This window comes from Pseudoxanthomonas sp. USHLN014 (assembly GCF_037153335.1).
In the GTDB taxonomy this organism is placed as follows: domain Bacteria; phylum Pseudomonadota; class Gammaproteobacteria; order Xanthomonadales; family Xanthomonadaceae; genus Pseudoxanthomonas_A; species Pseudoxanthomonas_A winnipegensis.
This window is the reverse complement of record NZ_JBBCKO010000004.1, coordinates 1-230,686: the sequence shown is the minus strand read 5'-3', so window position 1 is coordinate 230,686 and position 230,686 is coordinate 1. Positions and strand designations below refer to the sequence as shown.

Annotated in this window: 189 protein-coding genes, 1 tRNA gene, 4 pseudogenes and 1 riboswitch (1 of these 195 cut by a window edge); of the genes and pseudogenes, 117 read left to right on the top strand and 77 right to left on the bottom strand. The window is 69.3% G+C overall.

Going from position 1 to position 230,686, the window contains the following annotated elements; translation table 11 throughout:
- The 9 genes and pseudogenes from WFQ05_RS10150 to truD form a co-directional block, all read left to right on the top strand.
- Positions 1-543: the 3' portion of a copper homeostasis protein CutC gene (locus tag WFQ05_RS10150; RefSeq protein ID WP_337053710.1), read on the top strand. It extends 198 nt beyond the left edge of the window; the window shows 543 of its 741 coding nt (coding positions 199-741); its start codon lies beyond the left edge, outside the window; it ends in the stop codon at positions 541-543.
- Positions 544-657: 114 nt separating this feature from the next.
- Positions 658-909: a hypothetical protein gene (locus WFQ05_RS10145; protein WP_130521386.1), complete on the top strand. Its 252-nt coding sequence runs from the start codon at positions 658-660 to the stop codon at positions 907-909.
- 155 nt (positions 910-1,064) lie between these two features.
- The gene (locus WFQ05_RS10140; RefSeq protein WP_131659306.1) at positions 1,065-2,723 is read left to right on the top strand and encodes a CTP synthase; all 1,659 of its coding nucleotides are present in this window, start codon (positions 1,065-1,067) and stop codon (positions 2,721-2,723) included.
- Between the two features lie 112 nt (positions 2,724-2,835).
- Positions 2,836-3,675: a 3-deoxy-8-phosphooctulonate synthase gene (gene kdsA, locus WFQ05_RS10135; protein WP_130521390.1), complete on the top strand. Its 840-nt coding sequence runs from the start codon at positions 2,836-2,838 to the stop codon at positions 3,673-3,675.
- Positions 3,676-3,960: 285 nt separating this feature from the next.
- Positions 3,961-5,265, top strand: a complete 1,305-nt coding sequence (gene eno, locus WFQ05_RS10130) for a phosphopyruvate hydratase (RefSeq protein ID WP_337053709.1) — start codon at positions 3,961-3,963, stop codon at positions 5,263-5,265.
- A gap of 51 nt (positions 5,266-5,316) precedes the next feature.
- Positions 5,317-5,700, top strand: a complete 384-nt coding sequence (gene ftsB / locus WFQ05_RS10125; RefSeq protein WP_337053708.1) for a cell division protein FtsB — start codon at positions 5,317-5,319, stop codon at positions 5,698-5,700.
- Positions 5,697-6,377 (top strand): annotated as a pseudogene (gene ispD / locus WFQ05_RS10120) (2-C-methyl-D-erythritol 4-phosphate cytidylyltransferase); the annotation flags it as partial. The gene ftsB and the pseudogene ispD, both read left to right, overlap by 4 nt.
- Before the next feature lie 117 nt (positions 6,378-6,494).
- Positions 6,495-6,977, top strand: coding sequence for a 2-C-methyl-D-erythritol 2,4-cyclodiphosphate synthase (gene ispF, locus WFQ05_RS10115; protein ID WP_286577732.1), 483 nt, complete (start codon positions 6,495-6,497; stop codon positions 6,975-6,977).
- Between the two features lie 140 nt (positions 6,978-7,117).
- Positions 7,118-8,206 carry a tRNA pseudouridine(13) synthase TruD gene (truD, locus tag WFQ05_RS10110; RefSeq protein ID WP_337053707.1) on the top strand — a complete coding sequence of 363 codons (1,089 nt, stop codon included), beginning with the start codon at positions 7,118-7,120 and terminating at the stop codon, positions 8,204-8,206.
- A gap of 21 nt (positions 8,207-8,227) precedes the next feature.
- On the opposite strand, the gene WFQ05_RS10105 is transcribed toward truD, so the two are convergent.
- Positions 8,228-8,914, bottom strand: a complete 687-nt coding sequence (locus tag WFQ05_RS10105; RefSeq protein ID WP_337053706.1) for a glutathione S-transferase family protein — start codon at positions 8,912-8,914, stop codon at positions 8,228-8,230.
- 242 nt (positions 8,915-9,156) lie between these two features.
- Positions 9,157-9,690: a Smr/MutS family protein gene (locus WFQ05_RS10100; protein ID WP_337053705.1), complete on the bottom strand. Its 534-nt coding sequence runs from the start codon at positions 9,688-9,690 to the stop codon at positions 9,157-9,159.
- A 90-nt stretch (positions 9,691-9,780) separates the two neighbouring features.
- Here WFQ05_RS10100 and surE point away from each other — a divergent pair, with 90 nt between their 5' ends.
- Genes surE through WFQ05_RS10080 form a run of 4 tightly spaced genes read left to right on the top strand, consistent with a single transcriptional unit; the run spans position 9,781 to position 12,663 of the window.
- Positions 9,781-10,560 (top strand): 5'/3'-nucleotidase SurE, encoded by a 780-nt coding sequence (gene surE, locus WFQ05_RS10095; RefSeq protein WP_130522869.1) that lies wholly within the window; start codon positions 9,781-9,783, stop codon positions 10,558-10,560.
- Positions 10,557-11,240 carry a protein-L-isoaspartate(D-aspartate) O-methyltransferase gene (locus tag WFQ05_RS10090; protein ID WP_130521406.1) on the top strand — a complete coding sequence of 228 codons (684 nt, stop codon included), beginning with the start codon at positions 10,557-10,559 and terminating at the stop codon, positions 11,238-11,240. Before surE ends, WFQ05_RS10090 begins: the two co-directional genes overlap by 4 nt.
- Positions 11,240-11,854 (top strand): YqaA family protein, encoded by a 615-nt coding sequence (locus WFQ05_RS10085; protein WP_130521408.1) that lies wholly within the window; start codon positions 11,240-11,242, stop codon positions 11,852-11,854. The genes WFQ05_RS10090 and WFQ05_RS10085 overlap by 1 nt, the downstream gene beginning before the upstream one ends.
- 8 nt (positions 11,855-11,862) lie before the next feature.
- A complete protein-coding gene (locus WFQ05_RS10080; RefSeq protein WP_130533388.1) occupies positions 11,863-12,663 on the top strand; it encodes a peptidoglycan DD-metalloendopeptidase family protein in 801 nt (266 codons plus the stop codon).
- A gap of 282 nt (positions 12,664-12,945) precedes the next feature.
- Here WFQ05_RS10080 and WFQ05_RS10075 read toward each other — a convergent pair whose 3' ends face one another.
- Together WFQ05_RS10075 and yhbY are read right to left on the bottom strand one after the other, a co-directional pair.
- A complete protein-coding gene (locus WFQ05_RS10075; protein WP_337053703.1) occupies positions 12,946-13,320 on the bottom strand; it encodes an Mth938-like domain-containing protein in 375 nt (124 codons plus the stop codon).
- Positions 13,321-13,381: 61 nt separating this feature from the next.
- Entirely contained in the window at positions 13,382-13,687 is a 306-nt protein-coding gene (yhbY, locus tag WFQ05_RS10070) for a ribosome assembly RNA-binding protein YhbY (protein WP_337053701.1), read from the bottom strand.
- Positions 13,688-13,787: 100 nt separating this feature from the next.
- Between yhbY and rlmE the strand changes: the two genes are divergently transcribed.
- The 4 genes from rlmE (at position 13,788) to folP (ending at position 17,640) form a co-directional block, all read left to right on the top strand.
- Positions 13,788-14,420 (top strand): 23S rRNA (uridine(2552)-2'-O)-methyltransferase RlmE, encoded by a 633-nt coding sequence (gene rlmE / locus WFQ05_RS10065; RefSeq protein WP_130521466.1) that lies wholly within the window; start codon positions 13,788-13,790, stop codon positions 14,418-14,420.
- A gap of 72 nt (positions 14,421-14,492) precedes the next feature.
- Positions 14,493-16,430 carry an ATP-dependent zinc metalloprotease FtsH gene (gene ftsH / locus WFQ05_RS10060; protein WP_165394525.1) on the top strand — a complete coding sequence of 646 codons (1,938 nt, stop codon included), beginning with the start codon at positions 14,493-14,495 and terminating at the stop codon, positions 16,428-16,430.
- Positions 16,431-16,512: 82 nt separating this feature from the next.
- A complete protein-coding gene (locus WFQ05_RS10055; RefSeq protein WP_337053699.1) occupies positions 16,513-16,698 on the top strand; it encodes a hypothetical protein in 186 nt (61 codons plus the stop codon).
- A 42-nt stretch (positions 16,699-16,740) separates the two neighbouring features.
- Complete coding sequence (folP, locus tag WFQ05_RS10050) at positions 16,741-17,640, top strand: dihydropteroate synthase (RefSeq protein ID WP_337053698.1); 900 nt, start codon at positions 16,741-16,743, stop codon at positions 17,638-17,640.
- A 628-nt stretch (positions 17,641-18,268) separates the two neighbouring features.
- On the opposite strand, the gene WFQ05_RS10045 is transcribed toward folP, so the two are convergent.
- The 3 genes from WFQ05_RS10045 to WFQ05_RS10035 all read right to left on the bottom strand — a co-directional run bounded on the left by WFQ05_RS10045 (position 18,269) and on the right by WFQ05_RS10035 (position 22,454).
- Entirely contained in the window at positions 18,269-18,796 is a 528-nt protein-coding gene (locus WFQ05_RS10045) for a gluconokinase (RefSeq protein ID WP_337053697.1), read from the bottom strand.
- Between the two features lie 122 nt (positions 18,797-18,918).
- Positions 18,919-20,658: a glucose-6-phosphate dehydrogenase gene (gene zwf, locus WFQ05_RS10040; protein ID WP_337053696.1), complete on the bottom strand. Its 1,740-nt coding sequence runs from the start codon at positions 20,656-20,658 to the stop codon at positions 18,919-18,921.
- Positions 20,655-22,454, bottom strand: coding sequence for a glycoside hydrolase family 15 protein (locus WFQ05_RS10035; RefSeq protein ID WP_337053695.1), 1,800 nt, complete (start codon positions 22,452-22,454; stop codon positions 20,655-20,657). The genes zwf and WFQ05_RS10035 overlap by 4 nt, the downstream gene beginning before the upstream one ends.
- Before the next feature lie 230 nt (positions 22,455-22,684).
- Here WFQ05_RS10035 and hflK point away from each other — a divergent pair, with 230 nt between their 5' ends.
- The 3 genes from hflK to WFQ05_RS10020 all read left to right on the top strand — a co-directional run bounded on the left by hflK (position 22,685) and on the right by WFQ05_RS10020 (position 26,399).
- Complete coding sequence (gene hflK / locus WFQ05_RS10030) at positions 22,685-23,839, top strand: FtsH protease activity modulator HflK (RefSeq protein WP_337053694.1); 1,155 nt, start codon at positions 22,685-22,687, stop codon at positions 23,837-23,839.
- Positions 23,836-24,699, top strand: a complete 864-nt coding sequence (locus WFQ05_RS10025; protein ID WP_130522864.1) for a protease modulator HflC — start codon at positions 23,836-23,838, stop codon at positions 24,697-24,699. Before hflK ends, WFQ05_RS10025 begins: the two co-directional genes overlap by 4 nt.
- Positions 24,700-25,106: 407 nt before the next feature.
- The gene (locus WFQ05_RS10020) at positions 25,107-26,399 is read left to right on the top strand and encodes an adenylosuccinate synthase (RefSeq protein ID WP_130533379.1); all 1,293 of its coding nucleotides are present in this window, start codon (positions 25,107-25,109) and stop codon (positions 26,397-26,399) included.
- Positions 26,400-27,121: 722 nt separating this feature from the next.
- Here WFQ05_RS10020 and WFQ05_RS10015 read toward each other — a convergent pair.
- Entirely contained in the window at positions 27,122-27,772 is a 651-nt protein-coding gene (locus WFQ05_RS10015) for a hypothetical protein (RefSeq protein WP_337053693.1), read from the bottom strand.
- Positions 27,762-28,211 carry a GNAT family N-acetyltransferase gene (locus WFQ05_RS10010; protein WP_337053691.1) on the bottom strand — a complete coding sequence of 150 codons (450 nt, stop codon included), beginning with the start codon at positions 28,209-28,211 and terminating at the stop codon, positions 27,762-27,764. Before WFQ05_RS10010 ends, WFQ05_RS10015 begins: the two co-directional genes overlap by 11 nt.
- 843 nt (positions 28,212-29,054) lie before the next feature.
- On the opposite strand from WFQ05_RS10010, the gene WFQ05_RS10005 reads away from it, so the two are divergent.
- The gene (locus WFQ05_RS10005; protein WP_337053690.1) at positions 29,055-32,831 is read left to right on the top strand and encodes a hypothetical protein; all 3,777 of its coding nucleotides are present in this window, start codon (positions 29,055-29,057) and stop codon (positions 32,829-32,831) included.
- A 165-nt stretch (positions 32,832-32,996) separates the two neighbouring features.
- Here WFQ05_RS10005 and WFQ05_RS10000 read toward each other — a convergent pair whose 3' ends face one another.
- Both WFQ05_RS10000 and WFQ05_RS09995 read right to left on the bottom strand, forming a co-directional pair.
- Positions 32,997-34,844, bottom strand: coding sequence for a DUF2075 domain-containing protein (locus WFQ05_RS10000; RefSeq protein ID WP_337053689.1), 1,848 nt, complete (start codon positions 34,842-34,844; stop codon positions 32,997-32,999).
- 30 nt (positions 34,845-34,874) lie between these two features.
- Positions 34,875-35,225, bottom strand: coding sequence for a nucleotide pyrophosphohydrolase (locus WFQ05_RS09995; protein WP_337053688.1), 351 nt, complete (start codon positions 35,223-35,225; stop codon positions 34,875-34,877).
- Between WFQ05_RS09995 and WFQ05_RS09990 the strand changes: the two are divergent.
- The 5 genes and pseudogenes from WFQ05_RS09990 to WFQ05_RS09970 form a co-directional block, all read left to right on the top strand.
- A pseudogene (locus WFQ05_RS09990) lies at positions 35,151-35,555 on the top strand (DUF429 domain-containing protein); the annotation flags it as partial. The gene WFQ05_RS09995 and the pseudogene WFQ05_RS09990 overlap by 75 nt on opposite strands.
- Before the next feature lie 7 nt (positions 35,556-35,562).
- Positions 35,563-36,012 (top strand): DUF429 domain-containing protein, encoded by a 450-nt coding sequence (locus WFQ05_RS09985; RefSeq protein WP_337053687.1) that lies wholly within the window; start codon positions 35,563-35,565, stop codon positions 36,010-36,012.
- A gap of 328 nt (positions 36,013-36,340) precedes the next feature.
- Positions 36,341-36,934, top strand: a complete 594-nt coding sequence (locus tag WFQ05_RS09980) for a hypothetical protein (protein ID WP_337053686.1) — start codon at positions 36,341-36,343, stop codon at positions 36,932-36,934.
- Between the two features lie 210 nt (positions 36,935-37,144).
- Positions 37,145-37,675, top strand: coding sequence for a MarR family transcriptional regulator (locus tag WFQ05_RS09975; protein ID WP_337053788.1), 531 nt, complete (start codon positions 37,145-37,147; stop codon positions 37,673-37,675).
- Positions 37,665-38,360 (top strand): hypothetical protein, encoded by a 696-nt coding sequence (locus tag WFQ05_RS09970; protein ID WP_337053684.1) that lies wholly within the window; start codon positions 37,665-37,667, stop codon positions 38,358-38,360. Before WFQ05_RS09975 ends, WFQ05_RS09970 begins: the two co-directional genes overlap by 11 nt.
- Before the next feature lie 173 nt (positions 38,361-38,533).
- Here the strand turns inward: WFQ05_RS09970 and WFQ05_RS09965 are convergent, their stop codons facing one another.
- Complete coding sequence (locus WFQ05_RS09965; protein WP_337053683.1) at positions 38,534-39,523, bottom strand: hypothetical protein; 990 nt, start codon at positions 39,521-39,523, stop codon at positions 38,534-38,536.
- A 219-nt stretch (positions 39,524-39,742) separates the two neighbouring features.
- Between WFQ05_RS09965 and WFQ05_RS09960 the strand changes: the two genes are divergently transcribed.
- Positions 39,743-42,415, top strand: coding sequence for a M1 family metallopeptidase (locus WFQ05_RS09960; RefSeq protein WP_337053682.1), 2,673 nt, complete (start codon positions 39,743-39,745; stop codon positions 42,413-42,415).
- Between the two features lie 642 nt (positions 42,416-43,057).
- On the opposite strand, the gene WFQ05_RS09955 is transcribed toward WFQ05_RS09960, so the two are convergent.
- On the bottom strand, positions 43,058-43,384 hold the full coding sequence (locus WFQ05_RS09955) for a BON domain-containing protein (protein ID WP_337053681.1): 327 nt from the start codon (positions 43,382-43,384) through the stop codon (positions 43,058-43,060).
- 163 nt (positions 43,385-43,547) lie between these two features.
- Here WFQ05_RS09955 and WFQ05_RS09950 point away from each other — a divergent pair, with 163 nt between their 5' ends.
- The 7 genes from WFQ05_RS09950 to WFQ05_RS09920 all read left to right on the top strand — a co-directional run bounded on the left by WFQ05_RS09950 (position 43,548) and on the right by WFQ05_RS09920 (position 51,572).
- Complete coding sequence (locus WFQ05_RS09950; RefSeq protein WP_337053787.1) at positions 43,548-44,978, top strand: glycoside hydrolase family 30 protein; 1,431 nt, start codon at positions 43,548-43,550, stop codon at positions 44,976-44,978.
- A gap of 328 nt (positions 44,979-45,306) precedes the next feature.
- Complete coding sequence (locus WFQ05_RS09945) at positions 45,307-46,980, top strand: FAD-dependent oxidoreductase (RefSeq protein ID WP_337053680.1); 1,674 nt, start codon at positions 45,307-45,309, stop codon at positions 46,978-46,980.
- A 10-nt stretch (positions 46,981-46,990) separates the two neighbouring features.
- Positions 46,991-47,293 carry a UBP-type zinc finger domain-containing protein gene (locus tag WFQ05_RS09940; RefSeq protein WP_337053679.1) on the top strand — a complete coding sequence of 101 codons (303 nt, stop codon included), beginning with the start codon at positions 46,991-46,993 and terminating at the stop codon, positions 47,291-47,293.
- An 82-nt stretch (positions 47,294-47,375) separates the two neighbouring features.
- Complete coding sequence (locus WFQ05_RS09935) at positions 47,376-48,014, top strand: DUF1772 domain-containing protein (RefSeq protein ID WP_337053678.1); 639 nt, start codon at positions 47,376-47,378, stop codon at positions 48,012-48,014.
- Between the two features lie 55 nt (positions 48,015-48,069).
- On the top strand, positions 48,070-49,446 hold the full coding sequence (locus WFQ05_RS09930; RefSeq protein WP_337053677.1) for a DUF763 domain-containing protein: 1,377 nt from the start codon (positions 48,070-48,072) through the stop codon (positions 49,444-49,446).
- Positions 49,443-50,027: a GIY-YIG nuclease family protein gene (locus WFQ05_RS09925; RefSeq protein ID WP_337053676.1), complete on the top strand. Its 585-nt coding sequence runs from the start codon at positions 49,443-49,445 to the stop codon at positions 50,025-50,027. Before WFQ05_RS09930 ends, WFQ05_RS09925 begins: the two co-directional genes overlap by 4 nt.
- A gap of 114 nt (positions 50,028-50,141) precedes the next feature.
- Positions 50,142-51,572, top strand: coding sequence for an MFS transporter (locus tag WFQ05_RS09920; RefSeq protein WP_337053675.1), 1,431 nt, complete (start codon positions 50,142-50,144; stop codon positions 51,570-51,572).
- A 644-nt stretch (positions 51,573-52,216) separates the two neighbouring features.
- Here the strand turns inward: WFQ05_RS09920 and WFQ05_RS09915 are convergent.
- Positions 52,217-54,985, bottom strand: coding sequence for a TonB-dependent receptor (locus WFQ05_RS09915; RefSeq protein ID WP_337053674.1), 2,769 nt, complete (start codon positions 54,983-54,985; stop codon positions 52,217-52,219).
- Between the two features lie 316 nt (positions 54,986-55,301).
- Complete coding sequence (locus tag WFQ05_RS09910; protein WP_337053673.1) at positions 55,302-56,909, bottom strand: alpha-glucosidase family protein; 1,608 nt, start codon at positions 56,907-56,909, stop codon at positions 55,302-55,304.
- 391 nt (positions 56,910-57,300) lie between these two features.
- On the opposite strand from WFQ05_RS09910, the gene WFQ05_RS09905 reads away from it, so the two are divergent.
- Positions 57,301-58,788 (top strand): MFS transporter, encoded by a 1,488-nt coding sequence (locus WFQ05_RS09905; RefSeq protein WP_337053671.1) that lies wholly within the window; start codon positions 57,301-57,303, stop codon positions 58,786-58,788.
- 32 nt (positions 58,789-58,820) lie between these two features.
- Complete coding sequence (locus WFQ05_RS09900; protein WP_337053786.1) at positions 58,821-60,437, top strand: alpha-amylase family glycosyl hydrolase; 1,617 nt, start codon at positions 58,821-58,823, stop codon at positions 60,435-60,437.
- Between the two features lie 49 nt (positions 60,438-60,486).
- On the opposite strand, the gene WFQ05_RS09895 is transcribed toward WFQ05_RS09900, so the two are convergent.
- The 3 genes from WFQ05_RS09895 to WFQ05_RS09885 form a co-directional block, all read right to left on the bottom strand.
- On the bottom strand, positions 60,487-61,560 hold the full coding sequence (locus WFQ05_RS09895) for a LacI family DNA-binding transcriptional regulator (protein WP_337053670.1): 1,074 nt from the start codon (positions 61,558-61,560) through the stop codon (positions 60,487-60,489).
- 120 nt (positions 61,561-61,680) lie between these two features.
- Entirely contained in the window at positions 61,681-62,871 is a 1,191-nt protein-coding gene (locus tag WFQ05_RS09890; protein ID WP_337053669.1) for an NAD(P)/FAD-dependent oxidoreductase, read from the bottom strand.
- 2 nt (positions 62,872-62,873) lie between these two features.
- Positions 62,874-63,422 (bottom strand): YaeQ family protein, encoded by a 549-nt coding sequence (locus WFQ05_RS09885; protein ID WP_130522839.1) that lies wholly within the window; start codon positions 63,420-63,422, stop codon positions 62,874-62,876.
- A 508-nt stretch (positions 63,423-63,930) separates the two neighbouring features.
- Between WFQ05_RS09885 and WFQ05_RS09880 the strand changes: the two genes are divergently transcribed.
- The 3 genes from WFQ05_RS09880 to WFQ05_RS09870 all read left to right on the top strand — a co-directional run bounded on the left by WFQ05_RS09880 (position 63,931) and on the right by WFQ05_RS09870 (position 66,802).
- On the top strand, positions 63,931-64,140 hold the full coding sequence (locus WFQ05_RS09880; protein ID WP_130517728.1) for a cold-shock protein: 210 nt from the start codon (positions 63,931-63,933) through the stop codon (positions 64,138-64,140).
- 512 nt (positions 64,141-64,652) lie between these two features.
- Positions 64,653-66,209 (top strand): protein adenylyltransferase SelO family protein, encoded by a 1,557-nt coding sequence (locus WFQ05_RS09875; protein ID WP_337053668.1) that lies wholly within the window; start codon positions 64,653-64,655, stop codon positions 66,207-66,209.
- A 62-nt stretch (positions 66,210-66,271) separates the two neighbouring features.
- On the top strand, positions 66,272-66,802 hold the full coding sequence (locus WFQ05_RS09870; RefSeq protein WP_130517732.1) for an adenine phosphoribosyltransferase: 531 nt from the start codon (positions 66,272-66,274) through the stop codon (positions 66,800-66,802).
- Between the two features lie 258 nt (positions 66,803-67,060).
- On the opposite strand, the gene WFQ05_RS09865 is transcribed toward WFQ05_RS09870, so the two are convergent.
- The gene (locus WFQ05_RS09865) at positions 67,061-68,371 is read right to left on the bottom strand and encodes an aspartate aminotransferase family protein (RefSeq protein WP_337053785.1); all 1,311 of its coding nucleotides are present in this window, start codon (positions 68,369-68,371) and stop codon (positions 67,061-67,063) included.
- Between the two features lie 203 nt (positions 68,372-68,574).
- On the opposite strand from WFQ05_RS09865, the gene WFQ05_RS09860 reads away from it, so the two are divergent.
- Positions 68,575-69,123 (top strand): cupin domain-containing protein, encoded by a 549-nt coding sequence (locus WFQ05_RS09860; RefSeq protein ID WP_130531627.1) that lies wholly within the window; start codon positions 68,575-68,577, stop codon positions 69,121-69,123.
- 133 nt (positions 69,124-69,256) lie between these two features.
- Here the strand turns inward: WFQ05_RS09860 and WFQ05_RS09855 are convergent, their stop codons facing one another.
- Positions 69,257-69,736 carry a VOC family protein gene (locus WFQ05_RS09855; RefSeq protein ID WP_337053667.1) on the bottom strand — a complete coding sequence of 160 codons (480 nt, stop codon included), beginning with the start codon at positions 69,734-69,736 and terminating at the stop codon, positions 69,257-69,259.
- A gap of 209 nt (positions 69,737-69,945) precedes the next feature.
- Between WFQ05_RS09855 and dapA the strand changes: the two genes are divergently transcribed.
- The 3 genes from dapA (at position 69,946) to WFQ05_RS09840 (ending at position 73,237) form a co-directional block, all read left to right on the top strand.
- Positions 69,946-70,845: a 4-hydroxy-tetrahydrodipicolinate synthase gene (gene dapA, locus WFQ05_RS09850; protein WP_337053666.1), complete on the top strand. Its 900-nt coding sequence runs from the start codon at positions 69,946-69,948 to the stop codon at positions 70,843-70,845.
- A gap of 121 nt (positions 70,846-70,966) precedes the next feature.
- Positions 70,967-71,764, top strand: coding sequence for a formate dehydrogenase accessory sulfurtransferase FdhD (gene fdhD / locus WFQ05_RS09845; RefSeq protein WP_337053784.1), 798 nt, complete (start codon positions 70,967-70,969; stop codon positions 71,762-71,764).
- A gap of 186 nt (positions 71,765-71,950) precedes the next feature.
- Positions 71,951-73,237 (top strand): MFS transporter, encoded by a 1,287-nt coding sequence (locus tag WFQ05_RS09840; protein WP_337053664.1) that lies wholly within the window; start codon positions 71,951-71,953, stop codon positions 73,235-73,237.
- Between the two features lie 4 nt (positions 73,238-73,241).
- On the opposite strand, the gene WFQ05_RS09835 is transcribed toward WFQ05_RS09840, so the two are convergent.
- From WFQ05_RS09835 to WFQ05_RS09825, 3 genes are all read right to left on the bottom strand, one after another.
- Positions 73,242-73,703 carry a bacteriohemerythrin gene (locus WFQ05_RS09835; RefSeq protein WP_130531624.1) on the bottom strand — a complete coding sequence of 154 codons (462 nt, stop codon included), beginning with the start codon at positions 73,701-73,703 and terminating at the stop codon, positions 73,242-73,244.
- Between the two features lie 95 nt (positions 73,704-73,798).
- A complete protein-coding gene (locus WFQ05_RS09830; RefSeq protein ID WP_337053662.1) occupies positions 73,799-75,076 on the bottom strand; it encodes an FAD-binding oxidoreductase in 1,278 nt (425 codons plus the stop codon).
- A 7-nt stretch (positions 75,077-75,083) separates the two neighbouring features.
- Entirely contained in the window at positions 75,084-76,448 is a 1,365-nt protein-coding gene (locus WFQ05_RS09825) for a glutamine synthetase family protein (protein WP_337053660.1), read from the bottom strand.
- A gap of 187 nt (positions 76,449-76,635) precedes the next feature.
- Here WFQ05_RS09825 and WFQ05_RS09820 point away from each other — a divergent pair, with 187 nt between their 5' ends.
- The 12 genes from WFQ05_RS09820 (at position 76,636) to WFQ05_RS09765 (ending at position 92,065) form a co-directional block, all read left to right on the top strand.
- On the top strand, positions 76,636-77,400 hold the full coding sequence (locus WFQ05_RS09820; RefSeq protein WP_337053658.1) for a gamma-glutamyl-gamma-aminobutyrate hydrolase family protein: 765 nt from the start codon (positions 76,636-76,638) through the stop codon (positions 77,398-77,400).
- Positions 77,397-78,782: a glutamine synthetase family protein gene (locus WFQ05_RS09815; protein ID WP_337053657.1), complete on the top strand. Its 1,386-nt coding sequence runs from the start codon at positions 77,397-77,399 to the stop codon at positions 78,780-78,782. Before WFQ05_RS09820 ends, WFQ05_RS09815 begins: the two co-directional genes overlap by 4 nt.
- Positions 78,783-79,019: 237 nt before the next feature.
- Positions 79,020-80,384: an aspartate aminotransferase family protein gene (locus WFQ05_RS09810; protein ID WP_337053656.1), complete on the top strand. Its 1,365-nt coding sequence runs from the start codon at positions 79,020-79,022 to the stop codon at positions 80,382-80,384.
- 108 nt (positions 80,385-80,492) lie between these two features.
- Positions 80,493-81,620, top strand: a complete 1,128-nt coding sequence (locus WFQ05_RS09805) for a polyamine ABC transporter substrate-binding protein (protein ID WP_337053655.1) — start codon at positions 80,493-80,495, stop codon at positions 81,618-81,620.
- A gap of 137 nt (positions 81,621-81,757) precedes the next feature.
- Entirely contained in the window at positions 81,758-82,900 is a 1,143-nt protein-coding gene (potA, locus tag WFQ05_RS09800; protein WP_337053654.1) for a polyamine ABC transporter ATP-binding protein, read from the top strand.
- Positions 82,897-83,847 (top strand): ABC transporter permease subunit, encoded by a 951-nt coding sequence (locus WFQ05_RS09795; RefSeq protein WP_337053653.1) that lies wholly within the window; start codon positions 82,897-82,899, stop codon positions 83,845-83,847. The genes potA and WFQ05_RS09795 overlap by 4 nt, the downstream gene beginning before the upstream one ends.
- Positions 83,844-84,701, top strand: coding sequence for an ABC transporter permease subunit (locus tag WFQ05_RS09790; RefSeq protein WP_337053652.1), 858 nt, complete (start codon positions 83,844-83,846; stop codon positions 84,699-84,701). Before WFQ05_RS09795 ends, WFQ05_RS09790 begins: the two co-directional genes overlap by 4 nt.
- 154 nt (positions 84,702-84,855) lie before the next feature.
- A complete protein-coding gene (locus WFQ05_RS09785) occupies positions 84,856-86,064 on the top strand; it encodes an HlyD family secretion protein (RefSeq protein ID WP_337053651.1) in 1,209 nt (402 codons plus the stop codon).
- Positions 86,061-87,638, top strand: coding sequence for an MDR family MFS transporter (locus WFQ05_RS09780; RefSeq protein ID WP_337053650.1), 1,578 nt, complete (start codon positions 86,061-86,063; stop codon positions 87,636-87,638). The genes WFQ05_RS09785 and WFQ05_RS09780 overlap by 4 nt, the downstream gene beginning before the upstream one ends.
- A complete protein-coding gene (locus tag WFQ05_RS09775; RefSeq protein WP_337053783.1) occupies positions 87,634-89,154 on the top strand; it encodes an efflux transporter outer membrane subunit in 1,521 nt (506 codons plus the stop codon). Before WFQ05_RS09780 ends, WFQ05_RS09775 begins: the two co-directional genes overlap by 5 nt.
- A gap of 205 nt (positions 89,155-89,359) precedes the next feature.
- Positions 89,360-90,721, top strand: a complete 1,362-nt coding sequence (locus tag WFQ05_RS09770) for an NAD-dependent succinate-semialdehyde dehydrogenase (protein ID WP_337053649.1) — start codon at positions 89,360-89,362, stop codon at positions 90,719-90,721.
- A 60-nt stretch (positions 90,722-90,781) separates the two neighbouring features.
- A complete protein-coding gene (locus WFQ05_RS09765; RefSeq protein ID WP_337053648.1) occupies positions 90,782-92,065 on the top strand; it encodes an NAD(P)/FAD-dependent oxidoreductase in 1,284 nt (427 codons plus the stop codon).
- A 362-nt stretch (positions 92,066-92,427) separates the two neighbouring features.
- On the opposite strand, the gene WFQ05_RS09760 is transcribed toward WFQ05_RS09765, so the two are convergent.
- Together WFQ05_RS09760 and WFQ05_RS09755 are read right to left on the bottom strand one after the other, a co-directional pair.
- Positions 92,428-92,856 carry a type II toxin-antitoxin system death-on-curing family toxin gene (locus WFQ05_RS09760; RefSeq protein ID WP_337053647.1) on the bottom strand — a complete coding sequence of 143 codons (429 nt, stop codon included), beginning with the start codon at positions 92,854-92,856 and terminating at the stop codon, positions 92,428-92,430.
- 1 nt (position 92,857) lies between these two features.
- Positions 92,858-93,079 carry an AbrB/MazE/SpoVT family DNA-binding domain-containing protein gene (locus WFQ05_RS09755; RefSeq protein WP_130517776.1) on the bottom strand — a complete coding sequence of 74 codons (222 nt, stop codon included), beginning with the start codon at positions 93,077-93,079 and terminating at the stop codon, positions 92,858-92,860.
- 124 nt (positions 93,080-93,203) lie between these two features.
- Here WFQ05_RS09755 and lexA point away from each other — a divergent pair, with 124 nt between their 5' ends.
- From lexA to WFQ05_RS09720, 7 genes are all read left to right on the top strand, one after another.
- Positions 93,204-93,809, top strand: a complete 606-nt coding sequence (gene lexA / locus WFQ05_RS09750; protein ID WP_337053646.1) for a transcriptional repressor LexA — start codon at positions 93,204-93,206, stop codon at positions 93,807-93,809.
- A 4-nt stretch (positions 93,810-93,813) separates the two neighbouring features.
- Positions 93,814-94,464 (top strand): translesion DNA synthesis-associated protein ImuA, encoded by a 651-nt coding sequence (imuA, locus tag WFQ05_RS09745; protein WP_235871605.1) that lies wholly within the window; start codon positions 93,814-93,816, stop codon positions 94,462-94,464.
- A gap of 92 nt (positions 94,465-94,556) precedes the next feature.
- On the top strand, positions 94,557-95,987 hold the full coding sequence (locus WFQ05_RS09740; protein WP_337053644.1) for a DNA polymerase Y family protein: 1,431 nt from the start codon (positions 94,557-94,559) through the stop codon (positions 95,985-95,987).
- Between the two features lie 37 nt (positions 95,988-96,024).
- Positions 96,025-99,291, top strand: coding sequence for an error-prone DNA polymerase (locus tag WFQ05_RS09735; protein WP_337053643.1), 3,267 nt, complete (start codon positions 96,025-96,027; stop codon positions 99,289-99,291).
- Between the two features lie 80 nt (positions 99,292-99,371).
- Complete coding sequence (locus WFQ05_RS09730; protein ID WP_130533459.1) at positions 99,372-99,887, top strand: alpha-ketoglutarate-dependent dioxygenase AlkB; 516 nt, start codon at positions 99,372-99,374, stop codon at positions 99,885-99,887.
- A gap of 327 nt (positions 99,888-100,214) precedes the next feature.
- Positions 100,215-100,841 (top strand): hypothetical protein, encoded by a 627-nt coding sequence (locus WFQ05_RS09725; protein WP_337053642.1) that lies wholly within the window; start codon positions 100,215-100,217, stop codon positions 100,839-100,841.
- A gap of 85 nt (positions 100,842-100,926) precedes the next feature.
- Complete coding sequence (locus tag WFQ05_RS09720) at positions 100,927-101,085, top strand: hypothetical protein (protein WP_337053641.1); 159 nt, start codon at positions 100,927-100,929, stop codon at positions 101,083-101,085.
- Positions 101,086-101,152: 67 nt separating this feature from the next.
- Here WFQ05_RS09720 and WFQ05_RS09715 read toward each other — a convergent pair whose 3' ends face one another.
- Positions 101,153-103,495, bottom strand: a complete 2,343-nt coding sequence (locus WFQ05_RS09715) for a GH92 family glycosyl hydrolase (protein ID WP_337053781.1) — start codon at positions 103,493-103,495, stop codon at positions 101,153-101,155.
- Positions 103,496-103,691: 196 nt separating this feature from the next.
- Here WFQ05_RS09715 and WFQ05_RS09710 point away from each other — a divergent pair, with 196 nt between their 5' ends.
- Positions 103,692-104,183, top strand: coding sequence for a DNA-binding protein (locus WFQ05_RS09710; protein WP_337053640.1), 492 nt, complete (start codon positions 103,692-103,694; stop codon positions 104,181-104,183).
- Positions 104,184-104,432: 249 nt separating this feature from the next.
- On the top strand, positions 104,433-106,343 hold the full coding sequence (locus WFQ05_RS09705; protein ID WP_337053639.1) for an ATP-binding protein: 1,911 nt from the start codon (positions 104,433-104,435) through the stop codon (positions 106,341-106,343).
- Between the two features lie 12 nt (positions 106,344-106,355).
- On the opposite strand, the gene WFQ05_RS09700 is transcribed toward WFQ05_RS09705, so the two are convergent.
- A complete protein-coding gene (locus tag WFQ05_RS09700) occupies positions 106,356-108,470 on the bottom strand; it encodes an EAL domain-containing protein (RefSeq protein ID WP_337053638.1) in 2,115 nt (704 codons plus the stop codon).
- Between the two features lie 226 nt (positions 108,471-108,696).
- On the bottom strand, positions 108,697-111,585 hold the full coding sequence (gene gcvP / locus WFQ05_RS09695; protein WP_337053637.1) for an aminomethyl-transferring glycine dehydrogenase: 2,889 nt from the start codon (positions 111,583-111,585) through the stop codon (positions 108,697-108,699).
- Between the two features lie 155 nt (positions 111,586-111,740).
- Positions 111,741-111,855: riboswitch (glycine riboswitch) on the bottom strand.
- A gap of 308 nt (positions 111,856-112,163) precedes the next feature.
- Here gcvP and WFQ05_RS09690 point away from each other — a divergent pair.
- Positions 112,164-113,414 (top strand): multidrug effflux MFS transporter, encoded by a 1,251-nt coding sequence (locus WFQ05_RS09690; RefSeq protein ID WP_337053636.1) that lies wholly within the window; start codon positions 112,164-112,166, stop codon positions 113,412-113,414.
- A gap of 14 nt (positions 113,415-113,428) precedes the next feature.
- Here WFQ05_RS09690 and pdeM read toward each other — a convergent pair whose 3' ends face one another.
- The 4 genes from pdeM to WFQ05_RS09670 all read right to left on the bottom strand — a co-directional run bounded on the left by pdeM (position 113,429) and on the right by WFQ05_RS09670 (position 119,624).
- The gene (gene pdeM / locus WFQ05_RS09685) at positions 113,429-114,076 is read right to left on the bottom strand and encodes a ligase-associated DNA damage response endonuclease PdeM (RefSeq protein ID WP_130517791.1); all 648 of its coding nucleotides are present in this window, start codon (positions 114,074-114,076) and stop codon (positions 113,429-113,431) included.
- Positions 114,066-116,771, bottom strand: a complete 2,706-nt coding sequence (locus WFQ05_RS09680) for a DEAD/DEAH box helicase (RefSeq protein ID WP_337053779.1) — start codon at positions 116,769-116,771, stop codon at positions 114,066-114,068. Before WFQ05_RS09680 ends, pdeM begins: the two co-directional genes overlap by 11 nt.
- Before the next feature lie 89 nt (positions 116,772-116,860).
- A complete protein-coding gene (locus tag WFQ05_RS09675) occupies positions 116,861-118,465 on the bottom strand; it encodes an ATP-dependent DNA ligase (RefSeq protein WP_337053635.1) in 1,605 nt (534 codons plus the stop codon).
- A gap of 157 nt (positions 118,466-118,622) precedes the next feature.
- Positions 118,623-119,624, bottom strand: a complete 1,002-nt coding sequence (locus tag WFQ05_RS09670) for a ligase-associated DNA damage response exonuclease (RefSeq protein WP_337053634.1) — start codon at positions 119,622-119,624, stop codon at positions 118,623-118,625.
- A gap of 280 nt (positions 119,625-119,904) precedes the next feature.
- Here WFQ05_RS09670 and WFQ05_RS09665 point away from each other — a divergent pair, with 280 nt between their 5' ends.
- Together WFQ05_RS09665 and WFQ05_RS09660 are read left to right on the top strand one after the other, a co-directional pair.
- Positions 119,905-120,324 carry a hypothetical protein gene (locus WFQ05_RS09665; protein ID WP_337053633.1) on the top strand — a complete coding sequence of 140 codons (420 nt, stop codon included), beginning with the start codon at positions 119,905-119,907 and terminating at the stop codon, positions 120,322-120,324.
- A 39-nt stretch (positions 120,325-120,363) separates the two neighbouring features.
- A complete protein-coding gene (locus WFQ05_RS09660) occupies positions 120,364-122,004 on the top strand; it encodes an acyl-CoA dehydrogenase family protein (protein WP_337053777.1) in 1,641 nt (546 codons plus the stop codon).
- 7 nt (positions 122,005-122,011) lie between these two features.
- Here WFQ05_RS09660 and WFQ05_RS09655 read toward each other — a convergent pair whose 3' ends face one another.
- Together WFQ05_RS09655 and fabR are read right to left on the bottom strand one after the other, a co-directional pair.
- Positions 122,012-122,605, bottom strand: a complete 594-nt coding sequence (locus WFQ05_RS09655; protein WP_337053632.1) for a DUF1801 domain-containing protein — start codon at positions 122,603-122,605, stop codon at positions 122,012-122,014.
- A 44-nt stretch (positions 122,606-122,649) separates the two neighbouring features.
- Positions 122,650-123,297: an HTH-type transcriptional repressor FabR gene (gene fabR / locus WFQ05_RS09650; protein ID WP_337053776.1), complete on the bottom strand. Its 648-nt coding sequence runs from the start codon at positions 123,295-123,297 to the stop codon at positions 122,650-122,652.
- Between the two features lie 122 nt (positions 123,298-123,419).
- Between fabR and WFQ05_RS09645 the strand changes: the two genes are divergently transcribed.
- The 3 genes from WFQ05_RS09645 to WFQ05_RS09635 all read left to right on the top strand — a co-directional run bounded on the left by WFQ05_RS09645 (position 123,420) and on the right by WFQ05_RS09635 (position 126,141).
- On the top strand, positions 123,420-124,502 hold the full coding sequence (locus tag WFQ05_RS09645) for a ferredoxin reductase (protein ID WP_337053631.1): 1,083 nt from the start codon (positions 123,420-123,422) through the stop codon (positions 124,500-124,502).
- Complete coding sequence (locus WFQ05_RS09640; RefSeq protein ID WP_337053630.1) at positions 124,503-125,633, top strand: acyl-CoA desaturase; 1,131 nt, start codon at positions 124,503-124,505, stop codon at positions 125,631-125,633.
- A gap of 88 nt (positions 125,634-125,721) precedes the next feature.
- Positions 125,722-126,141, top strand: coding sequence for a hypothetical protein (locus tag WFQ05_RS09635; protein WP_337053629.1), 420 nt, complete (start codon positions 125,722-125,724; stop codon positions 126,139-126,141).
- Between the two features lie 657 nt (positions 126,142-126,798).
- Here the strand turns inward: WFQ05_RS09635 and WFQ05_RS09630 are convergent.
- Entirely contained in the window at positions 126,799-128,958 is a 2,160-nt protein-coding gene (locus tag WFQ05_RS09630) for a M3 family metallopeptidase (RefSeq protein WP_337053628.1), read from the bottom strand.
- A 211-nt stretch (positions 128,959-129,169) separates the two neighbouring features.
- Between WFQ05_RS09630 and WFQ05_RS09625 the strand changes: the two genes are divergently transcribed.
- Positions 129,170-129,652, top strand: a complete 483-nt coding sequence (locus WFQ05_RS09625) for a glutathione peroxidase (RefSeq protein WP_130517808.1) — start codon at positions 129,170-129,172, stop codon at positions 129,650-129,652.
- Between the two features lie 249 nt (positions 129,653-129,901).
- Here WFQ05_RS09625 and WFQ05_RS09620 read toward each other — a convergent pair whose 3' ends face one another.
- From WFQ05_RS09620 to WFQ05_RS09605, 4 genes and pseudogenes are all read right to left on the bottom strand, one after another.
- Complete coding sequence (locus WFQ05_RS09620; RefSeq protein ID WP_337053627.1) at positions 129,902-130,681, bottom strand: ferredoxin--NADP reductase; 780 nt, start codon at positions 130,679-130,681, stop codon at positions 129,902-129,904.
- A 137-nt stretch (positions 130,682-130,818) separates the two neighbouring features.
- Positions 130,819-132,396, bottom strand: coding sequence for a pseudouridine synthase (locus WFQ05_RS09615; protein ID WP_130522806.1), 1,578 nt, complete (start codon positions 132,394-132,396; stop codon positions 130,819-130,821).
- 43 nt (positions 132,397-132,439) lie between these two features.
- A pseudogene (gene scpB, locus WFQ05_RS09610) lies at positions 132,440-133,330 on the bottom strand (SMC-Scp complex subunit ScpB); the annotation flags it as partial.
- Between the two features lie 53 nt (positions 133,331-133,383).
- Positions 133,384-134,289, bottom strand: coding sequence for a ScpA family protein (locus WFQ05_RS09605; protein WP_337053626.1), 906 nt, complete (start codon positions 134,287-134,289; stop codon positions 133,384-133,386).
- A 408-nt stretch (positions 134,290-134,697) separates the two neighbouring features.
- Between WFQ05_RS09605 and WFQ05_RS09600 the strand changes: the two genes are divergently transcribed.
- The 9 genes from WFQ05_RS09600 to WFQ05_RS09560 all read left to right on the top strand — a co-directional run bounded on the left by WFQ05_RS09600 (position 134,698) and on the right by WFQ05_RS09560 (position 146,170).
- A complete protein-coding gene (locus WFQ05_RS09600; protein WP_130517817.1) occupies positions 134,698-134,997 on the top strand; it encodes a YciI family protein in 300 nt (99 codons plus the stop codon).
- The gene (locus tag WFQ05_RS09595) at positions 134,994-135,278 is read left to right on the top strand and encodes a BolA family protein (protein ID WP_337053625.1); all 285 of its coding nucleotides are present in this window, start codon (positions 134,994-134,996) and stop codon (positions 135,276-135,278) included. The genes WFQ05_RS09600 and WFQ05_RS09595 overlap by 4 nt, the downstream gene beginning before the upstream one ends.
- A 153-nt stretch (positions 135,279-135,431) precedes the next feature.
- On the top strand, positions 135,432-136,457 hold the full coding sequence (locus WFQ05_RS09590) for a LacI family DNA-binding transcriptional regulator (protein WP_337053624.1): 1,026 nt from the start codon (positions 135,432-135,434) through the stop codon (positions 136,455-136,457).
- A gap of 101 nt (positions 136,458-136,558) precedes the next feature.
- On the top strand, positions 136,559-138,226 hold the full coding sequence (locus WFQ05_RS09585; RefSeq protein WP_130517823.1) for a glucoamylase family protein: 1,668 nt from the start codon (positions 136,559-136,561) through the stop codon (positions 138,224-138,226).
- Between the two features lie 7 nt (positions 138,227-138,233).
- Positions 138,234-139,565, top strand: a complete 1,332-nt coding sequence (locus tag WFQ05_RS09580) for a sugar ABC transporter substrate-binding protein (RefSeq protein WP_337053623.1) — start codon at positions 138,234-138,236, stop codon at positions 139,563-139,565.
- Positions 139,562-140,440 (top strand): sugar ABC transporter permease, encoded by an 879-nt coding sequence (locus WFQ05_RS09575; protein WP_130517827.1) that lies wholly within the window; start codon positions 139,562-139,564, stop codon positions 140,438-140,440. The genes WFQ05_RS09580 and WFQ05_RS09575 overlap by 4 nt, the downstream gene beginning before the upstream one ends.
- 40 nt (positions 140,441-140,480) lie before the next feature.
- A complete protein-coding gene (locus WFQ05_RS09570) occupies positions 140,481-141,317 on the top strand; it encodes a carbohydrate ABC transporter permease (protein ID WP_337053622.1) in 837 nt (278 codons plus the stop codon).
- A gap of 393 nt (positions 141,318-141,710) precedes the next feature.
- Positions 141,711-144,869, top strand: coding sequence for a discoidin domain-containing protein (locus WFQ05_RS09565; RefSeq protein WP_337053621.1), 3,159 nt, complete (start codon positions 141,711-141,713; stop codon positions 144,867-144,869).
- Positions 144,870-145,102: 233 nt separating this feature from the next.
- Positions 145,103-146,170 carry an LLM class flavin-dependent oxidoreductase gene (locus WFQ05_RS09560; RefSeq protein ID WP_337053620.1) on the top strand — a complete coding sequence of 356 codons (1,068 nt, stop codon included), beginning with the start codon at positions 145,103-145,105 and terminating at the stop codon, positions 146,168-146,170.
- A 34-nt stretch (positions 146,171-146,204) separates the two neighbouring features.
- On the opposite strand, the gene WFQ05_RS09555 is transcribed toward WFQ05_RS09560, so the two are convergent.
- The 6 genes from WFQ05_RS09555 to glk form a co-directional block, all read right to left on the bottom strand.
- On the bottom strand, positions 146,205-147,092 hold the full coding sequence (locus tag WFQ05_RS09555; protein WP_337053619.1) for a flavin reductase family protein: 888 nt from the start codon (positions 147,090-147,092) through the stop codon (positions 146,205-146,207).
- A 319-nt stretch (positions 147,093-147,411) separates the two neighbouring features.
- Positions 147,412-148,719: a sorbosone dehydrogenase family protein gene (locus tag WFQ05_RS09550; RefSeq protein ID WP_337053618.1), complete on the bottom strand. Its 1,308-nt coding sequence runs from the start codon at positions 148,717-148,719 to the stop codon at positions 147,412-147,414.
- Positions 148,712-149,155, bottom strand: a complete 444-nt coding sequence (locus tag WFQ05_RS09545; RefSeq protein ID WP_130532149.1) for a DUF2231 domain-containing protein — start codon at positions 149,153-149,155, stop codon at positions 148,712-148,714. Before WFQ05_RS09545 ends, WFQ05_RS09550 begins: the two co-directional genes overlap by 8 nt.
- A 544-nt stretch (positions 149,156-149,699) precedes the next feature.
- Entirely contained in the window at positions 149,700-150,359 is a 660-nt protein-coding gene (gene eda, locus WFQ05_RS09540) for a bifunctional 4-hydroxy-2-oxoglutarate aldolase/2-dehydro-3-deoxy-phosphogluconate aldolase (RefSeq protein WP_337053616.1), read from the bottom strand.
- A gap of 44 nt (positions 150,360-150,403) precedes the next feature.
- Positions 150,404-152,314 (bottom strand): phosphogluconate dehydratase, encoded by a 1,911-nt coding sequence (gene edd, locus WFQ05_RS09535; protein WP_337053615.1) that lies wholly within the window; start codon positions 152,312-152,314, stop codon positions 150,404-150,406.
- Between the two features lie 170 nt (positions 152,315-152,484).
- Positions 152,485-153,513: a glucokinase gene (gene glk / locus WFQ05_RS09530; RefSeq protein ID WP_337053614.1), complete on the bottom strand. Its 1,029-nt coding sequence runs from the start codon at positions 153,511-153,513 to the stop codon at positions 152,485-152,487.
- A gap of 302 nt (positions 153,514-153,815) precedes the next feature.
- Here glk and ugpC point away from each other — a divergent pair, with 302 nt between their 5' ends.
- The 3 genes from ugpC (at position 153,816) to zipA (ending at position 159,439) form a co-directional block, all read left to right on the top strand.
- Positions 153,816-154,895, top strand: a complete 1,080-nt coding sequence (gene ugpC, locus WFQ05_RS09525; protein WP_337053613.1) for a sn-glycerol-3-phosphate ABC transporter ATP-binding protein UgpC — start codon at positions 153,816-153,818, stop codon at positions 154,893-154,895.
- Between the two features lie 170 nt (positions 154,896-155,065).
- Entirely contained in the window at positions 155,066-158,569 is a 3,504-nt protein-coding gene (smc, locus tag WFQ05_RS09520; RefSeq protein ID WP_337053612.1) for a chromosome segregation protein SMC, read from the top strand.
- A gap of 150 nt (positions 158,570-158,719) precedes the next feature.
- A complete protein-coding gene (gene zipA, locus WFQ05_RS09515) occupies positions 158,720-159,439 on the top strand; it encodes a cell division protein ZipA (RefSeq protein ID WP_130517849.1) in 720 nt (239 codons plus the stop codon).
- Between the two features lie 39 nt (positions 159,440-159,478).
- Here zipA and WFQ05_RS09510 read toward each other — a convergent pair whose 3' ends face one another.
- Positions 159,479-160,066, bottom strand: coding sequence for a TetR/AcrR family transcriptional regulator (locus tag WFQ05_RS09510; RefSeq protein WP_337053611.1), 588 nt, complete (start codon positions 160,064-160,066; stop codon positions 159,479-159,481).
- A gap of 124 nt (positions 160,067-160,190) precedes the next feature.
- Here WFQ05_RS09510 and WFQ05_RS09505 point away from each other — a divergent pair, with 124 nt between their 5' ends.
- The gene (locus tag WFQ05_RS09505) at positions 160,191-160,559 is read left to right on the top strand and encodes a glyoxalase (protein WP_337053610.1); all 369 of its coding nucleotides are present in this window, start codon (positions 160,191-160,193) and stop codon (positions 160,557-160,559) included.
- A 36-nt stretch (positions 160,560-160,595) separates the two neighbouring features.
- Here the strand turns inward: WFQ05_RS09505 and opgC are convergent, their stop codons facing one another.
- Positions 160,596-161,735, bottom strand: a complete 1,140-nt coding sequence (gene opgC / locus WFQ05_RS09500) for an OpgC domain-containing protein (RefSeq protein ID WP_337053609.1) — start codon at positions 161,733-161,735, stop codon at positions 160,596-160,598.
- 264 nt (positions 161,736-161,999) lie between these two features.
- Between opgC and ligA the strand changes: the two genes are divergently transcribed.
- From ligA to pbpC, 8 genes are all read left to right on the top strand, one after another.
- A complete protein-coding gene (ligA, locus tag WFQ05_RS09495) occupies positions 162,000-164,558 on the top strand; it encodes an NAD-dependent DNA ligase LigA (RefSeq protein WP_337053608.1) in 2,559 nt (852 codons plus the stop codon).
- Positions 164,555-165,520, top strand: coding sequence for an EF-P lysine aminoacylase EpmA (gene epmA, locus WFQ05_RS09490; RefSeq protein WP_337053607.1), 966 nt, complete (start codon positions 164,555-164,557; stop codon positions 165,518-165,520). The genes ligA and epmA overlap by 4 nt, the downstream gene beginning before the upstream one ends.
- A 95-nt stretch (positions 165,521-165,615) precedes the next feature.
- Positions 165,616-166,143 carry a DUF3011 domain-containing protein gene (locus WFQ05_RS09485; RefSeq protein ID WP_337053606.1) on the top strand — a complete coding sequence of 176 codons (528 nt, stop codon included), beginning with the start codon at positions 165,616-165,618 and terminating at the stop codon, positions 166,141-166,143.
- Between the two features lie 31 nt (positions 166,144-166,174).
- Positions 166,175-167,230, top strand: a complete 1,056-nt coding sequence (mtnA, locus tag WFQ05_RS09480) for an S-methyl-5-thioribose-1-phosphate isomerase (RefSeq protein ID WP_337053605.1) — start codon at positions 166,175-166,177, stop codon at positions 167,228-167,230.
- 240 nt (positions 167,231-167,470) lie between these two features.
- The gene (gene gyrA, locus WFQ05_RS09475; RefSeq protein WP_337053604.1) at positions 167,471-170,164 is read left to right on the top strand and encodes a DNA gyrase subunit A; all 2,694 of its coding nucleotides are present in this window, start codon (positions 167,471-167,473) and stop codon (positions 170,162-170,164) included.
- Positions 170,165-170,537: 373 nt separating this feature from the next.
- A complete protein-coding gene (locus WFQ05_RS09470; RefSeq protein WP_337053603.1) occupies positions 170,538-175,532 on the top strand; it encodes an alpha-2-macroglobulin in 4,995 nt (1,664 codons plus the stop codon).
- Between the two features lie 20 nt (positions 175,533-175,552).
- Positions 175,553-176,065, top strand: a complete 513-nt coding sequence (locus tag WFQ05_RS09465; RefSeq protein WP_337053602.1) for a hypothetical protein — start codon at positions 175,553-175,555, stop codon at positions 176,063-176,065.
- A gap of 81 nt (positions 176,066-176,146) precedes the next feature.
- On the top strand, positions 176,147-178,504 hold the full coding sequence (pbpC, locus tag WFQ05_RS09460) for a penicillin-binding protein 1C (protein ID WP_337053601.1): 2,358 nt from the start codon (positions 176,147-176,149) through the stop codon (positions 178,502-178,504).
- A gap of 278 nt (positions 178,505-178,782) precedes the next feature.
- Here the strand turns inward: pbpC and WFQ05_RS09455 are convergent, their stop codons facing one another.
- Positions 178,783-179,355, bottom strand: a complete 573-nt coding sequence (locus tag WFQ05_RS09455) for a ferritin-like domain-containing protein (RefSeq protein WP_130517870.1) — start codon at positions 179,353-179,355, stop codon at positions 178,783-178,785.
- Between the two features lie 37 nt (positions 179,356-179,392).
- On the bottom strand, positions 179,393-179,875 hold the full coding sequence (locus WFQ05_RS09450) for a peroxiredoxin (protein WP_130517873.1): 483 nt from the start codon (positions 179,873-179,875) through the stop codon (positions 179,393-179,395).
- Between the two features lie 177 nt (positions 179,876-180,052).
- Between WFQ05_RS09450 and WFQ05_RS09445 the strand changes: the two genes are divergently transcribed.
- On the top strand, positions 180,053-180,493 hold the full coding sequence (locus WFQ05_RS09445) for an Hsp20/alpha crystallin family protein (protein ID WP_130518741.1): 441 nt from the start codon (positions 180,053-180,055) through the stop codon (positions 180,491-180,493).
- A gap of 122 nt (positions 180,494-180,615) precedes the next feature.
- Positions 180,616-181,497: a DnaJ C-terminal domain-containing protein gene (locus WFQ05_RS09440; RefSeq protein WP_130517876.1), complete on the top strand. Its 882-nt coding sequence runs from the start codon at positions 180,616-180,618 to the stop codon at positions 181,495-181,497.
- Positions 181,498-181,576: 79 nt separating this feature from the next.
- On the opposite strand, the gene pilH is transcribed toward WFQ05_RS09440, so the two are convergent.
- From pilH to purB, 15 genes are all read right to left on the bottom strand, one after another.
- Positions 181,577-181,969, bottom strand: coding sequence for a twitching motility response regulator PilH (gene pilH / locus WFQ05_RS09435; protein ID WP_130522786.1), 393 nt, complete (start codon positions 181,967-181,969; stop codon positions 181,577-181,579).
- Positions 181,970-182,149: 180 nt separating this feature from the next.
- A complete protein-coding gene (locus tag WFQ05_RS09430) occupies positions 182,150-182,443 on the bottom strand; it encodes a putative quinol monooxygenase (RefSeq protein WP_337053600.1) in 294 nt (97 codons plus the stop codon).
- A 1-nt stretch (position 182,444) separates the two neighbouring features.
- Entirely contained in the window at positions 182,445-183,650 is a 1,206-nt protein-coding gene (locus WFQ05_RS09425; protein ID WP_337053599.1) for an MFS transporter, read from the bottom strand.
- On the bottom strand, positions 183,647-184,051 hold the full coding sequence (locus WFQ05_RS09420; RefSeq protein ID WP_337053598.1) for a heme-binding protein: 405 nt from the start codon (positions 184,049-184,051) through the stop codon (positions 183,647-183,649). The genes WFQ05_RS09425 and WFQ05_RS09420 overlap by 4 nt, the downstream gene beginning before the upstream one ends.
- An 81-nt stretch (positions 184,052-184,132) precedes the next feature.
- Positions 184,133-184,858: an IclR family transcriptional regulator gene (locus WFQ05_RS09415; RefSeq protein WP_337053597.1), complete on the bottom strand. Its 726-nt coding sequence runs from the start codon at positions 184,856-184,858 to the stop codon at positions 184,133-184,135.
- 464 nt (positions 184,859-185,322) lie between these two features.
- On the bottom strand, positions 185,323-185,916 hold the full coding sequence (locus WFQ05_RS09410) for a TIGR00730 family Rossman fold protein (RefSeq protein ID WP_337053596.1): 594 nt from the start codon (positions 185,914-185,916) through the stop codon (positions 185,323-185,325).
- 144 nt (positions 185,917-186,060) lie between these two features.
- The gene (gene lpdA / locus WFQ05_RS09405; protein WP_130532136.1) at positions 186,061-187,503 is read right to left on the bottom strand and encodes a dihydrolipoyl dehydrogenase; all 1,443 of its coding nucleotides are present in this window, start codon (positions 187,501-187,503) and stop codon (positions 186,061-186,063) included.
- Positions 187,504-187,645: 142 nt separating this feature from the next.
- Positions 187,646-188,863: a dihydrolipoyllysine-residue succinyltransferase gene (sucB, locus tag WFQ05_RS09400; protein ID WP_286574704.1), complete on the bottom strand. Its 1,218-nt coding sequence runs from the start codon at positions 188,861-188,863 to the stop codon at positions 187,646-187,648.
- A 50-nt stretch (positions 188,864-188,913) separates the two neighbouring features.
- A complete protein-coding gene (locus WFQ05_RS09395; protein ID WP_337053594.1) occupies positions 188,914-191,742 on the bottom strand; it encodes a 2-oxoglutarate dehydrogenase E1 component in 2,829 nt (942 codons plus the stop codon).
- Positions 191,743-191,969: 227 nt separating this feature from the next.
- Positions 191,970-192,440, bottom strand: coding sequence for a hypothetical protein (locus WFQ05_RS09390; RefSeq protein WP_306991590.1), 471 nt, complete (start codon positions 192,438-192,440; stop codon positions 191,970-191,972).
- A 7-nt stretch (positions 192,441-192,447) separates the two neighbouring features.
- Positions 192,448-192,897, bottom strand: a complete 450-nt coding sequence (locus tag WFQ05_RS09385; protein WP_165394515.1) for a GNAT family N-acetyltransferase — start codon at positions 192,895-192,897, stop codon at positions 192,448-192,450.
- Positions 192,872-194,029: a cupin domain-containing protein gene (locus WFQ05_RS09380; protein WP_337053775.1), complete on the bottom strand. Its 1,158-nt coding sequence runs from the start codon at positions 194,027-194,029 to the stop codon at positions 192,872-192,874. Before WFQ05_RS09380 ends, WFQ05_RS09385 begins: the two co-directional genes overlap by 26 nt.
- A gap of 101 nt (positions 194,030-194,130) precedes the next feature.
- Entirely contained in the window at positions 194,131-194,481 is a 351-nt protein-coding gene (locus tag WFQ05_RS09375; protein ID WP_337053593.1) for a DUF2834 domain-containing protein, read from the bottom strand.
- 93 nt (positions 194,482-194,574) lie between these two features.
- Positions 194,575-194,973 carry a VOC family protein gene (locus WFQ05_RS09370; RefSeq protein ID WP_337053592.1) on the bottom strand — a complete coding sequence of 133 codons (399 nt, stop codon included), beginning with the start codon at positions 194,971-194,973 and terminating at the stop codon, positions 194,575-194,577.
- Between the two features lie 53 nt (positions 194,974-195,026).
- The gene (gene purB / locus WFQ05_RS09365; protein ID WP_130517898.1) at positions 195,027-196,394 is read right to left on the bottom strand and encodes an adenylosuccinate lyase; all 1,368 of its coding nucleotides are present in this window, start codon (positions 196,392-196,394) and stop codon (positions 195,027-195,029) included.
- 195 nt (positions 196,395-196,589) lie between these two features.
- Between purB and WFQ05_RS09360 the strand changes: the two genes are divergently transcribed.
- On the top strand, positions 196,590-198,023 hold the full coding sequence (locus WFQ05_RS09360) for a class II fumarate hydratase (protein ID WP_337053591.1): 1,434 nt from the start codon (positions 196,590-196,592) through the stop codon (positions 198,021-198,023).
- Between the two features lie 176 nt (positions 198,024-198,199).
- On the opposite strand, the gene WFQ05_RS09355 is transcribed toward WFQ05_RS09360, so the two are convergent.
- The 8 genes from WFQ05_RS09355 to WFQ05_RS09320 form a co-directional block, all read right to left on the bottom strand.
- A complete protein-coding gene (locus WFQ05_RS09355) occupies positions 198,200-199,717 on the bottom strand; it encodes an alpha/beta hydrolase (protein WP_337053590.1) in 1,518 nt (505 codons plus the stop codon).
- Positions 199,718-199,788: 71 nt separating this feature from the next.
- Positions 199,789-200,220, bottom strand: coding sequence for a hypothetical protein (locus WFQ05_RS09350; protein WP_130522772.1), 432 nt, complete (start codon positions 200,218-200,220; stop codon positions 199,789-199,791).
- A gap of 59 nt (positions 200,221-200,279) precedes the next feature.
- Positions 200,280-200,894 carry a hypothetical protein gene (locus WFQ05_RS09345; protein WP_337053589.1) on the bottom strand — a complete coding sequence of 205 codons (615 nt, stop codon included), beginning with the start codon at positions 200,892-200,894 and terminating at the stop codon, positions 200,280-200,282.
- Positions 200,895-200,929: 35 nt separating this feature from the next.
- Complete coding sequence (locus tag WFQ05_RS09340) at positions 200,930-201,775, bottom strand: DUF2807 domain-containing protein (protein WP_234852514.1); 846 nt, start codon at positions 201,773-201,775, stop codon at positions 200,930-200,932.
- A 32-nt stretch (positions 201,776-201,807) separates the two neighbouring features.
- Positions 201,808-202,803: an ABC transporter permease gene (locus WFQ05_RS09335; protein WP_130517907.1), complete on the bottom strand. Its 996-nt coding sequence runs from the start codon at positions 202,801-202,803 to the stop codon at positions 201,808-201,810.
- On the bottom strand, positions 202,800-203,672 hold the full coding sequence (locus WFQ05_RS09330) for an ABC transporter ATP-binding protein (protein WP_130522771.1): 873 nt from the start codon (positions 203,670-203,672) through the stop codon (positions 202,800-202,802). The genes WFQ05_RS09335 and WFQ05_RS09330 overlap by 4 nt, the downstream gene beginning before the upstream one ends.
- Positions 203,669-204,028 (bottom strand): GntR family transcriptional regulator, encoded by a 360-nt coding sequence (locus tag WFQ05_RS09325; RefSeq protein ID WP_130532124.1) that lies wholly within the window; start codon positions 204,026-204,028, stop codon positions 203,669-203,671. The genes WFQ05_RS09330 and WFQ05_RS09325 overlap by 4 nt, the downstream gene beginning before the upstream one ends.
- Before the next feature lie 3 nt (positions 204,029-204,031).
- A complete protein-coding gene (locus WFQ05_RS09320; RefSeq protein WP_337053588.1) occupies positions 204,032-204,295 on the bottom strand; it encodes a hypothetical protein in 264 nt (87 codons plus the stop codon).
- A 206-nt stretch (positions 204,296-204,501) separates the two neighbouring features.
- On the opposite strand from WFQ05_RS09320, the gene WFQ05_RS09315 reads away from it, so the two are divergent.
- Genes WFQ05_RS09315 through WFQ05_RS09305 form a run of 3 tightly spaced genes read left to right on the top strand, consistent with a single transcriptional unit; the run spans position 204,502 to position 206,374 of the window.
- Positions 204,502-205,431, top strand: coding sequence for an FKBP-type peptidyl-prolyl cis-trans isomerase (locus WFQ05_RS09315; protein ID WP_130517915.1), 930 nt, complete (start codon positions 204,502-204,504; stop codon positions 205,429-205,431).
- A complete protein-coding gene (locus WFQ05_RS09310; RefSeq protein ID WP_130517917.1) occupies positions 205,431-205,667 on the top strand; it encodes a SlyX family protein in 237 nt (78 codons plus the stop codon). The genes WFQ05_RS09315 and WFQ05_RS09310 overlap by 1 nt, the downstream gene beginning before the upstream one ends.
- A gap of 20 nt (positions 205,668-205,687) precedes the next feature.
- Complete coding sequence (locus WFQ05_RS09305) at positions 205,688-206,374, top strand: DUF2058 family protein (RefSeq protein WP_337053587.1); 687 nt, start codon at positions 205,688-205,690, stop codon at positions 206,372-206,374.
- 83 nt (positions 206,375-206,457) lie between these two features.
- On the opposite strand, the gene WFQ05_RS09300 is transcribed toward WFQ05_RS09305, so the two are convergent.
- The 3 genes from WFQ05_RS09300 to cysS all read right to left on the bottom strand — a co-directional run bounded on the left by WFQ05_RS09300 (position 206,458) and on the right by cysS (position 209,713).
- Positions 206,458-207,714, bottom strand: coding sequence for an MFS transporter (locus tag WFQ05_RS09300; RefSeq protein ID WP_337053586.1), 1,257 nt, complete (start codon positions 207,712-207,714; stop codon positions 206,458-206,460).
- A complete protein-coding gene (locus WFQ05_RS09295) occupies positions 207,711-208,151 on the bottom strand; it encodes a SufE family protein (protein WP_337053585.1) in 441 nt (146 codons plus the stop codon). Before WFQ05_RS09295 ends, WFQ05_RS09300 begins: the two co-directional genes overlap by 4 nt.
- A 194-nt stretch (positions 208,152-208,345) precedes the next feature.
- The gene (gene cysS, locus WFQ05_RS09290; RefSeq protein ID WP_337053584.1) at positions 208,346-209,713 is read right to left on the bottom strand and encodes a cysteine--tRNA ligase; all 1,368 of its coding nucleotides are present in this window, start codon (positions 209,711-209,713) and stop codon (positions 208,346-208,348) included.
- A 128-nt stretch (positions 209,714-209,841) separates the two neighbouring features.
- Here cysS and WFQ05_RS09285 point away from each other — a divergent pair, with 128 nt between their 5' ends.
- The 14 genes from WFQ05_RS09285 (at position 209,842) to WFQ05_RS09220 (ending at position 224,994) form a co-directional block, all read left to right on the top strand.
- On the top strand, positions 209,842-210,345 hold the full coding sequence (locus tag WFQ05_RS09285; protein ID WP_228257898.1) for a hypothetical protein: 504 nt from the start codon (positions 209,842-209,844) through the stop codon (positions 210,343-210,345).
- Positions 210,346-210,623: 278 nt separating this feature from the next.
- A complete protein-coding gene (locus WFQ05_RS09280) occupies positions 210,624-211,655 on the top strand; it encodes an N-acetylornithine carbamoyltransferase (protein ID WP_337053583.1) in 1,032 nt (343 codons plus the stop codon).
- A gap of 52 nt (positions 211,656-211,707) precedes the next feature.
- Positions 211,708-212,949 (top strand): argininosuccinate synthase, encoded by a 1,242-nt coding sequence (locus tag WFQ05_RS09275; RefSeq protein WP_337053774.1) that lies wholly within the window; start codon positions 211,708-211,710, stop codon positions 212,947-212,949.
- Positions 212,950-213,026: 77 nt separating this feature from the next.
- Entirely contained in the window at positions 213,027-213,365 is a 339-nt protein-coding gene (locus WFQ05_RS09270; RefSeq protein WP_337053582.1) for a nuclear transport factor 2 family protein, read from the top strand.
- Between the two features lie 77 nt (positions 213,366-213,442).
- A complete protein-coding gene (locus WFQ05_RS09265) occupies positions 213,443-213,904 on the top strand; it encodes a GNAT family N-acetyltransferase (protein WP_130523050.1) in 462 nt (153 codons plus the stop codon).
- A 68-nt stretch (positions 213,905-213,972) separates the two neighbouring features.
- Positions 213,973-215,067, top strand: coding sequence for an acetylornithine deacetylase (locus tag WFQ05_RS09260; protein WP_131659680.1), 1,095 nt, complete (start codon positions 213,973-213,975; stop codon positions 215,065-215,067).
- 99 nt (positions 215,068-215,166) lie between these two features.
- A complete protein-coding gene (locus tag WFQ05_RS09255; RefSeq protein ID WP_337053773.1) occupies positions 215,167-216,432 on the top strand; it encodes an acetylglutamate kinase in 1,266 nt (421 codons plus the stop codon).
- A gap of 5 nt (positions 216,433-216,437) precedes the next feature.
- Positions 216,438-217,043, top strand: coding sequence for a GNAT family protein (locus tag WFQ05_RS09250; protein WP_337053772.1), 606 nt, complete (start codon positions 216,438-216,440; stop codon positions 217,041-217,043).
- On the top strand, positions 217,040-217,993 hold the full coding sequence (argC, locus tag WFQ05_RS09245; RefSeq protein WP_337053581.1) for an N-acetyl-gamma-glutamyl-phosphate reductase: 954 nt from the start codon (positions 217,040-217,042) through the stop codon (positions 217,991-217,993). The genes WFQ05_RS09250 and argC overlap by 4 nt, the downstream gene beginning before the upstream one ends.
- A gap of 142 nt (positions 217,994-218,135) precedes the next feature.
- A complete protein-coding gene (gene argH, locus WFQ05_RS09240; RefSeq protein ID WP_337053580.1) occupies positions 218,136-219,434 on the top strand; it encodes an argininosuccinate lyase in 1,299 nt (432 codons plus the stop codon).
- A 173-nt stretch (positions 219,435-219,607) separates the two neighbouring features.
- Entirely contained in the window at positions 219,608-219,865 is a 258-nt protein-coding gene (locus WFQ05_RS09235) for a YciI family protein (RefSeq protein ID WP_131659676.1), read from the top strand.
- 201 nt (positions 219,866-220,066) lie between these two features.
- On the top strand, positions 220,067-221,224 hold the full coding sequence (gene proB, locus WFQ05_RS09230) for a glutamate 5-kinase (RefSeq protein ID WP_130532112.1): 1,158 nt from the start codon (positions 220,067-220,069) through the stop codon (positions 221,222-221,224).
- Positions 221,225-221,405: 181 nt separating this feature from the next.
- The gene (locus WFQ05_RS09225) at positions 221,406-222,671 is read left to right on the top strand and encodes a glutamate-5-semialdehyde dehydrogenase (protein WP_130522755.1); all 1,266 of its coding nucleotides are present in this window, start codon (positions 221,406-221,408) and stop codon (positions 222,669-222,671) included.
- A 406-nt stretch (positions 222,672-223,077) separates the two neighbouring features.
- A complete protein-coding gene (locus tag WFQ05_RS09220) occupies positions 223,078-224,994 on the top strand; it encodes a CocE/NonD family hydrolase (RefSeq protein ID WP_337053579.1) in 1,917 nt (638 codons plus the stop codon).
- 68 nt (positions 224,995-225,062) lie between these two features.
- On the opposite strand, the gene WFQ05_RS09215 is transcribed toward WFQ05_RS09220, so the two are convergent.
- Positions 225,063-225,638, bottom strand: a complete 576-nt coding sequence (locus WFQ05_RS09215) for an energy transducer TonB (protein ID WP_337053578.1) — start codon at positions 225,636-225,638, stop codon at positions 225,063-225,065.
- Between the two features lie 141 nt (positions 225,639-225,779).
- The gene (locus WFQ05_RS09210) at positions 225,780-226,445 is read right to left on the bottom strand and encodes an energy transducer TonB (protein WP_337053577.1); all 666 of its coding nucleotides are present in this window, start codon (positions 226,443-226,445) and stop codon (positions 225,780-225,782) included.
- A gap of 147 nt (positions 226,446-226,592) precedes the next feature.
- Between WFQ05_RS09210 and serS the strand changes: the two genes are divergently transcribed.
- The 5 genes and pseudogenes from serS to WFQ05_RS09185 all read left to right on the top strand — a co-directional run.
- On the top strand, positions 226,593-227,873 hold the full coding sequence (gene serS, locus WFQ05_RS09205; protein WP_130522751.1) for a serine--tRNA ligase: 1,281 nt from the start codon (positions 226,593-226,595) through the stop codon (positions 227,871-227,873).
- A gap of 216 nt (positions 227,874-228,089) precedes the next feature.
- Positions 228,090-228,329: a hypothetical protein gene (locus WFQ05_RS09200; protein ID WP_130522750.1), complete on the top strand. Its 240-nt coding sequence runs from the start codon at positions 228,090-228,092 to the stop codon at positions 228,327-228,329.
- Positions 228,330-228,483: 154 nt separating this feature from the next.
- Positions 228,484-229,470: a LysR substrate-binding domain-containing protein gene (locus tag WFQ05_RS09195; protein WP_130518750.1), complete on the top strand. Its 987-nt coding sequence runs from the start codon at positions 228,484-228,486 to the stop codon at positions 229,468-229,470.
- Positions 229,471-229,578: 108 nt separating this feature from the next.
- Positions 229,579-229,668: transfer RNA gene (locus tag WFQ05_RS09190), tRNA-Ser, on the top strand.
- A gap of 83 nt (positions 229,669-229,751) precedes the next feature.
- Positions 229,752-229,883 (top strand): annotated as a pseudogene (locus WFQ05_RS09185) (DUF6538 domain-containing protein); the annotation flags it as partial.
- Between the last annotated feature and the right edge of the window lie 803 nt (positions 229,884-230,686).

Genomic DNA, 230,686 nt, shown 5'->3' with positions numbered 1-230,686 from the left:
GATTTCGTCTATTCGCCGGCCGAGTGGGAGGCGATGCGTCGCGATATCGCCCTGTGCGTGCGCCTGGGCTGCGACGGCGTGGTGATCGGCGCGCTGACCGCCGGGGGCGAGATCGACACGGAAGGCTGCGCCTCCCTGGTCGCCGCGGCCGGGCCGCTGGGCGTGACCTTCCACCGCGCCTTCGACAGCGTGCGCGACCCGCGGCGCGCCCTGGAGCAGATCATCGCCCTGGGCTGCGAGCGCGTGCTGACCTCGGGCCAGGCCGCCGGCGCCCCGCAGGGCGCGGCGTCCATCGCCGCCGCCCGCGCGCAGGCGGCCGGGCGGCTGTCGGTGATGGCCGGCGCCGGCCTGACGCCGGACAACGTGGCCGAGCTGGTGCGCCGCACCGGGGTGGGCGAGGTCCATGCCTCGGCCAAGGCCTTCCAGGCCGGGCAGGGCAGTAGCGATCTGCCCGGGCTCGAGGGCGGCTACTGGCGCACCGACGCCAATCAGGTGCGGGCCCTGCGCGCGCGCCTGGACGAAATCGCCGCAAACCAGGCCTAGCCGGCCGTCCGCCGCATTCAGGCCTGGCTGAACAAGCCCGGCGTAGCCTTGTCGCGTCGTCCAGCTGCGCCTTCGCGCGGCGACGCACCTTGAAGGAACCTCACAGGAGGCCCCATGAAAACCCGCACCGTCCTGTTGCTCGCCGGCGCCGTCGCCGCGCTGTCCTCCGCCGCCGTGGCGCTGGCCCAGTCCGCCGCGCCCCAGGTCGAAGGCAAGGCCAGCGCCGCGGCCAAGCCCGAGGACACCCGCAGCGAGGCCGAGAAGCGCGCCGCGCGCCGTGCCGCCAACGAGGCCCGCATGAAGGGCCAGGACCAGCACGCCCCGGCCCCGAGCGAAGAAGAGGAAGAGGAAGCCCGCAAGCGCTGATCCTTCCCTTTCCGCCGTCCGCCCGCGCCCCGCCCGTCGGGGCGCGGGCGTTTTTGTAACCGCGCACGCGGATCGGAAAGGCCTTTTTCGCTCGCGAGGTTTGGCCGTCCGGTTCGGTGCCGGTAGACTATGGCTTTCCTGGAGCCCTCAGATCCATGACTCCCCTGATTTTCGTGACCGGCGGCGTGGTGTCCTCGCTTGGCAAGGGCATCGCCGCCGCCTCGCTCGCGTCCATTCTCGAAGCGCGTGGCCTGAAGGTCACGATGATGAAGCTGGACCCCTACATCAACGTCGACCCGGGCACGATGAGCCCGTTCCAGCACGGTGAGGTCTACGTCACCGACGACGGCGCCGAGACCGACCTGGACCTGGGCCACTACGAGCGCTTCGTGCGCACGCGCCTGAGCCGCAAGAACTCGGTCACCACCGGGCGCATCTACGAGAACGTCATCCGCAAGGAGCGCCGCGGCGACTACCTGGGCGCGACCGTGCAGGTCATCCCGCACATCACCGACGAGATCAAGCGCAGCATCGACGAGGCCGTGGCCGGCTTCGACGTGGGCCTGATCGAGATCGGCGGCACGGTGGGCGACATCGAGTCGCTGCCGTTCCTGGAGGCGATCCGCCAGATCCGCACCGAGCGCGGCCAGGAGAAGGCTGTCTTCATGCACCTGACCCTGGTGCCCTACATCGCCGCCGCCGGCGAACTGAAGACCAAGCCGACCCAGCACTCGGTCAAGGAGCTGCGCTCGATCGGCATCCAGCCCGACGTGCTGCTGTGCCGCTCCGAGCAGGAGATCCCGGACGGCGAGCGCCGCAAGATCGCGCTGTTCACCAACGTCTCCGAGCGCGCGGTGATCAGCCTGCGCGACGTCGATGTGCTCTACAAGATCCCGCTGGGGCTGAAGGAGCAGGGGCTGGACCAGTTCGTGGTCGACCGCCTGAAGCTGCCGGCCAGGCAGGAGGCCGACCTGCGCGAGTGGGAGGCCGCGGTCGATGCGACGGTCAACCCGCTGGACGAGGTCACCATCGCGGTGGTCGGCAAGTACGTGGACCACAAGGACGCCTACAAGTCGGTCGGCGAGGCGCTCAAGCACGGCGGCCTGCGCCAGCGCACGCGCGTGAACCTCAAGTGGCTCGAATCGCAGGACATCGAGGCCGGCACCGCCGACCTGGACGGCGTGGACGGCATCCTGGTGCCGGGCGGCTTCGGCGATCGCGGCTTCGAGGGCAAGGTGCTGACCGCGCAGTACGCGCGCGAACACGGCGTGCCGTACTTCGGCATCTGCTACGGCATGCAGGCGGCGGTGGTGGACTACGCGCGCCATGTCTGCGGCCTGGCCGGCGCCAACAGCACCGAGAACGACAAGCAGTCCCCGCATCCGGTGATCGGCCTGATCACCGAATGGCGTACCGCCTCGGGCGATGTGGAAAAGCGCGACGAGCGCTCCGACCTGGGCGGCACCATGCGCCTGGGGCTGCAGGAGCAGCGCCTCAAGCCCGGCACGCTCGCCCGCGAGCTGTACGGCAGCGACGTTGTGGCCGAGCGTCATCGCCATCGCTACGAGTTCAACAACCGCTATCGCACCCAGCTCGAGGACGCTGGCCTGGTGATCAGCGCCAAGTCGATGGACGACACGCTGGTGGAGATGGTCGAGCTGCCGCGCGACAAGCACCCGTGGTACCTGGCCTGCCAGGCGCACCCGGAGTTCCTGTCCACCCCGCGCGAGGGTCATCCGCTGTTCGTCGGCTTCATCCGCGCCGCGCGCGAGCGCAAGGCCGGCGGCAAGCTGCTCAAAGAAGCCAGGGCGTGAAGGCAGGAACGAGCGACCAGGAACGAGGAACGAGCCAGAGCTCGTCGCTCGGACTCGAGTCTCGTTCCTCTCCACTCGTTCCCGCTTCCTCTCACATCAAACGAGATTCCCAATGAAACTCTGTGGATTCGAGGTTGGCCTGGACCAGCCGCTGTTCCTGATCGCCGGCCCCTGCGTGATCGAGTCGATGCAGCTGCAGCTGGACGTGGCCGGCAAGCTGAAGGAGATCACCGGCAAGCTGGGGATGAACTTCATCTTCAAGTCCAGCTTCGACAAGGCCAACCGCACCTCGGGCACGTCCTTCCGCGGCCCCGGCCTGGAAGAGGGCCTCAAGGTGCTGGAGGCCGTGAAGCGGCAGATCGGCGTTCCCGTGCTGACCGACGTGCACGAATACACGCCGATGAACGAGGTCGCCGCGGTCGTCGACGTGCTGCAGACCCCGGCCTTCCTGGTGCGCCAGACCGACTTCATCCGCAATGTGTGCGCCGCCGGCCGCCCGGTGAACATCAAGAAGGGACAGTTCCTCTCGCCCTGGGACATGAAGCCGGTGGTGGAGAAGGCCAAGTCGACCGGCAACCAGGACATCCTAGTGTGCGAGCGCGGCGCGTCCTTCGGCTACAACAACCTGGTCAGCGACATGCGCTCGCTGTCGGTGATGCGCGACACCGGCTGCCCGGTGGTGTTCGATGCGACCCATTCGGTGCAGCTGCCGGGCGGGCAGGGCACCAGCTCGGGCGGCCAGCGCGAGTTCGTGCCGGTGCTGGCGCGCGCGGCGGTGGCCGTGGGCGTGGCCGGCCTGTTCGCCGAGACCCATCCCGACCCGGCCCACGCGCTGTCCGACGGCCCCAACGCCTGGCCGCTGGACAAGATGGAGGCGCTGCTGGAGACCCTGCTGGCGCTGGATTCGATCACCAAGAAGAACGGCTTCCTGGAAGACGGCGTCAAGGCCTGATGCCGCCCGGTGCGCCCCCGTCGCGCGGGTTCGCCGGCCTGAGCCGCCTGGCCTGCGGCGCGCGTGCCGTCGCCGTCACCCGCCATTGCGGTGCCAGTCCAGCGGTCGCCGCCCAGGCGCGTCGGCCGATCAACCGCCGCGCGGCGGCACCTTCTACAATCGCCCCTAGCTCGAACGCGCGCGTCGCCGCCTGGCAGACGCACGTGGCCATGCCTGGTCTGCGGCCCTGGGCCCCAGGCCACTCCCCTCGTCCCTCATCCGATCGATAGAGCCCAACCAGATCCCATGACCAACATCGCCAAGATCCACGCCCGCGAAATCCTCGACTCCCGTGGCAACCCCACGCTGGAGGCGGAAGTCACGCTCACCGATGGTTCCTTTGGCCGTGCGGCCGTGCCCTCCGGCGCCTCGACCGGCGCCAGGGAGGCGGTGGAGCTGCGCGATGGCGACAAGACCCGCTACCTGGGCAAGGGCGTGCGCAAGGCGGTCGAGCACGTCAACACCGCCATCGCCAACGCGCTGACCGGCTTCGATGCGGTCGACCAGGAAGGCCTGGACCGCCGCCTGATCGATCTGGACGGCACCGAGAACAAGGGCCGCCTGGGCGCCAACGCGCTGCTGGGCGTGTCGCTGGCCAACGCCCATGCCGTGGCCGCCTCCGAAGGCAAGCCGCTGTGGCGCTACCTGGCCGACACCAGCGAGCATCCGGCCGACTGGCAGCCGACCCTGCCGCTGCCGATGATGAACATCATCAACGGCGGCGCCCACGCCGACAACAACGTCGACTTCCAGGAGTTTATGGTCTTGCCCGCCGGCTTCGCCTCGTTTTCCGAGTCGCTGCGCGCCGGCACCGAGATCTTCCACGCCCTCAAGAGCGTGCTCAAGGGCCACGGCCTGAGCACCGCGGTGGGCGACGAGGGCGGCTTCGCCCCGGACTTCCGCAGCAACGTCGAGGCGCTGGACTCCATCCTGGAGGCCATCGGCAAGGCCGGCTACACCGCCGGCGAGGACATCCTGCTGGGCCTGGACGTGGCCTCCAGCGAGTTCCACGACAACGGCAAGTACAACCTGGTGGGCGAGAACAAGCGCCTGACCTCCGAGCAGTTCGTCGATTTCCTCGCCGACTGGGTCGCCCAGTACCCGATCATCACCATCGAGGACGGCATGGCCGAGGACGACTGGACCGGCTGGAAGCAGCTGACCGAGCGCCTGGGCAAGACGGTGCAGCTGGTCGGCGACGATCTGTTCGTCACCAATCCGAAGATCTTCAAGGAAGGCATCGAGTCGCACACGGCCAACGCCATCCTGATCAAGGTCAACCAGATCGGCACGCTGACCGAGACGCTGGAAGCCATCGCCATGGCCCACCACGCCGGCTACGCGGCGATCGTCTCGCACCGCTCGGGCGAGACCGAGGACACCACCATCGCCGACATCGCCGTGGCCACCACCGCCACGCAGATCAAGACCGGCTCGCTGTCCCGCTCGGACCGCGTGGCCAAGTACAACCAGCTGCTGCGCATCGAAGAGGCGCTGGGTTCGGCCGCGCGCTACGCCGGTCGCAACGCGTTCGTGTCGCTCAAGCGCTGAGGGTGCGCGTGATGGGCCGGCGCCGCTTCCACCCCGTACGCGGGGGCTGACATGGCCAAGTGGCGCTGGCTGCTGCTGGTGCTGGTGGGACTGCTGGCCTTCCTGCAGTACCACCTGTGGTTCGGACGCGGCAGTTCGGGCGAGGTGATCGCCATGAAGGCGCAGGTGGCCAGCCAGACCCGCGAGAACGAGGGCCTGCGCGAGCGCAACGCGGCGCTGGCCGCCGAGGTCGAGGATCTCAAGTCCGGCGAGGCCGCAGTGGAAGAACGCGCGCGCAGCGAGCTGGGCATGATCAAGCCCGGCGAGAAGTTCTACCGCGTGGTCGACACCGCGCCGGCGCAGGGCGATGCGTTGCCCGCGCCCCCGTCGGCGCCTGCCGCCAGCGAGCCGGCGCAGATCTCCGAAGAAGACGCCGTGCAGGCAGAGGGCAATTGATGCGTGGGATCTGGGTGGTGATTCCCGCGGCCGGCCGCGGCACGCGCTTCGGCGGCGAAGTGCCCAAGCAGTATCTGGAAGTCGGCGGGCAGTCGGTGCTGGCCTGGACCCTGGCCGCGCTGCTGGGCCATCCGCTGGTCGAGGGTGCGGTGGTGGCCGTGTCGGCCGATGACCCATGGTGGCCGGGCTGGACCGCCTTCGGCGGCAAGCCGGTGCTGGCCTGCGTCGGCGGCGGCACGCGCGCGGCCTCGGTGCTGGCCGCACTGCAGGCGCTGCCCGAGCACGTGCGCGCCGACGACTTCGTGCTGGTCCACGACGCGGCCCGGCCCAATCTGGCCGATGCCGATCTGGAGCGGCTGATCGAACGCGGCCGCGAAGACCCGGTCGGCGCGCTGCTGGCCGCGCCGGTGCGCGATACGCTCAAGCGCGCGGGCGACGACGGTGGCGTGGACGCCACCGAGCCGCGCGAGCGCCTGTGGCGCGCGCTGACCCCGCAGATGTTCCGCCGCCTGCAGCTGACCCGCGCCCTGGACGAGGCCGCCGGTGCCGGCATCGAGGTCACCGACGAATCGATGGCCATGGAGCGCCAGGGCCTGCGCCCGCTGCTGGTCGAGGGCAACGACACCAACTTCAAGATCACCACGCCGGGGGATCTGGACCGGTTCGCCTACATCGTGGGAGCCGGGACCGGAGACCGGGGACCGGTGACCCGGGAGGAGCGGGTGCAGATGCCACAGCAACAGCAACAGCAGGATCATCGAACGGAGCAGGCTTCTGCTTCCCCCGGTCCCGCCTTGCCCATCCGCATCGGCCAGGGCTTCGACGTCCACGCCTTCGCGCCCGATGGCGACCACGTGATGCTGGGCGGCGTACGCGTGGAGCACAGTCGCGGCGTGCTCGCGCACAGCGATGGCGATGTGGTGATCCATGCGCTGTGCGACGCCATCCTCGGCGCGCTGGCGCTGGGCGACATCGGCCGCCACTTCCCGCCGACCGATCCGCGCTGGGAAGGCGCCGACAGCACCCAGTTCCTCGAGCACTGCGCCGGCCTGGCGCGCGCGCGCGGCTGGCAGGTGGGCAACGCCGATGTGACCGTGATGTGCGAGCGGCCCAAGGTCGGCCCGCACGCGCTGGCCATGTGCACGCATCTGGCGCAGGTGCTGGGCGTGGCCGCCGACGCGGTCAGCGTCAAGGCCACCACGACCGAGAAGCTGGGCTTCACCGGGCGCGGCGAAGGCATCGCCGCGCAGGCCGTGGTGCTGCTGGTGCAGGCCTAATTCGACCGACGGGTTGTAGAGCCGAGCTTGCTCGGCTGAGGCCTTCCCGGGAAAGCCCCAGCCGAGCAAGCTCGGCTCTACGGAATCGGGCGAGCAAGCCCCAGCCGAGCAAGCTCGGCGCTACGAGAATGCAAGGCCCTATGACCGAGACATCATCGCTTCCCCTTGCCTTCGGGCCGCCGGTGCTGGAGGCGGTGTTCCGCACCCAGCCTGAGGATTTCCAGGTCGACGAATGCGACGCCTTCGCGCCGCACGGCGAGGGCGAGCACCTGCTGCTGACGCTGCGCAAGCGCGGCCTCAACACGGCCGAGGTGGCGCGCACGCTGGCGCGCTGGGCCGGCATCGGCGAGGTCGGCATCGGCTACGCCGGGCTGAAGGACCGCCACGCGGTCACCACCCAGCGCTTCAGCGTGCACCTGCCCAAGCGCGTGGCGCCCGATCTGGCCACGCTGGCCACGCCCAACCTGGAAGTCGTCGAATCCGCCTGGCACAACCGCAAGCTGCCGCGCGGCGCGCTGGAGGGCAATCGCTTCACGCTGGTGCTGCGCCATGTGCGCGGCGAGCGCGAGGCGATCGAGCAACGCCTGGGCGAGATCGCCGCGCGTGGGCTGCCCAACTGGTTCGGCGAGCAGCGCTTCGGCCGCGGCGGCGGCAATGTTGCCCAGGCCCTGGAAATGTTCGGACATGCCGGTCCCGCGCAGGAATCCGCCGCCGGCGCGCGCGCCCCGAAGAAGCACGTCAGGCGCGAGCAGCGCTCGCTGCTGCTGTCGGCGGCGCGCTCGGAGCTGTTCAACCGCGTGCTGACCGCGCGCGTGCTCGATGGCAGCTGGGAGCGCGGCCTGGACGGCGAGGTCTGGATGCTGGCCGGCAGCCGCAGCGTGTTCGGGCCGGAGCCGTGGAGCGCGGCGCTGGCCGAGCGCCTGGCGGCCTTCGACATCCATCCCAGCGGCCCGCTGTGGGGCGAGGGCGCGCCGCGCGTGGAAGGCGCCTGCGCCGCGCTGGAGGCGCAGGTGCTCGGCGAAGGCGACGGCCCCGCGCTGCGCGCCGGCCTGGAGGACGCGCGCTTGAAGCAGGAGCGCCGCGCCCTGCGCCAACGCGCCGATGAGCTGCAGTGGTATTGGCACGACGCCGATACGCTCGAACTGCGCTTCGGCCTGGCGCCCGGCAGCTACGCCACCGCGCTGCTGCACGAACTGGGCGCCGTGCGCGAGGCGAACCGCATCGTCTGAGCGAAGCGACCGTGCGGCGCATCACGCGTCGCCGCGCGGTCCCGGGCTGGCCTGCGCATCGGCCTGCTGCGCCTGCAGGAAGACCTCCGCCTGCGCCTGGAAGGCGCGCTTGAACGCCGGCCGCGCGGTGCCGCGCGCCAGGTAGTGGAGCAGGTTGGGATGTTCCTCCAGCAGCGTCGAGCCCTGCAGCCGCAGCAGCACGCTGAGCATCAGCAGATCGCCGGCGCTGAACTCGCCGTCGAGCCACGGGCTTTGGCCCAGATGAAGGGACAGCTCGCCCAGGCGCTGGCGCACGCGCTTGTCCAGCGTCTCCAGACGTTCGGCGAACCACGGCGTCTGCCGCTCCAGGACCACGCATAGCGCGCGCTCGAACACCGGTGGCTCGATCGTGTTGAGCGCGGCGAACATCCACGACACCGCGCGCAGCCTGGCGTCGGGAGCCTCGGGCAGCAGGCCGGGATGGGTCTGGGCGATGTGCAGCACGATCGCGCCGGATTCGAACAGCACTAGCCCGTCCTGTTCATAGGTGGGAATCTGGCCGAAGGGATGGCGCGCCCGGTGCGTCGGCTGTCGCATCGCTTCGAAGGACAGCAGGCGCACCGCGTAGGGCTGGCCGACTTCCTCCAGCGCCCAGCGCACGCGCATGTCGCGGGCCAGGCCGCGCCCGCGATCGGGCGAGCGTTCGAAGGCGGTGATCGTCGGAAGCATGGGAAATCCTCGATGTGAAGTGGCTGGCGCCCCATCGGTCGTTCCCGCCAAAGCGCGGACCCGGCGACTCGTGCGTGGCAAGTCGAAGACCGCGGGTTTCTGCCTTCGCGGGCACGACGCGCTTTGCCTTTGCCGCTTTGGGGTGGGGGCGATTCCTCGCGGCGTCGGTCTGTGTTGTCGGTCCATCCCGCACGACGTGCGGGCGGGCGGCAGATCGACACGTCATGCTTGCGTTTGGCGCTTCAGCGCGCCGCCAGTAGCACCAGCACCGCGCCGGTGCCGCCCTGCGCGGGCGGCGCGGAATGGAAGGCCAGCACGTCGCTGCGCTGGCGCAGCACGCGGTCCACCACGTTCTTCAGCACCGGGATCTCCGCCTCCGAGCCCAGGCCCTTGCCGTGGATGATGCGCACGCAGGCGCTGCCGCTGCGCTGGGCATTGCGCAGGAACAGGCGCAGCGCCGTCTCGGCCTGGCCCGCGGTGGCACCATGCAGATCCAGCTCGTCCTGGACGGAGAACTGACCGCGCTTGAGCCGGTTGAACACGGTCACCGGCAGCGCCTCGACGCGATGCGCCAGCACATCGCCCGCGCCGATCGGCATGGCCTCCAGCGCCTGGCGGAATTCGCTCATCGCCGCGCGCTCGTCGGCCTGGGCCATACGTGCGGCCGGGCGTGGGCGCGGCCCGCGCGGCGGCGTCGGCGCGTCGTCCAGGCGCCGCACCGGGCCGATGGCCGTGCGGAACAGGTCGCTGTCGTCGTCGTCGCGCGCGTCGCTCATGCAGGCAGGGTACGTGGCCGGGCGCGTCGCGCAAGGGCGAAGCGCGCGGATCGATCCGGTATCATCCGATGCGCACCAAGAAGGAACCCCATGCGCGTATTGGTCTCAAACGACGACGGTGTCGACGCCCCCGGAATCCGCATTCTCGCCGAGGGCCTGCGTGACGCCGGTCATGAAGTCTGGGTGGTGGCGCCCGATCGCGACCGTTCCGGCGCCAGCAACTCGCTGACGCTGGACCTGCCCATCCGCGTGCGCCAGCTGGACACGCACACCATCCGTGTCAACGGCACGCCCACCGACTGCGTGCATCTGGCGCTGACCGGCATGCTGGACTTCGATCCGGACATCGTCGTGTCGGGCATCAACAACGCCGCTAACCTGGGCGACGATGTGATCTATTCGGGCACCGTGTCGGCGGCGATGGAAGGGCGCTTCCTCGGCCTGCCGGCGGTCGCCGTCTCGCTGGTCACGCAGGATCATCAGGCTCGCCACTTCGAGACCGCCGCGCGCGCCGCGGTGGACATCGTGGCGCGGCTGGCGGCCGATCCGCTGCCGGCCAATACCATCCTCAACGTCAACGTGCCGGACCTGCCGTGGGAGCGCATCCGCGGCTACGAGGTCACGCGCCTGGGCAACCGCCACCGCTCGGAGGCCTGCCTGCCGCAGAACGACCCGCGCGGCGGCACGGTCTACTGGATCGGCCCGGCCGGTCCGGAACAGGACGCCGGCGTGGGCACCGACTTCCACGCCGTGCGCAGCGGCGCCATCTCGATCACGCCGATCCACGTCGATCTGACCCGCTACCAGGCCCTGGAGACCGTGTCCGGCTGGGTCAGCGGGCTCAGCGCGGGCCTGGAGCCGGCGGCATGACCCCACGCCTGCGCGTGCCGGCGGCCGAGGCGGCCGGCTCCGGCATGACCTCGCAGCGCGTGCGCGACCGCCTGGTCCAGCGCCTGCGCGAGGGCGGCATCGTCGACGAGCGCGTGCTCAACGCGATCGGGACCGTGCCGCGCCACCTGTTCGTCGACGAGGCGCTCGCCACGCGCGCCTACGAGGACACCGCGCTGCCGATCGGCCACAGCCAGACCATCTCCCAGCCCTGGGTGGTGGCGCGCATGACCGAGCTGCTGCTGACCGGGCGCAGCCCCAGGACCGTGCTCGAAGTAGGCACGGGCTCGGGCTACCAGGCCGCGGTGCTGGCGGCGCTGGGGCTGGAGGTCTACACCGTCGAGCGCATCGGCGACCTGCTGCGCCTGGCGCGCAAGCGCCTGCGCCAGCTCGGCATGAACGTGCGCAGCAAGCATGACGACGGCCGCGTCGGCTGGCCCGAGCAGGGTCCCTTCGATGCCATCATCGTCACCGCCGCCGGCCCGGCGCTGGTGGACGCGCTGATCGATCAGCTCGCGCCTGGCGGCGTGCTGGTGGCTCCGGTGGGCGGCAGCGCCTCGCAGTCGCTGGTGCAGGTCACCCGCGATGCGGACGGCCAGCTGCAGCAGGCCACGCTGGCGCCGGTGATGTTCGTCCCCCTGCTGTCTGGAACCCTCGACTGATGCAGCTGTTCGGTCCGCTCTACGCCCGCGCCATCGCCTGGTCGCGGAACCGGCACGCGCCGCGGCTGCTGTTCGGCCTGAGCTTCATCGAGGCGATCTTCTTCCCGGTGCCGCCGGAAGTGATGCTGGCGCCGATGGCGCTGGCCCAGCCCAAGCGTGCGTTCTCCTTCGCCGGCATCAGCCTGGGCGGTTCGCTGCTGGGCGCGCTGGTGGGCTACGCGCTGGGGCATTTCGCCTACGCGGCGGTGCAGCCGCTGATCGATGCGCTGGGCTGGCGCGCGGCGGTCGATGGCCAGGTCGCGCATCTGCGCGAGCTGGTGGCGCAGTCGCCGTGGCGCGCGTTCTGGCTGCTGGTGCTGGCCGGGTTCACGCCCATCCCGCTGAAGATATTTACGTGGGCCTCAGGCATCGTCGGAGTGCCGCTGCTACCGTTCATTGCCAGCATGGTGGTCGGACGAGGCAAACGCGTGTTCCTCATCGCCCTGGCATTGCGTCTGGGCGGGGCACGGGCCGAAGCGGCCCTGCGCCGCTGGATCGAACCGGTCGGCTGGATCGCCAGCGTGCTGCTGCTCGGTGTCTTGGCTTGGCTGGCGTGGAGGGCAAAGAACGGATGAGATTCGGCATGGACCTGGGGCTTGGCCCGACACGACGCGTGGCGCCACTGGCGCTGCTGATGGGCACGGCGCTGGCGCTGGCCGCGTGCAGCAGCACCGTCACCCGCACCTCCGGCCCTGCTTCGCGCCCTGGCGTCGGCGGCGGGACCAGCGCGCCGCGCGCGGTCGTCTCCAAGCCGCAGTACGGCAAGAGCGTCACCGTGCAGCGCGGCCAGACGCTGTACCGCATCGCCACCGACAACGGCATCGCGCCGGCCGATCTGGCCGCGTGGAACGGCCTGTCCGCGCCTTACACCATCTACCCGGGCCAGTCGCTGCGGCTGTTCCCCTCCAATGGCGCGCGTCCGGGCACCACGGTGGCCACCGGGCGTCCCGCCACGTCCGCGCCCGCCGGTGCCACGCCGACGCCGGTCGCCGCGCCGCCGCCGGTCAAGAGCGATATCGCCTGGCGCTGGCCGGCCGATGGCCAGATCGTCGGGCGCTTCGTGCCCGGCGATGCCTCCAACCAGGGCGTGGACATCGCCGGCAACGCGGGCGATGCGGTGCGGGCCACCGCCGATGGCGTGGTCGTGTACTCCGGCGCCGGCCTGGTCGGGTACGGCGAGCTGATCATCGTCAAGCACTCCGAGGCCTGGCTGTCGGCCTACGGCCACAACCGCAAGCGCCTGGTCAACGAGGGGCAGCGGGTCAAGTCCGGCCAGCAGATCGCCGAAATGGGCCGCAGCGGCGCCTCGCGCGACATGCTGCACTTCGAGATCCGCTACAACGGCAAGCCGGTCGACCCGCTGGGTTACCTGCCGCCCAAGTAATCGCGCGGGACCACACCGGGGCAGTTGAGACTCTTTGCCGGTGAGGCTCTGTGCCGGCCTGTCTCCTCAAAGCCTCGCGACCTGCCTGTAGAGCGGAGCTTGCTCCGCTGCTCTTCGTTCGGTTTGTGGGAAGGCCCCAGCGGAGCAAGCTCCGCTCTACAGGTGCGGGCTGCGCGCGGTCGGGTCGCGCGTAGTCGGCGACGTCCGCGCTCCGGCTCCGCACTGCGTAAAAGCAAAGGCCGGCATTGCCGGCCTTCTTCGTGTCCGCCACGGGAGCGTGCCTCAACCGCCGAGGATGAACCCGGCCGCCACGCGCCGGCCTTCGCCGGCCAGGATGTGGTAGGTGCGCGCCGCGGCGGCGTTGGCCATGACTTCCAGGCCGATGCCGCGGGTCAGGCAGGCGGCCATGACCTCGGCCGAGGGGAAGATCTGCCGGCTGCCGGTGCCCAACAGGACGATCTCCGGGTTCAGCGCCAGCAGCGGCTGCAGCGCGGCCACCTCCAGCGCGGCGGCGTCGGCGACGGGCCAGTCGGTCTGCAGGGAGTCGGGGGTGAGGATGAAGCTGGCCCGCAGCACCCGGTCGTTGACCGTGGCGCTGGTGCCGTCGGCCGCGCGCAGGCTGTAGGCGTAATCGGGACGTTCGTGGCTCAGTTGCATGGCGGCTCCCGTCTGGGCTGGGCGCGGGACCGGCGGGGAACGGCGCGCCGAAAGGGGGACTTCAGGCCCGCGGCAGGACGATCGTGCGCTTGTCGCGGCTGGGGCGGTACAGCACGGCCACGTGGCCGATGCGCTGGACCAGGGCGGCGCCGGTGCGCTGGACGACGCTGTCGATCATCGCGTCGCGCACCTCGCGGTCCGTGGCGGCGATCTTCACCTTGACCAGCTCGTGGCGCTCGAGCACCTCGTCCAGCTCGGCGTAGAACGCCTCGGTCAGCCCCTTTCCGCCGGTCTGCAGCAAGGCCTTCAGCCCATGCGCCTGCCCGCGCAGGAAACGGTTCTGGGCGGCGGTCAGGACAACGGACATGCAAGGCACTTGGGGGTGGTGGAGGGCGATCAGCGTATCATGGCCCCCTGTTTTCCATCCCGATCACGCGGGCGTGCGCGCCGCGCAAACCGCCGTCCCCATGGCCAAACGCAGTCAAAGCAGCCAGCGCTGGCTCAAGGAACACTTCTCCGACCCCTACGTCAAAAAGGCGCAGGCCGAGGGGCTGCGTTCCCGCGCCGCCTACAAGCTGGAGGAGCTGATCGAACGCGACCGGCTGCTCAAGCCGGGCATGACCGTGGTCGATCTGGGCGCCGCGCCCGGCGGCTGGTCGCAGTACGTGCGCCAGGCCATGGGCGACAACGGCCGGGTCGTGGCGATGGACATCCTGGACATGCCCTCCCTGGCGGGGGTGGAGTTCCTTCACGGGGACTTCAGGGAGCAGGCCGTGTTATCCCAGCTGGAAGCCATGCTGGGCGGGGCGCAGGTCGACCTTGTGCTTTCCGACATGGCCCCCAATAAAAGCGGTGTGGATGCGGTGGACCAGCCGCGGGCGATGCATCTGGCGGAACTGGCGATGGATTTCGCCGACCACCATCTGCGCACCGGCGGCGCGTTCCTGATCAAGCTGTTCCAGGGCGTGGGCTTCGACGATTACATCCGCGACCTGCGCAAGCGGTATGACAAGGTCGTCATTCGTAAGCCGGACGCCTCGCGCAAGCGGTCGCCGGAAGTGTATGCACTGGGGCAGGGCAAGCGTGCCCAGCCCAAGTGAACCGGACAAGCGGGCCGGTCGGACAATTTCGCTTTAACGTGTAGTGCCAGAGGACCACCCAAGGCCATGAGGATGAACGACTTGACCAAGAATCTGCTGCTGTGGGTCGTAGTGGCGGTGGTGCTCATGGTGGTGTTCCAGAGCTTCTCCCCGCGCCCGGGCGCGGGGCCGGGCAGCAACCAGCTCACCTACACCCAGTTCGTCAACGACGTGAACAACGGGCAGATCAGCTCGGTGGAGTTCACCAACAAGGGCGACCAGAAGACCAACGCGATCAGCTACAAGCGCACCGACGGCACCCAGGGCCTGGTGTTCGGCCCGACCGACGAGAGCCTGGTCAACGTGCTGATCGCCAAGGGCGTGAACATCAGCCAGCAGGAGCCGGACAGCGGCATCTCGCTGGCCGCGATCCTGCTCAACTTCCTGCCGGTGCTGCTGATCATCGGCTTCTGGATCTTCATCATGCGCCAGATGCAGGGCGGTGGCGGCGGGGCCAAGGGCGCGATGTCCTTCGGCAAGTCGCGCGCCAAGCTGCAGGGCGAGGACCAGGTCAAGGTGACCTTCGCCGACGTCGCCGGCTGCGACGAGGCCAAGGAGGAAGTGGGCGAGCTGGTCGAGTTCCTGCGCGACCCGACCAAGTTCCAGAAGGTCGGCGGCAAGATCCCGCGCGGCGTGCTGATGGTCGGCCAGCCCGGCACCGGCAAGACGCTGCTGGCCAAGGCCATCGCCGGCGAGGCCAAGGTGCCGTTCTTCTCGATCTCCGGTTCGGACTTCGTGGAAATGTTCGTTGGCGTCGGTGCCAGCCGCGTGCGCGACATGTTCGAGCAGGCCAAGAAGCACGCCCCGTGCATCATCTTCATCGACGAGATCGACGCGGTCGGCCGCCATCGCGGCGCCGGCCTGGGCGGCGGTCACGACGAGCGCGAGCAGACCCTCAACCAGCTGCTGGTGGAGATGGACGGCTTCGAGGGCGGTGAGGGCGTGATCATCATCGCCGCGACCAACCGTCCCGACGTGCTGGATCCGGCGCTGCTGCGCCCGGGTCGCTTCGACCGCCAGGTCGTGGTCGGCCTGCCGGACGTCAAGGGCCGCGAGCAGATCCTCAAGGTCCACATGCGCAAGCTGCCGCTGGCCGACGACGTCGATGCGATGATCGTCGCGCGCGGTACGCCGGGCTTCTCCGGCGCGGACCTGGCCAACCTGTGCAACGAGGCGGCGCTGTTCGCCGCGCGCGGCAACGAGAAGGAGGTCCGCATGGACCACTTCGACCGCGCCCGCGACAAGATCCTGATGGGCGCCGAGCGCCGCTCGATGGCCATGAGCGAGGACGAGAAGACGCTGACGGCTTATCACGAGGCCGGCCACGCCATCGTCGGCCGCGTCGTGCCCGAGCACGACCCGGTCTACAAGGTCACCATCATCCCGCGCGGTCGCGCGCTGGGCGTGACCATGTACCTGCCCGAGGGCGACAAGTACAGCTACAACCGCACCGCGATCGAGTCGCAGCTGTGCTCACTGTACGGCGGCCGCGTCGCAGAGGAACTGATCTTCGGCACCGACAAGGTCACCACCGGCGCGTCCAACGACATCGAGCGCGCCACCAAGATGGCCCGCAACATGGTCACCAAATGGGGCCTGAGCGACGAGATGGGCCCGATCGCCTACGGCGAGGAGGAGGACGAGGTGTTCCTGGGTCGTTCGGTGACCCAGCACAAGAACGTCTCCGACGCCACGGCGCGCAAGATCGACGAGGTCGTGCGCGGGATCCTGGACAACGCCTACCAGCGCACCACCAAGATCCTGACCGACAACCTGGACAAGCTGCACACGATGGCCAAGCTGCTGCTGCAGTACGAGACCATCGATGCGCCGCAGATCGACGCGATCATGGAAGGCCGCGATCCGCCGCCGCCGGCGGGCTGGAGCAAGACCAACAACGACAACAACGACCGCGGTGGCGGCAGCAAGCGGCCCCTGCCGCCGATCGCCGGCCCCGCTGCGCAGACCTGAGGGCCTGGCGCAGAAGTCATCGAAAGGCCGGGATCAGTCCCGGCCTTTTGCTTTGTCACCACCGACCGATCACGAGGGGCGCGTGCGCACGATCTTCGACAGCAATGGATGGAGCCTGGGCGTGGGCATCGCGCTGGGCGTGGCGCTGGGGGCGGGCTTCGGCCTGGCCATGCACGACCTCGGCGTGGGCCTGGCGATCGGCATCGGCCTGGGCGCGGTGCTGGGCGTGTTCATGAGCAGCCAGAAGAAGAAGCGCCGCGGCGGCTGACGCGTATCATGCGCGCTCGCCCAGACTCGCCGGAGCGCGCCCATGTTCGACACCTCGCCTCAGCTGGACTGCAACGGCCGCGTGCTGCGCCTGGATCGGCCGCGGGTGATGGGCATCGTCAACGTCACGCCGGACTCGTTCTCCGACGGCGGCGCGCACGACACGCTGGCGGCGGCGGTGGCCCACGGCCTGAAGCTGGCCGAGGAGGGCGCGGACATCCTGGACATCGGCGGCGAATCCACGCGCCCCGGCGCGCAGGCCGTGCCGGTGGAGGAGGAACTGCGCCGCGTGGTGCCGGTGATCGAGGCGCTGGTCGAGCGGACCACGCTGCCGATCAGCATTGACACCTTCAAGCCCGAGGTGATGCGCGCGGCGGTGGCCGCGGGCGCGGGCATGATCAACGACATCCGTGCACTGCGCGCCGACGGTGCGCTCGAGGCCGCCGCGCAGCTGCGCGTGCCGGTCGTGCTGATGCACATGCTGGGGGAGCCGCAGTCGATGCAGGAGGCGCCGGAGTACGACGATGTGGTCGGGCAGGTGCATCGCTTCCTGGCCGAGCGCATCTTCGCCGCCGAGATGAGCGGCATCGATCGGCGTCAGCTGATCGTCGATCCCGGCTTCGGCTTCGGCAAGACCACCGCGCACAACCTCGCGCTGCTGGCGCAGCTGCAGCGCTTCACCGAACTGGGCGTGCCGGTGCTGGCCGGGATGTCGCGCAAGCGCAGCATCGGCGAGCTGACCGGGCGCGAGGCGCCGGCGCAGCGCGCGGCGGGTTCGGTGGCCGCGCACCTGATCGCCGTGCAGCGCGGCGCGATGCTGGTGCGCGTGCACGATGTGGCCGCCACGGTCGATGCGCTCAAGGTGTGGGCGGCCGTGGATGCGGTGCCGGCGGTGCGTCAGGACGCGCCAAAGAAGCCTGAGATTCGCTGGCCCGAGGATTGAGTGATCAGGGCGGGTGAGGGGACTTTGGTTTTCCGGGAAGCGGTGACGCGGCCTCGTGCGTCGCGCTTGAAAGTCGCTGGGTTCCCGCTTTCGCGGGAACGACGGTAGGCAGATTCGCGCGCAGGTTCGCTGTGACCTAACAGTCGTCATCCCCGCGAACGCGGGGATCCAGGGACTTCCGCCCAGGTCGCGCAGTGTCCATGGGTTCCCGCTTTCGCGGGAACGACGATAGGAAGATTCGCGCGCGGGCTCTCGCTGCGAACCCAACAGTCGTCATCCCCGCGAACGCGGGGATCCAGGGACTTTCGTCCAGATCGCGCAACGTCCCTGGGTTCCCGCCTCCGCGGGAACGACCATAGGAAGATTGCGCGCGGGTTCGCGCTGTGAACCTAACAGTCGTCATCCCCGCGAACGCGGGGATCCAGGGACCTTCGTCCAGGTCGCGCAGTGTCCATGGGTTCCCGCTTTCGCGGGAACGACGATATGGAGATGCGTGCGCAGGGTCGCTGTGAACCCAACAGTCGTCATCCCCGCGAACGCGGGGATCCAGGGACTTTCGTCCAGGCCGCGCAGTGTCCATGGGTTCCCGCTTTCGCGGGAACGACGGTTGAGGCTTTGTTCGCGGCGGTTAGTGCAGCGCTTTCAGCTTGGCGAGCACGTCGTCCACGGTGTGCGCGACCACGGCGTCCGGCACCACGTGCACCGCGCGCTCATCCGCGTCAGGGGGCTCGAGCGTGTCGAGCTGGCTGCCGAGCAGGCTGGCGGGCATGAAGTGGCCGGGACGCTGGGCGATACGCTGATCGAGCTGCTGGCGCGCCACGTCCAGCCAGACGAACACCGCCTGCGCGTCGCCGTCGCGCAGCACGTCGCGATAGGCACGCTTGAGGGCCGAGCAGGCCACCACCACGCCCACGCCCTGCGCCCGCTGCTCGGCGATCCAGGCGGCGACGCTGCGCAGCCAGGGCGCGCGGTCGTCGTCGGTGAGCGCGATGCCCTGGCGCATCTTGTCGATATTGGCCTGCGGATGCAGGTCGTCGGCGTCGAGCACCCGGTAGTCCAGCGCCAGGCCGAGCAGCCTGGACACGGTGGTCTTGCCGGAGGCGGACACGCCCATCACGATGAGGGTCTTGGGGAAGGGCATGGCGGTGGAGTTCATGCGAGGCGTGCGCGGAGAGGCGTGAGCAGTGAGCAGAAGCGACTGCGAACAGCAGGCGTCGCTTGATTCACCCGATGCGTTGGCTTCCGCTCATTCCTCACGCCGTTCCACTCACCCCTGTCTCAACGACGTGGCGCGCGTTTCGCGGCCGGCTTGACCGTCTTCTTTACGGCTTTGCGTCCGGCGGGCTTAGCAGGTGCCTTCTTCACCGCCGGCTTGGCGCTTTTCGTTGCCGGCGCGGCAGCGGCCTTGCCAACCTTGCCTGCGGGCTTGTCCGCGGCCTGCGTGCGGGCGCGCTGCGGCGGGCGCGTGCGCCCGGGCGTCAGCGCGCGCCAGGTGCGTCCGCCGTCCAGCGCCAGCAGCGCATCGGCGGCGGTCGGCCCTTCGCTGCCGGCGACGTAGTTGGGGAATTCGGTCGCCGGTTGCCGGGCCCAGGCGTCCAGCACCGGCTGCACGATGCGCCAGGCCGCATCGACCATGGTCGCATCCTGGAACAGCGCCGCCTCGCCGCGCATGCAGTCGTGCAGCAGGCGCTCGTAGCCCACCGTGTTCTGCTGCGGGAACCAGTCGCGATAGCGGAAATCCATCCGCACGGGCGCCAGCGCCACCGGATAGCCCGGCCGCTTGACGTCGAACTGCAGCGAGATGCCTTCGTCCGGCTGGATATGCAGGACCAGCCAGTCAGGGCCATAGCCGCCGATGGCCGTATGCCGGAAAGGCGCCAGCGGCGCGGGCTTGAAGCGGATCGCCACTTCGGTGGTGCGCGTGCGCAGGCGCTTGCCGGTGCGCAGGTAGAACGGCACGCCGGCCCAGCGCCAGGTGTCGATGGCCAGCTTCATCGCCACATAGGTCTCGGTCTCGGAGGTGTCCGAGGTGGTGTCCTCCTCGCGGTATCCCGGCACGTTGCTGCCGTTGATACTGCCGGCGGCGTACTGGCCGCGCACCACGTCCTCGGGCGCCAGCGGACGCACGGCCTCGATCACCTCCGAGCGTCGGCGCAGCATCGCCTTGGGGGTGAAGTCGGAAGGCGGCTCCATCGCCACCATCGCCAGCAGCTGGAACAGGTGGTTGGGCACCATGTCGCGCAGCGCGCCGGTGGGCTCGTAGAAGCTGCCGCGACCCTCCACGCCGATGGTCTCGGCCGCGGTGATCTGCACGTGGTCGATGCGGTCGCGGTTCCAGACCGGCTCGAACAGGCCGTTGGCGAAGCGGAAGGCCTGGATGTTCTGCACCGTCTCCTTGCCCAGGAAGTGGTCGATGCGGAAGACCTGGTCCTCCTCGAGCACGTCGGCGATCTGCGCATTGAGCGCGCGCGCGCTTTCCAGGTCATGGCCGAAGGGCTTTTCGACGATCACCCGGCGCCACGGGCCGCCCTCGGTCTGCTTGACCAGCCCGGCGCGGCCCAGTTCGGTCACCGCCGTGCCGAAGAAGCGCGGCGCGGTGGCCAGGTAGAACAGCACATTGCCCTGCGTGTCGTGCTTGGGGTCGATCTCCTCCAGGCGCTTGCCCAGCAGGCGGTAGTCCTCGGCCGAGGTGAAATCGCCGCGCTGGTAGAACATGCGCTTTGAGAGCCAGCGCCAGGTGTCCTCATCGATGCTCTCGGCCTGGAACTCGCCGCCGCGCGAGGCCGCCTGCGCGCGCAGCGCATCGCCGATCTTGCGGCGCCACGCCGCCTCGCTGACATCGCCGTGGTCGAAGCCGAGGATGGCGAAGCGCTCGTCCAGCTGGCCGGCGCGCTTGAGGTTGTACAGCGCCGGCAGCACCAGGCGCTGGGCCAAGTCGCCGCGGGCGCCGAACAGCACCAGGATGCAGGGCGGGGCCAGGGCTTCGGCGGTGACGCCGGGAGAGGTGGTGTCGCTCATGCGTGGATCTCCGTGCTGGTGCGCTGGATGTCGTGGAGGTTGTTGAGGCGGTAGGCGGCGTTGACCAGGGCCACGTGCGAATAGCCCTGCGGGAAGTTGCCGAGCATGCGCCGGCCACGCGGGTCGTATTCCTCGGCCAGCAGGCCCACGTCGTTGCACAGCGCGAGCAAGGCGGTGTAACGCTCGAGCGCCTGGTCGGTGTGGCCGATGATCGCCAGCGCCTCGACCAGCCAGAAGCTGCAGGCAAGGAAGGTGCCTTCGCCGTCGGGCAGGCCGTCGCCGGCTTGCTCGGTGGCGTAGCGCTGGACCAGGCCGTCGACGGTGAGGCGGTCGCGGATCGCCTCGACCGTGGCCACCAGCCGCGGATCGTCCGGCGGCAGGAAGCCGGTCAGCGGCATCAGCAGCAGCGCCGCGTCCAGCGCTTCGCCGCCGTAGCTCTGCACGAAGTAGCCATCCGGATGCAGGGCGTTGGCCAGGATGTCGGCATGGACCTGCGTGGCCTGTTCGCGCCAGCGGGCGCGATCTTCCTCGCAGTAACTGGCCTCGTTCTGCGCGGCCAGGTCGAAGGCGCGCCAGGCCATCAGCTTGGAGTGGGTGAAGTGGCGCCGGCCCGAGCGCACCTCCCAGATGCCCTCGTCCGGGTCGTGCCAGCGCTGTTCCAGCTCGATCAGGAAGGCGCGCTCCAGCTCGATGCCCGACTCGCCCGATTCCATGCCGCGCAGGCGCGCAGCCTCGAGCATGCCGATCAACTCGCCATACACGTCCAGCTGGAACTGCTTGGCCGCCGCGTTGCCCAGGTTGACCGGGCGCGAATCGCCATAGCCGGGCAGCCAGTCGGCCACCCACTCGGGCAGGCGCCGCTCGCCGCCCACGCCGTACAGCGCCTGCAGCTGGCCCGGGGTGCCGGCCACCGCGCGCTTGACCCAGTCGCGGAAGGCCGCGGCCTCCTCACGATAGCCGGCGTTGGTCAGCGCCAGCAGGGTGAAGCTGCTGTCGCGCAGCCAGCAGTAGCGGTAGTCCCAGTTGCGCTCGCCGCCCAGAGACTCGGGCAGCGAGGCGGTCGGCGCGGCCACGATGGCGCCGGTGGGCAGATAGCTCAGGCCCTTGAGCACGACCAGCGAGCGCTTGACCTGCGCGCTCCAGCGCCCGGCATCGGCGCAGCGCGAGGACCAGTCCTCCCAGAAGCTCAGCGTGGTCTGCAGCGCCTCTTCCACCTCCAGCGCCGGCGGCTGCTCCAGATGCGAGGCGCCGTGGCTGAGCACGAACCACGTGCTCTGGCCTGGCTCGAGCGTGAACTCGGCCGTGGAGACCATGTCATGGCTGTCGATGGTCAGCGGCGTGCGCAACAGCAGCTGGTCGGGGCCGGCGACCGCGCGCAGGCCGTCGTCCTGCTGGGTCACCCACGGCACGATCAGGCCATAGCCGAAGCGCATCACCAGCTCGGTGCGCATCGGCACCCGCCCGCGCAGCGCCTCGACCCGGCGCACCAGGTGGTTGTGCACCTCGCCGTTGTGGCTGGCGACCATGAAGTCGGTGACCAGCAGCTGCCCGCTGTCGGTCTCGAAGATCGTGTCCAGCACCAGGCTGCCGTCGCGATAGCTGCGCTGGCTGCGGGCGGACTCGTCGGCCGGGCAGAGCAGCCAGCGGCCGTGCTCGGGTGTGCCGAGCAGGGCGGCGAAGACGGCGTCGGAGTCGAACCGCGGCAGACAGAGCCAGTCGATCGAGCCGGCGCGGGTCACCAGGGCGGCGCTGCGGCAGTTGCCGAGCATGGCGTAGTCTTCGATGGGGGTCGACATCGGGCGGTTCCGGACTGAGCGGCGTAGAAGTACCAGCGCGGCCGTGGGCGGTGCGTGGTCTGGCGCCCGGCCGCGCGGGCAGTGTTCAGGTTTGCTAGACCTTGTCATCGCGGCGCTTCGTCGCCATGACGCCCCTGTCAGCGGGCAGCCCCGGGGCAAGCGGGTAGAATCGGCCGGCGCCGTGCCCCCGCCACATCGGGCCCGCTGCGTCTCATCAATTCGGAGTTGGCATGGCCTGGAATACCCCTGGTAGCGGTTCGGGAAACAACGGAAGCGGCAGCGGGCCGGGCGGGGGGCGCAATTCCTGGAAGCCGGGACAGGGCGGCGGCCTGGACCAGATCCTGGCGCGCCTGCGCGCTATCTTCGGCGCCGGCGGCGGTGGCCCGCTGCGCTGGGTGCTGGTGTTCTTCGTGCTGCTGCTGGCCTTCAGCAGCTTCCAGCTGGTGGGCGAGCAGGAGCGCGGCGTGGTGCTGCGCTTCGGCCAGTTCGCGCGAATCATGCAGCCCGGCCCCAACTTCAAGTGGCCCTGGCCCATCGAAACCGTGCGCAACGTGCAGGTGACCACCATCGGCACCTGGGGCCTGCAGGAAATGCCCGTGCTGACCAACGATGAGAACATCGTCAACGTCACCCTCAACGTGCAGTACCGCATCAACGACCCGCGCCAGTACCTCTACGGCACCCAGGATGCCGACCAGGTGCTGCAGCAGGCCGCGCAGAGCGCGGTGCGCGAGCAGGCCGGTCGCGCCTCGCTGGAGGACGTGCTCAACAAGCGCGGCCCGCTGGCCTCGGCCGCCAAGGAGCGCCTGCAGGCGGCGCTGGACGCCTACCACACCGGCATGGTCGTGACCGACCTGACCCTGCCCAACGCGCGCCCGCCCAACGAGGTCAAGCCGGCCTTCGACGACGTCAACAGCGCCCAGCAGAGCCGCGAGCGCCTGGTCAACGAGGCCCAGGCCTACGCCGCGCGCGTGGTGCCCGAGGCCCGGGGCGAGGCCGCGCGCACCCGCACCGCCGCCGAGGGCTACAAGGAGGCCGCCATCGCCAACGCGCAGGGTGACGCCGATCGCTTCAGCCTGCTGCAGCAGCAGTACGCCGCCGCGCCGGAGACCACCCGTAAGCGCCTGTGGCTGGAGACGGTCGAACAGGTGCTGGGCCATAACCGCAAGGTGGTTGGCGGCGATGGCCGCCAGCTGATCTACGTGCCGATGGACGCCAACGCCCAGGCCAAGGCGCTGCCGCCGGCCTCGACCCTGCCGCGCCTGCCGACCGACACGCTGCTGCCGGCGGTGCAGAGCGCGGGCGGCAGCGACAGCGCCTCGTCGACGCCGACCGACCCGCTGCGCCCGCCGCGACCCACCGGCCGCGAGGAGGGCCGCCCATGAAGACTTCCGTGACCGTGGCCGTGATCGTGGCCGCCCTGCTGGCGCTGATGGGCTCGGTGTTCATCGTGCGCGAGGACCAGACCGCGATGGTGCTCAACCTGGGCCGCGTGGTGCGCGCCGACGTCAAGCCGGGCCTGCACTTCAAGCTGCCGCTGGTGGAGACCGCGCGGGTGTTCGATCGCCGCTTCCAGATCCTGGAGACCGCGCCGGAGCGCTACTTCACCTCCGAGCAGAAGGACGTGTCGGTGGACTTCTTCGCCATCGGCTACATCTCCGATGTGCGCGCCTACTACCGCGCCACCGGCGGCGACCAGCGCAACGCCAACGCCCGCCTGGCGCCGATCGTGACCAACTCGCTGCGCAACGAGATCAACTCGCGCACGCTGACCCAGCTGGTGTCCGGCGACCGCAGCGAGATCATCGCCAGGCAGCTGGTCTCCATCAACGCGGCGATCAAGAACCTGGGCATGCAGCTGGTGGACATCCGCCTCAAGCAGATCGACCTGCCGCAGGACAGCAAGGTGCTGGGCGAGGTCTACGACCGCATGCGCGCCCAGCGCCAGCAGGTTGCCAGCGCGCTGCGTGCCGAGGGCGAGGAGCAGGCCCGCACCATCCGCGCCGAGGCCGACCGCCAGGCCACGGTCATCGCGGCCGAGGCCGAGCGCGACGCCCAGCGCCTGCGCGGCGAGGGCGATGCCCAGGCCGCGCAGCTGTACGCCAAGGCGTCGGCGGCCGACCCGGGCTTCTACGCCTTCTACCGCAGCCTGGAGGCCTACCGTCACTCCTTCGCCGACGGCAACGCGGTGATCGTGCTGGACAAGAACGACCCCTTCCTGCAGTACATGAAGTCCGATCGCTAATCGGCCGATCGATGCGAAGTGGAGCGGGGCGCCTTCAAGGCGCCCCGTTTCGTTTTGCCCGGGGCTTCCGCACCAGCCGAAGCGTCACCTTCCAATCGTCATTCCCGCGAACGCGGGAATCCAGCGACTTCGCTCCTCCGCTGATCCCCGCGCCCCCCGGCCTCGCAAATCTGAACACCCCCAACCACCCCAAGGTGGCCCCCGTCCCCCAAAACCCGGATAATGCACAAAAGCCGGCCGGGCGCTTCCCACCAGAAGCACACCCTTCCGGCTTTTTCCGTGTCCTGGATGTGGTGATGCGCGTGCGGCCCGCCCCGATGGCGGCTGACATACACGCGCCTCATGCTCCAGACCGCACGGCCCAAGTCCGCGGCCCCGATGGCCGCAACAAAACAGGAGTACCCGTCATGGGTCAGTCAGTGGTGGTGTTGGGCGCCCAGTGGGGCGATGAAGGCAAGGGCAAGATCGTCGATCTGCTCACCGAAGAGATCGGCGCCGTCGTGCGCTTCCAGGGCGGCCACAACGCCGGCCATACCCTGGTCATCAACGGCAAGAAGACCGTGCTGCACCTCATCCCGTCCGGCATCCTGCGCCAGGACGCGCTGTGCCTGATCGGCAACGGCGTGGTGATCAGCCCGGCCGCGCTGATCAAGGAGATCGACGAGCTGGAAACGGCCGGCGTGGAAGTGCGCAGCCGCCTGAAGATCTCGCCGGCCGCGCCGCTGATCATGCCGTACCACATCGCCCTGGATCAGGCCCGCGAGAAGGCCGCCGGCGGCAAGGCCATCGGCACCACCGGCCGCGGCATCGGCCCGGCCTACGAAGACAAGGTGGCGCGCCGCGGCATCCGTATCGCCGACCTGCATTACCCCAAGCAGCTGGAAGAACTGCTGCGCACCGCGCTGGATTACCACAACTTCGTGCTGACCAAGTACCTGGGCGTGGAAGCGGTCGACTTCCAGAAGACCTATGACGAAGCGCTGGCCTTCGGCGAGTACGTGCAGCCGATGAAGTCGGATGTGGCCGGCATCTGCCACGACCTGCGCAAGCAGGGCAAGCGCGTGCTGTTCGAGGGCGCGCAGGGCGCGCTGCTGGACATCGACCACGGCACCTATCCCTATGTCACCAGCTCCAACACCACCATCGGTGGCGCACTGGCCGGCACCGGCGTGGGCGCGCAGGACATCGACTACGTGCTGGGCATCGCCAAGGCCTATGCCACGCGCGTGGGCGGCGGCCCGTTCCCGACCGAACTGGACGACGAAGTGGGCCAGGGCATCCGCGACCGCGGTGCCGAGTACGGCGCCTCCACCGGCCGCCCGCGCCGCTGCGGCTGGATGGACATCGTCGCGCTCAAGCGCGCCGTGGCCATCAACGGCATCTCCGGCCTGTGCATCACTAAGCTCGACGTGCTGGACGGCATGGAGAAGCTGAAGGTCTGCATTGCGTATGAGTACAACGGCAAGCGCACCGAGTACGCCCCGCTGGACGCGCAGGGCTGGGAAGACTGCACCCCGGTCTACCTGGAGTTCCCCGGCTGGAACGAGACCACCCACGGCATCACCGAGTGGGAGAAGCTGCCCGCCGCCGCCCGCGCCTACCTGCGCGCGCTGGAGGAACTGGCCGGCTGCCCGATCAGCATCGTCTCCACCGGCCCGGACCGCGACCATACGATGGTGCTGCAGGATCCGTTTGCCTGATCGCACGCTGTGCCCCTCTCCCGCATGCGGGAGAGGGCTGGGGTGAGGGGCCTTTCAGCGCCCTTGCCCATGCCAAGCCCCGCGCAAGCGGGGTTTGGTGTTTCGGGGGATAGCAAATTCGATATTCGCGAACGGCAAACTTTGCCCGCCCCGCTTGAGCGCCCGCGCCTCACTGCGACCATGCAACGCAATTGCAACACGTGAGCTGGGGATGAAGGCTGCGTCGCTGCCGTCTTTGCAGTTCAAGCCCGAATTGCGTGAAACCGCCGAATCGGTATTGCGAGGGGCCAAAACTTGTTAGGACTGATGTTTCAGCTGGCGACACCGTTAACGTGTTCAAGCCTATCTGTCAGGCAGGCGCATACTCAGGATAGTCGATGTACCCCTTGGCACCGCCGCCCTAGACCGCACTGTGTTCTGCAGGCGCTAGCGGCCAGTTGTGCTGCATGCGTGCGACCAGATCCGGATGCTGATGGAGGTAGTGCCGAGCGCAGTCAGGTCGATGATGCCGGCACCGATCGCTGCTCGGCACGCTCGCGGGTCATGCTGCCAGCCAAGATGAGCGCGGTTGCTGACAGGAGTGGCTTGAGGCCGCTCAGAATCGCCACCGAACCCCGAATCGCCGGCGCCATCCACCGACCTCTGCTCGACCTTGAAAACGGACTAATCCATCAAGTGCACGTAGGCGCGCAGACGCTAATAGGGGCCGACTTCGGTCACCATCACGCCGGCCGCATCCCGCTGCTGAAGTCCAAGCGATCCTGCATCCATCGATACGCCGCATCCACCGACTCAAAGCGAACGGTCGCGCACCCCATTGGTGCCCTGGCCATAAGTTGCACGGTCTCGTTCTCAGAGCCGCTCGCATCCTTCATGAGCCACCGCAAATACCGTTCGAACTCCTTTTTGGTCGCGTAACGATGCGGCGGAGGGCGCAAAAACTCGTTGCAGTACTGCGTAGCATCGAGCTGCTTGTGCTTGAGCGGTAGCTTCCGCCGGAGCCCCGCGCACTCTGCAAACACATGCTGATTGCACACCTGGGTCCGGTAAGGAGCACAGCGAATATCGCCTGTCCCCCTGTCTTCCCAAGCGATGAAGTGGCACAGGTCATGGAGCGTCCGCATCGAATCATCTTGCTGCAGCAAAAGGCAAAGGTTCTTGCGGCGTGGCTTTTTGCCTTCGCTCGTGATCGCCGACTCCGAATGCTTGAATTCGATAAGGGCGAAACCGTGCGCACCAGCTATCAGGTAGTCGGCAGCGTCCCGGTCCTGTCCGCCCAAACCAAACGCCTGAAAGGGTTGACCTTGTTCCTGACAGCGCTCGCGCATGTAGTCATTGAAGATGTCGGCAATGGCTTGCTCATTATCGGCCATGGGGGTCGGCACTCGTTGAGGATGATGGCACCAGATCCTGGCCTTCTTCTTGCAGGGTAATAAAAAACTTTTCTTGGCCGAGCGGTGTGACCTGCATGCCTTGGGTCACCGTCTTCCAGAAGCGATAGCTTTCACCAATCATTTCGATGTTTAGCACCAACAGGCCATGTCGTTGCATCCAATGCAAAGCTCCCTGGAACAGTGCTTTGCCGACGCGGCAGCGTCGGTACTCAGGCACGACGTACAGCTTGTACAGCTCAGCCTCTGTGCCGTACTGGCTGATCGAAGCGATTCCAACGGGCACGCCAGCCTCGACGGCCATCAATTGCACTGCGACCAGAGCACCATATACGTCCGCGATGGGCGCTCCGCGGTCGCGGCTTAGCCTGCCTTGAAGGACCTGGATTTGTTCATGCGTGGGCGTCTCTGTGATTTCCATGTAGCCTCTGTACTCCGTCAAGCCGATGAGTGTGCCTGCCGCCTGATGCTGCGGCCAGCTGCTGTCCCCGCGCGAGGCCCTCGCACGAAGACTCCAGCCAGCTGCACGTCACTGGGCACGAGCGGCATCATCTCCGATCATCCACGCGCCTTGCTACGACAAATCCAGCGGCCTTTGTTGGGCTCTGTCCTGGCAGTCGCAACGGAACAGCGAGGTTGTTGGGTGAGCCGATGCCGCTGCGTCTCCGCCTCAGTCTGGACCGGTGAGCCAGACAAAGTCGACCACCCGAGGCCCGCTTTCGGCCAATAGCTGACATTCGGCTATCGCCAAGGCGACCTACGGGAAAAGGCAAGAACTGGGCTGGAACTACACTGGCTGCTTTCGTGCCGCAAATCGTGCTGAATGGACATTCGTTCAGGGTGGCCCTTTCGAGGCCGCCGATCATTCTCGAGGAAATAGCATAGGCAGCACCACCGGCGGTGCCGATGCCGACGTCACCGTCGATTGGTTCAAGAAGTTCTTCGGCGACGTGAAAGGCAAACGCTTTTTCTTCACGAGCGGACTGGATAACGCGGCGCTAAAGAATCTCAAGACGATTCAGGTGCTTCGCACCTAGAAGAAATCGCGCAGATGGCGACCAACAGCCTCTCCGCCGGATCGCGCGAGTTCTTGCTCGTGCCTGGCCACTGGCGCTGGAGCGCCAGCTCAGCAGGCCAGTCGCGGGCATCATTAGTGGCGATGGAACAACTGGCAGTTCGTCGCGGCCGTGGTGGACCAACTATCGCTTGACCGCTTTTTGTTCTCCTGCATGCTCTCCTATACTTGATGAAAGGGGCGAGAACTATGTTCGAAATTGTTGGCGCACAAGTCGCCGACCTCAATGACGCCGATCTGCGAACACTCGTCGCACGTCTCGCTTTGGCTGAATTGCGGGCGCAGGGTTGCCCCAGTTCGTCGGTAACCGCTGGCGGTAATCAGGATGCGGCCGATGGCGGGCTTGATGTTCGGGTCGAGTGCCCGTCCGCACTGCTGATGCCGGATTTTGTGCCGAGCCAGCACACAGGGTTTCAGGTAAAGAAGCCCGACATGCCGGCGAGCGCAATCCGCAATGAGATGCGTCCTGGCGGCGTACTACGGCCGGTCATCGCCGAACTCGCCGCTCGCTCGGGTGCCTACATCATCGTCAGCGCGCAAGGGTCGTTCGCAGACAAGCCGCTGAGCGATCGTCGCGATGCGATCCGGGCGCAGCTCGACGATCTGCCTGAGGCCGGGCAGTTGCATAGCGACTTCTACGATCGCGACCGGCTGGCTACATGGGTCAATCACTATCCCGGGATTGCCGCCTGGGTCCGCACGCGGCTCGGCATCGGTATGTCGGGCTGGAGCAGCATCGGCGATTGGTGCGGCGTCGGCGTGAGGGAGGAGACGCCCTATCTCTTCAATGACAAGGCTTGCCTAACTGATGAGCGAACGAGCGCCCGCGAGCAACTCACCATCGGCGAGGGTATCGCCCGTCTTCGCATCTCTCTGGCCAAAGCTCGCCAATGTATCCGGTTGATCGGCTTGTCCGGTCTCGGAAAGACTCGTCTCGTGCAGGCACTGTTCGAGGATGGTGTCGGCGAGGCGCCGCTGGACCCGGGGCTTGCCGTTTATACCGACTATTCGGTCGAGACTGACCCGACTTCCCGGGACATGGCGCGCCAGCTAGTTATCGCACGGCAACGTGCGATCCTGATCGTCGATAACTGCAATCCGGCGACGCACAGCGAACTTGCCCGCATCTGTTCGGAAGCGGGGAGCCAGGTCAGCCTCCTCACGGTCGAATATGATGTTCGCGACGATGAGCCCGAGCGTACCGAGGTCTTTCGCCTGCAATCAGCATCGCCCGAAATGGTGGAACTGTGGCTGGAAAAGACCTTCCCCAATGTGACGCAGGTGGATCGGCGCACGATATCGGAGTTCAGCGACGGCAATTTCCGGGTGGCGCGCGCCCTCGCCGAAACACTCGGGAAAGGCGAGACCCTGGGAAAGCTCAAGAGCCGTGACCTCTTCGAGCGGATTTTTCACCAGCGCAACGAGCCCGACCGGGATCTCCTTTCCGCCGCCGAAGACCTTGCGCTGCTCTATTCGATCGATGGCGAAGACACGTCGGAAAGCGGCGAACTTGCGCGGGTTGCTGCTATTCGCGGCGCTTCCGTGGCGACGATTTATGCGGCACTGAACACGCTTCGTCAGCGCGGGATCGCGCAGCTACGAGGACGGTGGCGCGCGATCCTGCCGCACGCGATCGCCAACCCGCTCGCCGGGTTCGCCCTCGAACGCATGCCCCCGGCCGATTTCGATCGCTTCTGCGCGTCGCTCACGGCGCGGATGCAGAAGTCCCTTTCGCGCCGCCTCGGCTATCTGCACGACAGCGCCGAGGCACGGGCCGCGGTCGAGCGCTGGCTCGGTGCCGACGGTCTTCTTGGCGATCTCCCGGCGTTGGGCGAAGACGGCCTCCAGATCATCACCAATATCGCTCCGGTCGCGCCCGATGCAGTGCTCGCAAGGATCGAGCGAGACGTGGCTGGGCCGCGCGGCACCGAGATACTCGATCCGCAGTCGAGCGACCGATGGCAGTGGATACGGTTGATCAAGCTCCTCGCTTACGATCCACCGCTATTCGACCGCGCGGCGACATTGCTTGCCCGGTTCCTTTCCGCCGAACCGCCCAATCACAACAACAACTCGGCATCGGACATGTTCGCCGAGCTGTTTCACCTGCATCTGTCCGGCACCAAGGCTTTGCCGGACCAGCGGCGATCGCTTGTGCGCCGGTTCGCGCAATCTGGTGATCCGGCTTTGATGCGCTGCGCCGGCGTCGCCCTCGATGCGCTGCTGAAGGCACATCATTTCAGTTCATCCAGCGACTTCGACTTCGGCGCCCGGTCACGCGACTATGGCTGGCACCCGCCGACCTATGGCGACATCTGGGCCTGGTACAACGGCGCGGTCGACTTGGCGGTCGAGCTTTCGCCAATCATCGAAAACGCCCGTGACCACCTTGCCCATAGCGTAAGGGAGCTGTGGCGTTTCGGCGCCTGTCACGATGCGCTCGAACGGGCAGCGACCCGCTTCTCTTTCGAGCGGCCCTGGATCGAGGGGTGGATCGGCTTCCGCACAGCACTGCGTTTCGAGGGCGACGCTATGCCTGACGAGGTGCGCGCGCGTCTCACCGCGCTCATCGAGCGCCTGAGACCCACCGATCTTCTCCATCAGGCACGTGCGGTGGTACTGGGGCGCAGCAGTTTCGGTTGGGATGTCGCTGACGGTGATGCCGACGACGGCGATGTCATGAAGCCGTATGAGCGTGCCTCCCAGCTCGCGAAGGAGATCGGAACAGCGCTCGCGCATGACCCGGAGACGCGCGCTACCTTCATCGCCGAACTGCTCGTCGAACAACATCCGCAGCGCGCCTACGAGTGCGGCAGCGGCCTGTCGGATAGCGCCGCCGATCTTGATGCGATGTGGCGGGAACTGCTGAGCCTCTTTTCTGCCGCCGATGTGGACAGCCGGAGTGCGACGGTGCTCGGCGGGTTCATCCATGGCGCAAACGCCAGGGATTCGGCCTTCGCCGACGCCGCGCTGGAGGATGTGATCGAGAATCCCGATCTCGCCGCGAGCCTGACCTATCTTCAGGCGTGTGTTGCTATCGATACCCAGGGCATTGCGCGGCTTCGGCGTGCGATTAAACGTGGCGTCCTGTCGGCGCGGACTTTTCACAGCATCGCCAATGGCAGCGTCGGCGATTCTCCACCCGACGCGCTTGGGCCGCTGCTCACCGACATCGCCAGTCTCGCCGACGGCGTGGAGATCGCGCTCGATATCCTTCACATGCACTTCTACCGCGATCGGGGGGAGGGCCGACAACGCGCTCCATCCTTGATTGCCGTCGGCCGTGAGCTGCTGCTGCGCGCCGACTTCGGGAAGAAGCATTCGCTTCGCGATCTTGGGCTGTATACCGTCATTCGGGTCTGCTGCGCCGGACCTGATGGTGCGGCGACGCTGCGCGAGATCTGCGCGCGGGTCCGGGTGGGGCTGGAGACCGTCTATCTCTCGTCCTACGATCTTGGTTATGTCTTGAAGGCGCTCTTCGAAACGCATCCCCTCATCGCTCTCGACGAATTCCTGCTTCCTGAGCTCCGGCCGAAGAATCGAGGACTGTTTGCGGGGGACTTCGGGTCTGGCACGCCGGTGGAAGATGTCGGCGCCGAGACGCTTGTTCAGTGGGCGAATATCGATCCGGATCGGCGCTATCCGCTGCTTGGCAAGAGCATCTCTATGTTCAAGCGGCGGCAGGGCGAAGAGGAGAATGGTGTCTCCACGCTTTTCCTAGAAATATTGGGCCACGCGCGAGACAAGCGGGCGTTTCTCGGTGATATCTGGTCGCGGCTGCATCCGCGCAGCTGGAGCGGCTCGCTCGCCGATATCCTGATTCGGCGTCGCGCAGCTATCATAACGCTGGGTGACAATTTCGGAGGCGAGGTTCGACAATGGGTCACCGACATGCTGCCCGAACTGGAACGCTGGATCGAACATGAGAGCAAGCGCGATAGGGAAGGCGAGCAGAGTTTCGAATAGCTGCTGATCCGAGCATCCTCAGCGGGGCTCTGACGCCGATCGCGGCTCTCGCGGAGTCTTAGGCCGGACCCGCCACCCTTTGCATTTCTGCCCGACGGCTTCGCGCTGGGCGAATGGCCGGTTTTGGCACACCGCTGCCGGACGGCTGCTTAGGGTCGAAAGCGGTCATGCGCCGCGCTCGGCCAGATCAGTTATGTGTACATAACACCCTTTCATCCCCCGACTCATCAGCGTCTTGTATGTATTCCGCACGATCTGCTCTAGTCGTTCGCGCGTTGCGTTTGGATCTTTCTTCATCAGGGTTTTCCAGCCTCGCACAGAACGGTCCATACGGGAGCGTGATTCCGGGAAAACCGTTGGCTCGCCATCGATCCAGCGCAGATCCGGGCCGATGATCACGCCGACGTAGTCCAACTCCAGACCCTGGCAGGTGTGGATGCAGCCGACCTGTTCGACCGAGTTCGGGGCGATGATCCAGAGGCTGCCGTCCTTGTCGAGATTCCACTGGGAGCGATAGCCGTATTCAGGGATCTCGATGTCCCAGGCCTTGAGGTCCTTCTTGCTCTTCCAGTCCCAGCAGTAGCCGGCGACGACGCGGGCCTTGTTGTTGAGTTTGTTCTTCTCGCGGATCAGGTCGTGCAGCTCGACCGGGGAGTCGACGATGCGGAAGTCGAAACTGTTGCGGTCTAAATCGGTGTTGGCCGTCTGCCGGATGCCCAGGAAGTTGTCCAGCCAGGCGATGTAGCCGTCCGAGCCGGCGCAGCGGAACTGGGAGGCCAGTTCCAGCCGGGTCACCTCCGCGCCGGCGGCCTGCGCCCAGCGCTCCAGCTCGGCGATGCGGCCGATGTCCGACAAGGTCACCAGCTGGTCGTCGTCGGCAAAGAAGATGGTGCAGCGGGCACTGCGGATCAGCTCCATTACCTGGTTCTGGCCGAGGTTGCCGTACAGGCCGCTCTTCTCGTTGAGGCGGTGCGCCTCGTCGACGACCAGAGTGTCGAAGACGTTGGGCCGGCTGTCATGAAAGCCGCCGGAGCCGGCGAACAGATTGACGATCTCCACCTGGCGCAGGTGACCGGCCAGCTTCTGCTTGTAGACCTCGCGCGGCGCCGCGTTCTTGGACACGTACTTGGTGAGCTGGCCGCGCTTGGTCAGGTTGACCAGCAGATTGATGGCCACCACGGATTTGCCGGTGCCCGGGCCGCCCTTGACGATGACCACCTGCTTGCGGGCATCGCTGGCCTGCGCGGCCTTTGCCAGGCAGGTTTCATGGACCACCTTCTGGTCGTCCACCAGCACGAACTCCTCGTTGCCCTTGAGCATCTTGGCGACGCTGTCGGCCAGCATCTTCGAGGGGCGGATGCGGCCGTTCTCAATGCTGTAGAGCAGTTCGCCGTTGTCGCCCTTCCTGACGTGCTGTTTGATGAAGCCGCGCAGTTTGGCTAGCTCCTCGGCGCCATCGAGGAAGACCGGCGCCTTGTCCAGGTAGGCGGCATAGCGGGCGTCGCGGATGACCCCGTCGTCCTTGTAGTTGTGCAGGTAGGCACAGGGACACAGCTCGGTGCCTGATTCGTAGATGGCCTCGTTGAAGCCGTTGAGCAGGGCGGCGTAGGACCAGGCCTGGTAGCTGGGGTGGGGGCCTTCGGTTTCGGCCCGGCCACCGCGATTGGCGACGATGATCCCGTCCTTCTCGCTGACCTGAGAGCTGGACCACTGCTTGAGTTCGACGATGACCAGGTGCGGCGTGCCGTCGTCGGCCTTGCCGGACACGATGAAGTCGATGCGCTTGGAGGTCTGCGGGATGCCGAACTCGATCCCGATGCCGATATCGTCCGGGATCTCGCTGTCGCGCAGCACGCGGGCCATGGCGGCAAGCGAATGGCGCCAGGACCTGAATTCGGAATCGGATGCGTAGCGTCCTGCGCGCTGGACGAAGGCCCGTTCGACCACGTCTTCGATCTGCGCATGATCGGTATCGTGCAGGAAAGTACGTTTGGTTGCCTGGTAGACGATCACGCCAGCGAGTCCTCCTTGGACGGCCGCTCTTTAGAGTTTGGTGTATTTCCTGCTGGTGCCCTTGGCCAGGTCGACCGGGTACTTGGCGGCGTTGATCGCCAGTTTGTCGCGGGCGGCGGCCAGGGGATCGATGCCCAGCTTGTCGGCCAGCTGCAGCAGGTAGAGCAGGACGTCGGCGATTTCGTGGCCGACCTGTTGACGCTGCTCGTCGTCCAGGGCGCTGCTCTGCGCGTCGGTCAGCCACTGGAAGTGCTCCAGCACTTCGGCGGCCTCAATGGATAGCGACGCCGCCAGGTTCTTCGGCGAATGGAACTGCCCCCAATCCCGCTCTGCGGCGAAGCGGCGCAGCTCGGCCTGCAGTTGCTCGAGTTCCCCGTCCATGTTGTGGTGCCTTGCCTGCAATCGTCGTTGCAGTATAGAAGAGCCTGCCGGCTTGCCGGGCGGAGGAGGAAGCAGCGAATGGATCAGTGCATCGGGGTGGACGGGGCCCGGTCCGGCTGGATCGCGGTGTGGCGGGGGCAGGGTGGCCTGGCGTGGCGTGTCCACGGCAATGCAGGTGCGCTGGTTGATGCGCACTGCGAGGCCGCGGTGATCGCGGTGGACGTGCCGATTGGCCTGTCCGAGCACGGCGGCAGGCCGGCCGAGCGCGAGGCCCGGCGTTTCGTTGGCGGTCGCCGCGCCTGCAGCCTCTTCTCGACGCCGGTGCGCGGGATCCTGGATGCGCAGACCCAGCCGGAGGCGTCGCGGCGCCACCGCGCGATCGACGGTCGTTGGTTTTGGGGCTCAGTCGTTCGCCATCCTGTCCAAGATCCGCGAATGGGACGAGCTGCTGCGCAGTGACCCGCAGGCGCGTCGCGTGGTGCGCGAGGTGCATCCGGAGGTGTCGTTCGCGGCGCTGGCCGGTGGCGCGGGGCAGGGTGTCGTCGCCAGCAAGCGCACGCCTGCTGGCGTTGCCGCCAGAAGCGCATTGCTTGCCGCTGTGTTTGGCGAGGTGGCGATTTCGGCTCTGCTGCAAGCCGTTCCGCCGCGTGAGGCCAAGACGGACGACGTGCTCGATGCGCTGGCTGCGCTGTGGACGGCTGAGCGGATCCGCGATGGGGTGGCCCATTCGCTGCCGGCTGAGGTGGAGCCAGATGCCGCTGGATTGGATGCGGTGATCTGGTATTGAGCTGCACAGCATTTGGCGATTGCGACCGTTGATCGGCGCTCCTTGATCTGATCTCGCATTATCTTGACGCGTCGAAAATTCAGTAGCAGTCTTGCTGTACGGAGCCTAGAAACTCCCCTAACAGCGGTACCCACCTCCGACAAACCGGTGGGTTTTTTGTGCCTGCATGTTTTGCAGGCGCAACCGACGCGATGCCTGCGTCGGGAGGGCGGCGAATACAACACCCGCAAGGGGAATAAGCCCGCCGGCTGTTAGCGGTTTCTAGCCTCCCGACTTCCCATCCGCCGTTTTCGGCGGGCGGCTCCCTGCATGGAACGAGGAGGCACCGATGTCGTACGCGCAGTTGGACGATGAAGACGGCCCCGGCTATTTCCTGCCGGTGGAGGGCCAGGTGCGGTTGGCGCGCTTGAGCGATCACGTCAGGTTTCTGGCCCGGCTGTTGGCGCCGCGCACGCAGGCGGAAGAGGACGCGGCCGGGCGTGGGGTGCGCATGGGCGAGGTGGCGTTCTGCCTGGAGCTGTTGGCCGATCAGGTGGGGCAGGTGCTGGAGGCATTGTCGTGGCCGGCGCGGTGCCCTGGCGATACGGCTGATGTTCCGTCCGCTGATGATGAAGTGCCGGATGCGGCAGGCGCTGCCTTCCGCATCACGCTGGCGCAGATCGACCGGCTCAACCTGCTGATCGAGACTGCCTCGGCCCATGCCAAGGTGGTGGCGGTTTGCGATGCGAGCGGGCGGGCTGGGCATGCATCGCCCGATGTGGCTGACACGCTCTGCGCTGCGGTCGATGAAGTGCGCATGTTGCTGCGGCAGGTCGAGCATCAGCCGCTGCGTGAGGCAGCGCCCACGCGGGTGCGCGAGGCGCATGCGGTTTACGCGGTGGGTCCGGTGGCGCAGGCCGACGAACGCGGACGGATGCACTGAGCCTCAAGGGAATGGGGCAGGGCAGGAAGGCTCCGCTTTCGCGGGGATGACGACAAGTGGGCTGTAAGGGAAGGAGACCACATGGCGATGAACCGGGGTGGAGAGGCGGGTACGACGTGCTGCTCGGTCCGTTTGCCGGAGCTGGGCTTGCAAAACAACGGCTTATGGTCAATATTCCATATTCCGGAATATGGAATGAGTCGCTCGCCGATGGAGCTCAAGTCGCAGGATCTTCTCGTGCTGTACAAGCAGGTCGCGCAAGCCGGCCGGCTGTGGACGTATGCCTCCTTGGGCGAGGCGCTGCAGATGAGCGCCTCTCAGGTGCATCGCAGCGTCAAGCGTGCCGCTGCCTCCGGACTGGCACTGGAGAAGGGACGTGGTGAGTGGGAAACCGTGCGGACCGCGCTGTACGAGTTTGCGGTGCACGGGGTGCGCTATGCCTTCCCGGCGACGGTAGGCGCCATCAAGCGCGGCATTCCCACGTCGTTCGGTGCGCTGCCGCTCTCGAGGGACATCGCCAGCGTGCCGGGCGAGGCACCCGTCTGGCCAAGCGCCGAGGGCACGTCCAAGGGGCCGGGGCTGTCGCCCTTATCGGCCAGTGCTCCCGTGGCTGCTCTGGCGGATCCCGCCCTGCACGAACTCCTCGCGCTTCAGGATGCCTTGCGCGCCGGGCGCGCGCGCGAGCGCGCGCTGGCCGCGAAGTACCTGGAACAGCGTCTGGGTCTGAGCGATGCGGCCTGAGGACGATCCTAATCTTCCGCGGTTGCGGGTCATCGCGGAGGCCTTGGGCGATCTGCGCGAGCAGGTCGTCTTTCTTGGAGGCGCGGTGGTCGGCCTGCTGGTTTCCGACCCGTTGGCAGAGCGCGTGCGCGCGACGTACGACGTGGATGCCGTGGTCGATCTGGAGTGGTCCGGATTCCGGCGCCTCGAGGCGCGCGTGGAGGCGCAAGGCTTCATCAGAGAGATGGAGAGCGGTGTGGTCTGCCGCTGGGTTCATCGTGCAACGGGACTGATCTTCGATCTGATGCCGGTCGATCCGGGCGTGCTGGGTTTTTCCAACCGTTGGTACGGCTACGCGGTGGAGACCGCGCGTGCGGCGCGGGTCAGCAGCCACCTTTCCATCAGGCTGGTGACCGCAGTGGCGTTCGTCGCGACCAAGCTCGAGGCCTTCGCGACACGCGGTGGAGGCGATTTTCTCGCCAGCCACGATCTGGAGGACGTGTTGAATGTGGTCGATGGACGCGATGAACTTGCTGCCGAGATGGCAGCAGCACCGTCGGAGTTGCGCCGCACCGTCTCCGAGGTCTTTGCCCGCCTGGTGAGCAATCCGGCGTTTGTGAATGCGCTGCCTGGACTGATCACGGATTCCGGGCGGGCCGGCATCGTCCTCCGGCGTCTGCGGGCCATGGTCGATCAGCGGCCTTAAGGAGGCATCCCCATTCACGATTGCGGGGATTACGAAAAGGTGGGCTGTGGGGAGGCCGGCTTCCGTTAATCGCGAGACATAGGCACGCCATGGATCGGGAGAAGCAGGCAGGCTATGGATCGCCAGAAGCGGGCGCGCGGTAACCGGAACGCTGCGCGTGGTATGCCTTGCGCCTAACGCTCCGCCACGCCGAGCGTGCGGGCCTGGGCGTCGAATAGCACCCGCCAGTGGAAGAACGGGGCCAGGCCGAGGTTGAGGGTGATCGTGCGGCTGCCGCCGCGGTAGGGCGCGGCGAACATGCCGCTGGCCTGTTCGCGCAGGCCGATGGTGACGGGGAAGACGGCGGCGTCGCCTCGGTCGTCGCCGAGGGAAATGTCCGCGGGCGTGCCGTTCGGCCAGAGGGCGTCGGCTTGCGCGCCTTGGATGCGCAGGCCGCTGGCGCCGGTATCGATCATCGTCGGCCCGCAAAAGCGCGCCGGGGCGTCACGCCGGATCAGGCAGGCGGGCACCTGGTTGGTGCCGTCGATGAACCTGACGCTGCGAAAGCGGGCGGTGTCTTCCGGCGAGGGGTTCAGGATCAGGCGCCCGGTCTGGCGCGGGCCGCGCGGCAGCTCGACGATCCAGCGCTGCACGCCCAGGGCGGTGAGCGGGTTGGGGACCGCATCGTCATGCAGGCCGGTGCCGATGATCGCCATGAAGCCTTGCCCGGGCAGGCCGTCGCCGCCGATGCGGTACGCCGCAGCCGGCACGCGCGTGGCGGGGCAGTCCGGCTTGCGTTGCACGCAGGCGACCGCTTCCACGCGCTGGAAGGGGACTTCGCCGACGACACCGCCGGGGAAGCCGATCTGCGCCGAGACCTTGCGCCCCTGCAGCTCGACCCCGGAGCCGTACGCGTAGCGCACCGGCATCCCAGGCGCGCTGGCGGCCTTGTCGGACAGGGCGGGCGCCAGGATGCGCAGGCCGGTGGAGCCGGTATCCAGCTGTGCCTCGATCGGGACGCCATCCACCGTGAGCGTCACGGCGTAGCGGCGCACGCCGTCGCTGAGCACCACCTCGCGGATGGGCACTTCCAGGCCAGGCGCATCGGCTGCGCGGGCGTGCAGGGCGGGGGCGATGGCCAGCAGGAGGGCCAGTGAGCGCAGGGCAAGACGGAACGATGGCATGCAGGCGGCCTTTCAAGCCGGGGATGGGCGTCCGGCGCGCACGCTAACACCGGCGCGGCGCCGGACGATGGCGGGCCAGACATGCGGCGGTGCACCAGACGGCATGGTCCGGGAACCTGTCAGAACCGACATGACTTTCGGGGGGCGCCGGGCCCGGCGCGGGAGAGGATCATCCGCGGCTTCGGCGCGGGGACGCGCCAGCCACTTCAAGGAATCCGCATGCGCAAGACCCTGGTGACCGCCATCACGCTGGCCCTGGCCGGCACGAGCCTGGCGGCGTCGGCCCAGTCCACCCCGGCCACTCCCGCCGCGCAGGTCGCCGACAGCGCCGCGCAGGTGACCACGCAGCTGCCGCGCACGGCGCGCCCCAGCCACTACGCGGTGCAGATCATCCCGCATGCGGACAAGATGACCTTCGATGGCAAGGTCAGGATCGATGTGCAGGTGCTGGAGCCGACCCAGACCCTGGTGCTGCAGGCGGCCAACCTGACCTTCGGCACCAGCACGCTCAGCGCGGGCAAGGGCAAGCCGCTCACCGCCAAGGTCAGCACCGATGCCGACGCGCAGACGGCGAGCTTCGCCTTCGACAAGACGCTGGCGCCGGGCAAGTACGTGCTGTCCATCGACTACAGCGGCATCATCAATACCCAGGCCAATGGCCTGTTCGCGCTGGATTACGCCACCGCCGACGGCCAGAAGCGCGCGCTGTACACGCAGTTCGAGAATTCCGATGCGCGCCGCTTCATCCCGTCCTGGGACGAGCCGGACTTCAAGGCCACCTTCGACCTCGCCGTGACCGTGCCGGCCGCGCAGATGGCGGTGAGCAACATGCCGGTCGCCTCGTCCAAGGACGCCGGCAACGGCATGAAGCAGGTGGTGTTCGCCACCACGCCGAAGATGTCGACCTATCTGCTGTTCTTCGGCCTGGGCGACTTCGACCGCGCCACGCTGGCCGGGCCCAACGGCACCGAAATCGGCGTGATCGCGCAGAAGGGCAAAGTGGACCAGGCCAAGTTCGCGCTGGAGTCCGGGCGCGACGTGCTGAAGGAATACAACGCCTACTTCGGCGTGAACTATCCGCTGCCCAAGCTGGACAACATCGCCGCGCCCGGCCAGAGCCAGTTCTTCAGTGCGATGGAGAACTGGGGCGCGATCTTCACCTTCGAGTACTCGCTGCTGCTGGACCCGGCCGTGTCCAACGTCAACGATGAGCAGCGCGTGTTCACCACCGCCGCGCACGAGATCGCCCACCAGTGGTTCGGCGACCTGGTGACCATGGCGTGGTGGGACGACCTGTGGCTCAACGAGGGCTTCGCCACCTGGATGGAGGGCCGCACCACGGCCAAGCTGCATCCGGAATGGGACATCGACAAGACCGAGGCGGCCTACACCAGCCGCGGCGCGATGGGCCGCGACGCCTACGCCACCACCCACCCGGTGGTGCAGCACGTGGCCACGGTGGAGCAGGCCAGCCAGGCCTTCGACGGCATCACCTACGGCAAGGGCTCGGCGGTGATCGGCATGCTGGAGGACTATGTCGGCTCGGACAACTGGCGCAGCGGCGTGCGCAGCTACATCAAGGCCCACGCCTACGGCAACGCGGTCACCGACGAGCTGTGGCGCGAGGTCGACAAGGCCGCGCCGGGCAAGGACTTCATCCAGGTCGCGCACGACTTCACCCTGCAGCCGGGCGTGCCGCTGATCAAGGCCAATGCGGTCTGCGCCAGCAACAGCACCACCGTCACCCTGGAGCAGGGCGAATTCACGCTGGACCGCCCCAACAAGACGCCGCTGCGCTGGAACGTGCCGGTGACCCTGCGCGGCGCCGACGGCAAGGAAACGCGCGTGCTGGTGCAGAACGGCAGCGCCCGCGTGACGCTGCCGAGCTGCCAGCAGCCGGTGGTGATCAACGCCGGGCAGAAGGGTTACTACCGCACGCTGTATGCGCCGGCGATGTTTCAGGCGCTCAGCGCCAAGTTCTCCACGCTGCCGGTGGTGGACCAGTTGGGCGTGATCATGGACGCCGGCGCGCTGTCCAGCGTCGGCCTGCAGCCGGTCGCCGACCAGCTGGACCTGACCGCCAAGGTGCCGCTGGATGCCTCGCCTGACCTGTGGCTGCAGGTGGCCGGCGTGCTGGGCGGCGTCGATGGGCTGTTCGACGGCGATGCCAAGCAGCAGGCGGCGTGGCGCAAGTACGCCATCGCGCGCCTGTCGCCCAAGTTCCAGCAGCTGGGCTGGGATAACCGCGCGGGCGATCCGGCGCGGGTCAAGCAGCTGCGTTCGAGCCTGATCGGCGTGCTCAGCAACATGGGCGATGCGCAGGTGATCGCCGAGGCGCGCCGCCGCTTCGCGGCCTTCCAGGCCGACCCGAAGTCGCTCTCGCCGGATCTGCGCCGCACGGTGCTGGGCATCGTCGCGCGCAATGCCGACGCGGCCACCTGGGACACGCTGCACGCGATGGCCAAGAAGGAGACCTCGTCCATGGTGCGCGACCAGTACTACTCGCTGCTGGCCTACGCCAAGGACCCGGTGCTGGCCCAGCGTGCGCTGGACATGGCGCTGACCGATGAGCCGGGGGCGACCAACGCCGCCAGCATGATCGGCGCGGTGTCCCAGGAGCATGCCGACCTGGCGTTCGACTTTGCCGTCAGCCATCGCGAGAAGGTCGACACGCTGGTCGATTCCACCTCGCGTGCGCGCTACTACCCGGGCCTGGGCAGCAGTGCGGACGATCTGAAGATGGTGGACAAGATCAAGGCCTATGCCGACCAGTACATCGCCCCGACCTCGCGCCGCGCGGCCGAGACGGTGATGACCAGCATCCAGACCCGGGTCAAGCTGCAGGCCGAACGCCGTCCGCAGGTGGTGGCGTGGTTGAAGCAGCAGAAGTAAGCGTCGCCTGAGGCATGCCAAGGATTGAGGCGTGCAGGCAGGAAGAAGCCCCGCGATGCGGGGCTTCTTTTTTTGTCCCTCGCCGGGGTGCGGGCATGCGGGCCACTTGGTGAAGTGCGTGAATGTGCGCCACGCCGCTTGTGGTCCGTGAGCGCTCCTTCGGCAAGCGGCCTCGACCCGGGCGGGCACGGCTCCTCGGCTCGGTCCGCCCTCCATGGCGGACTCGCCGCCGCGGGCCATCCTTGGCCCGCGCTTCGCGTGCCCGGCCGTGTCGAGGCGCTGCGGCGGATGGATCAGGCCTTCTTCCAACTCGAAGGCATGGGGCAGCGCTCTGCCCCCTCCCTTGCGCGACAGCGCAGGGGAGGGCCGGGGTGGGGTGCTTTTGCTCTTCGCTTGCGGTGGTTTGACCGGGAAAGCCTCGACCCCTCCCCAGCCCTCCCCTTCGCCTATGGCGAAAGGGAGGGGGCCTCAAGTCGATAGTTTCCTGTCACTGATCGTGGTGCGCGCGAGGCAGGGGGTTCGAGTACCCCCTGCGACCCGAAGCCCTATGACCTGACGTGCCCCCACCGAAGTTCCGACGCTCAGACGCAGTGCTCCCTGGATCGGGCGAAGCTCATGCTTCCGAGGGGTTGTCCGGATCTATCAGCCATCCTCGCGCAGATCAGCCTCCGCCGCCGATCCCGGACCCCCTTCATGGTCCCCATCCCGCACGGCCCGGCCCGGCGGTCCGAAGGACGCGCTGCCGTCGTCGTAGCGGATCAGGTCGCGCACGCCGACCACGCCCTCGATCTGGCGCACACAGGCCACGGCGCGCTGCTTCATGTCGCGCTCGGGCACGTTGCCGGTCAGCGTGACCTGGCCGTCCTGGATCTCGACCAGGATCTCGCCGGCCTCGATGTCCGGCTGCTGCGCCAGGGTGCGGACCACATCGTCGCCGATCAGCTGGTCGGAGCGGGCAGGGGTGCTCATGGTGGAAGTCCTTGTAGTGGGTGAGGCGATGCTGCGCTCGCGCAAGTGAGCGCACCGCCAAGAGCGCGCTCGATGAAGGGCGCGCCGGCCGGGACGCGTATGCTTGCGGGGATTTCGATTCGCCTGGGAGGGCACGATGAAACAGACGATGCGGGTGTCGCTGATGGGCGCGCTGCTGGCGGCGGCCGGTGCGCAGGGGGCGGAGGTCACGAGCGCGGCCTACACGCCGAGCGGCGGCGCGGTGACGGTCTACACCTCGGCCTCGGGCGCGCCCGCGCAGATGGTGCGCAGCGAGGCGGCTGCCCTGCAGCCCGGCCACGCCCTTACCGAGCGCGAGAACTCGATCTTCGTCGACCCGACCCGGCGCTTCCAGACCGTGATGGGCGTGGGCGGGGCGATCACCGATGCGGCGGCCGAGACCTACGCCAAGCTGAGCAAGGCCAAGCAGGCCGAGTTCATGAAGGCCTACTACGACCCGGACGCCGGCATCGGCTACAGCTGGGCCCGCACCACCATCCACAGCTCGGACTTCTCCAGCGCCAGCTACACCTACATCAAGGAAGGCGACAAGGACCTCAAGACCTTCTCCATCGCGCACGACCGCAAGTACCGCATCCCGATGATCAAGCAGGCGATCGCCGCGGCCGGCGGCACGCTGCCGATGTTCGCAAGCCCCTGGAGCGCGCCGGCCTTCATGAAGGACAACAAGAGCATGCTCAAGGGCGGCCACCTGCTGCCCGAGTACGCCGATGCCTGGGCCAACTACTACACCAAGTTCGTCGCGGCCTACGAGAAGGAAGGCATCCCGATCTGGGGCATCAGCATCCAGAACGAGCCGATGGCGTTGCAGATCTGGGAGTCGATGCAGTTCTCGGCCGAGCAGGAGCGCGACTTCCTCAAGGACCACCTGGGCCCGACCATGGCCAAGGCCGGCTATGGCGACAAGAAGATCATCGTGTGGGACCACAACCGCGACATGATGGTCCACCGCGCCAACGTGCTGTTCGACGACCCGGAGGCGGCCAAGTACGCCTGGGGCATGGGCTTCCACTGGTACGAGACCTGGGCCGGGTTCGACCCGATGTACGACAACGTCGCGGCCGTCTCGCGCGCCTATCCGGACAAGCCGCTGCTGCTGACCGAGGCCTCGATCGAGAAGTTCGACTTCGACCGTATCCAGGACTGGGCCCACGGTGAGCGCTATGGCGCCTCGATGATCCACGACTTCAACGGCGGCGCGGTGGCCTGGACCGACTGGAACATCCTGCTGGACGAGCACGGCGGTCCCAACCACGTGGGCAACTACTGCTTCGCCCCGCTGCAGGCCGACACGCGCACCGGCGAGCTGATCTACACCCCGCCGTACTGGTACATCGGCCATTTCTCCAAGTTCATCCGCCCGCAGGCCCAGCGCGTGAGTGCCGCCAGCAGCCGCAGCAATCTGACGACCACGGCCTTCCTCAATGCCGACAACAAGCTCGCGACGGTGGTGATGAACGCCAGCGACCAGGCGATCACCTACAACCTCTATGTCGGTGAGGCGTCCACCCAGGTGGAGATCCCCGCGCACGCGATCCAGACGCTGGTGTACTGAGCCGGCGCGTCATCCCCGGCCTCTTCGATCGGCATGATCGAAGAAGACGCCCCGCATCCGCGGGATGTCCTGCTTTGGCCGTGGTATCCACCTTGTAGAGCGGAGCTTGCTCCGCTAGGCCGTCCCCGGTGACCCGACCGAAGGGCAGCGGAGCAAGCTCCGCCTCTACAGAGGGTTTTTGAATTTTCCGGCGCCATGATGGGGGCAGGCCTTGGGCTTGCCTTGCGTGGTCCGCCGCGCCGCGCGGGCATGCAGTCCCGGATCGACCCAAGATGGTAGAAAGGGCGTTCGGCGGCGGGGGTCTGCCGCCTTGACACCGAGCATTCGCATGGCACTGATCGATACCCGGCATCACCAGATGTACCCGGCGCTGGATGCGGCCCAGCTGGCCACGGCGCGGCGGTTCGCCAGCGGCCCGCTGCGGCGGTTCGCGCCGGGCGAGGAGGTGTTTGCCGTCGGCGACCACCCGGCGCCGGTCTGGCTGGTGCTGGAGGGGAGCATCGTCGTGTCGCGTCGCGACGGGTTGGGCCATGAGGAGGTCATCCACGAGCACGGCCTGGGCAGCTTCACCGGCGAGGTCAGCCAGCTGGCCGGGCGCAGTTCGCTGGCCGGTGGCGTGGCCGGTGCGCAGGGCTGTACGGCCGTGCCCCTGGATGCCGCGCATCTGCGCGCCCTGCTGATCGGCGCGGCCGAGCTGGGCGAAATCGTGATGCGCGCGCTGATCCTGCGCCGCGTGGGCCTGATCGAAAGCGAGGCGGTCGGCTCGGTGCTGGTCGGCCAGCCGGGCGAGGCCGAGCTGGTGCGGCTGCAGGGCTTCCTCACCCGCAACGGCTATCCCAACACACTGCTGGACGCGACCCAGGATGCGCAGGGCCAGGCGCTGGTCGAGCGCCTGGGCATCCACGCCGAAGAACTGCCGCTGATGATCTGCCCCAACGGCACCGTGCTTAAGCGGCCGACCAACCTGGCCGCGGCCAGCTGCCTGGGCATGACGCCGGAGCTGGATCCGGCGGTGGTCCACGATGTGGTCGTGGTCGGCGCGGGGCCGGCGGGGCTGGCGACGGCGGTCTATGCGGCGTCCGAGGGGCTCTCGGTGCTGGTGCTGGAGCAGCGCGCCATCGGCGGGCAGGCCGGTGCGTCTTCGCGCATCGAGAACTATCTGGGCTTCCCCACCGGCATCTCCGGCCAGGCGCTGGCCGGGCGCGCCTACAACCAGGCGCTGAAGTTCGGCGTGGAACTGGCGCTGCCGCTGGATGTGCGCACGCTGCAGTGCGAGGCCAAGGCCGAGGATCCGCATGCGCCGCTGCAGCTGAGCCTGGACAACGGCCAGGTGGTGCAGGCGCGCACGGTGGTGGTCGCCTCCGGGGCGCGCTATCGCCGGCCGGAGGTCGCGCAGCTGGCGCGCTTCGAGGGCAGCGGCGTGTCCTACTGGGCCTCCCCGATCGAGGCGCGCATGTGCGCCGGCGAGGAAATCGCGCTGCTGGGCGGCGGCAACTCGGCGGGGCAGGCGGTGGTCTACCTGGCGCCGAAGGTGAAGAAGCTGCATCTGGTCATCCGCGGCCAGAGCCTGGAGGCCTCGATGTCCAGCTACCTGATCGAACGCATCCAGGCGCTGCCCAACGTGGAGCTGCACACCAATACCGAGCTGCTGTCGCTGGAGGCCGACGATCAGGGCGCGCTGTCCGGTGCGACCTATCGCGATCGCACGAGCGGCCAGTCGCACAGTTGCTCGCTGCGGTATCTGTTCCTGTTCATCGGCGCCGACCCCAATACCGATTGGCTCAAGGGCTGCGTGACGCTGGACCCGGCCGGCTTCGTGGTCACCGGTGCCAACGGCGCGGCCTTGCTGGAGACCGACCGGCCCGGCGTGTTCGCCATCGGCGATGTGCGCGCCGGTTCGGTCAAGCGCGTGGCCGCCGCGGTGGGCGAGGGCGCGGCCGTGGTCGCGCAGATCCATCAATACCTGGCGGCCCTGGAGCCGCGCCCTGCCGCAGAGCCCTGAAGGAGCCATCATGTCCCGTTGCACGCATCTGGATGACATCGCCGAGGTCACGCCCAGCGCCAAGGGCTGCGAGGACTGCCTGGCCATCGGCAGCCCGTGGGTGCATCTGCGCCTGTGCCGGATCTGCGGCCACGTGGGCTGCTGCGACGATTCGCCGCACCGCCACGCCAGCGCGCATTTCCACGCCACAGGCCATCCCATCATCGAGGGCTACGACCCGCCCGAAGGCTGGGGCTGGTGCTACGTGGACAGGACCGAGGTCGATCTGCCCGATCAGACGCCGCAGCTGGGGCCGATCCCGCGCTTCGTGTAGCGCGGCCGCGGGGCGACCGTCGGGCGATGCCGAGGCCGCCGGGGCCGGTACGATGCGGTCACCGCAGCCTGAAGGACCGTGCATGTCCAGCCCGAGCGTGGTGCCCGCTTCGCCGTGGCGTCAAAGGATCGTCCGTGGCGCGCTCTGGTTTGCGGCGATCGCGTGGGGTGTCCTGCTGGGGGCCAAGGTCTTCGACCTGGTGGTCCTGGCGGGCGCCTGGAGCGCGGCGCCGCCGGCCTCGTTGCGGCTGTTGCCCTACGGGGCCGCATATCCGGTCAATACCGGTGATTTCTTCATTCCGCCCTCGGCCTTGCTGCTGGTCGCCACGTGGATCGCGGTCTTCGCCGGCTGGCGTACCCCGATGCGCTACCGCCGCTGGCTGCTGGCATCGGCGCTGACGATCCTGGTCGTGCTGGTCTTCACCGTGGCGTCGTTCTGGCCCATGAATTCCGCGCTCTGGGCCATCGCCAAGGGCGCGCCCGGCGCGCTGCAGGATCAGGCAAGCATCGAGGCCCTGGTGCATGCCTGGCTGCGCAACGACTGGCTGCGCGTGATCGCCGCGACGGCGGGGTTTCTCAGCACCCTGCGTGCGATCAGCCTGTCGTTCCCCGACGCACAGGTCATGACCGGCCCCGCATCGCTCGCAAGCAGGCTCGCGTATGCGGGCTGTGTCCTCCTGCTGCTGGCGTTCGTGGCGTACTTCGTGTCCGAGCTGCTTTAGCGGTCTCACGCGCTGAGATGGGCGCGTGGCAGGCTGGTGCGGTGAGGCAGGTTCCATGACCCGACGCGGCGGCAGCGCCGATCTTCCCCTGCATGGCGGGCGCGTACCGGCGTGGCTGGGCCAGCGCATGACCCGGCTGGGTGCGGTGATGTGCCAGGCCATCGTCCACACCTATGGGCGCGACGAGCTGCTGCGGCGGCTGGCCCATCCGTTCTGGTTCCAGTCCTTCGGCGCGGTGATGGGCATGGACTGGCATTCCTCCGGCATCACCACCAGCGTGATCGGCGCGCTCAAGCGCGGGCTGACGCCGCTGTCGGGCGAGCTGGGCATCCATGTCTGCGGCGGGCGCGGCCGGCATTCGCGCGCCACGCCCGACGAGCTGCTGGCGGTGGGCGAGCGCACCGGCGTGGACGGCGCGGCGCTGGCGCGCGCCAGCCGGCTTGTGGCCAAGGTGGACAGCGCGGCGGTGCAGGACGGGTTCGACCTGTACCTGCACGGCTTCATCGTCGGCGACGACGGCCAGTGGGTGGTGGTGCAGCAGGGCATGAACACCGCCAGCAGGCAGGCGCGTCGCTATCACTGGCTGTCCGAAGGGCTGAAGGACTTCGTCGATGCGCCGCACGCGGCCATCGAGGGCCCGCGCCAGGGTGCGATCGTCAACCTGGCCGATCGCCGCGCCGCCGGCGCGCGGGCGGCGCAGGTCTCGCTGCTGCAGACGCTGAGCCCGCAGGAGATCGCGCGCGAATACGGACGCCTGGCGACGCCGTCGGCGGCCACGGCCAAGCACGTGGCCCGCGCGCGGACCGAGGCCGCCTTGCCCGTCACCGGCGACCTGTTCGCCGATCCGGCGGCGGAGGCACGCGATCCGCAGGCCTGGAATCCGGCCGCGCAGCCGCATCTGTCGCTGCCGGACCATCACGATGTGCGCGCGCAGGACATCGTCCTGCGCCGGCTGCACGGCAGCCTGGCCGCGGCCGCCGAGCAGGGGCCGAAGGACTTCACCGCGTTGTTGCAGGTGCCCGGCGTGGGCGCGCGCACCGTGCGCTCGCTGGCGATGGTTGCCGAGGTGCTGCACGGCACGCCGTGCCGCTTCAGCGATCCGGCGCGGTTCTCGCTGGCCCATGGCGGCAAGGACCGGCATCCCTTCCCGGTGCCGACCCAGGTGCTGGACCACACCATCGGCGTGCTCAAGACCGCCGTGCGCCAGGCCCGGCTTGGCAATGAGGAAAAGCTCGAGGCGATCCGCCGCCTGGATGCGCAGGCGCGGCAGCTGGAGGCGAAGGCCGAAGGTCCGTCGCTGGCGGCGTACCTGGAAGAGGAGCGCCGCCAGTCGCACCGCTATGGCGGACGCAGCGTGTTCGGCTGGGAGCCGGCGCCGGATGAGGCGGCCGAAGCGCCGGCGCAGGCTGCCTTGCAGCGCGCCGCGTCATGAGCGGCGCCGCCGAGGCGGCGGTCCGGATCGACGGGCGCTGCTTCACCTATGTCTTTCCGTGCGCCTGGGAGGACTTCTGCAAGATCGGGTTCTCGCGCGATCCGCTGGGGCGGATCGGCGCGCTGCATCCACGCTGGTTCGAGTTCTTCGACCTGCACAGCGGCGTGCTGATCGAGACCGAGACCGTCCGCGATGCGCGCGACCTGGAACTGCGGCTGCGCGGGCCGCTGCGCGCCCATCGCGCCCCGATGCCGCTGACCATCCGCGATGCGGCCGGCGGCCAGACCGAGTGGTTCCGCGGCGTGGCCGCGCCGCTGGCCACGCACGTGGCCGAGCTGGCGCAGGGCGGCTATCGCGTGCTGCCGCTGCACGGCTGGCTGCGGGCGGCGGCCCTGTCGCGGATCGACCGGCTCCACGACTGGGCCGATGCCCAGCTCAGCGTCGAGGAACGCGAGGGCCTGATCGCCCACACGCCGGCCGGGCGGGCGCTGGGCGATGTGCTGGACGGCTATCGCAGCCTGGACATCGATCTCACCGATCGGCTGTCGCCGGCGATCGCGCGCTGGTACGGCAAGGTCTGAGGTCGGCGAGTGCCGGTCAGTGGGCCGGGCCTGGGGCCCGCCGGGCCGCGGCTCACGCGCGAGCAAGGGCATTTGAGCGAAAATCACCGCTCCCGCTGTCGCCCCACCGGTCCATTGAAGCCCGAACGCCTGCTGCCGCTGATCGTCGCCACCGCCTTGTTCATCGAGAACATGGACTCCACGGCGATCACCACCTCGCTGCCGGCGATCGCTACGGATCTGGGCGTGGAGCCGGTGGCGCTGAAGCTGGCCCTGACCACCTACCTGCTGGCGCTGGCGGTGTTCATCCCGATCAGCGGCTGGGTCGCCGACCGCTTCGGCGCGCGGCCGACCTTCATGACGGCCATCGCGGTGTTCCTGCTCGGCTCGCTGGGCTGCGCGGCCTCGACCTCGCTGGAATGGATGGTCGCCGCGCGCTTCGTCCAGGGCATGGGCGGGGCGATGATGGTGCCGGTCGGGCGGCTGGTGCTGCTGCGCAGCGTGGCCAAGGCCGAGCTGGTGCGGGCGCTGAGCTGGCTGACCATCCCCGCGCTGCTGGGGCCGATCCTGGGCCCGCTGTTGGGTGGTCTGATCACCACCTACAGCCACTGGCGTTTCATCTTTCTGATCAATCTGCCGATCGGCGCGCTGGGCATGTGGCTGGCGTGGCGGCATATCCCGCTGCTCAAGGAGCCGGTGCAGCCGCTGGACTGGACGGGCTTCGCGCTGTCGGGCGTCGGGCTGGCGCTGACGATGTTCGGGCTGGCCACGCTGGGCCGGCACATGGTCAATATCGGCCTGGCGCTGGGCTGCGTGGCGGTGGGCGGGGCGGTGATGGGCGTCTACCTGTGGCATGCGCGCCGGGTCGCGCATCCGCTGATCGATCTGAGCCTGCTGCAGCTGCCGACCTATCGCATCGGCGTGCTGGGCGGGTCGGTGTTCCGCATCGGCATCGGCGCGATCCCGTTCCTCCTGCCGCTGATGCTGCAGCTGGGCTTCGGCCTCAATCCGTTGCAGTCCGGTGCGATCACCTTTACTTCGGCGGCCGGTGCGATGTTCATGAAGACGCTGGCGGCGCGCATCCTCAAGCGCTATGGCTTCCGCAAGGTGATGGTGTTCAACGCGGTGGCGGCGTCGCTGATGCTGGCGACTTATGGCTTCTTCCGCCCGGGGACGCCGTATCTGCTGATGGTGACGCTGTTGCTGGTCGGCGGCTGTTTCCGCTCGCTGCAGTTCACCAGCCTCAACGCGATCATCTATTCGGAAGTGGATCAGGCGCGCATGGGGCAGGCGACCAGCCTGGCGGCGATGATCCAGCAGATCTCGCTGGCCCTGGGCGTGACGGTCGGCGGCTATGCGCTCAGCCTGGCCAGCCTGGCGACCGGTCAGCCGACCGGGGTGCCGATCAACTTCACCTTCGCCTTCCTCACCATCGGCCTGATCTCGGCCAGCTCGGTGATCGCCATGCGCAAGCTGGCGCCCGACGCCGGCGCGGAGATGGCCGGCCGCGCCAAGCCGGGCGAGGAAGTGCACGAGCCCAAGGTTGTGGCGCGGCCGGGGACTTGAGCAGGCGAATGTTGTTTCCCTGAGCCAGGGATCACGTTGCGATGGACCGTGGTGCGTGCGTGTTGTTGCTTCGGAAGGGCAGCGGTCCGGCGGGCGGAGGCCGCTTATCCCTCGGTCAGGGCATCCTGCCCTGCCTTAAGGCGCTCGGCATCCTGCCTCGCTAGGCGCGGCCTCCGCCCGCTGCCTCGCGCGTTGAGCGCATGGGCTTCGGCTCGAAAGATGGACCGCGGCGGCGCGCTTGGTGCTCGCCGGCTCCCACTTGTAGAGCGGAGCTTGCTCCGCTGGGGCTTTCCCTGCGAACCGAACGAAGAGCAGCGGAGCAAGCTCCGCTCTACAACGAGGCCGCGATCTGAGAGACAGCTGCTCGCAGCGCAGCATGAAACCCACTCAGGCCTTTTCCATCCAGACGCCGGCCTTCCAGGAATCAGCGAGCCGAGGCGCCGCGCCCTGCCGGCCCGCCACCCCTCCCAAGAAGCTCGACACGCGCATGCGCCAATCGATCAGTCGAGAGAAGCGAAAAAAAATGGGCTGCGGTCCATCAGTCGAGAGAAGCAGCAAAAGGGCGCCGTTCCATCAATCCAAGCAACAAAAAGGGCGCCGGATGCGATCCGGCGCCCTTGCTTCATCTTCTCAGGCGAAGCGGGTCAGAACTTGTAGTTCACGCCCAGCACGATGGTGCGGCCCCACTCGATGTACTCCAGCGGGCGGTCCTTGCTGCCGGCGTAGGTGCGGTACGGGGTGTTGGTGAGGTTGCTGGCCTGCAGCAGCAGGCTCAGGCCGTCCAGCCGGCCGCTGCCGAAGGTGTAGCTGACCTGGGCGTCGGTGATGTTCTCGCCGACTACGTAGCGCAGGGTGCGGTTGCCGTTGAAGTTGCCGATCTCGCCGATGAAGTCCGAGCGGCGGCGCTGGCTCACGCGCGCCTCGAAGCCGTTGCGCTCGAAGTAGGCGGTGAGGTTGTACACGCGATCGGACAGGCCGGGCAGGCTGATCGCGCCGTCGCCGACGCTGGAGGCGCTCTCCGGATCCTTGATCTTGACGTCGCTGTCGTTGAACGTGGCGCTGGCCTGGATGCCGAAGCCCTCCAGCGGGGCGAACACCATGTCCAGCGGCAACGAAGCGGTCAGCTCCAGGCCACGCAGCTTGCCGCCCTTGCCGTTGAACGGCGCGCTGAAGGTGCCGGTGGTCTGCACCGGCACGGTCATGCCGGGTGGACGCACGTAGCCGGCGACCAGGTCGCTGAAGTCGTAGTTGTCGCGGGTCTGGGTGTAGATGTAGCTCTTGAGATCCTTGTAGAAGAACGCGGCGGCCACATAGGCCTTCTCGCCGAAATACTTCTCGTAGGAGATGTCCAGCGCATTGGCGCGCCACGGATCGAGCATCGGATTGCCGCCGCTGGCGCCGGGCTTGCCGGTGGAGGTATCCACGCCGAACTCCAGCGAGGCGCGCATCTGGTCCACCCGCGGGCGCGCGACCTGCTTGGCCAGGGCGAAGCGCAGGGTCTGGTCGGCAGGGAACTGGAAGGCCAGGTTGAGGCTGGGCAGCCAGTCGTTATAGGTCTTGCCGTCGTCGATGGGGCGCACTTCGCTGCCCGCCGGCTGCGAGCCGTCCCAGTAGTTGGCCTGCGAGGACTGGTCGGTGTGCTGCAGCTGCACGCCCAGGTTGCCGCGCACGCCCACCTCGCCCCACTGGGTGTCGATGTCCGCGCGCATCCAGGCGGTGGTGATCTTCTCCAGCACGGTCCAGGCTTTGGACACCAGGTAGGAGGCGTCCTCGTTGGGCGAGAACTGCATGTAGCGGTCCACCGCGCCAGGCACGTTCCAGGCCGGGATGTAGCCGATGCCGGCGAAGCCCAGGTTGACCGGCGCGTACTGCAGGTCGGGGGCGATTGTGGTGTCGCCCTGCGGGCCCAGGTTGATGTTGCCTTCGGGCTGGTGCTTGGTCTTCTCGCGGCGGGCGTAGTTGACGCCCACGTCCAGGTCGGAGAACCAGCTCAGCGCCTCCGGCATGGGCAAGCTGGCCTGCAGGCGCGCGCCCTTCAACTCGTCCTCCACCTGCGGCACCTTGCCGTAGCCCGAGCCGTAGATGGTGTTGGTGATGAACAGCGACTCGGGGTTGGAGTAGTTCAGCCCCGGCGAGATCTGCGAGAAGTCGTTGTTGCGATAGGCCAGGCCGACCGTGTCCAGCTGCGGCATCGGGGTGAGCTGGAGATTGCTCTCCAGGTTGAGCTCCTTGCGCGTGGCCTTGGAGTAGTTGAGGTCGGCGTTGACCTTGACCGCGCCGACGTTGAAGGCGTTGTTCCAGCCGAAGGCGTCGATCTTGTCCTTGCGCTTGTTGTACATGCCGCGCACCAGCGGATAGACGCCGCTGGCGGTGCCGCCGGTGAAGGTGTCGTTGCCGTTGACCTGCGGGTTGGCGATGTTCAGGCCCGGGGCGTAGCCGCCGTTGTAGTTGCTGAGGTTGACCTCGAACTGGTTGGCGGTATCGACCTGCTCGGCCTCGGTGTGGAAGGCGTCCAGTGTGCTGGTCCAGGCGTTGGACGGGCGGTACTGCAGGGTCGCCATCACGCCGTCGCGCTTGGAGTTGCCGGTGCGGCGCAGCGCCTTGATGCCGTCGGAGAAGTAGGTGCCCGGCGCGACGCCAGGGCGGTTGCCACTGTCGGTGTTCTGCGTGCTCCACGGCTCGTACAGGCCGACCTGGTTCTCCTGGATCGGCGTGTCGGTATGCGCATAGCCGATCGACAGGCCCAGGGTCTTGTCGAAGAACTGATCGATGTAGCTGGCGCTGAAGCGGTTGCCGTAAGGATCGACGTTGGCCGCCTTGCCCAGCGAGTTGCGCTGGTAGCGGCCACCGAGCGCGATCACGCGCTCGCCGAAGCTCAGCGGGCGCACGGTCTGCATGTCCACCGTACCCGACAGGCCCTGGCCGACCAAGCCGGCGTCGGGCGTCTTGTACACGGTCACGCCGTTGACCAGCTCGGACGGATACTGGTCGAACTCCACGCTGCGGTTGTCGCCGGTGCTCACCACCTCGCGGCCGTTGAGCAGGGTGGTGGAGAAGTCGGGCGAGAGGCCGCGCACGCTGATCACCTGCGCGCGTCCGGCCACGCGCTGCGCGGCCAGGCCGGGCAGGCGGGCCAGCGACTCAGCGATGCTCACGTCGGGCAGCTTGCCGATGTCCTCGGCCGAGATCGCCTCGACGATCGAGGTGGCGTCCTTCTTGACCGAGATCGCGCCCTCGATGCCGCGGCGGATGCCGGTGACCTTGACCCGGTCCAGGTCGGTGGCGTCGGTCTTGACCGCGGCCGGATCGGCCTCGGTGTCGGCCGGCGTGCTCTGGGCCCAGGCTTGGGCGGTGGCCATGCTCATGGCCACGGCGATGGACAGGCACAGCAGGTTGCGCTTGGGAGTCAACATTTTCCCCTCCAGTCAATGTTGGTACTGCATTCGAGTTGATCCGGTGTCCCCCTCGACACCGGCGATTCGCGAAGGCCCGAAACAGCGCCTTGCTTGAATGGGCGGCCATGGTAGTGCGCGTTCCCGGATGTGCATGGGCCTGCATACGTATTCATGGCGGTGCGCTTGCAAGGACGTCATCGGACGGGCGATGCAGCAGCCTGCGTCTTCGCTCGCGCGACCGAAAACGGCTTGGAAACAAGGGTTTTCCGGCGGTTTCCGGCGTCTGTGCTGCAGCGCAGAAACGATTCCGCGCAGCCGCCGACATCACGCTCGATCACGCCACGACACCGAACCAGCTGCCGCGCGCGGGCAGGGCGAGCGTGCGTCCGTCGAGTCGTGTGCCCGGCAGGCCGTGATCCCCCAGCGCGGTGGCGGCAAGGCCTTCGGGCAGGGTCCAGCGCTGCGCCTGGGCCGAGAGGTTGAACACCACCAGCACGCGCTGGTCTTCGTGTTCGCGCAGGAAGGCCAGCACCGGCTCGTCGGTCTGCAGGAAGGCGATCGTGCCCAGCACCAGCGCCGGATGCCTGCGCCTCCAGCGCAGGAAGCGGCGCACGTGCTGCAGGACCGAGTCCGCATCGGCCTGCTGCGCGGCGATGCTACGCGCGCGGTGCTCGGCCGGCACCGGCAGCCAAGGTTTGCCGCTGCTGAAGCCGCCGGCGTCGGCATCGCGCCAAGGCAGCGGCGTGCGGCAACCGTCGCGGCCCTTGAAGTTGGGCCAGAAGGTCTTGCCGTAGGGATCCTGCAGCAGCTCGAAGGGCACCTGCGCCTCGCTCAGGCCCAGTTCCTCGCCCTGATACAGGCACACCGAGCCGCGCAGCGAGCACACCAGCGCCACCAGCTGCGCGGCGAAGGCGTCATCGCCCGCGCCGCCCCAGCGCGAGACCGCGCGCGGCACGTCGTGGTTGGAGATGGCCCAGCACGGCCAGCCATCGTCCATCGCCGCCTCCAGCCGCGCGACGGTGTCGCGGATGTAGCCGGCGCTGAAGTCCTCGACCAGCAGCTCGAAGCTGTAGCCCATGTGCAGGCGCTTGCGACCGGTGTACTCGGCGGTGGTGGCCAGCGAATCCTCCGAGGAGATCTCGCCCAGCGCGGCCACGTCCGCATAGCGGTCCATCAGCCCGCGCAGCCGCTCCAGGAAGGGCAGCATCTCCGGGCGGGTGTTGTTGTAGTAGTGATACTGGTAGGCGTAGGGGTTGTCCGCGCTGAAGCCGCGGCCCACGCGCTGGTCCTTGGGCTTGGGCGGGTTGTCGCGCAGCTGCGCGTCGTGGAAGCAGAAGTTGATCGCGTCCAGGCGCATGCCGTCCACGCCGCGATCCAGCCAGAACTGCACATTGTCCAGCGTCGCCTGCTGCACGGCCGGGTTGTGGAAGTTCAGATCCGGCTGCGCGCCGAGGAAGTTGTGCAGGTAGTACTGCTCGCGCCGCGGCTCCCAGCGCCAGGCCACGCCGCCGAACAGCGACATCCAGTTGTTCGGCGGCGTGCCGTCCTCCTTGGGATCGGCCCACACGTACCAGTCGGCCTTGGCGTTGTCGCGGCTCAGCCGGCTCTCCTGGAACCAGGCGTGCTGATCCGAGCAGTGGCTCAGCACCTGATCGATCATCACCTTCAGGCCCAGCGCGTGCGCCTTGGCCAGCAGGGCGTCGAAGTCGGCCAGCGTGCCGAACAGCGGATCGACATCGCGGTAGTCGGCGATGTCATAGCCGAAGTCGGCCATGGGCGACTTGAAGAACGGCGAGATCCAGATCGCGTCCACGCCCAGGCTGGCGATGTAGTCCAGGCCTTCGACGATGCCGGGCAGGTCGCCCACGCCATCGCCATTGGTGTCCTTGAAGCTGCGCGGGTAGACCTGATAGATCACCGCGCCGCGCCACCAGTTGTTCATTGCCGTTCCCCGATGTAATCCGGCCCGGGCGCCGCGAGCGGCCCTGGGCGAAGCGGGCGCCACTATTCCACGCATGACCCGGCGCGTCCTCGCGCAACGACGGGGCGAAGCCATGAATACGTATGCAGCGCGCTGCGATGTGTGAGTCGACAAAGGGGCTTCGCGCGGGGTGCGTCGATCATGCGGCGCATCGCTGAAACCGCTTGAAAATAGGTGTTTCGGGCGTGTGGCACGCATTCGAAGACAACGACTTTGACATCGCAGCCCATGCACGCGCTTGGTTGCACTGCAGCATGGAAAGCGCGACGGCAACGGTCACCATGTCGCCCGGCGAACCGCGGCCGTGATTCGACACGGCCGCGCGTTGTCGCAAGGGGATCGATCGCGCGTCATGAGCCAAACCCGCACCCTGTCGTTCTGGCAGATCTGGAACATGTGCTTCGGCTTTCTGGGCATCCAGTTCGGCTTCGCCCTGCAGAACGCCAACGTCAGCCGCATCTTCCACACCCTGGGCGCCTCGGTGGACGAGATCCCGATGCTGTGGTTGGCTGCGCCTCTGACCGGGCTGATGATGCAGCCCATCGTCGGCTATCTGTCCGACCGCACCTGGACGCGGCTGGGTCGACGCCGGCCTTACTTCCTGATCGGCGCCGTGCTGACCACGCTGGCGCTGCTTGCCATGCCAAATTCTTCCGCGCTGTGGATCGCGGCTGGCCTGCTGTGGGTGCTGGATGCCTCGATCAACATCTCGATGGAGCCGTTCCGCGCCTTCGTCGGCGACCTGCTGCCCACCCGTCAGCGCGCCTCGGGCTATGCGATGCAGAGCTTCTTCATCGGCATCGGCTCGGTGGTGGCCAGCCTGCTGCCGTGGCTGCTGGCGCAGGCCGGCGTGGCCAACACTGCCGGTGCAGGGGAGGTGCCGGACACCGTGCGCTATGCGTTCTACTTCGGTGGCGCAGTGCTGCTGCTGACCATCCTGTGGACCGTGCTCACCACGCGCGAGGATCCGCCGGGCCAGCTGGCCGGCGAGCGCGAAGCGCCGGAGGCGGAGGTCGCGCCGGCGCCATCGACAGCCCCGCCCGCGCTGCGTCTGCGCCTGGGCGTCGCTGCGCTGGTGCTGGGCCTGATCGGCTGCGCGCTGGTCGCGCTGGTGGGCCTGGACAAGCAGCTGTATGTGCTGGGCGGCGGCGCGGCGGTGTTCGGTGCCCTGCTGCTGGGGCGCGGCCGCGTGCGCGGCGGCATGTATGCGGCCATCGTCGACGATCTGCTGGACATGCCGCCGACCATGCGCCGGCTGGCGGTGGTGCAGTTCTTCTCCTGGTTCGCTCTGTTCGCGATGTGGATCTACACCACCGATGCGGTCACCGCCACGCACTTCGGCACGCGCGACACCACTTCGGCCGCCTACAACGACGGGGCCAACTGGGTGGGCGTGCTGTTCGCCGCCTACAACGGCTTCGCCGCGCTGGCCGCGATCGTGATCCCGCAGATGGTGCGGGTGCTGGGGCTGCGCTGGAGCCATCTGCTCAATCTGTGCCTGGGCGGAGTGGGGTTTCTGTCGTTCCTGCTGATCCGCGATCCGCACTGGCTGCTGCTGTCGATGGTGGGCGTGGGCTTCGCCTGGGCCTCGATCCTGTCGCTGCCCTATGCGCTGCTGTCCGACAGCGTGCCGGCGCGCAAGATGGGCCTGTACATGGGCATCTTCAATTTCTTCATCGTCATCCCGCAGCTGGTGGCCGCCTCGATCCTGGGCCTGCTGGTCAAGACCGTGCTGGGCGGCGCGCCGATCAACGCGCTGGCCGTCGGTGGCCTGAGCCTCTTGGTGGCCGGCCTGTGCACGCTGCGCGTGCGGGATGCCCGTCCGGAAGCCCACGCATGAGAACGTTCTGCCTTTCGCTGTTGGCCCTGTCCCTGGCCGTGCCGGCGCGCGCCGACGAGCTGTACGGCACGCTCGAACCCTTCGCCAGCAAGGCGATCTATTTCGTGATGACCGACCGCTTCGTCAACGGCGATCCGTCCAACGATCATCGCGACCAGGGCGGCCGGCACCGCACCTTCGACCTGCCCACGCCGGGGGCGCCGGCCGGGCAGAGCGACAACATCGGCTACCTCGGCGGCGACTTCAAAGGCATCGTCGACAACGCCGGCTACATCCATGACATGGGCTTCGGCGCGGTGTGGGTGACGCCGATCGTGGACAACCCGGATGAGGCCTTCACCGGCGGCGAGCCGGTCCGCTGGGGCAGCGCGATGACCGACCGGGGCAAGACCGGTTATCACGGCTACTGGGGCGTGAACTTCTACAGGCTGGACGAACACCTGCCCAGCAAGGGCCTGGATTTCGCCGGCTTCACCCGCGCCATGAAGAGCCAGCAGCTGGACGTGGTGCTGGACATCGTGGCCAACCACGGCTCGCCGGCGTATTCGATGCCCAAGGCGCAGCCCAAGTTCGGCCAGATCTTCGACAAGGACGGCCGCAAGCTGGCCGACCACCAGAACCTGGACCCGGCCCAGCTGGATCCGAAGCACAACCCGATGCACGCTTTCTACAACACCGGCGGCGGCCTGGCCCAGCTCTCGGACCTGGCCGAGGACAACCCGGCGGTGCTGGACTATCTGGCCGGCGCCTACGAGCAGTGGATCGAGCAGGGCGCGGCGGCGTTTCGCGTGGACACGATCGGCTGGATGCCGCACCGCTTCTGGAAGCAGTTCGCCGACCGCATCCGCGCCAGGCACCCGGGCTTCTTCATGTTCGGCGAGGCCTTCGACTACGACGCGGCCTTCATCGCCGCCCACACGCTGGAGCGCAACGGCCACTACAGCGTGCTGGACTTCCCGCAGCGGGCCAGGCTGTCCAAGGTGTTCGGCAAGGAGGGCGGTGGCTACGAGGACCTGGAACGCACGCTGTACCTGGAGGACGGCCCGTACGCCAACCCGTACGACCTGGTCACCTTCTACGACAACCACGACATGGCGCGGCTGGATGCCAGCGATGCGGGCTTCATCGACGCCAACAACTGGCTGTTCACCGCGCGCGGCATCCCGGCGATCTACTACGGCTCGGAGACCGGCTTCATGCGTGGCGCGGCCGAGCATGCCGGCAACCGCAACTACTACGGCCAGCAGCGCATCGATGCCGCGGGCGACAGCGCGATCTACCGCAACCTCAGGCGCATCGCCAACCTGCGCCGCGATTCGATTGCCCTGCAGCGCGGGCTCCAGCTAAATCTGCTGTTGAAGGGCGACACCGGCGCCTTCTACCGAGTCTACGAGCACGACGGGCAGGCGCAGACCGCGCTGGTGCTGCTCAACAAGGCCGAGACGGCCTCGACCCTGCGGCTGGAGACGCTGCTGCAGGCCGGCACCTGGCGCGATGGCTTCGACGGCAGCCAGGTGCGGATCGAGGACCGCCTCGCGCTGGAGGTGCCGGCGCACGGCGTCCGGGTGCTGTTCTACGACGGTGCGCTGACCAACGCCGACCTGCGCAAGCGCCTGGCCGAAGACATGGGCCACCGGCTGCGCGATTGAATAAGGCGCGCATGCGCGCCTCAAGCCGCGGTGACCCCTGCGCGGCGCTTCAGCCGCAGTGGGTGGAGCCGCGCAGCGCCAGCGTGACGGGGATGGTCTGGCTGTCCACGGGCTGGCCGTGCAGCTGCTGCAGCAGGGCATCCACCAGCAGCATGCCGGCCTGGCGCGTGTCCTGCTGTACCGTCGACAGGGCGGGGGTGACGAAGCCCGCCAGCGGGATATCGTCGAAGCCGGCCACGGCCACCTGCTCGGGGATGCGCAGGCCGGCCTCGCGCAGCGCCTTCATCGCGCCGATGGCGATCAGGTCGCTGGCGCCGAACACCGCGTCGAAGGCCACGCCACGCGCCAGCAGCGTGCGCGCCGCGTCGTAGCCGGACTGTTCGCTGGTCTCGGCGTCCACCTGCAGCGCGGCGTCGTGCTGCAGCCCCGCCGCGTCTAGGGCGGCGCAGACGCCACGATGGCGCTCCTGGAATTCGGGGTAGTGCGCCGAGGCATGGCCGAGGAAGGCGATGCGCCGCCGCCCCTGGGCGATCAGGTGCGCGGCCATGTCGTGCCCGCCCTGGAAGTTGTCGCAGCCGATCGACACGCCCGGCTGGCCGGGCAGCGCGGCGCCCCAGCGCACGAAGCGGATGCCCTGCTGCTGCAGCTTCTCCAGCCGCACGCGCGACTGCAGGTAGTCGCCATAACCGAGCAGGATCAGCCCATCGGCCTTCTTGCTGTCGGCGTAGTCGGCCTGCCAGTCGGTGGACAGGTTCTGGAAAGAGATCAGCAGGTCGTAGCCATGCAGCGCGCAGGCGCGGGTGATCGAGCCCAGCATCGAGAGGAAGAACGGATTGATCGCCGATTCGTCCGGCGTCGGGTCCTCGAAGAACAGCAGCGCCAGCGTCCCGGTGTGCTGGGTGCGCAGGTTGGAGGCGTTCTTGTCGACCTTGTAGTGCAGCTGCTCGGCGATGGCCAGGATGCGCCGGCGGGTGTCCTCGTTGACCATCGGGCTGCCGCGCAGGGCGCGCGAGACCGTGGGCTGGGACACGCCGGCCAGGTGCGCGATGTCGAGCGAGGTGGCCTTGCCCTTGATCGAATGCTGCACGGAACACCACGCCTGTATTGCGGTGCGCGCGATCATGCCACGCGGCCTGGGGAAGGCCGTGCTGCAGTGCCGCATCGATTGCGCTTGAGCGCGGGCGCTGGGTCACACGTGAGCTGCGATGGCGATGACGGCTAGGCGCCGTCCTGCAACCTTCCGCTACACCGCTTCGCCTGCGGCATGGCCGCTGGCCCAGGCCCACTGGAAGTTGTAGCCGCCCAGCCAGCCGGTGACGTCCAGCACCTCGCCGATGAAGTGCAGGCCGGGCGCGCGCCTGGATTCGAACGTGGCCTGCGACACTTCGCGCGTGTCCACGCCGCCCAGCGTGACCTCGGCGGTGCGATAGCCCTCGGTGCCGCTGGCCACCAGCGGCCAGGCGCGCAGCAGCTCCGCGGCCTGGCGCAGCTGCGGCTCGTTGAACTGCTTCATCGGCCGGTTGGGCAGCCAGTGTTCGCACAGGCGCTGGGCGAAGCGGCGTGGCAACAGATCGCCCAGCACCGTCTTCAGCTCGGCGGCGGGGCGCGCGGCCCGCTGCGCCTGCAGCACGGCCAGCGCGTCCTGCCCCGGCAGCAGGTCCAGGTGCAGCGGCTGGCCGGGCTGCCAGTACGAGGAGATCTGCAGGATCGCCGGGCCGCTGATGCCGCGATGGGTGATCAGCATGGCGTTGTCGAAGGCGATCTTGCCGGCCGCCGCGCTCACCGGCAGCGCCACGCCGGCCAGGTCGGCCAGCTGCTCCTGCGGGCGGCCGCTCAGGGTCAACGGCACCAGCCCGGCGCGCGTGGGCAGCACCGTGTGGCCGAACTGCCGCGCCAGCGCATAGCCGAAGCCGCTGGCGCCCATGGAAGGAATCGACAGCCCGCCGCTGGCCACCACCAGCGAGGGCGCGGCGAACACGCCCTGCGCGGTGTGCACCGCATAGCCGCCGCCCTCGCGCGCGACCACGCGCTCAACAGCGCAGCCGGTGGCGATGCGCACGCCGGCCGCTTCGCATTCGGCGACCAGCATGGCCACGATCTGCTTGGACGCGTCGTCGCAGAACAGCTGGCCCAGCTCCTTCTCGTGATAGGCGATGCGGTGCTTCTCGACCAGCGCGATGAAGTCGCGCGGCGTGTAGCGCGCCAGCGCCGAGCGGCAGAAGTGCGGGTTGTCCGACAGATAGTTGGCCGGCGAGGTGCCGGTGTTGGTGAAGTTGCAGCGTCCGCCGCCGGACATCAGGATCTTCTTGCCCACGCGGTTGGCGTGCTCGATCACCAGCACCGAGCGCCCGCGCGCGCCGGCGGTGGCCGCGCACATCAGCCCGGCCGCGCCGCCGCCGATGATCAGGACATCGTGGGTGAAGCCGGCCGGCACCTTCAGTCCTGCGGCGCGTGGCGGACGATGGGGACCACCACCAGCTGCAGATCGTCGCCCATCAGCTGGACTTCGCCGTCCTGGATCAGCACGTCCAGGCGCAGGGTGCGCACGAGCCTGGCCGCCAGTTCCCGGATCGCGTCCTGCGGCAGGTCGATCACGGTCAGCTGCTTCATGCGGCGCAGCGAGGCGGCGTGCTTGTGCCACCACACATCGCCGGCGTGCCCGGCGTAGCCGACCACCACCACCTCGCGCGCGCGGCCGGCGGCCTTGCGCAGGCGGCTCTCGTCGGGCTGGCCCAGTTCGATCCACTGTTCGATCTGGCCGCTGTAGTCGCGGCGCCACAGGTCGGGCTCGTCCTCGTTGCTCAGGCCGCGGCCGAAGGCCAGGCGTTCGTCGGCATACAGGACGAAGGCCAGCACGCGCGCCACCAGGCGCTCGTCGGTCTCCGAGGGGTGCTGGGCCAGGGTCAGGCTGTGGCTGGCGTAGTGGTTGCGGTCGAGGTCGCTGATCTGCAGCTCGACCTTGCGGATCGTGGCGGAAAGGGCCATGGCTCAAGACAAGGAAGTGAGAACAAACGCGTCCCCCCGCGCAGGCATGCGGCGCGGGCGGTCACGGGAAGGAGGGGGCAGGGAGGATCCCGCACAGGACAGGGCCATCCCAGGCCTGGAGCCGGCGCGAACGCCGGCTGCACTGCTGCAGCGCAGCATCCGCTGGCGCCACCGGCGGTGACTTGGGGCACCTGCCGGACGGCGTATGCTACCGGCTAGCTGTTTGTTTTGAAAGGGAATTCGCGGGCTATTGAGCGATCGGGCGTGGGAATGCCGGGGCCCGGCCGGCGAATTTCCTGGATCGGCCGGCGATTGTGTTGGCTTTTTCACCGCAACCTGCGTATCGTGCGGCCCACTGTGCTTGCCAGGGTCACCGTGGTTCGTGAGCCTGATGCGGTAGATCGACAGATCGGCTACATCGTTTGCGTTTTTCCTACGCCTGCAAACCCAGTCTCGGCCCGGAATCCCGGCGCCGCGATTACCCATCATGTTTTCAGGAGTAGTAAAAATGAGCGATCGTCAGACCGGCACCGTCAAGTGGTTCAACGATGCCAAGGGCTTCGGCTTCATCACCCCGCAGAGCGGCCCGGACCTGTTCGTGCATTTCCGCGCGATCCAGGGCAACGGCTTCAAGTCGCTGAAGGAAGGCCAGCAGGTCACCTTCGTGGCCGTGCAGGGTCAGAAGGGCATGCAGGCCGACCAGGTGCAGGCGCTGTAATCCAGCCCCCACCGCGTCAACACGCATGAAGAAACGCCGGGCTTGTCCCGGCGTTTTTTTTGGCTTTTCCCTGCCGAGGGGATGCTGACGGCGGCGCCTCGTGGCCTCGCCCGCTTCGGGCGCTGCGGAGAGCAGGCCAGGATGGCTAGCGGGCACGCGCAGGTGCCATCAGTTCTTTCGGAACACCAATTCCATACCGTGGGAGCCGCCATGGCGGCGATGAGGCTCTACCAGCAATGCCCGTGTCGCGATGGGGCTTTACCGGGAAAGCCCCATCGCCGCCATGGCGGCTCCCACAGAAGCATGAGCGGCTCCCAGCGGGGCATGAGGCGCGCTCAACCTTTTCCCGTCCAGAATGAGCCAGGTGGGCTGATGGGCCGAGAGGAGCTGCGCCTGGTCGAGTCGAGGCGGTGGGCCAGGTATGTCCACCGTCACAGCACTCCGCGAAGCTTTTTTATGCCGGCGTCGACTCCATATCAGGAGCCACACGGCGCAAATGCGAGGCGGGTTCCATGCAGTTGAACTTCGACAACCGATTCATCGCCGAGCTGCCGGGCGATCCGGTCGTGGGGCCGCAGGCGCGTCAGGTCGAAGGGGCGCTGTGGTCCTCGGTCGCGCCGACGCCGGTGGCGGCGCCGCGCGTGCTGGCCTGGTCGCCGGAGGTCGCCGCGCTGCTGGGCCTGCAGGCCGAGAACATCGCCGAGCCGCGCTTTGCGCAGGTGTTCGGCGGCAATGCGCTGGCGCCGGGCATGGCGCCGTTCGCCACCAACTATGGCGGGCATCAGTTCGGCCATTGGGCCGGGCAGCTGGGCGATGGGCGGGCGATCTCGCTGGGCGAGGCCATCGCGGTGGACGGGCGTCGCCAGGAGTTGCAGCTCAAGGGCGCCGGGCCGACGCCGTATTCGCGCTTCGCCGATGGCCGCGCGGTGCTGCGCTCGTCGATCCGCGAGTTCCTGTGCAGCGAGGCCATGGCGCATCTCGGCGTGCCGACCACGCGTGCGCTGTGCCTGGTCGGCACGGGCGATGCGGTGATCCGCGACATGTTCTACGACGGTCACGCCGCGCCGGAGCCGGGGGCGATCGTGTGCCGGGTGGCGCCCTCGTTCCTGCGCTTCGGACATTTCGAGCTGCCGGCGGCGCGCGGCGATGTGGCGCTGCTGCGCCGGCTGGTGGACTTCACCATCGCGCGCGACTTTCCCGAGCTCGACGGCCCGGCCGGCGAGGCGCGCGATGCGGCCTGGTTCGCGCAGGTGTGCACGCGCACGGCCGAGCTGATGGCGCACTGGATGCGGGTGGGCTTCGTCCACGGGGTGATGAACACCGACAACCTGTCGATCCTGGGCCTGACCATCGACTACGGTCCGTACGGCTGGATCGACGACTTCGATCCGGACTGGACGCCCAACACCACCGACCGTCAGGGCCGGCGCTATCGCTACGGCTGGCAGCCGCAGGTGGCGTTCTGGAATCTGAGCCGGCTGGCCGGCGCGTTGTCGCCGCTGTTCGCCGATCCCGCGCCGCTGCAGGCCGGGCTGCAGGCATATGCGGATGCGTTCGCCGCCTGCGAGTGCCGCGATACGGCGGCCAAGCTGGGCCTGGCGCAGTACACGCCGGCCGATGCCGCGCTGATGGCCGACCTGCGCGCGCTGCTGCATGCGGCCGAGGTGGACATGACGCTGTTCTTCCGCGAGCTGGGCGAGCACGCTCCAGGCCCGCAGGCGCTGGAGGCGCTGCGCGAGACCTTCTACGACGCCGCGAAGTTCGAGCTGCACGCGGCTGCGTTCACCGACTGGATGACGCGCTACGCCGCGCGTTGCGCGCAGGACGGCGACGAGGCCGCACGGCGTGCGCGCATGCGCGCGGTCAATCCCCGCTACGTGCTGCGCAACTATCTGGCGCAGGAGGCGATCGACCGCGCGCACGACGGCGACCTGGGCGGCATCCACACGCTGCTGGAGGTGCTGCGCCGTCCCTACCAGGATCAGCCGGGGCGCGAGGCCTTCGCCCGCAAGCGCCCGGACTGGGCGCGCGATCGGGCGGGCTGCTCGATGCTGTCCTGCAGCTCTTGAGCACGGCAGCGTGCGGCGCGGTGCAGTAGCATCGCGCTTTACCCAGGACCACGAGTGTGTCGATGTCCGTGCAAACCGAATGGGCCGCGCTGATCCGCGATGTGCCCGATTTCCCCAAGCCTGGCGTGCTGTTCAAGGACATCACGCCGGTGCTGGCCGATGCGGCTGGGTTCGCGGCGGCCACGGCCGCGCTGGCCGATCCCTGGCGCGAGGCCGGCGTGCAGGCGGTGCTGGGCATCGAGTCGCGTGGGTTCATCCTCGGCGCGGCGTTGGCGCGTGCGCTCAAGTGCGGGTTCGTGCCGGTGCGCAAGCCGGGCAAGCTGCCGGCTTCGGTGCTCAGCGTCGAGTACGGCCTGGAATACGGCAAGGACACCCTGCAGATGCACCGCGACGCGCTGCCGCCGGGCACGCGCGTGCTGATCGTCGACGACGTGCTGGCCTCGGGCGGCACGCTGCACGCGGCGCTGTCGCTGGCGCGGCAGCAGGGCTGCGATGTGCTGGGCGCGGCGGTGCTGATCGAGCTGCAGGCGCTGGGCGGGCGCGGGCGCTGGCAGGCGGATCTGCCGCTGACGGCGGTGCTGCGTTTTCCGTGAGGGCGACAAGCGTCGGTGGAGCCGGCTTCTTGTGGCATCTTCGGTTTTCGACGTGCGGGAACGAGGTTTGATGCGGCGGGTGCTTTGGACGCCTGAGCCAGCGTTTCCCGCGACCTGATCCAACCCCCTCCCGGCCTCCCCCTGCTGCGCAAGGGGAGGGGCGAAGCGACTCCTCGTCATCCCCGCGAACGAGGGGATCCATGGACGTTCGCGGGGACTGGCGGGAAGCAGACCGTCGCCCCCGTGCGATCTCCCGCCTCAGCCCGTCGCCCTGATCACATCGGCCAGCACATTGAAGATCCGGTCGATGTGCGGCTTCTCCACGATCAGCGGGGGCGACAGCGCGATCACATCGCCCGTCACGCGGGTCAGCATCTGCCCGTCCTCGAAGGCGCGGCGGAACACCTCGAAGCCGCGCGCACCCGGCGCGCCCTCGCGCGGTGCGAACTCGATCGCACCGATCAACCCGAAGTTGCGCAGGTCGATCACATGGGGCAGACCCTTGAGCGAATGCAGGCCCTGCTGCCAGTAGTCGCCCAGTTCGATCGCCTTCTCGAACAGATTTTCCTCGGCATAGGTGTCCAGCGTGGCCAGCGCGGCGGCGCAGGCCAGCGGATGGCCCGAATAGGTATAGCCGTGGAACAGGTCGATGGCGCTGTCCGGCCCCTGGTCGAAGGCCTCGAAGATGTCTTCGGACACGAACACCGCGCCCATCGGCACGCAGCCGTTGGTGATGCCCTTGGCCGCGGTGATGATGTCCGGCGTGACGCCGAAGCGCTGCGAGGCGAAGGCCTTGCCGACGCGGCCGAAGCCGGTGATTACCTCGTCGAAGATCAGCACGATGCCGTGACGCGTGCAGATCTCGCGGATGCGCTTGAGATAGCCCTCCGGCGGCAGGATCACGCCGGCGCTGCCGGAGATCGGTTCGATGATCACCGCGGCGATGGTGGACGGATCGTGCAGCGCGATCACGCGCTCCAGCTCCTCGGCCCACTCCAGGCCATGCGGCGGCAGGCCCTGCGAGAAGCCGTTGCGCGCGATATCCAGCGTGTGGCGCAGATGGTCCACGCCCGGCAGGCCGGGGCCGAACCACTTGCGATTGTTCGGCAGCCCGCCCACCGAGATGCCGCCGAAGCCGACGCCGTGGTAGGCCTTCTCGCGGCCGATCAGGCGCGTGCGCTGGCCTTCGCCGCGCGCGCGCTGGTAGGCCAGGGCGATCTTCAGCGCCGTGTCCACCGACTCGGAGCCCGAGTTGGTGAAGAACACGTGGTTGAGGTCGCCTGGCGTCAGCGCGGCCAGGCGTTCGGCCAGCACGAACGGCAGCGGCGAGGACATCGAGAAGTTGGGCGCGAAGTCGAGTGTGCCGATCTGCTGGCGCACGGCATCGACGATGCGCGGCCGCGCATGCCCGGCGTTGACGCACCACAGCCCGGCACAGGCGTCCAGGATCTGCCGGCCGTCGACGTCGATGTAGTGCATGTCCTTGGCGCTGGCCAGCAGGCGCGGCTTGGCCTTGAACGCGCGGTTGGCGGTGAACGGCATCCAGAACGCGTCCAGCGAGTCGGGCATGTGTGCGCCCAGTTCGGCGTAGTGGGCCGCGTAGCCATCGCGCGGGGAGAGGGAGTCGGCGCTCATGCGGGCCTCGCAGGGGACGGGAAAGGGATCGGCGCTAGCCTAGCGCGTTGAAGAAACTTTACAACTTGCGGCCGAAACGGCTCAATGCGGCCTTGCGTGTCAAGAATCCGCAACAGATGGGCAGCCAGGGAGCCACCATGGACATCGGAGCGCGGTTGCAGCAGGTGCGCACCGCCAAGCAGCTCAGTCAGCGCGAGCTGGCCAAGCGCGTGGGCGTGACCAACAGCACGATCTCGCTGATCGAGCAGAACAAGGTCAGCCCTTCGGTGGGATCGCTCAAGAAGGTGCTGGACGGCATCCCGATCTCGCTGGCCGATTTCTTCACCCTCGACCTGCAGCCGGGACCGCCGGACAGCCCGTTCTACACGGTGGCCGACACGCCCGATGTGGGCAGCAACGGCGTGCATTATTTCCTGGTCGGCCAGCGCGTGGCGCGGCGGCAGATGTGCATCCTGCGCGAGGTGATGCCGCCGGGCACCGACACCGGCCCGACCCTGCTGGTCCACGCCGGCGAAGAGGGCGGGGTGGTCGTGGCCGGCGAGGTGGAGATCACCGTCGGCGAGCAGGTGCGCGTGCTGCGCGCCGGCGAGGGCTATTACTTCGAGAGCCGCGTGCCGCATCGCTTCCGCAACCTGGGCGAGAGCGAGGCCGTGATCGTCAGCGCGAACACGCCGCCCACGTTCTGAGACCGATGCCGGCGTCGCAGCCCTGCGAGCGATGGGCTGCGGCGCGTGCAAGGCATCGCGCGGCAGCCAGACAGCCGCTTCTCTTTGCAGCGCGAAGCAGCAGCGAGATCAGACGCCGGAAGTCTCCGTGGGATCAGCCCCGACGTGCCGCATCGATCGCGGCCACATCGATCTTGCCCATCGTCATCATCGCCTCGAACACGCGCCTGGCCACCGCGGGGTCCGGATCGGCCATGCCTTCGGTCAGCGTGCGCGGCGTGATCTGCCAGGACAGGCCCCACTTGTCCTTGCACCAGCCGCAGGCGCTTTCCTGCCCGCCGTTGCCGACGATGGCGTCCCACAGGCGGTCGGTCTCGGCCTGGTCATCGGTGGCGATCTGGAACGAGAACGCCTCGCTGTGCTTGAACGCCGGCCCGCCGTTGAGCCCGATGCACGGCACGCCGCACACGGTGAACTCCACGACCAGCACGTCGCCGGCCTTGCCGGAGGGGAAGTCGGACGGCGCGCGCCGCACGGCACCGACCTGGCTGTCGGGAAAGGTCTGCGCGTAGAACTGCGCGGCTTCCAGCGCGGTGCTGTCGTACCAAAGGCACAGGGTGTTCTTCGGAATCATGGGATGTTTCCTCCTGGCGGTGATCGACGCGGCGGGACTGCCGCGTCCTTATACGGCTCCGACGCGCGAAGGCGATGAAGATCGACACGCAAGCCAACGGATTCCGAGCGCGATGGTTGCAGGCGACACCGCTTGCGGCGCGCCCGCGGCCGCGCCGTGACGCTTAGAATCGACGGCTCCCTCCATTCCATTCCGCAAGCCCTGCCTTCATGACCACTTCCCACGCCCCCCTGCGCGGCAGCATCGTCGCGCTCGTCACCCCCATGCACCAGGACGGCAGCGTCGACTACGCCGCCCTGCGCAAACTGGTGGACTGGCACGTGGCCGAAGGCACCGATTGCATCGGCGTGGTCGGCACCACAGGCGAATCGCCCACGGTCGACGTGGAGGAGCACTGCCAGATCATCCGCGTGGCGGTCGAGCAGGCCGCCGGCCGCGTGCCGGTGATGGCCGGCTGCGGCGCCAATTCCACCGCCGAGGCGATCGCGCTGGCCAGGTTCGCGCGCGAGGTCGGCGCCGACAGCCAGCTGCAGGTGGTGCCTTACTACAACAAGCCCGGTCAGGAAGGGCAGTACCGCCATTTCGCCGCCATCGCCGAGGCCACCGGCGATCTGCCGATCGTGCTGTACAACGTGCCCGGCCGCACCGCGGCCGACCTGGCGCACGACACCGTGCTGCGCCTGGCGCAGCTGCCGGGCATCGTCGGCATCAAGGAGGCCACCGGCAACATCGAGCGCGCGCAGTGGCTGATCCGCGAGGCGCCGGAAGGCTTTTCCATCTACTCCGGCGACGACGCCACGGCCGTGGCGCTGATGCTGTGCGGCGGCCATGGCAACGTCAGCGTCACCGCCAACGTCGCCCCGCGGCTGATGCGCGAGCTGTGCGCGGCGGCGCTGGCCGGCGATGTCGCCACCGCGATGGCGATCCAGCGACGCCTGCTGCCGCTGCACAAGCAGCTGTTCGTCGAGGCCAACCCGATCCCGGTGAAGTGGGCCGTGTCGCGCCTGGGCCACTGCGGTGGCACGCTGCGCCTGCCGATGACCGAACTCGAGCCGGCCAACCAGGCCAAGGTCGAGGCGGCGCTGCGCGAAGCTGGTCTGCTGGCCTGACGCCGATGTCGAAGGTGCCGCGCACAGGTCGTGCAGCCACGCGCCGGATCGCAGGCGTGCGGCCTTGAGCGATACGACGCGGCCGGCTTCGACCGAGGACGCCGGCAGCGTGCGGCGCGAGATGGTGCGCGTGCGCGGCGAAGTCGCCGAGGCACGCGCGGACGAGATCGCCGAGGAAGTGCCGGTGGCCTTCGTCTACAACGACACGCCATTCGCGGTGATGATGGCCACGCCGTGCGACCTGGTCGATTTCGCCCAGGGCTTCGCGCTCAGCGAGGACATCGTCGAGGCCATCGCGGATGCGCATGTCGAGTCGATCGAACACCTGCTCGAAGGCGTGGAGGTGCGCATGCGCATCCCGCCGCAACGCGAGCAGGCGCTGCAGCGACGCCGCCGCAGCATGAGCGGGCGCAGCGGCTGCGGCGTGTGCGGCAGCGAACTGCTGGAGGCGGCCCTGCGCGATCCCGCACCGGTCGGCCCCGGGATCGTCGTGACGCCCGCCGCGCTGCAGCGCGCTTTGCGCGCGCTGCAGCGCGCTTTGCGCGCGCTGCGCGCCGCTCAACCGCTGGGCGCCCGCACCGGCGCCACCCATGCCGCCGGCTGGGCGCTGGCCGACGGCGAGATCGCCTTGGTGCGCGAAGACGTGGGCCGGCACAACGCGCTGGACAAGCTGATCGGCGCCATGCACCGCGCCGGGCTCGATCCCCAGGCCGGTTTCCTGGTCGTCACCAGCCGGGCCAGCTACGAAATGGCGATGAAGGCCGCCAGCGCCGGCATCGCCTTCCTGGCCGCCATCTCCGCCCCGACCGCCCTGGCCCTCGCGCTGGCCCAGCGCACCGGCATGACCCTGCTGGGCTTCGCCCGCGACGACGGCTACGCGCTCTATACACACCCGCAGCGGCTGGACGCGGCGCGCTGAGCGACTGTTCGCGGCTGACCAATGGCATGCCGTTCAGGGCGTGCTGCGCTGCCGCAGCACCGCCGAGCCCATGCCGCGAGCGGTGTCCTTTGCGTTGCTGGAATCGTCTCGCCGGCAACCGTCGTCACCACGCGGGGTCAAACATGACAGAATCCGCCGGCTTTTGTTCCGGAACGCGACCTGAAGATGTCCTCGACCACCGCCGCCCCGCCCGTCAACTCTCCGGCCCGCGTCCTGCTGGCCAGCCTGATGGGCACCACGATCGAATTCTTCGATTTCTACATCTACGCCACCGCCGCGGTGCTGGTGTTCCCCACGCTGTTCTTCCCGCAGGGCGATCAGTCCGCTGCGCGGCTGGCGTCGCTGGCGACCTTCGCGGTGGCGTTCGTGGCGCGGCCGTTCGGGTCGGCGCTGTTCGGCCATTTCGGCGACCGCATCGGCCGCAAGGCCACGCTGGTGGCGGCGCTGCTGACCATGGGCATCTCCACGGTGGTGATCGGCCTGCTGCCCAGCTATCACAGCGTCGGCCTGCTGGCGCCGGTGCTGCTGACCTTGTGCCGCTTCGGCCAGGGCATCGGCCTGGGCGGGGAGTGGGGCGGGGCGGTGCTGTTGGCCACCGAGAATGCGCCGCCGGGCAAGCGCGGCTGGTATGGGATGTTCCCGCAGCTGGGTGCGCCGCTGGGCTTTCTGCTGTCGGCCTCGACCTTCCTGATCATGGGCGCGCTGCTGTCGCCGGAGCAGTTCCTGGCCTGGGGCTGGCGCGTGCCGTTCCTGGCCTCGGCGCTGCTGGTGCTGATCGGCCTTTGGGTGCGCCTGTCGATCCGCGAGACGCCGGCCTTCCAGCAGGCGATCGAGCGTAACGAGCGTCTGCGCGTGCCGTTCCGCGCGGTGTTCTCCCAGCACCTGGGGCCGCTGGTGCTGGGCACGCTGGGGGCGCTGGCGACCTTCGTGCTGTTCTATCTGATGACGGTGTTCGCGCTGGGCTACGGCACCGTGACGCTGGGGTACTCCAAGCAGGAATTCCTGCTGATGCAGATGGTGGGCATGCTGTTCTTCGCCGCCGGCATCCCGATCTCGGCCAAGTTCGGCGACCGCACCTCGGCGCGCCACGCGATGATGGTGGCCAGCGTGGGCATCCTGCTTTTCGGGCTGGTGTTCCCGGCGCTGTTCACCGCCGGGCATCCGGCCTTCGTCCTGGTGTTCCTGTGCCTGGGCCTGTTCGTGATGGGCTGGACCTACGGCCCGGTCGGCACGCTGCTGTCGGAGGTCTATCCGACCGAGGTGCGCTACACCGGCTCGTCGCTGTCCTTCAACCTGGCCAGTGTGCTGGGCGCCGCGCCGGCGCCGTACGTGGCGACCTGGCTGGCCGGCAAGTACGGCGTGCAGTCGGTGGGCTTCTACCTCAGCGGCGCGGCGCTGATCACGATCCTGGCCCTGCTGGCGGTGCGCCGCCACGCCAGCGTCACGCTGTAGGCCTTCAGCGGAACAGGCGCGCCATCGTGCGCGCCAGCCAGCCGCCCTGCTGGTGATGGCGGCTGAACTGGTCCAGGTGCCGGCGCACGCTGTCCGAGTAGGCCTTGTCGTCGCTGCGGATGTGGTTGAACAGCCAGCGCGCCAGCATCTGCTTGAGCTCCTCGGTGACGTCCTCGCCCGCCTCGAAGCGCAGGCGGTACTCGCTGACGCGGCGGGTGAACACCTCGTGCACCCGCTTGTGCGCGGCGCAGAAGGGATAGCCGGCTTCCTCCATCAGCTCTTCCTCGAAGGCGAAGTGCGAGAGGGTGTAGTCCACCAGTTCGGCGATCACTTCACCTACGGCCAGCCGCTGACCCTGCTGCTGGGTCTGATGCAGGGTGTTGATCATCTCGACGATGCGCCGGTGCTGCTGGTCGATCACCCCGATGCCGGTGTCCAGATCGTCCTGCCAGATCAGAAGTGCCATCGCGTGTCCCGTGCGGTTGCGGGCCCTGGGGCCCCATGCCCGCAGGCTGGCATCGGCCGATCGCGGCGGCATTGATCGCAGTCAATGTCGGGCGGTCACCACAGCGCGTCGCGCAGCTTGTACCAGCTCATCGCCGCCACCAGCAGCGGCGTGCGCAGCGCCTGGCCGCCGGGGAAGGGCGCGTGCCGGATCCTGGAGAACAGATCCAGGCGGGCGGACTGGCCGGCGATGGCCTCGGCGATCAGCTTGCCGGCCAGGCCGGTGGCGACCACGCCGTGGCCGGAGAAGCCTTGCGCGAAATACAGGTTGGGCTGCAGGCGCCCCCAGTGCGGGGCGCGGTTGCGCGAGATGTCCACCAGGCCACCCCAGACGTAATCCAGTGCGACCTCGCCCAGCTGCGGGAACACCCCTGCGATGCGCTGGCGCATGATCGCCGCGAGATGGCGTGGGGGGCGCCCGGAGTAACTGGCGCGCCCGCCGAACAACAGGCGGTGGTCGTGGCTGAGGCGGTAGTAGTCCAGCGCCCAGGCCGTGTCGGCCACGGCCATGTCGTTGCCGATCAGCGCGCGGGCGCGTTCCTCGCCGAGCGGGGCGGTGGCGGCGATGTAGGTGCCGACCGGCATGATCCGCGCCTCGAGTTCCGGCGCGATGCCGTGCAGCAGGGCGTTGCCGGCGAGCACGCCGAAGTCGCAGTGCACCTGCCCGCGTGCCGTGCTGAACACCGGCCGCGCGCCGCGCTGCAGGCGGGTGACCGCGCTGGTCTCGAAGATGCGCACGCCGGCGTCCAGCGCCGCGCGTCCCAGGCCCAGCGCATAGGCCAGCGGATGCAGGTGACCGCTGATCGGATCGTAGAGCGCGCCCAGGTAGCGTTCGCTGGCCAGGGTGGCGCGCAGGCGGTCGCGGTCCCACCACTGCACCGGATGGGCGTAGTGGGTGTGGAAGCGTTCGACCATGGCCTGCACTTCGCGCTGCTGGCGGGCTTTCAGCGGCACGGTGGCGTGGCCGGGGCGCCAGTGCGCCTGGATGCCGTGTCGGGACAGCCGCGCGTGCAGCCAGGCCAGGCCTTCGCGGGACAGATCGAACATGCGCCGCGCGTCGTCCAGGCCCACCAGCGCCTCGAGCTTTTCCTCGCCGCAGCCGAAGCCGACGATGGCCTGGCCGCCGTTGCGGCCCGACGCGCCCCAGCCGATCCGCTGCGCCTCCAGCACCACTACGCGATAACCGGCCTCGGCCAGCTCCAGCGCCGCGGACAGGCCGGTGTAGCCGGCGCCGAGGATGCAGACATCGCAGTCGATGCGCCCTTCGAGCGCGGGCTGGGCGGGCAGGGGCGTGGTGCTGGCCGCGTACCAGCTGTCGGGGTAGGCGCCGGGCATGCCGGGCTCAGACCGCACGCAGGTACCAGGCGTAGTCCAGGTCGGTGACCTGGGTGTCGAAGCTGCGCTGTTCCTTGCGCTTCTGCTGGCCGTAGAGGTGGCGGAAGCGTTCGCCGAAATGTTCGGCGATGAAGGCGCTGCCCAGGAAATCCTCGATCGAACCGCGCCAGTGCGGGCTGTGCTGCTCGGTCTGGGCGTAGGCGTTGCCGACGATGGGCGGGCCGGGATCGAGGCGGCGTTCCAGTCCATACAGCATCCCGGCCAGCACCGCGGCGCAGGCCAGGTAGACATTGGCGTCGGCGCCGGCGATACGGTGCTCGATGCGCGTGTTAGCCGCATCGCTGTGCGGGATGCGCATGGCCACGGTGCGGTTGTTGTAGCCCCAGCTGCGGCCCAGCGGGACGAAGGCGTTGGGCACGTAGCGGCGGTAGCTGTTGGCGTGCGGGGCGAACAGCAGCATGGTGTCGGCCGCGCTGGCCTGCAGGCCGCCGATGGCGTGCAGCAGCGGCGCGGCCGGCGCCTGCGCGGTGCCGGCGAAGACATTGCGGCCCTGCGCGTCGAGCAGGCTCACGTGCACGTGCAGACCGCTGCCGGCCTGGTCGACCAGCGGCTTGGCCATGAAGCTGGCTTGCAGGCTTTGTTGCTGTGCCACGGCCTTGATCGCGCGCTTGAGCATCACCGCGTCGTCGCAGGCCTGCAGCGCGTCGGCGCGATGCCTGAGGTTGATCTCGAACTGGCCCGGCGCGTATTCGGCCACGGCGGTGTCGGCGGGGATGTCCTGCGCGCGGCACACGGACGCGACCGCATCGATGAAATCGCGGTTGTCGTCCAGGTCTTCGATCGAATAGACCTGCGTGCTCGTGTTGCGCGTGCCGGTGTTGGGGTTGATCGCCGGCTGCGGGCGGCCGTGCGCATCGGGCAGGCGGTCGAACAGGTAGAACTCCAGCTCGATGGCCACCACCGGGGTCAGGTCGAGGTCGGCGAAGCGCTGCACCACCCGGGCCAGCACCTGCCGCGGATTGGCCTCGAACAGGCCGCCGGCGCCGTCCTCCATCGCCAGCAGCAGCTGCGCGGTGGGGCGCGGCGTCCACGGCACCGGCCGCAGCGAGCCGGGCACGGGCCGGCAGATGCGGTCCTCGTCGCCGATGTCGTAGCCCAGGCCGGTTTCCTCGACGGTGTTGCCGGTGATGTCGGTGGCGATCAGCGACATCGGCAGGCAGATGCCATCGGCGAACACCTTGTCCAGCGCCTGGCGCGTGACGCGCTTGCCGCGCAGCAGGCCGTTCATGTCCGGCAGCAGCAGGTCGATGGCCTCCAGGTCCGGCAGGGCGGCCAGGGTGGCGGCATCGCGGGCGTCGGACAGGGCGGTCATGGCGGGCTCTTGGCGGCGTTGGAGACAGCCTAGCAGGCGCGTTGTTGTCAAGAATACTCAACGCCGTCGCCACGCGAGTTCATGAATCTGGCCTGCAGGACAGCAACTGGCGGCTCGCACGCGGTGCGTGTTGTAAAAATAAAACGGCCACGCTAGCTTGCTTCAACGCCCTGAGGAGTCGTCCTGCATGGCCAGACCGCCGCTGGTCGGTGTGCCGACCGACCGCAGACCGATCGGATCGCATCCCTTTCTGATGGTGGGCGAGAAGTACCTGCACGCGCTCGTCGAGGGCGCCGGCTGCGTGCCGCTGCTGTGGCCATCGCTGACGCCGGCCTTGCCGCTCGAGGTGTTGCTGGACACGGTCGATGGCCTGCTGCTGACCGGCGCGGTCAGCAACATCGAGCCGCATCACTATTCGGACGAACCGAGCTGGGAAGGCAACCCGCACGATGCGGCGCGCGACGGCACCACGCTGCCGCTGGTGCGCGCGGCGCTGGCGGCCGGCGTGCCGATCCTGGCGATCTGCCGCGGCTTCCAGGAAGTCAACGTCGCCCTGGGTGGCACGCTGCACCAGAAGGTGCACGCGGTGCCGGGGCTGATGGATCATCGCGAGGACACGAGCGCGCCGCTGGAGGTGCAGTACGGCCCGGCCCATCCGGTGACACTGGCGCCGGGCGGGCTGCTGGCGTCCTTCGGCGAAGCCGCGCCGTGGGTCAATTCGCTGCATGGCCAGGGCGTGCGCCGCCTGGCCAAGCGCCTGGTGATCGAGGCGACCGCGCCCGACGGCCTGATCGAGGCCTTTCGCCACGAAGGCGCGAGTTTTCTGCTCGGTGTGCAATGGCATCCGGAGTGGCGGGTGACCGAGCAGCCGTTCTACGCCGGCATCTTCCATGCCTTCGGCCAGGCCTGCCGTGCCCGCGCCGCCCGCCGCCAGGAGGTCGCCTTCGCATGAGCCGCCGCAAGACCCAACCCGATACGCCCGCCGAGCCGGCCGACAATTCCCTGCGGCGCTGGCTCAAGGAGCGGCGCATCACCGAGGTCGAGTGCCTGGTGCCGGACATCACCGGCATCGCGCGCGGCAAGATCATCCCGGCCGACAAGTTCAGCCACGACTACGGCACGCGCCTGCCCGAGGGCATCTTCGCCACCACGGTCACCGGCGACTATCCTGACGACTATTACGAGCTGACCAGCCCCTCGGACTCGGACATGTTCCTGCGCCCGGACCCGGGCACCGTGCGCATGGTGCCGTGGGCGGCCGATCCCACCGCGCAGGTGATCCACGACTGCTGGACCAAGGACGGTGAGCCGCACGATCTGGCCCCGCGCAACGTGCTGCGGCGCGTGCTCAAGGCCTACGAGGAGGCCGGCCTGCAGCCGGTGGTGGCCCCGGAGCTGGAGTTCTTCCTGGTGCAGAAGAACACCGACCCGGACTTCCCGCTGCTGCCGCCGGCGGGGCGCTCGGGCCGGCCGGAGACCGCGCGCCAGTCGTACTCGATCGATGCGGTCAACGAGTTCGACCCGATCCTGGACCTGATGTACGACTACTGCGATGCGATGGAGTTGGACGTGGACACGCTGATCCACGAATCCGGGGCGGCGCAACTTGAGGTCAACTTCACTCACGCCGACGCGCTCAGCCGCGCCGATCAGGTGTTCCTGTTCAAGCGCACCATGCGCGAAGCCGCGCTGCGGCACGGCATCTACGCCACCTTCCTGGCCAAGCCGATGGAGAACGAACCCGGCAGCGCCATGCACATCCATCAGAGCCTGCTGGATCGCAGGACCGGCGCGAACGTGTTCGCCGGCAAGGAGCTGGGCAAGGAGCGCAAGACCTTCCTGCACTACATGGGCGGGCTGCAGAAGTACGCGCCGATGACCATGGCCTTCTTCGCGCCCAACGTGAATTCCTACCGGCGCCTGGCCATCGGCCAGGTGGCGCCGATCAATGTGCAGTGGGGCTACGACAACCGCACCTGCGGCCTGCGCGTGCCCAAGGACACGCTGGAGAACACGCGCGTGGAGAGCCGCTTCGCCGGTTCCGATGCCAATCCTTACCTGGCGATGGCGGCGACCCTGGCCTGCGGCCTGCTGGGGCTGCAGGAGAAGCTGCAGCCGACCAGGCCGCTGGCCAGCAGCGCGCAGGACATCGGCTTCGAGCTGCCGCGCTCGCTGGGCGAGGCGCTGGACGAGCTGGAAGGCTGCGCGCCGCTGCGGGCGCTGCTGGGCGAGCGCTTCGTGCGCGCCTACATCTCGGTCAAGCGCAAGGAGTACGAGACGTTCTTCCGGGTGATCAGTTCGTGGGAGCGGGAGTTTCTGCTGTTGAATGTCTAGGCGCGTGCCACGCGGTGGCGCTGTTGAAGCTGCCGATGATTCCCCGTTGTCGTCCCCGCGAAAGCGGTGACCCCCGTGGACATGGGCTTTGCGCGCGAAGGTCCATGGATTCCCGCTTTCGCGGGAATGACGGTTTTTAGGTCGCGGAAACGATGGCCTTATGGGCTGATCCACGCCGCTAAGAGAAACCAACGCAAGTACGACCGCCACTGTGTAACAAGCGAGAAGCACAAGTCCATGGATGCCCACCAAGCCCGCACCCTGCAAGACCTCGATGCCGCCCACCATCTGCATCCGTTCAACGACAACGCGGCGCTGGCCGCCAAGGGCACGCGCATCCTGACCCGCGGCGAGGGCTGCTACGTCTGGGATGCCGAAGGCCACAAGCTGCTCGACGCCTTCGCCGGGCTGTGGTGCGTCAACATCGGCTATGGCCGCGCCGAGCTGGGCCGGGCCGCCGCGCGGCAGATGGAGCAGCTGGCCTACTACAACAGCTTCTTCCAGTGCACCACCGAGCCGACCATCCGCCTGGCCGCCAAGCTGGCCGAGCTGACGCCGTACGACCTGGATCACGCCTTCTTCGTCAACTCCGGCTCCGAGGCCAACGACACCATCCTGCGCCTGGTGCGGCACTACTGGGCGGTGCAGGACCAGCCGCGCAAGAACGTCTTCATCGCCCGTCACAACGGCTACCACGGCACCACCGTGGCCGGCGCCAGCCTGGGCGGGATGAAGAGCATGCACGGGCAGGGCGGCCTGCCGATCCCGGACATCCTCCATGTCGATCCGCCGTTCTGGTTCCACGATGGCGGCGAGCTGTCCGAGGACGAATACGGCCTGCTCGCCGCGCGCCGGGTGGAGGACAAGATCCTCGAACTGGGGCCAGAGCGCGTGGCCGCCTTCATCGGCGAGCCGGTGATGGGCGCGATCGGCGTGTACATCCCGCCGCGCACCTACTGGCCGGAAGTGGAGCGCATCTGCCGCCAGTACGACGTGCTGCTGGTGGCCGACGAGGTGATCACCGGCTTCGGCCGCACCGGGGAATGGTTCGGCGCGCAGACCTTCGGCTTCCGGCCCGATGTGATGACCATCGCCAAGGGCATCACCTCCGGCTACATCCCGCTGGGCGCGGCGATGTTCGGCGAGCGCGTGGCCGGCGTGCTGAAGGCGCAGGGCGGCGAGCTGGCGCACGGGGCGACGTACTCGGGCCATCCGGTGTGCGCGGCGGTGGCGCTGGAGAACATCCGCCTCCTGCAGGAGGAGCGGATCGTCGAGACCGCGCGCGATCACATCGCGCCGTATCTGGCCCAGCGCTGGGCGGAGCTGGGTGAGCACCGGCTGGTCGGCCAGGCGCGCATCGTCGGCCTGATGGGCGCCCTGGAGCTGGTCCCGCACAAGGGCCGGCGCACCCTGTTCGAGGAACGCGGCAAGGTGGGGGCGCTGTGTCGCGACAACGCGCTGCGCCACGGGCTGATCCTGCGTGCCACCTATGACGCGATGCTGCTGTCACCGCCGCTGGTGATCGACCGCGCACAGGTGGACGAACTGTTCGACAAGGCCTGGAAGGCGCTGGACGATACCGCCGCGGCGCTGGGGATCTGAGGCGTGATGCCGGTCAGGACAGCCCATCAACCCGGGCCGCACGCAGGCTGCGACGGGTACAGTCTGACCAACGACCGCCGCGGCGGCGGATCCGTGTGGAGAGTGGCGATGAAGTTGCGGGTGTTCGGAATGATGATGGCGATGGCCGGCCTGGCCGCCTGCGGCGGCGGGGACGGCGCGGCAGCGTCGGGCGAGGCGGGCGGCGGCAAGTCCAGGAACGTCAACGTCTACAACTGGTCGGACTACATCGCCCCGGACACCAATGCCGACTTCGAGAAGGCGACCGGTATCTCGGTGACCTACGACGTGTTCGACGGCAACGAGGTGCTGGAGGCCAAGCTGCTGGCCGGCGCCAGCGGCTACGACGTGGTGGTGCCCACGCTCAACTTCCTGGGACGGCAGATCCAGGCCGGCGTGTTCCAGCCGCTGGACAAAGCCAGGATCCCCAACCTGGCCAACCTCGATCCGCAGATGATGCAGAAGATCGCCAAGCAGGATCCCGGCAACCAGTACGCGGTGCCCTATATGTGGGGCACCACCGGTATCGGCTACAACGTGGACAAGGTCAAGGCGGCCTTCGGCAATACCGAGGTCACCAACAGCTGGGATCTGGTGTTCAAGCCGGAGAACCTGGCCAAACTCAAGGACTGCGGCGTCACCTTCCTGGACACCCCGTCCGAGCTGATCCCGATCGCGCTCAACTACCTGGGCGAAGACCCCAACAGCACCGACCCGCAGGTCATCGACAAGGCCGGAGCGCTGCTCAAGACGATCCGCCCGTACATCGGCCAGTTCCATTCCTCCGCCTACATCGATGCGCTGGCCAATGGCGATACCTGCCTGGTGGTGGGCTGGTCGGGCGATGTGATCCAGGCGCGCGAGCGCGCGGCCGAGGCCGGCAACGGCGTGCATATCGCCTATTCGATCCCCAAGGAAGGCGCGCCGCTGTGGTTCGACATGCTGGCCATCCCCAAGGACGCCAGGAACGTGGACAACGCCTACGCCTACATCAACTACCTGCTCGACCCCAAGGTGATGGCCAGCGACTCGGACTTCGTCCGCTATCCCAACGCGGTGCCCAAGGCCAAGGCGCTGATGGACAAGGCCATCACCTCCGACCCGACGATCTATCCGCCGCCGGAGGTGGAAGCCAAGCTGTTCACCTTCGCCATCATCCCGCCGGAGGTGGACAAGCAGTACACCCGGCTGTGGACCGATCTGAAGACCGGCCGCTAGGCGGCGAGGCGGGGCGCCCGGCCTGCATCGCGGCGCGGCGCTGCGGCAGAATCCAGGCGTGATCCGCCCGTCGCCCGCATGATCCACCCACGGCGGCCGGTACCGCGCAGGCATCCAACAGCGACGAAGGCAGCGAGATGGCGGCAGGGGAACAGCAGGTGGTCGCGTCGGGATCCGGCCCTGCGCCGGGGGCGGAGGGCTACCTGCGCCTGGAGGGCGTGCGCAAGGACTTCGATGGCGTCCTGGCCGTGGACGAGATCGACCTGTCCATCCGCAAGGGCGAGCTCTTCGCCCTGCTGGGCGGCTCGGGCAGCGGCAAGTCCACGCTGCTGCGCTGCCTGGGCGGGTTCGAGACGCCCAGCGCCGGCAGGATCTTCCTCGATGGCCAGGAGCTGGGCGCGCTGCCGCCGTACGAGCGGCCGATCAACATGATGTTCCAGTCCTATGCGCTGTTCCCTCACATGACGGTGGAGCAGAACATCGCCTTCGGCCTCAAGCAGGACCGCATCCCTAAGCGCGAGATCGCCCGGCGCGTGGAGGAGATGCTCGCGCTGGTGCGGCTGGACGGCCTGGCCAGGCGCAGGCCGCACCAGCTCTCCGGCGGGCAGCAGCAGCGCGTGGCGCTGGCGCGCTGCCTGGCCAAGGGGCCCAAGCTGCTGCTGCTGGACGAGCCGATGGGCGCGCTGGACCGCAAGCTGCGCACGCAGATGCAGCTGGAGCTGGTGTCGATCATCGAGAAGACCGGCGTGACCTGCGTGATGGTCACCCACGATCAGGAAGAGGCCATGACCATGGCCAGCCGCATCGCGCTGATGGAGGCCGGCCGCATCCGCCAGGTCGGCACGCCCGATGAGATCTACGAGCAGCCGGCCAGCCGCTTCGCCGCCGGCTTCATCGGTTCGGTCAACATGATCGAGGCGGTGATCGACCAGGACCACGCCGAATTCGTCACCCTGCGTGCGCCGCAGCTGGCCACCGACATCTATGTGGGCCACGGCATTTCCGGCTTCGCAGGCCAGGCGGTGTGCTTCGCCGTGCGGCCGGAGAAGCTGGGCATCGGCAAGGAGGAACCGACGCAGCCGTACAACAAGGCCCGCGGCGTGATCGAGGACATCGCCTACTACGGCAGTCACTCGGTCTATCACGTCAGGCTGCCCAGCGGTCTGGTCGTCCTGGCGCACTTCGCCAACGTGCAGCGCTGGGCCAGCGAGGGCCTGACCTGGGGCGATCCGGTCTGGGTGTGGTGGGGCGACCACGATGGCGTGGTGCTGACCCAATGAGCGCGCCGGCCTGGCTGACGCGGCTGCGCCAGCGCACGCCCGGCCCGCGCTGGGGTGTGATCGGCCTGCCGTATCTGTGGCTGCTGGTGTTCTTCGCCGTTCCGTTCCTGATCGTGCTGAAGATTTCCTTCGCCAGGCTGGCCATCGCCATGCCGCCGTACACGTCGATCCTGGACATGGACGGTGCGCAGGTCGCGCTCAGGCTGGACCTGTCCAACTACCTGCAGCTGGGTGCGTTGCGCAACGGCTATATCGCCGCCTACTTGAGCTCGCTGAAGATCGCCGCCATCGCGACGCTGCTGGCGCTGCTGATCGGCTATCCGATGGCCTATGTCATCGCGCGCTTGCCGCCGGCCTCGCGCCATATCGCGGTGATGCTGGTGGTGCTGCCGTCGTGGACCTCGTTCCTGGTCCGCGTCTATGCCTGGATCGGCCTGCTCAAGAGCAGCGGGCCGGTCGGACGGCTGCTGGAGCAGCTGGGCGTGATCGATGCGCTGCAGGCGATAGGCTGGATCGAGGGCCGGCAGATCCTGTACACGCCGCTGGCCGCCTACATCGGCATCGTCTACTGCTATCTGCCCTTCATGGTGCTGCCGCTTTACACCAACCTGGTCAAGCACGACCCGCGGCTGCTCGAGGCGGCCTACGACCTGGGCGCGCGTCCGTGGAAGGCGTTCGTCAGGATCACTCTGCCGCTGTCGCGCGCCGGCATCGTCGCCGGCTGCATGCTGGTGATGATCCCGGCGGTGGGCGAGTTCGTGATCCCCGAGCTGCTCGGCGGCCCGGACACGCTGATGATCGGCCGGGTGCTGTGGAACGAGTTCTTCGCCAACCGCGACTGGCCGCTGGCCTCGGCGGTGGCCATCGCGATGCTGGCGCTGCTGATGATCCCGATCCTGATCTTCCACCGCGTCCAGCAGCGCCAGCTCGAGGGCAGGCTGACGTGAGCGCGGCTGGTCGCGCGCGCTGGCCCGCCCGGATCGTGCTCGGACTGGGCTTTTCGTTCCTCTATCTGCCGGTGCTGTTGCTGATGCTGTGGAGCTTCAACCGCTCGCGGCTGGCCACGGTGTGGGCGGGGTTCTCGTTCAAGTGGTATGGCGAGCTGCTGGGCGACGCGTCGATCCTGGAGGCGGCCTGGGTGAGCCTGCGCATCGCCTTCTGGACGGCCACCGCCGCGGTGGTGCTGGGCACGCTGGCCGCGCTGGCGATGACGCGCCTGCGCCGCTTTCCGGGCAGGACGCTGTTCGGCGGGCTGATCGCCGCGCCGCTGGTGATGCCCGATGTGATCATCGGCCTGTCGATGCTGCTGATGTTCGTCTCGCTGGGCGAGGTGTTCCATTTCCAGCCCAAGGGCATGGTCTCGATCTGGATCGCGCACACCACCTTCTCGCTGGCCTTCGTCGCCGTGGTGGTGTCCTCGCGCATGGCCGAGCTGGACAGGTCTCTGGAAGAGGCGGCGATGGACCTGGGCGCCAACCGGGTCAAGGTGTTCTTCCTGATCACCTTGCCGATCATCGCCCCGGCGCTGGTCTCGGGCTGGCTGCTGGCCTTCACTCTGTCGCTGGACGACGTGGTGATCGCCAGCTTCGTCTCCGGCCCCGATTCGACCACGCTGCCGATGAAGGTGTTCTCCTCGGTGCGGCTGGGGCTGAGCCCCAAGATCAATGCGCTGGCGACGCTGATGATCGTGGCGGTGTCGCTGTGCGCGTGCCTGGGCTGGTGGCTGATGTCGCGCGGCGAACAGCGCCGCAAGCGGGACCGGCAGCTGGCGCTGCAGGGTGGGGACCACGGGCGGAGTTGACAGTAAGTGGGACTGCGGGTTTCACTTTCACGGCGTCGTGAGGCCCCGGTGCTCTAGCCTCCACGCAGACGTGCATGGCCCCGAACGCTTGCGCCGCAGATCGCGGGCACAAGCGCTGGGGCATGGCCCCCACCTTCGCGCGCAGGAACCTGCCTTGAGCCAACACGACGATCCCGACCGCGGCCAGGACGGCCGTGCGCAGCCCCCCGCCGACGGGGACGATCCGCAGGGCCGGCAGGATCCGCCCAAGCCTTCGCCGCTGAAGAATCCCAAGGTGCGCTGGACGCTGATCCTCATCGGCGTGGTGGTGCTGATCGCGCTGATCGTCTGGCTGATCTATCACCTGCTCATCGGGCGCTATCTGCAGGAGACCAACGATGCCTATCTGCAGGCCGACGCGGTGGCCGTGGCGCCGCGCGTCAACGGCTATGTCACCAAGCTGCTGGTCGAGGACCACGCCTGGGTCAAGGCGGGGCAGCCGCTGATCGAGATCGATGGCCGCACCTACACCGCGCAGCTGGAGCAGGCCCAGGCCGCCGTGGCCGTACGCCAGGCCGACATCGCCGCCGCGCAGGCGGCCATCGAGGGCCATCGCGCGCAGCTGGTGCAGGCGCGCAGCCAGGCCGCCTCGGCGCAGGTGCAGCTGAAGTTCGCCAAGGCCGAGGTGGCGCGCTTCACGCCGCTGGCCGCCTCCGGTGCCGACACCCACGAGCATCTGGAGAGCCTGCGCCAGCAGCGCGATCAGGCCCAGGCGCAGTTCGATGCCGCCCAGGCGCAGATCGTCGGCGCGCAGAGCCAGATCGCCGCGGGCGAGGCGCAGCTGGAGCAGGCCAAGGCCGGGCTGCAGCAGGCCCAGGCCAATGTCGACCAGGCCAACGTGGCGGTGGGCGATACGCATCTGAAGGCGCCCATCGACGGGCGCGTGGGCGATCGCACCGTGCAGGTCGGCCAGTTCCTGGCCGCCGGCACGCGCACGATGACCATCGTGCCGGTGGAGTCGCTGTACCTGACGGCCAACTTCAAGGAGACCCAGGTCGGGCTGATGCGCCCGGGCCAGCCGGTCGAGATCGAGGTCGACGCGCTGTCGGGGGTGACCCTGCATGGCCACGTGGAGAGCCTGTCGCCCGGCACCGGCTCGCAGTTCGCGCTGCTGCCGCCGGAGAACGCCACCGGCAACTTCACCAAGGTCGTCCAGCGCGTGCCGGTGCGCATCCGCGTCGACGCCGGCGAGCAGGCGCGCAAGGTGCTGGTGCCCGGCATGTCGGTGACCGCCACGGTCGATACGCGTTCGGCCAAGGGCGCCAAGGACCAGGCGCAGGACGAGGCCGACCGTCTCGACGCCCGGGACACCTCCAAGCCGTGAGCGCCACCGGCGCCAGCGTGGGCGCTCGGCCGGCCGGCGCGCAGAAGGCCGACGCCGGGGCGTGGCTGGCGGTGGCCGCCGGCACGATCGGCTCGTTCATGGCCACCCTGGACATCTCCATCGTCAACGCGGCCCTGCCGACCATCCAGGGCGAGGTCGGCGCCAGCGGCACCGAGGGCACGTGGATCTCCACGGCGTATCTGGTCAGCGAGATCGTGATGATTCCGCTGACCGGCTGGTTCGTGCGCACGCTGGGGCTGCGCAACTTCCTGCTGATCTGCGCGCTGGCCTTCACCGCGTTCTCGGTGATGTGCGGGCTGTCGACCTCGCTGCCGATGATGATCGTCGGCCGCGTCGGCCAGGGCTTCGCCGGCGGTGCGCTGATCCCCACCGCACTGACCATCGTCGCCACGCGCCTGCCGCCGTCGCAGCAGACCATGGGCACGGCGCTGTTCGGCATGACGGTGATCATGGGACCGGTGATCGGCCCGCTGCTGGGCGGCTGGCTGACCGAGAACGTGAGCTGGCACTACGCCTTCTTCCTCAACGTGCCGGTGTGCGCGGGCCTGGTGGCGCTGCTGCTGCTCGGGCTGCAGCACGAGCAGGCGCGCTGGGCCGGCCTGCTGGAGGCCGACTGGCTGGGCATCTTCGGCCTGACCGCCGGCCTGGGCGGGCTGACGGTGGTGCTGGAGGAGGGGCAGCGCGAGCGCTGGTTCGAATCGGAATTCATCCTGTGGCTGTCGGCGCTGTCGCTGGTGGGCTTCGCCGCGCTGCTGGCGACCCAGTTCCTGCGGCACGAGCCGGTGATCCAGCTCAAGGTGCTGCTCAATCGCAGCTTCAGCGCCGTGTTCGTGATGATGCTCGCGGTGGGCATGATCCTGTTCGGCGTGATGTACATGATCCCGCAGTTCCTGGCCATGGTCTCGGGCTACAACACCGAGCAGTCCGGCTATGTGCTGCTGCTGGGCGGCGTGCCCACGGTGATCCTGATGCCGTTCATGCCCAAGCTGCTGGGCACGGTGGACGTGCGCGTGCTGGTGATCGGCGGGCTGCTGTGCTTCGCCGCGGCGTGCTTCATCAATATCGACCTGACCTCCTACAGCGTGGGCAAGACCTTCGTCGCCGGCCAGCTGCTGCAGGGCTGCGGGCTGGCGCTGGCGATGATGGCGCTCAACCAGGCGGCGATCAGCTCGGTGCCCAAGGACCTGGCCGGCGATGCCTCGGGCTTGTTCAACGCCGCGCGCAACCTGGGTGGCTCGATCGGCCTGGCGCTGATCTCCACCTTCCAGGAGCGGCGCATGACCTATCACACCCAGGTCTTGGGCAGCTCGGTCACGGCCAACTCGCCGCTGGGCCAGGACTACGTGCACCAGCTCACCGGCGCCCTGCATGCCGCCGGTGGCGATGCCGCGATGCAGGCCATCGGCGCCCTGGCGCGGATGGTGCAGCTGCAGGCGCTGGTGATGACCTACAACGACCTGTTCTGGATCTTCGGCGTCATCGTGGTGTGCTCGATCCCGCTGGCCTTCCTGCTCAAACCGCTGCCCAAGGGGACGCAACTTGCGATGCATTGACGCCCGCCGCGCCGCGCGCGCATCCCTGACCGTGCTGGTGCCGGCCCTGCTGGCCGGCTGCGTGCTCGGCCCCGACTACGTACGCCCGGAGGTGGCGCCCGAGGCCGTGCAGGCGCCGCGCCTGCATCGCGCCGACGCGGCGGGGGTGGTCAGCGCGCCGCCGCCCAGCCAGTGGTGGCGCGAACTGCACGATCCGCAGCTGGACTGGCTGATCGACACCGCGCTGCGCCAGAGCCCCAACCTGCGCGCGGCCGATGCGCGGGTGCAGGCCTCGCGCGGGCTGTTCGCCCAGCGCCGCGCCGAACGCCTGCCGCAGGTCGGCGCGATCGGGGCCTACGCGCACGTCAAGGCGCCGGATTCGATCCAGCACGACATCCGCGACGGGGCCGCCGGCATCGCCCAGGCCACCGACCCGGCCACCGGTGCGGCGGTCGAACAGGCGGCGCGCGACCTCGATCTGGACAGCGATCTGTACCTGGCCGGCTTCGACGCCAGCTGGGAGCTGGACTTCTTCGGCCGCCGCCGTCGCGCCGCCGAAGGCGCCGCGGCGCAGGCCGAGGCCGCGCAGGCGCAGCTGGCCGATGCGCAGGTGCGCCTGGCCGCCGAGATCGCGCAGGTCTATCTCAACTATCGCGGCCTGCAGGCGCGCATCGCCCTGGGCCAGGACGCCGTGCGCGATGCGCAGCAGGCGCTGGACCTCACCACCCAGCGCCGCGCGCACGGGGCGGACTCGGACCTGCAGGTCGAACGCGCCCGTGGCCAGCTGCAGCAGGACCAGGCGCGGCTGCTGCCGCTGCAGGCCCAGCGCAGCGAGGCGCTGGACCAGCTGGCCTTGATGGTCGGGCAGGTGCCCGGTTCGCTCGATGCGCGCCTGGCGCCGGTCGTGCCGCTGCCGGCGCTGCCGGCGCAGGTGAAGGTGGACGACCCGGCTGCTGTGATACGCCGTCGCCCGGACGTGCGCCAGGCCGAGCGCGAGCTGGCCGGCGCCAACGCCCAGATCGGCGAGGCGCTGTCGGGCTATTTCCCGCAGGTCACGCTGATGGGCAACCTGGCCGCGGTGGCGACCAAGCCCAGCGAGCTCAATGCCGATTCGGCCGCCACGCTGGTGGCGCCGTTCCTGCGCTGGTCGATCTTCGATTTCGGCCGCATCAAGGCGCAGGTCGCCCAGGCCCGCGCCGGCACCGAAGGCCGCGCCGCCGCTTACGAGAACACCGTGCTGGCCGCGCTGCAGGATGCCAACACCGCGCTGTCCAACTTCGGCTCGGCGCGCCAGCAGCTGCTGGTGGCGGTGCAGGCCCAGGCCTCGGCCGACCGCGCCGCCGTGCTGATGCAGCAGCGACGCGCGGCGGGCGCCTCCTCGCAGATCGACCTGCTGGACGTGCAGCGCCAGCAGCGCAGCGCCCGCGACAGCGCGGCCCAGGCGCAGGTGCAGCTGCTGGTGGACTACGTGGCCCTGCAGAAGAGCCTGGGCCTGGGCTGGCAGGACGCACCGCAGCCGGGCATCGCGGCGCGCTGAGTCGCGGGGGGCTAAGTCATGGGGGGCTGGGTGGGAGCCGCGCAGGGGCCGGGGCCGCGGGGTCGGGGGGGCTGGGGGGGGCGCGGTCGCGGCCCTGCGGGGCATGGGCGGCTCCCACCAGGAGCGGAGCGAAGCAGCGGCGACGGCTGGGTAACGCGCATCGGCGGATGATGGCGTGCTGTCTTGATGCTTCGCGGAGTCGCGCATGTCTACTGAAGTCCCCAATCCCTACACCGGCCAGATCGAGCACCGTCAGACGCTGATGGGCTCCAACACCGTGGAGGCGGCGCTGCACGCGGCCCAGGCCGCGTTCCCCGAATGGGCCCAGCGCTCCATCGAGGCGCGGGCGGACGTCCTGCATGCGGTCGCCGCGGCGCTGCGCGAGCGGCGCGAGACCTTCCAGGCGCTGATGACGGCCGAGATGGGCAAGCTGAAGAAGGAAGCCCTGGCCGAGGTCGACAAGTGCGCCGACGCCTGCGACTACTACGCCGACCACGCCGCGCACTACCTGAAGCCCGAGCCGATCCAGACCGAGGCGCGCTCCAGCTACGTGCGCTACGAACCGATCGGCTGCGTGTTCGCGGTGATGCCGTGGAACTTCCCCATCTGGCAGGTGTTCCGCTTCCTGGCGCCGACCCTGATGGTCGGCAACACCGCGCTGCTCAAGCACGCCACCAACGTGCCGCGCTGCGCCGATGCCATCGCCGAGGCGTTGCGCGCCGGCGGCGTGCCCGAGGGCGTGTTCGGCGTGCTGCACATCGACAACGATCAGGCCGCCCAGGTCATCCGCGATCCGCGCGTGGCCGCGGTCACGCTGACCGGCTCCGAGCGCGCGGGCCGCTCCATCGCCGCCACCGCCGGCAGCGTGCTGAAGAAGTGCGTGATGGAGCTGGGCGGCAGCGATGCCTTCGTGGTGCTCGACGATGCCAACCTGGACAAGACGGTCGCCGCGGCGGTGAAGGGCCGCTTCGACAACGCCGGCCAGACCTGCATCGCGGCCAAGCGCTTCATCGTGGTCGATGCGATCGCCGAGCGTTTCGTGCAGCGCTTCGTCGAGGCCGCCGGCCAGCTGCGCACCGGCGATCCCAACGACGAGGCCACCACGCTGGCGCCGATGGCGCGCCAGGATCTGCGCGACGAACTGCACAAGCAGGTTGCTGCCAGCGTCGCCGATGGCGCCACCGTGCTGCTCGGCGGCCAGCCCGGGCCCGGCCATGCCGATTACCCCGCAACCATCCTGGATCACGTCAAGGCTGGCATGCCGGCTTACGCGGAGGAGTTGTTTGGTCCGGTGGCCAGCATCCTGCGGGTGCACGACGAGGCCGAGGCCGTGCGCGTGGCCAACGACACCAGTTTCGGCCTGGGCGGCAGCGTGTGGACGGCCGATGCCGCGCGTGGCGAGCGCGTGGCCCAGCAGTTGCAGTCCGGGGCGGCCTTCGTCAATGCCATTGTCAAGTCCGACGTGCGCCTGCCGTTCGGCGGCACCAAGCGCTCGGGCTTCGGTCGCGAACTGGCCAACCACGGCATGCACGAGTTCACCAACATCAAGAGCATCTACGTGAGCTGATCCGGCGCGCATGCCCGCATGCGATGATCGCGGGCACCAAGCACGTCGGGAAAGTGGGGCATGCCAGGGAACAGGCACCAGATCGCGGTGATCGGCTATGGCACCGCCGGCCAGGCGGCGGCCGCATTGCTGGCCGCGGACGGGCATCAGGTGCATGTCTTCGAACAGGCGCCGGTGCTGGGGCCGGTGGGCGCCGGCTTCCTGCTGCAGCCCACGGGGCTGCAGGTGCTGTGGGAGATGGGTCTGTTGCCGCAGGCCCTGGCGCATGGGCGCCGCATCGATCGTCTGTATGGCGAGACGCCGGCGGGGCGCGCGGTCATGGACATGCGCTATGCGCATCTGGATCGGCGTCTGTTCGGGCTGGGCATGCAGCGCGGGGCGCTGTTCGCGCTGCTGGCGCAGGCGTGGGACGGCTACGGCGGCGTGCACTGCGGCACGCGCATCGTCGAGATCAGCCAGGACACGCGCCGCGTGCGCGAGGCCTCGGGCCAGTGGCATGGGCCGTTCGATCTGGTGATCGCCGCCGATGGCGCGGGCTCGGCGCTGCGCCGGCACACGCAGGGCGTGCGCTCGAAGGCCGCCTATCCGTGGGGCGCGCTGTGGTGCCTGGTGCCGCAGGACGACTGGGCCTGGCCGCATGAGCTGCGCCAGCGCTACGTGGCCGCGCGCAAGATGATCGGCATGCTGCCGGTCGGGACGCGTCCGGGCGATGACACGCCGCGCCTGAGCTTCTTCTGGAGCCTGCCGGCCGATGGATTCGCGGCCTGGGAGCAGGCGGGGATGCCGGCCTTCCGGCAGGAGGTCGCGGCGCTGTGGCCGCAGGCCGATGCGCGACTGCACCCGCTTGAGGCCTGTGGCCAGCTGGCGCGCGCTGGCTATCGCGATGCCGTGGTCCACACCTGGCATCGGGACCGTCTGCTGCTGATGGGCGATGCGGCGCACGCGATGAGTCCGCAGCTGGGGCAGGGCGTCAACATGGCGCTGATGGATGCCGCCGCGCTGCGCGATGCCTTGCGCGCCGAAGCCGACCTTCCCGCCGCGCTGGCCCGCTATCAGCAGCGCCGCCGCGCGCATGTGGGCCTCTATCAGTTCTGGAGCCGCTGGCTGACGCCGCTGTTCCAGTCCGACCGCGACCGGGTGGCCAAGCTGCGCGATCTCGCCTTCCTCCGGCTGGGCCGGATGCCAGGCGGGCGCGGCCACATGCTGCGCGTGCTCAGCGGCCTTCAGCATGGCCTGTTCGGGAAGCTGGCCTTGCCCGATGCCTTTCTGCTGGCGTTGGCGTGCGATGGATTGCAGGTGGTACCGGAAGCGCCCTCTGGCTTGGAACTGGCCGACGGCGGCTGAGTTCCGCTGCAAACTCCCTACCGTCATTCCCGCGAAGGCGGGAAGTGCTTTTCGGCAGACGCATGTCTGACCATCCAGTGGCTTTCTCGCATACGGCTGAAGACGTTGGATTTCCTGGCGCTCTCAACGCGTGGGCGTTACTGGCTTCGGAACGGCAGCGGTCCGGCGGCCGGTGTCCGCTTTTCCCTCGGTCAGGGCATCCTGCCCTGCCTTAAGGCGCTCGGCTTCTACCTCGCTCGTCGCGGCCACCGCCCGCCGGCGCGCTGCCTCGTGCGTGGCGTCGGAAGACTTCGGGTCGAGAGTCAAAGAATTCCCCATCCATTCTTCGCGGAGCCTCGCCACGGTCGGGTACTGCGTGGTCATCAACCGCCGTAACGCGCCTCAGGCTCGTGGAGCTGGCTGCCGGGCTTGGGCGTCAGGTGCTTGCGGATCCAGTCGGCGAAGGCGGCTTCGGCCAGGGCGCCATCGGCCAGGCCGAGCATGGCGATGTACTTGTCTTCGTCGCGGGCCTGCAACTCCACGCCGTTGAGGACCAGGAACACGCGGTAGCAGACATGGGCGGTGCGCTTGTTGCCGTCCACGAATGGGTGGTTGCGGGCCAGCCCGAACGCCAGGCTGGCGGCCAGCGCGGCCAGGTCCGGAGGTGGATCGCCGTAGCCGAACAGCTGCTGGGGGCGGGCCAGGGTCGCATCGAGCAGGGCGTCGTCGCGCACACCGCCGCTGCCGCCGTGCTCGGCCAGTTGGCGGTCGTGGATGGCCAGCACCAGGGCCCGGGTCATCCGGACGATCATCTCACTGCGCCAGTTTGTGCAGCACCGTGCGGTCCTCGCGCATGATCCGCTCGGCCACTTCCATCTGTGCGGCCAGGGTCGGGTCGAAGACGGTGAGCTTGATGCCGTCCGGAGTTTCCAGGGCGTAGAGCGTGTCGCCCTTTTCCAGGCGCAGGCGGGCCAGCAGGTCCTTGGGCAGGATGACGCCGGCCGAATTGCCGACGGTGGTGATCTTGAGCTTCATGGTTGTGTGCTCGAGGTTATAACGATGGTTATATTCCGATAGGTTTGGATAGAAAGGCAAGGCCAAGCGAGGACTTTGCCGTATCTCGCCCCGTGCGACGCGAGAGGTGTACAAATGTCCACCCATGGACCCCCTGACCCCTCAACGCGCCGCCGTCCTGGCCTATCTGAAGGCCCAGGCATTGCGCGGTCACGCGCCCAGCCTGGCGGAGATCGCGGCTGAATTCGGCTTTTCCTCGCGCAATGCCGCGCACAAGCACGTCCAGGCGCTGGCCGAGGCGGGCCTGATCCAGCTGCGCGCGGGGCAGAAGCGCGGGATCCGGCTGCCCGAGGCCGCGCGCCGCGATGCGCTGCTGGCGCTGCCGGTGCTGGGCCGGGTCGCCGCCGGCGTGCCGATCGGCGCGGATATCGGCCTGGACGAACAACTGCTGCTGGATGCCGGCGTGTTCTCGCTGCGGCCGGACTATCTGCTGCGCGTGCAGGGCGATTCGATGATCGACGACGGCATCCTCGACGGCGACCTGGTGGGCGTGCATCGCAGCGCCGAGGCGCGCGACGGGCAGATCGTGGTGGCGCGCATCGAGGGCGAGTTGACCATCAAGCGCCTGGAGCGGGGCAGGCACCAGTTGCGCCTGCTGCCGCGCAATCCGGCGCATGCGCCGATTGAGGTGCCGGCCGGGGCGGACTTCGCCATCGAAGGCCTGTACTGCGGCCTGGTGCGCAGGGGTTGAGGCCGTGGCCGAGGTGCCACGTCGTGCGTTGTCGGCGGTGCCGGCCCCGGGCCTGCCGCTGGACGAGCTGCTGGCCGCGCGCACGGTCTGGCGGGCCGGGCGCGGCGGCGCCCCGCGCCATGACGGCGAGCCCACCGGCCATGCCGCGCTGGACGCACTGCTGCCCACCGCCGGCTGGCCGCGCAAGGCCTTGACCGAGCTGCTGCTGCCGGCCGACGGCATCGGCGAGATCGCCCTGCTGCTGCCCACGCTGGCGCGCCTGACCAGCGCCGGTGAGCGCGTGGCGCTGATCGCCCCGCCGTACATCCCTTACGCACCGGCCTGGCAGGGCCGTGGGGTGGATCTGGCGCAGCTGGAGGTGGTCGACGCGGCGCCGCGCGATGCGCTGTGGGCCTTCGAGCAGTGCCTGCGCAGCGGCGCCTGCGCGGCCGTGCTGGGCTGGCCGCAGGCGGCCGACGAGCGCGCGCTGCGCCGCCTGCAGGTGGCCGCCGACAGCGGCGACTGCTGCGGCTTCGCCCTGCGCGAGGCGCGCCATGCGCTCAACGCCTCGCCGGCCGCGCTGCGCCTGGAGTACCGCAGCGAGGAGGGCGCCTGGCGCGTGCGCAAGTGTCGCGGCGGCCAGGTGCCGGCCCAGCCGCTGCGGCTGGTGCATTGAGGCGTGGCCATGCCATCGCATCGACCGCTGCCGTGGAATCCGGCTCCCCGACCCGACGCTGACGCGGCGCCCTGCGCGCGGGCGGTGCGCTGATGCTGTGGGCCTGCATCCTGTTGCCGCACCTGGCCATGGACACGGTGCTCCGGCGCCTGCCCGAGGACGAGCGCGCCGCGCCGCTGGTGCTGGTCGAAGGCCCGGCGCAGCTGCGCCGGCTGCATTCGGTCAACGCCGCCGCCGCCCAGGCCGGGCTGACGCCGGGCATGCGCCTGTCGGCCGCGCACGCGCTGCTGGCACAGGTGCGCACGGTGGATTTCGATGCGCAGGACCAGGCGCGCAGCCAGCGCTTCCTGGCCAGTTGGGCCTATCGGCACAGCTCGCTGGTCAGCCAGCAGTGGCCGCATGCGATCGTGCTGGAGGCGCGCGCCAGCTTCCGCCTGTTCGGGCCGTGGCCGCGCTTCGCCCGCCGCCTGCGCGAGGAGCTGGATACGCTCGGCTTCCGCCATCGCCTGGCGCTGGCGCCCACGCCGCGCGCGGCGCAGGTGCTGGCCGGGCGCGAGGACGGCCTGGCCATTGCCCGCCCCGAGCGCCTGCAGCAGGTGCTCGACGCGGTGCCGGTGCGCGCCGCGCACCTGCCCGAGGACAGCGGCGAGCGCCTGCACCGCATGGGTCTGCACACGCTGGCCGCGCTGCGCGCACTGCCGCGCGACGGGCTGCGGCGGCGCTTCGGTCTGGCCCTGCTCGAACACCTGGATCGCCTGTACGGGCAGGCCGACGACCCGCTGGACTGGTACGCACCGCCGGACCACTTCGACGCGCGCGTGGAGATGGGCTACGAGGTGGAGAACCACATGGCGCTGCTGTTCCCGCTGCGCCGTCTGGTCGGCGATCTGTGCACCTATCTGTCGATCCGCGACGGCGGCGTGCAGCGTTTCGTGCTGCGGCTGGAGCACGAGCAGGGCCACAGCGATGTGGACGTCGGCCTGCTGGCGCCCGAGCGTAACCAGGCGCTGCTGTTCGAACTGGCGCGCAACCGCCTGGAGCGCGTGGCCATCGATCGGCCGGTGGTGGGCCTGCGCCTGCTGGCGCGGCAGCTGCCGCCGTTCGTGCCGGCGGTGCGCGACCTGTTCGACACCCGCCCGCAGCAGGCGCTGGACTGGCCGCAGCTGCGCGAGCGCCTGCGCGCGCGGCTTGGCGATGCGGCCGTCTACCGGGTCGAACCGGCCGGCGATCCGCGCCCGGAAAAGGCCTGGCGCCGCGCCCTGGGCGATGCGCCGACGCGCGGCGTGGAGACCGCCCCGGCGCGTCCGCCGCGCCCGGCCTGGCTGCTGCCGCAGCCGGTGGCCCTGCATGGCCCGGCGCGGATCATCTCCGGCCCCGAACGCCTGGAAAGCGGCTGGTGGGACCAGGGCGATGCGCGCCGCGACTACTACGTGGTGGAAACCGCGCGCGGCCAGCGTGCCTGGGCGTTCCAGCCGGCCGGCGTGCGCGACGCGCCGTGGATGCTGCATGGGTGGTTCGGATGAGGCGGGGCGTGAGTGGAAAGCTGCGGGAGAGAGGGCGATGAGTTGGGATGACGCGGTCGATGGGGTGGATCGGGATACGCCGGGCGGGCGCATGCCGCGCGCCTGGCGCACGGCCCAGCGCCTGCGCACGGCGGCCAACGACGATGCGCCGCAGGGCGTCGCCGCAGACGGCCTGCCGGCCTATGCCGAGCTGCACTGCCTGTCGGATTTCTCGTTCCTGCGCGGGGCCTCGGATGCCACGGCACTGTTCGAACGCGCCAAGGCCTGCGGCTACAGCGCGCTGGCGATCACCGACGAATGCTCGCTGGCCGGCATCGTGCGCGGTTGGGAAGGCGCACGGGCCACCGGCGTCGGCCTGATCGTCGGCAGCGAGTTCGCGCTGGTCGATGGCACCCGGTTCGTGCTGCTGGTGGAGACGCGCGCCGGCTACACCCAGCTGTGCGCGCTGATCACCACCGCGCGGCGCGCGGCCAGCAAGGGCCGTTACACCCTGACGCGTGCCGATGTGGAGGCGCAGTTCCACGCAGCGGCGCCCGAACTGTTCGCCCTGTGGCTGCCCGGCGCGCAGCCGCAGGCGCAGGACGGGCGCTGGCTGCAGCAGGTGTTCGGCGAGCGCGCCTATCTGGCGGTGGAACTGCTGCGTGACGGCGACGACGACGCGCGGCTGGCCGCGCTGCTGGCGCTTTCCCGGCAGTTGGGCATGACGCCCTTGGCCAGCGGCGATGTGCACATGGCCACCCGCCGCGAGCGCGTGCTGCAGGACACGATCACCGCGATCCGTCACACCGTGCCGCTGGCCGAGGCCGGCGCGCTGCTGTTCCGCAACGGCGAGCGCCACCTGCGCTCGCGCCGGGCGCTGGGCAACATCTATCCGGCGGCACTGCTCGAGGCGACGGTGGACCTCGCCCGGCGCTGCAGCGGCTTCGACCTCAAGCGCGATGTGAAGTACGACTACCCGGCCGAGCTGGTGCCGGCCGGGCATACCGCGACCAGCTATTTGCGCGAGTTGACCGAGGCCGGAATCCGCACGCGCTGGGCCGAGCGCGGCCTGACGCTCTCGGACAAGGTGCGGGGCGATATCGAGCAGGAGCTGGCGCTGATCGAGGAGCTGAAGTACGAAGCCTTCTTCCTGACCGTGCATGATGTGGTGCGCTTCGCCAAGTCGCAGGGAATCCTGTGCCAGGGGCGCGGCTCTTCGGCCAACTCCGCCGTGTGCTACGCACTGGGCATCACCGCGGTGGACCCGGACGAGAATCGCCTGCTGATCTCCCGCTTCCTGTCCAAGGCGCGCAACGAGCCGCCCGATATCGACGTCGATTTCGAACACGAGCGGCGCGAGGAGGTCATCCAGTACGTCTACCGCAAGTACGGTCGCGCGCGTGCGGCGCTGGCGGCCACGGTCATCAGCTACCGCGGCAAGAGCGCGGTGCGCGAGGTGGCCAAGGCCTTCGGCCTGCCGCCGGACCAGATCGCGCTGCTGGCCAACTGCTTCGGCTGGGGCAATGGCGACACGCCGATGCAGCAGCGGCTGGAGGAGGTCGGCTTCGACACCGCCAATCCGCTGATCGTGAGGATTCTGGCCCTCACCTGCATGCTCGAAGGCAAGCCGCGCCACCTGTCCCAGCACGTCGGCGGCTTCGTCATCGCCGAGCAGACCCTGTCCACCGTGGTGCCGGTGGAGAACGCGGCCATGGCCGACCGCACCATCATCCAGTGGGAGAAGGACGACCTGGAGACCATGGGCATGCTCAAGGTCGACTGCCTGGCGCTGGGCATGCTGACCTGCATCCGCAAGACGCTGGACCTGATCCGCATACACCGCGGGCGCGATCACGACATCGCCAGTGTCCCGTCCAACGACAAGCCCACCTACGACATGATCCAGCTGGCCGACACGGTCGGCGTGTTCCAGATCGAATCGCGCGCGCAGATGGCCATGCTGCCGCGGCTCAAGCCCGCCAAGTTCTACGACCTGGTGATCGAGGTGGCGATCGTGCGCCCCGGGCCGATCCAGGGCGACATGGTCCATCCCTATCTGCGCCGGCGTCAGGGGCTGGAGCAGCCCACCTATCCGTCCGAGGGCGTCGAGGAGATCCTCGGGCCGACGCTGGGCGTGCCGCTGTTCCAGGAGCAGGTGATGGAGCTGGTGATCCATGCCGGCTATCAGCCGGACGAGGCCGACGGCCTGCGCCGCTCGATGGCCGCCTGGCGACGCGGCGGCGACATGGAGCCGCACCGCGTGCGCATCCGCCAGCTGATGGAGGACAAGGGCTACGCGCCGGCGTTCATCGACCAGATCTTCGACCAAATCAAGGGCTTCGGCTCGTATGGCTTCCCGCAGAGCCACGCGGCCTCCTTCGCCAAGCTGGTCTACGTCAGCTGCTGGCTCAAACGGCACGAGCCGGCGGCCTTCGCCTGTGGCCTGTTGAACGCGCAGCCGATGGGGTTCTATTCGCCCAGCCAGATCGTGCAGGACGCGCGCCGCGGCAAGGCCGCGCGCCAGGCTGTCACCGTGCTGCCGGTGGACGTGCTGCACAGCGACTGGGACAACACCCTGGTCGGCGGAAGGCCGTGGCGCAGCGCGGACGATCCGGGCGAGCAGCCGGACATCCGCCTGGGCTTCCGCCAGGTGGCCGGCCTGTCCGAGGCCACCGGCAAGGCGATCATGGCCGCGCGCGCGCAGCGCGCCTTCGCCGATCTCGAAGACCTGTGCCTGCGCGCCGGCCTGGACGAGAAGGCCCGCACCGCGCTGGCCGAAGCCGGCGCGCTGCGCTCGCTGGTCGGTCACCGCAATGCCGCGCGCTGGGCGGTGGCCGGGGTCGAGCGTCGTCGCCCGCTGCTGCCCGGCAGCCCGCGCGAACAGGCCGTCGCGCTGCCGGCGCCGCGCATCGGTCAGGACATCACCGCCGACTACCGCAGCGTCGGCCTGAGCCTGGAGGCGCATCCGATGGCGCTGCTGCGCGGGCGCATGCGCGCCCAGCGCATCCTCGGCCTGCGTGAGCTGCAGGACCGGCCCAGCGGCAGCGGCGTGCACGTGGCCGGGCTGGTCACCCAGCGCCAGCGCCCGGCCACGGCCAAGGGCACCATCTTCGTCACGCTCGAGGACGAGCAGGGCATGATCAACGTGATCGTCTGGCCGCACCTGGCGATGCGCCGGCGGCGCGCGCTGCTGGAGTCGCGGCTGCTGGCCGTGCGCGGGCGCTGGGAGCGCGTGGACGGGGTCGAACACCTCATCGCCGGCGACCTGCGCGACCTGAGCGAGATGCTCGGCGAGCTGGCGCTGCCCTCGCGGGATTTCCATTGAACGCGCGCTCGGCCCATCCGTACGTCGGCGACCTGTTCGCGCCCGCGCCGCTGACGGTGTTTGACGACGCCGAGGGCGGCATGCGCTACTGGCCCGACGTGGTCGATCCGGCCACCGCCGCGCGCTGGTTCGACGCCCTGCGCGAGGGCGCCCACTGGAAACACGAGCGCCGCCCGATGTACGACCGCATCGTCGATGTGCCCCGTCTGCGCGCCGGCTACCGGCTGGACGATCTGCCACCGCAGCTGCCGCTGGCCGACATGCTGGCCCTGGTGCAAGCGCGCGTGCCGGCGCCGTACACCGGGGTGGGCATGAACTTCTATCGCGACGGCCGCGACAGCGTGGCCATGCACCACGACAAGCTGCACACGCTGGTCCCCGGTCAGCCGATCGCGCTGGTCTCGCTGGGCGGCACCCGGCGCATGCACATCCGCGCCCTGCACGGCCGCCGCCGCACCTTCGCCCTCGACCTGGCCCCGGGCAGCCTGCTGGTGATGAGCCATGCCAGCCAGCTCACTCACGAGCACGGCATTCCCAAGACCGATGCGGCGGTGGCGCCGCGCATGAGCGTGGTGTTCCGCGCGCGGCCGGACTGAGAACTGCGTCAAGCGCATTGCGTGCGGTGTGCAACGCCTGAGTCCCCCGGCTGGCAGCCCGGGAATGCCGCTGTTTCTTCGGCAAGCGTGACGTACATGCACTTGTCAACTCGATCACGTTGGTAATTCGGGATATCCGTTTCAGAAAGCGCTTGCAGCACCGTCTTGGCCGATCTAAACAGGCGCACGCGATCCGCAAAGGCTCGCCAGGAACAGGGGCGTTACATGCACGGCTTGAAGCAGCACCATCGCCTCCGGCGCGCCGGGGGTGCGTCAGCTTCCGTTGGCGATCGCCTGGCCTTGGCGTATCGCCAGGAAGGCTTTGCCGTGCGTGCCGCGCCGCTGCCCGCCGATGGCCCGCAGCAGCCCGACGCCGCCCTGCTGCTCAGCCGCGGCGGGCAGACCGTGCTGGTCCATGCCTACGGCTCGGTCCATGGCGCGCAGGCGCAGGCCGCCGTGCAGCAGCTGGCCACCGACGGTTTCACCCAGGGTGCGACGCGGGGCGAGCTGATCGCCGCTGCCGGCTTCACCGTGGCGGCCTACCAGGCCGCGCTGCGTCTGGGTCAGATCACGCTGTGCGAAGACGCCGCGCGCGCCGCGCTGCTCGATGCCCCTGTCGAGGACACGCCTGTCGCCACGCTCGCCCGCACGCCCGGTCGTCCGGGCCTGGCGTTGCGCGCTGCCATCAGCTGCGGTGGCGCGGCGATGGCCCTGGTCCTGGTGCTGGCCGCCATGCCGGGCCTGCGCGGTCAGATGCAGGACCTGCTGCACCGTCCCGCGTCCGCGCCGGCCATGGCCACCCCGATCGCGGCCAGCGACTGGGTGGCACCGGCCGGATCGCGCTCTGGCGCGCTGGAGCTGGGCGGCACGCTCGCTCCGTCCATGGCCCAGGCCCAGTCGATGACCGCGCCGCTGCCGGCCAACTTCAATCAGGCACTGGCCGCGCGGCTCTAGGCCTCGCGCCTCCTCCGTCACGCGATGGCGTGACGTCCACGCCCCTGCATGCAGTCTGTTGCGGACAGCCCTTTAGGAGCGCCGCATGCCGACCCTGCCCAACGACCCCATCCCGCCGTCCGACATGGATCCGCGCGTGGACGATCCGCCGCCGTTGCCCGCCCCGTCGCGGCATGACGGCCAGGAAGAGGGCGACCCCGCCGTCGACGAACCGCTCGCACCGGGCCATCCGCAAGGCGCTTGAGACCGCGCACAACGAAAGAAGGGCGGGTCCTGCGACCCGCCCTTCGTCTTGCTCTGACCTGGAGTTCTTACTGCGAAGACATCGAGTAGGGCAGCTTGCCCAGGTCGGTGGCCCAGGTCGTGTTCGGCTGGGCCTGCATGGTGAAGCGTAGTTCGCCGCCGGCCATGATCTGCGCGTGGGTGAGGTAGGCGCGGTCCAGCGGCTTGCCGTTCAACAGCACGCTGCCGACGTAAGGATGTGCGGCATCCAGTCCGTCGGCGATCACGGTGAAGCGCTTGCCGCCTTCCAGGTTGAGCGTGGCGCGCGGCAGGAACGGCCGGCCGATGATGTACTGGTTGCTGCCCGGCGTGACCGGGTAGAAGCCCAGCGCGGTGAACACGTACCAGGCCGACATCTGGCCCAGATCGTCGTTGCCGGCCAGCCCGTCGGGCGTGGCCTTGTACTGGGTGTCCATGATCTGCTTCAGCCGCTGCTGCGTGCGCCAGGGCTGGCCGGCGTAGGCGTAGAGATAGGCCACGTGGTGGCCGGGCTCGTTGCCGTGCGCGTACCAGCCGATCAGGCCGGTGATGTCCTCCATGTGCTCGAACACCTTCGGGTCCACCTTGGCATCGAAGGCCGCGTCCAGCTTGCCCAGCAGCGCGTCGGCGCCGCCATGCGCCTTGACCAGCCCGGCCACGTCCTGCGGCACGTACCACGAGTACTGCCAGGCGTTGCCTTCGGTGTAGTCGGTGCCGTAGCCGCTGGCGGTGGGATCGAACGGCTCGCGGAAGGATCCGTCGCGCTTGCGCGCGCGCATGAAGCCGGTGGCCGGGTCGAAGGCGTGCTTCCAGTTGCCGGCGCGCTTGTCGAACTCGGCGGTGATGCCGGTGTCGCCCATGTCGCGCGCGACCTGGGCGATGGTCCAGTCGTCGAAGGCGTATTCCAGCGTCTTGGAGGCCGCTTCGCCTTCCTCGTCGATCGGCACATAGCCCAGCTCGCGGTACTGGGCGATGCCGTCGTAGGGGCCGTAGTTGGCGCTGGCGACCATCGCCTCCAGCGCCTGGCGCGTGTCGTAGCCGCGGATGCCCTTCATGTAGGCATCGGCGATCACCGGGACGGCGTGGTAGCCGATCATGCACCAGGTCTCCAGGCCGTTGAACGCCCAGATCGGCAGGATCCCGTACGGGCTCTCGCGCCGCGCGGCCAGCAGCGAGTTGACGATGTCGTTGGTGTGCGCGGCAGGCTGGACGATCGTCAGCAGCGGATGCAGCGCGCGATAGGTATCCCACAGCGAGAAGGTCGAATAGTTGGTCCAGCCCTTGGCCTGGTGCACGGCGTTGTCCGGGCCGCGATAGCGGCCATCGACGTCCATGAACAGCGTCGGCCCGAGGAAGGTGTGATACAGCGCGGTGTAGAACTGCGTGCGCTGGACCGGCGTGCCCTGCGCCTGCACCGCGGCCAGCGCCGTGGCCCAGGTCTGCCTGGCCACGTCGCGCACGCCGTCGAAGTCCCAGCCGGGCACTTCGGCATCGAGATTGGCGATGGCGTTCTCTTCGCTGACCGGCGAGATCGCCAGCTTGACCAGCAGCGGGCCGCCCGCATTGCCCACATCGAAGCTGGCGACCAGCTGGCGGCCCTCGATCTGCGCGCGCTGGCCCGGAGCCTTGTCGGCCGGCGGGGCGAAGCCCTTGTAGATCACGTCCTGCTCGGTGTCGTTGAGCGTGTGGCCGGTCAGGGGCTTGGAAAACCGCATGGCGAAATACAGCTGGCGGCCGGGCGCCCAGCCGCGCGTCTCGCGGAAACCCGTCACCGTGCCGTCCGCGCGCAGCCGCACGCGCGACCACAGCACCTTGCCTGGGTAGTCGTACATGCTGGTGCGCATGTCCAGGATCACGTGCCCGGGCTTGCCCTTGGGGAAGGTGTAGCGGTGCACGCCCACGCGCGCGGTGGTGGTCAGCTCGGCGCGCACGCCGGCATCGTCCAGGGTCACGGCGTAATAGCCGGGCTGGGCGGTCTCGGTCTGGTGGCGGAAGCGCGAGGTGAAGCCGCTGCCGGGCTTGTCGATGTCGCCGCGCTCCAGCTTGACCTCGCCGGTGGAGGGCATCAGCAGGAAGTCGCCCAGGTCCGAATGTCCGGAGCCGGAGAAGTGCGTATGCGAGAAGCCCACGATGGTGCTGTCGCTGTGGCGGTAGCCCGCCGCCCAGCCATAGCCGTCCTTGCGCGACTTGATCTGGGTATCGGGCGAAAGCTGCACCATGCCGAAGGGCAGGGTGGCGCCGGGAAAGGTGTGGCCCTCGCCGCCGCTGCCGATGAAGGGATCGACCGCATCGAACGCCGCCTGCTCGGCTGGCGTCAGCCGTTGCGCGGCGGTGCCCGACAGCGGCAGTGCCGCCAGCAGACCGGCCAGCCCCAGGACGCCGACATGCCGCATCAGCGCCGAGCGCTGGGTGGACAGGTTTCGCATTGCTCATGGACCCCATTGCGATGATGGGCACGGACCCTAGCACGGAGCGCCGGGCATTCCTGCTCGACCTTGGTCCTGCGGTGGCACGCATCACGGCGATACGCACGCGACCTTGACAGGGGCGGCTCTATAGGTGGGACTCCAGATGCATCGGGAGTGTTCCATGCCCAGCAACAAGTCCGCACACAAGGCCGCGCAGGACGACAAGCGCGCCGGCAAGTCCCCCAGCACCCAGGCCGGCGAGTACGTGCGCGAGGAGATCGAGGAACTGGAGGCCGGCGAGGGCCGCGCCAAGAGCAGGCAGCAGGCCATCGCGATCGGCCTGTCCAGAGCGCGCCGCGACGGCGTCCAGGCCAAGCCCGGCAAGAAAGCCTCCGGCGAGGTCAAGCACAAGGCCGGCCAGGACCTGGCCACCGGACGCAAGCGCGCCACGAAGAAGGTGGCCAAGAAGGCGGCAAAGAAGGCGACGAAGTCGGCCGCGAAGAAGACCGCGAAGAAAGCGACCAAGAAGGCTGCCAGGAAAGCGACGAAGAAGACGACGAAGCAGGCCGTCAAGAAAGCCGCGAAGAAGGCCGCAAAAAAGACAGCAAAGAAGGCCGTGAAGAAGTCTGCAAAGAAGGCCACGAAGAAGACGGCGCGCAAGAAATCCAGCTGACGGCCCGCGCACGGGCCCCAACCGTCGTTCCCGCGAACGCGGGAACCCAGCGACCTTCGCATGTCGCCCGAGCGTTCCAACAGTCGTTCCCGCACAACGCGCAACAGTTAGCGCCTCTGAGCAGAACGTGCGCCAAAGCAGTGGCCGGGTGCGCCCGGCGGCGCCCGCGGCCGCGAGGATCGCCACGCTGTTCACAGACCATCGAATCCCCAGCCGCTAGCCTGCTGGAGTCACCACAGGGGTCATGCGATGCCGTACACCACACCGGTGCCCGACGGGGCGCCGATGCCGGAGGCGTTCGAACGCGCCGTTCCCGACGCACAGCGCACCGAGGGCGTGCTCTATCACACGCCGGTGCTGCCGGCGTCGGCACGTCGCGCGCCGGACGAGGACGACGCACGCCTGCTGCTCGGGCTGTCCTCGCCGGAACAGGACTGGTGGCAGGCACTGTTCGAGGCCGACACCGAAGGCGCGCGCCGCGAGTACGACGCCTTCCTCGCCGGCGATGCGCCGTTGGACATCGAGTACCGCGTGCGCCTGCCCGGCGGCGGGCAGCGCTGGTTGCGCGACCGTGCGCGCGTGGTCGCCCGCGACGCGCAGGGACGCCCGAGCCAGCTGATCGGCGTCTTGGACGATGTGACCGGGCGCAACTCGCTGCGCCGGCGCGCGCGCGAGGCAGCCGAGAAGTACCGGCTGCTGTTCGACTCGATCGATGCGGGCTTCTGCGTGATCCAGATGCTGTTCGATGCGCAGGGACGTCCGCAGGATTACCTGTTTCTCGAGGTCAACGCCGCCTTCGCGCGGCAGACCGGTATCCAGGACGCGCCGGGTCGGCGCATGCGCGAGATCGCGCCGGCGCATGAGGAGCACTGGTTCCAGACCTATGGACGCATCGCCCGCAGCGGCGTGCCCGAGCGCTTCGAGCACAGCGCCGCGCAGCTGGGCTTCTACTACGACGTCTATGCCTTCCGCTTCGGCGAGCCGGCACTGCATCAGGTGGCGGTGCTGTTCAACGACATCTCCGCCCGCAAGCAGATGGAAGATGCACTGCGCGAGGACGGCCGGCGCAAGACCGAGTTCATCGCCATGCTGGCGCACGAACTGCGCAATCCGCTGGCGACCATCACCAGCGGCCTGCAGGCGATGAAGCTGGGCAGCCACGGCGTGGCCATGCATCCGGCCGCGCCGATGATGGAGCGCCAGATCGTGCAGATGAGCCAGCTGCTGGACGACCTGCTGGACATCAACCGCATCGCGCTGGGCAAGGTGGTGCTGCGCAAGGAACGCTGCGACCTGGGCCAGCTGGCCGCGCATGTGGCCGAGGCCTTTCGTGCCCATTATCTGGAACGCGACGTGCGCCTGGAGCTGGAGCTCCCGCAGGCGCCGGTGTGGGTGCGCGCCGATTCCACGCGCATGGCGCAGGTGCTGGGCAATCTGCTCAGCAACGCGGCCAAGTTCAGCCATCCCGGCAGCCAGGTGCGGCTGCGCGTGCGCGAACAGGACGGCCGGGCGATGGTCGAGGTGCGCGACACCGGCATCGGCATCGAGCCCGACAAGCTGCAGCACATCTTCGAACTCTTCGCCCAGGTCGACAGCAACCGGCATGCGTCCTTCGGCGGGCTGGGCGTGGGCATCGCGCTGGCGCGCGAGCTCGTTGGCCGCCACGACGGCGTCATCGAGGCGCACAGCGCCGGCCTGGGGCAGGGCAGCACCTTCACCGTGCGCCTGCCGCTGGACGCGCCGGCACCGGCCGTGGTGCACGGCGTCGAGGACAAGCCGGCCCGCGACGGTGCGCTGCAGCTGTTGCTGATCGACGACAACCGCGACGCGGCCGATTCGATCTCGATGGTGCTCGAGCTGCTCGGCCATCAGGTCACCACGCGCTACAACGGCGCCGACGGCCTGGCCGCGGCCGAACAGGCCAGGCCGGACGTGATCATCACCGACATCGGCATGCCCGGCATGGACGGCCACGAAGTCTGCCGCCGACTGCGCGCGCGGACCGACGGCGCAGCGCTGCGCATCGTGGCGCTGACCGGCTGGGGCACCACGGAGGATCGCGAGCTGACCCGGCAGGCCGGCTTCGACCACCATCTGGTCAAGCCGGTGACCGCGGCCAAGCTGCGCGAGGCGCTGGCGGCGGTGACCGAGCGCGCCTGAGCGGGCACCCGCTCAGGTCGGGATCGGCCCCGGCGTCCGGCTGTCAGGCGATCCCACGTCCTGGCGTTTCTTGAAGAAGCCGCACGCCTCCTCGGCCGGCATCGGACGGCCCAGCAGATAGCCCTGCAGCAAGGTGCAACCCAGCTCGGTGAGCAGGGCCTGCTGGGCCGGGGTTTCCACGCCCTCGGCGATGACCTGCAGCCCCAGCGAATGGCCCAGCGCGATGATGGCCGACACGATGGCGGCATCGTCGCCACCGCGCTCGAGATCCTGCACGAAGCCGCGGTCGATCTTCAGTTCGCTGGCCGGCAGCTTCTTCAGATACAGCAGGCTCGAGTATCCGGTGCCGAAATCGTCGATGGAGATGCTCACGCCCATCTCCACCAGCCGCTGCAGGATCGCCAAGCTGGCCTCCGCATCGTGCATGGCCATCGATTCGGTGATCTCCAGCACCAGCGCGCTGGCCGGCAGGCCGTGGCGGCGCAGGGCCTGCGCCACGTCCTGGTAGAGCTGGTCGGAATGGAACTGGTTGGGCGAGAGGTTCACCGCCACGCTCTGCACCTCCAGGCCCTGGGCGCGCCACTGGGCGAGCTGGCGGCAGGCTTCGTCCAGCACCCAGCGGCCCAGCTCGATGATCAGACCGGACCGCTCGGCCAGCGCGATGAAGTCGCCCGGCATGATCAGCCCGCGCTGCGGATGCTGCCAGCGCACCAGCGCCTCCACCCCGATCACCGGCCCGTCCGGTGCGCGCAGCTTGGGCTGGTAGTGCAGGCGCAGCTCGTTGCGCTGCAGGCCGCGGCGCAGGTCCTGGATCAGCGCGATGCGCGCGTGCGCGCCGTGGTTCATGCCCGGCTCGAACAGCTGGTAGCCGTTGCGGCCGCGCTCCTTGACCGCATACATCGCCGCATCGGCGTTGGCCAGCAGGTCGTGGGCCACGGTGCCGTGTTCGGGATACAGCGCCGCGCCGATGCTGGCCGACACGGCGATCTCGCCGCGGTCCAGCTCCAGCGGCACGCTGGCCAGCTCCATCAGCAGCTCGGCGATGCGCATCGCGTCCTGCGGCGCCTCGATCGTGCTGAGCACCACGAATTCATCCCCGCCGAGCCGGGCGATGGTGGCGTGCGGCGAGAGGCGCCTGACCAGCTGCGAGGAGAACTGCAGTAGCAGCCGGTCGCCGATCTGGTGGCCGTAGGCGTCGTTGATGCCCTTGAAGCCGTCCAGGTCGACGAACAGCAGGGCGAAGCGTCCGCCCTCCCGTTTGGCCGTCGCGATGGCCTCGCCCAGCCGCTCCTCCAGCAGGACGCGGTTGGGCAGGCTGGTCAGGCCATCGTGCAGGGCCAGATGGCTCAGTTCGCTATTGGCCTTGGCCAGCGAGGCGGCCAGCAGCGCGGTGCGGTCCTGCAGGCGCCGGTCCAGCACCGAGGTCATCAGCGCGATGCCCAGGATGGCGAAGGTCGCCATGCCGATCAGCGCCGCCAGCACCGGCGGGGTCAGGCCGTTGTGCAGGGCGGCGCCGCACACGCTTCCGGCCGGGAAGCGCGCCGCCGCCATGCCGGTGTAGTGCATGCCGGCGATGGCCAGGCCCATGACGCTGGCGGCCGCCAGGCGCCACGGCAGCAGGTGGCTGAGGCGCTCGCTGCGCAGCCGGAAGAAGATCCACAGCGCCGCGGTGGCCGCCGCGATGGCGATCAGCACCGACAGGGCGAACCACAGCGGGTCGTAGTCGATCCCCGGCTGCATGCGCATGGCGGCCATGCCCACGTAGTGCATGGCGGCGATACCCACGCCCATGATCGTCCCGCCGCCGAACAGCTGGCCCGCCGGCAGGGTCTCGCGGGTGACCATCCACAGCGCATAGGCCGAGGCGCCCACCGCGATCAGCAGCGAATACAGCGTGATCAGCAGGTCGTAGCCCTGCGGGATGGGCAGGCTGAAGGCGGTCATGCCGATGAAGTGCATCGACCAGATGCCGAAGCCCATCGCGCAGGCGCCGCAGACCAGCCAGCCGCGCGCGGCCCGGCCGCTGCTGGCGGCGATGCGCCCGGTGAGGTTCAGCGCCACATACGAGGCGAAGGCGGCCACGACGAAGGACGCGACCACCAGGAGAGGGTTGTAGATACCGGACATGCGACTGACGAATTCGGCTCGGGGGAGGGCACCGCGACCAGCCGATCAAGCAAGGTCCATGCCGATCCGGCGCGTCCCGTGTGGGCTGGATCGGGCGGTCGCACGCCCCCTCGGGCCTGCCGGCGCCCGGCGGAATGTGACCTGGCGCGTCATCGCCCTGTGACACCGCCCGCAACGAAAAGCCCCGCCGAGGCGGGGCTTTCGTAGTCTCGACCCGGGCCTGGGATCAGGCCTCGACGTCTTCCTTGTAGGCATCGATCGGGATGCAGGCGCACATGATGTGCTTGTCGCCGTAGACGTTGTCCACGCGCGCCACCGGCGGCCAGTACTTGGCCTGGCGCAACGAGGGCAGCGGGAAGGCCGCCAGCTCGCGCGGGTAGGCGTGGGTCCACTCGCTGCCGGAGACCTGCACGGCGGTGTGCGGGGCGTGCTTGAGCGGGTTGTCCTCGCGTTCCAGGCGGCCGTCCTCGACCGCGCGGATCTCCTCGCGGATCTGGATCATGGCGTCGATGAAGCGGTCAAGCTCGTGCTGGGACTCGCTCTCGGTCGGCTCGACCATCAGCGTGCCGGCGACCGGGAAGCTCAGGGTCGGGGCGTGGAAGCCAAAGTCGATCAGGCGCTTGGCGATGTCCTCGGCGCTGATGCCGGTGGTCTTCTCCAGCGGGCGCACGTCCAGGATGCACTCGTGCGCGACCAGCCCGTTGCGGCCGGTGTAGAGCGTCTTGTAGTGCGGTGCCAGGCGCTTGGCGATGTAGTTGGCGTTGAGCAGCGCCACCTGGGTCGCCTTGCGCAGCCCGGCGCTGCCCATCATGGTGATGTACATCCAGCTGATCGGCAGGATCGAGGCCGAGCCGAAGCTGGCCGCCGAGACCATGCCCACCTCGCCCTGTCCGCCCAGCGTGCGCGGCAGGAACGGGGCCAGGTGCGACTTGACCGCGCACGGTCCCACGCCCGGGCCGCCGCCGCCGTGCGGGATGCAGAAGGTCTTGTGCAGGTTGAGGTGGCTCACGTCCGAGCCCCACTTGCCCGGCTTGGCCACGCCGACCAGGGCGTTCATGTTGGCGCCGTCGGTATAGACCTGGCCGCCGTGCGCGTGCACGGCCTCGCAGATGGCCACGATGTCCTCCTCGAACACGCCATGAGTGGACGGGTAGGTGATCATCAGCGCGGCGAGGCGGTCGGAATACTTCTCGGCCTGCACGCGGATGTCCTCGACATCGACGTTGCCGTTGGCATCGCACTTGGTGACCACGACCTTCATGCCGCACATCTGCGCCGAGGCCGGATTGGTGCCATGCGCCGACTCGGGGATCAGGCAGATGTCGCGATGGCCCTCGCCGCGTGAGCGGTGGTAGGCGCGGATCGCCAGCAGGCCGGCGTACTCGCCCTGCGCGCCGGAGTTGGGCTGCAGGCTGACCGCGTCGTAGCCGGTGCACTCGACCAGCATGGCCTCCAGCTCGTCGATCAGCTGGCGGTAGCCGGCCCACTGCGCGGCCGGGGCCAGCGGATGGATGGCGGAGAACTCGGGCCAGGTCACCGGGATCATCTCGGCGGTGGCGTTGAGCTTCATGGTGCAGCTGCCCAGCGGGATCATGGTGCGATCCATCGCCAGGTCCTTGTCGGCCAGGGCGCGCATGTAGCGCAGCAGCTCGTGCTCGCTGTGGTGGGTGTTGAACACCGGGTGCTGCAGGAACGCGCTGGTGCGCACCAGGCCCTGCGGCAGCGCATCGGCGCTGGCCGCGTCCAGCGTGTCCACGTCGACCTCCACGCCGAACAGCTTGCCCAGGGCGACGATGTCGGCGCGGGTGGTGGTCTCGTCCAGGCTGATGCCCAGCGCCTCGCTGTCGATCACGCGCAGGTTGATGCCGGCCTCCAGCGCACGGGCGTGCAGCGCGTCGGCATCGACGGCCTTGATGTGCAAGGTGTCGAAGAAGTGCTCGCCGACCTGCACGCCCGCCCCGCGCAGCGCGGCGGCCAGGATCGCCGCCAGGCGATGGGTGCGGCGGGCGATCCGAGTCAGGCCCTCGGGGCCGTGGTAGACCGCGTACATCGAGGCCATCACCGCCAGCAGCACCTGGGCGGTGCAGATGTTGGAGGTGGCCTTCTCGCGGCGGATGTGCTGCTCGCGGGTCTGCAGGGTCAGGCGGTAGGCCGGGTTGCCCTGCGCATCGATCGACACGCCGATCAGGCGGCCGGGCATCGAGCGCTTGAAGGCGTCGCGACAGGCCATGAACGCCGCATGCGGGCCGCCGAAGCCGAACGGCACGCCGAAGCGCTGCGAGTTGCCGACCACGATGTCCGCGCCCCATTCGCCGGGCGCGGCGATCAGGGTCAGCGCCAGCAGGTCGGTGGCCACGGCCACCAGGCCCTGGCGCGCATGCACCGCGTCGGTCAGCGCCTGGTAGCCGGCGAGCGTGTCGAACGAGAGCTGGCCAAAGGTGTCCGGATACTGCAGCAGCACACCGAAGGCATCGGCCTCCATCGCCTGGGCCGGGGTGCCCAGCTCCAGCACGATGCCCAGCGGCTCGGCGCGCGTGCGCAGCAGCTCCAGGGTCTGCGGATGCACCGCGTCGTGGACGAAGAAGACATTGGACTTGGACTTGGCCGAACGCTTGGCCAGGGTCATCGCCTCGGCCGCGGCCGTGGCCTCGTCCAGCAGCGAGGCGTTGGCGATCTCCATGCCGGTCAGGTCGGCGCACAGGGTCTGGAAGTTGATCAGCGCTTCCATGCGGCCCTGCGAGATCTCGGCCTGGTAGGGCGTGTAGGCCGTGTACCAGGCGGGGTTCTCCAGGATGTTGCGCAGGATCACCTTGGGCGTGTGGGTGCCGTAGTAGCCCTGGCCGATGAAGCTCCTAAACACCTGGTTCTTCCGCGCGATGGCGCAGATCTTGGCCAGCGCCTCCTCTTCGGTGATCGCCTCGGGCAGGGCCAGGGCGGCGGGCGACTTGATCTTGCCCGGGACGATGGCGTCGGTCATCGCATCCAGGCTGGGGTGGCCGACCGCCTCGAGCATCTGCGCGATCTCGGTGTCGTTGGGGCCGATATGGCGTTCGACGAACGCGGCGTGGTGTTCGAGGTCGCGCAAGGACGGGGAGGGCTGGGACATGGCAGGCATCCGAAGAAGAGGGCACGCGGGATGGAACGGACCTCCCCTCCTGGCCGCGTCCCCCCGCGCGAAGCGGAGATCCGGCGCCGGCCTGCGGCCTGGCCGCGGGCAACGTTGCCGGGTTCCCGCTTGCGCGGGAACGACGAGCGGATGGAAGCATCCTCTCGCGCCCCTCTGTCCTTCTGCCTGAGAGTTTGGAGGCGCGCTGGACTGCGCCTTGTGCCCCTTCGGCGCCGGCGCCGACCCTTGCGGGCGGCCGGTCTCTCCAGAGTGTGTGCTGCCTGCGGTGGTATCGGGCCTGAGCGATTACGGGCGTTGCGCCTTCGGCAGCGGTGCGGGCCTGGCATGGCCCCGCGCCGCTTCTCCCACCTGTGTTGCCCTGGCGATTATACGGGCCGTGGACGGGCGCGTATCGCCTGCGGCAGCGCGAGCCGGGCGAGCCCTGTTCAGTGCCGTGCGGCAAGACGCTGCGCGCAGCGCCTATCATGAGCACCAACCCGCCTTCCTTCCCCGTCACGCCGCGCCTTGCGCGCGGCGCGCCCGCCGTGCCGTCCGCGCGGCAGGCCCACGCTTTCCCGGACCTCCGCATGCCGTTGCCCGCCACCTCGACCCGCCGTCTCGCCCTGCTGCTGGCGGGGCTGGCGATGTTCGGCCCGTTCTCCATCGACACCATCTTCCCGGCCTTTCCGCAGCTGGCCCAGCGCCTGGGCGTGGACCAGACCGCGGTGCAGCAGACCGTCAGCGTCTATCTGCTGGCCTATGGCGTGATGAGCCTGGCCCATGGCGCGCTGTCCGACGCGTTCGGGCGGAGGCGGGTGATCCTGGCCGGGCTGTGCGTGTTCGTGGCCGCCTCGGCCGGCTGCGCGCTGTCGCGCGATCTGGGCACGCTGCTGCTGTTCCGCGCGCTGCAGGGCTTCTCGGCCGGCGCCGGCATGATCGTCGGCCGCGCGGTGATCCGCGACCTTTACGCCGGCCCGCTGGCGCAGAAGCTGATGAGCCAGGTGTCGATGATCTTCGGCATCGCCCCGGCCATCGCGCCGATCATGGGCGGCTGGATCCTGGGCACTGGCCTGGGCTGGCCGATGATCTTCTGGTTCCTGATGGTCTTCGGCCTGCTGCTGTTGCTGGCCACCGCGGCCTGGCTGCCCGAGACCCTGCCCGCGGACGCGCGCACGCCGCTGTCGCCGCGCGGGCTGGCGCGGCGCTATGCCTCGATCGGGCTGGACCGGCGCTTCCAGCGGCTGGCCGCGTCCGGCGCGCTGGCCTTCGGCGGGGTCTTCCTCTACATCGCCTCGGCGCCGGTGTTCGTGCTCGAACTGCTGGGCAAGACCGAGCAGGAGTTCGCCTGGCTGTTCCTGCCCACCATCGGCGGCATGACCCTGGGCGCGTGGCTGTCCGGGCGCATGGCCGGCAGGATGAAGCCGGCCACCCAGGCGCGGCTGGGCTTCGTCTGCTGCGGCGTGTCCGGCATTGCCAGCATCGTCTACGCGCTGCTGGCGCCGCGCCTGCAGGTGCCGTGGGCGGTGCTGCCGATCTTCGTGGCCGGCACCGGCATGGGCCTGGTGTTCCCGATCCTGGCGCTGGCCGTGCTGGACCTGTACCCGCATCAGCGCGGGCTGGCGTCCTCGCTGCAGGCCTTCGTGCAGCTGATGGTCAGCGCGCTGGTCGCCGGCGTGGTCTCGCCGCTGGTGGCGCATCACCCGGTCAAGCTGGCGCTTGCCGCCAGTGCCTTCTTCTTGGCCGGCTGGCTGTGCTGGAAGGCCGACCGCCGCGCCGGCCGCCGCCTGCCGCGCCAGGACGCGATCACCCCGCGCCTGGAGCCGCAGGACAACGTCTAAAAGCCCGCCGCCGCTCAGGCCGGCGGCAGCGCGATCGCCTGGCCCTCGACGCAGGCGATCAGCCGCTCGCCCGGGGCCAGGTCGGGTACCACGCCGGCGGTGAACTGCGAGAACGCCGGCAGCACCGTCATTTCCTGGCGCAGCAGGAAGGCCGGCCAGCGCACCGTGGTGCCCGGCGCCTTGAACACCGGATGCAGATGGCCGCACAGCACGTGCCGCTGCGGATCGGGCTGGGGGTGGTGGCGCAGTACGAACGGCCCGTCCTCGACGCTGTCCGGAAACACTTCGAAGCCCAGGTCGGCGGCGGCGTCCAGGTCGCGGTCGTGGTTGCCGGCCAGCGCGATCACGCGCAGGTGATGGTGCTGGCGCCGCCACCGGTCCACATGTCCGCGCCAGCTGGCCTGCGGCGCCGGGCCGTGCAGCACGTCGCCCAGCACCCACAGCTCGTGCGCGCCGGTGTGTTCGACCAGCGCCGCCAGCCGGGCCAGGTCGTGGTGGGTGCCGCCGCTGGGCAGGGCGATGCCGGCGCGACGGAAGATGTCGCCCTTGCCCAGGTGCAGGTCGGCGATCAGCAGGCGCCGGCGCGCGGGCCAGTACAGCGCTCGGTCGCCCAAGGCGCGCATCGGTTCACCGGCCAGCATCAGGTCCAGCTCAACGGCCATGCTTGCGTTCTAGCTGCTGCGCGGCGCGCTGCACGCGCGTACTCCAGTCCTCGGTGCTGAGCTGCCCGCGCAGGCTCTCGGCCCACAGCGGGAAGGACAGCGGCGTCAGGCTGGCCGGGGCGCACAGCCGCAGCTGGCGTCGGGCGCAATCGTGCAGGGTGTCGGTGAGGCGGTCCAGTTCCAGCACGCCGCTGAACAGCTCGCGCTGGGCCTGGTGCAGCAGCAGGTGGTCGGGGTCGTGGCGGGTCAGCACGTCGAACAGCAGCCCGCTGGAGGCCTGCAGCTGGCGCATGCTGCGCGGCGTCTTGCCGGGCAGGGACGGCGGCAGCAGGCCGGCCACGCGCGCGATCTCACGGAACTGGCGGCGCGCCAGCTCGCCCAGGTTGAGGCTGGCGGTGAGGTCCTCCAGCAGCCGCTCGGGCGAGAGCAGGGCGCGCAGGGTGTCCTCTTCCAGCTCGACCGCATTGGCGGGCGAGAGCACCAGCCCGTAGTCGTTGGCGGCGAAGGCGAAGGTGTTGGCGTGCAGCCGGCCCCAGCGCAGCGCCAGCAGCGCGGCCAGGCCCTCGTGCACCTGGCGTCCGGCGAAGGGGTACAGGAACACGTGCAGGCCATCGCGCGCCTTGACCCGCTCGCACAGCAGGCTGCCCGGCGCGGGCAGGGCGGACAGGCGCGCCTGCAGGGACAGCAGCGGGGCGATCGCGCGCAGCTCCGGCGCGGCGTGGTCGCCGCCGAAGACGGCCTCGACCTCGTGCCCCAGCTCGGAGGACAGAGGCATGCGTCCGCCCATCCACTTGGGCACGGTGCCGTCGCCGCTCTTGGCCACGCGCACGTAGGCGGTCATGTCTTCCAGGCGCACCAGTTCCAGCGTGCGGCCGGCGAACTGGAAGCGGTCGCCGCGCCGCAGGCGGCCGACGAACTGTTCCTCGATCGAGCCCAGTCCGCCGCCGCGCAGGAACTTCACCTGCACCGCGCCGTCACTGGTGATGGTGCCGATGGACAGCCGGTGGCGCAGGGCGACCTTGCGGTCGTGCACGCGGTAGACGCCGTCCTCGTCGCGCACCACCTTGTGGAAATCCGGGTAGCGGTCCAGCGCGCTGCCGCCGCGTTCGATGAAGTCCAGCACCGCGCGCCAGGTGACCTCGTCCAGCGCGGCGAAGGCCTGCGTGTTGCGCACCTCGGCCAGCAGCGCGTCCGCCTCGAAGCCGCCCCCCAGCGCCAGGGTGACGCAGTGCTGGGCCAGCACGTCCAGCGACAGGCGCGGGGCGTGGCGCGGCTCGATCGCATTGCGGGCGATGGCCTGGCGCGCGGCGGCGTATTCGACCAGTTCCAGCGCGTGGGTCGGCACGCACACCACATGGCCGGCCTCGCCCGGACGATGGCGTGCGCGGCCGGCGCGCTGCAGCAGGCGCGCGATGCCCTTGGGGCTGCCGACCTGCAGCACCTGGTCCACCGCCGGGAAGTCCACGCCCAGGTCCAGGCTGGAAGTGGCCACCACACAGCGCAGCGTGCCGGCGCGCAGGCCGGCCTCGGCCTGCGCGCGCAGCTTGGGGCCGAGCGAGCCGTGGTGCAGGGCCAGGGTCTCCAGCGCCTCGGGCCAGACCGAGGCCAGCGCCTGGTGCCACAGCTCGGCCTGCGCGCGGGTATTGGTGAACACCAGGCTGGTGCGCACCGACATCAGCTTGTCCAGCACGCGCGCCAGCTGCGCCAAACCCAGGTGGCCCGACCACGGGAAGCGCTCGCCCGCCTTGGGCCGCAGGGTCTCGATGACCAGGGTGCGCGGGCGGACGCCGGAGACGAGGGCGAAGGCGGGGTCAGGAGCCGGGGACCGTGGGTCAGGGGCTGAAGCAGGCGCATTGGCCTGCCCAGTGGCCGTGATGCTCGCGGCGAGCGCTTTTTCTGGCCCCTGGTCCCTGGCTTCTGGCCCCACTTCCACCGGCATCAACGCCCCCGCAGCCTCCTCCAGATTCCCCAGCGTCGCCGACAGCCCCCAGGTCCTCATGCGCGGCGAGAGGGCGCGCAGGCGGGCCAGCGCCAGCTGCAGCAGCACGCCGCGCTTGTTGGGCAGCAGCTCGTGCCACTCGTCGACGATGACCGCGCGGATCTGGCGCATCTGGGGCGCGGTGTCGGGATAGGACAGCAGCAGGGCCAGCGACTCGGGCGTGGTCACCAGCACGTCCAGCTTGCCGGCGCGCGCCAGGCGCTTGTCGCGCGCGCTGGCGTCGCCGGTGCGCTGGCCGACCTGCCAGTCCAGGCCGACGCCGGCGATGGCCTCGCTCAGGGCGCGGGTGGTGTCGGCGGCGAGCGCCTTGAGCGGGGTGATCCACAGCACCTGGAGGGGGCGGACGCGGTTGTTCTTTTTTTTGGGGGGCGGGGTGGGCTTGGCGTCCACCTCGCCGTGCGACGAGGTGCCTTCCGGAGCCAAGGCCATCTGAGGAGCCGGATCAGGGCGTGCGCCTTGCGCTGTTTCGGTCCTGATTTGCGGACGCACCCTCACCCCAACCCCTCTCCCGGGGGGAGAGGGGCTCAAGGCGGCTTCTTGCAGGGCTTCGAGCAGCGGGCCGCCGAAGGCGGCCAGGGTCTTGCCGCTGCCGGTCGGGGTGTGCAGCAGGCCGGAACGGCCGGCCAGGTAGTGCTGCCAGACCTCGCGCTGGAACGGCAGCGGCTTCCAGCCGAGCGTGCCCAGCCAGGCGTGCAGGGGCGCGTCGAAGGCGCGCGCGCGCGTCGGACGCGTCGCCTTCGGCTGCGCCTTGTCGGTGCGGCCGGTCGCCGCGGTCTTGCGGGGCGTCACCGCGCCAGCGCCTTGAGGTCTTCCAGCCGGTCGGCCTGCGCCATCGGCTTGTCGTGGCGCCAGCGCAGGATGCGCGGGAAGCGCGTGGCCACGCCGGACTTGTGCCGCTTGCTCAGGTTGACCGCCTCGAAGCCCAGTTCGAACACGTGGTGCGGCGTGACCGCGCGCACGGGCCCGAAGCGCTCGGTGGTGTGCGCGCGGATCCAGCTGTCCAGCTTGAGGATCTCCGCATCGTCCAGCCCCGAGTACGCCTTGGCCACCGGCACCAGCGTGTCGCCGTCCCACAGACCGAAGGTGTAGTCGGTGTACAGCGTGCTGCGCCGGCCGTGACCGGCCTGGGCGTAGAGCAACACCGCATCGATGGTGAGCGGATCGATCTTCCACTTCCACCAGTCGCCGCGCCGGCGGCCGCCCTGGTAGGTGGAACTGCCGCGCTTGAGCATCAGCCCCTCCACGCCGCGCGTGCGCGAATCCTCGCGCAGCTGCGCGGCGGCCTCCCAGTCGGCGGCCTGGACCTGCGGGGACAGGACGATGCGCGGATCGCCGTGCGCGGTGAGCAGCTGTTCCAGCTGGGCGCGGCGCTGGTCCAGCGGCTGCTCGCGCAGATCCTCGCCGTCCAGCTCCAGCAGGTCGTAGGCCTGCACGCGCGCGGGCGTGTCGGCCAGCGTCTTGGCGCCGGGCTTGCGACGCTGGATGCGGGTCTGCAGGGCGGTGAAGGGCAGCGGCGCGTCCTCGCCGGCGCGCCAGGCCAGCAGTTCGCCATCGATCACGCAGTCGCGCGGCAGCGTGGCCGCGGCCGCTTCGATCTCCGGGAAGCGGCCGTCCAGGCGCTCCTCGCCGCGCGACCACAGCGCCACCTCGCCGTGGCGGCGGATCAGCTGCAGGCGGATGCCGTCCCACTTCCATTCCAGGCGCCAGTGACCGATGTCGCCCAGCGATCCGACCTCGGCCTCCAGCGGCGAGGCCAGGAAGAACGGATACGGCTGCTGGCGATCGCCAGGCAGTTCCTCGTCGGAAAGCAGGTCCTGCAGGAACTGCGGCGTCGGCGCCCAGGTCCCGAGCATGCGCTGGGCGATGCGTGCGATGTCGATGCCGCTCATCTCCGCCAGCGCCTGCTGCACCAGCCGCTGCGAGACGCCCACGCGCAGCGCGCCGGTCAGCAGCTTGTTGAACACCAGCCGCTGCGCATAGGGCAGGGCATGCCAGGCCTCGACGATGACCGCGCGGCGCACGGCTTCGTCCCGGTTGGCCACCGGCAGCAGACGCTCCTCGATCCATTCGGCCAGGCCCACGTCCGGCGGCGGGGCGGCCGGGTCGTCCAGCAGCAGCGCCAGGGTCTCGGCCAGGTCGCCGACATGGTCGTAGCTGTCGTCCACCAGCCAGTCCGGCGTGGCCGACTCCTGCGCGATCCACGCACGCAGCTCGCCGGTTCCGGCGATCTTCTGCCGCGGGCCGGTGATCTTGCCGCCGGCCAGCAGGTACAGCGCCCACACCGCATCGCGCGGCGGCGCATCGCGGAAATAGGCGATCAGCGCCGCGCGCTTGTCCAGCGTGGCGGTGCTCTCGTCCAGCGCCTTGTACAGCTCGGCAAAGCGCTTCATGCCGACCACCCCTGCGCAACTTCTTCCTCGTCATTCCCGAGCACGCGGGGATCCAGGGACTTCGCTTTCGGTCCCACGGCACAGCCGCACGATGAGGACGACAACGCGCCCGCGCAGGCAGCAAGGCAAGCGCGCGAAGGCGACAACACGGCCCGCTTCACTCCTCGCTCCCGTAATCGGTGCGGAAGGCTTCGGCCGCGATGCCGGCCTCGTTCATCGCGCGGATGATGGCGTCGGTGTTGCCGTGCGTGGCGATCACCCGACGCGCGCCGGTCTCGCGCACGGTGCGCAGCAGGTCGGGCCAATCGGCGTGGTCGGACACCACGAAGCCGCGATCGTAATTGCGCCGACGGCGATTGCCGCGCACGCGCATCCAGCCCGAGGCGAAGCCCTGCTGGGCCTTGCGGAAGCGCCGGATCCACGGGCTGCCCGCCGCCGACGGCGGCGCCAGGATCAGTTGGCCGGCGTAGTCGCTGCCCTTGGCCGTCTCCGACACCGGCAAGGTGTCGAGCATGGCGATGCCGGCGCCGCGATAGAGCTCCACGCCGGCCTGGATCGCGCCGTGCAGCAGCGCCGGCTGATCGTCCAGATCGCGTAGCTCGGCCAGCAGCCGCTGCGCCTTGCCCAGTGCGTAGCAGTAGAGGATCGCCGCCTCGCCGCGCTGCGCGCAGTGCCGGCGCCAGGCGACGATCTCGCGCGCGACCTCGGTCGTGTCCGGCCAGCGGTAGATGGGCAGGCCGAAGGTCGCCTCGGTGATGAAGGTGTCGCACTGCACCACCTCGAACGGCGCGCAGGTCGGGTCCGGCTGACGCTTGTAGTCGCCCGAGGCGACCCAGACCTGATCGCCCACTTCCACCCGCACCTGCGCCGAGCCCAGGACATGGCCGGCCGAATGCAGCGACAGGCGCGCATCGCCGATCCGGAAGGCCTCGCCGTAATCGTGGATGGCGTAGTCCTGCTCGCCCAGCCGCCACTGCAGGATCGGCAGGCTCTCGCGCGTGGCCCAGTAACGGCCCATGCCGGTGCGCGCGTGGTCGCCGTGACCGTGGGTGATCACCGCGCGCGGCACCGGCCGCCAGGGATCGATATGAAAATCGCCGGCCGGGCAATACAGCCCTTCGGGACGCAGGACGATCAGGTCGTTTGAGGCTTGGGCCATGGTCGGGAGGGTGCGGACTGGGATGTGCACAGGCCGCCAACGTTGGGACGGGCCGTCTCAGAACCTGAGATCGAACCCGAACCGCAGCTGACGCATCGGGCTTACGCCACCACAACACCCCCGTGGGCAAGCTGCAGACAAGCAGATCCCGGGAGGACTCATGAAAACAACGCTGCTACCCATGCTGATGCTTGCGCTAAGCGCCTGTGCACCCGAGGCGCCGCAGGCCGGCGCACCGGTTGCTTCAGCGCCTGCGGCTTCCACGACACCGGTCGCATCGATGCCGGCCTCAGAACCGGCTGCGCCGCAGGCGTCGGACAAGGACGCCGAGGTCGATGCCCGCATCGATCAGGTCCTGGGCGCTCACGCGGCCTATCGCAGCGTGTTGGAGCGGCTGCAGGCGGCAGTCAAGGCGGACGACCGCCCCGCGGTGGCGGCGCTGATGCGCTATCCCTTCGAGGTGCGCCTGGCCGATCGCAAGCGGCGCATCGACAACGCGCAGGACTTCGTCGCGCAGTACGAGCAGATCCTGACGCCTGCCATCGCGCAGGTCATCACCGCCCAGCGCTATGGCGCGCTCCAGGTGAACCAGAACGGCGTGATGCTGGGCAGCGGCCAGGTGTGGATCAACGGCGTGTGCAACGACGCGGCCTGCAAGGATGTCGACGTCAAGGTCGTCGCGCTGCAGCAGGGCGGCTGACCGTTCCTGCGGCACAATCGGCGCGGGAGGACACCGATGATGGAACACCGCGCCACGCCCGCCTTCGAGACCCACACGGTCGACAACCAGCCGCCGGAGTTCGCGCCGCGCGATCTCTGGACCGACGATGTAGTGCTGCGTGAGGACTGCATGCGCGAAGGCGCCGGCGACTTCGCCGCCGCGCTGCGGGCCTATGGCGCACAGGCAGGCAGCGAACTCTATGCCCTGGGCTTCGACGCCAATCGTGACAAGCCGCGGCTGAAGACGCACGACCGCTTCGGCCATCGCATCGATCTGGTCGAATTCCATCCCGCCTATCACCAGCTGCTGCACGCGGCCAAGGCCGGCGGCGTCGCCGGGTTGTCCTGGCACACGCCGCGGCCGGGCGCGCATGTCGCCCGGGCCGCACTCAGCTATCTGCATCACCAGGCCGAGGCCGGCACCAGCTGCCCGTTGACCATGACCCACGCCGCGGTCCCGGTGCTGCGCCGCGAGCCCGCCCTGCGCGAATGGGCGGACAAGGCCGCCGCCCCGCACTACGACCCGCGCGATGTGCCCATCGCCGACAAGGCCGGCATCACGCTCGGCATGGGCATGACCGAGAAGCAGGGCGGCTCGGACGTGCGCAGCAACGCCACGCGCGCCACGCCGCTGGCGGGCGAGGGCGAATACGCGCTGGTCGGGCACAAGTGGTTCTTCTCCGCGCCCATGTCCGACGGCTGGCTGGTCCTGGCCCAGGCGCCGGGCGGGCTGAGCTGCTTCCTGATGCCGCGCCGCCTGCCCGATGACCAGAAGAACGCCTTCCGGCTGATGCGGCTCAAGGACAAGCTGGGCGACTGGGCCAACGCGTCCAGCGAGGTCGAGTTCACCGGCGCCTGGGCGCGGCGCATTGGCGAGGAAGGGCGCGGCGTGACCACCATCCTGCAGATGGTCATGCTCACCCGTCTGGATTGCATGCTCGGCGCGACCGCCGAGATGCGCATGGCCTTGGCCCACGCCGTGCACCACGCGCGCCATCGCGCCAGCTTCGGCCAGCCGCTGGCCGCCCATGCGCTGATGCGTAACGTGCTGGCCGACCTGACGCTGGAATGGGAGGCCGCCCTGGCCCTGGCCCTGCGCGTGGCCGGCGCGGTCGATCGCGCCGCGCACGATCCGCACGAGGCCGCGCTGGCGCGCGTGACCACCGCCATCGGCAAGTACTGGCTATGCCGCCGCGCGCCGGCCTTCGTCAACGAGGCACAGGAATGCCTGGGCGGCGCCGGCTACGTCGAGGAATCGATCCTGCCGCGCCTGTTCCGGCAGTCGCCGCTCAACGGCATCTGGGAAGGCAGCGGCAATATCCAGTGCCTGGACGTGCTGCGCGCCCTGGGCAGGGAGCCCGACTGCGGCCAGGCGCTGCTGGGCGAGCTGAACGCCGCGCGCGGGCAGGATCACGACTACGACCGCCAGCTGGACCTCGTCGCCACGCAGCTGGCCGGCCGCGAACTGATCGAATCCGGCGCGCGCCTGCTGGTCGAGCGCCTGGCGCTGCTGCTGCAGGCCGGCGTGCTGCTGCACACGGGCAGCCCCGTGGCCGAGCCGTTCTGCCGCTCGCGCCTGGGCGGCGCGCACGGACTGGCGATGGGCACGCTGCGGGCGGAGACGGATTTCGCGCTGCTGATCGCGCGTGCGTTGTCCTGAGCGCGAATCAATCGTCCAGGCCGAGGCCGGCCATGATCCGCGCAAGGTTTTTCTCGACCCGCGCCTGGCGGGTCTTGGACTGCTTGGCCGACGAGAAATGCAGCAGATAACCGCGTTGGCGGCCCGGCGTCAGGCCTTCGAAGGCGGCCTTCAGCGCCGCGTTTTCCTCCAGCCGCGCGCGGAACTCGTCCGCCACGGGAAAATCGGTGGTCTTCCTGGGGGCGATCTTGAGCCCGGCCTGTTCGACCGCAATGGCCGCCTCGACATAGGCCTTCAGTGTCGCCGCTTTGCCTTTGATCTGATCCAGTGCGGTGAAGCGGATCTGCCGCGCCGATCGTACGTACTCGGTCTGCTGGACCAGCAGGCCATCCGGGTCGGGTATCAGGGCGCCCTTCATGAACAGCAGGGCGCAGTACTCCTTGAAGCCGTGCATCAGCACGACGTTTCCCTTGCCCAACGCATAGCAGGGCTGCCCCCACTTCAGGTCCTCGGTCAGCGGCGTCTGGCGCAGGATCGATCGCAGCGCCTCGAACTCGGCCCGCCAACGCTCGGCCCGCACCATGAATGCATCCACCTTGGGATTTGCCGTCGCTGCCGTCATCGCGCTCTTCCGTCTGCGTGCTTGTTCGAACTTGAGGGCAAGCGTCAGCGATCGATGCCCACGCCCTTGGCCATCGCGCGCGAGCCGGTCAGGATCATGCGCAGCATGGTGGAGAGCTGGCCGATCAGCTCCGGATCGCGTTCGCGCGGCAGGTCCATGGCGCTGGCGCCGGCGGCGAACACCAGGCGGGTGATCGCCTTGGAGACCAGGGCCGGCTGGTGCAGGGTGGCGCCCTCGGCCGCCGCCAGGCGCACCAGGTCCACCTGCAGCTCGTCCTCGAAGTAGGTGAGCTCGCGCTCGACCGCCGCCTTGAACGCGTCCGAGCCGACCATGCCCTCGCGCAGCATCACGTGCAGCAGCTTGTCGTCGGCCCGTAACTGCTCCATGAAAGTCTCCACCGACAGGCGGATCACGCTGCGGTCGGTCGAGGCCGCGCGCTGGCGGGCCTGGCCGATGATCTGACGCAGCGAGCGGCCGGCCAGGTCGATCAGGGCCACGGCCAGCTCGTCCATGTCGCGGAACTGGCGATAGAAGCTGTTCGGCGCGATCCCGGCCTCGCGGGCGACCTCGCGCAGGCTCAGCGAGGACAGGCTGCGGTGCGGGCCGACCAGGCGCAGGGCGGCGGCCAGCAGGTCCTGGCGCGAAATGGCGGCGCGGCGGCCGCCGCTGGCGTCGTCTGAGCTGGGGTCGATGGCGGCGGACTCGGTAGCGGGCACTGCGGATCCTGGTCCGTGCGGGGCGCCGCCATCATAGCCCCTCACATGAATATACAAGTGTATAGACATCCGTTCTCACGCATGTATAGTGCATGGTCATGAATGCGATCCGTCGTCCTCGTTCCAGCTCCCCGGTCCAGCGCGTCGCCCGTCGCCTGGTCGAGCCGGCGGTCTTCGACTTCTGGGCCAGCCGGGTCCACCCGCTGTGGAGCTGGGAGCGCCCGCTGGCGCGCCTGCGCGAGCGCCGCCAGGCCGCCGAAGGCGCGGTCACGCTGGTGCTGCAGACCAACCGCCATTTCGCCGGGCTGCGCGCCGGTCAGCACATCAACCTGGGCGTGGAGTTGGACGGCGCCCGGATCACCCGCAGCTACAGCCCCAGCAAGGTCGCCGGCAACCGGCTCGAGATCACCGTGCGTGAGGTCGAAGGCGGGCGGGTCAGCCGGCACCTGTGCCGGCACGCGCGCATCGGCGAGGTGTTCGCGCTGGGCGCGGCCTTCGGCACCATGACCCTGCCGGCCGCCGTGCACGGGCCCTGGCTGTTCCTGGCCGCCGGCAGCGGCATCACGCCGCTGATGGCGATGCTGCGCGAGCTGGACGCGGCCGGCATGCCGGTCGAGCTGGACCTGGTCTACTGGGCGCGCACCCGCGCCGAGGTCTGCTTCGCCGACGAACTTGCCGCGCTGGCCGCGCGCCATCGCGGGCTGCGCGTCCATCTGCGGCTGACCCGTCAGGCCGATGGCCCGGCGGCGCCGCGCATCGACGACACCGACCTGGCCGCGCTGGTGCCCGAGCTCGGCCATCGCCAGGTGTTCGCCTGCGGCCCGCACGGCTTCGTCCAGAGCGCGCGCGCGCAGCTGGAAGGGCGCGTGGTGCGGTTCGAGGCCGAGGCCTTCACCCCGCCGCGCGCGCTGCCGGGCGAGGGCGGCAGCGTTGCCCTCACCCTGTCACGCAGCGGGCGCACGCTGACCGTGCCGCGCGACGCGTCGCTGCTGGAGGCGCTGGAGGCGCAGGGCCTGCGCCCGGCCTCGGGCTGCCGCATGGGCATCTGCAATACCTGCGCCTGCACCCGGCGCGAGGGCATCACCCGCGACACCCAGACCAATGCGCGTTCGGGCGAGCCCGACGCCACCGTGCGCCTGTGCATCAGCGCCGCGGCCACCGACCTGACGCTGGACCTTTAGATGAGCAAGCACAACCGCCCCCTGTCCCAGGACGAGCTGCAGCGCTTCGGCGCCGAGCTGGACGCCCTGCGCGCCCGCACCGTGGCCACGCTCGGCGCACGCGATGCGCGCTACATCCGCCGCGCGGTCGCGGCGGTGCGCTGGAGCGGCGCGCTGGGCCGCATCGCGCTGTTCGCCGGCGCGGTGGGCGGGGCCTTCGTGCCGGCGCTGCTGTGGCCGCTGTGCGTGCTCGGCACCGCGCTGCTGGCGCTGTCCAAGATCCTGGAGAACATGACCGTCGGCCACAACGTGATCCACGGCCAGTACGACTGGATGGGCGATCCGCAGCTGCACAGCCGCAGCTACGAGTGGGACATCGTGGCCACCAGCGAGAACTGGAAGAAGACCCACAACTTCCGCCACCACACCTACACCAACGTGCGCGGGCTGGACGACGACATCGGCTACGGCCTGCTGCGCATCTTCCCCGAGCAGCGCTGGAAGCCGTTCTACCTGTTGCAGCCGCCGATTGCGGTGGTGTTCTGCCTGCTGTTCGAGTGGGGCGTGGCGATCCAGGACCTGCGCCTGGGCCGCTGGCTGGCCGGCAAGATGAGCTTCAGGCAGCTGCGCGCGCAGTTCGCGCCGGTCGGCCGCAAGATAGGCCGGCAGGTGCTGAAGGACTATGTGCTGTTCCCGGCGCTGGCCGGGCCGTGGTTCCTGCCGGTGCTGCTGGGCAACCTGGCGGCGAACATGCTGCGCAGCATCTGGACCTATGTGGTGATCTTCTGCGGTCACTTCACCGCCGATGCGGAGACCTTCCCCAAGGACTGCGTGCGCAACGAGAGCCGTGGCCACTGGTATCTGCGCCAGCTGCGCGGCTCGTCCAACATCTCCGGCGGTGCGCTGGTGGACGTGCTCACCGGCGATCTGAGCCACCAGATCGAGCATCACTTCTTCCCCGACATCCCGGCCAACCGCTACAGCGAGATGGCGGCGGAGGTGCGCGAGATCTGTGCGCGCTACGGGCAGCACTACAACACCGGCTCGCTGTTCAAGCAGTTCAGCCAGGTGGCCTGGCGCATCGTGCGCCATGCGTTCCCGAGTCGGCCGCGCCGGGTGCGCGCGCTGGTCGAGGCGCCCGCGGCCGGCTGAACCGCGCCGCGGGCGCGGAGCGGGCTTCACCGCGCAGCCAGCGGCATCGCGCTAGCGTGGCCGGACACTCACACAAAGGAGTTCGGTCATGCTCAACCGGACCGTCATCCTGTCGATCGCGGCCCTGCCGATCCTGGCCGCCGCGCCGCTGGCGCAGGCGCAGCAGCTCAACCAGCCGCAGCCGGTGCAGATTCCCAATACACGCGATGCTTCCGGCACGTCGCCCCAGCGCAGCACCGGGGTGCGCTCGGACGCGGGCCAGCGCGCGACCACGCCGCCGGTCAGTCCCAAGGGGCCTGCTACGGATGCACAGCGGCCCACGCAGCCCAGCAGCGTCACGCCCACCGCGCCGGCGACGCCCGCGCGCGTGATCGATGCGCAGGGCCGGCTGGTGCCGGGCGCGGTGCAGGTTGGTAACAACCAGGTGCTGGACCCGAAGACCGGGCGGATCTATCCCGTGACGCCGGCGGGTGACGGGCTGCGTATTGCGACGCCGCCCAAGCCCTGAGTGCGTGACGCTTTTTAAGGAAAGCTAGACAAAAGAGCCCGGCGCAAGCCGGGCTTTTTCGTGGCGCTTTATGGCTTTTCACCTGATCGGTGGTTGAGGGGCCCTGACTCCGGAGTGGCATCGAGCCGGCGGGCGATGACCGCTTTTCCCTCAATCAGGGCATCCTGCCCTGATTCGGGCGCTCGGCATCCTGCCTCGCTAGGCGCGGACACCGCCCGCCGGCCCGCTGCCGCGCGCGTCATGTCTGATGGCCTCGGATCGAGGAGTGCCGGACCCAATCCCTGTGGGAGCCGCCATGGCGGCGATGAGGCTTCCCCGGTAGAGCCCCATAGCTGCCATGGCGGCTCCCACCCGTAGAGCGGAGCTTGCTCCGCTGCGTTTCGTTCGGTTTGTGGGGAAGGCCCCAGCGGAGCAAGCTCCGCTCTACAGGCAGGCCGCTGCGAGATTTGAGGAGACAGTTGTTCCCACCTGGCCGTGAGGCGCGGTCAATCTTTTTCCATTCAAGCGTTGGCCATCGAGGGGGAGCCGAGCCGAGGGGCCGCGCTCGGCGTGGTCGAGGCGGGTGGGCGAAATACGCTCACCGCCGCCCACTCATCCCGTCGACAGAGTCGCGTCACCGCCCTGCGGCGACGCGACTTGCCTGCTGCTCGCAAGCCCTCAGTCCGCCTTCGCATCCAGACCGCGCTTCTCCAGCAGCGGTTCGATCCGCGGCGCGTGTCCGGTGAAGTCGACGAACAGCTTCATCGCGTCCTGGCTGCCGCCCTGGGAGAGCAGGGTCTTGCGGAAGCGGTCGCCGTTGGCGCGGCTCAGGCCGCCGTGCTGCTTGAACCACTGCTGGGTGTTCGCATCCAGCACCTCGGACCAGATGTAGGCGTAGTAGCCGGCCGAATAGCCGCCCATGATGTGGCTGAAGTAGGGCGTGCGGTAGCGCGGCGGCACCGGCGCGTAGGCGATGCCATCGGCCGCCAGCGCCTTGGCTTCGAAGTCCACCACGCCGGACGCAGCCGGGACTTGGTCCTCGGTGATCTGGTGCCAGCGCTGGTCCAGCATCGCCGCGCCCAGGTATTCGGTGGTGGCGAAGCCCTGGTTGAACTTGGCCGCGGCCACGACCTTGTCGAGCAGGGCCTGCGGCATCGGCGCGCCGGTCTGGTGGTGCTTGGCGTAGTGACGCAGGATCGCCGGATCGTCGGCCCACATCTCGTTGACCTGCGAGGGGAACTCGACGAAGTCGCGCGGCACGCTGGTGCCGGAGAAGTAGGGGTACTTCACGTCGGAGAACATGCCATGCAGGGCATGGCCGAACTCGTGGAAGGCAGTGGTGACCTCGTCCCAGGTCAGCAGCGTCGGCTGGCCGGCCGGCGGCTTGGGGATGTTGAGGTGGTTGGCCACCACCGGCTTGTCGCCGGTCAGCGCGGACTGCGACACGTAGGAATTCATCCACGCGCCGCCGCGCTTGGACGCGCGCGCATACGGGTCGAAGATGAAGATCGCCAGCTGCGAGCCGTCGGCATCGAACACGTCGTAGACGAAGGTGTCGGCGTGGTACTTGGGCAGATCGTGGCGCTCCTTGAAGCTCAGGCCGAACTCCTGGTTGGCGGCGTAGAACACGCCGTTTTCCAGCACGTTGCGCATCTCCAGGTAGGGCTTGAGCTGGGACTCGTCGAAGTTGTACTTGGCCTGGCGCACCTTCTCGCTGTAGAAGGCCCAGTCCCAGGCGGCCAGTTCGAAGCTCGGCTTGCCGGCGGCCTTCTGCTCGGCGTCGATCATCGCCTGCAGGTCGGCGGCCTCGCGCTTGGCGTTGGCCACGGCGGCCGGAGCCAGCTTGCCCAGCATCGCGTTGACGGCCTCGGGCGTCTTGGCGGTCTGGTTCTCCAGCGAGTAGGCGGCGTAGTTGGGATAGCCGAGCATCTTCGCCTTCTGCGCGCGCAGGGTCATGATGCGCGAGACGATGGCGGTGTTGTCGTAGGCGTTGCCGCGGCTGCCGCGGTTCACCGAGGCCTTGAATAGCTGCTCGCGCGTGGCCCGGTCGGTCAGATGGGTCAGCGGCGGCTGGCCGGTGGTGTTGAGCAGGGTCAGCACGTACTTGCCGGGCAGCTTGCGCGCCTTGGCTTCGTCGGCCGCGGCGGCGATCTCCGCCGCGCTCAGGCCGTCGAGCTGCCTGGCATCGTCCAGCACCAGGGCCGAATCGTTGACCTCGGCCAGCACGTTCTGGCTGAACTTGGTCGACAGCGTGGCCAGCTCGGCATTCATCGCCTTCAGGCGGGTCTTGTCCGCCTCGGAGAGCTTGGCGCCGGAGCGCACGAAGTCGCCGTACACCTTCTCGACCAGGCGCAGGCTCTGCGGATCCAGGCCCAGGCCGGCGCGGCCGTCGTAGAGGGTCTGGATGCGCACGAACAGCTTGCCGTTGAGGTTGATCGCATCGCGGTGCGCGGCGAACTTGCCGGCGTAGTCGGCCTGCAGCTGCTTGCGCGTGTCGTTGGTGTCGGTGCCGACCAGGTTGAAGAACACCGAGGTCGCCCGATCCAGCAGCTGGCCGCTCTGCTCCAGCGCCACGAAGGTGTTGTCGAAGCTCGGCTTGGCCGGGTTGTCGGCGATCGCCGCGATCTCCTTGAGCTGCTGCGCCATGCCGGCATCGAAGGCCGGGGCGAAATCGGCGTCGGTGATCTTGTCGAACTGCGGGTAGTGCAGCGGCAGCGGGCTTTGGACGAAGAACGGATTGCTGGCCTGGCTGGCGGCGGGCGTCGCGGAGGTCTGGGCGTAAGCGGGCATGGCGGTTCCAAGGGCGAGGGCGAGCGCCAGGGTCAGGCGGTAGGTCATGTGGCTCCGGATCGGGGTGGTGGACATCGACCCCCGAGGCTAACCGGGACCCGGCGCCGCAGCCCATGACCGAAGGCATGGACTGACGCAATCGTCACGCGTGACCGGCCACGCTCGATAGCCTAAAATTTGTGACGTAACTCACATAACATTAGGTGGGGCGCCGTCATGGCGCCTATGATCGGTCGGCCAGGGACAACGGAAGGTAGGCATGCGGGGTGTTTTCGAATTCGCGGCGCTGGACATCAATGGCCACGAGCAGCCGCTGGCCGACTGGGCCGGCTCGGTCCTGCTGATCGTCAATGTCGCCTCCCAGTGCGGGTTCACGCCGCAGTACGGCGGCCTGGAGCTGCTGTGGCAGCAGTATCGCGATCGCGGGCTGGTGGTGCTGGGCTTTCCCTGCGACCAGTTCGGCCATCAGGAGCCGGGCGACGAGGCGCAGATCCGCGCCTTCTGCAGCCTCAACTACGCGGTGACCTTCCCGATGTTCGCCAAGGTCGAGGTCAACGGCCCGAACGCGCATCCGCTGTGGCAGCGGCTCAAGCACGACCGGCCGGGGGTATTCGGCACCGAGCGCATCAAGTGGAACTTCACCAAGTTCCTGGTCGGCCGCAACGGCCAGGTCCTGCGCCGCTACGGATCGCGCAACGCGCCCGCGTCGTTGGCGCGGGACATCGAGGACGCGCTGGGCTGAGCGCGCGCAGCGACTCCTGCCTGCTAACCATCTCTCCGATCAAGCCGCGGCCTACTTGTAGAGCGGAGCTTGCTCCGCTGCTCTTCGTTCGGTTCGTGGAGAAAGCCCCAGCGGAGCAAGCTCCGCTCTACAGTCCGCTGCTCCTCGTTCGGTTCGTGGGGGAAGCCCCAGCGGAGCAAGCTCCGCTCTACAGGGAGCCGCCATCGGCCAAGGGGCCACAAGGGCGGCGTCTGCAGAGAGGCTTGCCGACTACTTCTCGACGAAGGCGCGCTCGAACACGTAGTGGCCGGGGCTGCCGATGCGCGGGGAGGCCTCGAAGCCGCGGCTGTCCAGCAGCGTGCGCAGGTCGGCCAGCATCTGCGGGCTGCCGCAGATCATGAAGCGATCGCGCGCCGGGTCGATCGGCGGCAGGCCCAGCGTCTGGGCCATCTGCCCGCTGCCCAGCAGCTCGGTCAGCCGGCCCTGGTTGCGGAACGGCTCGCGCGTCACCGCCGGGTAGTACAGCAGCCGCTCGCGCAGCAGCTCGCCCAGCAACTCGTGCTGCGGCAGCTCGCGCTCGAAGTAGTCGCGGTAGGCCAGGTCCTTCTCGTAGCGCACGCCGTGGGTGAGGATCACCTTGTCGAAGCGCTCGTAGGTCTCCGGGTCCTTGACGATGCTCAGCCACGGCGCCATGCCGGTGCCGGTGCCCAGCAGGTACAGGTGCCGGCCCGGGTGCAGGTCGGAGATCAGCAGGGTGCCGGTGGGCTTGCGCCCGATCAGGACGCTGTCGCCCGGCCGGATGTGCTGCAGGCGCGAGGTCAGCGGGCCGTTGGGCACCTTGATGCTGAAGAACTCCAGCTGCTCTTCCCAGTTGGCGCTAGCGATCGAGTAGGCGCGCAGCAGCGGGCGGGTTTCGCCCTCCAGGCCGATCATCACGAACTGGCCGTTCTCGAAGCGGAAGGCCTCGCTGCGCGTGGTGGTGAAGCTGAAGTAGTCGTCGGTCCAGTGACGGACCTCAAGCACCGTTTCGGCGCCGTAAGCGGAAGACATGGGCGGATCGTGTTGGGCAGGGGAGAGGAACGCGTTCCAGTATAGCCGCGAAGATGAGATTGGTTCTCATATCCGCGCACGCGTCGGCCGACGGGCGCCAGGTGCGGACGCGCGAGACCGCGCGTCCGCCGGCCGGATCAGCCCTGGCCGCCGCCCCGCGGACCGCGACCGCGCGGCGCGCCGCCGGAACGATTGCCGCCCGGGCCGCGGTTGCCACCCGGACGCGGGCCGTTGCCACCGGGGCGGTTGCCGCCGGCCGGACGACCGCCGGGGCGGGCCTGGCCCTGGCGCTGGCCGTACGGGCTATAGCTGCCGGGCGTGGCGTGGTCGGACGGGAAGCTGGGCGCATTGCCCGGATGCCCGTACGGCTTGGCCTTGCGCTGCTGGCCTTGGCCTGCGCCCTGGCCGCGCGGACCGCGCTCGTCGCCGAAGCCGCCGCCATAGGGGCTGTTGCCGCCGCCACCCCCACCACCACCCGGACCGCGGCGCTGGCCGCCGGCCGGCTTGCCGCCGAAGGGCTTCTTCGGGCCGGCGTTGCGGTGGCCGCTCGGGCCGGTGTCCACGCCGTCGGGCACGTACCAGCTGCGGAACGCGGCCGGGTTGCCTTCCGGCAGCGGCTTGGGACCCTTTTCCTTGCGCTGCTTGAACGGCTTCTGCGACTGCTTGGCCGCCGCTTCGCCGCTGACGGTCAGGCCGCCCTTGAAGCCGCCGCCCTTGCCGCGGCCACGGCCGCGATCCTCGCGCACGTTGTCGAAGCGGCGCAGCTCGCGACCTTCGTCGGCGGTGCTGTGGCCGTTGACGTAGGCGTTGCCGGCACCGCGCGCATTGATCTGCAGCGTGGCCTTGGCCGCCTTGCGCTGGCCGATCACCGGCTGCAGGGTCAGCGCGGCCGGGGCGCCGTCCTCCAGGCCCAGCTGCTTGCGCAGCGCCTGGACCTGGGCGTCGGGCAGCTCCTGCGACTGGCCGCGCAGCAGCGGCTGCGGCAGTTCGATGGCGCCGTAGCGGATGCGCTTGAGGCGGCTGACCTGGCAGCCCTGCGATTCCCACAGGCGGCGCACCTCGCGGTTGCGGCCCTCGCTCAGGGTCACGCGGTACCAGTCGTGCGAGTCGGTGCCGCCGATGCGTTCGATCTCGTCGAACTTGGCCGGGCCGTCCTCCAGCGCTACGCCGCGGCGCAGGCGATCGACCAGGTTGTCCGGCACGGTGTCCTGGCCTTCCGGGGCGCGCACGCGCACCACGTACTCGCGGCTGACCTCGAAGGAGGGGTGCATCATCGCGTTGGCCAGCTCGCCGTCGGTGGTCAGCAGCAGCAGGCCGGTGGTGTTGATGTCCAGGCGGCCGATGGCGATCCAGCGCGCGCCCTTGAGCGCGGGCAGGGCCTCGAACACGGTCGGCCGGCCTTCGGGATCCTCGCGCGTGGTCACCTCGCCTTCGGGCTTGTTGTAGATCAGCACGCGGGTGGGCTCGGTCAGCGCGCTGGCCACGAAGCTGCGGCCGTCCAGCTCGACGCGGTCGCCGCTGCCGATGGACATGCCGATCTGCGCGGTCTGGCCGTTGACCTTGACCAGGCCATCGGCGATGCGCTGCTCCAGCGCGCGGCGCGAGCCCAGGCCGGCCTGGGCCAGCACCTTGTGCAGGCGTTCCTCCAGGCGGACTTCGGGGGCTGCGGCGGCGTCGCGCTTCAGCGAGAGCTTGCTGCGGGGGGTGTCACTCATGTTTGTGCTCCGACGAGACCGTATCGGCGTCGTCTTCTTGGTGGGTGGTGGAAGCCGGCGCGTCGGTCTGCGGCGCGTCGGTGGGTTCGGCTGCGTCCGCGGCGGGCGCGTCGAGGTCGGGGGCGTCCTGCGTGGCCGGCGGCGGCAGGTCGCCGTCGGCGTCCGGCGCGTCCTGCGCCGGCGGGGAGTCGGGGAAGGCCGGCTGTTCGCCGTCTTCGTCGGCGCTGGCGGCGTCATCGGCCGGCGCGGCCTCCGCATCTGCATCTGCATCCGCATCCGCGTCGGGCTGGCCCTCGGCGGCGGCGCGGGCCGGCAGCGGGGCGCCGGGCAGCGGCAGCTGCGGGTCGAGCTCGGCGATGTCCTTCAGCTCGGACAGCGGCGGCAGTTCGTCCAGGCGCTTGAGCCCGAAGTAGTCCAGGAAGCCCTTGGTGGTGCCGAACAGCGCCGGCCTGCCGGGCACGTCGCGGTGGCCGACCACGCGGATCCACTCGCGCTCTTCCAGCGCCTGGATGATGTTGCTGCTGACCGCCACGCCGCGCACCTGCTCGATCTCGCCGCGGGTGATCGGCTGGCGGTAGGCGATCAGCGCCAGGGTCTCCAGAGTGGCGCGGGTGTAGCGGGTCTTGCGCTCGGTCCACATGCGGCTGACCCAGGCGTGCACGTCCGGCTTGACCTGGTAGCGCCAGCCGCTGGCCACTTCGACCAGCTCCACGCCGCGCTCGGCGCAGGCCTGGGCGAGCTGTTCCAGCGCCAGGTCCAGGCTGCCTTCCGGCGCCGGGCGGTCCTCCGGGAACAGCTCGGCCAGCTGCGCCAGGCTCATCGGCTGGGCCGAGGCCAGCAGCGCGGCCTCCACGATGCGGTTGATCAGGCCCTGGTCCGCCTGGGCGACCGGGGCGGTCGCGGTGTCGGTATCGAAAGCGTCGTCTTCGTGCATGCGAGGGTCTTGGCCGCGCCGTCAGCGCGTGCGGGTCGTGGTGGCCGGCGCGCTCATGCGTCGTTGGCCGCGTCGGTGTCGTCGAACTCGCTGGAGAACTGCAGCGGCTCGTTGGTGTTGTTCAGCGCCAGGGACTTGATGTAGATCGGCGCCAGCGGCGCCTCCTGGACGATGTCCAGCAGCTGCTCCTTGGCCAGCTCCAGCATCGCCAGGAAGGTCACCAGCACGCCGAGCCGGCCCTCGGCCACGGTGAACATGGTCTCGAAGCGGTGGAACTTGCCGTCCTCCAGCCGCGAGAGCACCTCGCCCATGCGCTGGCGCACGCTCAGCGCCTCGCGCTTGATCGCGTGGCCGGAGAACAGCTCGGCGCGCTTGAGCACATCGTGCAGCGCCAGCAGCATCTCCTTCAGGTCCACCTCCGGCGGCACCTTGATGGCGGTGCGGTCCGGCACATGGGCGTGGGCCACGGCAGTGTCGCGGTCCAGGCGGGGCAGGGCGTCGATGTCCTCGGCGGCCTGCTTGAAGCGCTCGTACTCCTGCAGGCGGCGCACCAGGTCGGCGCGCGGGTCGCCTTCCTCGCCGTCCTCGGCCTGCGGCCGCGGCAGCAGCATGCGCGACTTGATCTCGGCCAGGATCGCGGCCATCACCAGGTATTCGGCCGCCAGCTCGAAGCGCAGCTCCTGCATGACGTTGATGTAATTCACGTACTGGCGGGTGATCTCCAGCACCGGGATGTCCAGGATGTCCAGGTTCTGCCGGCGGATCAGGTACAGCAGCAGGTCCAGCGGGCCCTCGAAGGCATCGAGGATGACCTCCAGCGCGTCCGGCGGGATGTACAGATCCTGCGGGATCTGCAGCACCGGCTGGCCATGCACCATCGCCAGCGGCATCTCGTGCTGCTGCGGGCTTTGCGGCTTGTCGGTGGAAGCGGTCGCGTCGGGCGCGGATTGCGATGTCATCGAGGGTCGAAAGCGGGTCGCGTCAACACTGCGGTCCGGACCGGTTGGCGTGGGGGAACGCCGGGGCCGGCCCTGCGATTGCCAGGGGGCATGCGCTTCCCGCAAGGGGCGGCGCCGGGGTACTGCAGGTGGTCAAGCCTTGCGTGGGCGGTCGCGGTGCGCACGTCAGCCAATGCGGCGCTCGCCTGTGGGGAGGGCGGCGGGCAACGAAGGATCAGGTGGTCTGGCCTTAAGGACGCGCTTGGCAGCGTGTGGGTCGCGGGCAGGTCCGGGCGGGCCTGGGCGATGGCCGCTGCGGGTCGTGCCGTGCCAATCAGGTTCGCAGAGTACGGTTTGGCCGGCCGCCTGTCCAGCGCGGGCGCATCCGTACAATCGCAGGCCCATCCGAAGTCCAGCGGTCTTAATGCCATGTGGTACGCCATCGAAGGCCATGATGTCCCCGATTCCCTGCCGCTGCGCCAGCCGGCGCGCCCGGCGCACCTGGCGCGGCTGCAGGCGCTGCTCGATGCCGGCCGGCTGCTGGTGTGCGGGCCGTGCCCGGCGATCGATTCGCCCGATCCAGGCCCGGCCGGCTTCAGCGGCAGCATCGTGATCGCGCAGTTCGACTCGCTGGAGGATGCGCGCGCCTGGGCCGACGCCGACCCCTACGCGCTGGCCGGCGTCTATGCGCGGGTGGACGTGCGCCCGTTCCTGAAGGTGCTGCCGTGAACGAGGCGACGCGGATCGAGCGCATCCGCCAGGCGCTGGACGCCGGCCTTGCGCCGACGGTGCTGGAGCTGGAGGACGAGAGCCACCGCCACGCCGGCCACGCCGGCGCGCGCGACGGCCGCGGGCATTTCAAGGTGCGGGTGGTCAGCGAGGCCTTCGCCGGCAAGCTGCCGCTGGCCCGGCACCGGCTGGTGTATGCCGCGCTGGGCCCGATGATGCAGACCGACATCCATGCCATGAGCATCGTCGCCCAGACCCCGGGCGAGGCCGCCAGCGCCTGAGCGTGCGCGGGTTGCACAGGCGTGCGACGGCACCGATTTCGCGGGCTTTTGATCCGGCGTCGCCCTAGCATCGGCCCAAGGTAGGATGGACCGCGCGGAGTGGAAGCGCTTACATTCCGCGCCAGAACCAGTCAGCCAGACCGCGGAGGGCGGATGTCGCGCAACGGAACCATCACCATCCGGGATGTGGCGCGCGAGGCGCAGGTCTCGGTGGCGACCGTCTCGCGGGCGCTCAACGGTCACGACAACGTCGCCGAGGAGGTCCGCAAGCTGGTCCTGGAGACCGCCCGGCGCCTGCGCTACCAGCCGCATGCCGCCGCGCGCAGCCTGAGCAGCCGCAGCACCCAGACCATCGGCGTGGTCCTGCCGGACCTGTACGGCGAGTTCTTCTCCGAGCTGATCCGCGGCATCGACGGGGTGGCGCGCGAGCACCGCCGCCATCTGCTGGTGTCCAGCTACCACGGCGCCCAGGACGCCCAGGGCGCGGCGCTGCGCGCGATGCGCGGGCGCGTGGATGGGCTGCTGGTGCTCTCGCCCTATGCCGACCAGCCGGGTTTCCTCACCGACAACCTGCCCGACGGTCTGCCGGTGGTGCTGATCAACACGCACCTGCCGCATGGCGACTATCCGGTCCTGAACATCGACAACCACGGCGGCGCGGTGGCGATGATGCGCCACCTGGTGGCCAGCGGCCGCAGGCGCATCGCCTTCATCGCCGGGCCGGCCTGCAACTTCGACGCGGCCGAGCGGCTGCGCGGCTATCGCGATGCGCTGGCCGAGCTGCTGCCCGGGGTGGCCGAGCAGGTGCTGCCGGGGCGGTTCGACGAGGCCTCGGGCATGGAGGCCGGCACCGCGCTGCTGGCGGCCGGGACCCGGCCCGATGCGGTCTTCGCCGCCAACGACACCATGGCCCTGGGCTGCCTGTTCGCCTTCAACCAGGCCGGGGTGCGCGTGCCGCAGGACATTGTCCTGGCCGGGTTCGACGATGTGCCGGTGGCGCGCTTCGTCCACCCGCCGCTGACCACCATGCGCATCAGCATCGCCGAGCTGGGCGCCAACGCGCTGCGGCGGCTGCTGCAGGACATCCAGGCCAAGGCGCCGCTGGCGCTGCCCGATCCGGCGCCGCTGGTGCCTGAACTGGTGGTGCGCGACTCGGCTCCGGTGGCCGCGGCGCTCTGACTCGGCAGGCCACGGCTGTTAACCTTGCACCACCCCCGCACCGCTTTCGTTTTGCGCCGGACTTCGTTTGCAGGTGTAAACGTTTACATGGATCTTGAGCCTTGAAGACGCGTCGACGCCTCACCTCGCTGCTGCCGCTGACGGCATCGGCCCTGGCCGTGCTGCTGGCGGCCTGCCAGCAGCAACCCGAACCCACGCCCGTCAAGCCGGTCAAGGTGACCGGGCGTCCGCCCGTCGAGCTTCCCGTGGAAGACAAGAAACCCGAATTGCCCGCGCTGTTCCGCGACATCGAGCGCCGGACCTTCCAGTTCTTCTGGGACACCACCAACGAAAGCAACGGCATGACGCCGGACCGCTATCCGTCGCGGCCGTTCGCCTCGGTGGCCTCGGTCGGGTTCGCGCTGACCGCCTATCCGATCGGCATCGAGAACGGCTGGGTCAGCCGCAGCCAGGCGGTGGACCGCACGCTGACCACGCTGAAGTTCCTCTACGAGCTCAAGCAGGGCAAGCAGCCCACCGGCACGGCCGGCTACAAGGGCTTCTACTACCACTTCCTGGATATGCAGACCGGCCAGCGCTTCTCCAGCTGGGTGGAGCTGTCCACGGTGGACACCTCGCTGCTGCTGATGGGCGTGCTGTTCGCTCAGTCCTATTACGACGGCGATGACCCGCGCGAGAAGCAGATCCGCGACCTGGCCGAGCAGATCTACCGGCGCGTGGACTGGACCTGGATCCAGCCGCGCTCGCCGCTGATCTCGATGGGCTGGTTCCCCGAGAGCGGCTTCATCAACCACGACTGGACCGGCTACAGCGAGGGGATGATGGTCTACATCCTGGCGCTGGGCTCGCCCACCCATGCGGTGGAGCCCGACGCCTGGCAGGTGTGGACGCGCACCTACAACGAGATCTGGGGCGTCTACCAGGGCCAGGAGTATCTGTCCTACGGCCCGCTGTTCACCCATCAGTACACGCATATCTGGGTCGATTTCCGCGGCATCCAGGACGACTACATGCGCGAGCACGGCATGGACTACTTCGAGAACAGCCGCCGCGCCGCCTATGCCCATCGCCAGTACGCCATCTCCAACCCGATGAAGTGGAAGGACTACGGCGAGAACGTGTGGGGCCTGACCGCCTCGGACGGGCCGCAGCAGACCCAGCAGGAGTACCGCGGCGAGATGCGCGAGTTCCGCCACTACTCCTCGCGCGGCGCCGGCCTGCGCGACAACTTCGACGACGGCACCATCGCCCCGACCGCGGCCATCGCCTCGCTGCCGTTCGCGCCGGAGATCGTGATTCCGGCCACCGAGGAGATGCACAAGCGCTTCGGCGACTACATCTATTCCAGCTACGGCTTCCTGGATGCGTTCAATCGCAGCTTCACCTACGACATCCCGATCAAGACCGGCCGCGTGGTGCCGGACAACGGCTGGGTCGGCAGCGACTACATCGGCATCGACCAGGGCCCGATCCTGACGATGATCGCCAACTATCGTGACGACTTCGTCTGGAACGTGATGAAGAAGAACCCGCACATCCGCAAGGGACTGGAGCGGGCGGGCTTCACCGGCGGCTGGCTGGCCGGCGAGGACAAGGGCAAGGACGACAAGGACAAGCGCGCGCAGGCCGAGGCGGCCAAGACCGCGCAGGCGCCGGGCCAGATGGACGCGGCCACCGCGCGCGCGCTGGGTACGGCCGAATCGCGCGTGCCCAATTCGCAGTCCGAGCCGCAGCAACAACAGCAGCAGCGCCCGCAGCAGCCGGGTTGAGTCGCGCATGAGTCCATTCCGCTTTTCCCCGGCGCGCGGCGCGCTGGCGCTGGTGCTGCTGACGGGCATCGCGGCCGTGCTGGCGGCCTGCGCGCCGCGCGATGCGCAGCAGCGCACGACGGTGCGCTTCTGGGCGATCGGCCGCGAGGGCGAGGTGCTCGGCACGCTGCTGCCGGAGTTCGAGGCCGCCCATCCCGACATCCGCGTGGACCTGCAGCAGATCCCCAGCACCGCCGCGCACGAGAAGCTGCTGACCGCCTTCGCCGCCGACACGCTGCCGGACGTCTGCCAACTGGGCAACACCTGGATCGCCGAGTTCGCCACGCTCAAGGCGCTCACGCCGCTGGAGCCCTACGTGCGGCGCTCGACGGTGGTCAAGCAGGACGACTACTTCCCCGGCATCTGGCAGACCAACATCATCGACGGGCAGCTGGTCGGCATCCCGTGGTATGTGGACACGCGCCTGCTGTTCTACCGCAAGGACATCCTGCGCGAGGCGGGGGTGAAGCTGCCGATCACCACCTGGGCGCAGTGGGATAAGGCGATGGCGCAGATCAAGGCCTACGTCGGGCCGGACCGCTACGCCATCCTGATGCCGCTCAACGAGTTCGAGCAGCAGCTTTCGCTGGCCCTGCAGCAGGACGACCCGCTGCTGCGCGACCACGACAACCGCGGCAACTTCGAGAGCCCGGGCTTCCGCGCGGCGCTGGCCTTCTACGCCAACACCTTCGCTCAGGGCTGGGCGCCGAAGATGTCCGAGACCCAGGTCTCCAACGTCTGGGACGAGTTCTTCCGCGGCACCTATGCCTTCTACCTGTCCGGGCCCTGGAACATCCGCGAATTCCGCATCCGTGCGCCCGAGACGCTGAAGGATCAGTGGGGCACAATGGCGCTGCCGGGGCCGCACGGCCCGGGCGCGGGCATCGCCGGCGGCTCGAGCCTGGTGATCTTCCAGAGTTCACGCCACAAGGAGGCGGCGTGGAAACTGATCGAGTTCCTCTCGCGTCCGGACATCCAGCAGCGCTTCCACGCGCTGATCGGCGACCTGCCGCCGCGCCGCTCCACCTGGCATACGCCGCAGCTGGAAGGCGATCCGCTGGCGCGCGCCTTCGCCGACCAGCTCGAGCGGGTCAAGCCCACGCCCAAGGTGCTCGAATGGGAGCGCATCGTGCAGGAGATGCGGCTGGTGACCGAGCGGGTGGTGCGCGGCGGCGAAAGCCAGGACGCGGCGGTGGCCGACCTGGACCAGCGCGTGGACAAGATCCTGGCCAAGCGCCGCTGGATCTATGAGCGCGACCATCCCGGCAGCGACGCCAAACAGACGGAGACCGCCCGATGAACCGTTCGCTCGCCGGATGGGTGTTCACCGCGCCGGCGCTGATCGTGCTGGGCGTGTTCTTCGGCCTGCCGGTGCTGGCCGCGCTGGCGCTGAGCGTCACCGACTTCGATCTCTACGCGCTGGCCGATCCGCACAACCTGCGCTTCATCGGCCTGGACAACTACATCGACCTGCTGCGCACGCCGATGTTCTGGAAGGCGCTGTGGAACACCACTTACTTCGTGCTGGTGGGCGTGCCGCTGTCCATCGCCGCCTCGCTGGGCGCCGCGCTCCTGCTCAATGCGCCGGCCGCGCGCTTCCGCGCGCTGTTCCGCACCGCGTTGTTCGCGCCGGTGGTGACAACGCTGGTGGCGGTGGCGGTGATCTGGCGCTATCTGTTCAACACCCAGTACGGGCTGGTCAACTACGTGCTGGTGCATCTGGGCGTGCCGGCGCCGGACTGGCTGGGCGATCCGCACTGGGCCATGCCGATGATCATGCTGTTCGCGGTGTGGAAGAACTTCGGCTACAACATGGTGATCTTCCTGGCCGGGCTGCAGGCGATCCCGCACGACCTTTACGAGGCCGCGCGCATCGATGGCGCCAACCGCTGGAAGCAGTTCTGGCACATCACTTTGCCGATGCTGGGCCCGGTGCTGCTGGTGGTGGGGGTGATCACCATCTCCGGCTATTTCCAGCTGTTCGCCGAGCCCTATGTGATGACCCGCGGCGATCCGCTGCAGAGCACGGTGAGCGTGCTGTATTTCATGTTCGAGGAAGGCTTCAAGTGGTGGAACCTGGGGCGCGCCTCGGCGGTGGCCTTCCTGCTGTTCCTGATCATCCTGGCGGTGACCACCGTGATGCTGCGCCTGGGCCGCAGGAAGGGGTTGGTATGAGGGGCTTGCACATGCGCGCCCGGTGCGCGGGAGGCCCGGCATGAGCCGCGAAGTCGGGGGCTCGCGCTGGAACGCGATCCTGGTCAACGGCGGCCTGCTGGTGCTGGCCATCGTCAGCCTGGCGCCGCTGGCGTGGATGGTGTCGGTGTCGTTCATGCCGGCCGGCGAGGCCAGCCGCTTCCCGCCGCCGATGCTGCCCAGCGCCGCGACGCTGGCCAACTACCATCAGCTGTTCGAACGCACCGGCATGGCCGACAACTTCGTCAACAGCCTGATCGTGTCGCTGGCCATCACCCTGGGCTCGCTGCTGTTCAACACGCTGGCCGGCTATGCCTTCGCCAAGCTGCGCTTCGCCGGGCGCGAGCGGGTGTTCCAGGTGCTGCTGGCCGCGCTGGTGATCCCGGCGCAGGTCGCGATGCTGCCGCTGTTCCTGCTGATGAAGCAGCTGCATCTGGTCAACAGCTTCGGCGGTGTGATCGTGCCGGCGCTGGCCACGGTGTTCGGCATCTTCCTGGTGCGCCAGTACGCGCGCAGCATTCCCGACGAGCTGCTGGAGGCCGCGCGCATGGATGGTGCCGGCGAGCTGCGGATCTTCTTCCAGATCGTGCTGCCGATGCTCAAGCCGGTGCTGGTGACGCTGTCCATCTTCACCTTCATGGCGGCCTGGAACGACTTCATGTGGCCGCTGATCGTGCTCACCGACCAGGATCACTACACGCTGCCGGTGGCGCTGGCCTCGCTCTCGCGCGAGCACGTGATGGACGTGGAGCTGATGATGGCCGGTGCGGTGGTGACGGTGGTGCCGGTGCTGCTGCTGTTCCTGCTGTTGCAGCGGTACTACATTCAGGGGCTGCTGCTGGGGAGTGTTAAGGGCTGAACCTGGTCGCCCGCGGACCAGAGATTCGCGCTCAAGGGCTTATCCAGTGCAAGCAAAGGCTTTCGTGCGGCTGCGCCGCCCGACCTACTTTTCTTTGCTCGTGCAAAGAAAAGTAGGCAAAAGAAAGCACGCCCCAGGCGGCGCGCCTGCGCTGCGCGCAGGTCCGCTGCGGGCCGAGGGATTTTCCGAAGGGACATCCTGTCCCCTCGGAAAACGTCGCACATCCATGTGCGACGCCCTAACGGGTCTTATCCTCGGCCCTCCGCCGCGCCTTAAGGGGTAAGTTGCAAGCCAGAGCAACAGCTAGAGCAACAGCTAGAGCAACAGCTAGAGCAACAGCCCAGGCCGCCGGTTCTCTGGCAACCTCCGATGAACTTCTCGATGGCTACTGATATGTCCCGTTGCCGCCCGCTTGTCGCTTTCTTGATCGCGCTTGGCTTGCCTGCGTCCGCGCAAGCGCAGACGCGCGTGCTCGATGCGTTCGACGATCCTTCCACCTGGAAGGTGGTGACCTCCAACCAGGTCACCGCGAGCCTGCGCACGGTGCCCGGGGCCGATGGCGGCAAGGCGCTGTGCCTGGACTACGACTACCACGGCGTGTCCGGCTATGCGGGGCTGCAGCGCGAGGTGGCGCTGGACTATCCGGACAACTACCGCTTCGACTTCCAGCTGCGCGGCGCCTCGCCGGCCAACGATCTGCAGTTCAAGCTCACCGATGCCTCGGGCGACAACGTGTGGTGGGTCAATCGGCCGGCCTACGACTTTCCCGGCGAGTGGACGCCGGTGACCTATCGCAAGCGCCAGATCGACAAGGCCTGGGGGCCGGAACCGGACAAGACGCTGCGCCATAGCGCCAAGCTGGAGTACACGATCTACAACAACGCCGGCGGCAAGGGTTCGGTGTGCTTCGATGCGCTCACCTTCACCGCGCTGCCGCCGCAGGACACCAGCCCGCTCACCGGCTCGGCCAGCGCCTCGACCGCCAACGGCGGCAGCAGCGCTGCGCTGGCGGTGGACGGCAATCCGGACACGGCCTGGTATGCGGACTTCGACGCGGCCACGCCGCCGCAGCTGACCCTGGACCTGCACGGCGTGCGCGAGTTCGGCGGGCTCAAGCTGGTGTGGAAGCCGGGCGAGCAGGCCAGCGACTACCTGGTGCAGCTGTCCGACGACGGCGTGCAGTGGCGCGACGCGCGCGCGGTGGTCGATGGCGATGGCGGCACCGACTGGATCGCGCTGCCGGAAACCGAAGCGCGCTACGTGCGCGTGCTGCCCGCCGAAGGGCCGCACAATTCCTTCGGCCTGGCCGAACTGCAGGTGCTGCCGCTGGCGTTCTCGGCCACGCCCAACGAGGTGATCAAGACCATCGCGGCGGCCTCGCCCAAGGGCTGGTATCCGCGCGGCTTCAGCGGCCAGCAGCCGTACTGGACGATCATCGGCCTGGATGGCGGCACCGAGCAGGGCCTGATCGGCGAGGACGGCGCGGTGGAAGTCGCGCGTGGCGGCTTCAGCGTCGAGCCGTTCGTGGTGACCGACGGGCGGCTGGTGAGCTGGGCCGACGTCAAGGCCCAGCAAAGCCTGCAGGACGGCTATCTGCCGATCCCCAGCGTGGAGTGGCGCCATCCCGCGCTGGCGCTGACCACCGCGGCCTTCGCCGACGGCACGCCGGCCGATTCGCAGCTGGTCGTGCGCTATACGCTGCGCAATCCGGACAGCCGCGCGCATGCGTATCGCCTGGCGCTGGCGCTGCGGCCGTTCCAGGTCAACCCGCCGACGCAGTTCCTGAGCGTGCAGGGCGGGGTGAGCCGGATCGAATCGATCGCCTTCGACGGCCGCACCGCGCGCGTCAACGGCGCGCCGCGGGTGTACGCCTCGCAGGCGCCGGATGCCGCCTTCGCCACAAGCTTCGACGGCGGCATGGCGGTCTCGCACTTGCTGGACGACGCGGTGCCGGCGCAGGCCGAGGTGGTCGACGAGACCGGCCTGGCCTCCGGTGCCTACGTGTACGAGCTGACGCTGGAGCCCGGCCAGTCGCGCCAGTTCGACCTGCGCGTTCCGATGACCGGCAAGCCGCGCTGCTCGAGCAGCGTGGCCGCCGCGGACTGCAGCGCGCAGGCGCGTCAGGATGCGGTGGCGGCGCTGTGGCGCGACAAGCTGGACCGCGTGCGCTTCACCGTGCCGGCCTCCGGCCAGCCGCTGGTCGATACGCTGCGCACCGCCACCGCGCACATGCTGATCTCGCGCGTGGGGCCGCGCCTGCAGCCGGGCACGCGCTCGTACAACCGCAGCTGGATCCGCGACGGGGCGATGATCTCCGAGGGCCTGCTGCGCATGGGCCGCCCGCAGGTGGTGCGCGACTACATCACCTGGTATGCGCCGTTCCAGTTCAAGGACGGCATGGTGCCGTGCTGCGTGGACCGCCGCGGCAGCGACCCGGTGCCGGAGAACGACAGCCACGGCGAGCTGATCTTCGCCATCGCCGACTACTGGCGCTACACCGGCGATACGGCCTTCGTGCAGCGCATGTGGCCGCACGTGGAGGGCGCCTATCGCTACATGGAACAGCTGCGCCTGTCCGAGCGCACCGAGCAGAACCGCGTCAGGGATCCGGCCTTCTACGGGATGATGCCGGTGTCGATCAGCCACGAGGGCTATTCGGCCAAGCCGGTGCACTCGTACTGGGACAACTTCTGGGCGCTGCGCGGCTACAAGGACGCGGTCGAACTGGCCCAGGTCCTGGGCAAGACCGAGGATGCCAAGCGCATGGCCGCCTCGCGCGATCAGTTCCGCGCCGATCTGATGGCCTCGCTGCAGGCGGCGGCGCGCGAGCACGGCATCGATTTCCTGCCCGGCTCGGCCGAGCTGGGCGATTTCGATTCCACCTCGACCACCATCGCCCTGGCGCCGGGCGGCGAGCAGGGCCAGCTGCCGCAGCCGCTGCTGGACAACACCTTCCAGCGCTACTGGACCGAATTCGAGCAGCGGGCCGACGGCCAGCGCGCGTGGAAGGACTACACGCCCTACGAGTGGCGCAACGTGGCCGCCTTCGTGCGGCTGGGCTGGCGTACGCGCGCCAACCGCGCGGTGGACTTCTTCTTCGCCCATCGCACCCCTCAGCCCTGGAACCAGTGGGCCGAGGTGGTCTCGCACACGCCGCGCGTGCCGTTCTTCCTCGGCGACCTGCCGCATGCCTGGGTGGCGTCGGACTTCGTGCGCACCGCGCTGGACATGTTCGCCTACACGCGCGAGCTGGACGACAGCCTGGTGCTGGCCGCGGGCATTCCGCCGGCGTGGCTGGACGGGCAGGGCATCGCCATCGCCGGCCTGCGCACGCCCGAGGGCCCGCTGAGCTACACGCTCAGGCGCGCCGATGGCCAGCTGCAGCTGGACGTGCCGGCCGGCCTGAAGCTGCCCAAGGGCGGCCTGGTCCTGCCCTGGCCGTACGCCGGCACGCCGGGCCAGGCGACCATCGACGGCAAGCCCGCGCAGTGGCAGGACGGTGCGCTGCGCATCACCAGGCTGCCGGCGACGGTGCGGATCGCGGCGCCTTGAGCGAGGTCGTGCGTCGCCACCTGTAGAGCGGAGCTTGCTCCGCTGGGGCCTTTCCCACGAACCGAACGAAGAGCAGCGGAGTCCCCAAGAGGGGATTGCCACAAGCTCCGCTCTACAGGTGGGAGCCGCCGTGATGGTTCCCACCCGCCAGCAGAAGAGCGAGGCACGTTCACGAGCAGGCATGCCGGGATGCGGGACCATTCAGTGCTCGATGGACCAGTGGAGGTCGTGCCATGCGCGCATTCGGATTCCTGAGCTTCGGCCACTACGGGCATAGCCCAGGTTCGGTGGCCCGCACCTCGGCCGAAATGATCCGCCAGGCGGTGGAGATCGGCGTCGGCGCCGACGCCCTGGGTGTCAACGGCGCTTACTTCCGCGTGCATCACTTCGCGCGCCAGCAGGCCGCGCCGATGCCGCTGCTGGCGGCCATCGCCGCGCGCACCCGGCACATCGAGGTGGGCACCGGCGTGATCGACATGCGCTACGAGAATCCGCTGTACCTGGCCGAGGAGGCCGCCGCGCTGGATGCCATCGCGCAGGGCCGCATCGCGCTGGGCATCAGCCGCGGCTCGCCCGAGCCGGCGCTGCGCGGCTACGAGGCCTTCGGCTACACCGGCGCGGCCGATCCGCGCGGCGGCGACCTGGCGCGCGAGAAGTTCGCGCTGTTCCTGCGCGCCATCAAGGGCGAACCGATCGCGCCGGGCGACCCGCAGCTGGTCGGGCCCGGCCAGCGCCTGGCGATCGAGCCGCGCGCGCCCGACCTGGTCAAGCGCATCTGGTGGGGCTCGGGCACCCGCGAGACCGCCGAATGGGTCGGGCGCCAGGGCCTGAACCTGATGTCCTCCACGCTGCTCACCGAGGACGACGGGAAGCCCTTCCACGCCCTGCAGGCCGAGCAGATCGCGCGCTTCCGCCAGGCCTATCGCGCGGCCGGGCACAGCGGCGCGCCGCGCGTGTCGGTCAGCCGCAGCGTGTTCCCCATCGTCAACGAGCTGGACGCGCGCTATTTCGGCCAGCGCGGCGACGGGGCGAGCGATACGGTGGGCATCATCGATGGCTTCCGCTCGACCTTCGGCAAGACCTATGCGGATACGCCGGACAGGCTGATCGATCAGCTCAGGGCCGACAGCGCGGTGATGGCGGCCGATACGCTGATGTTGACCATCCCCAGCCAGCTGGGGCCGGACTACAACCTGCACGTGCTGGAGTCCTTCGCTAAATACGTCGCGCCGGCCCTGGGCTGGAAGCCGAACACCGAAGGCCCGGTGGTCGGCGACGCGATCGAACCCGCCGCGGCGTAAGGCGCGCGTTCGGCGCGCTGCTGGGGGCGCCCGGTCAGTCGGCCTGGCGCGTCGGCAGCTGCGGCAACAACGCGCTCTCGCCGACGTACTGCTGCAGGATGCCGCGCATCTCCTCATCGCCGATGCGCTCCAGCGGAATCGCCTCGGGCGCGAAGAACACGCCATGGGTGGCGACGCCGGTGCCCAGCTCGCAGCGGTAGACGATGCGGCGCTCGCGGCCGTGGCCGCACACCGCATAGACGAAGCCGACCACCACCGGCAGCTCGGTCGCCTCGCGCAGGCGGCTGGCCAGCGTCGCGTCCTCGCCCTGCGGAATATCGAAGGCCGGCAGGTGCAGCTGGCCGTCGCTGTCCTCGAACAGCAGCACCTGGTCCTCGCGCGTGGCGATCGCCACCGCGCGCGCCTCGGGAGCCGCGCTGGCCGTGCGCGTGGCCTCCTCGGCCAGGCGCGGGGTGAAGTAGCTGCCGCGCACGTAGCCCAGCCCGTTGGCGGCGCTGTGCTCGAAGGCCTGCACGCGGCCGAGCAGGATCACGTGGTCGCCGGCCTCGACGACGCGTTCCAGCGCGCAGTCGAACCACGCCGCCACCGTTTCGATCAGCGGCGCGCCATGCGGGCCGGCGCGCCAGTCCAGGCCGGCGAAGCGGTCCTGCACGGGTTGGGCGAAGCGGTTGGAGATGTCCTTCTGATGTTCGGCCAGCACGTTGACCGCGAAGCCCGGGCCCTGGGTGAAGGCCGCCAGGTTGCGCGAACTGCGCGCCAGGCAGACCAGCAGCAGCGGCGGGTCCAGCGAGACGCTGGCGAAGGAGTTGGCGGTGAAGCCGATCGGCCGCCCCTGCGCGTCCAGCGCCGTCACCACCGTCACACCGGTCATGAAGGCGCCGAAGGCGTCGCGCAGGGCGCGGGGATCGTGGGTCTGAAGCATGTCCGGGACTTGCGGCGACGGCGGGGGAGCGCAGCCTACCAACTCGCGCGCCGCGACGGGTCCGGTCGCATCGCACACCGCGTTGCGGCGTCGGCGTCTGCATGGTGGGAGCCGCCAAGGCGGCGATGGGGTTGTACCAGGAAACCCCCACCCGTCATTCCCGCGACCGCGGGAATCCAGTGGCTTTCGCACGAAAGGCGAAGACACCGGGTTCCCGCGTTCGAAGGAACGGCGGTAGGCGAGCGGCCGGTGACGATCGCTAGTAAAGCCTCATCGCCGCCATGGCGGCTCCCACCGGAAGCGCCGCTATCGCCCACCCTCAGCGCGAACTCACACGCCACACCGTATCGCCCACATCATCGGCGATCAGCAGGGCGCCGCTGGCGTCCTGCGCCAGGCCCACCGGCGCGCCGAACAGCTGCTTCTCGTCGTCCGAGTGGAAGCCGCTGACCACCGTCTGCGGCGGCCCCGCCGGCATGCCCTGCTGGAACGGCACGTACACTACCTCGTAGCCGCTCAGCGGCGAGCGGTCCCAGCTGCCGTGCTCGGCTACGAAGGCGCCGCCGTGGTACTTTGCCGGCAGCGCGTTGTCCTGCGAGAACCACAGGCCCAGCGCCGCCACATGCGAGCCCAGCGCGTAGTCCGGCTTGATCGCCTTGGCCACCAGGTCTTCGCGCTGCTGCTTGACGCGCGTGTCCACGTGCTGGCCGTAATAGCTGTAGGGCCAACCGTAGAAGCCGCCTTCCTGCACCGAGGTCAGGTAGTCGGGCACCAAGTCGGCGCCGATCTCGTCGCGCTCGTTGGCGATGGCCCACAGCTTGCCGGTGGTCGGCTCCCACTGCAGGCCGGTGGGGTTGCGGATGCCCGAGGCGTAGATGCGGCTGCCGGCCGAGGCCACGTCCACTTCCAGCACCACCGCACGGCGGTACTCCTGCTCCAGCCCGTTCTCGCCGATGTTGCTGTTGGAGCCCACGCCGACGTACAGCTTGCGGCCGTCGGGGCTGGCCAGCAGCGCCTTGGTCCAGTGGTGATTGATGGTGCCCGGCAGGTCGGTGAACTCCACGCCTGGCGCGGTGATGCGGGTCTGGCCGGCGACGTAGGGGAACTTCATGATCGCGTCGGCATTGGCCACATACAGGTCGCTGCCGATCAGCTGCACGCCGAAGGGCGAGTGCAGGTGTTCCAGGAACACGTGCTTCTCCCAGCGGCCGTCGGCGCCGGCGCGCAGCAGGGTGATGCGGTTGCCGCCCTTGCCGCTCTTGCCGGACTGGCCCTTGATCTTGTTGGCGATCAGCTGCTTGGGCGTGGTCACCGGTTCGGCGCCGGGGCCGTTGGCCTCGACCACCAGCACGTCGTGGTTGGGCAGCACGTAGAGCTGACGCGGATGCATCAGGCCGTCGGCGATCTTCTCGATCTTCAGGCCGTCGGCAACCTTGGGCGTCTGGCCGTCCTTCCAGCCCACGCCGTCGGGCACCTGCATCGGCGGCACCAGGAAGTTGCGCGCTGCCGGCAGCGGCGGCGCGTCGCCGGACTGCTGGGCCGGATGCAGTTCGGCCTTGCCGCCGCAGGCGGCCAGCAGGACCGCGCAGGCCAGGCCCAGGGTGGTGCGGGTGAGGGAATCAGTCATGGACATAGCCTCCAAGGCGGGCGTCGCGCACGGCGATCAGCACATTGCCGATGGCCAGCAGCAGCACGGTCAGGGCCGACAGCCACACGCCGGCGGGGATCACGGCATAGGCATCGCGGCTGTGCACGAAGGCGTTGAAGATCGCCGCGACGATGGCCAGCAGGTTGAGCCAGAAGGCCAGCCGGTCCGCGCCCAGCGCGCTGCGGCGCCCGGTGATCCACACCTGCGCCAGATTGACCAGGCGCGGGATGATGGCGGCGACCAGGCCCAGCACGATCAGCCACGCCGCGCTCTTCATCCACAGGATCACCCCGGTGTTGGCGTAGGTGATGTCGAAGATCAGCGCGGCGACGAAGCAACCGAACGGGATCGGATTGAGCAACCCGTAGAGCGCGGCGGCGACGGCCGAGCGTCGCGGTGCGATGTGCGATGTCATGGAGAAGTCTCGAAGCGAGGAAAGGCGTCCGGCGCAGCGATCGGCGCAGGACGCGGTTCACTGTCCTCGCCCGGATGTGGATGTGGTGTGGTGGTCGCTATCGCGCGAGGTTGCGTCCAGAGGCGCGTAGGCGCTGCCTACGCCGCCGCTTCGTCATTCCCGCGAAGGCGGGAATCCAGCGGCTTTCAAGCGCTAGCGCCAACGTCCATGGGTTCCCGCTTTCGCGGGAACCACGGTCTGAGGGTGTTTGTTCGAGCCTGAGAGCTTGGTATTGCCGGCATCAAGCGGCGAGGCGCGAAGCCCTCGTATCCCCGTCATTCCCGTGAAGGCGGGAATTCGGTGGCTTTCACGCGCAAGCTCCAAAGTCCCTGGATGCACGCTTTCGCGGGAATGACGATGGGATGCGTTATTGCCCCCTCGGGAGGCATGCTCCTAGCCCTAAGGCGGCGAGGGGCGCTTCCTGCGCAAGCAGCTCGGTGAATTCAGATGCAGGTGCGGCAGGTGCAGGAGACGCAGGCGCTCGGAGCGCCTGCGCAGGCGACACTCAGCCGCCGCGCGCCTGCTTGACGATCTGCGCGGCGCGCGCGGCGGTCTCGCGCACGGAAGTCCAGTCGCCCGCGGTGATCCACTGCTTGGGCACCATCCACGAACCGCCGATGCACACCACGTTGGGCTGGGCCAGGTATTCGGCGGCGGTGGCCTCGGTGATGCCGCCGGTGGGGCAGAGCTTGAGCTGCGGGATCGGCCCGTGCAGGCCCTTGATCATCGCCAGCCCGCCGACCGCATTGGCGGGGAACAGCTTGCACACGTGGAAGCCGAGCTGCAGCAGGGTCAGCAGTTCGGTCGGCGAGGCCGCGCCGGGGATCACCGGGATGGGCGCGGCGGCCAGCGCTTCGGCCATATGCGCCGGGGTGCCGGGGGTAACGATGAAGTCGGCGCCGGCGCCCACGCACTGACCGATCTGGTCGATGGTCAGCACCGTGCCCGCGCCGATGGCGAACTGCGGCAGCTCGCGCTTGAGCGTGGCCAGCGCTTCCATCGCCACCGGCGTGCGCAGGGTCAACTCGATCACCGGCAGGCCGCCTTCCAGCAGCGCATGGGCCACGCCGCGGGCCTGGTCCAGCGTGTCCACCGCGACCACCGGCAGGATGCCGGCGCGGCGAAGCAGGTCTTCGGTCTGTTGCTGGCGCTTGGAGATGATCATGGTCGTGCCTTGCGTGCGTGGAAGGGGATGGGGCAGGGCGCCGGTCAGGCGTCCTTGGCCTCGTGCGGGGCCGCGGCGGCCTGTGGGGTGTCGCCCAGTTCGTATTCGGCGTCGACCTCCCAGCCGTGCTCGGGCGTGGGCGGGCCGCAGGAAATGGACACCGCGCCCTGGTCGGCCGGCGTCACCTGGGCGCGGTTGAGCGCGAACAGGTTACGGCCCAGGTCGTGCGAGGGCCGGGCGGTGTCGGGCGCCAGCGTGCGCAGCTGCCATTCCTCCGCGTCGACCTGCGCCTCCAGCACGCCGGCCTCGGCGTCGAGCAGGATCATGTCGCCCTCGCGCAGGCGCGCCAGCGGGCCGCCGGCGGCGGCCTCGGGCGTGATGTGGATCGCGGCCGGGATCTTGCCCGAGGCGCCGGACAGGCGGCCGTCGGTGACCAGCGCCACGCGCCGGCCCTGGTTCTGCAGCAGGCCCAGCAGCGGCGCCAGCGAATGCAGCTCGGGCATGCCGTTGGCACGCGGGCCCTGGTAGCGCACCACCGCGACGAAGTCCTGCGGCAGGGCGCCGGCCGCGTGCAGCTTGTTGAGGCTGCGCGGGTCGTCCACCACCACCGCCGGCGCGTGGATGCGGCGGTACTCGGGCTTGACCGCCGAGGTCTTGATCAGCGAGCGCCCCAGGTTGCCGCGCAGCAGGCGCAGGCCGCCCTGGGCCTCGAACGGCGCCGACACCGGGCGCACCACCTTCTCGTCGGCGCTGGTGGCGATGCCGGGGCTGTAGGCCAGCTGGCCCTCGACCAGGCGCGGCTCGTCGCAGTAGGCGCGCATGCCGCCGGCGACGATGGTCGGAATGTCGTGCATCAGCCCGGCATCGAGCAGCTCACGGAACACGAACTGGGTGCCGCCGGCCGCGGCGAAGCGGTTCACATCGGCCTCGCCGTTGGGATACACGTGGGCCAGCAGCGGCACCACCTGCGAGATCTCGTCGATGTCGTCCCAGGTCAGCACGATGCCGGCCGCGCGCGCCACCGCCACCCAGTGGATGGTGTGGTTGGTCGAGCCGCCGGTGGCCATCAGCGCGGCGATCGCGTTGACGATCGCGCGCTCGTCCACCAGCTGGCCGATCGGGCGATAGTCCTCGCCCAGCGCGGTGATCCGCAGCGCGCGCTCGGCGGCCGCGCGGGTCAGCACGTCGCGCAGCGGCAGGTCCGGGTTGACGAAGCTGGTGCCCGGCAGCTGCAGGCCCATGGCCTCGAGCAGGGTCTGGTTGGAGTTGGCGGTGCCATAGAAGGTGCAGGTGCCGGCGCCGTGGTAGCTGGCCGATTCGGCCTCCAGCAGCTCTTCGCGCGTGGCCTCGCCGGCGGCGTAGCGCTCGCGCACGGCGGCCTTCTCCTTGTTGGGGATGCCCGGGGTCATCGGCCCGGCCGGCACGAACACCGCCGGCAGATGGCCGAAGGCCAGCGCCCCCATCAGCAGGCCCGGCACGATCTTGTCGCACACGCCCAGGTAGAGCGCCGCGTCGAACATGTCGTGGCTCAGCGAGATCGCCGTGGCCTGGGCGATGACATCGCGCGAGAACAGCGACAGCTCCATGCCCGGCCGGCCCTGGGTCACGCCGTCGCACATCGCCGGCACGCCGCCGGCCACCTGCGCGGTGGCGCCCAGCTCGCGCGCCAGCTGGCGGATCATCTCGGGGTAGTGCTCGAAGGGCTGATGCGCCGAGAGCATGTCGTTGTAGGCGGTGACGATGCCCAGGTTGGGCGTCACGTCCGCGCGCAGCCGGCCCTTGTCGGTCGGCCCGCATGCGGCGAAGGCGTGGGCCAGGTTGCCGCAGCTCAGGCGGGTGCGCTGCGGGCCCTCGCGGAGCACCGCGTCGATGCCTTCCAGGTAGGCCTGGCGCGGCTGCGCGCTGCGGCGGCGGATGCGGTCGGTAACGGCTTCGATGCGCGGGTGCAGGGTCATGGCAGGCGGCTGTGACAGGCGGGAAGGAGGACGCGTCGCACACCGGGCTGAACAAGACCACTGGCAATACCAGTGGCGTCCTGTATTCCGCTGCGGTGGTCAGCAGGCCCCAAGTCTAGCGCGATCGCACGACACCTGGGCACGCAGCGGAGATACCAATAGAATTCCAGTCAGGCGGCAGGAGGGGCGGGCGCGTGCTTGTTGGGCGGCCCGAACACCTCTACCGCCATGGCGGCCGCGCCCAGCAGGCCCGGCTGCTTGTGCAGGTTGGCCAGCACCGGGATCTTGCCCATCGCCGGCGAGAAGCGGCCCTTGTGCTCGAAGCGCTGGCGAAAACCCGAGCGCTGCAGCTGCGGCAGCAGGCGCGGGACCAGGCCGCCGCACAGGAACACGCCGTCCCAGGCGCCCAGGGTCAGCACCAGGTCGCCGGCGATCGCGCCGAACACGGCGAAGAACACGTCCAGCGCATGCAGGCAGCGGGCATCGCCCTCGGCCGCGCGCGCGGTCACGTCCGAGGGCTGCATCGGGCCCGGATCCTCGCCGGCCATCTCGCTCAGCGCGCGATGGATGTTGACCAGGCCCGGTCCGCAGATCAGCCGCTCGTTGGACACCCGGCCGAACTGGCGCGAGAGCCGCTCCAGGATCTCGATCTCCTCCGGATTGCCCGGCGGGAAGCTGACATGGCCACCCTCGGTCTCCAGCGCATAGCGCTTGCCGTCGCGCACCAGCAGGCCGCCGGCGCCCAGGCCGGTGCCCGGGCCGATCACCGCGTAGGTCAGGTTGCGCGTCAGCGGCACCGGCTTCCACGGCGCCGGGCCGACCTGGGCCACATCGTCCGGGCCCAGCAGGGAGGCGGCCATGGCCTGGGCGGCGAAGTCGTTCATCAGCTTCACGCCTTCGAAGCCGAGCATCTTCTTCAGCCGCGGCACCCGGATCACCCAGGGGTGGTTGGTGACGCGGACCTCGTCGCCATCGACCCGGCCGGCCGCGGCGAAGACGCCGTTGCGCGCGGTGGTCCCGGTCTGGTCCATGTAGTGCTTGGCCGCATCGGCCAGCGAGGGGAAGTCGGCCACGACGTATTCGCGCGTGCTGTCCAGCAGCAGCGGGTTGTCGGCGGCGGTGTCGGCCAGCGCGAAGCGCACGTTGGTGCCGCCGATATCGGCCAGCAGGACGCACTGCGCGGGGTCGGGAGAGCTCATGCGGGATTCCTGGAACGAGGAAGAAGGATCGGGCGCCGGCCGCGTCGACGGGCCGGGGCGCGAGGCGCGACGGATGGTAGCGCGGGGCCTGACCAGGCCATACGGCGCATACGAATGCGGGGGAACTCGCGACATCGCCCCCTCCGGCAAGTCGACTGATGGGATCGGCGTGGTGAAAACGCTTACATGGCAGAATACCGCGTCGCGCCTGCGCTCGTCACCGGGTCGGGCGTAGCCTTCGCCGCAGCGCGCGCCCAGCGCGATGCCGTGTGCGGTGCAGCAACGAAACTGAAGGAGACACGATGGCGAGTGTGCAGCTGGATCAGGTCCGCAAGGTGTACGACAACGGCCAGGTGGCCGTGCACGGCGCCAGTTTCGAGGTCGCCGACGGCGAGCTGATGGTGCTGGTGGGGCCCTCGGGCTGCGGCAAGTCCACCCTGCTGCGCATGATCGCCGGGCTGGAGGAGATCAGCGGCGGCACGCTGAAGATCGGCCCGCGCGTGGTCAACGACGTGGCGCCCAAGGACCGCGACATCGCCATGGTGTTCCAGTCCTACGCGCTGTATCCGCACATGACGGTCGCGCAGAACCTGGCCTTCGGCCTGAAGCTGCGCAAGCACGACAAGGCCACCATCGCCGCGCGCATCCAGGCCGCGGCCGAAACGCTGGGGCTGACCTCGATGCTGGACAAGCTGCCCAAGGCGATGTCCGGCGGCCAGCGCCAGCGCGTGGCGCTGGGCCGGGCGCTGGTGCGCGAGCCGGCGGTGTTCCTGCTGGACGAGCCGCTGTCCAACCTGGATGCCAAGCTGCGCAACTCGGTGCGCAGCGAGATCGCACGCCTGCACCGGCAGCTGGGCACGACCATGATCTACGTCACCCACGACCAGGTCGAGGCCATGACCCTGGGCCAGCGCATCGTGGTGCTCAAGGACGGGCAGATCCAGCAGATCGACACGCCGATGGCGCTGTACGACCGGCCGGCCAACCTGTTCGTGGCCGGTTTCTTGGGCAGCCCGGCGATGAACGTGCTGCGCGGCACCGCGCAGGCCGAGGGCCTGCGGCTGGACGACGGCGCCCTGGTGCCCTGGCACGGCGCCGCCCCGGCGCCGGCCACGCCCGGCCGGGCGCTGATCGTGGGCGTGCGCCCGGAGGACCTGCATCTGGTCCAGGCCGGCGCCCCGGGCAGCTTCGCGGCCACCGTGGAGAACATCGAGCCGGTCGGCAACGAGATCTTCGTCCACCTGCTGGCCGGCAAGCTGGCGCTGGTGGCCCGCGTGGCCCCGCGCGCGCTGCCCGCGCCGGGTGAGCCGATCGGCCTGCAGCTGGACGCTGCGCGCCTGCACTGCTTCGACCCGGCCGACGAGCGCCGCCTGGAAGTCTGAACCCGTCCGGCCGCCCGGGTAGGGCGCCGGTATACTCCGGTGTCCGCCGACGGCCCCGCCGCGCCGGGCCCCGCAGGCCCGCGCCAAGCGCCGCCGGACTCCATCACCCCGGCTGCGCGGCCTTCTCCCCCCCTTGAGAGGGCCCGCGCGCCGCCAACGCGACGCGACGCATGCGCCTGTCCACGATCAAGCTGTCCGGCTTCAAATCCTTCGTCGATCCCACCACGCTGCACCTGCCGACCAACATGACCGGCGTGGTCGGCCCCAACGGGTGCGGCAAGTCCAACATCATCGACGCGGTGCGCTGGGTGATGGGCGAGAGCTCGGCCAGCCGCCTGCGCGGCGATTCGCTGACCGACGTGATCTTCTCCGGCTCGGCGGCGCGCAAGCCGGTGGCGCAGGCCACGGTCGAGCTGATCTTCGACAACGCCGACCACACCATCTCCGGCGAATTCGCCGCGTTCAACGAGATCTCGGTCAAGCGCACCGTCAGCCGCGACGGGCAGAGCAACTACTACCTCAACGGCACCAAGTGCCGCCGGCGCGACATCACCGACCTGTTCCTCGGCACAGGCCTGGGACCGCGCAGCTACTCGATCATCGAGCAGGGCATGATCAGCCAGATCATCGAGGCCCGCCCCGAGGACCTGCGCGTCTACCTGGAGGAGGCCGCCGGCATCTCCAAGTACAAGGAGCGCCGCAAGGAGACCGAGACCCGCATCCGCCACACCCGCGAGAACCTGGAGCGCCTGTCCGACCTGCGCGAGGAAGTGGACAAGCAGCTCGAGCACCTCAAGCGCCAGGCGCGCCAGGCCGAGCAGTACCAGGCCTACCAGGAAGAGCGCCGGGTCAAGGATGCGCAGTGGAAGGCGCTGGAGTACCGCGGCCTGGACGGCCAGCTGCGCGGCCTGCGCGAGGGCCTCTCGGTCGAGGAGACCCGCCTCCAGCAGCTGATCGCCGAGCAGCGCGAGGCCGAGGCCCAGATCGAGGGTGACCGCGTGCGCCGCGACGAGGCGGTCGAGGCGCTGGGCCGCGCCCAGGCCGACGTCTACCAGGTCGGCAGCACGCTGGCCCGCATCGAACAGCAGATCCAGCATCAGCGCGACCTGTCCACGCGTCTGGTCAAGGCCCAGGCCGAGGCCCAGGCGCAGCTGGCCGAGCTGGGCACGCACATCGAGAGCGACAGCGCGCGCCTGGACGTGCTGCGCGAGGCGGTGGAAGAGGCCGAGCCGCAGCTGGAGCAGCTGCGCGAGGACGACGTCATGCGCCAGGATGCCCTGCGCGAGACCGAGGCGAAGCTGGCCGACTGGCAGCAGCGCTGGGAGGCCCACAACCGCGCCACCGCCGAGTCCTCGCGGGCCGGCGAGGTCGAACGCACCCGCGTGGACTACCTGGACCGGCAGTCGCTGGAATCCGAGCGCCGGCGCGAGGCGCTGACCGCCGAGCGCGCCGGGCTGGACCTGGAGGCGCTGTCGGCCGCCTACGAGGCGCTGTTCGAGCAGTACGAGGTCAAGAAGGCCTCGCTGGACGAGCTCAACGAGACCGTCGAGCAGCACAAGCAGGCCGTCTCCGGCGTGGCCGAGCGCCAGCAGGCGCTGCAGGCGCAGCTGGCCCAGGTGCGCAAGGACGCCCAGGCCGCGCGCGGCCGGCTGTCCTCGCTGGAGACCCTGCAGCAGGCCGCGCTGGGTCAGGAGCAGGGCGCCGCGCTGGCCTGGCTGCGGGCGCGCGGACTGGATTCGGCCACCCGCGTGGGCGAGTCGCTCACCGTCGAGGCCGGCTGGGAGAACGCGGTCGAAGGCGCGCTGGGGCGGCTGATCGAGGGCGTGCTGGTGCAGTCGCCCGAGTCGCTGGTCGAGGCGCTGGCCGACCTGGACGAAGGCCGTATCGCGCTGGTCTCACCGCAGGAGGGCGAAGAGACCTTCGCGCCGACCTCGCTGGCGGCCAAGGTGCGCGGCCCGCTGGCCGTGCGCCGCCTGCTGGCCCGCCTGCACGCGGCCGAGGACCTCGCCCAGGCGCGCACCCTGCTGCCGACCCTGCCGGCCGGCGATGCCATCGTCACCCGCGGCGGCGAGCGCCTGGGCCAGGGCTGGGTGCACGTGCAGCGCTCCAGCGCGTCCAGGCAGGGCGCCCTGCTGCGCGAGCGCGAGATCCAGACCCTGCGCGAGCAGATCGACCAGCTGCAGGCGCAGGAGGCGCAGGCCGAGCAGGACCTGGCCGAGCTGCGCGAGGTCGCCCTGGCCGGCGAACAGGCGCGCGAGGAAGCCCAGCGCAGCCTGTACCAGGCCCATCGCGCCGTGTCCGAACTGGCCGGCCAGCTGCAGGGCCAGCAGGGCCGGCTGGACGCCGCGCGCACCCGCATCGAGCGCATCGATGGCGAACTAGCGCAGCTGTCCGACGCGCTGGAACAGGCCCGCGACCAGGCCGCCGAGGCCCGCGCCCGCCTGGAGGACGCGGTCACCCGCATGGCCGACCAGGAGGACGCGCGCCAGCAGCTGGACGCCGAGCGCCGCGCCCTGACCGCCGCGCGCGATGCCGCCCGCGAAGCGGCCCGCACCACGCGCGAGGCGACCCACGCGCTGGCTCTGACCCTGGAATCCCAGCGCACCCAGATCGCCTCGCTGACCCAGGCGCTGGAGCGCATGGGCGGCCAGCGCGGCCAGCTCGATTCGCGCCTGGGCGAGATCACCGCCCAGCTCAATGGTGGCGACGATCCGGTGTCCGAGCTGGAGGCCCAGCGCGAGAACGCGCTGCACGAACGCGTGCGCGTCGAGCGCGTGCTGGCCGAGGCGCGCACCGCGCTGGACGGCATCGACAACGGCCTGCGCCAGTACGAGCAGACCCGGCAGAAGCGCGACGAGCAGGCCCTGGCCCAGCGCGAGGCCATCGCCCAGCGCCGGCTGGACCAGCAGGCGCTGGTGCTCAAGGCCGAGCAGCTGTCCACCGCGGTGGAGCAGGCCGGCTTCGTGCTGCAGGCGGTGATCGAGACGCTGCCCGAGATCGCCGACCCGGCCGAGTGGGAAGCGGCGGTGCAGCAGCTGGACTACAAGATGCGCCGCCTGGAGCCGGTCAACCTGGCGGCCATCCACGAATACGGCGAGGCCAGCACCCGCAGCGAATACCTCGAATCGCAGAACGCCGACCTCACCGCCGCGCTGGAAACGCTGGAGGAGGCCATCCGCAAGATCGACCGCGAGACCCGCGGCCGCTTCAAGGAGACCTTCGACCGGGTCAACTCGGGCGTGCAGGCGCTGTACCCGCGCCTGTTCGGCGGCGGCCATGCCTATCTGGAGCTGACCGGCGACGACCTGCTCGACACCGGCGTGTCGATCATGGCGCGCCCGCCGGGCAAGCGTGTGTCCAGCATCTCGCTGTTGTCCGGCGGCGAGAAGGCGATGACCGCGGTGGCGCTGGTGTTCGCCATCTTCCAGCTCAATCCCGCGCCGTTCTGCCTGCTCGACGAGGTCGACGCGCCGCTGGACGAGGCCAACGTCGGCCGCCTGGCCAACATGGTCAAGGAGATGAGCGAGAAGGTGCAGTTCCTGTTCGTCAGCCACAACAAGGCGACGATGGAAGCGGCCGATCAGCTCTCCGGCGTGACCATGCGCGAGCCGGGCGTTTCGCGCCTGGTGTCGGTCGATCTGGCCGAAGCCTCGCGCCTGGCAGGCGCGGCCTGAAGGCAGGAGTGAGTGTGGAGGCGTGAGGAGTGAGCAAGCAGGCGCGGTACTCGCGCTTTCACTCACTTCTTACTCCTGCGCGCTCGCTTCTGGCCCTGAAGCACCAGCCGTGGCACCATCCGGCCAGTTTTTGAGAAGGAGCCCCAGCCCATGTCGGACGTGATGATGCTGAGGATCGGCATTGCCGTGGTGGGCGTGATCCTCATCATCGCGATGGTGATCTTCGGCCGACCCAAGAAGGCGCCGCAGGGGCGCCGCGTGGAATCCGGCGAGCGTGGCGATGCGGCGCGGGTCGAGCCCAGCCTAGGCGGCGATCCGGCCGATCCGGACTACAGCGGCGAGGGCGTCAGCCAGCCCGACCTGGGCCTGGCCGATCCCGGTGCCGGCGACAGCGACCTGGGCAAGCGTCCGGGCTCGGACTTTGACAAGATCATCTCGCTGTACGTGGCGGCCAAGTCGGGCCAGATGTTGCGCGGCGAGGACATCGTGGTGGCCGCGGAAAAGACCGGCCTGACCTTCGGCCACATGAACGTGTTCCACCGCCTGATCGAGCATCACCCCGAGCGCGGTCCGGTGTTCAGCATGGCCAACATCATGCAGCCCGGCAGCTTCGACATGGCCGCCATCCGCGAGCTGGAAACCCCGGCCATCGCCTTCTTCCTGACCCTGCCGGCGCCGATGACCGCGCTGGACGCCTGGGAGATGATGCTGCCCAACGTGCAGCGCATGGCCGAACTGCTCGACGGCGTGGTCCTGGACGACAGCCGCAACGCGCTGGGCCGCCAGCGCATCCAGCACATCCGCGAGGAGCTGCGCGGCTACGACCGCCAGCACGAGGCCCCGCCGCTGAGCAAGGCGCCGCGCTGGTAGGCGCTCGGAATCCTTCACGAAAGGAGCGAGTCGGCGGCCTTAGCAGGCGGCGTGGGCCGGCCCCGTCGACACGCTTTCGCCAGCGCTCATGCCCGCAAGCAGCGCTCGGCACGCGCTCTGCAAGCCGCTGGCCAGCTGATCGGCCGGACACCAGGCCTCGCCGCGGATCCAGGCCAGCACCGGCGACAACACCGTGTCGGCCAGCGCGCAGGCCGCCAGGGGCTGCGGCAGATGCAGCGGCGTTCCCGCAAGCGCGATCCGTGACGCCATGCGCAGGATCAGCGCGCGCCTGAATCTGCGCAGCGCGACACCCTGGAACAGCGCGCCCGCCCGGCCACGCACCGCCCACAAATGTTCCAGCCACAGCGTTGCGCCACGCAGGCCGTCCGCATCGAACGGGAGGGCGGACAGGCAGGCGAGCGCCGGCTCCATACAGCTGATCAGCAGGGCGTCCTTGTCTCTGAAGTGCTCGTAGAACGTGGACCGGCCAATGCCTGCGACGCGCAGGACATCGTCCAGCCGGATCTCGGCATAGCGTTGTTCTATGGTCAGCGCGATCAGGGCACCGCGCAGCGCGTCGCGGGTTCGTTCCGGGCGTGGGTCTGCGCGGTCGGTGGCCGGATGCATGCGATGTCCCTCCAAGGGTCTGTGCCGGACATCCGCGGCGAACTGTCCGGAAAAGCGAGCGTGGGCGTTGTGGGTGAGCGTGTCCAGCCGCATGCTCCGCGCCTCGTCCACGCCGGAAGCTTCCATGCCGCCCAAGGCCACCGATCTGCGCCCCTTCGTGCCCTGCATCGATTTCGCACTGTGCAAGGACTTCTATGCGAGCCTGGGGTGGGAAACGCATGAGGTGTCCAACGGGCTGGCACTCGTGTGCCTGGGGGACGCCCAGCATTTCTACCTGCAGGATTACTATCGGCGGGAGGTCGCGGAGAACTGCATGCTCCACGTCACCGTCGAGGATGCGATGGGCTGGTACCGGCACGCCGCGACCGTCGTGCGCGAGCGTCGGTTCCAGGCCGCACGGGTCCAGCCGCCGCAGCACCAGCCCTATGGCGCCCTGGTCACATTCCTGCACGATCCCAGTGGCGTGCTGCTGCACCTGTGCCAGTGGGCATAGCGCCCCTTCCCGACCCTGAGCGACCTCGTAGACGCCTCACCGCGACGGCGCGGGCTGGGCGGTGCGCGGGCGCGACACGCGCCGGCGCCAGGCCAGGTAGCGGGAGAAGCCCCACAGCACCGCGGCCAGGCAGAGCAGGGTGAGGAAGTAGCCGGCGGTGCCCAGGTCCAGTCTGCCCACCAGCAGCGCGGCGGCGTAGGTGAGCAGGATGCCGGCGGTGAAGACCTCCAGCGAATGGCGGCCCATCGAGGCGAACACTTCGTGCAGCGCCAGCGCCGGGCGCGGCATCCGCCGATCGCGCAGTGCGGCGGACAGCCAGAAGTACGCGGCCAGCACCAGCGCCGCGTGCGGAATGCGCAGCAGGCCGAGCTGATGCTTGTCCCACCACCAGGCATCGCTCAGGCCCAGCTTGCGGTCGGCGACGAAGGCCACCGTCGCCAGCGCCAGCGCGCCCAGGACCGCGACGGCCGCCGTGGGCCGCCGCATCCAGCGCTCCAGCCGGTCCAGGACGCCCAGCCGTCCGCACAGCAGGCCGCCCATGAAGCACAGCTGCCAGGCGAAGGGATTGAGCCCATAGCCCTCGCCGTGCAGGCCCAGCGCCGCGCGCGCGGCCGGCAGCTGGCACAGCAGGTACAGGCCGAGCGTCAGGCCGAAGGCCAGCGGCGCGGCGCGCTGGGCCAGCGGCACGAACACGATCGACACCAGCAGGTAGGCCACGTACAGCGACAGGATGTCCAGCAGCGGCGGGCTGTTTGCAAGCAGCAGGAAGGACAGCGCCGAGTCGTCCGGGCGCTGCACATGGTCGGCCAGGCCCAGCGCCTCCAGGCTGGAGGGCAGCATGATCGAGCAGATCGCCAGCAGCGCGACGAAGGCCAGCGCGTTGTACAGGTACAGGTGCCCGGCCCGGTGCGAGAGGCGCACGAAGCGCTGGGCGAAGGTCACGCCCGGGCGCGTGTGCAGGATCCCGATCAGCGCGCCGGAGACGAACAGGAACAGCTCGGCCGCCGAGGAATACCCCAGCATCGTCGGCGTGAACCATTCGCGCCCGGTATAGCCCAGCTTGCGCGCGAAGCTGGAGGTGTGGTCGAAGGCGATCACCAGCAGGCAGATGCCGCGGACGAAATCCAGCGCCTCGATCCGGCTGCCCGCCCGCGGCGGGGCGACCGGCGCGTTCAAGCCCAAGGCTCCGAACGGTGGGGCGCGATGCGTGCGCAGGGATCGTGGCTCCCGCGGCCGAACGGCTGGGCGCAGATGAGGAGCGAGGGGAACAGAAACAGGGCCGACGGGCGGCCGTGTGCGGACGTGGGGGTTCGCATGGGCAAGGGCAGCGGCGGGGGAGATCCGACCCTAACGCCTGTCATGTTCAGTGTTTGTAAGTCGCTACATCTCGCATGCATCGACATCGCAGGCTGTGACATGCCGCTCGCGTAAGATTTGCCGATGAGCCCGGCCAAGACCCCCCAGGCGCGCGTGACCGAACTGCGCCAGCAGCTGGATAACGCCAGCTACCGCTACCACGTCCTCGATGAGCCCAATATTCCCGATGCGGAATACGACCGCCTGCTGCGCGAGCTGGACGAGCTGGAGGCCGCCCACCCCGAGCTGGTGACGCCCGATTCGCCGACCCAGCGCGTCGGCGCGGTGGCCTCGGGCCGCTTCGCCGAGGTGCGCCACGCGCTGCCGATGCTGTCGCTGGGCAACGCCTTCGACGACGCCGAGGTGGAGGACTTCGTGCGGCGCATCGCCGAGCGGCTGGGCCGGCGCACCTTGAAGTTCTCGGCCGAGCCCAAGCTCGATGGCCTGGCGATCAGCCTGCGCTACGAGCAGGGCGTGTTCGTGCAGGGCGCCACGCGCGGCGACGGCACCACCGGTGAGGACGTCACGGCCAATCTGCGGACGGTGCGGGCCATTCCGCTGCGGTTGCGTGTGGCGGGAATGGGGAATGGGGAATCGGGAATCGGGAAAGGCAAGAGCGGAGCTGCTTCTGCCATTCCCCATTCTCCATTCCCCATTCCCAGCGTCCTGGAAGTCCGCGGCGAGGTGTATATGCCGCGGGCGGCGTTCGAGGCCTATAACGAACAGGCGCGCCTGCATGGTGGCAAGGTGCTGGCCAATCCGCGCAATGGCGCGGCCGGTTCGCTGCGCCAGCTCGATGCGCGCATCACCGCGCAGCGGCCGCTGGCGTTCTATGCCTACGGCGTCGGCGAGGTCGAGGATGGCGCGCTGCCGGACACGCACTCGGGCACGCTGCAGCGCCTGCGCGAATGGGGCTTCCCGGTCAGCGACCTGTCGCAGGTGGTCGAAGGCGCCGAGGGGCTGTTGCGCTACTACCGCGAGATCGGGCAAAAGCGCGATTCGCTGCCGTTCGACATCGACGGGGTGGTCTACAAGCTGGACGACGTGGCCGGCCAGCGCGAGATGGGCTTCGTCTCGCGCGCGCCGCGCTGGGCGCTTGCGCACAAGTATCCGGCGCAGGAACAGGCCACCACGGTGGAGGACATCGAGATCCAAATCGGTCGCACCGGCGCGGCCACGCCGGTCGCACGCCTGGCGCCGGTGCAGGTGGCCGGGGTCACCGTCACCAACGCCACCCTGCACAACGCCGACCAGATCGCGCGCCTGGACGTGCGCGTGGGCGATGCGGTGATCGTGCGCCGCGCCGGCGACGTGATCCCGGAGGTGGTCAGCGTGATCCTCGAGCGCCGTCCCGCCGGCACCGCGCCCTGGCAGATGCCGGCGCAGTGCCCGGTGTGCGGCTCGGACATCGTGCGCGAGGAGGGCGCGGCGGTGTGGCGCTGCTCGGGCGAGCTCAGCTGCCCGGCCCAGCGCAAGGAAGCCATCCACCACTTCGTCTCGCGCCGGGCGATGGACGTGGACGGGCTGGGCGAGAAGTTCATCGAGGTGCTGGTCGATGCCGGCGTGGTCCAGGGCGTGGCCGACCTCTACACGCTCGACCTGGATCAGTTGCTGCAGCTGCGCCTGGTCACCGGTGCCGAGACGCCGGAGGGCTTCCTGCGCGAGGCGCGCGAGCATCTGGCCGCCGGCGCGTACGCGAAGCTGGAGGCCACGCTCGCCCGCGTGCGTGGCGATGCGGAGGCAGTGCCGGAGACCTGGCAGGCCGACCTGCTGCGCGCCGGCCTGCCGGCCTTCGACTGGAATCGCAAGAAGATCGCGACCAAGTGGGCCGAGAACCTGGTCGCCGCGCTGGAGGCCAGCAAGCGCACGACCCTGGAGCGCTTCCTGTTCGCCCTGGGCATCGAACATGTCGGCGAGAGCACGGCCAAGGCGCTGGCGGCGTGGTTCGGCGACCTGGAGCTGGTGCGCAGGCTGCCCTGGCCCGTGTTCAAGCGCGTGCCGGACATCGGCGGCGAGGTGGCGCGCGCGCTGGGGCGCTTCTTCGAACAGTCCGGCAACCAGCAGGCCATCGACGACCTGCTGGCGCGCGGGGTGGAGATGGTCGACAGCCATCCGCCCAGCGCGCTGCTGCGCGAAGGCCTGGACCTGGCCACGCTGCTGGTCGACCTGGAGATCCCCAAGCTGACCCGGATCCGCGCCACCGCGCTGGCCGCGGCGATGCCGCAGGTCGCGCAGATCCTCGCGGCCGACCAGGACGCGCTGGTCGCCGCCGGCCTGCCCAAGGACACCGCCGCCGCCTTGGTCGAATGGCGCGACGCGGACGACCACGCCCACCTGCTGCAGGCCACTGGCGAGGCCCTGGCGCGCCTGGACGCGATCACGCCCCAGGCCAGCGCGATCCAGGCCGGGCCGCTGACCGGCCAGACCGTGGTGCTCACCGGAAGCCTGGAATCGATGACCCGCGACGAGGCCGGCGCCCGGCTGGAGGCGCTCGGCGCCAAGGTCGCCGGCAGCGTGTCGAAGAAGACCGCCTTCGTGGTCGCCGGCAGCGAGGCCGGTTCCAAGCTGACCAAGGCGCAGGACCTGGGCATCGAGGTCTGGGACGAGGCGCGGCTGATCGCCTTCCTGGACCAGCACGCGTGAGCTGGCAGCCCAGCGCCCGCCCGGAGGTGCTGCGCCTGCGCGCCCGGCTCAACGCCCAGGTGCGCGCGTTCTTCGCCCAGCGCGAGGTGCTGGAGGTCGAGACGCCGGTGCTGTCCCAGGCCGGCAACACCGAGCCCAACATCGACAGCTTCACGACCGCGTTCAGCGGCCATGTCAGCGCCGGCGCGCGCACGCGCTGGCTGCGCACCTCGCCCGAGTACCCGCTCAAGCGCCTGCTCGCCGCCGGCATCGGCGACTGCTACGAACTGGGCCGCGTGTTCCGCAACGGCGAGGCCGGCGGCCGCCACAACCCCGAGTTCACCATGCTCGAGTGGTATCGGGTGGGCTGGGACCACCGGCGCCTGGCGCAGGAGACGGTCGAGCTGGTGCGCCTGGCCCTGGCCCTGGTCGATCGCCAGGCGCGCGTGGACGAGCTGACCTACCGCGAGCTGTTCCTGCGCGGCCTGCGGCTGGACCCGTTCAGCGCCACGCTGGAACAGCTGCAGGCGCCGCTGGCGTCGGTGCGCATCGACGGCGAAGGGCTCACCCGCGACGACTGGCTGGACCTGCTGATCACCCACCACCTGCAGCCGGCGTTCGCGGCCGACTGCATCACCATCGTGCATGACTGGCCGGCCAGCCAGGCCGCCCTGGCCAGGCTGCGCCCGGGCGACCCGCCGGTGGCCGAGCGCTTCGAGCTGTACCTGGGCGCGGTCGAGCTGGCCAACGGCTACCACGAGTTGCGCGACGCGGCCGAGCAGGGCGCACGCTTTACCGGCGACCAGCGGCGCCGGGCCGAACGCGGTCTGGTGCAGCCGCCGCAGGACCGCCTCTTGCTAGAGGCCCTGCCCCTCATGCCACACTGCGCCGGCGTGGCGGTAGGCATCGACCGGTTGCTGATGGCGATGCTGGGGACGGCGAGCATCGCCGACGTGCTGGCCTTCGATTTCGCACGGGCCTGACACACCAAAGGCATACACGGATCGTAAACAGGTCACTATGCTGGCATGCAGTGCTCGCAGGGAGTCGAAGCTTGCGTATCGCTCAGGGGAATGTCGTGTCCATCCGTCGTGTGCTGCAGGCCGGGCTTCCGGGAACCGCCGCCTTGATGCTGTCCGCCTGCGGCAGCGTGGGCTGGATGTTCGGCGGCCACGAGGCGCCGCCAGGCGAGGTACCGGTGGAGCACTTCAGCTGCGAGTCCAAGGACCAGAACCTGAAGTATTGCGACGTGGACACCTCGGCCGGCGTGCGCCTGACCCGGCAGGTGTCCAACATGCCGTGCATCAAGGGCCGTACCTGGGATTACGGCCGCTTCGGCGTCTGGGTCGACCATGGCTGCCGCGGCGAGTTCATCAGCGGCGCCGGCGATGACGACGGTGGCGAGTTCGACCTGCGCCACAAGGTGCTGCGCTGCGAGTCGCAGGACCAGCAGCGCCGCCGCTGCGATGCGCAGGTGACCAGCCCGCCGGCCACGCTGCTGCGCCAGCTCTCCGACACCGCCTGTAAGGAAGGCAGCACCTGGGGCTGGGACGCGCAGGGCGTGTGGGTCGATGGCGGATGCCGGGGCCTGTTCCGGGTCCGATGAACCGCCACATCGGCGCGGGTAAAATGCGCCGATGAACGAGACCTTCGATTACGCCCGCTACGACCGCATCCGGCCCCTGCTGTGGACCGGCGATGCCCTGCAGCTGCTCGACCAGCGCAAGCTGCCCTTCGTCGTAGAACACCTGACCTGCGGCACCAGCGACGAGGTCGCCGCGGCGATCCACGCGCTGGCCGTGCGCGGCGCGCCGGCGATCGGCATCGCCGCAGCCTGGGGCACGGTGCTGGCCGGGCGCGCCATCGAGGCCGCCGACGGCGCCGAGGCCGCGCTGAAGCTCGAACCGGCCCTGCAGCGCCTCAACGCCGCCCGCCCCACCGCGGTCAATCTGGCCTGGGCGCTGGCGCGCATGCGCCGTGCGTTGCAGCCCGCCGGCGCCGACTGGCGCGCCGTGCTGGAGCGCGAGGCGCAGGCCATCGCCAGCGAGGACCTGGCCGCCAACCGCCACATGGGCGAGCTGGGCGCGGCACTGATCGGCGAAGGCAGCGGCGTGCTGACCCATTGCAACACCGGCTCGCTGGCCACCGCCGGCTTCGGCACCGCGCTGGGCGTGATCCGCGCCGGCGTGGCGCAGGGCCGCATCGGCAAGGTCTTCGCCGACGAGACCCGCCCCTGGCAGCAGGGCGCGCGCCTGACGGTGTGGGAGCTGCAGCAGGACGGCATCGACGCCACCCTGATCGCCGACTCGGCCGCCTCGCACCTGATGAAGACCGGCGCGGTGCAGTGGGTGGTGGTCGGCGCCGACCGCATCTGCGCCAACGGCGATACCGCCAACAAGATCGGCACCTATCAGCTGGCCATCGCCGCGCGCCACCATGGCCTGAAGTTCATGGTGGTCGCGCCGTCCTCGACCGTGGACATGGACACGCCCAGCGGCGAGCTGATCGAGATCGAGGAACGCGATCCGGGCGAGCTGCACGGCATCGGCGGCGTGCGCACCGTGGCCGAGGGCATCAAGGCCTGGAACCCCGTGTTCGACGTCACGCCGGGCAGCCTGATCGATGCCATCGTCACCGAGAAGGGCGTGGTCGAGCGGCCCACCACCGAGAAGATGCGCGCCGCCTTCGGCTAAAGAACGCGACCGGGGCTTGCGATGCGCCCGCGCAAGGCCTTGGGCGCGGTCGCCGCAGGCTCGCGCGCAAGGCCCGCTTCCGCGCGCAAGTGATTGATTCTTGGCGCTTCCCGGTACGCATCGGGGGGCGGGCGCGTGTTACAATTTCAAGGTTGAAATCCCCTCCGAAACCAGCCTGCCGCGCCGTTGGCGGCCAGGCCTGTTTCGGCCCGATGTACCGAACACAAGCACGGACCTCGAATGGCTGATCTCGCCAAGGAAATCATCCCCGTCAACCTCGAAGACGAGATGCGCAAGAGCTACCTCGATTACGCCATGAGCGTGATCGTGGGCCGCGCCCTCCCGGACGTCCGGGACGGCCTGAAGCCGGTGCATCGCCGCGTGTTGTACGCGATGAACGAACTGGGCGCGCACAGCAACAAGCCGTACTACAAGTCCGCGCGCATCGTCGGCGACGTGATCGGTAAGTACCACCCGCACGGCGACCAGTCGGTGTACGACACGCTGGTGCGCATGGCCCAGCCGTTCTCGCTGCGCTACCTGCTGGTGGACGGGCAGGGCAACTTCGGTTCGGTCGATGGCGACTCGGCCGCGGCGATGCGTTACACCGAGGCGCGCATGTCGCGCCTGACCCACGAGCTGATGGCCGACATCGATAAGGAAACCGTCGATTTCGTGCCCAACTACGACGAGAAGGAGCTGGAGCCGTCGGTGATGCCGACGCGCTTTCCGAACCTGCTGGTCAACGGCTCGGCCGGCATCGCGGTGGGCATGGCGACCAACATCCCGCCGCACAACCTGTCCGAGGTGGTCGACGGCCTGATCGCGCTGATCGACAACCCGCTGATCGACATCGATGCGCTGATGGACTACATCCCGGGGCCGGACTTCCCGACCGCGGGCATCATCAACGGCACCGCCGGCATCATCGCCGGCTACCGCACCGGCCGCGGCCGCGTGCGCATGCGCGCCAAGGCCGAGGTCGAGGTCGACGACCGCACCGGGCGCGAGGCGATCATCGTCACCGAGATCCCCTACCAGGTGAACAAGGCGCGGCTGATCGAGAAGATCGCCGAGCTGGTCAAGGAGAAGAAGCTCGAGGGCATCAGCGAGCTGCGCGACGAGTCCGACAAGGACGGCATGCGCATCTACATCGAGGTCAAGCGCGGCGAATCGGCCGAGGTGGTCCTCAACAACCTGTATTCGCAGACGCCGATGGAATCGGTGTTCGGCATCAACATGGTCGCCCTGGTCGACGGCCGCCCGCAGCTGCTGAACCTCAAGCAGATGCTGGAGGCCTTCGTGCGCCATCGCCGCGAGGTGGTGACCCGCCGCACGATCTTCGAACTGCGCAAGGCCCGCGCCCGCGCCCACATCCTCGAAGGCCTGACCGTCGCGTTGGCCAACATCGATGAGATGATCGAGCTGATCAAGACCTCGGCCAACCCGAACGAGGCGCGCGAACGCATGCTCGCCAAGACCTGGGAGCCGGGCCTGGTGGGTTCGCTGCTGGCCGCCTCCGGCGCCGAGGCCTCGCGTCCGGAAGACCTGCCCAGGGGCGTGGGCTTCATCGACGGCCGCTACCAGCTGACCGAGGTCCAGGCCACGCAGATCCTGGAAATGCGCCTGCACCGCCTGACAGGCCTGGAGCAGGAAAAGCTCACCGAGGAGTACCGCCAGCTGCTGGACACCATCGCCGGGCTGATCCGTATCCTGGAAAACCCCGACGTGCTCAAGGAAGTCATCCGCGAGGAGCTGCTGAACGTCAAGGCCGAGTTCGGCGATGCGCGCCGTAGCGAGATCCGCCAGAGCGAGGAAGACCTGGACATCCTGGATCTGATCGCCCCGGAAGACATGGTGGTCACCCTGAGCCACGCCGGCTACGCCAAGCGCCAGCCGGCCAGCAGCTACCGCGCGCAGAAGCGCGGCGGCCGCGGCCGCAATGCGGCCACGACCAAGGACGAGGATTTCATCGACCAGCTGTGGCTGGTCAACACCCACGACACGCTGCTGACCTTCACCAGCAAGGGCCGCGTGTTCTGGCTGGCCGTGCACCAGCTGCCCGAGGCCGGGCCGAACGCGCGCGGCCGCCCGATCATCAACTGGATCCCGCTGGAAGGCGATGAGAAGGTGCAGGCGGTGCTGCCGGTACGCGAGTACGCGCAGGGTCGCTACGTGTTCTTCGCCACCCGCAACGGCACGGTCAAGAAGACCCCGCTGACCGAGTTCGCCTTCCGCCTGGCGCGCGGCAAGATCGCCATCAACCTGGACGAGGGCGATGCGCTGGTCGGCGTGGCGCTGACCGACGGCGAGCGCGACGTGCTGCTGTTCGCCTCCAACGGCAAGGCCGTGCGCTTCGGCGAGGAGGCGGTGCGCTCCATGGGCCGTACCGCCACCGGCGTGCGCGGCATCAAGCTGGCCAAGGGCGAGGACGTGGTCAGCCTGATCGTGGCCGAGCGCGCGGCCGGCGCCGGCGCCGAGTCGGAGGACGAGTCCACCGACGAGGTGGCCGAGTCCAATGATGAGACCGTGCTGGAGACCATCCAGGACGAATCGGGCTGCTACATCCTCACCGCCACCGAGAACGGCTACGGCAAGCGCACTCCGCTGGCCGACTACCCGCGCAAGGGGCGCGGCACCCAGGGCGTGATCGGCATCCAGACCAACGAGCGCAACGGCAAGCTGGTCGGCGCGCTGCTGCTGGGCAATACCGACGAGGTGATGCTGATCTCCGACGGCGGCACGCTGGTGCGCACGCGCTCGACCGAGATCTCCTGCGTGGGCCGCAACACCCAGGGCGTGACCCTGATCCGCTTGTCCAAGGGCGAGAAGCTGCAGGCCATCGAGCGTCTGGACGCCTCGCTGGAGGAGGAAGAGGACGCGATGGCGGCCGACGCCAGCACCGAAGCGCCGCCGCCTTCGCCTGCCGGCTGAGCCGGCAGAGCGGCCGGCGGCGCGGTTCACCGACCGCACCGCCGCCAGCGCTTCATCCTCCAGCGGCCGCGCCCTTAAAGGTGCGGCCGCTTCGTTTTTGTGGGAGCAACGGTCTTTCCGATTAAGTCACGGCCTGTTTGTAGAGCGGAGCTTGCTCCGCTGCTCTTCGTCTGGTTCATGGGAAAGCCCCAGCGGAGCAAGCTCCGCTCTACAGGGGGCGCCGCGCTTGTGGTCATTTTTGGCCGACGGCGGCGATGAGGCTCTACCGGTTCAGCCCATCGCCGATTGCCCCAAAAGCCACAAATCGCAGCACCGGCCCACATCGGCGCCCTCTATACTCCCGCGCAAAACCGGCTGAAGGGACTGGTGTTGCATGGAGAGTATCCAGGGTCGCGGCGCGCTGTCGCCGCAACGTGTCGCCGCGCAGGACGCGCCTTCTTCGATCCGGTCGCGACCGTCGCGCCGCCCCTGGCGTGCAGCCCTGCTGGCCGGCGCCTTCGCGCTGCTCGCCCTGACCGGCTGCGACCGCAACAAGACCGGCGATCTGCCGGCGGTGTCCGGCGAGGCGGTGCAGGCGCAGAAGGCCAGGTCCGTCGCCGGCTTCGGCCTGGTCAACGCCTATCCCGACCAGCACGAGGGCCAGGTGGCCATCGCGCTGGAATTCAGCCAGCCGCTGGTCGAGTCGCAGGACTTCGACAAGCTGATCCACGTCAGCGATGACAAGGGTGCGGTGGTCAGCGGCAGCTGGGTGCTGGATGAGCACGCGAAGATCCTGCGCTTCCCCTCGGTGGAGGCGGCGCGCGACTACACGGTCAAGATCGATGCGGGCCTGCTGGCCGCCGCTGGCGGCAGCCTGGGCAAGGCGGTCGAGCAGGTCGTGCACACCGGGCAGATCGAGCCGGCGGTGGCCTTCGCCTCGCAGGGCAGCGTGCTGCCGGCCAAGGACACCCGTGGCCTGCCGGTGGTGTCGATCAACGTGCCGGAAGTGGACGTGGAATTCCTGCGCGTGCGTGAATCGCAGCTGCCGCGCTTCTTCGCCCAGTACCAGCGCGGCGGCAGTCGCGGCGCCTGGTCGCTGGACGAGGACTACAGCCAGAACAAGCCGCTGGGCGAGCTGGCCGATTCGGTCTACCTCAACCGCTTCGTGCTGGGCGGCAAGCCCAACGAGCGCATGGTCAGCTATCTGCCGGTGCAGGACATCAAGCAGCTGCAGGAGCCGGGCCTGTACTTCGCGGTGATGAAGCGCGTGGGGCGCTACTCGGACCAGCTGCAGACCGCGTTCTTCAGCGTCAGCGACCTGGGGCTGCACGCGCGCGCCTACAAGGACACGCTGTTCGTCCATACCGCCTCGCTGGCCGACGGCAGCGCCACCGGCGGTGCGCAGCTGCGCGTGCTCGACGCCAAGGGCGAGACCGTGCTCAAGGGCGAGACCGACGGCAACGGCAACGCGCTGCTCAAGTACACGCTCAACGCCGGCCAGGTGCTGGTGGCCAGCCGCGGCAAGGACGTCACCCTGCTGCCGTTCAACCAGCCGGCGCTGGACCTGTCCGAATTCGTTGTGGCCGGGCGCGAGCAGGCCTGGTTCGACGTGTTCGCCTGGTCCGGCCGCGACCTCTATCGCCCCGGCGAAACGGTGCGCGTGTCGGCGCTGCTGCGCGACTTCGACGGCAAGCCGGTCAAGGCCGGGCAGCCGCTGTACCTGCGCCTGAAGCAGCCCGACGGCAAGATCTTCCGCGAGACCCGGCTGACCCCGGGCGAGCAGGGCTATTTCGCCTTCGAGCAGGCCATCCCGGTGGAGGCGCCGACCGGGCGCTGGCAGGTGGAGTTCCGCACCGATCCGGCCAGCGCGCAGGCGGTGCAGGGCATGACCCTGCGCATCGAGGAGTTCCTGCCCGAGCGCATGAAGCTGGACCTGTCCGCGCCGGAGATCCTCAAGCCCGGCCAGGGCCTGGCGCTGAAGGCCGACGCGGCCTATCTGTACGGCGCGCCGGCCGACGGCAACCGCTTCACCGCCAAGCTGGCCGTGGCGGTGGAGCAGCATCCGCTGGACAAGCTGCCGGGCTGGTTCTTCGGCGATGCCACGGTGCAGCTGCCCAAGGAGGCCAAGGACGTGGTCGATGCCACGTTCGACGCCAAGGGCCACTACGAGGACACGCTGTCGCTGCCCGACGAGGTCAAGCCGGTCACGCCGGTGGCGGCCATCGTCACCGGCAGCGTGTACGAAACCGGTGGACGCACGGTCAACCGCTCGCTCAAGCGCGTGCTGTGGCCGGCCGATGTGTTGGCCGGCGTGCGGCCGCTGTTCGACGACAAGGAGGGCTCGGCGGCCAACGGCACGGCGGGCTTCGAGATCGCGCGGTTCAACGCCGCCGGGGCACGCCAGCCGGGCAAGGGGCTGAAGGTCACCCTGGTGCGCGAGCGCCGCGACTACCACTGGACCCATGACGAGGACACCGGCTGGTCGTTCGACTACACCCAGCGCTTCGAGAACGTCGACACCAGGACCGTCGATGTCGGTGGCGATGCGGTGCGCGTGGACTTCCCGGTGGAGTGGGGCGGCTACCGGCTGGAGGTCTTCGACCCGGCCACCGGGCTGACCACGCGCCATCCGTTCACCGCCGGCTGGAGCTGGAACGACGACAACCGCGGCCTGGACGCGCGCCCGGACAAGGTCAAGCTGTCGCTGGACAAGACCGGCTACCGCGCCGGCGACACGCTCAAGGTCACGCTCACCCCGCCGCACGACGGCAAGGGCGTGCTGATGGTCGAGTCCGACCACATGCTCTACGTCAAGAACATCGAGGCCAAGGCCGGCAGCGTGTTCGAGATCCCGGTCACCCAGGACTGGGAACGCCACGACGTCTATGTGACCGCGCTGGTGTTCCGCGGCGGCAGCGCGCCGTCCAAGATCACCCCGGCGCGCGCGGTCGGCGTGGCGCACGTGCCGATGGACCGCAGCGCCCGGCGCGTGGCCGTGGGCCTGAAGGCGCCCGAGCAGATGAAGCCCGGCCAGGACCTGGCGGTGACGGTCAGCGTGCCGCAGCTGGCCGGCAAGGACGCGCATGTCACCGTCTCGGCGGTGGACGTGGGCATCCTCAACATCACCCGCTATCCAGTGCCCGACGCCACCGCGCACTTCTTCGCCCAGCGCCGCCTGGGCGTGGACAGCTACGACGTCTACGGCCGGGTGATCGAGAGCTACGAGGGCGACACGGCCAAGCTGCGCTTCGGCGGCGACATGGCGCTGGGCGCCTTGCCGCAGGCGCGGCGGCCGACCGCCAAGGTGCAGACCGTGGACCTGTTCGCCGGGCCGGTGAAGCTGGACGCCAAGGGCAACGCACGCGTGCTGCTCAAGGTGCCCGACTTCAACGGCACCCTGCGCGTGTCGGCGCTGGTCTACTCGGACGACCACTACGGCAGCCGCGACACCCAGACCCTGGTGCGCGCGCCGGTGGTGGCCGAGGCCAGCATGCCGCGCGTGCTGGCGCCGGGCGACCGCAGCATGGTCACCCTGGATGTGCAGAATTTCACCGGCAGGCCGGGCACCTTCCGCGTGCAGGTGGACGGCACCGGGCCGCTGGCCATCGGCGAGGGCAGCCGCAGCGTGTCGCTGGCCGACGGCGCCAAGACCACGCTGAGCTTCCCGCTGCAGGCGCGCGAGGGCTATACGACCGCGCAGGTGCGCGTGCGCGTGGACGGCGCGGCCGACGGCTTCAAGGTCGACCGCAGCTTCGACCTGCCGGTGCGCGCCGGCTGGCCCAGCGTGACCCGCACCGAGAGCCGGGTGATCGATCCGCTGGCGCCGGTGACGATGGGCGCGGGCTTCGCCGACGGGCTGATGCCCGATTCGGTGCGCGCGCGCATGGTGGTCAGCGCGCTGCCGCCGATTCCCTTCGCCGCCGCGCTGGAGGACCTGCTCAAGTACCCCTACGGTTGCATCGAGCAGACCACCAGCAAGGGCTACGCCGCCCTGGTGATGGACCAGGCCACCGCCGACCTGCTGGGCACCAAGGGGCTGGACCCGGCCAAGCGCCGCGAACGCATGGAGGGTGCCTTCGCCCGCATCGCCTCGATGCAGGTGGCCAACGGCAACTTCTCGATGTGGGGCGATGATGGCGACGTGGTGCCGTACATCACCCCGTACGTGGCCGACTTCCTGCTCGATGCGCGCGAAGGCGGCTTCGCCGTGCCCGACACGGTGCTGCAGAAGGCCCTGAACCGCCTCAGCGAGGACCTGCTGTCCGGCGGCAACCAGTTCTACGGGTCCAACTTCCGCGAGCACCTGCGCTTCGCCAACCAGGCCTATGCCGGCTACGTGCTGGCGCGCGTGGGCCGTGCGCCGCTGGGCACGCTGCGGGCGCTGTACGACAACGACCGGGGCAAGTCGATGACCGGCCTGCCGCTGGTGCAGCTGGGGCTGGCGCTGTCGCTGCAGGGCGACACCAAGCGCGGCGCACGCGCCATCGCGCTGGGCTTCGACAAGACCGGCGACCGGCCGGAGTGGCTGGGCGACTACGGCACCCGGCTGCGCGACGACGCGCTGATGCTGGCGCTGGTGCGCGAGCGCAAGCTGTCCAAACCCGAGTACGACGCGCGCGTGATCGCCCTGGGCCGCGAGCTGGACGAGCGCCGCAAGGCGCGCTGGTTCTATCTGAGCACGCAGGAGCAGGTGGCCATCGCGCGGCTGGGCAAGTCGCTGCTGGGCGATGCGCAGGCCAAGACGCTCGGCGGCACCTGGTCGGCCGACGGCGCCAGCGAGACGGTGCAGGGCCTGCGCCTGTTCGCGCGGAGCTTCGACATGGCCACCCTGGCCAAGGGCGTGAGCTTCGCTCCGCAGGGTCAGGCGCCGCTGTATGCCAGCCTGGAGATCGCCGGCGTGCCGCGTACCGCGCCGGCCGAGGACCAGTCGAAGATCGGCGTCACCCGGCGCTACTACGCCACCGACGGCAGCGAGTGGAAGGGTGGCACGCTGAAGGAGGGCGAGGCGCTGATCGTGGGCCTGCGCATCACCGCCGACACCGAGGTGCCCGACGCGCTGCTCACCGACCTGCTGCCGGCGGGGCTGGAGATCGAGAATTTCAACCTGTCCGACGCCAAGCAGTGGGCCGACGTGGTGGTCGATGGCATCACCCTCACCGAGCGCGGCGAGGCGGCCGAGGTCAAGCACGAGGAGTTCCGCGACGACCGCTACGTGGCCGCCCTGCGCCTGGGTCGCGGCGGCAGCGGCGCCAAGGTGTTCTACCTGGTCCGCGCCGTCACCCCGGGCACCTACACCGTGCCGCCGCCGCTGGTGGAGGACATGTACCGCCCCGACATCCGCGGCGTCGGCATCTCCACCCCGACCACGATCACGGTGGTGCAGCCGTGAGGCCTCTGCAGCGGCCAGCAATGGGTGTGATGCTGGCGGTCACGGCGGCAATGCCTTTGATCGCAAGAGCCGACTACGAAATCCCTCCGTTCGTCATGCCCCCGGCTTCGCAGTTGAAGGTGGCGAGCAAGATCGGCTTGCGGGAGCCTGTCAGTTTCAGAGGGCAGGAACAGGTATCGGGAGACCTCTTGGCCGAGTGGCAGCAGGTGGGTTCCAACGGAATCGAAGCAAGTTACTCGATTGTTCCTGATGCGCCTTCTGCGGCGCGCCTTCCCCATTTCGAGGGTTATGGCATCAGGGTGATCGATCTCAGCAACGGCGAGGCAGCCCTGGCGATGATGCTCGGCGATGCGCAGGCCCAGCGGCTGATACTGGATCGCCACATGAAGCGGGTCCGCATACACGGCACGTTCGTCATCACCGACTATGAGATGTCGGTCGAATGCGACGTCCCCTGGGCCAAGGCGCGCGTGCTTACAACCGAGCGGGCAAGTGCCGTGGCCGACGTGCCTGAGTTGGCAGGGCGTTGCTGAGCGCCTGTCCGCGCCAGTGCGTTCTCCGCTTTGATCGAGTCGCGGACTTTCCTTGTCTGATCGCACGCCAGATGAGTTCGGATGAACGCGTGGCGCTCTAAGCTCCCGCGTCTGAGGCAGCTCCTGCGCTGGACGGCCGTCGCTGTGCTGGTGGCGCTGCTGGTCCTGGACTTCGCTTTCCCGCCGCCGCTGCCCAAGGCGCGCGATACCAGCACGCTGGTGGTGGCACGCGACGGCACGCCGCTGCGGGCGTTCGCCGATCGCGACGGGGTGTGGCGCTATCCGGCCTCGCCCGAGGGCGTCTCGCCGCTGTACCTGCAGGCGCTGCTGACCTATGAGGACCGCTGGTTCTGGCGGCATCCGGGCGTCAATCCGTGGGCGCTGCTGCGCGCGGGCGGGCAGATGCTGCGGCGCGGGCAGATCGTCTCGGGCGGCTCGACGCTCACCATGCAGGTCGCGCGCATCCTCGACCCGCACACGCGCACACCCTGGGGCAAGGCCAAGCAGCTGCTGCGCGCCCTGCAGCTGGAGGCGCACCTGAGCAAGCGGCAGATCCTCGACCTGTACCTGGAGCGCGCCCCGTTCGGCGGCACCATCGAGGGCGTGGAGGCCGCCAGCTGGGCCTACCTGGGCAAGCCGGCCGCGCGGCTGTCGCATGCCGAGGCCGCGCTGCTGGCGGTGCTGCCGCAGTCGCCCAGCCGGCTGCGTCCGGACCGCCACCCGCAGGCCGCGCGGGCGGCGCGCGACAAGGTGCTGGCGCGCATGGTCGCCCTGGGCGTGTGGACCCAGGCGCAGGTGGACGATGCCCGCATCGAACCGGTGGTCGCGCGCGCCCTGCAGCCGCCGCTGAGCGCGGCGCTGCTGGCCGAGCGTCTGCACCAGCAGCAGCCGCGCGCCGCGCGCATCGTCTCCACGCTGGACGCCGACCTGCAGCGCACGCTGGAACAGCGCGTCACCGCCTACTTCTCCAACCTGCCCGAGCGCACCTCGGCGGCGCTGCTGGTGGTGGACAACACGACGATGGAGGCACGCGCCTACGTGGGCTCGGTGCAGTTCGGCGACGACAAGCGCCTGGGGCACGTGGACATGGTGCAGGCCTGGCGTTCGCCGGGCTCGACGCTCAAGCCCTTCCTGTACGGGCTGGCGCTGGACGATGGGCTGATCCACTCGGAGAGCCTGCTGATCGATGCGCCGCAGGGCTTCGGCGGCTACCGGCCAGGGAACTTCGATGCCGCCTTCAACGGGCCGGTCGGCGCGGCCGAGGCCCTGCGCCTGTCGCTCAACGTGCCGGCGGTGGACGTGCTGGACCACGTCGGCCCGGCGCGCTTCGCCGCGCGGCTGGCCAACGGCGGCGTCGCGCTGCGCTTCCCGCGCGGGGCGATGCCCAACCTGGCGATGATCCTGGGCGGCACCGGCGCGCGCCTGGAGGACCTGGTCGGCGCGTTCGCCGCATTCAACCGCGACGGGCTGGCCGGGCGCGTGCGCTATCGCCCGGAAGACCCGGTGTCCGACCGTCGGCTACTCTCGCCCGGCGCGGTCTGGATCATCCGCCAGGTGCTGCAGGACAACCCGCGTCCCGGCGAGAGCGTGGGCACCTTCGACACCGGCGGCCGCCCGCGCGTGGCCTGGAAGACCGGCACCAGCTACGGCTACCGCGACGCCTGGGCGATCGGCGGCACGCGCCGCTACACGGTCGGCGTGTGGGTCGGCCGGCCCGACGGCACGCCGCTGCCGGGCCAGTACGGGGCGGTGACCGCGCTGCCGCTGATGTTCGAGGTGATCGACAGCCTGCCGCGCAGCCGCGGCGACGCGGCGGCCGTGGCGCCGCCGGCCAATGTGGCCCAGGTCGAGGTGTGCTGGCCGCTGGGCCTGCCGCCCGACCCGCAGGCGCCGCAGCTGTGCCAGCGCCGGCTGCAGGCCTGGACGCTGGACGGCAACGTGCCGCCGACCTTCGCCGAGCGCGACGCGCGGCTCTGGCGCGCCGGGCGGGAGAGCTTCCTGCGCGATGCCGCCAGCGGCCAGCGTCTGTCGGCCGAATGCACCCGGCCGCATGCGGCGCAGGAGGCGAGCATTGCGCGCTGGCCGGCGCTGGCCTCGCCCTGGCTGAGCGTGGCCGAACGCCGCGCCGCCCAGCTGCCGCCGCTGGCGCCGGACTGCGCGCCGGATGGACGCGAGGCCAGCGCCGCGCTGCGCATCGAGGGCCTCAACGACGGCGCCACGCTGGCGCGTGCGCCGGGCAGCGACAAGCCGGCCAGCGTGCGCCTGCGCGCCCTGGGCACCGAGACAGAGGTGCAGTGGCTGCTCGACGGGCGCTGGATCGGCCTGACCCGTGGCGCGCACAGCTTCGAGCACGGCTTCGAGCAGCCGGGCGAGCACACGCTGACCGCGCTGGCCGACAGCGGCGCGTGGAGTACGCTGCGGTTCCGTGTGCTGCGGTAGGGAAGCAGGGGGCAGGGGTCAGGGGTCAGGGCCGGAGCTGGTCGTCCGGGCGCGCACTCCGGGATTTGGGGTATGTCCTAAAGCAAACGCCGGGCGATGCCCGGCGTCTGTGTGCGAAGTCAATTTGCTTGCAGGAGGTGCTTGCTGAAACCAGAGGCGGCGATACGCTTTGCCTCTGGCCTCTGGCCTCTGGCCTCTGGCCTCTGGCCTCTGGCCTCTGGCCTCTGGCCTCTGGCCTCTGGCCTCTGGCCTCTGGCCTCTGGCCTCTGGCCCCAGCTTTACTTCCCGATCCACCCTTCCAGCATGTCCGCGAACTCATCGGCATGCTCTTCTTCCTGCTCCAGGATGCGCTCGAGGATGCGCTTGGTGGTGGTGTCCTTGTCGCCGATGTAGTTGATCATCTGGCGGTAGCTGTCGATGGCGATGCGCTCGGCGATCAGATTCTCCTTGACCATGTCGCGCAGGTCGCTGCCTTCCTTGTACTCGGCGTGCGAGCGCGCGGTCAGGGTGTCGGGGTTGAGGTCCGGCTCGCCGCCGAGCTGAACGATGCGCTCGGCCAGCATGCCGGCGTGGTCCTGCTCCTGCTTGGCGTGCTCCAGGAACTCGGCCTTGACCGCGTCGGCCAGCATGCCCTTGGCCATGAAGTAGTGGCGGTAGTAGCGCAGCACGCACACGTATTCGGTGGCCAGCGCCTCGTTGAGCAGCTTGACGACTTCCTTGCGGTCGGCCGTATAGGAATCGGTGATCGCGCCGTCCTCGAGCTTCTTGCGCGCATTGGCGCGCAGGGTCTCGCGATCGGCCAGGTCGGCGGCCGAGGTGTGGTTGAACTTGGTGGCTGATGTCTTGGACATTGGCTTGCCTCGCTTGATGGATGTGCGGTGGGAAGGATCAGTCGGGAAGGTGTTGCAGCACGTAGTCGGCGGAGGAGACCTCGAACGCACCGGGCTCCTCGACCCAGAGTTGCTTGACCACGCCGTCCTCGGCGTAGAGCGCGTAGCGCCTGGAGCGCAGGCCCATGCCCTGCGCGCCCAGGTCCAGCTCCAGGCCCAGCGCGCGTGCGAAGTCGCCGCTGCCGTCGGCCAGCAGCTGCAGCCCTTCGGGCACGTGCAGCGATTCGCCCCAGGCCTTCATCACGAACGCGTCGTTGACCGACACGCAATACACCTCGATGCCGCGCTTGCGGAATGCGTCGAAGTGCTCGATGAAGCCAGGCAGATGGCGCGCCGAACAGGTCGGGGTGAAGGCGCCCGGGACCGCGAACAGCACCACCTTGTGCGCGCCGAACAGGGTCGGGGTGTCGACCTTCTCCACGCCCTGGCGGATGCGGGTCAGGATGACTTCGGGAATGGGATCGCCGATCTGGATCGTCATGGGAGCCTGGAGGCGCGGGAGGGCGGCCGTGTGAACCGTACCCTAGGCAGGGCCGTGGGAAGGCGGCGTCAAAACCCTTGAAAAGCCGCGTGCGGCGCTTATCTGTTGGTCACGGAGGCCACGGGCCCCTGCCGCACGCACGTCGCGTCTGCGGCCATCCAATCGGAGACATTCATGATGAATTTCGTGCGCTATCAAGGCTGGCCCGTCCGCCCCGGCCAGCTCGAACTGGGACGCGTGTTGGACCGCTTCGCGCAGGCCGGCCAGGCCGCCACCGACAGCGTGGGCTGGACCCCGCGCGTGGACGTGAAGGAAGAGGCCAACCGCTTCGTGATCTTCGCCGACCTGCCGGGCGTGGACCTGGAGGCGATCGAGGTGCAGATGGACAAGAACGTCCTGAGCATCCGCGGCGAGCGTGCCGCGCCGCAGGCCGGCGAGGACGCCCGCTTCACCCGTCAGGAGCGTCGCCACGGCGCGTTCGCGCGCAGCTTCACCCTGCCGGACACCGCCGACGCCGAGGGCATCGTCGCCACCGGTCGCAACGGCGTGCTGGAAGTGGTGATCCCCAAGCGGCCCGAGGCCGCGCCGCGTCGCATCCAGGTCGGGTCGATCCAGTAACCTGTACCCCGGCCCGCGTCATGACGCGGGTCCCATGAACCGGTCGCGATGCGGTGTTGACCGCATCGTGGCCAGGATCGGGCCCGCGGCTGCCAAGCCGCGGGCTTTCTTGCGGAGGTACGATGGAATTCAAGGACTACTACCAGACGCTTGGCGTGGAACCCACGGCCGGCGAGGCGGAGATCAAGACCGCCTACCGCCGCCTGGCGCGCAAGTACCACCCCGACGTCAGCAAGGAGGCCGATGCCGAGGAGCGCTTCAAGGCGGTCAACGAGGCCTACGAGGCCCTGCGCGATCCGGAGAAGCGCGCGGCCTACGATCAGCTGCGCGCGCGCGGCTATCGGCCCGGGCAGGAATATCAGCCGCAGGACTTCGGCGGCGGCTACGGCGGCCAGGGCTTCGACTTCGAGGAAGTCTTCGGCAGCGCCGGCGGCGGCGGTGCCGGCTTCAGCGATTTCTTCGAGAACCTGTTCGGCCAGCGCGCACGCGGCGGTCCGGGCTTCCGCAGCGGCCAGGCGCCGCGCGGCGATACCCGCGCCAAGCTGTCGGTGCCGCTCAAGGCGGTCTACGAGGGCAGCAGCATCCGCGTGACCGTCAACGGCAAGCAGCTGGACGTGCGCGTGCCCAAGGGCATCAAGCCCGGCCAGGCGATCCGCCTGAGCGGGCAGGGCAACGGCGGCGGCAACCTGCTGCTGGAGATCGAGTACGCGGCCGATCCGCAGTTCGAAGTGGACGGGCGCAACATCATCCACGTCCTGCAGGTCACGCCCTGGCAGGCGGCGCTGGGCGCCACGGTGAGCGTGCCGACGCTGGGCGGTTCGGTCGAGCTGAAGATCCCGCCGGACTCCGACGCCGGGCGCAAGCTGCGCCTGCGCGGCCGCGGCCTGCCGGGTCCGCCCGATGGCGACCAGATCGTGGAGTTGGAGATCACCGCGCCACGCGCGGTCACCGAGGCCCAGCGCAAGGCCTACGAGAAGCTGGCCAAGGCCTTCGCCGACAGCTGACCCACGCCCGGCGTCGAGCCAGAATGCGAAACGGGCGCCTCAGGGCGCCCGTTTCGTGTTTCGCGATGGCCGGCCGGCGTCAGGCGGCCGAGGTCGGCGGCTGACGCGCGGCGCTGAGGATGCGCTCGATGACCTCGGACAGTTCGTCCTCGGAGAAGGGCTTGGTCAGATAGGCCTTGGCCCCCTGGCGCATGCCCCACATGCGGTCGGTGTCCTGGTCCTTGGTGGTCACCAGGATCACCGGGATGTGCTTGGTGGTGGGCTCGCGGCTGAGCTGGCGGGTGGCCTGGAAACCGTTGAGGTTGGGCATCACCACGTCCATCAGGACCATGTCGGGCAGCTCGCGCTTGGCCACCTCGACCCCCTGCACCCCATCCTCGGCGGTAATCCACGTGTGTCCCAGCTTTTCCACGATGCGCTGGATGCCCAGCAGCTGCGACGGTGAATCGTCGACGATGAGAATGCGCGCCATACCCTGTGTCCTGACCTGTCCCCTGCGCAGGATTGTAGAGGCCTTTGGTGGCGCTGCGTAGGCGGCGCGCACCGTCAATCCGCATGCCTTCTGCCGTCCATCCGCGGCCGCGACCCGCAGCGTGATCGCGCTCACGGAATCCTTTCGGGAGAGAGCCGGTTCAACGGTGCGCGAGGGCGCTCATTCCAGCATCCATTCCACAGCCTCTTGCTTCACCGACTCGCAACAGGCCTGCACGCGCCGCACGCCGTCCAGGAAGTGGGGCGCCTGCTCGTGCCGGGCCAGCGCAGCGGCGTCGGCCCAGCGCTCCAGCAGAAAGAAACGCCCGGCCTTCTGCGGAGCGCGGGCCACGCGATAGTCCAGACAGCCAGCTTCAAGGAGGCTGGCTGCGCGCAGCGTGGACAGCACTTTGCGCAGTTCCTCCTCGCGGCCCTTGGCGGCCTGGAGCGTGACGATGAGATCGATCCGCGCCATGTCAATCGTGCCGCTGCGCAGAGACCTGGACCGCGGGCCGTGCGAGGCGACGCGACAGCCACCACAGCGGTCCCAGCGCCAGCGCCGCCAGGACGACGCCGGCCCAGGGCGTCCCTGCCAGTTGCTGGCGTGCCACCAGCGCGCTGCCCAGCGCCTCGCCCAGGGTGATGCCGAGGTTGAAGGCGGCGATGTTCAAAGCCGAGGCGAAGTCCAGCGCATGTGGCGTCCAGCGCTGCGCGGTGTCCAGCATGCCGGCCTGGCAGCCCGGCGACAGGCCGAACGCCAGCACGCCCCAGGCGAACAGCAGCGGCACCATGGCCCACTGCCATGGCAAGGACAACGCCAGCGTCGCGAGCACAAGCACCACGCCCACCAGCATGCGCTGCAACGCCAGCGGCCAGCCCAGGCGCGCTGCCCAGCGTCCACCGGCGAGATTGCCCACCAGCGTCGCGACCCCGAACACCACCAGCAACAGGTTGGCGGTGTGCACGCTGAAGCCGGTGATGCCGGTCAGGATCGGGGTGATGAAGGTAAAGGCGGCGAAGCTGGCGCCGAAGCCGCACACGGTGACCGCCATCATCGCCAGGATCGGCAAGCAGCGCAGTGCGGCCAACTGCGCGCGCGCATTGCCCGCCGCCGGCGTGCCCAGCACCGGCACCCAGCGCGCCGTGGCCAGCCAGGCCAACGCCGCCAGTGCCGCGACGGCGAAGAACGGCAGCCGCCAGCCCAGGACGTTGCCGATCAGACTGCCCAGCGGCACGCCGATCACCATGGCCAGGGTCAACCCGGCGAACATCAAAGAGATCGCGCGACTGGCTTGGCCCGGCGGCGCCAGGCGTGCGGCGACCGTGGCGCCGATGGCGAAGAAGCTGCCATGGGCCAGGGCCGTGAGCACGCGTCCGGCCAGCAGCATCGCGTAGTGGGCTGCCAGTGCCGACACCAGGTTTCCGGCCAGAAACACCGCCACCAGGGCCAGCAGCAGCGGCTTGCGCGGAACGCGCGCCGATAGCAGCACGATGAGCGGCGTGCCGATGGCCAGGGCCAGGGCATACACCCCGACCAGCCCACCGGCGCGGGCCAGCGGCACGCGCAGATCGCCGGCGATGGCCGGCAGCACACCGACCACGACGAACTCGGCCACGCCGATGGCGAAGGCGGTCGCGGCCAGCGCCCAGATGCCGGAATGGATGCGCTGGGGATCGCTCATGCGCGGCCCGCCGCGTGCAAGGCCAGGGTCTGGTCCGTCTCGACCGTGGCACCGGCCACGCCGACCGCGCCGATCGGATGACCGTGTTCGTCGTGCAGCACCACGCCGCCGCCGAAGCTGATCAGGCCGCCATTGGTCGCTTCGAGTGTGTAGATCGCGCCGCCCGGCTGGGCGGCGGCGCCCAGCGTCAGGCTGTCAGTGCGGAACAGCGCGGCGGTGCGCGCCTTCTTGATCGACACATCGATCGCGCCGGGCACGGCGCCGTCCATGCGCAGGAAGCCGCGCAGCAGCCCGGCTTCATCGACGACGGCGACGTTGATGGCGAAGTCCAGCTCACGCGCGAGCGCCTGGGCGCGCTCGATCGCGCGCTGGACCGTGGATACGTCGAGGGACGTGGACATCGAAGACTCCTGAAGATGGGGGGAGCCTTCGATGATTTCCGTGCATCGCGGGCACGGGAAGGGACAGCGGGCGATCGGCCGCTAAAGTTTGAGCATGCCGAACAAATCGCGCAGGCCAGCCTGGGCGAGCCGGCGCAGCTTGGCCTTGGGCAGGCGTTGCACGGGGCCGGCGACGCCGAGCGCCGCCACCACGCGGCCCTGCCGGCGCAAGGGCAGGGCCAGACAGTTCAGGCCGGGCTCGGCCTGCTCCAGGTCCAGGGCGTAGCCGCTCTCGTCGATGGCCTGCAGCTCCTGCTCGAGCGCGGCGGGAACAAGGCCAGCGCGGCGCAGGCTGCGCACGAGCGTGGGATCGTGCGTCAGGAAGATCTTGCCGATGGCCGAGGTGGTCAGTCCCTCGCGGCGCCCACGCGGGCTGGCCACGCGCAGACGCTCGCCGCCTTCCACCGCATCGATGTACAGGTATTCACGCGTGCCGCAGGGCACGGCCAGGTAGCAGGTTTCGCCGCTGCGCCGGGCCAGGGCTTGGAGCGCGGGGGCGAAGGCCGTGCGCAGCGCCGCGTCGGCGTCGGTCAGCGGCTGGGCGATCTCGCGCAGGCGCAGTCCCAGAGCGTAGCGGGTGCCGTGGCGTGCCACGTAGCCCATGGCCGCCAGGGTGTTGAGCAGGCCGTGCAGGGTGCTCTTGCTCAGGCCGAGCTGCGCGGCCAGATCGACCAGCCGCGCCTGGCCGCCCGCGCCGGCGATGGCTTCGAGCAGCGCCAGCGCGCGCTCGACCGACTGGATGTGCCGGTTGTCATCGATCATCGGCATGACGGGAGCACTCCTGCGCGGGCGACCCGTTGCGTAAGCACACGGATCCCGATCTTGGCACGAGATCGTCGGACACGGCAGCGATCAGAAGGCGCGTCAGCGCAGCGACTCGCGGCGCTTTTCGCCGATCCGCGCCGCAACAGCCCTTGAGCGCCAGTCTGATGAACGCGTCGCTACGCGCCTGTTGCTTACCGAAGCGCCTCGCGGCGCTTTTCGTCGATCCGCGCCGCAACGGCCCTTGGGCGCCAGTCTGACGAACGCGTCGCTACGCGCCTGCTGCTTACCGCAATGCCTCGCGGCGCTTCTCATCGATCCGCGCCGCAACAGCCCTTGGGCGCCAGTCTGATGAACGCGTCGCTACGCGCCTGTTGCTTACCGCAGTGCCTCGCGGCGCTTTTCGTCGATCCGCGCCGCAACAGCCCTTGGGCGCCAGTCTGATGAACGCGTCGCTACGCGCCTGTTGCTTACCGCAGTGCCTCGCGGCGCTTCTCATCAATCCACTTGCTCGCCTGCGCCGGCATGTAGTCGCGCATCCATCCCAGCAGCGTATCAATGTCCTCACCGTGCCACAGGTCGGCGCGCTGGGCCGCGTGCAGGAAGCGCTGCTCGACCATGCGGTCGATCATCGCGATCAGCGGCTGGTAGAAGCCGTCGATGTCCAGAAACGCGCAGGGCTTGTTGCCGATGCCCAGCTGGCGCCAGGTCAGCATCTCGAAGATCTCCTCCATCGTGCCGAAGCCGCCGGGCAGGGTGATGAAGCCATCGGCCAGGTCGAACATGCGCGCCTTGCGCTCGTGCATGGAGCCGACGATCTCCAACTGGGTCAGGCCGCGATGGGCCACTTCCCAGTCCACCAGCTGCTGCGGAATCACGCCGACCACCTCGCCGCCGGCCGCCAGCACCGCATCGGCCACCGCCCCCATCAGCCCGACCTTGCCGCCGCCGTAGACCAGACGCAGGCCTTCGGCCGCGAGCCGCTGGCCGAGTTCGGTGGCGCGCTGGACGTAAACGGGTTTGGCGCCGGCGTTGGAGCCGCAGTAGACGCAGATGCTTTTCATCGGGAATGGGGAGTCGGGAATGGGGAATGGGAAAATCAAACGCCGGAACGCATGACGCCGGACACAGGTCCGGCGTCGTGCGGTGGGAGTGAAGCGACGGGAACGCGCTTGCCGTTCCCGATTCTCCATTCCCGATTCCCGGCTCTAATTCGCCTTATGAATCGCGCGCTTGCCCACCGCCATGGCGGCGTCGTGCACCACCTCGGACAGCGAGGGGTGGGCGTGGCAGATGCGGGCCAGGTCGTCGGCCGAGCCGCTGAACTCCATGGTCAGCACGCCTTCGTGCACCAGCTCGGAGACGTTGACGCCGACCAGGTGCATGCCCAGAACGCGGTCGGTCTCGGCATGGGCCAGGACCTTGACGAAGCCGGCCGGCTCGGCCATCGCCACGGCGCGGCCGTTGGCGGCGAACGGGAAGCTGCCGGCCTTGTACGGCACGCCCTCGGCCTTGAGCTGCTGCTCGGTCTTGCCGACCCAGGCGATCTCCGGTTCGGTGTAGATGACCCACGGGATGGTGTCGAAGTTGACGTGGCCCGGCAGGCCGGCGATCAGCTCGGCCACCGCGATGCCTTCCTCGAAGCCCTTGTGCGCCAGCATCGGGCCGCGCACGCAGTCGCCGATGGCCCACACGCCGTCCACGCCGGTGTGGCAGTGCTCGTCGACCACGATCTGGCCGCGCTCGTTGAGCTGCACGCCGGTGCCCTCGGCCAGCACGCCCTTGGTCGCGGCGCGACGGCCCACGGCCACCAGCAGCTTGTCCACGGTCAGGGTCTGCTCGCCGGAGGCGTCGGTGTAGGTGACCACGACCTCCTTCTTCTTGCCCTTGCCGGTGACCTCGGTCGCGCTGACCTTGGCGCCGAGCTTGATGTCCAGGCCCTGCTTCTTGAACTCCTTGGCGGCGGCCTTGGCCACTTCGGCATCGGCGGCGGCCAGGAAGTCCGGCAGCGCCTCCAGGATGGTGACCTCGGCGCCCAGGCGCTTCCACACGCTGCCCAGCTCCAGGCCGATCACGCCCGCGCCGATCACCGCCAGGCGCTTGGGCACCTCGGTGAAGTCCAGCGCGCCGACGTTGTCGACGATGTTCTCGCCGTCGAACTTGGCGAACGGCAGCTCGATCGAATCCGAACCCGGCGCCAGGATCACGTTGGTGCCCTGCAGCTCGACCTCGCTGCCGTCGTGCTGCTTGACCTTGACCAGGTTGCCCGGCTGCAGCTGGGCGAAGCCGTAGTACGGAGTCACCTTGTTGGCCTTGAACAGCATCCCGATGCCGCCGGTGAACTGCTTCACGATCTTGTCCTTGCGGCCGACCATGGTGGCCACATCGATCTTGGCGTCCTTGAAGCTGATGCCGTGCTCGCCGAACAGGTGGCCCATGTTCCAGAACTGGCGCGAGGAGTCGAGCATCGCCTTGGAGGGGATGCAGCCCACGCGCAGACAGGTGCCGCCCAGGGCCGGCTTGCCGTCCTTGCCCAGCGCCGCGTCGATGCAGGCGACCTTCATGCCCAACTGGGCGGCGCGGATGGCCGCGTGATAGCCGGCCGGACCGGCACCGATGACGACGACGTCGTATTGCTGTGTTTCGCTCATTTCATTCGCTCACGGGAATGGGGAATAGGGAATGGGGAATGGCACGGGCGCAGGCGCGTGCCGTCTCCCATCCAGGTCCAGGCGGGAATGGAGGGGAGGGACGCGCGTCCGATTTCCGATTCTCCATTCCCGATTCCCGGCCTCACAGACCGAACAACATCCGGCCCGGGTTCTCCAGCTGGTTCTTGATGTCCACCAGGAACTGCACCGAGTCCTTGCCGTCGATGATGCGGTGGTCGTAGGACAGGGCGATGTACATCATCGGCGCGATCACGACCTGGCCGTTCTCGGCGATCGGGCGCTCCTTGATGGCGTGCATGCCCAGGATGGCGCTCTGCGGCGGGTTGACGATCGGGGTGGACAGCAGCGAGCCGAAGGTGCCGCCATTGGTGATGGTGAAGGTGCCGCCCTGCAGATCGTCCAGGCCCAGCTTGCCGGCGCGCGCCTTAGCGGCGTAGTCGGCGATGCCCTGTTCGACCTCGGCGAAGGACTGGCGCTCGACGTTGCGCAGCACCGGGGTGACCAGGCCCTTGTCGGTGGACACGGCGATGGAGATGTCGCTGTAGCCGTGATAGACGATGTCCTCGCCGTCGATCGAGGCGTTGACCAGCGGGAAGCGCTGCAGCGCGTTGGCGGCGGCCTTGACGAAGAAGCTCATGAAGCCGAGCTTGATGCCGTGGGCCTTCTGGAACTCGTCCTGCAGTTCCTTGCGCGCCGCGCTGACCTTGGCCAGGTTGACCTCGTTGAACGTGGTCAGCATCGCGGTGGAGTTCTTCGAATCCATCAGGCGCTTGGCGATGGTCTTGCGGATGCGCGTCATCGGCACGCGCTCCTCCGGACGGGCGCCGGCGGCCTTGCCCACGCCGCCACCGGCGGCGAACTTGACGATGTCTTCCTTGGTCACCGCGCCGCGACGGCCGGTGCCTTCCACCTGAGCCGGATCCACGCCCTGCGTGATCGCGGTGAAGCGCGCGCCCGGGGGCAGGTTGTCGGTGCCGGCGGCGGCCTTGGGCGCCTCGGCCTTGGCCGGGGCGGGGGCCTGCGCCTTGGCCGGGGCCTCGGACTTGGCGGCCGGCTTGACCTCTTCCTCGGCCGGCTTGGCCGGGGCGGCCTGCGCGGTGGCGCCTTCCTCGATGATCGCCAGGACCTGCGAGGAGGTCACCGTGTCGCCCTCGGCGAACTTGATTTCCTTGAGCACGCCGTCCACCGGCGAGGGCACCTCCAGTACGACCTTGTCGGTCTCGAGGTCGACCAGATTCTCGTCGCGCTTGACGGCCTCACCGGCCTTCTTGTGCCAGCTGGCGATGGTGGCGTCGGAAACGGATTCGGGAAGGACCGGAACTTTGACTTCGGTGGCCATGCGGGAGCGTCCTAGGGATTTCTGGAGTGTTGATCGAAAGGGTGAAAGGCTTATTCGGCGACGAGGTCGTTGCCGAAGGTGTTGACCAGCGCGTCGGCGACCAGCTGCTGCTGCTCGGCCACGTGCTCGGCCATGTGGCCGGCGGCCGGGGAGGGCGAACGGGCGCGGCCGGCGTAGTGCAGCGACTGGCCCTGCGCCAGACAGGCCTGCAGATGGTGCTTGATCTGATACCAGGCGCCCTGGTTCTGCGGCTCTTCCTGGCACCACACCACGTCGGTGGCGTTGGCGTACTTCTTCAGCTCGGCCGCCAGCAGCTCGCGCGGGAACGGATAGAGCTGCTCCACGCGCAGGATCGCCACGTCGTCCTGGCCGCGCTTGGTCGCATCCTCCAGCAGGTCGTAATAGACCTTGCCCGAGCAGGCCACCACGCGCTTGACCTTCTTCGCATCGGCCTTGGCGTCGGGAATCAGGTGCTGGAACTCGCCATCGGCCAGCTCCTCGAGCGTGGACACGGCCAGCTTGTGGCGCAGCAGCGACTTGGGCGTCATCACGATCAGCGGCTTGCGCGTGGTCATGCGCATCTGCCGGCGGATCATGTGGAAGCACTGGGCCGGGGTGGTCGGCACGCACACCAGCATGTTCTCCAGCGCGCACAGCTGCAGGAAGCGCTCCAGGCGCGCCGAGCTGTGCTCGGGGCCCTGGCCTTCGTAGCCGTGCGGCAGGAACAGCGCCAGGCCGGTGATGCGGCCCCACTTGGCCTCGCCGGCGGCGATGAACTGGTCGATCACCACCTGCGCGCCGTTGGCGAAGTCGCCGAACTGGCCTTCCCAGATGCACAGCGCGTTGGGATCGGTGGTCGAGTAGCCGTACTCGAACGCCATCACCGCCTCCTCGCTGAGCAGCGAGTCGATCACGGTGGCGTCCTGCGGGTCGTCCACCAGCTGGCGCAGCGGCAGGTAATAGCTGTCGGTCTTCTGGTCGTGCAGGATCGCGTGGCGATGGAAGAAGGTGCCGCGGCCCGAGTCCTGGCCGACCAGGCGCAGGGTGTTGCCCTCGGACAGCAGGGTGGCGTAGGCCAGGTTCTCGGCGAAGCCCCAGTCGCCCGGCAGCTCGCCCTCGGTCATCTTGGCGCGGTCCTCGTAGATCTTGGCCACGCGCGCATGCAGGCTCACCCCTTCCGGGATGGTGTTGATGACCTTGGCCAGCTGCTTGAGCTTGTCCAGCTTGACCGTGGTGTCGACCGGATCGGACAGCTTGCCCGACAGGTACTTGGACCAGTCGATGGCCAGCGGGTCGCGCTCGGGCTTGGCCAGCTCGGTGGTGTAGGCGCCGGAATCCAGCTTGTCGCGGTAGGCGTCGACCATGGTCTTGGCGTCGTCGGCGCCGATCACGCCGTCCTTCTCCAGCCGCTCGGCGTAGAGCTCGCGGGTGGTCTTGTGCTTGCGGATGACCTGGTACATCAGCGGCTGGGTCGCGGCCGGCTCGTCGGCCTCGTTATGGCCCCAGCGGCGGTAGCAGACCAGGTCGATGACCACGTCCTTCTTGAACGCCTGGCGGAACTCGTAGGCCAGGTTGGCCGCGAACACCACCGCATCCGGGTCGTCGCCGTTCACGTGCAGCACCGGGGCGCCGACCATCTTGGCCACGTCGGTGCAGTACAGGGTCGAGCGCGCGTCGTCGCGGGCGCTGGTGGTGAAGCCGACCTGGTTGTTGATGACGATGTGCACGGTGCCGCCGATGGCGAAGCCGCGCGCCTGCGACATCTGGAACAGTTCCATCACCACGCCCTGGCCGGCGAAGGCGGCGTCGCCGTGGATCAGCACCGGCAGCACGTGGCTGCGCTCGGTGTCGTGGTAACGCTCCTGGCGCGAACGCACCGAGCCTGCGACCACCGGGTCGACGATCTCCAGGTGCGAGGGGTTGAAGGCCAGCGCCAGATGCACCGGGCCGCCGGGGGTGGCCACGTCGGCCGAGAAGCCCATGTGGTACTTCACGTCACCGGTGTGGGCGCGGTCGTCGTGGGCGTGCTCGAACTTGCCTTCGAACTCGTCGAACAGCTTGCGCGGGTTCTTGCCCAGGGTGTTGACCAGCACGTTGAGGCGGCCGCGGTGGGCCATGCCCACGGCGATGTCGCGCATGCCGTCGCCGCCGCTGCGGCGCAGCACCACGTCCAGCATCGGGATCAGCGAGTCGCCGCCTTCCAGCGAGAAGCGCTTCTGGCCCACGTACTTGGTGTGCAGGTAGCGCTCCAGGCCCTCGGCCGCGGTCAGCCGCTCCAGCGTGCGCTTGCGGGTGTCCGCGTCCAGGCCGTACTGGCCACCGGCGGTCTCCAGGCGCTCGTACAGCCAGCGGCGCTGCTCGAAGTCCGGGATGTGCATGAACTCGGCACCGATCGAGCCGGTGTAGGTCGCCTTCAGGCGCGCCACCAGGTCGCGCAGGACCATGCGCGGCTGGCCGCCCACGCCACCGGTACTGAACTCGCTGTCCAGATCGCGCTCGGACAGGTTGTGCCAGTCCAGGGTCAGGTCGGGCGGGTTGACCGGCTCGGTCAGATTCAGCGGATCGAGGCGGGCGTTCAGATGGCCGCGCGAGCGGTAGGCGGTGATCAGGCGGCCGACGTGGCGCTCACGCTCATCGGAGGGCGCCGCGCCGTTAGCGGCGTTGGCGGCCTGCTTGGCGGCCTGGGTGATGTGCGAGATGGCCGCCGAATGCGGCACATCGCCGGCCTCGCGGCCCTTGAAACCGTCGAAATAGGCGCGCCACTTGGGATCCACGCTGTCCGGCGAGACCAGGTACTGCTCATAGAGGTCTTCGACGTAGGCGGCGCTGCCGCCGTTGAGCTGGGAGGACTGCACGAACTGCTTGAGAAGATTGTCCACGATGGTGGCCTTGAGGCGTCGTTTTGTGGGTTGGAAAGGCGGGCGCGGCGGTCGCGTCGCCCGCTTTGGCGGGTCCGACGCGCACCAATGCGGCGCAACCATCAAAGTATAGGCGTGGGCCTGAATCTCACCGGCGTGTGTCCGGTGTCAGCGGCGCGGCGTGGCGACAATGACCCACTATGCGGGACATTGCCGCGGGCCCCGCGTTGCGGCCCTGCACAGGCGCTTCACAGGCCAAGCGCGCGCAGCTCGGTGCAGGGACGGGCGCGTTCCCAGTAGCGGGCGAAGGCCTCGCGCAGCTGGCGGCTGCGGCCGGGGGCGTCGGGCTCGAATTCGCCCTCGATGCGATGGCCGAGCGGGCGAAAGTAATGGCCGCCGGTGTCGTTGACCGCGAAGGCGGCGGCATAGACCCGGTCCACCGGCTCGGTCACCAGGCGCAGCTGGAAGCTGGTGGGCAGGCGCTGGGCCAGCGGAATCAGGGCCGAGCCGGCGTGCTGCGGCGTTTCCAGGTCCTGCATCAGGAGGCGGATCTCCACGCCACGCTGGCGTACCGCCAGCATGCGCAGGGCCTCCAGGACCGGCGGGGCGTCAAGCAGCCCCGGGTCCAGCTCGCGGGTGTAGCAGCACAGCAGGCTGCGGGTGGTGGCGGCCAGGGCGAGCATGGCCTCGACCGCCTCGGACTGGCGCTCGACCAGCATGGCGCGCTCAGTCGCGCAGCTTCAGGCGCATGAACTGGTGCGGGATGCCGACGTCGTCGAAGGGCTCGCCGATGGAGACGAAGCCGTGCCGGGTGTAGAAGCCCTCGTTGGCGACCTGCGCGTACAGGGTCAGGTCCTTCCAGCCGTTGGCCCGGGCCTTGTCGATCATGGCCTTGAGCAGGGCCTCGCCGACGCCGCGGCCGCGCCAGGGCTTGAGCACCGCCAGGCGGCTGAAGCGGCCGTCCGGGGTCAGGCGCGCGGTGCCGATCGGTGCGCCGGTCGAGCTGATCGCCAGCAGATGGTCGCCGGCCGGGTCCAGCGAGTCCCACTCGGTATCCGGCGGGATGTGCTGTTCGGCGACGAACACCTCCTCGCGCACCCAGCGCAGCGCCTCGCGGTCGGCGATGAACGAGGCCGGTCGCAGCGTGAAGTCAGTCGGTGTCGAAGTCGTGGTCATCCTCATCGCTTCCTGGCAGCAGGTAATGGCCGGAACTTACCAGAACCGATGTCGCCGCACGGCCGGCTTCGCCCAAGGTCTGATATGCCGCCTGGTCCAGGACCTCGGCGGCGGCCAGCAGGCGGGCATCGCGCAGCGGCATCGGCAGGGCCTGACCGCTGGCGAACAGCACCGCGCCCTTGCGCGCCCGGCGCCAGGCCATGCGCGTCATCGGATGGCGCTGCAGCACCGCGCCCTGGGCCAGGGCCGCCTCGACCTCGGCCCGGTCCGGGGCGTGCTCGGGCACGGCCGCGGTGCCGGCGCTGCGGTAGGTGGTGATGAAGCGGCCGAACCATTCGCCCAGCCGGTCCGGATCGTTCATGCGCAGCGCGTTGAGCGCCTCGACCACCCGGCCCATCGCGGCCGCATCGATCTCGAAGGGATCGGCCGGGACGGTCAGATCGCGGTCCTGGTAGCGGATGCCCTCGTCGGCGTCGGCCACCAGCGTGTCCAGGTAGTCGCCGATCAGCTCGGCGGCCGAGGGCGCGCGCATGCCGACCGAGAAGGTCAGGCACGCATCCTCGGCCACGCCGTTGTGCGGCACGCCCGGCGGCAGGTAGAGCATGTCGCCCGGCGCCAGCACCCAGTCGTGGCTGGCGCTGAAGCGGCGCAACAGCTTGAGGTCGACATCGTCGCGGAAGGCCAGCGGCGGATTGGGCGAGGCATCGATCTGCCAGCGGCGATGGCCGTGGGCCTGCAGCAGGAACACGTCGTACTGGTCCACGTGCGCGCCGACCGAGCCGCCGGGCGCGGCGAAGCTGACCATGATGTCGTCGATGCGCCAGCGCGGCAGGAAGTCGAAGGCCTCCAGCAGCGCGGCGATATCCGGATCCCACTTGTCCACGTCCTGCACCAGCAGGGTCCAGTCGTGGTCGGGCATGGCCGGGAACTCGGCCTCCTCGAACGGCCCGCTGCGCACGCTCCAGCCATCGCGGACGCGGTCGTGCTGGATCAGGCGCGACAGCGCGGCCTCCTCGCAGGCCAGCCCGGCCAGATCCCCGGGCTCGATCGGCGAGACGAAGCCCGGGAAGGCGTTGCGCACCAGCAGCGGGCGCTTCTGCCAGTAGTCGCGCAGGAAGGCCTGCGGCGACATGCCCAGCAGCGAGCGGCCGCCGGCGTCGACTTCGATGGGCAGGGCGCGCGGGGCGCGCGCAGGCGGGGTGATGCGTTTGGACATGATGGGGTCGGATCGGGTCAGGAAGTCGGAACGGCTGCGTCCAGCGTGCGCTGGCGCAGGTAGAGATAGAGCGGCAGCCCGGAGGACACGCCGATGCAGCAGGTGGCCAGCGCCGCGAGCCAGGCGCGCCGGACCGGCAGGCACCGGTGCTCCAGCTGCATCCAGACCAGCAGGACCACGGCAGCGCACAGCACGTCCAGCCCGAAGAAGCCGCCCACGCGCGTGGAGAACAGCTCGCTTACCAGCGCCGGCAGGTCCAGGCCGTGCACATTCAGCCAGGGCCAGAACCACAGCAGCGGCATCGCGCTGCCGACCACGAACAGCGTCAGGTACAGCGTGCGGGCGAACGGGGAAGCAGGCGAGGGCATGGCGGCGGGCCTGGGCGTGCCGACGGGCGGCGGAAGACCCGCATTGTCCCGCGATTGCCCGGCGCTGACAGCACCTTCAGGCACGGGAGTGGCTCAGCGTGCGATCGCCGCGTAGCCCTGCGCGCTGAACTGGATCAGGCACCAGCCATGGCCGAACGGGTCGTGCAGGGTGGCGATGCGGCCCCAGTCGGCCTGCCGCACCTGGCCTTCGCGCACCAGGCCGGCCGCTTCGGCGCGGGCCAGGGCCTGGGACAGATCGTCGACCACCACGTCCAGGTGCACCGGCGTCCAGTGGCGCGCGTAGTCGCGCGGCCGGTCGGCCGCCGCGGGTGTGCCGGCCGGGGCCTGCAGCAGATAGATCGGCACGGCCGCGCCGAGCAGTTCCAGCACGCCTTCGCCCAGGCGCCGTCCGGGCCGCAGGCCGAAGGCGTCGCCGTACAGCGCCTGCGCGCGGTCCAGGTCCGGCACGTCGATGTTGATCAGCAGCCGCATGGCGCTGGCGCCCGATCGCGTCGATGGCTCGGCGCCGGCCACCGCGGCAGCGGTCAGATCTGGCGGGCCAGGGTCGCGGCCAGGCCGGTGTAGCGGCCCGGGGTCAGCGCGCGCAGCTGCTCCTTGTCCTGCGCCGGCAGGTCCAGGGTCTCGACGAAGGCGCGCATCGACTCGGCGGTGATGCCCTGGCCACGGGTCAGGGCCTTGAGCTGCTCGTACGGGTTGGGCAGACCATGGCGGCGCATGACGGTCTGTACGGCCTCGGCCAGCACTTCCCAGGCCGCGTCCAGGTCGGCCTCCAGGCGCTCGGGCGCCACGGTCAGCTTGCCCAGGCCCTTGGCCAGCGAGTCCAGCGCCACCTGGGTGTGGCCGAAGGCCGTGCCCAGCGCGCGCAGCACGGTCGAGTCGGTCAGGTCGCGCTGCCAGCGGCTGATCGGCAGCTTGGCGCTGAAGTGCTCGAACAGCGCATTGGCCACGCCGAAGTTGCCTTCGGCGTTCTCGAAGTCGATCGGGTTGACCTTGTGCGGCATGGTCGAGGAGCCGATCTCGCCTTCCTTGAGCTTCTGCCTGAAGTAGCCCAGCGAGATATAGCCCCACACATCGCGCGAGAAGTCGATCAGGATGGTGTTGGCCCGGCGCGCGGCATCGCCCAGCTCGGCCACGTTGTCGTGCGGCTCGATCTGGGTGGTGTAGGGGTTGAACACCAGCCCCAGGCGCTCGACGAAGCTCTTGGCAAAGGCCGGCCAGTCCACCTCCGGGTAGCTGATGGCGTGGGCGTTGTAGTTGCCCACCGCGCCGTTGATCTTGGCGGTCAGCTCGACCGCGCCGAGCTGGCGGATCTGCCGCTCCAGACGCGCCACGACGTTGGCGATCTCCTTGCCCAGCGTGGTCGGCGAGGCGGTCTGGCCGTGGGTGCGCGAGAGCATCGGCTGGTCGGCCTGGGCATGGGCGAGCGCGCGCAGCGTGGCGGCGATGCCCTCCAGCGCCGGCAGCAGCACCTGCTGGCGGGCCTGGTGCAGCATCAGGCCGTAGGACAGGTTGTTGATGTCCTCGCTGGTGCAGGCGAAGTGCACGAACTCCAGCGCCGGGCCCAGCTCGGCGTCGCCGGCCAGCTGCTCCTTGATGAAGTACTCCACGGCCTTGACGTCGTGGTTGGTGGTGCGCTCGATCTCCTTGACCCGCGCGGCCTGCTCGACGCTGAAGTCCTCGGCCAGCGCGCGCAGCCGGGCGATGGCCTGGGCGGAGAAGGGCGCCAGTTCGACGATGCCCGGCTCGGCGGCCAGGGCCAGCAGCCATTCCACCTCGACCTTGATGCGGGCGCGGATCAGGCCGTACTCGGAGAAGATCGGGCGCAGCGCGTCGACCTTGGTGGCGTAGCGGCCGTCGAGCGGGGACAGGGCGAGCAGGGAGGCGTTGGTCATTGCGGCAGGCTGGCGAAGGAAGAAGCGGGGCGGACGCCGGCGCGCGGTGCGCAGGCCTGGCGTGGCGGGTGGGCCGCACAGTTTACCCGTCCCGTCCGGGTCACGCCCCGGGGCGTATCCTTCGCCGCGTCCAGCCAGCCGCTGCGCAACACGCGCGTGCCAGCCGTAGCCCTCGAAACAGAAGGAAACACGCTGATGTCGAACAAGGTCCGTCTAGAACACGACAGCATGGGCGAGCTGCAGGTGCCCGCCGAGGCCCTGTGGGGTGCGCAGACCCAGCGCGCCGTGCAGAACTTCCCCATCTCCGGCCGGCCGATGCCGCGCGGCTTCATCCGCGCCCTGGGGCTGATCAAGGCCGCCGCCGCGCAGGTCAATGCCGAGCTGGGCCTGCTGCCCAAGGCCACCGCCAAGGCGGTGCGCAAGGCCGCGCTGGAGGTGGCCGACGGCGCCTACGATGCGCACTTCCCGATCGACATCTACCAGACCGGTTCGGGCACCTCGTCCAACATGAACGCCAACGAGGTCATCGCCAACCTGGCCTCGCGCGCCAGCGGCAAGGGCGAGGGGGCGAAGAAGGCGGCGCAGGCCGTGCATCCCAACGACCACGTCAACCTGGGCCAGAGCTCCAACGACGTGGTGCCCACCGCGATCCGCGTCAGCGCGCAGCTAGCCGTGGTCGAGGACCTGCTGCCGGCGCTCAAGCACCTGCGCAAGACCATCACCGCGCGCGGCAACGCGGCCGGCGGGATCGTCAAGACCGGCCGCACCCATCTGATGGACGCCATGCCGCTGACCTTCGCCCAGGAGTTCGGCGCCTGGGCCGCGCAGCTGGCCTCGGCCGAGGACCGCATCGCCGATGCGCTCAAGCGCCTGCGCCGGCTGCCGCTGGGCGGCACGGCCATCGGCACCGGCATCAACGCCGATCCGCGCTTCGGCAAGCAGGTGGCCAAGGCGCTGAGCGAGCAGACCGGGCTCAAGTTCGAGAGCGCCGCCAACAAGTTCGAGGGCCTGGCCGCGCAGGACGACGCGGTCGAACTCTCCGGCCAGTTCAATGCGCTGGCCGTGGCGCTGATCAAGATCGCCAACGACCTGCGCTGGATGAACTCCGGCCCGCTGGCCGGCCTGGGCGAGATCGAGCTGCCCGCCCTGCAGCCGGGCAGCTCGATCATGCCGGGCAAGGTCAATCCGGTGATCCCCGAGGCCACGGTGATGGTCTGCGCGCAGGTCATCGGCCACCACACCGCGATCACCGTGGCCGGGCAGACCGGCAACTTCCAGCTCAACGTGGCCCTGCCGCTGATCGCCGCCAACCTGCTCGAATCGGTGCAGCTGCTGAGCAACGTCTCGCGCCTGCTGGCCGACTCGGCCATCGCCGGGCTGACGGTGCGCGAGGACAACGTGCGCGCCGCGCTGGAGCGCAATCCGATCCTGGTCACCGCGCTCAATCCGGTCATCGGCTACGAGAAGGGTGCGGCCATCGCCAAGCAGGCCTACAAGCAGAACCGGCCGGTGATGGAGGTGGCCATCGAGGTCACCGGGATGAGCGAGGCGCAGCTCAAGCCGCTGCTCGATCCGGCCGCGCTGGCCAAGGGCGGCATCCACGGCAAGCCGGGCGGTGGCGGCGGCTGAGGTCGCGTCTTCTGTGCGCGATTCGCCGTGCGTCTTGCGCGCGATGAAAGAAGCCGGCGTATTTGCCGGCTTTTTTTGTTCTTCGCAGTATCGAGGGGGCGCGGTGGATGCGTGTTGCGGCTTCGGACGGGCCGCGGTCCGGCGGGCGCTGTCCGCTTTGCCCTCGATCGGGGCATTCAATCCGTTGCGAACGACAGGCCCGGCGACTTCGCGATGCAATCCAGGTCCAACGCCGCGCTGGGATCATGCAGAAACGCCAGGGTCAGCTGCCCGCCGCAGCGGTTGAACATGGCGCCGTGCGCCTGGCCGGGGACCATGACGAATCGCGCGTTGGGCATGGTCCGCAACAGACGCCGCCCCCAGGCCGGCGGCGTGACGGGGTCGAATTCGCCGGCCAGGATGAGCGTTGGCACCTCGCTGCGGACCGGCGCGTTGGCGTCGGCATCGGCGGCGGCGACATGCCAGGCCGCGCACATTTCGGGCGTGGTGGTGCGGCCGTCGAAGCCGCCCAGACCCAGTGCGGGCGAGACCTGCGCGGCCATGCGCTGCGGCGACTCGAACGGCATTTCCTCGCTGCACCAGATCGACAGGCGCAGCCCCCAGTTGAAGCGCGAGGGCGTCTGGTCGCGCAACGCCAGCAGTGCCTGCGGATGGCCGTCCGCCGCTTCGGAGATCAGGCGCGGGAGCGTCGGAATCTTCGCAGGCTGCTGAAGTGCGCTGGCGAGTGCGTCCACCACCTCGCGCCCGCGCAGCATCTGGCCGTCGGGCCCTGCGATGCCCTGACGATCGGCCTGCGCGACCAGCGATGCGAAACGCTCCCGCAGCCGCGGATAGCGCGTCGCGCAGGCCGGCTCGCTCGAGCAGCCATCGAAGACCAGATCGAGCGCGCGCTGCAGCGCGGCCGTCGCCATTTCGTCGTAGTGGATGTCGATCGGCAGCACCGAATCGAGGATCGCGCTGCGAACGCCTTGCGGATGGCGCGCCAGCACGGTCTGCACCAGGCGGGTGCCGGAGGAATAGCCGATCAGATTCCACTGCGCGATACCCAGCAGTCGACGCAGGTCCTCCAGGTCATCGGCGGTCTGCCCGTAGGTATAGCCGTCCAGATCGATGCCCGCCGCGGACAGGGCCGCACGGCAGCGCGCCGCGGCCGCGGTCTGCGCTGCCGAAGCCGCAGCGGAGGCGCGCAAGGTGTTCAGTTCCGGGCACGCCAGCGACGGCTCGGCGTACAGGTTGCCGCGGCCCTCGAGCAGGATCTGATCGCGCTCGGCGAGAAACGGATTGCCTTTCCCCGAGACCCGGCCTTCCACGCTGCTCAGGCCCGGTCCGCCCGGCAGGTAAACCACCGGATCCGGCGCGGGCGCGGCGGCGGTACTGCGGAAGATCATCACCGGCAGGCGGATCGGCCGGGTCTGGCGGGCCTGCCGGTTCTCGGCAACGATCAGCACGCCGCAGTCGATGCGCTCGTCCTTGGCGACTGTCGCCGGGCAGGCGCCGGGTTCGAAACGCGGAGTCACCGAACGCGCGGTCGGCACCCCGGCGGCGGCGGACAGGGCGGCGCCCAGGCAGAGGGCCAGGACAGGAAAACGGCAAACCTTGAGCATCGCGCTCTCCTCGATCGGGAACGTGCGGTGGGCTATACGTGTCGATTTCAACTGCTCGATGAGGCCGCCGAAGAACGGCGTGCCACGCACTGCGCTGCCCCTGCCGGCGTGCTGGCAGGTCTCTGGATCGGGCGCCTGTCAGCGCCCCTCGAACCGCCGACTCAGCGGGCCTCGAGCCGGATGGTCTCCATGCTGGCCGAGTAGGCGCGCAGCTCGGGGAAATCCGTCAGCAGCTGCTGCTGCAGGGTACGCAGCTGCGCGTCGGGCGCGATGGTGACCGGCTTGCCGCCGCTGGCCTGCAGCTGGTCGAGCACCTGCTGACGACGCATCTGCAGCTGGCCGAAGTAGTGCTGCAGCTCGGCGGTTTTTTCCGACGATTGCGGCAGCACCACGTCGTCGATCTTCAGCGTCCCGCCCGGACCGATGCCCACCGGCGCGCCCGGCGACTGGCGCAGGATGACCTCCATCGTGGTCACCGAGGTGGCCGGCTTCATGCGCTCGGCGCGGGCCGAAGGCTGGCCGCCGTTGCCGCAGGCGGTCAGGACGAGCGCGGCCGCGGCCGCGAGCAGGGACGGGCGAAGGAATCTGGACATGAGGCGCATTGTAAGCACCGTGCCCCGTGACGCCCTTGCCCATCGCGGCCGCATTGTCGTCAGAAGTCCCAGTCCTGCTTGTTCATGCAGTCCTTGACGTCGCTTTCGTCCATGGTCGCGTACGGCCGGAACTCCGGCTGGGCCGCGGCCCAGGCCTGCTGCGCCTGCAGCAGGGCCGGCATGCGCGCGCACAGCTGTTGGACGCGTGGCTTGATCTTCTCCTTGACGGTGGCCTCGGTCTGCTTGCTGATCTCATCGTCGGACTTTCCGGACAGCACGCCCTTGAGCGCGCTGGCGGCGGCGTCGATGCCGAGCTTGGCGCCTTCCAGGCCGATGGCGATGCCGTCGCGGGCCACGCTCTGGATCTGCGTGCGATAGGCCCGGCCCAGCGCCTTCTGCTCGGCGTTCATCGGCACCGGCTTGCCCTCGATCAGCAGTTCGCCGTCCGGGGTCAGTTCGGCCTTGGGCAGGTGGCTGCCATCGTCCTTCAGCGAGAAGTTCTCGGTGGCCAGCTTCTTCTGGGCCTTGGCCAGCTCGCCCTTGCTGTCTTCCATCTCGGCCGAGGCCTTTTCCAGGCCCTTCTGGGCCTCGGCCAGGCCGTTCGTGGCCGGCTGGCAGGCGGCCAGGATCAGCACGCCGGTGCTCAGCATCACGCGCAACGGGGACATCTTCATGGCGGATGGTTCCTTGCAGGAAGTGGATGTGGAGTTCAGCGGTCCTTGGGGACGCTGACCGTGCCGCTGACGTGCCCGGTGTCGACATCGCCGCTGCCGACGCTGTGGACGGTGAAGTTGCCGCGCACGTCATCCACGCGCAGGTCGCCCGAGCCGATCGAGCCGACCTCGACGTTCCCGGACACACCGCGCAGGCCGACGTCGCCCGAGCCGATCGACTTCACCGTCACCGCGCCGGTCTGGCGCAGGGTCAGGTCGCCCGAACCGACATCGCCGACCTCGACCGCGCCGCCGATGCGATCGCCCTCGACATCGCCCGAGCCGATCGAGAGCAGCCTGAGGCTGCCGGCGCCATGCAGCTTCAGATCGCCGGAGTTGACCTTGGCGGTGACCGGCCCGGCGATGTCGCGCAGCTCCACATCGCCCGAACCCACATCGGCGCTGGCCGCCCTGGCGCCGTCCAGCGTCGCATCGCCCGAACCGACGTCCAGCTGTACCAGCACATCGGCGGGCACGGTGCCGCTGATGTCCAGGTAGGTATAGCTCTCGCCCATGGAGAAGCGCAGCGGCCGGTCCTCGGCCAGGCTGACCACCAGCTTGTCGCCTTGGCGCTGCTGGGTCAGGGTCAGGTCCTTGAGGCGGTCCTGGCTGGCCGCGCACGCGCGTCCGGAGAGCGCGCCGGAGGCGCCGGCCGACGCCTTGAGCTTGAGGTCGTTGGAGCCGACCTTGAACAGCACCGACTTGGCCCCGGCCAGGTCAAGATCGAGCTTGCGCGGCTCGGAGAACTTGCAATGCGCCTCGTCGGCGGCATGGGCCAGCAGCGGGGTGGCGCCGGACACGGCCAGGGCGGTGAACAGCAGGCAGCGGGTGAGCGTTTGCATCGTCGAATCCTTGCGAGGAGAAGAAGGGGAAATCAGGCGTCGTCGCGGCGGCGGCGGATGACCACGGCCAGGGCGATCAGCGCGATGCCGACCGCGGCGCCGATCCACAGGTCCGCGCTGGCGTAGATGGACGGGTCGGTCAGGTTGTGCAGGCCCATGCGCAGGCTGTCGGTCGGATCGCCGGCGGCGTTGAGTGCGCTCTCGGCTGTCTCGTTGTGGGCCATGCGCGCCGGCTGCCACATGCCCGGGATCACGCTCAGCAGGCCGCGGTACATCACCGTGTACCAGACCGGACCCAGCGGCAGGCGCACGCCCGGCATCGCCGCCATGATGCTGACCACCAGGCACAGCAGCAGCGGCACCAGCACCGCCCACAGGAAGGGCACGCGCCGCGCCCAGGCCGAGCACAGCATCAGCCAGCCGATCGCCGGCAGCGACCACAGCATGTAGATGGGCAGGGTGGCCAGCACAGAGCCGATGATGCGGAACGGATGCGAGGCGGTGAAGATCGCGCCGGCGCCGGGCAGACCGGCCGCCGAGGAGGCCACGGCGATGATCACCCACAGGCCCAGCCCGACCAGCAGGCCGACCACCAGCGACACCACCTGCGTCAGCAGCAGCGCCCAGGTCAGCTTGGAGGCGACCGTCATCGTGTCCGACACCGGCAGCGACTTCCAGAACAGCACGCTGCGGTCGTGGCGGTCGTTGTACAGGCTGCCCAGGCAGTAGAAGAACACCACGAAGGCGACCACCACGCTGGCGATGGCGAAGCCGGACAGCAGCGCGATGTCGCCGGCGATGCCGTAGCCGGTGGCCAGCTTGCTGAAGTCGCTCCCCACGGTGTCGCCGCCCATGTGGCTGCGCATCTGGATCGCGCCGATCACCGCGCCCAGCGCGGCGAAGAACAGCACGATGCCGCCGGTGATCACCTGGGCCCAGAGGAAGCCGCCGCGGTTTTCCCAGTATTCGCGGCGCAGCAGCCAGGCGAACACGCCGGGCTTGGTCAATGTGCGGGCAGGGGCGTTCATGCGTAGGTTCCTTTCATGATGGCCACGAACAGATCGGCCAGGCCGGGGTTGCGGGTTTCGCCCAGGGCGTCGAGCTGCGCGCGCGGCACGCCGTCGAACAGCATCACCGTCTTGCCGAACGGCAGGGCGCGCTGGTCGATCGGGCGCAGGCTGCGGGCCTGCTCGACGCTGGCCTCGGACACCAGCAGCTCGGTGTAGCGCGAGCCGACCTCGTCCATGGTCGCGGTCAGGGCGATGCGCCCGTCGCGGATGAACATCACATCGGTGAGGATGTGTTCGATCTCCTCCACCTGGTGGGTGGTGACGATGATCGTCTTGTCCTCGTCGAAGTAGTCTTCCAGCAGGCGCTGGTAGAACTGCTTGCGATAGAGGATGTCCAGGCCCAGGGTCGGTTCGTCCAGCACCAGCAGCCGGGCGTCGATGGCCATCACCAGGGCCAGGTGCAGCTGCACGATCATGCCCTTGGACATCTCGCGCACCCGCAGGTTGGGCTTGAGCTGGGTGCCCTCGAGGAAGCGCAGGCACTTGGCCCGGTCGAAGCGGGGATGCACGCCGCCGACGAAGTCGATGGCCTCGGACACCTTCATCCAGCGCGGCAGCACGGCCACGTCGGCGATGAAGCAGACCTCGCGCATCAATGCGTCGCGGCTATGGCGCGGGTCCATGCCCAGCACCTTCAGCTCGCCCTCGAACGGGGTCAGGCCCAGGATCGCCTTGAGCGCGGTGGTCTTGCCGGCGCCGTTGGGGCCGATCAGGCCGACGATGCGGCCGGATTCGATCAGGAAGCTGGCGCCGTCCAGCGCGGCCTTGTTGCGGTAGGTCTTGCGCAGGTCGCTGGCCTGCACGACCGGGGTGGTCACGGCATTCATGGATTGCCTCCCTTGGGCAATTCTTCGAAGGTCAGGCCCAGGCGGGCGATGCGTTCGGCCACGGCCGGCCATTCGTCCTTGAGAAAGCGCTCGCGCTCGGTGGCCAGCAGTTTCTTGGCGGCCTCCTCGGTGACGAACATGCCCAGGCCGCGCCGCTTCTCGACCAAGGCCTCGTCGGCCAGTTCCTGGTATGCGCGAGAGACGGTGATGGGGTTGAGCTGGTATTCGGCGGCCACCTGGCGCACCGAGGGCAGGGCGTCGCCGGGCTTGAGTTCACCATCGAGCATCATGGCGATGACCTTTTCCTTGAGTTGGCGGTAGATGGGAGCGCCGTCGCTCCACTGGATGGGTGTCATGGTTCAGCTCCCGGGTCGCAGCAGTCGGGCAAAGGAGAAGTAGGGCATCGACAGCGAGTGCCGTCGTGCGCGGGTGCCGTCCTGGGCGGGTGAGGCGGTGGCCGCGGCGGTGTCGTCCAGCACCTGCGGCAGGGCGGGGGCGGCCGCGGCGGTCGTCAGCGAAACGGCCGAAGCGGCACGCAGATGGCCGAACAGGCCGACGGTGCCCATGGCCAGCAGCAGGAGCGCGAAGGCCACGGTCGGGGAGGTCCTGAGACGCTTGTCCATCGCTTTCTCTGCTTTGGGTTAGTGGTGTTGTAGGTGACTATAACACCAAAGCGAGCGGCGTCAAGCGCCGTCCCCTGTTTTTTTCCCCAACCAATGGCAGGGGTGGTGCCACGTGCTGCAAAGCGGCAGCGCCGCCGTGCATGCCACAATGTGCGTCTGTCGCGCCGGGAGCCCCGGCGCTTTTTGTCGCACGAGGGATGCACTGGATGAAATCGATTGGCACTTGGGTGGCGGGCCTCGGCCTGGCTTCGGCCCTGATCGCAGGCACTGCGATGGCGCAGGACAAGACCACGCTGGAGACCCAGCGTGACAAGGTGAGCTATGCCATCGGCATGGACATCGGCCGCTCGTTCGCGCCGATCGCCGACTACATCGACCCGGCCTCGCTGCAGCAGGCCCTGCAGGGCGCCATGAAGGGCGAGAAGCCCACCCTGAGCGAAGCCGAGGCCCAGGCCACCGATACCGCGCTGCGCGCCAACATGGCCGCCAAGGCCGGCCAGACCCCGCCGGGCCAGCCGCCGGGCGCCCAGCCGCCGGCCGTGAACAAGCAGCACGTCGGTCAGCTGATCGGCAGCTACATGGTCGGCCCCAAGCTGGCCTCGCTGAAGGACGAGGTCGAACTGCCGGTGGTCATGCAGGCCGTGCGCACCGTGCTGGCCAAGGGCAACACCCTGCTCACCGAGGACCAGGCCAAGCAGACCGTGCAGGCCTACGCCAGCGAGCGCCAGGCCGGCCTGTCCCAGCGCAACCGCGACGAGGGCGCGGCGTTCCTGAGCAAGAACAAGGACGTCAAGGGCGTGGTCACCACCCCCTCCGGCCTGCAGTACATGGTGCTGCGCCAGGGCAGCGGCGAGCGTCCGACCGCCGCCAGCACCGTGCGCGTGAACTACGAGGGCAAGCTGCTGGACGGCACCGTGTTCGACAGCTCCTACCAGCGCGGCGAGCCGGCGACCTTCCCGCTGGCCAATGTGGTGCCGGGCTGGACCGAAGGCCTGCAGCTGATGCCGGTGGGCTCCAAGTACCGCTTCTGGATCCCGGCCAGCCTGGGCTACGGCGATGCCGGCGCGCCGGGTGGCGGCATCGGCCCGAACGCGACGCTGACCTTCGACGTGGAACTGCTCGGCATCGCCAAGTAATGTCCACGCCGTCCGACCCCCTGCCGGACAGCCTGGAGCGGCGCTTCGTCGAACTGGAGATGCGCCTGGCCTTCCAGGAGCACGCGCTGGCCGAGCTGAGCGAGGCCCTGGCCGACGCCAGGGCCGAGGGCAGCCGCAATGCCGAACTGGTCCGCCACCTGCTGGCGGACCTGAAGAAGGTCCGTTCCGAGCTGTATTCCGACCCGGGCGACGAACCGCCGCCCCCGCATTACTGATCCACCGAACTGATCCACAGATGACCGATTCGTTGCGAGACCAGCTGCTGGGCCTGGGCTTCAAGCCTTCGCCCAAGCCCGAGCGCCCGGCCGAGCGCAAGCCCGGCGGCAAGCCGTCGCAAGGACACAAGCCGCAGGGCGCGCGTCCGGGCGGCGGCAAGGGCGAGGGGCGCCCGCACGCCGGCGGCAAGCCGGGCGGGCAGCCGCGCCACCGCGGCCCGCAGCCGCAGGGCGGGCGCCCGGGCGGTCAGCCGCAGCGCTCGGGCAAGCCGCGCTCGCGCGAGGACATCGACCTGGCCAAGGCCTATGCGATCCGCGCGCAGAAGGAAAAGGACGAGCGCATCGAGGCCGAGCGCCTCAAGCAGGAAGAGGCCCGCCTGCGCCGCGAGGCGCGGGCCAAGGTCGATGCCATGCTGGTCGGCAGGACGCTCAACGACCCGGCCGCCGAGGTCGTGCGCCACTTCCCCTACGGCGGCAAGATCAAGCGCATCCACGTCACCGCCGACCAGCTCAAGGCGCTCAACGCCGGCGAGCTGGGCGTGGTGCAGCAGGCCGGGCGCTATCTGCTGGTCGAGGCCGCGCTGCTGGCGCAGATCGAGGAGGTCTTCCCCCAGGCGGTCGCGCTCAAGGTCGATCCCAACGCCCCGGCCGAGGACGATCCCTACGCCGACCCGAAGTACCAGGTCCCGGACGACCTGATCTGGTAGCACCCGCCTCCCGGTAGAGCGGAGCTCGCTCCGCTGAGGCTTTCCTAAAGATCTGTACGGAAAGCAGCGGAGCAAGCTCCGCTCTACTGTAGATCCTTGATCGCCAGGCCGCGCAGCTTGGGGGCCTTGAACGCGGTGATGCCGACCACGCACAGCGTCACGCAGCCGCCCAGCACCACCGCCGGCACCAGGCCGAGCAGACGCGCCATCACCCCGTCGTAGAACGCGCCCAGCTCGTTGGACGAGCTGATGAAGATGCTGTTGATCGACGACACGCGGCCGCGCATCTCATCGGGCGTGGCCAGCTGCATGATCGTCCCGCGCAGCACCATCGACACGCCGTCGCACAGGCCATAGACGACCAGGATCGCGGCCGAGAGCCAGAAGTGCCGCGACAACCCGAAGGCGATCGTGCACAGGCCGAAGGCGGCCACCGCGATCATCAGGATGCGGCCGGCGTTCCTGTCGATGGGGTGGCGCGCGACCCACAGGCCCGCGGCGACCGCGCCCAGCGACGGGCAGGCGCGCAGGACGCCTAAGCCTTCCGGACCGTAGTGCAGGATGTCGTGGATGAAGGCCGGCAGCATCGAGACCGCGCCGCCCAGCAGCACCGAGAACATGTCCAGCGCCATCGCGCCGAGCATGATCTGGTTGGAGAACACGAAGCGCATCCCCTCGGCGATGCTGCTGAACACCGGCGCGCGCGGCCCGGTGGCGACCGGCTCTTCGACCTTCAGCGGCACCAGCACGCCGATGGCGACCGCCGCCAGCACCGCGGCGACGGAATAGGCCAGCGTGGTGCCGCCCCAGGCCACCAGGCCGCCGCCCAGCGCCGGGCCGAGCACCAGCCCGGTCTGGAAGAACACGTTGGCGATGCTGGTGCCGCGCGCGTACTGGCGGCGCTGCAGCACCCGCGCGAACAGCGCGTTGTACACCGGGGTCAGGAAGCAGCGGACCATGCCGGTCAGGCACACCGCCGCGTACATCGGCCACACGCCCTGGGCGGGCAGCCAGCCGCGGGTGACGCACAGCAGGATCAGCGGGGTGAGCAGCAGGCCGAAGGACGCGGCCATGCCCAGCTTGCGCCGTGGCAGGTGGTCCACCAGATAGCCGGCGAACGGCGCGGTGCACACGAACGGCAGCACCTCGGCCAGGCCGATCAGGCCCAGCGCCAGCGGATTGCCGGTGATCTGGTAGATGTGCCAGCCGACCGCGACCGAGACGACCTGGTAGGAGAGGATGGCGCCGATGCGGTAGGCCAGGGTGCGGATGAAGCCCGGCTGGGCCAGCACTTCGCGGACGCTGACGTCCGCTTCCGGGACCGGCGGTGGCACGCTCACGCGGCCTGCGCCTTGGCGGTGTCCTGGATGAAGGCCAGCAGCGCGGCCAGGCCGTTGCTGCGGGTCGGCGAGAGATGCTTGGCCAGGCCGATGTCGGCGATGTAGCCGGGCTCGGTGGCCAGGATCTCGGCGGCCGGGCGGCCGGAGTACACGCGCAGTGCCAGGTAGATCAGGCCCGAGACGATGGCCGAGTCGCTGGCCGCCTGGAAGTCCAGCCGCTGCGCGTTGCCCTGCGGCACGATCCACACCATCGACTGGCAGCCGAGCAGGCGGTGTTCATCGGTCTTCCATGCATCGGGGAAGGGCGGCAGCTTGCGGCCCAGGTCGATCAGATACTGGTAGCGCTCGGCCCAGTCGGAGAAGAACGCGAACTCTTCCTTGATCGCCGCCTGCGCTTGCACGGCGGTGGGTTCGAGGGGGAATACGGTGTCGGTCATCGGTCTTCCATAGTGCAGGGATCAGCCCCTCTCCCTCGAGGGGTGGGGTGAGGGCCGGGCGGAGCAGGGAGGTTCGGCACCGCGCGGACTTCGCTCCGACCGCGGTCGCAGGCCCGCAGCCTCGATATTCGCGCCTTGCGGTGCACCTTTCACCGCAGGACGCTCGGCGCCGACGGGAGAAGGCGACCGCCAAATCAGCCGCGCTTCCAGCGCACGCCCTGCGGGGTGTCTTCCAGCACGATGTTCTCGCTGGCGAGCTGGTCGCGGATCGCATCGGCGCGGGCGAAATCGCGGGCCTGCTTTGCCGCCGCGCGCGCGTCGATCAGCGCCTGGATGCGGGCATCGTCATCGCCGCTGGTCCCACGGCTGAACCAGTCGGCCGGCGCCTGCTGCAGCAGGCCCAGCGCCAGGCCGGCGCCGAGCAGCTGGGCCTTCAGCGCCGCCTTGTCTTCGCCGCGCTCGGCCTTGCGGGCTTCGGCGGCGATGCGCGCCAGCTCGGCCAGCGCCAGCGGCGTGTTGAGGTCGTCGTCCAGCGCCGCCTCGATGCTGTCGGGAATCCGGGCGCTCGCCTCGACCTCGCCCAGGTCGCGCAGCGTGCCGTACAGGCGATCCAGCGTGCGCACCGACTGCTCGATCAGCGCATCCGACCAGTCCAGCGGCTGGCGGTAGTGCGCCGAGAGCAGGGCGTAGCGCAGCGCCTCGGGCGGGTGCTGTTGCAGCAGGTCGTGCACGCGCTCGATGTTCCCCAGCGACTTGCTCATCTTGGCGCCGCCGAAGTTGAGCATGCCGTTGTGCAGCCAGAAGCGCGCGAAGGCCGCCCCGCCGTGCGCGCACTCGCTCTGCGCAACCTCGTTCTCGTGGTGCGGGAACTGCAGGTCCACGCCGCCGGCGTGGATGTCGATGGTGGTGCCCAGGTGGGCGGCGGCCATGGCCGAGCACTCGATGTGCCAGCCCGGCCGGCCGCGGCCCCAGGGCGAGTCCCAGCCGGGCAGCGCGTCGCTGGAGGGCTTCCACAGCACGAAGTCGCCGGCGTCGCGCTTGTACGGCGCCACGTCCACGCGCGCGCCGGCCAGCAGTTCGTCCGGGTCGCGGCGCGAGAGCTGGCCGTAGCGGGCGAACGAGCCGACCGAGAACAGCACGTGCCCGTCGGCGGCGTAGGCGTGGCCGCCGGCGATGAGCTGCTCGATCATGGCGATGATCTGCGGGATGTGCGCGGTGGCCTCCGGCTCGATGTCCGGCGGCACCACGCCCAGGGCCGCCATGTCGGCCCGGTAGGCCGCGGCGAACTTGTCGGTGATGGCACTGATCGGCACGCCCTGTTCGGCCGCGGCGGCGTTGATCTTGTCGTCCACGTCGGTGATGTTGCGCGCGTAGCGCAGGCCGCCATAGCGGCGGCGCAGCAGCTGCGCCAGCACGCCGAACACCACCGGGCCGCGCGCGTTGCCGATGTGCACGTAGTTGTAGACGGTGGGGCCGCACACGTACATGGTCGGGCTGGCCGGATCCAGCGGCGCGAACGGCTGCACGCTGCGCGTGAGGGTGTTGAACAACTGCAGGGGCATGGAGGCGGGGGCGCGGAAGCAGGTCAGCGATTCTACCCCGGACCGCGGGCGACAGCCCGGATTCAGCGTGGGTGTGGGACCGCTGCCTACACTGTGGAGTCGTTGCTCGCTCATCTCCCCCGCGCTGCATGCCTCCAGCTTCCCGTGCCCTCCTGATCGCGTGCCTGTCCGTATGCCTCCCGGTGGCCGCGCAGCAGGTCGCCGTCGTGCCGGTGGAGAACGTGCGCATCGACTACGCTCAGGTCCTGTCGGTCGAACCGGTCTACCAGACCCTGCGCGCCACCCGCAGCGAGCCGCAGTGCGACCCTCCGGCGGCCGGTGAGGCCGATGACGCGCCCAAGGCGGAGGGGCGCATCGCGCGCCTGGTTGATTCGGTCAAGGGGGTCTTCAGCAGCGACGAGAAGAACGCCAAGCCCGAGGAGGCCCCGGCCAAGCCGCCCACCACCGGGCAGAACTGCCGCATGGTCACCGTCGAGCGCGAGTTCCGGCGGCCGATCGCCTACGACGTCGACTACGTCTACAAGGGCACCAAGTACCGCTCGCGCCTGCCCGAGGATCCGGGCAACCGGCTGCGCATCCGCGTCTCGGTCACGCCGTATGCGCCGGGCCAGCAGCGCGCCGGCAATCCTTGAGTGCCGCGGCGGCCTTGCGCCGCAGCATGGCGCGTGCGAGGATGCGCGCCCGATGAAGACCTCTTCGCACCTGTACGCAAGCGCCGCCCGGATGGCCTCGGGCATGACTTCGCGTGCTCGCCGACCGGAATCCGCACACTAGCTGGGTCCCCGGAGGTCTTGTCCTGCACACCGGAAAAACCCAGCCCACAGGCTGGGTTTTTTCGTTTTTCCATGACGCCAAGGTTTCAACCGCAACCGCGCGCCCCGCGCCCCGACCTCTCGCAAAGGATGATCCGATGCCGCTGAAGCACTTCTTGAACACGCAGGACTGGAGCCGTCCGGAGCTGGACGCCCTGCTGACCCAGGCCGCGCTGTTCAAACGCAACAAGCTGGGCAACGAGCTGAAGGGCAAGTCGGTGGCGCTGGTGTTCTTCAACCCGTCCATGCGCACGCGCACCAGCTTCGAGCTGGGCACCTTCCAGCTGGGCGGCCATGCCGTGGTGCTGCAGCCGGGCAAGGACGCGTGGCCGATCGAGTTCGACTTCGGCAAGGTGATGGACGGCGAGGCCGAGGAGCACATCGCCGAGGTCGCCCAGGTGCTGGGCCGCTATGCCGACCTGGTGGCCGTGCGCGCGTTCCCGAAGTTCGTCGACTGGGCCACCGACCGCGAGGACCGGGTGCTGAAGAGCTTCGCCAAGTACAGCCCGGTGCCGGTGATCAACATGGAGACCATCACCCATCCATGCCAGGAGCTGGCGCACATCATGGCGCTGCAGGAGCACTTCGGCACCAGCGACCTGCGCGGCAAGAAGTACGTGCTGACCTGGACCTACCACCCCAAGCCGCTCAACACCGCGGTGGCCAACTCGGCCCTGACCATCGCCACGCGCATGGGCATGGACGTGACCCTGCTGTGCCCGACGCCCGAGTACGTGCTGGACCGGCGCTACATGGGCTGGGCAGAGGCCAACGTCGCCGAGAGCGGCGGCTCGCTGCAGGTCAGCCACGACATCGAAAGCGCCTATGCCGGCGCCGATGTGGTCTACGCCAAGAGCTGGGGCGCGCTGCCGTACTTCGGCAACTGGGGCCCGGAGAAGCCGATCCGCGATGCGTACAAGCACTTCATCGTGGACGAGGCCAAGATGGCCCTGACCAACAATGGCGTGTTCTCGCACTGCCTGCCGCTGCGCCGCAACGTCAAGGCCACCGACGCGGTCATGGACTCGCCCCAGTGCATCGCCATCAACGAGGCCGAGAACCGGCTGCATGTGCAGAAGGCGATCATGGCCGCGCTTGCTTCGCAAGCGGGAATCGGGAATCGGGAATAGAGAATCGTCGTAGCAACAGCCTTTACCCCCACTTTTACGTGCCATCAAGGAAATCGCCATGAGCACCGCTTCTCCCATTCCCGATTCCCCAGTCCCCACTCCCGGCCTCAAGGACATCGTCCTCGCCTTCTCCGGCGGCCTGGACACCAGCTTCTGCATTCCCTATCTGCAGGAGAAGGGCTATGCCGTGCACACCGTGTTCGCCGATACCGGCGGCGTGGATGCGCAGGAGCGCGATTTCATCGAGAAGCGCGCCGCCGAGCTGGGCGCGGCCAGCCACGTCACCGTCGATGGCGGCCCGGCGATCTGGAACGGCTTCGTCAAGCCCTTCGTCTGGGCCGGCGAGGGCTATCAGGGCCAGTACCCGCTGCTGGTCTCCGACCGCTACCTGATCGTCGATGCCGCGCTCAAGCGCGCCGCCGAGCTGGGCACCAAGGCGATCGCGCACGGCTGCACCGGCATGGGCAACGACCAGGTGCGCTTCGACCTGGCGGTCAAGGCGCTGGGCGATTACGAGATCGTCGCCCCGATCCGCGAGATCCAGAAGGAGCACACCCAGACCCGCGCCTACGAGCAGAAGTATCTGGAGGAGCGCGGCTTCGGCGTGCGCGCCAAGCAGCAGGCCTACACCATCAACGAGAACCTGCTCGGCTTGACCATGTCCGGCGGCGAGATCGATCGCTGGGAAGCCCCGGGCGAGGGCGCGCGCGGCTGGTGCGCGCCGCGCGCCGAGTGGCCGCAGGCGCCGCTGTCGGTGACCCTGACCTTCGTCGAAGGCGAGGCCGTCGCGCTGGATGGCGAAAAGCTGGCCGGCGAGAAGATCCTGGCCAAGCTCAACAAGCTCTTCGCCCCCTACGGCGTGGGCCGCGGCGTGTACACCGGCGACACCGTGATCGGACTGAAGGGCCGCATCGTGTTCGAGGCGCCGGGCCTGGTGTCGCTGCTGGCCGCGCACCGCGCGCTGGAGGATGCCGTGCTGACCAAGCAGCAGAACCGCTTCAAGCCGGAAGTGGCGCGCAAGTGGGTCGAGCTGGTGTACGAAGGCTTCTACCACGACCCGCTCAAGACCGACATCGAGGCCTTCCTGAAGTCCTCGCAGGCCAAGGTCAACGGCGAGGTGGTGCTGCGCACCGACGGCGGCCGGGTCGAGGCCGTGGCGGTCAAGTCCCCGCACATCCTCAACGCCAAGGGCGCGACCTATGCGCAGTCGGCCGACTGGGGCGTGGAGGAGGCCGAAGGCTTCATCAAGCTGTTCGGCATGAGCTCGACGCTGTACGCGCAGGTCAACCCCTGAGTCGCGCCGCGGGTGGCCGGGCTTCGGTCCGGTCATCCGTGGATGGATCGTCCGCATTCCACCTGGACCCTACCGCCATGTCCGCCGTGATCGATCCGGTCGCGCGGCAGTTCGAAGCCTACAACCGCCGCGACCTGACCGCCTTCCTTGCCTGCTTCGCCGAGGACTTCACGTCCTACCGGATGCCGGCCGTATCGCCCGCGCTGCGGGGCAAGGACGCGCTCGCCGCGTTCTATGCCGAACATCGCTTCAACAACCCGGCCTTGCGGGCGGAGCTGCTGTCGCGAACGGTGCTGGGCCGGATGGTGTTCGATCACGAGCGGATCCACGGACTCGGTGCGCAGGCGCAGGAGACCATGGCGGTGTTCGAGGTCGAGGACAGCCTGATCCGTACGGCCTGGTTCTACGCCACGTGAGCGGCGCCGGCCTGATCCCCACGCATGTGGCAGCCGAGTCCATGCGCCCGATGCGTTCCATGAAGGATCCCGACACCATGCAGTCCCCATTGCGCATCAGCACCGACAAGCAGGAACTGGACGTGGCGCTGATCCACCGCTTCCTCTCGTCCGAGGCCTACTGGAGCCGGGACATCCCGCGCGACACCGTGCAGCGCGCCATCGACGGGTCGCTGTGCTTCGGCGGCTATGTGGACGGGGCAGGGCAGGTGGCGTTCGCGCGGGTCATCACCGACGGCGCCACCTTCGCCTACCTGGCCGATGTGTTCGTGCTGGAAGACCAGCGCGGCAAGGGCTACAGCAAGCAGCTGATGCAGGCCGTCATGGCCCATCCGCGGCTGCAGGACCTGCGCCGCTTCATGCTGGCCACCTGGGATGCGCACGGCCTGTACGCGCAGTTCGGCTTCCAGCCGGCCGCCCGGCCGGACCGGCTGATGGAGAAGCTGGACATGGAGCTCTACAGCCGCAACGCCGCGCAGCTCGCCGCACCCTCACCTTGAGCCGAAGGGCAGGGCCGCGCGGCCCCGCTCACTCCTCACTTCTCGTCCCATCACTTACTGCCCGCCCCATGACGACCCTGCTCGAAACCACGCTGACGCATCTGGAGAAGCTGGTGTCCTTCGACACCCGCAACCCGCCGCGTGCGCTGACCACCGGCGGCATCTTCGACTACCTGCGCCAGCAGCTGCCGGGCTTCAAGGTCGAGGTGATCGATCACGGCGCCGGCGCGATCAGCTTCTACGCCGTGCGCGGGACGCCGAAGTACCTGTTCAACGTGCATCTGGACACGGTGCCGGATTCGCCGCACTGGAGTGCCGATCCGCACGTGATGCGGCGCCAGTCCGATCGCGTGATCGGTCTGGGCGTGTGCGACATCAAGGGCGCGGCGGCCGCGCTGGTCGCCGCGGCCAATGCCGGCGACGGCGACGCGGCCTTCCTGTTCTCCTCCGACGAGGAGGCCAACGACCCGCGCTGCATCGCCGCGTTCCTGGCCCGCCAGCTGCCCTACGAGGCGGTGCTGGTGGCCGAGCCGACCATGGGCGAGGCGGTGCTGGCCCATCGCGGCATCAGCTCGGTGCTGATGAAGTTCAGCGGCCGCGCCGGCCATGCCTCGGGCAAGCAGGATCCCTCGGCCAGCGCGCTGCACCAGGCCATGCGCTGGGGCGGCAGGGCGCTGGACCATGTCGAGTCGCTGGCCCACGCTCGCTTCGGCGGGCTGACCGGCCTGCGCTTCAACATCGGCCGGGTCGAGGGCGGCATCAAGGCCAACATGATCGCGCCGAGCGCCGAGCTGCGCTTCGGCTTCCGGCCGCTGCCCTCGATGGACATCGACGACCTGCTGGCCACCTTCGCCGGCTTCGCCGAGCCGGCCGCGGCGCACTTCGAGGAAACCTTCCGCGGCCCGAGCCTGCCCTCCGGCGATATCGCCCGCGCGGAGGAACGTCGCCTGGCCGCACGCGATGTCGCCGACGAACTCGGCCTGCCGATCGGCAACGCGGTGGACTTCTGGACCGAGGCCTCGTTGTTCTCCGCCGGCGGCTACACCGCGCTGGTCTTCGGGCCGGGCGACATCGCCCAGGCGCACACCGCCGACGAGTTCGTGACGCTGGAGCAGCTCGAGCGCTACGTGCAATCCGTCGATCGCATCATCAACGGCCGCTAACGCCGCGTCTTCCCCCTCCTTTCCAGACTTGCGCACACCGTGAACATCCCCGTCGCCAACGCCCAGACCCGCCAGACCATCGTGCGCCTGCTCTCCAGCATGGCCAGCGCGAAGGAGATCAGCCAGTACCTCAAGCGCTTCTCGCAGCTGGACGCCAAGCGCTTCGCGGTGGTGAAGGTCGGCGGCGCCGTCCTGCGCGACGAGCTGGACGACCTGACCTCCTCGCTGACCTTCCTGCAGGAGGTCGGCCTGACCCCGATCGTGCTGCACGGCGCCGGCCCGCAGCTGGACGCCGAGCTGGCCGCCGCCGGCATCGAGAAGCACACCATCAACGGCCTGCGCGTGACCTCGCCGCAAGGCCTGGCGATCGTGCGCCGCGTGTTCCAGTCCTCCAACCTCAAGCTGGTCGAGGCGCTGCAGGCCGCCGGCGCGCGGGCGACCTCCATCACCGGCGGCGTGTTCGAGGCCGATTACCTGGATCAGGCCACCTACGGGCTGGTGGGTGAGGTCAAGGCGGTGAACCTGGCGCCCATCGAGGCCAGCCTGCAGGCCGGCTCGATCCCGGTGATCACCAGCCTGGGCGAGACCCCGTCGGGCCAGATCCTCAACATCAACGCCGACTTCGCCGCCAACGAGCTGGTGCGCGAACTGCAGCCTTACAAAATCATCTTCCTCACCGGCACCGGCGGGCTGCTGGACGAGCAGGGCAAGGTGATCGATTCGATCAACCTGTCCACCGAGTACGACCACCTGATCCAGCAGCCGTGGATCCATGGCGGCATGAAGGTCAAGATCGAGCAGATCAAGGACCTGTTGGACAAGCTGCCGCTGGAGTCCTCGGTGTCGATCACCCGGCCGGCGGACCTGGCCAAGGAGCTGTTCACCCACAAGGGGTCGGGCACCCTGGTGCGCCGCGGCGAGCGTGTGCTCAAGGCCACCGGCTGGGACGAACTGGACCTGCCGCGGCTGACCGCGCTGATCGAGTCCAGCTTCGGCCGCAAGCTGGTGCCCGACTACTACCGGAACACGCCGCTGCTGCGCGCCTACGTCAGCGAGAACTACCGCACCGCCATCCTGCTCACCGAAGGCGAGGGCATGGTCTACCTGGACAAGTTCGCCGTGTCCGACGATGCGCAGGGCGAGGGCCTGGGCCGTGCGGTGTGGAACGTGATGCGCGAGGAGACCCCGCAGCTGTTCTGGCGCTCGCGCCACAACAACCAGGTCAACATCTTCTACTACGCCGAGTCCGACGGCTGCTTCAAGCAGCAGAAGTGGAAGGTGTTCTGGTACGGCATGGACGACTTCGCCCAGATCCAGCGCTGCGTGGCCCACTGCGCCACGCGCCGGCCGACACTGGAGGGCTGACGATGATGCAGACCGCAGCCAACCCCTGGCGGACCGTGCCGACCCTGCGCGGCGAACACGTCGTGCTGGAGCCGCTGTCGGGCGCGCATGCCGAGGGCCTGCGCGCGATCGTGGCCGATGGCGTGCTGCCGGCGCTGTGGTACACCGGCGTGCCCAAGGTCGAGGCGGTGGACGGCTATATCGCCGACGCGCTGGAACAGCAGGCGCGCGGGGCGATGCTGTGCTTCGCCGTGCTGGACGCCCAGGGCAAGGTCGCCGGCAGCACGCGCTTCTACGATCTGGAGCCGGGCGTGCCGCGGCTGAGCATCGGCTACACCTGGTATGCGCCGCGCGTGCAGCGCACCGGCCTGAACACGCAGGCCAAGCAGCTGCTGCTGGGGCATGCGTTCGAGGCGCTGGGCTGTGCCTCGGTGGTGTTCGAGACCAGCTGGTTCAACCATGCCTCGCGCGCGGCCATCGCGCGGCTGGGCGCGCGCCAGGACGGCGTGCTGCGCAACCACAGGCGCCACGCCGACGGCACCCTGCGCGATACGGTGATCTTCTCCATCCTCGACCGCGAATGGCCCGCGGTCAGGGCTCATCTGCAGTTCCAGCTGGACAAACACGCATGACTTCCCCTTTTTTCACCGTCGGCATCGTCGGCGCCCGCGGCCACACCGGCACCGAGCTGATCAAGCTGATCGCCGCCCATCCGCAGCTGCGCCTGGTCTTCGTGTCCTCGCGCGAGCTGGACGGCCAGCCGGTGCGCGAGCACAACGCCGCCTACGCCGGCGAGCTGCGCTTCGAGAACCTGGACGCCGACGCGGTTGCCGCCAAGGGCGCCGACGCGGTGATCCTGGCGCTGCCCAACGGCAAGGCGCAGGCCTATGCCGCTGCGGTCGCCGCGGTGCGCCCCGAGACGGTGCTGGTCGACCTGTCGGCCGACTACCGCTTCGAGCCGAGCTGGTACTACGGCCTGCCCGAGCTGACCCGCGGCGCCTACGCCGGGCAGAAGCACATCAGCAATCCGGGCTGCTACGCCACAGCGATGCAGCTGGCGATCGCGCCGCTGCTGGACCAGCTGGCCGGCCCGCCGCAGTGCTTCGGCGTGTCCGGCTATTCCGGCGCCGGCACCACGCCGTCGGACAAGAACAACCCGGCGCTGCTGGCCGACAACCTGATGCCGTACTCGCTGACCGACCACATGCACGAGCGCGAGGTGTCCGCGCATCTGGGCGTGCCGGTGGAGTTCATGCCGCATGTGGCGCCGCACTTCCGCGGCATCACCATGACGGTCAACCTGTGGCTGCAGCAGCCGATGACACGCGAGGCGATCAAGGCCCGCTACCAGGCGCGCTACGCCGGCGAACCGCTGATCGAAGTGGTCGACGACGCGCCCTGGGTCAGCCGCATCGCGGGCCGGCATGGCGTGCAGATCGGCGGCTTCACCCTGGCGCCGGGCGGCAAGCGCGTGGTGGTGGTGTCCACCCTGGACAACCTGCTCAAGGGCGCGGCCACCCAGGCGATGCAGAACCTCAACCTGGCGCTCGGCCTGCCCGAACTCACCGCGGTCCCGCACTGAGACCGCATTGTTTGTAGAGCGGAGCTTGCTCCGCTGCTTATCCCGGTGAAGCCCCAGCGGAGCGAGCTCCGCTCTACAAGGGGCCAAGCGCTAAAACCCAATCAAGGTCGGTTTGACCGCCGCCTTCGCAGGAGCAAGACCGATGACAGACCTGTTGTGGCAGAAACCCGGCGTTGCCGTCGATGCCAAGATCCAGACCTTCCTGGCCGGCGACGACGTCATCCTGGACCGCGAATTCTTTCTTCACGACATCGCCGCCAGCACCGCGCATGCCGAGGGCCTGCAGCACATCGGCATCCTGTCCGAAGACGAGCTGGCCGGCCTGAGGCGCGAGCTGGCGGTCCTGGCCGAGGACTTCCGCAGTGGCGCCTTCGTGCTGGATGCGCAGTACGAGGACGGGCACTCGGCCATCGAGGCGCGCCTGACCGAGCGCCTGGGCGACGCCGGCCGCCGCATCCACACCGGCCGCAGCCGCAACGACCAGATCCTGGTCGCCACGCGCCTGTGGCTGAAGGACAGGCTCGGCGCGCTGGCGCAGCTGAGCCGGCAGATCGCCGGCGTCGCCCTGGAGCGCGCGCAGGCCGAGCAGGGCCTGCCGATCCCCGGCTACACCCACATCCAGCGCGCCGTGGTGTCCTCGGCCGGCATGTGGTGGGCGGGCTGGGCCGAGGCCTTCATCGACGATGCGGTGCGCGCGGCCGATACGCTGAAGCTGATCGACGCCAACCCGCTGGGCACCGCCGCCGGCTATGGCGTCAACCTGCCGCTGGATCGCGCGCACACCACTGCCGCGCTGGGCTTCGCCCGCCTGCAGGTCTCGCCGATCTACGCGCAGCTCTCGCGCGGCAAGTTCGAACTGGCCGCGCTGGAGGCCCTCGGCAGCGCCACGCTGGACCTGCGCCGCATCGCCTGGGACCTGTCGCTGTTCACCAGCGGCGAGTTCGGCTTCGTCGCGCTGCCGGCGCAGTACACCACCGGCAGCTCGATCATGCCCAACAAGCGCAATCCGGACGTGATCGAGCTGATGCGCGCCACCCACGCCAGCGTCGCCGCGGCCCGCACCGAGATCGAGCAGCTGCTGTCGCTGCCGTCGGGCTACCACCGCGACCTGCAGGCCTCCAAGGGCGCGATCTTCCACGGCTTCGGCCGCGGCCTGGCCGCGCTGGAGCTGCTGCCGGCGCTGCTGGCCAATCTGGAATGGCGCGAGGACCGCATCCGCGCCGCGATCGATTCGGGTATGTACGCCACCGACGTGGCGGTGGAAGCCGCCGTGGCCGGCGTGCCGTTCCGCGAGGCCTACAAGGCCGCCGCGGCCAGCGCCGACACGGCCGGGCAGGGCCGCACGCCCGAAGGCAGCCTGGCCGCGCGCGTCTCGCCCGGCGCGGCGGCGGACCTGCAGCTGGAGGTGCTGCGCCAGCGCTGGGAGGCGTTGCGCGTTTGAAGGGCCGCTGCCTTTCCTGAAGAGGAGGGCGGCGTCAGTGCTCGCGATACGATCCGGCGATTGGATCGCGTTCCGATCACGAAAAGCATCATCCCCGCGCAGGTGGGGATCCAGTGGCTTGCGCAGCGCACCCATCGCGCTTGGCCACGCAACGACAAGCAGGAGATGCATCGATGAAGCTGTATCTGGTGATGGCCATCCGCAAGGCCGACTTTCCCGCCGACGTGGTCGGCCCGCACAAGGACTGGCTGATCAATCTGAAGGTCGAAGGCCAGCTGCACATGGCCGGTGGCTTCAGCGACGGCAGCGGCGGCGCCTACATCCTGAAGAACCTCGACAGCCTGGAGCAGGCCAGGGCCCTGGTCGCGACCGATCCGCTGGCGCTGCGCAACGCGTCCGAGCTGACCGTGTACGAGTGGAATACGCCCTAGCGCTTCGTATTGATCCTGGGATGCGAGCAGCCACCAAAATCCGTCATTCCCGCGAAAGCGGGAATCCAAGAACGTTGGTCCCCGCTCGCCAAGCCCCTGGATTCCCGCCTCCGCGGGAATGACGATAGGGCGGGTGCCGCCTACTTCGCACTCATCGCACGATCCAACACGCGCTCCAGCCCCTTCCATCCCCGAACCCCCATGAACGACGCCGCCACGACCACCGCCACCGCGTTCACCGAGCAGCTGCTGCCGCCGTGGCGTCGCGCGGTGCTCAAGGTGGGCAGCAGCCTGCTGGCCGCCGACGGGGGTGGCCTGTCGCCGAAGTTCGCGCTGGGGCTGGCGCAGTTCGTCTCGGCCAACGTGCTGGCCGGGCGCGAGGTCGTGATCGTGTCCTCCGGCGCGGTCGCCGCCGGGCGCGCGATCGTGCCGAAGGCGGCCGAGGCCGGGGCCGGCATCGCCGCGCGCCAGGCGCTGGCCGCGCTGGGACAGGCGCAGCTGATCGGGCTGTGGCAGCGCTTCTTCGAGCGGCCGGTGGCGCAGGTGCTGCTGACCCATGACGACCTGCGCAACCGCCGCCGCTACCTCAATGCCCGCGCCACGCTGCTGGAGCTGCTGGCGCTGGGCACGTTGCCGGTGGTGAACGAGAACGACACCGTCTCCATCGACGAGCTCAAGCTCGGCGACAACGACAACCTGGCCGCGGTGGTGGCCGCGCTGGTCGATGCCGACGCCTTGTTCATCGCCACCGACATCGACGGCCTGTACACCGCCGACCCGCGCAGCAACCCGGCCGCGCGCCCGCTGGACGAAGTCACGGCGCTGACGCCGGAGGTGTTCGCCATGGCCGGCGGCAGCGGCAGCAGCGTCGGCACCGGCGGCATGCGCACCAAGCTGGAAGCGGCGGCCAAGGCCGGCGCGGCGGGCGTTGAGACTTACCTGTTCAACGGCCGCAGCGCCGAGGTCGTGCGCGGGCTGGCCCAGGACCGCCTGCGCGGCACGCGCCTGCATGCGGCGCAGACGCGCATCGCGGCGCGCAAGGGCTGGCTGCGGCACGCCCCGGTCGAACCCGGCGCGATCCTGGTCGATGCCGGCGCGGCCGGCGCCCTGGTCGAACGCGGCGCCTCGCTGCTGCCCGGCGGCGTGATCGGCGCCGAGGGCGACTTCCGCCGCGGCGACATGGTCGAGGTGCAGCTGCGCGGCGAGGACGGCCAGCGCCGGCTGGCGCGCGGCATCGCCCAGTATTCGGCCGCCGACATCCGCCGCATCGCCCGCCGGCACTCGCGCGACATCGAGGCCGTGCTGGGGTATAGCTATGGCGAGAACGTGATCCACCGCGACGACCTGGTGCTGCTGTGACCCCTGTTTGTTGTCTCTTCCGCTCGCATCGTGGCCTCCCTGTAGAGCGGAGCTTGCTCCGCTGGGGCATTCCCCACGAACCGAACGAAGCGCAGCGGAGCAAGCTCCGCTCTACAGGGGGAGGCGCCCGTCCAATGGTGGCCTCCACCAGAACCCTCTTCATTCGAGTTGAGTCCCTGCCATGACCGACGACATCAAGACCCAGGCGCTGGCCTGCCGCGACGCCGCCCAGGTGCTGGCGCAGCTGTCCAGCGCGGACAAGGCCGCGCTGCTGGAGGCCATGGCCCAGGGCCTGCTGGACCACGCGCCGGAGATCCTGGAGGCCAACGCCAAGGACCTGGACGCGGCGCGCGCCAAGGGCGTCGGCAGCGCCATGCTCGACCGCCTCACGCTCAACCCCGAGCGCATCGCCGGCATCGCCGCCGCGGTGCGCGAGGTGGCCGCGCTGCCCGATCCGGTCGGCCAGGTCACCCGCACCGATACGCGCCCCAACGGCATCCGCGTCAGCAAGGTGCGCGTGCCGCTGGGCGTGATCGCGATGATCTACGAGGCCCGCCCCAACGTCACCGCCGACGCGGCCGCGCTGTGCATCAAGGCCGGCAACGGCGTGATCCTGCGCGGCGGCTCGGAGGCCATCCACTCCAACACCGCCATCGCCACCGTGCTGCAGGCCGCGCTGGAGGCCGCGCACGTGCCGGCCGCCGCGCTGACCCTGGTCACCGACCTGCGCCGCGAGACCATGCTGGCGCTGCTGCAGCTGAGCGACATCGTCGACCTGGCCATCCCGCGCGGCGGCGAGGGCCTGATCCGCTTCGTCGCCGAGCACGCGCGCGTGCCGGTGATCAAGCACTACAAGGGCGTGTGCCATCTGTTCGTGGACGACAGCGCGGACCTGGACCTGGCGCTGAAGCTGCTGGTGGACGGCAAGGTCTCGCGCCCCAGCGCCTGCAATGCGCTGGAGACCCTGCTGGTCCACCGCGACATCGCCGACGCCTTCCTGCCCGCCGCGGCCAAGGCGCTGCTCGCGCGCGGGGTGGAGCTGCGCGGCGACGAGGCCACGCGCATCCTGGTCGCCGAGGCCAAGCCGGCCTCGGACGAGGACTACGCCGCCGAATTCCTCGACCTGGTGCTGGCCGTGCGCGTGGTCGACGGGCTGGAGCCGGCCATCGCCCATATCCGCCACTACGGCTCGGACCACACCGAGGTCATCGCCACCGGCGATGAGGCGCATGCGACCGCCTTCGTGGCGGCGCTGCGCGCGGCGGTGGTGATGGTCAACGCGTCCTCGCGCTTCTCCGATGGCGGCGAGCTGGGCCTGGGCGCCGAGATCGGCATCTCGACTACGCGCCTGCATTCCTACGGCCCGATGGGGCTGGAAGCGCTGACGGTGGAGCGCTTCGTGGTGCAGGGCGAAGGGCAGACGCGGGTCCCGATCGCGATCGACTGAAGTCGTCAGGCATCCGCACACGACCGCTCCGACGCGGTGGCCATCAGCACCCAGGCCGGCAGCTGAGTGGGGAATTGGTGGGAGCAACTGTCTCTCGGATCGCGTCGCAGCCTCCTTGTAGAGCGGAGCTTGCTCCGCTGCGTTTCGGCCGGATCATGGGAGAGCCCCAGCGGAGCAAGCTCCGCTCTACAGGTGGGAGACGCCCATGCGGCCTTCAAAGCAGGCAAGTACGCTAGCCATCGACGCGACGCGGTGCCTCACCGAGGTCGGGCAAGCGCTGAGGCGCGGCAGAAGCTCAAGCGGGAGGTCAGGTGCAGAGCGTGTGCTCTATGCCATCAGTCACGGTGCCTTGTGGGTCGGCGCGCCCATAGACTGTCCGTTCAGTCACCCCGCCTGGAGCCCCACGATGCGCATCGCCGCGTTGCGTCCGACCCTGCTGTCCCTGCTCATGGCCGCCGCGCTGCCCGCGCTGGCCCAGACCTCGCCCATGACGCCGGACATCACCGGCAAGCCCTTCGTCGCACCGGACGCGGCCAACGACTACATCAAGCGCGTCGTGGAAATCCCCATGCGCGACGGGGTCAAGCTGCACACCGTCATCGTCATCCCGAAGGGCGCGCACAACGCGCCGATGCTGCTGACGCGCACGCCGTACAACGCCGATGGCCGCACCTCGCGCCTGGACTCGCCGCATATGCGCGATCTGCTGGGGCAGGGCGATGAGGTGTTCGTCGATGCCGGCTACATCCGCGTGATCCAGGACGTGCGCGGCAAGTACGGCTCGGAAGGCGACTACGTGATGACCCGGCCGCTGCGCGGCCCGCTCAATGACACCGCCGTGGATCACGCCACCGACGCCTGGGACACCATCGACTGGCTGGTCAAGAACGTGCACGAGTCCAACGGCAAGGTCGGCATGCTCGGCTCGTCCTACGAGGGCTTCACCGTGGTCATGGCGCTGACCAACCCGCATCCGGCGCTGAAGGTGGCCAACCCGATGAGCCCGATGGTCGATGGCTGGATGGGCGACGACTGGTTCAGCTATGGCGCGTTCCGCCAGGTCAACTTCGACTACTTCACCGGCCAGCTGAGCAAGCGCGGCAAGGGCAGCGCGATCGCGCGCGAGGGCTTCGACGACTACAGCAACTTCCTGCGCGCCGGCTCGGCCGGCGACTACGCCAAGGCCGCCGGCCTGGACCAGCTGCCGTGGTGGCACAAGCTGACCGAGCACCCGGCCTACGACGCCTTCTGGCAGGAACAGGCGCTGGACAAGGTCATGGCCAAGACCCCGATCAAGGTGCCGACCATGTGGCTGCAGGGCCTGTGGGACCAGGAGGACATGTGGGGCGCCAACCACAGCTACGAGGCGATGGAGGCGCGCGACACCGGCAACGACAAGAACTACCTGGTGATGGGCCCGTGGCGCCACAGCCAGGTCAACTACGACGGCAGCAGCCTGGGCGCGCTGCAGTGGGATGGCGACACCGCGCTGCAGTTCCGCCGCGACGTGCTGCTGCCGTTCTTCAACCAGTACCTCAAGGACGGCGCGCCCAAGTCCGACACCCCGCCGGTGCTGATCTACGACACCGGCGCCAACCACTGGGACCGCTACAAGGCCTGGCCGCAGGTGTGCGACCAGGGCTGCAAGGCCAAGCCCAAGGCGCTGTATCTGCTGGCCGGCGGCAAGCTGGGCTTCCAGGCGCCGGCCGCGGACGGCGCGCAGTACGACGAGTACGTGTCCGACCCGGCCAAGCCGGTGCCGTTCGTGCCGCGCCCGGTGGACTTCTCCGATCGCCAGATGTGGACCACCTGGCTGGTGCAGGACCAGCGCTTCGTCGACGGTCGGCCGGACGTGCTGACCTATGTCTCCGAACCGCTGACCGAGCCGCTGACCATCGCCGGCCGCCCGCAGGTCAACCTTCAGGCCTCCACCAGCGGCAGCGACAGCGACTGGGTGGTCAAGCTGATCGACGTGCAGCCCGATGAGGTGGCCTCCAATCCGAAGATGGGCGGCTACGAACTGCCGGTGGGCCTGACCATCTTCCGCGGCCGCTATCGCGAGAGCTTCGAGCATCCCAAGGCGATCACGCCCAACCAGGCGCTGGCCTACGACTTCGACCTGCCCAACGCCAACCACACCTTCGGCAAGGGCCACCGGATCATGGTGCAGGTGCAGTCCACGCTGTTCCCGCTGTACGACCGCAACCCGCAGACGTACGTGGACAACATCTTCTTCGCCAAGCCGGGCGACTACCAGAAGGCCACCCAGCGCGTGTGGCACACGCCGCAGCAGCCCAGCTTCATCAGCCTGCCGGTGAAGTAGGGCGTACGAAAAACCCGCAGGCGGCGAGCGCCTGCGGGTCCGGGTTGAAGCGCTGATGCAGGCTTGCCTTACTGCGGCGAGAACTCCACCGGCACGCGCACCAGCTGGGCCACGGCCTTGCCGTCGCGCATGGCCGGACTGAAGCGCCAGTCGCTGGCGGCCTTCAGCGCGGCGCGGTCCAGGTCGCGGTTACCGCTGCGCTGGGCGATGGTGATCTGCGAGGGCTCGCCACGCGCGTCCACCTGCACGTTGAGCAGCACCGTACCGCCCTCACCGGCGCGCAGCGCCGACGGCGGATACTTCGGCTGCGCATTGCTGGCCAGCAGGGCCGGGGCGCGATCCGGCGCGATCTTCCTGGCCGGCGCGGTGCGAGCGGGCTCGCTGCGCTTGGCGACCACTGGCTGATTCGGACGATCGGCCGCCGCGGAGTCGGCGGTCGGCTGCGTGGCAGGCACCGTGCCGTCGGTCGGCGCGGCCATCTCGGCGCGGCGATCGCCGCTCAGCCACCATGCGCCCGCGGCCAGCACGACCAGCAGCAGCAACCACAGCAGCGGGCGCGCCCCAGGGCGCTGCCCATCCGGCCGCGCGTCGGCGTGTGCGTCGCGCTGGGCCTGGGCATTGAATTCGGTCTGGGTCTGCGACATGTCAGGACTCCTTGCTAGGCGCCGTTGGCGGCGCGTAGGGGAGTGTCTGCAGCCATTCGTTGCTCACACGTGAGAGGCCGGTAAAGGCCGGCCATGCTGCACCTGCACGATTCAGCGATGCGAAACGCGTGTCGTGGGCGCTCAGCGCTCCAGGTTGAACTCCACCGGAATGTCCACCGCGCCCGCCACTGGCTGACCATCGTCGATGGCCGGCTGGAACTTCCACTTGCGCACCGCCTCCATCGCCGCGCGGTCCAGATCGCGCGAGCCGCTGCGCCGGATCAGCGCCACGCCGCCGGGATTGCCCTGCGCATCGACCTGGATGCGCACCATCACCGTGCCGGTCTCGCCCTTGCGCAGCGCGGACGGCGGATAGGTGGGCGGCGGGCTCTGGTCATCGATCGGCAGGGGTGTGGCGCGGTTCTGCGGCGGCGCGGCGACGGCCGGCGCGGAGGCGACGGGCGGGGCGGTCTCGCCGCTGGAAGGGGCGGGGGCGTTCTCCACGACCGGCGCCGGGAACGCGCTGGCGCCGCTGGTGCCCGCGTCGGCCTGCGCCTGCGCGTCGGCCGAGGGCGCCTGCATGCCGCTGGCGCCCTGGTTGGCGGCCGCCGGCTCGGGCAGCGGCGCGGTGGCCGCTTCGGTGCCGCTCTGGTCGGCCGGCTGGACCGAATAGAAGCTCGCATCGCCCCGGTTGGACAGCCACACGATACCGAACAGCAGCAGCCCGGCCACGAACGCCCCCAGGGCGATCCACAGCGCCTTGTGCGGCAGGCGGAAGGTGAAGGCACGATCGCGGGAGGTGGACATGGTGCGGGCAGGGCGTGAGGAGCAGGCCGCGATTCTTGCACAGGCCGGCCGCCCGCTCCCGACTGCACGCTGGCTGGCGGCGGGCGTGGCGCTGTGGAAAAGGCGATAATCCACGCCTTTCCCGCTCACCGCCGTACGACCGCCACGATGCTCGATCCCGCACTGCTCCGCACCCAGCCCGCCGAACTCGCCCAACGCCTGCGCCTCACGCGCGGCTTCGAGCTGGACGTGTCCGCGCTGGAATCCCTGGAGGCGCGCCGCAAGCAGCTGCAGGTGCGCACGCAGGAGCTGCAGAACCTGCGCAACACCCGCTCCAAGGCGATCGGCCAGGCCAAGGCCAAGGGCGAGGACGTCGCCCCGCTGATGGCCGAGGTCGCCGGCTTCGGCGAAGAGCTCAAGGCCTCCGAGGTCGAACTGGACCAGCTGCGCGCGCAGATCGAGGCCATCGCCCTGGGCATTCCCAACCTGCCGCAGGCCAGCGTGCCGCCGGGCAGCGACGAGTCGGGCAATGTCGAGCAGCATCGCTGGGGCACGCCGCGCGCGTTCGACTTCGCGGTCAAGGACCATGTGGAACTGGGCGCGCGCAACGGCTGGCTCGACGGCGACACCGCGGCCAAGCTCTCCGGCGCGCGCTTCACCGTGCTGCGCGGGCCGATCGCGCGCCTGCACCGGGCGCTGGCGCAGTTCATGCTGGACCTGCACACCGGCGCGCATGGCTACCAGGAGACCAATGTCCCGGTGATCGTCAATGCCGAGAGCCTGATCGGCACCGGCCAGCTGCCCAAGTTCGAGGAAGACATGTTCGCCACCCAGCTGGGCGAGCACCGTCGCTACCTGATCTCCACTGCCGAGATCTCGCTGACCAACATCGTGCGCGACAGCATCGTCGAGGACGCCGCGCTGCCGATGCGCATGACCGCCCACTCGCTGTGCTTCCGCTCCGAGGCCGGCAGCGGCGGGCGCGACGTGCGCGGCATGATCCGCCAGCACCAGTTCGAGAAGGTCGAGCTGGTCGCCATCGCGCGCCCGCAGGACAGCGACGAGGAACACGAGCGCATGACCCGCTGCGCCGAGGTGGTGCTGGAGAGCCTGGGCCTGCCGTACCGGCGCATGCTGCTGTGCTCGGGCGACATGGGCTTCTCGGCGTCCAAGACCTACGACCTGGAAGTCTGGCTGCCCTCGCAGGACACCTACCGCGAGATCTCCTCGGTCTCCAACTGCGAGGCCTTCCAGGCGCGCCGCATGCAGGCGCGCTGGCGCAACCCGGCCACCGGCAAGCCGGAGAGCGTGCACACGCTCAACGGCTCGGGCGTGGCCATCGGCCGCTGCCTGATCGCGGTGATGGAGAACTACCAGAACGCCGACGGCAGCATCGACGTGCCGCAGGCCCTGCGCCCGTACATGGGCGGCCTGGAACGCATCGCCTGAGCCCCCAGCGGCGGCCATGTCCGCGTGCGCGCCGCCATGTGCGGCCGCGCGCCAAGCTGTGTCAGCGCCGCCACGTGTGAACCCCCGGCAAGCGCCCGCCGCGCGCGGGCTTGCCTGACATTTCCGACAGGATTATCAAGCGCGGGCGTCCTCGGCCGCGCTCGATCCGAGCGCCTCGCCGCCGGCGCATTCGTCCTCAATCGGAAGGTCATTGTCATGAACACCAAGCAGCTGCTGCAGATCGCGACCCTCGGCGCCGCCCTGGCGCTGGGCACCACCGCCTTCGCCAAGACCCACACCGGCACCGCGCAGACCCATCACTGCAAGCTGGCCGACGGCAGCACCGACACCAGCAAGACCCACAAGCAATGCACCGCGGCCAAGGGCACCTGGGCCAAGGACGCCGCCGCGCCCGCCGCCACGCCCGCGCCCGCGTCCACCAGCACCAGCAACTGACGCCAGCCGAAGGCCACGCGTCGCGCTTGGCGGGCGCGTGGCCCTGGGGCAGGGGCCGATTGGCCCACCAACGGGGTGAAGAATCCCACCCCATTTGGTCCGTTTTCGTTGCATGGGCAAACATGCGGGTGTTAAATACCCTGAATCGTTCCAGATTCGGGATGGCGCCATGCAGGACCTCAACGACCTCTACTACTTCGCCATGGTCGTCGACCACGGCGGTTTCGCCGCCGCCGAGCGCGCGCTCGGCATCCCCAAGTCGCGTCTGAGCCGGCGCATCAGCCAGCTGGAGACCGACATGGGCGTGCGCCTGCTGCAGCGCTCCACGCGCCGCTTCGCGGTCACCGACGTGGGTATGAGCGTGCACCGCCACGCCCAGACCATGCTGGCCGAGGCCCAGGCCGCCCGCGAGGTGGTCGACCGCCTGTCGGCCGAGCCGCGCGGCGTGGTGCGCGTCAGCGTGCCGGTGGCGGTGGCGCAGATGCAGCTGCCCAAGATCCTGCCGGCCTTCCTGGACAAGTACCCCAAGGTGCGCCTGCAGCTGCACGTCAACAACCGCCGCGTGGACATCATCAACGAGGGCTATGACGTGGCCTTGCGCGTGCGCGCCAAGCTCGACGACGACGGCAGCCTGGTGATGCGCAGCTTCGGCCAGATCCAGGAACTGCTGGTGGCCAGCCCCAAGTACCTGCAGCGCGCCGGCCGCCCGCAGGCGCCGGAAGACCTGGCCCAGCACGTGACCATGTCGATGAGCGAGGACGAGGCGCGCCAGCGCTGGGAACTGCACGGCCCCAACGGCGAGGTGCGCAAGATCGAGCTGCAGCCGCGCCTGGCCGGCTTCGACTTCCCGCTGCTCAAGGCGCTGGCCAAGGACGGCTACGGCATCACCATGCTGCCCGAGACCGTCTGCGCCGACGCGGTGCGCAGCGGCGAGCTGGAAGTGGTGCTCCCGGAATGGTCGCTGCCGCAGGGCATCTGCCACGCCGTGTTCGCCTCGCGCCGTGGCCTGCTGCCGGCCGTGCGCGTGTTCATCGACTACCTGGCCGAACACCTGCCGCAGCAGATCGAGGAATCGCGCCTGGACTGCGGCGGCAAGTGCACCGAGCGCCTGGTCGAACTGGGTCTGCGCAAGGCCTCCTGACCCGCACGCCGCGCGCGGCTACACCTGCGCCCGCGCCCCATGCGAGAATGCGACGCCCGGCCACCGCGCCGGGCGTTCTGCTGTCGGGCCAGGCCCCGGCACGCATCCGGAGAGATGGCCGAGCGGTTTAAGGCACCGGTCTTGAAAACCGGCGAAGGGTCAAACCTTCCGTGGGTTCGAATCCCACTCTCTCCGCCAATCCTTAGTAAGTATTTGTTTTTAAACGACATTTTTTAGGGTCTTGAAGGGCGGCTTGGGGCACAAATCGGGGCACAACTCCGATGCGATTACCAAGCTATCTCACTCGCTCTTCCACTGGTCGTTACCAGTTTCGCATGCGCGTTCCGACGGACATGCGCGGCATCGTCGGCAAACCTTTCGTCAAGCATCCGTTGGGCATCCACCTGCATAGCGCAAGAGTGGCTGCCTTGGCCATCGCGCAGCGTTATGCTCAAGCATTCGATGCCATCAGGGATGGGTGCATGACCAAGAAGGGACTCACGGTTGAGGATGTTCTCCGCAGCGTCGCGGAGAACGGCTCCAGGCGTTATGAAATTGACTTGCCGGGCTTCCGTCTTCGGACCACGGATGCGGCCGACCATGCTCGAGCAATGGAGGCGCTGGAAGAAATCGGCAAGTTCCACTTCCGTGATGCGGGTGCAGTTCCGGCGGCGGCTGGGCCAAACCCGTTGGAATCAGCGGCTGCGCAGCCCCTGCCAGCTGAGACGATCAGCCTCATCGATGCGAAGCGAATCTGGCAGGACAAAGTCGCCGCCGAGGACATCGAGGTCAAAACGGTCGGCATCAAACTGCTTCCCGTGACAGAGCTGATCGAGTTCTTGGGCGCCGAGCGCGAGCTGCATACCATCACGCGGCCTGAGATGGCCCGCTTCTACGACCATTTGGCCAAGCGCGGGTTAACGCGTTCTACGCTCAACAATCGCCAGAGCTACCTCGCAGGAAAGAGAGGATTTTTCACTTGGGCAATGGCTTCAGGCTATGTGCTCAAGGGAGACAACGTCGCCGCAGGTCACGTCAGCGTTTCGATGGCCGAGAAGCGCAAGCGTAGAAAATTTGGCTTCCAGGCCTTTACCTTGGACCAGGTCCAGGGTTCTACCCCGAAATCACGGACGGTTGTAAAAGGGCTGAGAACTTCTGGTCTTGCCTGGCGACCCTTCGTCGCATCCTCGGGTTGTGGAACCGCTCGATGTATTCG

Bases quoted from the DNA above. Each gene is read 5' to 3' on its own strand.
- WFQ05_RS10145 (WP_130521386.1), top strand. From the start codon at position 658: ATGAAAACCCGCACCGTCCTGTTGCTCGCCGGCGCCGTCGCCGCGCTG.
- WFQ05_RS10140 (WP_131659306.1), top strand. From the start codon at position 1,065: ATGACTCCCCTGATTTTCGTGACCGGCGGCGTGGTGTCCTCGCTTGGC.
- kdsA (WP_130521390.1), top strand. From the start codon at position 2,836: ATGAAACTCTGTGGATTCGAGGTTGGCCTGGACCAGCCGCTGTTCCTG.
- eno (WP_337053709.1), top strand. From the start codon at position 3,961: ATGACCAACATCGCCAAGATCCACGCCCGCGAAATCCTCGACTCCCGT.
- ftsB (WP_337053708.1), top strand. From the start codon at position 5,317: ATGGCCAAGTGGCGCTGGCTGCTGCTGGTGCTGGTGGGACTGCTGGCC.
- truD (WP_337053707.1), top strand. From the start codon at position 7,118: ATGACCGAGACATCATCGCTTCCCCTTGCCTTCGGGCCGCCGGTGCTG.
- WFQ05_RS10105 (WP_337053706.1), bottom strand. From the start codon at position 8,914: ATGCTTCCGACGATCACCGCCTTCGAACGCTCGCCCGATCGCGGGCGC.
- WFQ05_RS10100 (WP_337053705.1), bottom strand. From the start codon at position 9,690: ATGAGCGACGCGCGCGACGACGACGACAGCGACCTGTTCCGCACGGCC.
- surE (WP_130522869.1), top strand. From the start codon at position 9,781: ATGCGCGTATTGGTCTCAAACGACGACGGTGTCGACGCCCCCGGAATC.
- WFQ05_RS10090 (WP_130521406.1), top strand. From the start codon at position 10,557: ATGACCCCACGCCTGCGCGTGCCGGCGGCCGAGGCGGCCGGCTCCGGC.
- WFQ05_RS10085 (WP_130521408.1), top strand. From the start codon at position 11,240: ATGCAGCTGTTCGGTCCGCTCTACGCCCGCGCCATCGCCTGGTCGCGG.
- WFQ05_RS10080 (WP_130533388.1), top strand. From the start codon at position 11,863: ATGGACCTGGGGCTTGGCCCGACACGACGCGTGGCGCCACTGGCGCTG.
- WFQ05_RS10075 (WP_337053703.1), bottom strand. From the start codon at position 13,320: ATGCAACTGAGCCACGAACGTCCCGATTACGCCTACAGCCTGCGCGCG.
- yhbY (WP_337053701.1), bottom strand. From the start codon at position 13,687: ATGTCCGTTGTCCTGACCGCCGCCCAGAACCGTTTCCTGCGCGGGCAG.
- rlmE (WP_130521466.1), top strand. From the start codon at position 13,788: ATGGCCAAACGCAGTCAAAGCAGCCAGCGCTGGCTCAAGGAACACTTC.
- ftsH (WP_165394525.1), top strand. From the start codon at position 14,493: ATGAACGACTTGACCAAGAATCTGCTGCTGTGGGTCGTAGTGGCGGTG.
- folP (WP_337053698.1), top strand. From the start codon at position 16,741: ATGTTCGACACCTCGCCTCAGCTGGACTGCAACGGCCGCGTGCTGCGC.
- WFQ05_RS10045 (WP_337053697.1), bottom strand. From the start codon at position 18,796: ATGAACTCCACCGCCATGCCCTTCCCCAAGACCCTCATCGTGATGGGC.
- zwf (WP_337053696.1), bottom strand. From the start codon at position 20,658: ATGAGCGACACCACCTCTCCCGGCGTCACCGCCGAAGCCCTGGCCCCG.
- WFQ05_RS10035 (WP_337053695.1), bottom strand. From the start codon at position 22,454: ATGTCGACCCCCATCGAAGACTACGCCATGCTCGGCAACTGCCGCAGC.
- hflK (WP_337053694.1), top strand. From the start codon at position 22,685: ATGGCCTGGAATACCCCTGGTAGCGGTTCGGGAAACAACGGAAGCGGC.
- WFQ05_RS10025 (WP_130522864.1), top strand. From the start codon at position 23,836: ATGAAGACTTCCGTGACCGTGGCCGTGATCGTGGCCGCCCTGCTGGCG.
- WFQ05_RS10020 (WP_130533379.1), top strand. From the start codon at position 25,107: ATGGGTCAGTCAGTGGTGGTGTTGGGCGCCCAGTGGGGCGATGAAGGC.
- WFQ05_RS10015 (WP_337053693.1), bottom strand. From the start codon at position 27,772: ATGGCCGATAATGAGCAAGCCATTGCCGACATCTTCAATGACTACATG.
- WFQ05_RS10010 (WP_337053691.1), bottom strand. From the start codon at position 28,211: ATGGAAATCACAGAGACGCCCACGCATGAACAAATCCAGGTCCTTCAA.
- WFQ05_RS10005 (WP_337053690.1), top strand. From the start codon at position 29,055: ATGTTCGAAATTGTTGGCGCACAAGTCGCCGACCTCAATGACGCCGAT.
- WFQ05_RS09995 (WP_337053688.1), bottom strand. From the start codon at position 35,225: ATGGACGGGGAACTCGAGCAACTGCAGGCCGAGCTGCGCCGCTTCGCC.
- WFQ05_RS09985 (WP_337053687.1), top strand. From the start codon at position 35,563: ATGCGCAGACCCAGCCGGAGGCGTCGCGGCGCCACCGCGCGATCGACG.
- WFQ05_RS09980 (WP_337053686.1), top strand. From the start codon at position 36,341: ATGTCGTACGCGCAGTTGGACGATGAAGACGGCCCCGGCTATTTCCTG.
- WFQ05_RS09975 (WP_337053788.1), top strand. From the start codon at position 37,145: ATGGAGCTCAAGTCGCAGGATCTTCTCGTGCTGTACAAGCAGGTCGCG.
- WFQ05_RS09970 (WP_337053684.1), top strand. From the start codon at position 37,665: ATGCGGCCTGAGGACGATCCTAATCTTCCGCGGTTGCGGGTCATCGCG.
- WFQ05_RS09965 (WP_337053683.1), bottom strand. From the start codon at position 39,523: ATGCCATCGTTCCGTCTTGCCCTGCGCTCACTGGCCCTCCTGCTGGCC.
- WFQ05_RS09960 (WP_337053682.1), top strand. From the start codon at position 39,743: ATGCGCAAGACCCTGGTGACCGCCATCACGCTGGCCCTGGCCGGCACG.
- WFQ05_RS09955 (WP_337053681.1), bottom strand. From the start codon at position 43,384: ATGAGCACCCCTGCCCGCTCCGACCAGCTGATCGGCGACGATGTGGTC.
- WFQ05_RS09950 (WP_337053787.1), top strand. From the start codon at position 43,548: ATGGGCGCGCTGCTGGCGGCGGCCGGTGCGCAGGGGGCGGAGGTCACG.
- WFQ05_RS09945 (WP_337053680.1), top strand. From the start codon at position 45,307: ATGGCACTGATCGATACCCGGCATCACCAGATGTACCCGGCGCTGGAT.
- WFQ05_RS09940 (WP_337053679.1), top strand. From the start codon at position 46,991: ATGTCCCGTTGCACGCATCTGGATGACATCGCCGAGGTCACGCCCAGC.
- WFQ05_RS09935 (WP_337053678.1), top strand. From the start codon at position 47,376: ATGTCCAGCCCGAGCGTGGTGCCCGCTTCGCCGTGGCGTCAAAGGATC.
- WFQ05_RS09930 (WP_337053677.1), top strand. From the start codon at position 48,070: ATGACCCGACGCGGCGGCAGCGCCGATCTTCCCCTGCATGGCGGGCGC.
- WFQ05_RS09925 (WP_337053676.1), top strand. From the start codon at position 49,443: ATGAGCGGCGCCGCCGAGGCGGCGGTCCGGATCGACGGGCGCTGCTTC.
- WFQ05_RS09915 (WP_337053674.1), bottom strand. From the start codon at position 54,985: ATGTTGACTCCCAAGCGCAACCTGCTGTGCCTGTCCATCGCCGTGGCC.
- WFQ05_RS09910 (WP_337053673.1), bottom strand. From the start codon at position 56,909: ATGAACAACTGGTGGCGCGGCGCGGTGATCTATCAGGTCTACCCGCGC.
- WFQ05_RS09905 (WP_337053671.1), top strand. From the start codon at position 57,301: ATGAGCCAAACCCGCACCCTGTCGTTCTGGCAGATCTGGAACATGTGC.
- WFQ05_RS09895 (WP_337053670.1), bottom strand. From the start codon at position 61,560: ATGATCGCGCGCACCGCAATACAGGCGTGGTGTTCCGTGCAGCATTCG.
- WFQ05_RS09885 (WP_130522839.1), bottom strand. From the start codon at position 63,422: ATGGCCCTTTCCGCCACGATCCGCAAGGTCGAGCTGCAGATCAGCGAC.
- WFQ05_RS09880 (WP_130517728.1), top strand. From the start codon at position 63,931: ATGAGCGATCGTCAGACCGGCACCGTCAAGTGGTTCAACGATGCCAAG.
- WFQ05_RS09875 (WP_337053668.1), top strand. From the start codon at position 64,653: ATGCAGTTGAACTTCGACAACCGATTCATCGCCGAGCTGCCGGGCGAT.
- WFQ05_RS09870 (WP_130517732.1), top strand. From the start codon at position 66,272: ATGTCCGTGCAAACCGAATGGGCCGCGCTGATCCGCGATGTGCCCGAT.
- WFQ05_RS09865 (WP_337053785.1), bottom strand. From the start codon at position 68,371: ATGCCCGACTCGCTGGACGCGTTCTGGATGCCGTTCACCGCCAACCGC.
- WFQ05_RS09860 (WP_130531627.1), top strand. From the start codon at position 68,575: ATGGACATCGGAGCGCGGTTGCAGCAGGTGCGCACCGCCAAGCAGCTC.
- WFQ05_RS09855 (WP_337053667.1), bottom strand. From the start codon at position 69,736: ATGATTCCGAAGAACACCCTGTGCCTTTGGTACGACAGCACCGCGCTG.
- dapA (WP_337053666.1), top strand. From the start codon at position 69,946: ATGACCACTTCCCACGCCCCCCTGCGCGGCAGCATCGTCGCGCTCGTC.
- fdhD (WP_337053784.1), top strand. From the start codon at position 70,967: ATGGTGCGCGTGCGCGGCGAAGTCGCCGAGGCACGCGCGGACGAGATC.
- WFQ05_RS09840 (WP_337053664.1), top strand. From the start codon at position 71,951: ATGTCCTCGACCACCGCCGCCCCGCCCGTCAACTCTCCGGCCCGCGTC.
- WFQ05_RS09835 (WP_130531624.1), bottom strand. From the start codon at position 73,703: ATGGCACTTCTGATCTGGCAGGACGATCTGGACACCGGCATCGGGGTG.
- WFQ05_RS09830 (WP_337053662.1), bottom strand. From the start codon at position 75,076: ATGCCCGGCGCCTACCCCGACAGCTGGTACGCGGCCAGCACCACGCCC.
- WFQ05_RS09825 (WP_337053660.1), bottom strand. From the start codon at position 76,448: ATGACCGCCCTGTCCGACGCCCGCGATGCCGCCACCCTGGCCGCCCTG.
- WFQ05_RS09820 (WP_337053658.1), top strand. From the start codon at position 76,636: ATGGCCAGACCGCCGCTGGTCGGTGTGCCGACCGACCGCAGACCGATC.
- WFQ05_RS09815 (WP_337053657.1), top strand. From the start codon at position 77,397: ATGAGCCGCCGCAAGACCCAACCCGATACGCCCGCCGAGCCGGCCGAC.
- WFQ05_RS09810 (WP_337053656.1), top strand. From the start codon at position 79,020: ATGGATGCCCACCAAGCCCGCACCCTGCAAGACCTCGATGCCGCCCAC.
- WFQ05_RS09805 (WP_337053655.1), top strand. From the start codon at position 80,493: ATGAAGTTGCGGGTGTTCGGAATGATGATGGCGATGGCCGGCCTGGCC.
- potA (WP_337053654.1), top strand. From the start codon at position 81,758: ATGGCGGCAGGGGAACAGCAGGTGGTCGCGTCGGGATCCGGCCCTGCG.
- WFQ05_RS09795 (WP_337053653.1), top strand. From the start codon at position 82,897: ATGAGCGCGCCGGCCTGGCTGACGCGGCTGCGCCAGCGCACGCCCGGC.
- WFQ05_RS09770 (WP_337053649.1), top strand. From the start codon at position 89,360: ATGTCTACTGAAGTCCCCAATCCCTACACCGGCCAGATCGAGCACCGT.
- WFQ05_RS09765 (WP_337053648.1), top strand. From the start codon at position 90,782: ATGCCAGGGAACAGGCACCAGATCGCGGTGATCGGCTATGGCACCGCC.
- WFQ05_RS09760 (WP_337053647.1), bottom strand. From the start codon at position 92,856: ATGATCGTCCGGATGACCCGGGCCCTGGTGCTGGCCATCCACGACCGC.
- WFQ05_RS09755 (WP_130517776.1), bottom strand. From the start codon at position 93,079: ATGAAGCTCAAGATCACCACCGTCGGCAATTCGGCCGGCGTCATCCTG.
- lexA (WP_337053646.1), top strand. From the start codon at position 93,204: ATGGACCCCCTGACCCCTCAACGCGCCGCCGTCCTGGCCTATCTGAAG.
- WFQ05_RS09740 (WP_337053644.1), top strand. From the start codon at position 94,557: ATGCTGTGGGCCTGCATCCTGTTGCCGCACCTGGCCATGGACACGGTG.
- WFQ05_RS09735 (WP_337053643.1), top strand. From the start codon at position 96,025: ATGAGTTGGGATGACGCGGTCGATGGGGTGGATCGGGATACGCCGGGC.
- WFQ05_RS09730 (WP_130533459.1), top strand. From the start codon at position 99,372: ATGCGCTACTGGCCCGACGTGGTCGATCCGGCCACCGCCGCGCGCTGG.
- WFQ05_RS09720 (WP_337053641.1), top strand. From the start codon at position 100,927: ATGCCGACCCTGCCCAACGACCCCATCCCGCCGTCCGACATGGATCCG.
- WFQ05_RS09715 (WP_337053781.1), bottom strand. From the start codon at position 103,495: ATGCGGCATGTCGGCGTCCTGGGGCTGGCCGGTCTGCTGGCGGCACTG.
- WFQ05_RS09710 (WP_337053640.1), top strand. From the start codon at position 103,692: ATGCCCAGCAACAAGTCCGCACACAAGGCCGCGCAGGACGACAAGCGC.
- WFQ05_RS09705 (WP_337053639.1), top strand. From the start codon at position 104,433: ATGCCGTACACCACACCGGTGCCCGACGGGGCGCCGATGCCGGAGGCG.
- WFQ05_RS09700 (WP_337053638.1), bottom strand. From the start codon at position 108,470: ATGTCCGGTATCTACAACCCTCTCCTGGTGGTCGCGTCCTTCGTCGTG.
- gcvP (WP_337053637.1), bottom strand. From the start codon at position 111,585: ATGCCTGCCATGTCCCAGCCCTCCCCGTCCTTGCGCGACCTCGAACAC.
- WFQ05_RS09690 (WP_337053636.1), top strand. From the start codon at position 112,164: ATGCCGTTGCCCGCCACCTCGACCCGCCGTCTCGCCCTGCTGCTGGCG.
- pdeM (WP_130517791.1), bottom strand. From the start codon at position 114,076: ATGGCCGTTGAGCTGGACCTGATGCTGGCCGGTGAACCGATGCGCGCC.
- WFQ05_RS09675 (WP_337053635.1), bottom strand. From the start codon at position 118,465: ATGAAGCGCTTTGCCGAGCTGTACAAGGCGCTGGACGAGAGCACCGCC.
- WFQ05_RS09670 (WP_337053634.1), bottom strand. From the start codon at position 119,624: ATGGCCCAAGCCTCAAACGACCTGATCGTCCTGCGTCCCGAAGGGCTG.
- WFQ05_RS09665 (WP_337053633.1), top strand. From the start codon at position 119,905: ATGCCGGCCTCAGAACCGGCTGCGCCGCAGGCGTCGGACAAGGACGCC.
- WFQ05_RS09660 (WP_337053777.1), top strand. From the start codon at position 120,364: ATGGAACACCGCGCCACGCCCGCCTTCGAGACCCACACGGTCGACAAC.
- WFQ05_RS09655 (WP_337053632.1), bottom strand. From the start codon at position 122,605: ATGACGGCAGCGACGGCAAATCCCAAGGTGGATGCATTCATGGTGCGG.
- WFQ05_RS09645 (WP_337053631.1), top strand. From the start codon at position 123,420: ATGAATGCGATCCGTCGTCCTCGTTCCAGCTCCCCGGTCCAGCGCGTC.
- WFQ05_RS09640 (WP_337053630.1), top strand. From the start codon at position 124,503: ATGAGCAAGCACAACCGCCCCCTGTCCCAGGACGAGCTGCAGCGCTTC.
- WFQ05_RS09635 (WP_337053629.1), top strand. From the start codon at position 125,722: ATGCTCAACCGGACCGTCATCCTGTCGATCGCGGCCCTGCCGATCCTG.
- WFQ05_RS09630 (WP_337053628.1), bottom strand. From the start codon at position 128,958: ATGACCTACCGCCTGACCCTGGCGCTCGCCCTCGCCCTTGGAACCGCC.
- WFQ05_RS09625 (WP_130517808.1), top strand. From the start codon at position 129,170: ATGCGGGGTGTTTTCGAATTCGCGGCGCTGGACATCAATGGCCACGAG.
- WFQ05_RS09620 (WP_337053627.1), bottom strand. From the start codon at position 130,681: ATGTCTTCCGCTTACGGCGCCGAAACGGTGCTTGAGGTCCGTCACTGG.
- WFQ05_RS09615 (WP_130522806.1), bottom strand. From the start codon at position 132,396: ATGAGTGACACCCCCCGCAGCAAGCTCTCGCTGAAGCGCGACGCCGCC.
- WFQ05_RS09605 (WP_337053626.1), bottom strand. From the start codon at position 134,289: ATGACATCGCAATCCGCGCCCGACGCGACCGCTTCCACCGACAAGCCG.
- WFQ05_RS09600 (WP_130517817.1), top strand. From the start codon at position 134,698: ATGTGGTACGCCATCGAAGGCCATGATGTCCCCGATTCCCTGCCGCTG.
- WFQ05_RS09590 (WP_337053624.1), top strand. From the start codon at position 135,432: ATGTCGCGCAACGGAACCATCACCATCCGGGATGTGGCGCGCGAGGCG.
- WFQ05_RS09580 (WP_337053623.1), top strand. From the start codon at position 138,234: ATGAGTCCATTCCGCTTTTCCCCGGCGCGCGGCGCGCTGGCGCTGGTG.
- WFQ05_RS09575 (WP_130517827.1), top strand. From the start codon at position 139,562: ATGAACCGTTCGCTCGCCGGATGGGTGTTCACCGCGCCGGCGCTGATC.
- WFQ05_RS09570 (WP_337053622.1), top strand. From the start codon at position 140,481: ATGAGCCGCGAAGTCGGGGGCTCGCGCTGGAACGCGATCCTGGTCAAC.
- WFQ05_RS09565 (WP_337053621.1), top strand. From the start codon at position 141,711: ATGTCCCGTTGCCGCCCGCTTGTCGCTTTCTTGATCGCGCTTGGCTTG.
- WFQ05_RS09560 (WP_337053620.1), top strand. From the start codon at position 145,103: ATGCGCGCATTCGGATTCCTGAGCTTCGGCCACTACGGGCATAGCCCA.
- WFQ05_RS09555 (WP_337053619.1), bottom strand. From the start codon at position 147,092: ATGCTTCAGACCCACGATCCCCGCGCCCTGCGCGACGCCTTCGGCGCC.
- WFQ05_RS09550 (WP_337053618.1), bottom strand. From the start codon at position 148,719: ATGACTGATTCCCTCACCCGCACCACCCTGGGCCTGGCCTGCGCGGTC.
- WFQ05_RS09545 (WP_130532149.1), bottom strand. From the start codon at position 149,155: ATGACATCGCACATCGCACCGCGACGCTCGGCCGTCGCCGCCGCGCTC.
- eda (WP_337053616.1), bottom strand. From the start codon at position 150,359: ATGATCATCTCCAAGCGCCAGCAACAGACCGAAGACCTGCTTCGCCGC.
- edd (WP_337053615.1), bottom strand. From the start codon at position 152,314: ATGACCCTGCACCCGCGCATCGAAGCCGTTACCGACCGCATCCGCCGC.
- glk (WP_337053614.1), bottom strand. From the start codon at position 153,513: ATGAGCTCTCCCGACCCCGCGCAGTGCGTCCTGCTGGCCGATATCGGC.
- ugpC (WP_337053613.1), top strand. From the start codon at position 153,816: ATGGCGAGTGTGCAGCTGGATCAGGTCCGCAAGGTGTACGACAACGGC.
- smc (WP_337053612.1), top strand. From the start codon at position 155,066: ATGCGCCTGTCCACGATCAAGCTGTCCGGCTTCAAATCCTTCGTCGAT.
- zipA (WP_130517849.1), top strand. From the start codon at position 158,720: ATGTCGGACGTGATGATGCTGAGGATCGGCATTGCCGTGGTGGGCGTG.
- WFQ05_RS09510 (WP_337053611.1), bottom strand. From the start codon at position 160,066: ATGCATCCGGCCACCGACCGCGCAGACCCACGCCCGGAACGAACCCGC.
- WFQ05_RS09505 (WP_337053610.1), top strand. From the start codon at position 160,191: ATGCCGCCCAAGGCCACCGATCTGCGCCCCTTCGTGCCCTGCATCGAT.
- ligA (WP_337053608.1), top strand. From the start codon at position 162,000: ATGAGCCCGGCCAAGACCCCCCAGGCGCGCGTGACCGAACTGCGCCAG.
- mtnA (WP_337053605.1), top strand. From the start codon at position 166,175: ATGAACGAGACCTTCGATTACGCCCGCTACGACCGCATCCGGCCCCTG.
- gyrA (WP_337053604.1), top strand. From the start codon at position 167,471: ATGGCTGATCTCGCCAAGGAAATCATCCCCGTCAACCTCGAAGACGAG.
- WFQ05_RS09470 (WP_337053603.1), top strand. From the start codon at position 170,538: ATGGAGAGTATCCAGGGTCGCGGCGCGCTGTCGCCGCAACGTGTCGCC.
- WFQ05_RS09465 (WP_337053602.1), top strand. From the start codon at position 175,553: ATGGGTGTGATGCTGGCGGTCACGGCGGCAATGCCTTTGATCGCAAGA.
- pbpC (WP_337053601.1), top strand. From the start codon at position 176,147: ATGAACGCGTGGCGCTCTAAGCTCCCGCGTCTGAGGCAGCTCCTGCGC.
- WFQ05_RS09455 (WP_130517870.1), bottom strand. From the start codon at position 179,355: ATGTCCAAGACATCAGCCACCAAGTTCAACCACACCTCGGCCGCCGAC.
- WFQ05_RS09450 (WP_130517873.1), bottom strand. From the start codon at position 179,875: ATGACGATCCAGATCGGCGATCCCATTCCCGAAGTCATCCTGACCCGC.
- WFQ05_RS09445 (WP_130518741.1), top strand. From the start codon at position 180,053: ATGAATTTCGTGCGCTATCAAGGCTGGCCCGTCCGCCCCGGCCAGCTC.
- WFQ05_RS09440 (WP_130517876.1), top strand. From the start codon at position 180,616: ATGGAATTCAAGGACTACTACCAGACGCTTGGCGTGGAACCCACGGCC.
- pilH (WP_130522786.1), bottom strand. From the start codon at position 181,969: ATGGCGCGCATTCTCATCGTCGACGATTCACCGTCGCAGCTGCTGGGC.
- WFQ05_RS09430 (WP_337053600.1), bottom strand. From the start codon at position 182,443: ATGGCGCGGATCGATCTCATCGTCACGCTCCAGGCCGCCAAGGGCCGC.
- WFQ05_RS09425 (WP_337053599.1), bottom strand. From the start codon at position 183,650: ATGAGCGATCCCCAGCGCATCCATTCCGGCATCTGGGCGCTGGCCGCG.
- WFQ05_RS09420 (WP_337053598.1), bottom strand. From the start codon at position 184,051: ATGTCCACGTCCCTCGACGTATCCACGGTCCAGCGCGCGATCGAGCGC.
- WFQ05_RS09415 (WP_337053597.1), bottom strand. From the start codon at position 184,858: ATGCCGATGATCGATGACAACCGGCACATCCAGTCGGTCGAGCGCGCG.
- WFQ05_RS09410 (WP_337053596.1), bottom strand. From the start codon at position 185,916: ATGAAAAGCATCTGCGTCTACTGCGGCTCCAACGCCGGCGCCAAACCC.
- lpdA (WP_130532136.1), bottom strand. From the start codon at position 187,503: ATGAGCGAAACACAGCAATACGACGTCGTCGTCATCGGTGCCGGTCCG.
- sucB (WP_286574704.1), bottom strand. From the start codon at position 188,863: ATGGCCACCGAAGTCAAAGTTCCGGTCCTTCCCGAATCCGTTTCCGAC.
- WFQ05_RS09390 (WP_306991590.1), bottom strand. From the start codon at position 192,440: ATGCTGGTCGAGCGCCAGTCCGAGGCGGTCGAGGCCATGCTCGCCCTG.
- WFQ05_RS09385 (WP_165394515.1), bottom strand. From the start codon at position 192,897: ATGACCACGACTTCGACACCGACTGACTTCACGCTGCGACCGGCCTCG.
- WFQ05_RS09380 (WP_337053775.1), bottom strand. From the start codon at position 194,029: ATGTCGCCGCAGGCCTTCCTGCGCGACTACTGGCAGAAGCGCCCGCTG.
- WFQ05_RS09375 (WP_337053593.1), bottom strand. From the start codon at position 194,481: ATGCCCTCGCCTGCTTCCCCGTTCGCCCGCACGCTGTACCTGACGCTG.
- WFQ05_RS09370 (WP_337053592.1), bottom strand. From the start codon at position 194,973: ATGCGGCTGCTGATCAACATCGACGTGCCGGACCTGGACCGCGCGCAG.
- purB (WP_130517898.1), bottom strand. From the start codon at position 196,394: ATGACCAACGCCTCCCTGCTCGCCCTGTCCCCGCTCGACGGCCGCTAC.
- WFQ05_RS09360 (WP_337053591.1), top strand. From the start codon at position 196,590: ATGTCGAACAAGGTCCGTCTAGAACACGACAGCATGGGCGAGCTGCAG.
- WFQ05_RS09350 (WP_130522772.1), bottom strand. From the start codon at position 200,220: ATGTCCAGATTCCTTCGCCCGTCCCTGCTCGCGGCCGCGGCCGCGCTC.
- WFQ05_RS09345 (WP_337053589.1), bottom strand. From the start codon at position 200,894: ATGAAGATGTCCCCGTTGCGCGTGATGCTGAGCACCGGCGTGCTGATC.
- WFQ05_RS09340 (WP_234852514.1), bottom strand. From the start codon at position 201,775: ATGCAAACGCTCACCCGCTGCCTGCTGTTCACCGCCCTGGCCGTGTCC.
- WFQ05_RS09335 (WP_130517907.1), bottom strand. From the start codon at position 202,803: ATGAACGCCCCTGCCCGCACATTGACCAAGCCCGGCGTGTTCGCCTGG.
- WFQ05_RS09330 (WP_130522771.1), bottom strand. From the start codon at position 203,672: ATGAATGCCGTGACCACCCCGGTCGTGCAGGCCAGCGACCTGCGCAAG.
- WFQ05_RS09325 (WP_130532124.1), bottom strand. From the start codon at position 204,028: ATGACACCCATCCAGTGGAGCGACGGCGCTCCCATCTACCGCCAACTC.
- WFQ05_RS09320 (WP_337053588.1), bottom strand. From the start codon at position 204,295: ATGGACAAGCGTCTCAGGACCTCCCCGACCGTGGCCTTCGCGCTCCTG.
- WFQ05_RS09315 (WP_130517915.1), top strand. From the start codon at position 204,502: ATGAAATCGATTGGCACTTGGGTGGCGGGCCTCGGCCTGGCTTCGGCC.
- WFQ05_RS09310 (WP_130517917.1), top strand. From the start codon at position 205,431: ATGTCCACGCCGTCCGACCCCCTGCCGGACAGCCTGGAGCGGCGCTTC.
- WFQ05_RS09305 (WP_337053587.1), top strand. From the start codon at position 205,688: ATGACCGATTCGTTGCGAGACCAGCTGCTGGGCCTGGGCTTCAAGCCT.
- WFQ05_RS09295 (WP_337053585.1), bottom strand. From the start codon at position 208,151: ATGACCGACACCGTATTCCCCCTCGAACCCACCGCCGTGCAAGCGCAG.
- cysS (WP_337053584.1), bottom strand. From the start codon at position 209,713: ATGCCCCTGCAGTTGTTCAACACCCTCACGCGCAGCGTGCAGCCGTTC.
- WFQ05_RS09285 (WP_228257898.1), top strand. From the start codon at position 209,842: ATGCCTCCAGCTTCCCGTGCCCTCCTGATCGCGTGCCTGTCCGTATGC.
- WFQ05_RS09280 (WP_337053583.1), top strand. From the start codon at position 210,624: ATGCCGCTGAAGCACTTCTTGAACACGCAGGACTGGAGCCGTCCGGAG.
- WFQ05_RS09270 (WP_337053582.1), top strand. From the start codon at position 213,027: ATGTCCGCCGTGATCGATCCGGTCGCGCGGCAGTTCGAAGCCTACAAC.
- WFQ05_RS09265 (WP_130523050.1), top strand. From the start codon at position 213,443: ATGCAGTCCCCATTGCGCATCAGCACCGACAAGCAGGAACTGGACGTG.
- WFQ05_RS09260 (WP_131659680.1), top strand. From the start codon at position 213,973: ATGACGACCCTGCTCGAAACCACGCTGACGCATCTGGAGAAGCTGGTG.
- WFQ05_RS09255 (WP_337053773.1), top strand. From the start codon at position 215,167: ATGGCCAGCGCGAAGGAGATCAGCCAGTACCTCAAGCGCTTCTCGCAG.
- WFQ05_RS09250 (WP_337053772.1), top strand. From the start codon at position 216,438: ATGCAGACCGCAGCCAACCCCTGGCGGACCGTGCCGACCCTGCGCGGC.
- argC (WP_337053581.1), top strand. From the start codon at position 217,040: ATGACTTCCCCTTTTTTCACCGTCGGCATCGTCGGCGCCCGCGGCCAC.
- argH (WP_337053580.1), top strand. From the start codon at position 218,136: ATGACAGACCTGTTGTGGCAGAAACCCGGCGTTGCCGTCGATGCCAAG.
- WFQ05_RS09235 (WP_131659676.1), top strand. From the start codon at position 219,608: ATGAAGCTGTATCTGGTGATGGCCATCCGCAAGGCCGACTTTCCCGCC.
- proB (WP_130532112.1), top strand. From the start codon at position 220,067: ATGAACGACGCCGCCACGACCACCGCCACCGCGTTCACCGAGCAGCTG.
- WFQ05_RS09225 (WP_130522755.1), top strand. From the start codon at position 221,406: ATGACCGACGACATCAAGACCCAGGCGCTGGCCTGCCGCGACGCCGCC.
- WFQ05_RS09220 (WP_337053579.1), top strand. From the start codon at position 223,078: ATGCGCATCGCCGCGTTGCGTCCGACCCTGCTGTCCCTGCTCATGGCC.
- WFQ05_RS09215 (WP_337053578.1), bottom strand. From the start codon at position 225,638: ATGTCGCAGACCCAGACCGAATTCAATGCCCAGGCCCAGCGCGACGCA.
- WFQ05_RS09210 (WP_337053577.1), bottom strand. From the start codon at position 226,445: ATGTCCACCTCCCGCGATCGTGCCTTCACCTTCCGCCTGCCGCACAAG.
- serS (WP_130522751.1), top strand. From the start codon at position 226,593: ATGCTCGATCCCGCACTGCTCCGCACCCAGCCCGCCGAACTCGCCCAA.
- WFQ05_RS09200 (WP_130522750.1), top strand. From the start codon at position 228,090: ATGAACACCAAGCAGCTGCTGCAGATCGCGACCCTCGGCGCCGCCCTG.